We start from the raw sequence: 230,686 nt of genomic DNA on the forward strand, positions 1-230,686 counted from the left end.
TAGCTTTTATCCGTTGAGCGATGGCCCTTCCATGCGGAACCACCGGATCACTAAGCCCAACTTTCGTCCCTGCTCGACTTGTAGGTCTCGCAGTCAAGCTCCCTTCTGCCTTTACACTCTTCGAATGATTTCCAACCATTCTGAGGGAACCTTTGGGCGCCTCCGTTACCTTTTAGGAGGCGACCGCCCCAGTCAAACTGCCCATCTGACACTGTCTCCCACCACGATTAGTGGTGCGGGTTAGAGGGTTCATAACACAAGGGTAGTATCCCACCAGCGCCTCCTCCGAAACTAGCGTTCCGGTCTCATCGGCTCCTACCTATCCTGTACATGTGGTACAAACACTCAATATCAAACTACAGTAAAGCTCCATGGGGTCTTTCCGTCCTGTCGCGGGTAACCTGCATCTTCACAGGTACTAAAATTTCACCGAGTCTCTCGTTGAGACAGTGCCCAAATCGTTACGCCTTTCGTGCGGGTCGGAACTTACCCGACAAGGAATTTCGCTACCTTAGGACCGTTATAGTTACGGCCGCCGTTTACTGGGGCTTCAATTCTGAGCTTCGCCGAAGCTAACCCATCCTCTTAACCTTCCAGCACCGGGCAGGCGTCAGCCCCTATACTTCATCTTACGATTTTGCAGAGACCTGTGTTTTTGATAAACAGTCGCTTGGGCCTATTCACTGCGGCTGACCGAAGTCAGCACCCCTTCTCCCGAAGTTACGGGGTCATTTTGCCGAGTTCCTTAACGAGAGTTCGCTCGCTCACCTTAGGATACTCTCCTCGACTACCTGTGTCGGTTTACGGTACGGGCAGTTGTTTTCTCACTAGAAGCTTTTCTTGGCAGTGTGACATCAGGAACTTCGCTACTATTATTTCGCTCCCCGTCACAACTTGTCCTTAAAGAGTAAAGCATTTAACTCTACTCAAGACTCATTGCTTGGACATGCACTTCCAATCGCATGCATTCCTTAGCCTACTGCGTCCCTCCATTGCTCAAACAAAAACAACTGGTACAGGAATATCAACCTGTTGTCCATCGCCTACGCCTATCGGCCTCGGCTTAGGTCCCGACTAACCCTGGGCGGACGAGCCTTCCCCAGGAAACCTTAGTCATACGGTGGACAGGATTCTCACCTGTCTTTCGCTACTCATACCGGCATTCTCACTTCTAAGCGCTCCAGCCGTCCTCACGATCGACCTTCAACGCCCTTAGAACGCTCTCCTACCACTACACCTAATGGTGTAGTCCACAGCTTCGGTAATATGTTTAGCCCCGGTACATTTTCGGCGCAGGGTCACTCGACTAGTGAGCTATTACGCACTCTTTAAATGGTGGCTGCTTCTAAGCCAACATCCTAGTTGTCTGTGCAACCCCACATCCTTTTCCACTTAACATATATTTTGGGACCTTAGCTGGTGGTCTGGGCTGTTTCCCTTTCGACTACGGATCTTATCACTCGCAGTCTGACTCCCGGATATAAATGAATGGCATTCGGAGTTTATCTGAATTCGGTAACCCGAGATGGGCCCCTAGTCCAAACAGTGCTCTACCTCCATCATTCTCAATTCCGAGGCTAGCCCTAAAGCTATTTCGGAGAGAACCAGCTATCTCCAAGTTCGTTTGGAATTTCTCCGCTACCCACACCTCATCCCCGCACTTTTCAACGTACGTGGGTTCGGTCCTCCAGTGCGTTTTACCGCACCTTCAACCTGGACATGGGTAGATCACATGGTTTCGGGTCTACGACTACATACTCATTCGCCCTATTCAGACTCGCTTTCGCTGCGGCTCCGTCTCTTCGACTTAACCTCGCATGCAATCGTAACTCGCCGGTTCATTCTACAAAAGGCACGCCATCACTCATTAACGAGCTTTGACTTGTTGTAGGCACACGGTTTCAGGATCTATTTCACTCCCCTTCCGGGGTGCTTTTCACCTTTCCCTCACGGTACTGGTTCACTATCGGTCACTAGGGAGTATTTAGCCTTGCGGGATGGTCCCCGCGGATTCCGACGGAATTTCTCGTGTTCCGCCGTACTCAGGATCCTCCTAGGTGTTGTCAGCATTTCGTCTACGGGGCTTTCACCCTCTTTAGCGGAATTTTCCAAATCCTTCAACTATACTAACAGACTACCATATTGGAGTCCTACAACCCCAACAAGCAAGCTTGTTGGTTTGGGCTCTTCCCGTTTCGCTCGCCGCTACTCAGGGAATCGAATTTTCTTTCTCTTCCTGCAGGTACTAAGATGTTTCAGTTCTCTGCGTCTACCTCTAATCAGCTATGTATTCACTGAAAAGTAATATCCTATAAAAGATATTGGGTTCCCCCATTCGGAAATCTCTGGATCATAGCTTACTTACAGCTCCCCAAAGCATATCGGTGTTAGTCCCGTCCTTCATCGGCTCCTAGTGCCAAGGCATCCACCGTGCGCCCTTATTCACTTAACCTTATCAACCTTGCGGTTGGGTCTTGATCACTTCTTCTAGCGATAGAAGGTTAATCAATAAATAAGCAATTGAACTTATTAAAAAACTCATTCAACGCGGTGTTCTCGGTTTGTTTTGATTCTTTTTACTTCAATATCCAGTTTTCAATGAACGAATCTGATAGCAAAAGCTATCAATGGAGCCTAGCGGGATCGAACCGCTGACCTCCTGCGTGCAAAGCAGGCGCTCTCCCAGCTGAGCTAAGGCCCCGAACTTATTTGATTAAGAGTAGACCTCTCAAAACTGAACAAAGTAAAGACGAAATGTGTATTTCCGTAATATTCCTTAGAAAGGAGGTGATCCAGCCGCACCTTCCGATACGGCTACCTTGTTACGACTTCACCCCAATCATCTATCCCACCTTAGGCGGCTGGCTCCAAAAAGGTTACCTCACCGACTTCGGGTGTTACAAACTCTCGTGGTGTGACGGGCGGTGTGTACAAGGCCCGGGAACGTATTCACCGCGGCGTGCTGATCCGCGATTACTAGCGATTCCGGCTTCATGCAGGCGAGTTGCAGCCTGCAATCCGAACTGAGAGAAGCTTTAAGAGATTTGCATGACCTCGCGGTCTAGCGACTCGTTGTACTTCCCATTGTAGCACGTGTGTAGCCCAGGTCATAAGGGGCATGATGATTTGACGTCATCCCCACCTTCCTCCGGTTTGTCACCGGCAGTCTCGCTAGAGTGCCCAACTAAATGATGGCAACTAACAATAAGGGTTGCGCTCGTTGCGGGACTTAACCCAACATCTCACGACACGAGCTGACGACAACCATGCACCACCTGTCACTTTGTCCCCGAAGGGAAAGCTCTATCTCTAGAGTGGTCAAAGGATGTCAAGACCTGGTAAGGTTCTTCGCGTTGCTTCGAATTAAACCACATGCTCCACCGCTTGTGCGGGCCCCCGTCAATTCCTTTGAGTTTCAACCTTGCGGTCGTACTCCCCAGGCGGAGTGCTTAATGCGTTTGCTGCAGCACTGAAGGGCGGAAACCCTCCAACACTTAGCACTCATCGTTTACGGCGTGGACTACCAGGGTATCTAATCCTGTTTGCTCCCCACGCTTTCGAGCCTCAGCGTCAGTTACAGACCAGAGAGCCGCCTTCGCCACTGGTGTTCCTCCATATATCTACGCATTTCACCGCTACACATGGAATTCCACTCTCCTCTTCTGCACTCAAGTCTCCCAGTTTCCAATGACCCTCCCCGGTTGAGCCGGGGGCTTTCACATCAGACTTAAGAAACCGCCTGCGCTCGCTTTACGCCCAATAAATCCGGACAACGCTTGCCACCTACGTATTACCGCGGCTGCTGGCACGTAGTTAGCCGTGGCTTTCTGGTTAGATACCGTCAGGGGACGTTCAGTTACTAACGTCCTTGTTCTTCTCTAACAACAGAGTTTTACGATCCGAAAACCTTCTTCACTCACGCGGCGTTGCTCGGTCAGACTTTCGTCCATTGCCGAAGATTCCCTACTGCTGCCTCCCGTAGGAGTCTGGGCCGTGTCTCAGTCCCAGTGTGGCCGATCACCCTCTCAGGTCGGCTATGCATCGTGGCCTTGGTGAGCCGTTACCTCACCAACTAGCTAATGCACCGCGGGTCCATCCATCAGCGACACCCGAAAGCGCCTTTCACTCTTATGCCATGCGGCATAAACTGTTATGCGGTATTAGCACCTGTTTCCAAGTGTTATCCCCCTCTGATGGGTAGGTTACCCACGTGTTACTCACCCGTCCGCCACTCCTCTTTCCAATTGAGTGCAAGCACTCGGGAGGAAAGAAGCGTTCGACTTGCATGTATTAGGCACGCCGCCAGCGTTCGTCCTGAGCCAGGATCAAACTCTCATAATAAAAGTTAGAACAATCTTGCGATTGTTAAGCTCAATTTGTTTGCTAGCATATTGCTTGCTTGTTAAAAATGTTTGTTGTCTTGAATTGAATCAAGACGCCCTACACATTTGGTTCGTCTATTCTTTGTTCAGTTTTCAAAGGTCTACGTTACCTCGCAGCAACTTTCACATCATAACAAACTTTCGTTTGAATGTCAAGAACTTTTTTAAAAGTTTTTTTAAGTTGTTTTGCTCGGTTATTGTTGTCTGTTGTGACAACTTCTATATCTTATCATCTCGCTTGTTATTTGTCAACAACTTTTTTTGTTGTTTTTTCAAACTTTTTTCGAGAGATTTGAAATCAAGAATTGTTATTTAATTATTGATTTCTGAATCGCTCAGCTGTGTGACTCGCCTTGCGACATGTAATAATATACCAAGATTTTTATGTTTGGTCAACACTTTTTTTCAAAAAAATCAAAAGAAGTTTTCAATCTGTTTTCATTCTTTTCAATTATTTCGTTTTTAAATTTTTTAAATCCTAATTGTCTATCAAAACAGTTTGATTCCTTACTAAAAATCGAACAATTTGAATCATATATTCGAAATAGTTCGATTAACTTTTTTACGTACAACAAAAAAAAAGAAAGAATCTGTTCGATTATCGACAGATTCTTTCTTTTTTGTTTAAAACATTGGGACACCTTCAATATGATATTTCGACCAAATCGTTTTTAATTCTGCAGGTGCTACCCATGTATAGTCTTTATCCATTTCATTTTTAAGTGCTTGTTCATCCATCTCGAAGACAAACAGCGGAACATTTTCTTTATTGATATGCGCGTTAGTTAATTCTACTAAGCTAATTGAAGTAACGTCCAATTGAACCTCTTCTTTGAACCATTGTAGCATACTAGCTAAACCCGTCATCTCATCAGAAACTTTTGCCATCGCAAACTCAATCGCTTCACCTATTGGATGCATCAAAAATTTTTTACTACCATCGTTTAAGTTCAGTATGATTGTTCCAGCGACTTTTTTGTTAGACACGACATCCACCTCAATTAATTTTTAGATTCACTAACAAAAGAAATTGTAACACACTTTCTGAAAAAATACAGAATTATTTTTCAAGCAACTTATCCATTGCTTCATCAATCCATTCTGGAAGTTCTTTGTCTAAGGTTGCAAAGCCAATTTTTTTATTCTTATCCGTAAAATATTTTTTGCGTCGATGGTTCACTGAATGAACTTTGTCTTCAAGGGTCCGTAAAGATAAGCTAATCTTTTGAGAATATTCATCAACATCAATAACTTGAACGGTTACTTTTTGTCCAACGGTTAAGAGTCCATGGATATTTTTGGTAAAGCCAGCTTGTACTTCCGAAACATGAATCAGTCCCTGTGTTTCTTCGTCTAAAGAAACAAATGCGCCATATGGTTGAAGTCCGGTAATTGTGCCAGAAAGTACCATACCAATTTTGTACTTCATCAAATTTCCTCTTTTCATACGATAAATTTCTTTTTCCGTTTCTACTCATTTAAAATAATAGCATTTTTTCAACGTTTGTGCATTATTTCTTCCCTAGTTGTTAAAACTATTGTTTCATCTTTTAAGCAAAATCTACTATACTATAGGAAGTAAGACTTTATATAGAAGAAAAGGAGTTATCTTATGTTTAATTTTAATGAAACCATTGATCGTCGCCACACGAATTGTGTTAAATGGGACACCGTTGAAACGAGTTACCACGAAAAAGATTTACTACCTTTATGGGTTGCTGATATGGATTTCAAAGTGCATCAGCCTATTCTTGATGCTTTGTCACAAGTTATTGAACAGGGTATTCTAGGATATGCAGTGGCACCTAATGAACTGTATCAAGCAATTCAAGATTGGCAACGGCAACACCATCAATTGATTGTTGAAAAAGAAGAAATTTTGTTTAATAGTGGCGTGGTACCCAGTTTGGCCACAGCCGTTCAAGCGTATACAGCACCTGCGGATTCTGTCATGATTTGTGATCCAGTCTACCCCCCTTTTGCAGATGTGGTAAAACAAAATGAGCGTAGACTTGTGCGCCATTCTTTGCTAGAAGTTAACGGACATTATGAGGTTGATTTGGTTAAAATGGAACAACAGATAATCGAAGAAAAGGTGAAACTGTTACTTTTTTGTAATCCCCATAATCCTGGTGGACGTGTTTGGACAAAAGAAGAATTGCTAGCAATTGGCCGTTTATGCCAAAAACACCAAGTAACTGTGGTTAGCGATGAAATTCATCAGGATTTGATTTTCAAACCGCATACCTTCACTTCCTTCACTGTCGCTGATGAAGCGTTTAAGGAATTCACTGTTACCTTAACCGCGGCAACGAAAACCTTTAACTTAGCGGGGATTAAAAATTCAATGCTGTTCATTCCTAATGAAAAACTACGGCAATCTTTCGTATCTTTACAAGACAAAAATCATCAAGGCGGTATCAATACTTTTGGCTACGTTGGAACGGCAGCTGCCTATCAAACAGGGGAAGAATGGCTAACGGCGTTACTTGATTATTTAAAAGAAAATATTGCTTTTGCCCTTTCTTTTTTCCGTGAAGAGCTGCCTAGCGTTCGTGTAATGGAGCCTGAAGGAACCTATCTTTTATGGTTAGACTTTAGTTCTTATTCGCTAACGGATCGGGAACTTCGCGATACCTTAATTCATAAGGGGAAAGTGGTTCTAAATCCAGGAATTAGTTTTGGTCCCCAAGGTTCTCAACACATGCGTTTAAACTTAGCTTGTTCAAAAGAAACTCTCGAAGAAGGCCTTTTACGTATCAAAAAAGCCTTTAATTAAAAACAGCTGTCCTAGTTTTTAGGACAGCTGTTTTTAATTCTTTCTTTTGCGTTTAGCTAAATAAACTCTGACGAACCAGATACCTGAAAATAGAAGTAAAATTTCTCCAATTATGATTGTATAAAATCCTGGTTCATGAACGATTCCTTGCTGATCTACATACGTAAAAAATGTTCCTATAAATGGGAGTATTACTGCAAACAAAGCCAAGGCCATTGGATATCTGTATTTTTCTAACAAATTTGCTTCCTCTCCTTCTATTCTTTAACTCAGTATCCTATAAAGACTTCATTAAAAGAAGCGATTTGGATGCTTTTAAAAAAAAGTTAGTCGTTTTAAGAAAAAAATAAAGAGTACCAACGAATTTGTCCCTCGTTGGTACTCTCTTTTTCAATTGGTTAAACTTATTCACCAATGATTTCAACTGTGTCCATCACGACGTCAAATGTTGGACGGTCTTGGGCATCCCGTTGGACTCCACCAATTTCATCCACTACATCCATACCATCCACAACATGACCAAAAACAGTATGACGGAAGTCTAACCAAGGTGTTCCGCCTTGTTTGTAAGCTTCAATAATTTCTTCTGGAAAACCAGCGTCTTCTAACTGACTCATCATTTGAGCTGGAACATTTTGATTAGTAACAACAAAGAATTGGCTACCATTTGTGTTAGGACCAGCATTTGCCATTGACAATGCGCCACGCAAATTGAAAACATCCCGAGAAAATTCATCCTCAAATGCTTCTCCATAAATACTTTCGCCGCCCATTCCTGTTCCGGTTGGGTCACCGCCTTGAATCATAAAATCAGGAATCACACGATGGAAAATAACGCCATCATAGTAGCCCTTTTTCGCTAATTCAACAAAATTTTTAACCGTTTTAGGCGCTTGTTCTGGGAATAATTGAACAGTGATGTCGCCTCGGTTTGTTTTAATGACCGCTTTTGGGCCTTTAGCATTTTCTAAATCTAATTGTGGAAATTGTGACATGAGAATGTCCTCCTAGATAATTATTTTATAGTTCCATCATATCGAAAAATGCTGAAAATTGCTATGATCTTTTTCCAATGATTAAAGAATGCTTTGATTCGTTAGCCAAACTTGCTTTTTTCGAAAAGCCGTGCTATTTTGTGAAGTGTTCGCAAAACGATCAATAGTTGTCTCAACCCTAAATGAATTAGGAGGAATTTTCAAATGTCTGATGAAAAAGATATTTATGATTTAACGATTATCGGCGGCGGTCCTGTTGGATTATTTGCCGCTTTTTATGCGGGAATTCGTAAAGCGAAAACGAAAATCATTGATAGCCTGCCGCAATTAGGTGGTCAGCTAACAATGCTGTATCCCGAAAAATATATTTATGATATTCCTGGATTCCCTGCTATTAAAGCCGGTGAGTTAATTGCCAATTTGGAAAAACAGATGCAGCCATTTCAGCACGATGTTTGTTTGGAAGAAGAGGTCACACACCTTGCACAGGAAGCAGATGGACTTCTGCGCTTAGACACAACTAAAGGCACACATTATTCTAAAACGGTTATCTTTGCGATTGGTAACGGTGCTTTCCAACCTCGACGTTTAGCTATCGAAAATGTTGAAGCCTTTGAAGGTGAGTCAATCCATTATTATGTGACTGACATGAAAAAATTCGCTGGCAAAAAAGTTGCGATTGCTGGTGGCGGCGATTCCGCAATTGACTGGGCTTTAATGCTAGAAAACGTCGCAGAAGAAGTATCTATTATCCATCGTCGCCCACAATTTCGCGGCCACGAACATAGCGTGGAACAACTGGAAAAATCTAGTGTTTCTATCAGAACTCCTTATATCATTAGTGATATTTTAAAGGAAAATGAAACGTTCACAGGCATCCAATTAACGGAGACAAAAGGTGACCAAACATTGGATCTCCCTCTGGATGATTTAATTATCAATTATGGCTTCACTTCTTCTTTAACACACCTCAAAGAATGGGGATTAGACGTTTCTAGAAATGCTATTAATGTTCATTCCGATATGTCAACTAACATTCCTGGTGTATACGCTGTAGGGGATATCTGTTCCTATGAGGGAAAAGTGAAATTAATCGCTACAGGCTTTGGTGAGGCACCTACTGCCGTAAATAATGCTTTACATTACTTACGGCCCGATGCTCGACGTCAACCAGTTCATAGTACAAGTTTATTTGAAAACGGCGTACCTAAATAAGGTTAGCACTGGACTTTAGCAGTTTTTAAACCAAGGACAAAAATCTAAATCGGATTTTTGTCCTTGGTTTTCTGCTTTACTGAAAAGCCTTTCTTTTTCTCTTTTAAATTTATTTTTGATACAATAAAAAGTGCTAGGAGGAAGAAAGATGAACCAACCAATTATTTATTTAAATGAAGTATTCAACGAAGAACAACTGGAACAAGTGAAAGCTGTGGCACCCAATTATCTAGTTAAAACATCTACCGATCATTTATCCTCTGCTGAAGAAGAGGCAATCGAAATTATGTTAGGCTGGCATAAAGAAATTGGTCCGCGTTTATTAGCCTCTGAGACTAGTCACCTAAAATGGATTCAGCTCATTTCTGCTGGTGCTGATTATATGGATTTTGATAAATTAAGAGAAAAAGGCATTCTGTTGTCTAATGGTAGCGGAATCCATAGTGTTTCTATCTCAGAACATGTTTTAGGCGTTTTATTAGCACATACCCGCGGACTGCAAGAAAGTATCCAACAACAAATGCAACACACATGGAATCAAACAGCCCCTTCCTATCAACAACTTTCTGGGCAAAAAATGTTAATCGTAGGCACCGGGCAAATCGGACAACAATTAGCTAAATTTGCTAAAGGTTTAAATCTTCAAGTTTATGGCGTGAATACCTCTGGACATGTGACGGAAGGCTTCATTGAATGCTATTCACAGAAGAATATGAGTAAAATTATCCATGAAATGTCCATTGTTGTGAACATTCTTCCTTTGACTGAAACAACAAAACATTTATACAATCAGGCACTTTTTGAAAAAATGGCTCCTGAAACAATTTTCGTAAATGTTGGTCGCGGCGCCTCAGTAGCAACGAACGATTTGATAACTGCCTTAAACAATAAAACCATTGCTTTTGCTGCCTTAGATGTCTTTGAAGAAGAACCTCTTCCCGAAGATAGCCCTTTATGGGAGATGCAGAATGTTTTATTAACACCTCATATTTCTGGCATGACACCGAAGTTCAAATCAAAATTACTGGCGATTTTTATTCCAAACTTAAATCAATTTGTGACAGATCAAACCCTCGTCAAAAACCAAGTTTCCTTAAAAAAAGGCTATTAACTCAAAAAAGGCCTTCAACCATCTTTCAAGTAATTGCATGGTTGAAGGCTTTTTTTGCTATTTTTTACCAGATAACCTTGAAGTTATCATTTGTCGACGCTTGAATGATTGGATGTTTTTTCAAATATTCTGCAATCAGTTCCGTCATATCAATTTGAATTTCTCGAATAATTTTTTCAGGTTGGAACATTTGATAGTTTCCGCCACCGACTGCTCGGTATTGATTTGTCACGATTTCCAAAACATCTTCTGCTTGCACTGCTTTGCCATGATAATTAAGTTTCGTCACTCTTTCACCAAACGGTTGTCTTAAATCAAGCGTATACTCAATGCCTTCATACATATCATAATTATAGTATTGTGGTTTTGGATCGACATATTTCGGGTTGAAAATTGGTTGGCCTTTTTCTAACACAAAATAAGTAGCGCTTTGTTCTAACGCTTCACGGAGGTCTTGTCCAGTGACACGCAATACAGCCAAGGTATTTGGATAAATATAGTTGGTAATGATATCGCGCATCGTAATTTGGTTATTAAACCCTTTGCCTTCATTGTTAAAAAGTGCAGTCCCTGAAATATCCGTTCCGCTTGAAGCCATTTGGACGTTATTAATAAATTCTATATATGGATGTTCTTTGAGGCGTACGGCATTCGGATTTTGAATCGTCATATCCCCTTCCACATTTCCCACTGGTTGGTCAAGCCACTCTTCTACCTCGTCATGTAACGCTGTTGTCAAAGATAAAACTTCTGCATCTGGTTGTTCGTTTCCAACAGGATGAATAGCTGCGTCACTTCCAATAACGTGATAGCCTTTAGCCATAGGTTCAATTTCTAAAGTAATTTCTCCAACGAAAGCTCCTCGAAAACCTGGTTGAATCACAGGTATTCCATTCAGTTTTGTAGCAATTTCTCGATGTTGGTGACCAGTGACTAAGGCATCAATCCCAGGAACTTTTTCCAATAAATCGTAGCCTTCATTTTCTCCTGTTAGTAATTCCGTGGGTTCCCCTGTTTCTAAATCTTTTTCAAAACCGCCATGGTAAGCGACAACAACTAGATCCGCTTCTTCCCGCAGTTTTGGCACGTATTCCGCCGCTGTTTCAACGACACTTTTAAACGTTAAATCTTTGACTGTTGCCGGCTGTTCCCAATGAGGAATATATTGGGTCGTCACGCCAAGAATGGCTACTTTAACCCCTTGTTTTTCTATGATGACATACGGCTGACCGAAATAAGGTTGTCCATCTTTACCAAGAATATTGGCAGCTAAAACTGGCTGTTGATAACTGGCAATTGTTTCCTTTAAATAATCTAAACCGTAATTAAATTCGTGGTTACCTAAAATGCTAACATCATAATTCATTTGATTAATGATTTTAGTGATGGCTTCCACTGAATGTGTTTCTGCTTTTCTTACGTAGTAACTAAGCGGCGAACCTTGAATAAAATCCCCATTTTCAATTTGAAAAACTGGTCCTTTGGCAGACGCACGTAACTTTTTCAGCATGGTTGCTGCTTTTGCGGTTCCAAAAGGCAAATCCATCTTTTTTTCACTATAACTTGTTGGCATAATGTACCCATGCATATCACTTGTTGCTAAAATTTTTATTTGCATTTTGTTTCTCTCCTTCTTCCGCCCAAAAGAACAGGAAGGTTAGAACACGAGCCATAACGACTCAGATCCCAACCTCCCACGTCTGTTTATTTATTGATTATTGGTTCCATGCTTGTTCAAATTGTGATGTTGCATCTTTCAATAATTTTTTCGTGTCTTTATTTGATGAAGCAAAAATACTTTCCATAATTGTCCGCATTTCATTATAGGCTGAATCAGCATTCTCTTCTACTGGGATAGCGAATAAATCTTTTACTGCGTTTTCAAGTTGTGCAGGTACTTTGGTTGTCTTAGAATTTTTGTACTCATCACTGTGTAAAACAGATTCTAAAATTGGCATATAACCTGTTTGTTGTGCCCAGTACAATTGTGAATCAGGCGTTGCTAAGAATTTCATGAATTCAAATGCCGCTGTCCGTTGTTCTGGCGTAGCACTATCGAACATATAAATATCTGTTCCTTGTTGTAAGTTGATTTTTTCAGGACGTGGTGCAACACCGTATTCATAGCCACCAGCTTCAGCATCTTTTTGAACAAAACCAGCACCAGCAATACTACCGACAAACATTGCTACCTTTTTGTTTGCAAATGGGCCAGATAAATATTTATCTGAACCAGCTGTGCGGAAGTACCCTGCTTCGATACCATCACGGTAATAGTCCACGACTTCTTGTGAATCTTTGCTTGTTAAATCTAAGTCTTTATTAAAATCAACGCCTTTGTTTTTCATCCCAATTGCGTAATAGTTATTTAACGAGTCAAAACCAGCACCAACGACTTCTTTGTTGGATTTTTCGTAAATTGTTTTAGAAGCTTCTTTTAATTCCTCTAATGTTTTCGGTACTTCAACACCATATTCTTTCAACAAATCAGCATTATAGAATAACATTTCTGTCGATTTATTAAATGGAATGCCGTATTGTTTGCCGTCGATTTTGGCGCCGTCTAACAATACTTCACGAATTGGCTCTGCATCTTTCCAGCCGATTGTGTCATCATCCATATATGGTTTTAAGTCCACTAACATTTCATCTTGTGCAGCATTCCATAACCAGCCTGGGTACGCTTGCGTAATTGTTGGTAAATCTTTTGGTGAAGTTAAAGTCGAATTGATTTTGGCTTGTAAATCAGGGTAAGCAGATTGATTTTGTAATTCCACTTTAATTTTTGGATTTTCTTTCATGAAGTCTTTCGTTAATTTTGTTAACGCTTCTTCTTGAACCCCATTCATTGCATGCCAGAAAGTGATTGTCGTATCTTCCTTCACTTCTTTCACAATATCGTTTGATTCTTTGGCCCCATTACCGTTACCACAAGCCCCCAATGCGAAAATAGCTGCGGTTGCTAACACTGTTGTTGCTAGAGTTTTGAACTTCATTTTTTTCTCTCCCTTAAAAAAATTTATAAAACAATTTGCTCGCCACGTTCTGGCAATATTCTTTCACCATACGGGTTTTCCAGTTTTTCTGGTTTTAACGTATGGATTGGAACCAATACTTGAGGTTCAATCAATGCAATAATTTTATCCAGATCTTCTGGAATTGCATGTCCTGAACAAGCTAAACGGACAAAAGTAATGTCTTTTTTAGCCAACAAATCTAAAAACACGCGATACTGTGGATCAAAGTCCCCTAACGGTTGTGCATCACTGTGAATGTATAAACTACCTTCTTGGAGGTTGTCAAACTGGTTCACAACTTGCCACAAATAGTCTGTTTTGTCCTTTAGTAACGTGTCATACGGGATTTCTAACGCTGGATTCAATTCTGATATTTTACCAGATTCAGCATAATAATAACGAACTTCTATTCCAAATACTTCAAGTAACAACGCAGCCATATTTGCTTCTAAAACGACTGTACGTGGTGACTTTTCAATAATCTTAGCAAAACGTTCTACGTTTGCTGGATAACCATTAAAGGTAATTTGTCGATTCGGGTTTTCTAGTTCTAAACGAACCAAGTGCTGAACAAGATCTTCTTCACTGACAACCGCTATTTGGGCTGGATCTGGTTCACGTTCTGGGAAGCTAATGCTTACGCCTTCCATCATTAATAATTCAGTATGTTTGGCTTTTTCACAAAAAGCCAAAGTTTCTTCACGATTATGGCCATGTAAGCGCAAATCACCTGTGTATGTGATGAAATGGTCAGGCGTGCGAATCAGTAATGCCGAAGCACCGTACGCATCATGATCGACAGGTACGATTTCCACTGAAATTTCGCCAACTTTAATCACATCGTTTTTATTAAGACCAATCATTTCTCGGGTAAAATTCTTTTCTTCAAACGGTGATGGAATCAAAAAATCACCTTTTCGATTTAAACTATTTAGAATCATTTTCGTTTCTTTTAGGGTGTACAACGGAACAGCTGGGTCTAAATAATTAATCATGCGTGAATGATCTAAGTGGGCATGAGATAAGAAAACAGCTGTGTGTTGATACTCTTTGTCTTCTGCACCATGATATTCATAACCTAAACGTGGATCATATAAGTCTTTTAATTCTGGCACTAAACGATTATTAATTAAGGTTTCAATGTGATCATCGGGCAAATCTAATTCTGGTCGAAATTCTGTACCAAAATCAAAGAAGATGTGGGCATCTTTATACGCCACTTCAATCACGGTTCCTCCAATTGTTAAAATGCCACTGTGAAAAGTCACAGTTGTTTTAGCCTTTGATTCCATTTTTTGCAACTCCTCTGATAATTTCTTTTCTGAAAATCAAGTAAATAATTAAAATTGGAATAACGGTTAATGTTGCAGCAGCCATTTGTAAATGTACGTCACTACCGCTCTCTGTCGCAAAGGCCGATAGTCCATTATTCAATAGACGGTATTTTTTCTCGTTCGTCACCAACAATGGCCACAAGAAAGAATTCCAACTAGAAATGAATGTTAAAATCCCTACTGTTACCAACGCTGGTTTTGACATTGGTACTAAAATACGCCAAATATATTCTAAATCACTAGCGCCATCAATCTTGGCAGCCTTGTAAAAAGTATCAGGAATACCTTTTAAATACCCGTTTAAATAGTAAATATAAAAAATACTAGTTAAAAATGGAATAATTAAGGCGCTGTAAGTATTTAACAAACCTAATTGCGCAATCGTTTGATAATTGGTAAAGATAATAGATTCATATGGAACCATTAACAACGAAATCATCAAAGCAATGACCACATTTTTAAAACGGAACTTCAAACTCGTTAACGCGAATGAAGCTAACACGGCGGTGACTACCGTAGCAATCGTTGTAACACCTGAAACAAAGACTGTGTTCAAGAAATACCGAAGAAAGGGTGCTTTTTGAAAGACCTCTGTGTAGTTTTGCCATTGTGGTTGTTTCGGAAACATGGTTGGCGGCATGCTGGTCGCTTCAGAGTAACTCATTAAACCAGCTAAAATCATATAGACAAATGGAAATAACGTAATAACGGCTAAAATGCCTAAGAAAACAAATGCGATAATCGTTAAAACTTTTTTCATTGGCTTATTGCCCCACTTTCTTTAAGAGTTTATTTTGTAAGAAAGTGACCACTAAAATAATCACAAATAAAATCACTGTGGCGGCCATCGCAATTCCGGGACGCCCTGCAATGTGGAATTTGTCATAAATATAGTACACTGCGGTTGTGGCACTGTTGGCAATCCCCGCACGACCACCGAATAAAGCATAAACTTGTGTATAAACTTTAAAGGCGCCAATTAAATTGACCGTTAATAAAAAGGCAATGGTCGGGACTAGCTGCGGAAACGTAATACGTCGGAAAATTTCGCCGTCTGAGGCGCCAAACATTTTTGCAATTTTAAAATGTTCTTCATCAATATTTCTCAACCCAGCCAACAAAATAATAATATTAAATGCTAAACTCGTCCAAACCCCAAAAATAATCAATGTCGGCATACTCATTTGAACATTATCTAGCCAGTTGACAGAAGGAATGCCGAAAAAGCCTAAGACGTAATTGACAATTCCATAATCGCCATTAAAGAAGTAACGGAAGACAATCCCAATGGCAATCGTACTCGTTACATAAGGCATAAAGAAAATCGTTTCAAAGAAACTCTTATGTTTAACTTTTTCAAAGATAATCCAAGCAATTGCTAGGGAAATTATCAAGGCAATCGGTACCACAGCAAATGCATAGAGCGCTGTATTTTTTAACGCTTTATAGAAGATTGGATCATTCAATACACGTTGATAATTTTCTAAACCAGCGTAGCGTTGGTTAATTAAGGAACCTTTTTGGAAGCTCATCCACAAAGAACGAAACAGTGGATAAACGCTAAACAGTAAAATGATTCCTAATGATGGCAGAAGGAAGAGCCATGCTTTTGGTTGATTTTCTGGATTGTATTTTTTCATTAGTAAACCCGGTCTCCCGCTTCGTTAAAGATAAATACTTTTTTATATGAAAAATCAAAAGATAAAGTGTCTCCTTCTTCAATCGCTTCTTCTACACTTACAATTGATTTCACTTGTTCATTTCCTAATGTAAATCGTAAAATACGTTCTCGACCAATCAATTCCACTAAATCTGTCGTTGTGGTAAAGAGACCTGTTTCAGCTGGTACCACATCTTCTGGACGAGAAGCAAACGTATATTTCCCATCAGTCATTGGCATTTTAAAGCGTGCTTGCTCAAAACGCTCAAGCGGAATTTCAAAACTTTCATGGTACATTTTGCCGTCTTTCACTTCAACAGACAATAAATTAATAATTGGGTTACCTATGAACTGAGCAACAAATAAGTTATTTGGTTCTAAGTAAAGGTTTTGAGGTTCATCATTTTGTTGAATAACCCCTTCGTTTAATAAAATAATTTTATCACTGATTGATAGCGCTTCCTCTTGGTCGTGCGTTACAAAGATTGTTGTAATGCCTACTTCTTTCACCAAGCGGCGGATTTCTTCACGAATTTTCAAACGCAAACGTGCATCCAAGTTACTTAAAGGCTCATCTAATAATAAAACATCTGGTTTTTGAACTAACGCCCGGGTAATCGCAACACGCTGTTGTTGACCACCAGAAAGTGTGCCTGGCTTTTTATGGCTTAACTCTTCAATATTCGTTAGTTTCATATATTCTTCGGCAATAGCTTGTGCCTCTGCCTTGGGAACTTTCTTACTTCCTACCGTCAAAGGAAACATTACGTTTTCTAGAACAGTCATATGTGGATATAAGGCATAGTTTTGAAAAACGAATCCGATGTTCCGATCTTTTGGTGCTGTTTTGACAACCGATTGCTGTCGAAACTGAATATCTCCATCACTTGGATGTAATAAACCTGCAATTAAGTTTAAAATTGTGGATTTCCCACACCCACTTGGTCCTAACAAACAAACCAAGTCCCCTTGCTCAATCGTAAAATTGACCGATTTTAACGCTTCAAACCCATTATCGAATACTTTTTTCAAGTCGATAACTTCTATCATGACCCAACCTCCAAAAAAACATTTAATAGCATACCTTTTGATTTTAACATTTATTTCTTGCAACCGCGAGAGCAAAGCTGTTTCATTAAGATAAAAATAGGTAAAGTTAATGTATTTTTTATGTAAAAAATGTTGTTTTTCTGAAAAGTCTATTCACACTTTTTTTAATGCACAACAAAAAAACAGAGAATTTTTCTCTGCTTTTTTGGTTATTTTTTAGAATCTTTTTCTGATTCCTTTACAATATAAATTGGTCGTTTTTTCGTTTCTAAGAAAATTTTGCCGATATATTTACCAATAATTCCTAAACATAATAGTTGCAAACCACCTACAAAAAGTACAATACAAACCATTGAAGGCCAGCCGCTTGTTGGATCACCATTAACTAATGTTCGAAAGATAATCACTAACATTGCTAGTGCAGAACCAATACACGAAAAGGCGCCAACGTATGAAGCAATATTCAATGGTGTTTCTGAAAAATTGACAATCCCGTCAATTGAATAACTTAATAGACTCCAGAAAGACCAAGAGGTTTCTCCAGCAATTCGTTCTCGATTTTTAAATTCAATATATTCTGTTTTAAAGCCGACCCAACTAAAAATCCCTTTTGAGAAACGATTATACTCAGATAACTCTAAAATCGCATCGACCATTTGTCGGGTCATGACACGGAAGTCACGGGCACCATCCACCATTTCCGTCTCAGCAATTCGATTAATGAGTTTATAGAACATCCGTGCAAAAAAGCTACGAATGGGCGGTTCGCCGTCTCTTGTTATGCGTCGTGTGCCAACACAATCTAAATCTGTACTGGTTTCAATCATCTCAATCATTTGAGGTAATAACTCAGGCGGGTCTTGTAAATCAACGTCCATGACTGTCACTAAGTCACCTGTTGCTTCTTTTAAACCAGCGTATAAGCCTGCTTCTTTCCCAAAATTTCGTGAAAAAGAAAGATAACGGACCTTCTCTGGATGTTCGCGATAAAGCTGTCTTAAAACAGCTAACGTCTTATCTTTTGAGCCATCATTCACAAATATATATTCTACTGAATGAGACAGTTGCTGGCTAATTTTTTCTACTTCTTCAAAAAACAGCGGAATCGCTGCTTCCTCATTATAACAAGGGACAACAATTGATAACATTTTATTTCCTCCACACTTCAGTTAATTATCATTATACCATATAATAGCCTTATTAAATAACGATATCCAACTAAAAAGAACTTAAATAGAAAGAACCTGGGGAAAAAATCCAAAACGATTTTTTCTCAGGCTGACTAGCGGTTAAACGAAAGCAACAGAAATAGTCCTACGCACTACTTCAGCCTCTTTTGTTTAGCACTAAAATTATTTTGTTAAATCTTCTTGGTTTGCTTCAAATTGATAACGCGGTTCATCATTCTTTTCATCATAATCAACAATCAAATCATACCCTTTAAAGAACCAATCATCTGTTTCTTCAATAAAATAGGTAATCCCATCTAGGTTCTCTTTAATCATTGGCTCATCTGGCGCTTCTACAGACATCGCAATGGAAAAACCATCATGAACAGGTGTTTTTCCGTAAATTTTTCCGAAAAAACGAATGCCTGTCTCAGGCTGAACCCCGGTTTCGTCTTTAAACCATTGTTGGGCTTTCGGTGTCACTTCTAATTTCATTCTTTGTTCCTCCTTCACATCTCTGTCGCCATTTATTGTAGCACAGCGCAGTGCTTTTAGAGAATAAAGTGCTTAGCCATTCATTTTTTCATCTAATAAATCGACATCTGCGGTATCACCGATAACTAATAAATTGTCGTTTTCTCGAACAATTTCAGAAGCATCTGGCGAAGCAATTACTTCTGTTTTCGAGCGGCGGATCGCTACCACAGTTAAACCAAATCGCTGACGGAAATTTAATTCTGCTAAGGTTTTATTGTAAAATTTAGGATTGGTGACCCGAACCTCAGCTAATGAAAATTCGCTAGATAATTCAATATAATCTAAAATATTGCGTGAAACAAGTTTATGGGCAATTCGAATACCCATATCTCGCTCTGGGTGAACGACCATATCTGCCCCAATTTTATCTAAGACACGGGCATGATATTCATTGACTGCTTTGGCCAAGACATTGGGAACCCCCATCTCTTTAACCATTAGTGTCACTAAAATACTCGCTTGAATATCTTCACCAATTGCCACCACTACGTGATCAAAATTCCGAATTCCTAAAGAACGCAACGTCATTTCATCTTGGGCGTTAGCCACCACTGCATGCGTTGCAATATTCATATATTCATTGACACGGTCTTCACTGCTGTCAATGGCCAAAACTTCTTGACCAGCTTCCACCAAAGTTTGGCATATGCTGCCGCCAAAACGTCCTAAACCAATAATTGCAAAATTTTGTTTCATTTCTTCTGACCGCTCCTGTCTGTTCGTTAAAATTAGTATAACAAATCCATAAATAAATTCCTAGAAGGATTTCCTAGAATTTATTTATGGATTTATCTGATATTTATTTGGCTAAACCATGTTGAAAAGCATAAATCGCCGCTTGGGTCCGATCATCCACATCTAGTTTTGCTAAAATGTTTGAAACATGTGTTTTAACTGTTTTCAAAGTGATAAAGAGTTCATCAGCTATTTCCTGATTACTTTTACCTTGTGCAATCAACATTAAAATTTCGTGTTCCCGGTTTGTCAAATCTTCGTGCAACACCGGCTCTTGTTTTTTTGTTAACCGTTCCATCATCTTATGCGTCACTTCAGGTTCCAACACACGCTCTCCGCGATAAGTCGCCCGAATTGCATCAGCAATCTCATGTGCTGTTGATGTTTTTAATAGGTAGCCCGCTGCACCAGCTTCAATCGCCGGATACACTTTTTCATCATCAATAAAACTCGTCACAATAATAATCTTGGCTTCTGGCCAATCTTTCAAGATCGCTTTTGTTGAATCAATGCCGTCCATTTCTTCCATTACCAAATCCATCAAAATAACATCTGGACGTAGTTCCAATGCTTTTTCATAGCCAATCTTACCGTTTTCTGCTTCGCCTACGACTTCTATATCCTCTTGAATAGATAAATATGATGAAACGCCTAAACGGACCATTTCATGGTCATCCACTAACATTACTTTGATCACTTGCAGTTTCCTCCTTTATGACAGGAACTTTAATTTCAACGCTGGTTCCCTGCCCTTTAAAACTAATAATTTTAACTGTACCGCCCATGCCGACAACACGTTCTCGGATATTATTTAAGCCATAACTACCGGCTTTATTACTTTGTTCCTTCATATCAAAGCCGACACCATCATCAACAATACGCAATAACACGTTTTTATCGACTTGGTGTAAGTATACCTCTAATTCCTTTGCTTTGGCATGTCTTAAGGTATTTGAAAGTAACTCCTGCACAATTCGGAAAAGATGATCCTCAATGCTGCTATTTAAATGAACATCTTCAACATCCCAAATCAATTCAATTTTAATTTTTGTTTGTAGTTCTTTCAGTAATTGTTCAATACCTTTACGCAAACTTTTTCCTTCTAGACTGATAGGACGCAAGTGCAATAGTAACGCGCGCATTTCCGATTGGGAGGCATTAATGATTTCTGCCACCATGGCTAGTTGTTTACGATATGGTTCCGGGGTTTCTGTTCGTTGTGCTTGTTCATTTAAGGCAGACAACATCATCATGGCTGCAAAAAGTTGTTGACTGACTGAATCATGCAACTCCCGCGCCAAACGATGCCGCTCGTTCTCTAAAATTTCTTCTTTTGTTTGCCCATCCATTAATTGCGGTCGACTGTTTAATAATTGCAATTCTTTAGACATCTCTAATAATTTATTTTTAATCGACCAAATATCTTGTTCGACTTCGGTTAGATAATGGTCTTGATTTTCACTGGTCGTTGGTTTGTTTAAGACTGGACTTTCATAATTGCCATTGGCCAATAACCGAAGTTTTTCTTCAATCCGTCCATATTGCCCTTTTTGAACCAATGAAATCAGTAAAAAGGTCAATAAGCCTATTAGTAAGGATATGAGAACAATGTGCACAATTAGTGGTAAATAAAAGACTTTTCTCTGAAGAAGCTCTAATAGCCACCGGTTTTGTTTAATCGAATGAAAATATGAAAACAATGTAATTAAGATAACAATAAAGGTGCTAAGGGACGCATATAATGAAATCATGCGTCTTGAAATCCGATCGGTCATACACGGATCACCTCAACATCTCCTACTAAAGTGTTCGTCATAATTTTCAAACGACGAAGATTGGTATCGTAATCATTGCTGTAAATTTTTAATGATTCGTTTTTCAATTGATATTTTTCTTCTTCAAAACGTACCGTTCCGTAAAAAGTTGAATGTTCTAACAAAATAGCTACACCTAACGGTACTAGAATTCGTGTACGGCCAAAACCTTTACGAATAATAATAATATTGTCTTCTTTCGGTAGTAGCGTATTACCTAAATCAATAATGGTGTCCCCAGAGATTAAATCAATATTGATATCGTCCCATTCATAGATATTGTTACCAATGCGTTCGTTGGCAAACCAACGGCGTTTAAATCGTTTGCCATTTTTAGGTTCTTTTGCCGCCGTCTCCACCATAATCATTTGTTTTTTACGCCAAGGTGCTCGCTCAGCTATATCCACGCCTGAAATCTCAAAGCCTTTTAAGCCGATAAAGAGTACGCCAAAAATCAACATAAACCAAACAGCCGTGCTGTTCATTGCACCAATGACAATAAAAACAACGCCGAGGACGAATTGAAAGTTGTTAAAATGTGTTTTAGATGCTTTCCTGGAAACGTAGGCCACAAGTAAAACGCCAATTGTTAATAAAACAGCTAATCCAGGATTATGTACAATTTGCCATAACGCCAGAATAAAAAGTAATGCTTCTGCGACGATAAAAAAGCGCCAAGGGTTATTCATAGATTTGCCTCCTCCCTCTGTCATTTATTTTACTCGTTTATTTTATTTAATCATAGTGGTTTGCGCCTCAGGTTACCATAGGACTTTAGCCCTAAATGTCATAAATTGCGAAAGGACAGGCCTTGGAAGCTGCCTGCCCTACTCAATTATTTAGTTTGCTTCAACTTTTGTAATTTTAACTGTCATGTCGCCACCAGGTGTTGCAATAATCACTTGGTCGCCTAATTGTTTACCAATTAAGGCTTGCGCAATCGGTGAATCGTTAGAAATTTTACCAGAAAATGGATCGGCTTCGGCACTTCCTACGATTGTGTATTCCTCTTCTTCTCCATCAGGCAATTCTTGGAAAGTAACTGTTTTACCGATGGAAACTTCGTCTTGGTCCACGCCATCATTATCGATGATTTCTGCAAAACGAATCATATTTTCTAACGTTGTAATACGTCCTTCAACGAAAGCTTGTTCATCTTTAGCTGATTCATACTCTGAGTTCTCTGAAAGATCCCCAAAGCTACGAGCGATTTTAATACGCTCTACGATTTCTTTACGTTTAATTGTTTTTAATTCTTCTAGCTCTTGTTCTAATTTTTCTTTTCCTTCAAGAGTCATTGGATATACTTTTTCTACCATGTTAATTCTCCTTTTTCGCTTAACGATACGTAGTTCTTGGTTGGTTATTGAAAAAAATTCCGCTTTCAATCCACAAAAGAGTACCACGCTTTTTCTAAATTGTAAATATAATTATTGAATTTTTGTGATTTTGCTAAATTTTATTTATATAAATTTCTAGTTGCTATTCTTTCCCTCTGTTAAACAGATTACTTTTTGAGTATCTAAAAGCTTGGTGAATCATACAAAATTGATTCACCAAGCTCTTTTATGTTTTCATTTTATTCACTACTTGAATTATTGACATACTGATCTACTAATACTTGATGTTCTTCATATGTTTTTGAGAAGTATACTTTTCCTGTAGAAATATCTGCTACAAAGTATAAATAGTCACTTGGTGTCGGATTCAAGACTGCTTTAATTGACTCCTCACTTGGGCTATCTAATGGTCCTGGTCCATAACCAGTATTTTTATACAAGTTATAAGACGAGTCCACTTCCAAGTCAGCATACGTTACAGTTTCTTTGTGTTCTCCTAGAGCATACAAAATAGAAATATCTGATTGGATTGGCATATCGGCAGCCAAGCGGTTAAAGAATACTTGCGCAATTTGTTTGCGGTCTGCTTCTTTGACTCCTTCTTTTTCAACCAATGAAGCTAACGTTAAGACTTGCTGATTGGTTAAATTCTTTGCATGAATTGTCGGCGTATATTGTTCCATTACTGTGTTCATTTTAGCAACCATCTGTTCGACAAATTCAGGAAGTGTTGCTTTTTTGTAGTAATCATAAGTCGCTGGGAATAAATACCCTTCTAAGCGATAACGAACACCTTCTGCGGTTGCAGCACTTTCAAGTAAATCAGGATACTTAGCCTTCATTTGATTGAAGAAGTCCTCGTTTTTCATTAATGCAATGAAATCTGCTTTCTTGAAATCCGTATTTTTTTCAATGGCTTCGCCAATTTTATCTATATCGTAGCCTTCAGGAATCGTTACTTTGCCATCTGCGATTTTAGTTGGTTCTGGCGTGCCTCCTTCTTTTAGCATTTCACCAATTTCATCGAGTGTCATGCTTGGAGACATTTGATAATAGCCCGCTTGAAAATCTGTTAAGTTTTTAAATTTTACGTAGTAGTTAAAAACCATTCCGCTTTTAATGACGTTGCTTTCTTCTAAAACCGCAGCAATTTGCTTATTAGAAGATCCTTCTGGGATATGCACTTGAACAAGCTTCTTATTGTTCTTGTCTAGTGGTTGTAGCCCAGCGTCTACATATTTATAAAAAGTAAACCCAAAGATTGCCATCATTAAAACCAATACAGAAACTACAATTAACACGATACGACCGACTAAACGATCTTCTTTTTTACGTGTTTGTTTTTTTTTATTTGTTGGCTTTTCGTCTGTTTCAATCGGGGTTGGCTCTTCGACTGTCTGTGTTGTCTTGTCTTTCCCACGTCTTCGAGCAGCTCTAGAACCTGCACGTGTTTGTGTCGTGCGGCTCGCTGTTTCTTGTGATTCATCAGATGAAGGTTGGGGAGACCTATCATTTTTTTCAGAGGAATCAGGTTGATCGCCATCATTTCTACCTTTTAAAGACCCAGTTACTTGATCTCTAAGCGAAGATTTGGGATCTTGGTTATTTTGGTTATCATTAGCCAAAACTAACCCTCCTTACTATTCTATCGTTTATGACTGAAACTATTATACATGAAACCTCTTTAAAATTAAATGTTTTTAATAAAAAGACCGTCATTCCCCGATAAAAAATTCATCATTGACAACGTTTAAAGCCTATGATGGCGCTTTTCTATTGAAACGATAATAAATCTTAAAATCCTCCTAAATTTATCGAAAATCCATTTTCTATTAAGAATTTTGTAGCAAAATAGCACCTAAGTCTTTAGGCGATTGTACTAGGAATGTCGCTCCCGCCTCTTGTAATTCTGTTTCTTCACCAAATCCATACAAGACACCTATACTATCTAAGCCATTTTGTTGAGCACCAAGAATGTCATGATTACGATCACCAACCATGATAATTGCTTCTTTGGTTGGGTCTAATTGAGCTTCCGTTAATGCATACTGAATCACATCTGCTTTTTTAGAACGATGACCGTCCATACTCGCTCCATAGATGCCTGTAAAATAACGATCTAAATCAAAATGAGTAATAATCTTGTTAGCAAATTCTTCTGGTTTGGAAGTCGCAATGTATAACTTTGCTCCCGCTTCCTTTAACCTTGTTAACACTTCTGGAATCCCTGGATACACATGATTTTCAAACATACCTTTTCTCTGATAATACGCTCGATAATGACCCACGGCTTGTTGCGCTGCTTCAGCTGAAGGCGCCATGTGCAAAAACGACTCATATAAAGGCGGCCCTATGAAAGAACGTAATGTCTCCTCGCTAGGAGCTGGCCAGCCTAATTGTTCTGTTGCGTATAAAATAGAACGCATAATGCCGCTACCAGAATCCGTAATTGTGCCATCTAAATCAAATAAAATCGTTTGATACATCTTCACTTCACTACTTTCTAGCATTTTTTGTCTAATTGATTCTTCAAAATAAGATACGCAAAAGAAGCACATTTTTCAGCGCTTCTCTGCCTTTTTATTTATTTTGCTGTAAACGAATCTGGTTTTTTATCTGATTGCTGCATTTCATAGGCAATGGCTTCAACGATTCGACGGCTAGCTTGACCATCCCCATACGGATTTTGTGCATGCGCCATCGCGTGGTAAGCATCAGAATCAGTCAATAATGTTTTCGCCTCTTGATAGACTACTTGTTCGTCTGTACCAACCAATTTCAATGTTCCTGCCGCTACGCCTTCTGGACGTTCTGTTGTATCTCGTAAAACTAAAACTGGCACACCTAAGGAAGGAGCTTCTTCTTGCACACCGCCAGAATCAGTTAAAATTAAAGCACTTTTCGCTGCAAAATTTTGAAAATCTTTGACGTCCAATGGTTCAATTAAATGCACACGAGCTAATTCACCTAAGTGTTCCGCTACTATTTCACGGACTTTGGGATTTTTGTGCATAGGGAAAATGACTTCAATTTCTGGATGTTCCATTACAAGTCGACGAACAGCTTTAAACACATTTGCCATTGGCAGGCCTAAATTTTCACGACGATGCATTGTAATTAGCACGATGCGCTGGTCTGTAGGGATTTTTTCCAATAAATCATTTTGATAGTGGGCATCAACAGTGTACGCCATCGCGTCAATCGCTGTATTGCCAGTTACATAAATATGTTCTTCTGGATGATTTTCTTTGATTAAATTGTCCTTACTTTGAGTGGTTGGGGCAAAATAAATATCAGTTAACACGTCTACCAGTTGACGATTCATTTCTTCTGGAAACGGAGAATATTTTTGCCAGGTCCGCAATCCTGCTTCCACATGTCCCACTGGAATCTGTTGATAAAAAGCAGCCAATGCAGCCGCAAATGACGTGGTTGTATCGCCATGAACCAAGACAATATCCGGCTGTTCTGTCACAAGAACCTCAGTTAATAAATTCAAAACACGACTTGTAATATCTGTTAAGGTTTGCCCATCTTTCATGATATTTAAATCATGATTCGGTGTAATTTGAAAATCTTCTAACACTTGATCCAACATTTGGCGATGTTGCGCTGTTACGACTACTACAGAGTCAAATCCTTGACTTTGCTCTTCTAAAACTTTGATTAAGGGAGCCATTTTGATTGCTTCTGGCCGTGTTCCAAAAACCGTCATTACTTTAATTTTCTTCATCATTTTCCTCCTAATTCTATGTTAGTTTCGGGTATTTTTGTTGGCGAAATTCTTCTGCTCGTTGAACATAATGTAAGGCGTTCATATGATTACTGGCTATTTCTGCTGCCGTTAACGGACGGATAACCTTCGCGGGTCGACCAAATGCTAAAACATTTGGCGGGATAATTTTGCCTTCTGTCACTAAAGAGCCCGCACCAATCAGGCTGTTTTCTCCAATAATAGCGTTATTTAGAATCGTTGAACCCATGCCAATCAAAGCACCATCACCGATTTTACAACCGTGTAACATGCATTGATGGCCCACCGTTACATACTTGCCTACAATTGTCGGGGCATCTTCATCAACATGAATAATCGTGCCATCTTGAATATTACTACCTTCACCAATGGTAATTGTGTTACTGTCACCTCTTAAGACCGACTGAAACCAAATATTACTATCCTTTGCTAGTTGTACGTTTCCATAGACATCTGCACTAGCAGCAATAAAATATTCTTTTTTCAAACTCTGTCACCTCTTTTCATTAAGTATAGACAAGAATTCCTCACTTTCATAGTAAAAAAGACAAGAAAAACGACTGTCTTTTCAGACAGCCGTTTTTTTATTCCTCATAGTCGCCTTCTTCAGCAAATTGACTATTGTATAGTTTTTCATAGAAGCCACCTTGTTCCAGCAACTCATGATGCGTACCTTTTTCAATGATTTCTCCTTGTTTCATAACAAGAATTAAATCAGCTTCACGAATAGTTGATAGGCGGTGGGCAATAACGAAACTCGTTCGTCCTTCCATAACACGATCCATTGCTTTTTGAATTAAGGCTTCCAAGCGTGTATCGACTGAACTAGTCGCCTCATCTAAAATCAAAATTTTTGGATCAGAAATTACCGCTCGGGCAATGGTCAACAATTGTTTTTGACCAAGGGAAACGTTATCTCCCTCAGAATTGATTTCCATTTCATACCCATCTGGCATTGTCCGAATGAAGTGATCCACATTGGCCGTTTTCGCTGCATCGACAACTTCATAATCCGTGGCATCCAACTTCCCAAAACGAATGTTATCTGCAATGGTACCTTTATACAACCAAGCATCTTGCAATACCATTCCAAATACAGATCGGACATCACTACGGTTCATTTTTTTCGTGTCAATACCATCAATTTTAATGGCGCCTTCTGTTACATCATAAAAACGCATCAGTAAGTTGATTAAGGTTGTTTTCCCAGCGCCAGTTGGTCCCACAATCGCAACCATTTGGCCCGCATCAACTTTAAAGTTCAAATTACGAATTAACGGTTTTTCTGGGTCATAACTAAAGCTGACATTTTCAAATTCAACAGAGCCTAAAATAGGTTCTGGTAAAGGAACATCTTGTTCGTTAAGTTCTTCTTCTGGTTCATCTAGGATTTCAAAAATCCGCATGGTCGAAGCTGAAGCGCTTTGTAAAGCTGCAGACAACTGCGTAATATTCCCCATTGGTTGGCTAATTTGCCAAATATATTGAATAAACGCTTGTAATTGCCCCACTACAATCACACCAGCAACCACATAGTAACTACCAAGGACAGCTACCCCGATATAGGTCCCATAAGCGGTCATCTGAACCAATGGCAACATTAATCCTGAGATAAAGGATGCTTTGAAACCAAAACCATTTAAACGATGATTGACTTGTTTAAAGCCTTCAAGGGTTTCTTTTTCCCGACCATATAGTTTTAAAACACTGAACCCAGTCATATTTTCTTGGACATAACCATTTAAGTCTCCTAAAGAATTTTGCATTCCTTGGAAATATTTCTGGGAGATTTTAACAATTGTTCTGGAAATAATCAGAGACAACGGAATCATAATCACTGAAAAAATCGCCATCAGCGGATTGATTAAGAACATCATCACTACCGCCATCACAATACCTAAGACTGCTGAAACAATATTGATAAAACTTTGTTGCATCGCATTGCTGACAGCATCCACATCGTTCGTCACCCGTGACAAAATATTTCCTTGTTGGTTCTTATCAAAATAAGAAACTGGCAAACGATTGATTTTTTCTTCAATATCGCGACGTAAATCGCGCATGGATTGTTGAACGACATTCGTCATTAAAAAGCCTGACAAAAATTGTGCCACACAATAACCTGTTCCCACAACTAAAATCCAAATTAAACATTGGATTACATAATCAAAATTAATGGATTCGCCAGCCGCAATATTACGGCTAATTTCTGTCGTTGGTAATCCAGTCAAATAAGGCAACGCTGCATTAAAGGCAACGGTTAATATTGTAAATAAAATAACTAAATAAAACGTCACTCGGTACGGTTTAATATAGCGACCGATTCGTTTCATAGAAGAAAAGGCGTGTTTCATGCTAATTCCTCCTCTGACAATTGAGAAGCTGCAATATCATAGTAAATTGGACAAGTCTCAAGTAATTCACGATGTGTGCCAATTCCGACCACGTCGCCTTCGTTTAAAACAACAATGCGGTCCGCATGCATAATTGTTCCAACACGTTGTGCCACAATTAAAACAGTGGATTCTGTTGTTTCTTTTTTCAGACGCGCTCGTAAATTTGCATCTGTTTGATAATCTAACGCAGAAAAACTATCATCAAATATATAAATTTCCGGATTGCGAATAATCGCCCGTGCGATAGCTAAACGTTGTTTTTGACCACCAGAAAAGTTCGTGCCACCTTCTGAAAGAGGTTCATCATAGCCTTGCGGTTTTTGTGAAACAAATTCTGTAGCTTGAGCAATGTCAATTGCTCGTTCCATTTCTTCTAACGTCGCATCTTCCTTACCGTAGCGAAGATTATCAGCAATTGTACCAGTAAAAAGTAACGCTTTTTGTGGAATATAGCCAATCTTATTGCGTAATGCACTAAGTTGGTAATCTTTTACGTTCACTCCATCGATTAAAATTTCACCTTCTGATACATCATAAAACCGTGGAATCAATTGAATTAATGTTGATTTCCCACTACCTGTGCTCCCAATAAAGGCCACTGTTTCACCAGGTGACGCCTTAAAACTTACATTGCGGATGACTGGGCTTTCCGCATGTCCAGGATAGGCAAAGGTTACATTTTTAAACTCTAGATAGCCTTTAGTAGCTGTTTCTGTTACGCCTTCTTCTTCACGAATAGCTGGTTCCATGTCTAAGGCTTCTTGAATCCGTGAAGCCGAAACCGCAGCCCGCGGATACATCATAAAGACACTGGCAAATAACATAAACGAGAACAGCGCATGGAAAATATATTCAATAAAAGCAATTAAATTCCCAACTTCTAAATCCCCATGGCTGATTTGAACAGTCCCGCTCCAAATGATTAAGACCATCACAATATTAAATAAGAAAAAGAACCCTGGTTGGGCTGCTGCCATTAAACGAAACAGACTTTTTGAACTTTTAGTGTAAGTTTCATTGACTTTATTAAAACGAGATTCTTCAAATTTTTCATTAACAAATGCGCGTATTACCCGCAATCCAGAAAGATTTTCTCTTAAAATCCCATTGATTCCATCTAAGTTCTTTTGTTGCTTTTTAGATAACGGTTCTGACAAACGAGCAATTCCGACAACTGCTAGCAGCAGAAAAGGCAAGGCACCTAAAACGTACATTCCTAACGACGGACTCGTTCGCATCACCATGTAAAGACTGGCAATAAACATCACTGGCGTCATAAAGCCAAGACGTAAAATATTTCCCATGAAGAGCATAATTTGGTATGCATCATTGGTAGTTCGCGTAATTAAGGAAGAAACCCCAATACTTTCATATTCACTATGTGAGAAAGTTTGAATCTTTTCAAATAAATCATCACGAATATCACGAACAATGTTTGTTGTAATTCTGGCACCAAAGTACCCCAGCAAAATATTCATTGCGACACCAATAATCGTAATTACAACCATCCAAATCCCTTGCTGATAAATATAGTCCATATCTCTAGGAATAATTCCTTTGTCAATCATTCGTGCTAAAATGGTCGGCAAGCCTAATTCAATTAAAATAAAACCAAACACACAAATAAAATCAGCGAAAAGTAATTTCTTATAACGCATTGTGTAACGCCACATTAACTTCAATTAATCATCTCCTTCTTATCTTACTTTAAATTTTCTAGTACTCCCACTGTATCAAAAAGAAATCGGTAATACAAGCTGTCTGGCTAGAAAAAACAGCCTTTCTCTTTCTATCCTTTCTCTTTTAGATTTTCTAAAAAATAGATAATTTTAATGATTTACTTATACGATTAAAATTGCTACTTCCTTTTGATTGTGCCATAATTGGGAAAAACTGAAAGGACCCTTTGAATGAAAAAATTATTCTTCATTTTTCTCGGTTCCTGTACGTTTGCTTTAGGCACGTTAGGAATCTTTTTGCCGCTTTTACCCACCACTGGTTTTTATTTATTAACGGCCTTTTTTTGGATGCGTAGTTCAGATAAACTTTATAACAAATTTTTAGCTTCTTCTTATTATCAAAAATATATCCAAGAAGCCTTCTTTGAGAAAAAAATTACTCGTAAAGGCAAATGGAAACTATTTATTTCCATGTTTCTTTTATTTGCCATTCCGTGTTTAATTGTCCGAAATACGTTGATGACTACGACTTTAGCGATTGTTTATTTAGCCCACGTGATTGGCTTAAGTTGGTATTGGCGTCCTAAAAAAAAGGCACTCGAACTTGATCAAGAATAAGGCGAAACAAGAAGTTTGTTTTTTTTAAAAGTCCAGTGAGTGTTTCTATACTTCCTTATCATTCTATGATAAAATAAGCTTAATTGTTGTTATTCACAACACACGGGACGGTTGAAAAAAGAACACATAAAATCAAATACCCAGAATGAAGCAAAGTCGAGGCTTCATTTCATCATTAACAGATGTTTTTGATGAGCATTCTTTTTTAGGTGATCAGCACCTCGTTTTGTTGTGTTTAATTTTCTGTCTTAAAATGAAAAAAACTATAAATTGCTACTATTAGTAGCTGAAGGAGAAATGAATCGATGATTTACAAAGTATACTATCAAGAAACAAAAATCAGAAACCCAAAAAGAGAAGACACAAAATCTCTTTACATGGAAGCCGATAGCGATGTAATCGTGCGCCAATTAGTTGAAGAAAATACCCCATACAATATTGAATACGTTCAATTATTAGACGAAAAACATCTTGCTTACGAGCAAGAACATGCGGACTTCACTCTAACGGAGTTTTAACATGAAAGTAAACATAAAAAATAACGAAACTGGCGTTTTTGCAATCGGTGGTTTAGGCGAAATTGGAAAAAACACATATGGGGTACAATTCCAAGATGAAATTATCATTATTGATGCTGGGATCAAATTCCCAGAAGATGATTTACTTGGGATTGACTACGTGATTCCAGATTATAGCTACATCGTTCAAAATTTGCATAAAGTCAAAGCACTCGTTATTACCCACGGTCATGAAGACCATATTGGTGGCGTTCCTTATCTTTTACGTCAAGCGAATATCCCAATCTATGCAGGACCACTAGCCTTGGCTTTAATTACCAACAAACTAGATGAACATGGTTTATTGCGAGAAGCGGAATTACACGAAATTAATGAAGATACGGTGATTCGTTTTAGAAAAACAGCGATTAGCTTTTTCCGGACGACTCACAGTATTCCTGATGCCTTGGGCGTTGTGGTTAAAACGCCTTCTGGTAACATTGTCGCAACAGGTGACTTTAAGTTTGACTTTACACCCGTTGGTGAGCCAGCCAACTTACACAGAATGGCGAAATTAGGTGAAGAAGGCGTCCTTTGTCTTCTTTCAGACAGTACCAATGCTGAAATACCCACCTTTACAAAATCCGAAAAAACAATTGGGACCTCTATTTTAAAAATCTTTGAAAAAATTGATGGTCGGATTATCTTTGCCAGTTTTGCTTCAAACATTTTCCGTTTACAACAAGCTGCTGATGCAGCCGTGAAAACAGGTCGCAAAATTGCTGTTTTTGGTCGTAGCATGGAAAATGCCATTGTCAATGGCGAACGCTTAGGCTACATCAAAGTGCCAAAAGGAACGTTTGTCGATGCGGCGGAACTGAATCAATTGCCAGCAAATGAAACAATGATTTTATGTACTGGCTCTCAAGGAGAACCTATGGCCGCGCTTAGTCGGATTGCTAACGGTACACATCGCCAAATTAGTATTCAACCAGGCGATACGGTTGTTTTCTCAAGTTCACCAATTCCTGGGAATACGACAAGCGTTAACCGTTTAATCAACTTATTATCTGAAGCCGGTGCAGAAGTTATCCACGGAAAAATCAATAATATCCATACTTCTGGTCACGGTGGACAAGAAGAGCAAAAATTAATGCTTCGTTTGATGAAGCCTAAATATTTCATGCCTGTTCATGGTGAATTTAGAATGTTAAAAATCCATGCTTCGCTCGCTCAAGATACAGGGGTTCCTGAAGAAAATTGCTTTATCATGGGCAACGGCGATGTCTTAGCTTTAACGGCTGATAGCGCACGTCCTGCTGGTCACTTCAACGCTAATGACGTGTACGTTGATGGAAATGGTGTCGGTGATATCGGGAATGTTGTTTTACGGGATCGTCGTATCTTATCTGAAGAAGGTTTAGTTTTAGCGGTAGCAACGGTTGATATTAAAAATAAAGAAATTATGGCTGGTCCAGACATTCTTTCCCGTGGTTTTGTCTACATGCGTGAGTCTGGTGATATGATTCATGAAGGCCAACGTCTTTTATTCAATGCTCTACGTGAAGCAATGAAAGATAAAAACTGTACCGAAGCAAAATTAGGCGAAGCCATGACGACCGCTTTACAGCCTTTCTTGTTTGAACAAACAGAACGTCATCCAATGATTCTGCCAATGATTATGACTGCCACAGTTAGTGATCAATAAAGCTCTCATTTAATAGAGAAGAAAAATGCTTGTCCATTTTTCTTCTCTATTTTTTCTAACAAAAAAACACCTAACGCATGTTAGGTGTTTTTGGATTATTTTTTATTAGTTTTTTTCTACGTTAACTGCTTGAGGGCCACGGTCTGAATCTTCAACATCAAAAGTCACTGCTTGACCTTCTTCTAAAGTTTTGAAACCATCACCTTGGATAGCTGAGAAGTGTACGAATACGTCGCTTCCGTCTTCGCGTGAGATAAACCCAAAACCTTTTTCTGCGTTAAACCATTTTACTGTTCCTTGTTCCATTCTTTTGTTCCTCCTCGTGCATTTGCACATAAATAGTCGTAACTTTGCTCGCTTCCAATAGAATATTTAAAAAAATTTAAAAAGTCTACATAATTCCAAACAAGATTACCCTTTCATTTTACACGTGATAAAATATTTTTGCAAGAATTGTCCTCATTCTGAAGCAAAAAAATTCTCTTCTCTCAAACTAATGTATCCGCTATCACCAACAATAATATGATCCAACAATTGAATCCCCATCATTTCGCCACATTCTTCCATTCGTTTGGTAAATTGAATATCTTGTGGAGACGGTGTCGGATTGCCAGATGGATGATTATGAGCTAATAGTATGCGAGCAGAAGAATATTTAACCGCTTCCCGAAAAATTTCGCGTGGATGAGCAATACTTTGATTCAGTGAACCTTTGAAAATCGTTTTCTGTTGGATAATGTCATTCTTGGTATTCAAGTAAATACAAATTAAATGTTCTTGTTGCAGCCCCTTCATCTCTTGGAGTAATCGTTGAGCGACTTGTTGACTGGATGTAACTTTGCCAAATTTGATTTGACTACTTTGATAAATTCGACACCCTAATTCAATGGCCGCACGTAATTCAATGGCTTTCACTTGGCCAATGCCTTTAATAGCCATTAACTCGTTCAACGTGGCTTGCTGCAAATAAGAAAGTTGCTTAAACTGTTTTAACAGCGTTGCGGCAACAGTCATCACGTCTGCTTCTTTTGAGCCAGTACGTAACAGAATCGCCAACAACTCTTGATTCGATAATGCTTTTTCTCCTATCGCCAAGAGCCGTTCTCGTGGTAAACAATCACTCGGCATCTCGCGAATAAACAGATCCGATACTTGCATAAAAAAACCTCCTTTGCTAGTCATTAATAAACTACGCAAAGGAGTGTTGTTTTTATTATTTTAAATAATGTGGCGCTTGATGTAAACTCTCCAAGACATGTAATGTTTTCTCTTGGATAACTTCAGTTGGTTGCAATAAATCAGGTACCATGATCACTGGAATGCCCGCACTATGAGCCGCACTTACCCCATGAAATGAGTCTTCGAAAATCAAGGTTTTCGGGGCTTCTGTTCCTAAAAGTTGACGAGCTTTTTGAAAAATTTCTGGGTCCGGTTTTGCTCGTTTAACATCCTCTGCTGAAACAATACCTACAAAACGATCCTGAATTCCAGCATGGCTTAATAACATTTCAATTGCTGGACGGACGTTACTTGAAGCAACTAATCGAGGAATTTTTTGATCATCTAAAAAGTCGAGGAATTCCACCACCCCTGGTTTTAAAGGGACGTTACCAGATCGAAACTCTTGCAAGGTATCATCATAAGAACGGCGGATAAATTCTTCCACTGTGTCATGACCATAGGATGCATAAATACGTCGGTAATTCTCTTGTACTTCTTCATCGGAAATCCCAACATAGTCTAAATAGACTTCTTTACTATATGGTAACCCCATTGCATCTGCTACTTTTTGAGTAGATGTATAGTAAATCAACTCCGTATCAAAAAGCAACCCATCCATATCAAAAATTACGCCATCAAATTTCTTCATCATTTCCTCCTATAGTTAAAAGTAATTCTCTTACTTGAGAAACAAAATATAATGAACCTGTTACTAATAATAAATCATCTGTCGACATTTTTTCTAAAATTTCGCCTAAGCCAAATTGCCATAAAGACACAATTTCTGTTAAATCGTCTTCATATTTTTCCATTTCTGTAAGTGCAATAGCTTTAGGGTAATCAAAGCTAGTTAAGTAAAGATGCGCATTCGGTACTTGCTTTAAGTCCTGAATCATCTCATCCACATCTTTAGTTGCTAAAGCTGAAAATAAAATATGAATCGTGTGTTGTGGAAACTCTTTGCGCAAGTTTTCAACTAAGCGTTTTACTGCATGATCATTGTGGGCACCATCTAAAACAATCAATGGTTCATCACTAAGTCGTTCCATTCGAGCTGGCCATTGCGCTTTAGCTAACCCTTGAGTAATGTCTCGTTCTTTAAACGGCAAATGTTGTAGTTGGCAATACTTGTCAAATAATTGAATAGCTACCGCCGCATTTTCTACTTGGTGACGTCCCAACAAGGGAACTTTAATTTTTGTCAGTTTGCCCATTTCTCCATAGAAATTAAATACTTCCCCCCATTGTGTATCAGGATGTAGATATTCCACTTGATACTCTTTTCCAAAACGAAAAATTGGACTCTGTTTTTCTTGTGCGACTTTTTCAATGACTGCTAGCGCATCAGCACAAATATTGCCTGTTACTACTGGGACTTTTTCTTTAATAATACCCGCTTTTTGATAGGCAATTTCAGCAATTGTTTCACCTAAAATTTCTGTGTGATCCTTCCCAATTGTCGTAATTCCCGTCAATAATGGCTTCACGACATTGGTGCTATCAAGTAATCCACCTAAGCCAACTTCAACAACGGCGATATCCACTTGTTCATTCACGAAATAGTCCAAGGCCATTCCTGTCAATGTTTCGAATTCTGTAATTCCAGCCACTTCAGTGATCTGGTCTAATTCTTTAATGATTGGTTGATACTTTTCCACATAGGTAATCAATTGTTCGTCTGAAATTGGTTGACCATTTATCGCAATTCTTTCATTAAATGATTCAATATAAGGAGAGGTAAAGGTTCCGACTTTCAAGCCCATTTCTTCTAATAGACAGCGTAAATATGTCACGGTTGAGCCTTTACCATTGGTTCCTGCGATATGAATCGTTGGCACTTTGTTTTCTGGATGATCAATTTTTTCTAATAACGCATTAATCCGATCCAAACCAGGTCTTGAACCAAAGGGTAACCGGCTATGAATCCATTCAATGGCTTCTTCTATTGTTAATTGCATCTTGTCCAACTCCTTGTCTTCTTCTACATTATAACTAAGTTAGGTGACTTTTTCACTAATAACCAATTGAAACTTTTTCTTGAAAACTTTTTGCATTTTTCATAATTTTGCGTTATTAGCGGATACATTAATGAACTTATGGTAAACTAACATTCTGGATGGTTCATTCCAGCCAGCCAATTAAAAACTATTTTTAGAGCGTTCAACACGCTTATTCATGATTTTTTTATAAAGGTGGACTTATTTTGATGAAAAACAAATCGAAGCTTTTATGGTTAGGAAGTTTTTTCTTGCCGTTTTTACTTCTGTTGCTTGTATGGATGACATTACAACTTGCGCCTTTTGGTGACAACAACTTATTAGTTAGTGATTTAGGCACACAATACATGCCTTTCTTGAGTTTTTTAAAACGCTCTTTTCACGAGGGAATAACTACATTCTACTCTTTTTCCAATGAGATTGGTGAGTCGATTGTTCCTTTGGCAGCCTATTACTTACTGAGCCCTTTTAATGTGTTGGCTTTCTTTTTTCCTTATGAACAATTACCTATAGCAATTTTATGGATTATTACCTTAAAACTTGCCTTGATGGGCACTACGATGTTTAGCTATTTAAAATACACTTATCAAAAAGTTGATGGCACCACGTTACTTTTTTCAACGTCCTATAGTTTCTGTGGCTTTGTCACCGTCTATAGCCAAAACTTTATGTGGTTGGATGCACTGATTCTATTCCCGCTTATCTTATTGGGACTCCAACGTTTATGGGATCAACGTAAATGGGGCTTATACAGTATAACCCTGTTTTTAGCGATTGTGACGAATTACTACATGGGTTATATGATTTGTCTCTTTGCTGTTTTGTACAGTATCTATTGGTTCTTTAAAAAGAATACCCAAGCCCATGCTATTCGGCAATTTTTTAAACAAAGTCCGTTATTCATCCTCGTTTCTTTTTTAACAGGAACCGCAACTAGCTTTTTATTATTACCTGCAGCAGAAGGAATGCTCTATACAAAAAAAGCAGATTTTGATGTCTCGACGTTCTTTTTAACGCCTAAGTTCAACACTTCATTCTTCTCGCAATTAGGCTTAGGTTCTATTAATTATGAGTTGCGTTTAGACCATTTACCAACCGTTTTTGCTGGATTATTTGTGACACTCCTCTGTGTCGCCTATTTTCAAACGAAACAAATTGCGTTAAAAGAAAGAATAGCTTCAGCGATTCTTTTATTCATTCTCTTTTTAAGCTTTTGGTTAGAAGCCTTTAACACTGTCTGGCACATGTTTCAAAGCCCAGCTGGTTTCCCTTACCGAAATGTCTTTATTTTTAGCTTTTTATTGATTGTCTTTGCCTATGAAGTTTGGCTTAAAAAAGTGACCATTCCTTGGACCGCACCTATTATTTTTAGTCTGCTGTTAGTCATTGGCTACGGATCTTTGTATTATGGTCCACAAAAGAATCTCTTAATTTCGATCAATTATTTATGGCTAAGTTTACTTTTTATTTGGTTGATTTTCTTTTGCTTGCGTTTAGCACACAAAAAGGCCTTAAGAAACTATGTAGTCGTGGCTTTATTCTTACTGGTCAGCACAGAATTAACAACGAATTTCTGGATTTCTTTTAAACACATGCCCTTTGGTAGCCAAACAACATTTGCCCAAGATTACCGAAAACACAGCCAATTAATCGATGAAAAAATGGCCTCAGCACCAGAACTTTATCGCATGAAACAAGTCATTCCTTCCAAAGAAACAGGGTTCCGTGAAATCAATAACGGCTACAACAATCCTTTACTTTATGGCTATGCTGGCGTTTCTAGCTATACTTCGACTTTAACTGCCACTACCCAAGACACATTAAGTGCGCTAGGTTTATATCGAAAAAATGATCGCCGGATTGCTTATGTGGATAATTCACAACTAACCAATTTACTTTTAAATGTGAAATATGACTTTTTACCAATTGAAAAACCTACGAGTGAAAAATTGCTAAAAACAGTTGGTTCCACGAAAATCATGGAAAATGATGAAGCGATCGGTATGGGCTTTTTGGCGCCAACCGCATTAACCAAGTTAAAATTAGCAAAAAATAATCCTTTAGATGCCCAAGAAGAACTCCTGCAAACGCTCGTGCCGACGGATAAACCTTACTTTAAAACAGCTTCGTTGATAAATGAACCTCATCATACCAATGAAACAATTGAAGCAACCTTTAAAGTGAATAGCACTGGCGACTTGCATCTTTATATTCCGAATTTAAAATGGAAAAAAGTTACACAATTGAAGGTAAACCAACAAGTTATCTCGACGCCGATTTATATTGCAACCAATCAACTGTTCAATTTAGGGCATTTTGAAAAAGGAACTACCGTGACCCTGTCACTAACTGCTGAACAAGTGGTTGATTTAACTAATTGGCAACTTCAAACTTTAGACCAAACAGCCTTTAATCGTGCGGTTGACAAATTACGCCAACAAGCTCTTCACGTGAATGCAACTAAAAAAGGCCATTTAAATGGCGCACTGAATGTACCTGGAAATGACACTCAGTTACTGTATACGTCCATTCCTTATGACCAAGATTGGCAAGTCAAATCGTCGCTACAAAAAGAACCCTTAAAAACACAACGCATTCTAGGTGGCTTTTTAGCTGTTGAAGTCCCAGCTGGCAAACAGCAGTTAACCTTTGCCTATCATCCAAGAATGATTTATCTCGGCACTGCCGTCAGCGGAACGATTTTACTGGGAACGGCTGGTTATCTTGGCTTTAAAAAATACCGTCGAAAACGTCAGGAGGCCACTCATGACTAATCAGAAAAAATTTTTAAATGGACTCATTCGGTGGTTACCCCTAGTTGGACTGGTGCTTTTCTTCGGCTTAATTTTATGGGGATATTCCAGAGGAATTTTTCATTCTGTTGCTTCCTTGCAAGCTTTTATTAAACAGTTTGGTAACTATGCGGTTCTGTGTTTCATTCTTTTACAAATCGTCCAAGTGATTATCCCTATTCTACCTGGAGGAATCTCTTCTGTTGCAGGAATGTTGATGTTTGGCAATTTGCAAGGACTTTTGTATAGCTATCTTGGATTGATTATTGGTGAGTTTATTGGCTTTTTACTGGTTCGTTACTATGGACGTAACTTTGTAAAAATAATCCTTTCACCCAATAAATACAAAAAATTTGAAGAGATTTTGGACAAAAATGAACACAATGTCAAAAAGCTCTTAATCTTTACTATGTTAGTCCCCTTCGCTCCAGATGATATTGTTTGTTTAGTGGCGGGAATTACAGATATTTCTTTAAAAGAATTCATGAAAATTGTTCTTTTATTGAAATTCTGGTCTGTGGCTACTTACAGCTACTTAATGTTGTATTTGTTTCAATTATTTGGCAAATTATAACAAAAAGACAACAAAACCAACGTTTGGTTTTGTTGTCTTTTCTTTTTTAGATTGAACGTAATTGGGCAATCCGTTCTTTGACAGCCTCTTGTTTTTCAAGGTAGTCTTTTTCTTTTGCACGTTCTGCTTCCACGACCTCATCTGGTGCGTTTGACACAAAACGTTCATTTGAAAGTTTGCCTTGCACACGTTTGACTTCTTTTGTCCATTTGTCTAATTCTTTTTCTAAGCGAGCAATTTCTTCCTCGATATTAATCAACCCAGCTAATGGTAGGAATAGTTCTGCGCCTGTTAATACAGCGGACATGGCTAATTCTGGCGCTTCTATTTCACGGCTGATGACTAATTCCTCTGGATTACAGAAGCGTTCTAAGTAGCTAGTATTAGCTGTTAAAAATTCTTCTACTTCTGTATCGTTTGTTTTAATTAACAAGGTAATTGGTTTAGAAAGTGGTGTATTCACTTCTGCTCGAATATTCCGAACCGAACGAATGACTTCTTTCAGAACTTCCATTCCTCGAGCTGCTGCTTCATCGTTAAATTCTTCATGAACAACTGGGTACTCTGCCACAACCAATGACTCACCTTGATGCGGAATTTTTTCCCAAATTTCTTCTGTGACAAACGGCATAATTGGATGCAATAAGCGTAAGATTTGATCCAATGTGTACACCAAGATGCTCCGTGTTGTTTGTTTAGCTGCTTCATTTTCTCCGTAAAGAATTTCTTTACTCATTTCAATATACCAATCACAGAAATCATCCCAGATGAAGTTGTATAATTGGCGACCTGCTTCACCGAATTCAAAGCGATCAAATAATTCTGTCACACGGGCGACTGTTTCGTTTAAGCGCGTTAAAATCCAACGATCAGCGACAGTCTTTTCACCACTAAAGTCAATATCTGCAGCAGTCATACCTTCTACATTCATGATAACGAAACGACTTGCATTCCAAATCTTATTGATAAAGTTCCAAGAAGCATCCATTTTTTCATAACTAAAACGAACATCTTGACCTGGAGCTGAACCATTTGATAAGAACCAACGTAACGCATCTGCGCCATATTTTTCGATGACATCCATTGGATCAATCCCATTCCCCAATGATTTACTCATTTTGCGTCCTTGCTCATCACGAATTAAGCCGTGAATTAAGACATTTTGGAAGGGACGTTCGCCTGTAAACTCTAAGCTTTGGAAAATCATACGACTTACCCAAAAGGCAATAATATCATAGCCAGTAACTAATGTGCTTGTTGGGAAGTAACGTTGATAATCTTCGCTTGCTTCATCTGGCCAACCCATCGTTGAAAATGGCCATAAAGCAGAACTAAACCATGTATCTAAGACGTCACTATCTTGAACCCAGTTTTCACTGTCGGCTGGTGCTTCCATCCCAACATACATCTCGCCCGTTTCTTTGTGATACCAAGCAGGAATTTGATGGCCCCACCATAATTGTCGCGAAATAACCCAGTCATGAATATTTTCCATCCAACGTAAAAATGTTTGATTGAAGCGTGGTGGATAAAATTCAACAGCGTCTTCTGTTTTTTGATTTTCTATTGCTTTTTCAGCTAATGGTCCCATTTTTACAAACCATTGGGTCGATAAACGTGGTTCCACGACAACGCCTGTTCGTTCTGAATGGCCCACGCTGTGATTCATTGTTTCGATCTTAATTAAGCGACCTAGTTCTTTCAAGTCAGAGACAATCGCTTTACGTGCAGCAAAACGATCCATTCCTTCGTATTTTCCAGCCAGTTCATTCATCGTGCCGTCTTCGTTCATAACATTTACTCGAGGTAAGTCATGACGATTACCGACTTCAAAGTCATTTGGATCATGGGCAGGTGTGATTTTTACAACCCCTGTTCCAAATTCCATATCTACATAGTCATCTGCAATAATTGGAATTTCTTTATCTACTAATGGCAAGACAACTGTCTTACCAATAAGTTCTTGATACCGTTCATCTTCTGGATGGACCGCAATCGCCGTATCTCCCAACATTGTTTCAGGACGCGTTGTCGCAATTTCAACAACGCCAGAACCATCTGATAATGGGTAGCTCATGTGGTAAAAAGCTCCTTCAATATCTTTATGGATTACTTCAATATCAGACAATGCTGTTTTCGCTTTTGGATCCCAGTTAATGATATATTCACCACGGTAAATCAAATCTTTCTCGTAAAGAGAGACAAACACTTTACGAACGGCCTCAGATAGCCCTTCATCTAAAGTAAAACGTTCACGGCTGTAATCTAAAGAAAGGCCCATTTTTGCCCACTGTTCACGAATGTGAGAAGCATATTCTTCTTTCCATTCCCACACTTGATCAACAAATTTTTCACGACCTAAGTCGTAACGTGAAATTCCTTGTTGCGCTAGTTTCTCTTCTACTTTTGCTTGCGTGGCAATTCCGGCATGGTCCATTCCTGGCAGCCATAACGTATCAAAGCCTTGCATTCTTTTTTGGCGGATAATCATATCTTGTAATGTTGTATCCCAAGCATGTCCTAAGTGTAGCTTCCCTGTTACATTAGGTGGTGGAATAACAATTGAATAGGGCTTCGCTTTTTTGTCGCCACTTGGTTTAAATAAATCTTGATCTAGCCATTTTTGATAACGGCCAGCTTCGATTTCTGTCGGTTGATATTTCGTTGGTAAGTTTTTTTCTTCTGACATTTTTTCCCCTTCTTTCTTAAAATACGCGATTTGGAGCGGTAATTATTTTACAAATGAGTTTTTTTGGGCTAAACACTAAAATACGCCCTAAAATACTTTCGTATTTTAGGGCGTAGATTCATCTTATTTACGCGGTACCACCTAAATTGCATTTGAATTGAATTCATTCAAATGCCACTCATTCGTGAGATAACGTTCACGAAACGAATCGTTCTACTAACGTACTGTGTTCAAACCATTGACTCACAAGCTACCTTCTCACTGGTTGTGTAAAAGTCTTGCACCTGAACGACTTTTTCTCTAAAACGACGCCAATGATACTCCTCTTGTTCGCTGTCTTTGCTTCATTCTACAATGAAGCGCAAGCAAAGTCAATTTGTAATCTAGAGGGATTACACTTTTTTTGCAGCTTCTAACGCTTGTTGATAATCGGGTTCCGACGAAACTTCTGAGACGATTTCTTCATAAACTAACGTTCCTTCTGGGTCAATCACAAAAATAGCACGTGCTAAACGGCCCATTTCTGGAATATACAAACCATAAGCTGCACCAAATGAGTCTTCAGTATCATGAAGCATTTCCATTTCGACACCCTCAGCGGCACACCAATTTGCTTGTTCTTCAACTGTGTTATTGGAAATCGTGATAATCTGAACACCCTCTAATTTCGCCGCTTCTTGATTGAAACGTTTCGTTTGCAGTGAACAAACACGTGTGTCGATATCAGGAACCACACTAATTAAAACCGTTTTACCTTTATAATCTGCCAAGTTGATTTCTTGGTTGTTTAAATTTTTCAAAGAAAAGACGGGGGCTTTTGTGCCAACTTTAGGCTGTTCACCTGTCAATTCTAATACGTGCCCTTTTCTTGTAACATTCATTCTGAAATCCTCCTTTTCCACTTTCAATAATAAGTATAGTAGAGGATTTTTATGAAGACAATTTTATTGCTTTGAGCTATTTGCTAGTGAAAAAGTTTCATTAAAATAAATCAGTGTTTGCAGTTCCGTTGTTAAATCAATATACTGCACACTAACGTTGGCTGGCACACTGACACGGTCTGGCGCAAAATTTAAAATCGCAGTCACACCCGCTTGTACAATTTTGTCGATGGCTTTTTGGGCATGGTGACTTGGTACTGTAGAAATGGCTACCGTGACCCCTTCTTGTCGAACGAATGCTTCTAACTCAGACATATCATGAACTAATAACCCATTAATCGTGGTGCCAACTAAAGCTGAATCATTATCAAAAGCACAGACAATATTCAAATTCTCGTTGCGTCTAAAATTATTTTTTAATAATGCCTTGCCTAAATTGCCACAACCAATCAGAGCAATTCTTTTTTCTTCTTGCGTATTTAAAATATTACTAAATACCTCAATTAAATACGGCACATCGTAACCATAACCGCTTCGGCCCAGTTCACCAACGTGGGAAAAATCACGCCGAATCGTTGCAGAAGGAATCTGGATCATTTCACTAAACTCTCGTGATTTAATGCGTTTAACACCAGAATCCCCTAACATTTTTAAATAACGTAAATAAACCGGCAAACGTTTTGCCGTTGCTTTAGGCATTTTTTTCTCCATCCTCTGTCCTCCTTGTTACCTACTTCACATATTCAGTTTATCACGGTTCCCCTCTCCGAGCAACTTGTTTGTGAAATAAGTACAAAATAAATACAGTGACGTCTAAGCGACCGTCACTGTATTTATTTCTTATAGGAAATCTGCAAATTCGTCTTCTTGTTTATCTTTCGCTGTTTCTGCTGAAATCTCTGTAATTTTGAGTCCTTCTAAGGCCCGAGCCATTAAACCTTCCAAGTCTAAGCGCGCTTCATAATCTTGCGCTTTATCCAAACGAGGTCGTGTTTTAGGTTGCGGTGGCGCAAAAATTGTACAACAATCTTCGAAGGGTTGGATGGCTAATTCAAACGTGTCAATTTTTTCGGCAATTTCGATAATTTCTGTCTTATCCATTGAAACAACGGGTCGAATTATCGGTGTTGAGGTAACCTCATTAATTGCTACCATACTTTGAAGTGTTTGCGAAGCCACTTGTCCTAACGATTCACCATTAATAATGACTAAACCTTTCCGCATTTCACGAATTGCATCTGTTAAGCGTAACATTAAACGTCGTGTAATGGTCATTAAGTAGCCTTGGGGAACAACTCGTTTTATTTCTTCTTGAATTTCTGTAAAGGGCACTTCAATAAATTGAATAGTTCCTACATAAGGGACTAATTTTTCAGCTAAATCTTTAGCCTTTTGTAACGCTTGTTCACTTGTATAAGGCGGACTAGCAAAATGGACAGCTTCCACTTCCACGCCACGTTTCATAGCTAAATAACCAGCAACTGGTGAATCAATGCCTCCTGACAACATCAACATACCACGACCACTGGTGCCCACTGGCAATCCACCCGCACCGCGAATCGTTTCATAAGATAAATACGCCGCATCTTTACGAATTTCAATTCTTAAGTTAATATCAGGCTTTTTCATTTGTACTTGAATTTCCGGAATGGCTTCAATAACAGCCCCACCTAATTCTTGATTCAAGCCATTTGAATCAAGTTCAAATGAATGGTCTGAGCGTTTAGCAGTAATTTTAAACGTCTTACCTGGCGTATAAACTTCCCGAACAACCTCTTGAACCATTGCACGAATCGCTGGCATTTCTTTTTCAATACGAATACTTGGCGAAAAATTTTGAATTCCAAACACTTTACTTAGTTTCGGAATCACTTCTTCACTATCTTCCCCATTTAATAAAATATGCATTCTGTCTCGATCTGCATGGATTTTCAATGCTGGAAAATCAGCTAACGCACGTTTCACATTTTGTGCTAACTGCATGATAAACGTTTTACGATTTTTTCCTTTAGTTGATAATTCGCCATAGCGAACCATAATTTCTGTATACTTCACTCAATTAATTCCTCTCTGTTCCTGTATCTTCACAGGTCAATGTCTTTGCAAATTATACATCAAATAAGGGGCGTTTTTCTAGTGCTTAGTCGAAAAAAATAGTTGATTCATAAGTTCATTGTCTTATGAATCAACTATTTGATAACTTTCTCTCTTGCTTATTGCGCATTCAGGATCCACATGAATCCGACAAAAACAAAGAACAAGCCATACATAATTGGCGAAACTTCTTTCCCGCGTTTTGCCGCAATCATTGTAATTGGATAGAAGATAAAGCCTAAGGCAATCCCATCTGAAATGCTGTATGTCAACGGCATTCCTAACAAGATTAAGAAGGAAGGAATCGCAATTTCCATCTCGTTCCATTTAATTTTGCTTAAGGATTGTGCCATCAAAACACCAACAATAATCAACGCTGGTGCCGTAACTTGCGAAGTGACAACTGCTAACAAAGGAGAAAATAGCAAACTGAAAATAAATAAAATCCCGGTTGTAATAGCTGTGATTCCTGAACGACCACCCACAGCAATCCCCGCAGATGATTCGACATACGCGCCAACTGGCGATGTCCCTAGTAGAGAACCAGCTAACATCGCTGTTGAATCAGCGGCTAAAGCTTTCCCCACACGCGGCATTTTATTGTCCTTCATAAAACCTGCTTGATTGGCTAAGCCCACCAACGTACCAGCCGTATCAAAGAATGTTACTAATAGGAACGTTAAAACCACGACCCACATTTGAATCGTATTGATATCTTTCACATGTCCTAACGCCACTAAAAATGTTGGCTCTAAACTTGGCGCACTTGAAATAATCTTATCAGGCATTGGAATAACGCCTGTCGCTAAACCAACAATCGTTGAAATCGCCATCCCAATAAAAATACCACCAGGCACTCGACGAACTAACAGAATTGCAGTTACGACCAAACCGACAATGGTGACCCACGTTGAGCCAACGTTCAAAGGTCCTAAGCCAACGAGTGTCGCATCATTAGCCACAATTAAGCCACCTTGGCTTAAACCAAGAAAAGCAATAAACAACCCGATCCCACCTGAAATGGCAAATTTCAAGTCTGCCGGAATTGCATCAATAATTAGCTCGCGTAATTTAAAAATTGTAATTAAAATAAATATCAATGAAGCCACAAAAACGCCTGCTAATGTCGTTTGCCAAGGAATCCCCATACCAACAGAGACTGAATAAGCAAAGAATGCATTAATTCCTAAAGCTGGTGCTGTCGCAATCGGATATTTCGCCAACACACCCATTAAAATACAACCTAAGGCACTCGCTAAAGCGGTGGCAGTAAAAACAGCGCCTTCGTCCATGCCAGAAGCACCAAGTACGGTTGGATTAACGAACAAAATATACGCCATTGAGATAAATGTGGTGAAACCAGCTAACATTTCTCGTTTCATATTCGTATTCAATTGTTCAAGTTCAAAATATGAACTTATTTTTTCTTTCATGTTCCGTCCTCCTAAAATCTAAATATTTTACAATGTTCGTAAAATATTCAATTTATTAATGAAACAACGTGTTTAATCATATAATAAACCAACAAATAAGTAAATATCAAATTCTAAATTCTGTAAAAAACGAACAATCACGATTTAAAAAAGTATTCCTTTCTAGGAATACTTTTTAAATTAAATCGTTTGTGTGGTCGGGCGAACAACCATTTCACTGATTGACATACGATCTGGCGTGTCTATGGCAAAGACCACTGCTTGCGCAATGTCTTCCGCCTTTAAGCCCCAACTTAACTGTTCTAGATGTAACGTTTCAGCTACTACTCGATTAGAAATTGTTTGATAAAGTTCTGTTTGTACAGCACCTGGTGAAATAATCGTTGATTTAATGTTATTCTCTCTTTGTTCTTGTCGCAATCCTTCCATAATTGCTCGAACAGCAAACTTTGTTCCACAGTAGACAGCCGAATCTGGATAAACGACATGTCCTGCCACAGAATCAGTAGCAATAATCTGCCCTGATTTTTGTTCAACCATAATTGGAAGAACTGCCGCAATGCCATTTAAAACACCCATAATATTAATATCTAGCATTTGACGCCATTCTCCTTTTGGTGCTTCAATAAGAGGCGCCGTTGGCATAACTCCTGCATTGTTAAAAAGAACATCAATTCGTCCATATTTTTCCATTGTAAGCTTGATTACACGCTGAACTTCCTCTTCTTTCGCTACATCTGCTTGTTGCACGAGAATCGTTGCTTCAGGAAGTTCTTTTTTTATAGCAATTAAACGTTCTTGTCGACGTGCTGCAATGACTAACTTCGCTCCTTTTCTGGCAAGTAAACGGGCTGTTGCCTCACCGATGCCACTGGAAGCGCCCATGATAACAATAACTTTTTCTGATAATGATTTCATTATATTTCCTCCTTATCTTCCTGAATCCAACGAATAATTTTAGCTGGTGTTCCTGCAACAATAGCGTTAGCTGGCACATCTTTAGTTACAGTCGCATTAGCTGCTACGATAGCATTTTCACCAATCGTAATACCTGGTAAAACAGTGACACCCGCGCCTAACCACGCAAATTTTTTAATGGTAATTGGTGCTAGCAATACGCCTCGCCGTTTCATTGGCAGTTCCGGATGATTGACACTTAAGAGATTAACGCGCGGACCAATTAAAACATTGTCTTCAATTATAATGCCCCCTAAATCAACAAACATAGCTGCCCGATTAATAAAAATATTTTTACCAAAATGTATATTGCGTCCAAAATCTGTATAAAAAGGCAATAAAATCGTAACGGTTTCGTCAATTTTGTCTTGGATAATCGTGGCAAGAAGATTCCTTACTTCATTATGTGTATAGGCTTGTTGATTTAATTCTATTAAATAGCGACTATTTTCCTCTTGAATCTGATGAATAAGTTGAAATAGTGGTTCATCTTTATCAATGCTACCTGTTGCAATTAGTTCTTGGAGATTTTTTATAAGCATTCCTAATCGCCTCCTTTTGCTAAATTTATCGTAATACGTGACAACTCCTCTGTCTAATACTTATAATAAATAGATAAGTATGCGTTTTAGTTATAGGAGGGAAAGTAATGGAATTACGAGTGATTCACTATTTCTTAGCAGTGGTCCAAGAAAAAACGATTAGTGGCGCAGCCAAACAATTGCATGTATCACAACCAACGTTATCTAAGCAATTAAAAGAATTAGAGGAAGAATTAGGCGTGACATTATTTATACGAGGAAATCGACAAATACAACTAACACCTGAAGGAGAATATTTAGCTAAACAAGGGCAAGATATTTTAAGCTTAGCGAATAAAACAGTCACCAACTTGTCGCAAAATGAATTCATTAATGGCGAAATCACGATTGGTGGTGGCGAAACAAAAGCTATGTCTTTTTTAGCGAATGCACTACAACAAATAACAAGCCAGCACTCAGCTGATATTCACCTTCATTTATACAGTGGGAATGCAGATGATGTAATAGAACGGCTAGACAAAGGATTATTAGATTTTGGTTTAATTATTGAGCCTGCACCTAAACAAAAATATAGCTATTTAACATTACCAGTTGTAGATACATGGGGCTTAATTACTGTAAAGAACCATCCCTTAGCCACTAAAAATGTTATTACTGCAGCCGATTTAAAAGAAGAACCTTTATTTATTTCTCGACAAGCACAAGTTCCGAGCCAACTCTCTGATTGGCTCGAAGCAAGTCTAGATCAGTTCCGAATCGTTGGGACCTACAACTTACTTTACAACGCTTCACTGATGGTAGAAGCTGGTCTAGGTAGCGCCCTAAGCATTGATGGTATTCTAGAAACAAAGCAAACAAATTTACGTTTTATCCCGCTATATCCTGCTTTAACAGCCAAAATTAGTTTAATTTGGCGCAAAAATACGGTTCTTTCCACAGCTGCTGCATTATTTTTAGAACAAATAAAAAAAAGTATTCAACGCCCTGAATAATAGGTCGTTGAATACTTTTTTAAATCATCACTGTGATCGTAGCTGCTGCCAAAATCAAAACTAAGCCGATAATCGTTACGGTCATTTCCTTGGCTGTTTTCTTTTGACCTAAGAACCAAATACCTGTCAACGTTGCAAGCACAACTGATGTTTGGGATAGAATAAAGCCAGTTGCCAAGCCGTTCATATCTGGCTGCGCTGAAATTAAATAAGTTAACGCTGCAAAGGCGAAGAAAAAGCCTGAAAAAATTTGTTTGTAAGAAACAGCTTCTATAAATGGGGATGTTTCCCCACCCTTAATAGTGACAACTGCTGAGTAAATAACTGCGACAATTACCATGCCTATTGCTTGTGGTAAAAAGGCATGCATGCCATCAATTGCCGTCGCTTGGGGTGCTGCAGAGTACGCCCAATAGCCGATTTCACCAACGGCTAATAGAAGAACTGCTTTTTTCATAATCCCAGCACTCTCAGCGGACTCCGTTTCCGACCAGACCGTCATTTTGGCACCAATCATGATTAACACTAAGGCAAATGCGCCTAACAATTTGGCTGTCGCACCTGGCCAGTTTCCTAAGAAAAAGACACCCCAGAGAGAAGCACCTAAAAGTTGGAACGCGGTCGTTACTGGCATGGCACGTGATGAACCAATCATCGTGAAGCATTTAAACGTAATGATTTGCGCACAGGCCCAACCGACACCAGATAAAATTGAAAAGAATAAATCCATGCCCGCTGGAAAAGCCAAACCATTAATCATTGAAAAAATAGCGGCAAAAATCAATGTTCCTAAACTGGTACCGAGAATTTGATTCACCGGACGTCCACCAATTTTTGAAGCAATTGTTGGAAAAAGCCCCCAACCTAGAAGCGGTCCTAAACCGATTAATAATGCAGTCGCATTCATCTCTATTTCCCCTCTCTCGTTTAAAAGACAACGTTACTTTCTAATAAAATATTTGCGTAAGGAGTCATTTCCCCCGTCCGAATAAATGCATGGCAGTTGTTTAATTCTTGTTTCATTTCTGTATGAGGAATAAAACTGATGGGAGTTTCTGGTAAACGAGTTTCAATTGCTGTCAACATGTCAGGATTTTCTGTTTTAATTTCTTCTGCTAAATAAATTCGTTGAACTGCCAATTCCTCAAGGACATTGTTTAAAACTTCCATAAAACTAGGGACGCCATTGGTAACTGCTAAATCAATTTTTTCTGTAGTCCGAGGCACTGGCATGCCTGCATCACCAATACTTAATTTATCAAAATGACCCATTTGTGCGATGACGCGGGAAATATCTGAATTAATAACTTTTGTTTTTTTCATGTCGCTCGCTCCTTTTTATTTGTCTACCAATTCGTGTTGATAAGGAATCGAAGGTTGGGCTCCAAAACGTTGAACAGTCAACGAGGACGCCTTGTTTCCATAACGAATAGCTTCTTCCAAATTGCTAAAATCTTTTTCTAATATACTACTTAATGCGCCAATAAAAGTATCGCCAGCAGCCGTTGTATCAACCGCTTTCACTTTAAAAGCAGGCACAATACCACTTCGTCCATTGACGTCATAAAAGGCGCCTTTACTACCTACTGTAATAATTACTGCTTCAATCCCTAATTGATGAAGTGCTTCTGCGGCTTTACGCATACTCGCTTCATCTGTGATTTTAATGCCTGTTAAAATTTCAGTTTCTGTTTCATTTGGTACAATCATATCTGTCACGTTTAGTAATTCTTCAGGAACTTGTTCTAACGCAGGTGCGGGATTTAAAATCGTTTTGACGCCTGCTTTTTTAGCAATTTTAAACGCTGCAATCGTACTATCAATCGCACTTTCAAATTGGGCAATCACAAAATCACTTTTTTCAATAATTTCTTGATGTTCCTGGACTTGTTTTGGCGTAAAGGCGTTATTGGCTCCCGCGTAAATCATAATGCTATTTTCACCAGCGTTATCTACCATAATAAAGGCTTGGCCAGTAGCTGTTTTCTCTAACGTGGTGACCCCAGTTAAATTAATTTCATCTTGACTCATTAAATCAGTCATCATAGCTCCAGCGCCATCATTTCCCACAGCACCAATAAAATATGTTTCTGCGCCTGAACGTTTCGCTGCAACTGCTTGGTTTGCTCCTTTACCACCACCTGCTGTAAAATGTTCAATGGCGTGAATTGTTTCGCCTGGTTTTGGCATTTCTTTGACTCTTAATGTTGTGTCTAAATTGATACTTCCGATAATTGTAACCGCGTTCATTTTCATCCACCTCAATAAAATTTATTTTTTCATTCTAATTAAAACGTTTTAGTAAAACGTTTTAATTCCACAACAAAAATATAGCACACCTTGAAAGCTATTTCAAGGGTGCTGTCGAAAATCGTTCAATCAGTTGGACAGGCAAGGTTTGCTCCTCCCAATCTTTTGCAGGCTGATGGATTCTTTCCAATAATAAAGTCGCCGTAGTTTGCCCCAATTGAAAAACAGGTTGAGCAATTGTTGTTAGCGGCGGCGAAACATACTCGCACATGTCAACATTGTCATAACCAATAATACTATAATCCTCAGGAATTTTTTTGCCCGCTTCTGCTAATCCTCGATATAAACCAAAAGCAATTTCATCATTGATAGCAAAAATTCCGGTGCTCTCTGTTTTTAAAATTTCGGGGACAGCTTGGTAGCCACCGATTTTTGATAATTCTGTTTCGATCAACTGGACCTTTTCCGTATAAACAGAACAAAAACCTTTTAACCGTTGCTGAATATTGACTGGCGCATGTGGTGGCATTACCACGACGACCTGTTTATGTCGTTGCTCTTGTAAATGCTTTGCTGCTAGTTGCCCACCTCTATAATCGTCTGTCAAAACAGCATCGCTAAAGCCTTCTGCTTTTTTTTGGTCAAGTACAATAAATGGAATCTTTTTCGCACGTAGCGTTTCATTAATCGTTTGATTGGAAATTTCAGAACTTGCAATCACAAAACCATCGACACTGCGACGAATCAACTCTGTTAAATATTCATGTTCTCTTGTAACATCTTGGTCCGCATTGCATAACATCAGTATAAAATTTTCTTTGTATAAAACACTTTCAATTCCTCGAATCAATTGCGCGAAAAATGGATTAGTAATATCAGGTACGATTACGCCAATCGTCTTACTTTTTTTCATCACCATACGTTGCGCAAAATAGTCGGGCTGATAGTTTAATCGCTCTTTTGCAGCCAATACTTTTTCGACCGTTTTCCCACTAAACCGTGCCCCATTCCCGTTTAAAATTTGTGAAACGGTAGTAATGGAGACACCTGAGTCATTGGCAACATCTTTAATTGTAACCTTTTTATTTGTCATCCTACTTCTCTCCTTGCCGTGAACGCGCCCATTCACCGGACCTCTTAATCTCATTTAATTTACTACAATCATTTACTTTACGCAACCACAAATAAATACGTACATTCGTTTAAACCGTCCTTTCATCCCTTCAACAAATTTCGTTGTTCTACTTTTAAAATGTTATACTGTAGAAAAAATGATTTACTTTTTGCTGAACGGAGGGCCTTAATTGAAAAAGAAATCGATTGGTTTGTTGTTAGCTAGCACATATTTGTTTCACGCACGTTCTCGTCAAAAATCCTTAAAAGCCTGTCTTTTTGAAGATTCTTTACGTCTTTCCCAAATTGCTCGACTTGAACGAAATTCGAAAGTCACCAAGGCTTTTTATCATTGGCAACGATCATTAAATGAACAAGTAACTTTGCCAAAACATCTACGTCATCTTTTTCCTCTTCAAGAAACGACTCAATTTCCTACGATGTATCGCATGTCAAACTCCGTTATTGCGCCTACCAAGAAAGCTGTACTGTACCTGCATGGTGGGGGCTTTACATTGAATCTCGCCTATAGCCAATTAGACTTTAGTTATAAACTAATTGAAGATCTCTCTTTTGCAACAGATTATTTTATCCCTGTATATCCATTAGCACCAAATAAGTCTTTTGCTGATATTTATAATCATTGCTATGCTGCTTACCAAGAAATTTTACAGCATTATGATCCCGAAGATGTTATTTTATTAGGTGATTCTGCTGGTGGTACATTGGTTTTAAACGTATTGCAGAATTTAGCCATCGATTTCCCTGAACGCTTACCCAAAGCTGCTGTTTTAATTTCTCCTTGGTTAGATGGACATTTAGACATTCCCGTTGCCAAACGTTATCAAAAAAAGGACAAAATGATTGGCATGAACTATTTACAATTAATTGCCCAAGAGATTGACGACACAGCCAATCACTCCACGCTTTCTTTAAATTGCTTGTCCTTTGATTATCAAAAATTTCCGCCACTTTTTTTCGTGGGCGGCACACATGAAGTTTTTTGCCCTTCCTATCACCAATTTTTAAAACAATTAGGGCCACGACCACAAGATACTTGCCGATTGGTGCCTGGCATGCAACACGTTTTCGCAATGAAACAATACTTGCCAGAAGGACGACAAGCGCGGAAACAAATTGCACAATTTATCCAAGAACAATGGTAAAAGGCAAATGGGACAGAAGTCAAAACGACTTCTGTCCCACTTGCCTTTTTAGAACAAAACACTTAGTTTTCTTCGGCGACTTTTTTCTCCCGCATAGTCAAAACAGCGCTAGCCAAAAGGACAACCACTACAAAAGCAATGATTCCTCCTACTAAAAGACTCGGACCTGCCTCACCTAATTTGCCTAAAAATAGGCCTGGGATTAAATAATCCGTATCCGCGAACGTTGAGGATGCTAACTGTAGATCACCCAAGACTGGTAAAATGAATAACGGTAACCAACTAATTAATAAGCCATTAAACGCAGCCCCTAAAATCGCTCCCCGACGTCCCCCTGTGGAATTTCCAAAAACGCCTGCCGCGGCACCACAGAAAAAGTGCCCGACAACGCCTGGTATAATCACGGTGGTATTCAGACCAACCATCGCTAACATTGAAATAGTTCCCACAATAAAGCTCACAAAGAACCCAATCAAGACAGCATTTGGCGCATAAGGAAAGATAATGGGAACATCAAGTGCTGGTTTAGAATTAGGCACTAATTTTTTAGCAATTCCTTGGAAAGCTGGCACAATTTCTCCTAAAACCATCCGCACACCCTGTAAAACCACTACGAAACCAGCCGTAAAGGTTCCTGCTTGAATTAATGAAAAGATGATCGCATTTTCGCCATTGCTTAACTCATGCTCGACATAGCCTGTCCCAGCCAGCAAAGCCAAAATCACATAGACAATCGACATCAAAATCATAATTGAGATGGTTGAGTCTCTTAAAAAACCAAAACTTTTAGGAATTTTAATATCTTCCGTTGACTTTTCTTTATTCCCAAAGACTTTTCCAATAAAGCCACTTGCCGCATAACCAATATTCCCTGTATGCCCCATTGCTACTTTATCATTTCCAGTAATTTGTTTCATAAAGGGCTGACAAAGAGCAGGTGTCACTGTTAATAAAGTTCCTTCAAATAAACCACCTAAAAGAATCATTGGCAAACTAACGCTAAAACCGGCCCCCACTAAAATAACGGCTGTCAAACACGAAACGTACATCATCGCTTGACCTGTCAAAAAGATATATTTAAAACGTGTAAAACGCGCCAACAGAATATTAACAACCATGCCCACCAACATAATCAGAGCAGTTGGTGTCCCATATTGTTGCAAGGCAATCGCTACAACTGCTTCATTACTAGGCACCACGCCTTGTGTATTTAACGCGGTTTGGAACATCTCCGCAAAGGGCGTTAACGAATTCGCTAATAGCCCTGCGCCACCAATTAAAACTAAAAAGCCGACGAATGTTTTCAACGTTCCTTGAACAACATCAGAAAATTTCTTTTTCTGTAAAACTAATCCCAACAAAGCAATTAATGAAACCAGAATCGCTGGCTGGCTAACAATTGAAACAAATAAATTCAATAAAGTTTCCATGTTTTTCCTCCTTCTTATTGATGTGCAATGCCATTGTCATCTAAAACTTTCAAGACTTTCTCCTTCGTTTCATCGTAATCAATAATCGCATTTAAAGGAATGATTTTTTCAGCAGGAATTGACCCTAAAGCATCTTGCAATGTTTTTTCGACAAAGAAGTAATCAGCCATATCGCCACTGGCACTCCCGACATCTGTGTGATCAATTTGAAAATTATCTGTATCAACACCGACTTCCTCTAAAATTTGTTGGATATTCATTTGCACCATAAAACTTGTTCCTAAACCACTTTGACAAACTGTAAAAATCTTCATCTTATTTCTCTCCTTCTTGGATAATTGATAGTATTTCTGGGACGGTTTCAGCCGCCACTAAGCGATGTAATGATTCTTTTTTTGATAGAATTTTTGTCAGACTAGATAAGGCCCGTAAATGTGTTTCGTTATCTGAAGCAGCTAAACAAATAAAAAGGTGAATTTCATGCTTAGGATCTTCTAATAAATCGACACTTTTTTGGATTTTTAGTAATGACATGCCTAACTGATTAACGCCATCTTCTGGTCGCGCATGAGGCAATGCTACGTCTGGACAGATATGGATAAATGGCCCAAACGATTCGACTTTTTGAATCATTGCATCAATGTACTTTTCCGTAATACTGCCATTTTTTAATAACGGCTTGGCAGCTTCTGTAATTCCCGCTCGCCAGTCTGCAACTTCAGGCAGGACTTGGACTGTTTCTGTTGTTAATAATTCCGATAACATTGGACGCAGATCCTCCTCTTTTTCTAAAATTTTGTTCATTTTACGATGCAAGACACGATATAACTGCGCTTCTGTGACTCCTTTTTTTAAGGAAATGTAAGGTTTTAACGCATCTAAAATATCTTTAACATCTGGCATGGAAATACCTGGCAATAGCCAATCTGATTGAACTTGGTGCATCAATTGATTTTTCTCCAAAGAGCTCATAATGGGCTTGGTAAGATAAACCTTTTTGGCTGTTTCAATAGGGACCGTTGAGAAAATGATGTCATAGCTTTTTTCAGATACATTCTCTATTTCCCTCACCGCATTTGTTTCTTTAAATTCAATCATTGGAAATAGCCGACGCAATTCCGATTGCAAAATCAACGAAGAACTGATACCACTGGGACAAACAATTAGCGCTTTTAGCTTTTCTTGCCGCTGTTCATTTTTTTGCCCGAAAATTTCTCCACCAAATAATATGGTAAAAAAACCGATTTCCTCTGACGGGATTGACCGTTTCGTTAATTTTTCTAAAGGAGCTAACGCTTGTTCACAAAGATGATAAAGCGACCGATATGATTGTCGAATATCCTTGATTAAAACATTCGGCAAGTAAAAGCCATAGTTAATCCGAAAATAGGCAGGAACCAGATGATAATACACATTCATGAGCAATTCACGAGGCTGCTCAAATTGAACGACGGCCAATAATTCCATTTTCCGAATAATTTCACCAGAAATATCTAATAAAAACTCTAACTTCGTATCTCGCAATTCTCCTTGCAAGGCTGTCATTAAACAAATCGTGAAAAAAAGACTCTCAGTTTCTACATTCGCCACTGGCCCAACTAAATCACTTAAAATACGACGACTGACGGGATAAGCGCGTAAGGACTGAATTAACTGGTTCTCAGGCCAGACGACTGTTTTATATTTGCCTAATCTTTTTTGAGAAAAAGCAAGAAAGTAACTAATTTCATCTAATCTGCTGGGTACCAGTTGAAGCTGTGCTTCCTGGACGGCTAATTGAATGCCGTCACGTATTTTTGCGTATTGGCTCATTTGATGCTGACTGAGCCAGCAAAATAAAGCGAAGGTGCCCGACTTTTGTTGTAAGAGGCGGGCAAGCCAATTTTTCCCGAAACGACGAATCCGAAATTCATCTCCTTCTAGGTAAAACCCTCGTTTTCGTTCGTAGGATAAAGCAATGTTTTCAGTTGCTAGTTGGTGTCGTACTTTTTTGATATCCGCTAAAATAGTGCCTTTCGAAACGTCTAAAAAATTTTGGTAATGATACACCGATAGTTCTTCGATTTCTGAATAAGTGAGCAAAAAAATAAGTGCTTGTCTTTCTGTTTCGCTATAAATCACTTGACGTTGTTGAAAAAGTTGTTTTCCCCATTCATTTGCGGAAAGGTTTGGAATACTGACGGTATTCTGTTGAACTTCTCCGCCTATTGTCGAAAGTTGTGTCACTAATTCTCGTTGCGAAAGATCGGTTATTTGTTGAGCCAAAGAGAGCGCAATTTTTTGCCCTGCATACTCGTCAAGGAGATAACTTATTTTATAATTCACAGCTGTGTCCTCCTCCTGTAATCATCATATAATGATAGCGCTTTATTTTCTATCTAAGTTGGGTACAAATGTCTACTGTACTTTTTTGATAAATTGTACCGTTCTTTATTTTAAAGTTAACAAAAACCCGTTGCAAGTTTCTTAAAAACTTACAACGGGTTTTCTTTATGTTAATTGTGTTTGTAATGCGATATTCAGCAAAATAGCCACCGCTACCCAGCCGCCACACATCACCAGAAGCAGCCAACTAAACATTGATTGTTTTACTAAAGACTGCTTAGGATTTGCCAGATGTACAAAATTCATGCTATTTACTAAGAACAGTAAAAATAAAGCAAAACAAAGGACGGCCAAGCCAGCACAAATCCAAATCCACATCGTAATCTCCATCTATATTCCTCCTTCTACATTAACTCTATTTATAAAAACAGCACATTATTTTTCCTTTTTCCTTTTTTTATTCAAATAATAGAAACTTGTTAGTACTACGAGTAAACATGCAATACCAAGGCTGTAAAGCCACGTGCTATTTCGTTCACCTGTCCTTGGTAATGACGTCTGTGCATTAGTCGGATTCGTTTTAGCAGTGGTTTTTCTGCTCACTTTGTCTTGTTGTTGTGACGTTTTTTTATCTTTATCAGTGACTGGTTGCTCTATTGGCTTAATGACACCTTCCGTTTTTAGTGGCTCTTTCCCTCCATAGAACGTTACACCGATATTCGTTTGCCCTACTTCTTCTGCAAAACTCTCAGAAGAAACAATTAGACTCGCAATGCCAACGGTTAAAAGTATTCCCAACGTCACCAGAAGTGACCCTTTACTTTTCATTGTCATCATAGCGTGCTCCTTGTCTATTTTTCAAGGCTGCCTGTTTTTCTTGTTGTAAATAGGCTTGTTGTTTCAGTGTTGCTTTCTGTTGCGTAAAACGCCAAATAGCTAGAATTAGACTCACAATTGTTGCAGCTAACAAACCATAAAAAGCTTGATTCCACCAAGTCGGTAGGACCAATTTCACTACTGCTTCTTTATTTAATTTTTTGGCTTCTTGACTACTGATGGTAAATTCTTGCTTAAACGGCCACACTTGTTGTTCATCTTCTTTCAAGATCGCTTTTCCTTCAAAAATATAGGTTCCTGGACGAACATCTTCTTTCCCGAAATCTAAATGGAAGTTCATCGTCGAATTTGGCGCAAAACGAACACTTGGTAAAATCCGTTTGGCATATTCTTTCGTTTCGCCTTTTTTCGTTACTTTTCCTTCTAAACGTACTTCAGGAAAAATAGCGGATGTCGGATTCTGAATAACCGCTTGGACCGATTTATTTCCTAAAGCAATGGTCGGAACTAATTTAACTAATTGAAGAGTCTCTGCTAGATACATCGGTGTATCTTCTGACATTCGTAAAGCAATTGCTACATTAAATCCATATCGACTGGTTAAACCCGTTGATTTTCCTTTTTCTTCCTTTTCATCTTCTGCAAGCGAAGCATAAACACCACCCAAAACTAATCCTTGGAAACCATTCGCTGGAATTTCGACAGTCATTTTGGCTGTTACGGTTTTCTTAGCGGGAACTTTTACATGTTCCTCAGGTAATTTAATTAATGTTGTCAAGGGTACTTTTAAACTTGAATCTGGTTTTTTCTCGAAATCATTGTACACAATTAAACCATTGTCATTCGTCACAGCATTCGCCAAATTTAAATCAATCGTCAATTCTTCATCTGTTTTATTAATTAATGATAATTCGAATTCTTGTTTCTGTCCTGGTTTTACAATGAGATCGTAGTAGGATTGCGTATTTTTCGCTTGATTCTCAGGAATATTGGGTTTAACTGTAAATTTTGTATTCATGTTGTCATCCGCTTCTTCTGCTTGTACAGCAGAAGGGATGCTTAATGCCATCACACAAATAAAAACTGTGACGATTAGCCAGCGCATTGTCTTCATTATTTGTTCCTCCTATGTATCGAAAAGGAGCCGTGCACCACTGCGCAGCTCCTTTTCTAGTAATGCAGTATTCTCGTTAGTAACTTTTTATGGCGCAGCCACTAATGTCCAAGTTACGTTACCTGTATACGCACCATTTGTAATTTGTGAACTAGGTGTTGTAATGTTTAATTTTACATTTGATAATTCAGAATCCCATGTACCTTGACCTTTACCAACTGCTGCTGTAGCAATTGATACAGCTGCTCCACCTACTGGAATAGTTGTTCCAGCAAATTCAGGACTTCCTGGATCTGCTGCAAAGGCAGCTACATCACGTGAGTATGTTTTTGCTGTTTCATCGTATTTCGCTACTGCTCCTGTTTGTGCAAAGGTAATTGAGCCTTCTAAAGTAGCAGTGCCATTTTTCATTTCAGCAACGCCGGCAGTAACTGACCAACCCGCTTGTGTTCCACGAACATCCCCAACGGCATAACGTTTTGTTTGGGTACCTGTCGCATCTAACGAAATCGCTGATAAATCAGAACTAACTTCTGTCGAAGCAAATTTGAATTCTGTTGGAACATATAACAAATCAAAATTTGTATTCGAGCCTGGTTCTGGTTCTTGTGTGCTTCCGTCATCTCCATCACCCGTACCGCCTGGTAATGAACCACTTGTCATCTCTACGTTTGCTGGTGTTGTACCAGTCGTTGTTGCATGTGCTGCTGCAGGAGCGATGCTTGCCCCTAAAATTGCCGTTCCTGCAAATAAAGTTACCAATGTTTTTTTCTTCATTTTACTCTCTCCTTTATATCTTGGTTAATTAATGAATAAAAAAGTGAAAAACTTTTCTATCTCAGTAGAACGTAAACTAAGTATAGCGAAAAAAAGACTGCTTGTGATTTCAAATTTTAAACACCTCATGCAAAAAAAATGAATTTACTATAACAGCAAGGTTCCAACGACTTTTTGTGTCTTTGAAAACGTAATTTTCAAAAAATATATTGTTTTTTTTCACATATAAAGTAGTAATTTTATAAAAAAACAGCGAGAAAACGTCAAAACATTAGTAACAAACACTAACATTTTGACGTTTTCTCGCATTTATTAAATCGAAATTTCCTCAATATTTTTAAAAAAAATAGTGAAAACTAAAATTATATCGTTTTCATAGACAAAACGTACATTTTTTCTTACGAAAATTGATAATCACTCGCTGACTATTCTCTAATCAAAGCTTGCGTTGTACAGCGGAAGGAACCACCTAACATTCTAGAAACATGGTAATCAATTGCCTCAACTTTGATACCTTTTGCTTCTATTTGAGGAATTAAAGTTGTAAACGATTGGTCCGTTATATACGTTTCTTCGTTAAGCGGTAGACCATTTGTCACTAAATACGCTGCTTCTTGCAAAGTAACGTGAATTTTTTCCCAGTTTGCTAATTGCGCAGGAAGTCCATCCAAAAAGGCCTCTTCACAAACAATCATCAAGCCTTCTCTCAACAAGCTCAACGCACAATCTAAGTGGAGAATATGCAGATGTAACCGAACCGGCACCACTTCATAACCAAAATGACCAATCATATTGGCTAACCACTGAATTCCTGCTAGGTTACTTGCCAAGCCAGAGTAGCCCACAAAAATTGTTGTTCCTAGAACTAAAACATCGCCGCCTTCAATAAAGGGACCTGCTTCACTTAAAGCCCCTTCAGAAATGTCAGGTTGTGGCGCAGCAAAATAATAGCCTTCTGCTTCTTGTGTCCACTGCTGAATAATCGGACGAATTGGTAAAATTTCTTGTCGACGGTGTTGAAATCTTAAGTTTCCTTCTATTAAGAGATTGCCAATTGTAAAAAAAGGGTCTCGTGAAAAGAAGTTACTATATCCTACGCCCAATTCCTTGCCATGTTCTTTTTCATAGGTTGTCAATAAACGTGGACGAAATACTTCTACGCCATAAGATTCTAATACTCCTTGCATGACTTCTTTTTCTTTTTCCCAACGCACTTGTTGTTCTGGTGCAAAGTCTGCTAAATCACGCCCTTCATTATTCTGTGTTAAACGGGCATTTTCCTCTGTTAAAAAAGTCGTATCCGCTTCATCAAATTTATCTGGTAAACAAAATTGCGATTGTGCTAAAACAACTGAACGCAACGGTGCAAATTCACTTTCAACATGCATTTTTTTCATTATTTGACCTCACTTTTATCTGGTTACCTTCATTATAACAGAGATAAAATTTTTATGCCTTCAATGAAGAAAAAGCAGAACTTCTATACGTTCTGCTTTTTCTTCATTTTGTTATTTACCAATACCTTTATCTTTAATCTCAGCTTTTTGCCCGGTGCCATCTACTAAGCCAAAAATAATCTTCGCTTGGTCTGTATTATCAATTTGTCCTGAAAAAGCTTCTGCTTGTGGGCCATAAGCATAGACATTTACATCTTCTCCTGTGTGTCCGCCAGTAGTCCAACCAGTATTCGAGCGTTCATCAAAAATCTTTCTTAATGCCTGAGCGATTTTTTCAACATCTTTTGACTCCGCCGCTGTTTTCACTGCTTTCAATTCAGCCTCACTTAATTGAAAATCAATATACTCAGTCACTGTTTTTTCCACATTACCATTTTTAATAATTTCTTCTGCCATGAAATCAGGCGTGCGTTTTGCCGCATGTAAAGGCTCCGTCAACCAGTTGTATTGATCTCCTTTGCCTAAAGACAAGCCACCTGTTGAATGATCTGCAGTTGTAACCACCAATGTTTCACCATCTTTTTTGGCAAAATCGATGGCCTTTTCAAACGCCGCTTCGAAGTCTTGCATTTCGCTCATCGCGCCAACAATATCATTGCTATGCCCGGCCCAATCAATTTGACTACCTTCAACCATTAAAAAGAAACCTTTTTCATTTTTATCTAACCGTTGAAGAGCCGCTTCTGTCATATCAGCTAATGAAGGGACTTCTTCCGTTCGGTCAATCATTTTAGGTAGCCCGCCTGGTGCAAACAAGCCTAAAATTTTGTCGTCTTGGTTCTCATTTAACGACTTTTTGTCTGTGACATGACCATAACCCGCTTGGGAAAATTCTTTGACTAAATCACGATCTTTCCGGGCAAATAATTCGGAGCCGCCGCCAAGTAACACATCGACTTTGTGTTGTCCGTCGATTTGATCATCAAAATAGTCATCGGCGATTTCTGCCATATTTTTGCGTGAAACATTATGTGCGCCATATGCAGCAGGGGTTGCATGTGTTATTTCAGATGTTGCTACAAGCCCCGTTGATTTCCCCACTTTTTTCGCACGTTCCAGCACTGTTTCTGTTTTGGACTTGTCATTATCGAGTGCAATAGCATTATTATAGGTTTTTACTCCGGCAGCCATCGCTGTCGCTGCGGAAGCTGAATCGGTGACATTCTCTTCTTCATCTTCTGGATAAGTGGCTTGCTGTCCGACCAAATAGGTATCAAAAGCTGTTTGGGGAACACGCTTGTCTGAGTGATTGGCTTTGAAATAGCGATAGCCCGTTGTATACGGATTCCCCATGCCATCTCCAATCATAAAAATAACATTTTTTACTGGTGCTTTTTCAGATTCAGTTGCCTTCGCTTCAGCAACCTCTGTTTGTTTTTCGCCGCTTTTTTGTTCAGATAAATTTGTACAACCCGCTAATGTTGTGAATGTTAATAAGGTAACCCCTAGCAAAGCTCTTTTCTTCATTTCCTTGTTTCCTCCTTCATATCTACCCATACATTGACTATAACAAGTCTTAGTTGATTTCTGATAAATAACAAGTAAACAAAGTGTTAAGTTGTTGTGTTGCTTCTGTTAAGTACCTTATTTGTCGCGTCTTGCTGCTCTTTTTTCGGCCTCTTTGCGTAATTGTTTCTGCGCTTTTTTTGAGCCGCGTTCAATATCTTTGAGTTTCTTTCGTTCATGGAAATCTGTAAATAAACTTTCTAAATCATAGTCTTGCGGATATAGATCTTGTGCTTTCGCTTGTAATTTCAACCGTCTTCGTGGTACATTTTCAATTTTATCATTCACAAATACTTGGATTTCTTGTTCACCCTCATCTGTAAAAACCAACCCAATTTGTTGTGTTTCTGTCAATAGGACACGATCACCTTTTTGATAACGGTCTGTTTCTTCTACAAACGTGGCAAAGGTCGTTTCTTTTGCTTTCAGGGGTTTAAATAGACTTCGATTAGTAGGGTATTCTTTCCGCTGAATATAATGAGCCGCCTTTTCAATGAGCTGTGGCTCCATCTTCATTTTACGTGCAATCCAAAGCGCCTGACTATCGCCAACTTCACCAATTTTCAATTGATATTTGGGCGTTAATGTTTCACGATCGAAGGCCATTGCGGCGGGCACAAAATCGTCATGCTCTTGGGCAAAACGTTTAATTTCACCATAATGGGTCGTTGCAACTACCAAGGCCCCCTTTTGATACATCGTTTCCATGATAGCAATCGCTAAGCCAGCTCCTTCGTTCGGCTCGGTACCACTGCCAATTTCATCTAATAAAACAAGCGTGTGTCGCTTAACATTACGCAACATTTCCGCAATATTTTTCATGTGCCCAGAAAAAGTGCTTAACGCATTTTCTAGATTTTGCTGATCACCAATATCGACAAAAATTTCATCTAATACTGGAATCTCTGTGCCCGCTTGTGCTGGAATTTGCAACCCAAATTGTGTCATGACAGTCAATAAGCCAACTGTTTTCAAGACAACCGTTTTACCACCAGCATTGGCACCTGTAATGACAAGTCCTCGATACTCTGCTCCTAAAGAAAACGTCAATGGTACTGCGTGTTCTAATAAAAGAGGGTGTTTTCCTTGAACAATGCGCAAGCGTTCTTCTTTGTTTACTTTTGGCGTAATCCCACCAATTTCGCGACTATACTTTCCTCGTGCAAAAATAATATCTAAGGTGGTCATTGTATCGACGGCTTGATCGACTAGTCGTTCTTGCTCATTGATTAACCCTGTTAGTTCTGCCAAAATTTGATATTCTTCCGCTGTTTCTTCCGCTTTTAAGAGTGTCAATTGTTCATTTAATTTACTAATTGCTACAGGTTCAATAAAGACCGTTTGTCCTTTATTGGATTGCTCAATGATTGTGCCTGAAACCTTATTTTTATAGCTAGCTTTGATTGGTACCGTGTAATGTTCCCCTTTTTTCACCATCATATTTTCTTGAATATACAGTTGATTATTTTTATTGCGTAAAAATTTGGTGACTTTTGTTTCAATTTCTTGTTGGCATTCATTGATTTGACGCCGGATTTTCCGAAGTTGTCGAGAAGCATCGGTGGCAACTTTTTGGTTATGGATTTTCGTATAAATTTGTTCTTCGATTGCTCTGAAATCAGCTAAGTGCTGACTGTAACTAAATAGGCGTGGTGTTTGGTATTGATTTTTTTCAAAAAACTTCTGGATTCGCTGACTACTTCTTAAAAAGTCAGCCACCTCAATCAATTCGTTTGGTGTAAGGATTAAGCCTTTTTTCACTTGTTGAAGCAAGCGGGTAATTTGGCTCAAGCCCATGAAAGGGACGTGTTGTCCGCTATCAATAATTAAGCGGGCCTCGGTTGTTTCCGTTAAGCGGGACTGCACTGTTTCTAAACGTGTTGCAGGGACCATTTTCGCCAACCGTTCTTTACTATACTCGCCAATCGCACGTGTTTGAACTTCTTTAAGAATTGTTGTAAATTGTAATTTTTGAATGGTTTCATGATTCATTTGTTTTTTCTTCCTTTCTATCATGAAAAGAATACCTGGCGCCTTTAAATAAAAACCAGTTTCTATAGAAAAAAGAGGACAGCGTTCTACCGCTGTCCTCTTTATCATTGGATAAAGGTTACTAAAGAAACCTCTTTTAAAGGAGGTATTTAGTAATTGAGATGACTGACAGGTATCACTTTCTAAGCACACCAAATAAACCTTGCTTGGTTCACTGGTTATTCAACTTATCAATTAGATACCTACGACACTCACCAAAATACCCCACATTCATTTGTTGGTTTTTATTTATTCTCCACTTGAGAGTAGCAAATCTGGCGAAGAAAGTCAAATAAAGATTGGCCCTTTACTTATTCAATGTGTTTTTCATCATGGTTAGTAACGTTTTCACGTCTTCTGTTCTAGTGTCCCCTGTTTCTTGATCGATAATTGAGCTGTAGACATGAGGAATGATTTTTTTAACGCCGGCATCCACCGCAATTTGAACAATTTCTTCAAAGTTTTCTAAATCAATGCCCCCTGTTGGCTCTAAGTAAAAGTCATACTTGGCACAAGCTGCTGCTACTGCTTGATATTCTTCTTTGTGAGCCAAGCCTTTCATCGGGAAATATTTAATGGAACTGCCCCCCATGTCTTTCAACAATTTGATGGCGGTTTCGATAGGTACTTCCGCCGCTGGCGCACCAGAGCTTAACGGACCTGTCGCAATGTTGACATAGCCAACTTTGCCTGTGGGTGAAACCAAGCCATTAATCACTGTTTCGTCTTGACGAAGTAAGGCCCGCGAAGCGCCGACACCTGTGAAGACTTGGTTCACGTGTTGCGGTTGTAGAACTTCTGATAAGCGAGCCACCATTTGACTTTGATTAGGATCGCCAGCCCCTAAGCCGACAGATAAAGCGTTGTTGGTTGCTGCTTGGTATTTTTTCATATCGTCAATGGCTGCTTCATCGGTTTCATAGTTTTTTGAAAGGACGCCTAACACAACATGCCCTTCTGCTGCTTCATAACAGGCTTGGGCATTTTCTACTGAATTGGCTAAGACGTTTAAACAAATGCGTTCTTCTAAATAATTAGGTTTTAATGACATGGCTTATTTCTCCTTTGTGTCCATAATTTCTTGTAATCGTTGCACGATTTTGTTCATTTCTTCTTGATTGACAGAACGAATGTCAAATTCAATGATGCCATTGTTTGCTTGATATTCTCGCGTATAAATGGCTGGACTTTCTGCTTTTAATGCTTGGCTGACTTCCTTAGCGGTTTTTCTGCCGTCCACTTTGACACTGGCGCGATAAATGTCTCGTCCGGCGCCATCCTGGACGATTTTAGCGGTTAAATCTGACCGTTTGTTGATGGCTTCAACAAACGGTTTTAAGCGCTCTTGCATCGAAGCCCCTGATTCACTGCCATGTGCCAAGTATTCTTCCACTGCTTGCGTAAAGCCCAAGATATTGTCTTTGCCAATTTTCATTGCTCGACCAATGCCTTTGCCTTGTAGGCGCACCCAGTCAATGTATTCTTTTTTCCCGACCACTAAACCAGCACTTGGCCCTTCAATGGCTTTGGCGCCGCTGTAAATCACCAAATCAGCACCTGCTTCGGTGTATTTGAAAAGATCTTTTTCTGCTGCCGCGTCAACAATTAGCGGCACCTTGTGGCGTTGCGCCACTTTGGCCGCTTCGGCCACCGTTAGCATACTTTTTTGCACGGTATGATGGCTTTTGATGTATAGAATGGCCGCTGTTTTTTCGGAAATCATCATTTCCACGTGTTCTGGACTGCACATGTTGGCGTAGCCAGCTTCCACCACTTGGCCGCCGCCTTGCGCTACCATGACTTCTACAGGCGTGCCGTAGTCCACGTTGTGCCCTTTAGGTAAAACAATCTCCCGCTGTTCGATTTTTTCTGAATAGGGATGATACGCGTGGTACAAGCTGCCTTTTCCAATCAGGGCAGCCACCGATTGGGCAATCCCCGCCGAAGCCGAGGAAACGATTTGGGCATCTTCTACCTTCAACAAGTTAGCTAAAAAGGCCCCTGTTTGCACACTAAGTTCACTCATTTCAAAGAAATGTTCGCCGCCGAATCGTTGAGCCGCGAGGACTGCCTCCGAAACTTTGGAGACACCTAGAATGGTCATTTTGCCAGAAGCATTGATGACTTCTTTTAAGTGGAATTTTTCGTAACTATTCATTATTTTCTCCTTTATAACAAACCAAAGAATGAAGTGACCAAACTAACTAAGACAATCGTGCCGATAATGATACCGTAACGTGGGCCTTTTTTTACCATGAAGAAATAAATAGCCATGACTGCTGCTAAAGGAAGCAACCCTTTCATAATTTGATCTAGGATATCTTGTAAAACAATCGTGGCACCGCCAGTAACTTTAAACGTCATCGGGCTAGCAATTTTAACATAACTCGCACTTAAAGCGCCCATCATCATCATTCCTAAAACATTTGCTGAATAAATGACTTGCTTAATTTTGCCGTCTTTTAACAAACTTAAGATTGAATTACGCCCTAATGTATAGGACTTATTCACTAACGTCCAACTGATGTATAACGTAATGGCTGTGTACAGAACCAACGGACCGATACTTCCAATCACGTTACCTCCTTTAGCCATTGGAATAAAAATGGAAATGATTAACGGCATTAATGCTGCCCAAATAATCGAATCGCCAATCCCAGCCAGCGGACCCATCAGCCCAGTTTTAATCGATGTGATCGCCGTATCAGAGATCGCTGCACCATTGGATTTTTCTTCCTCCATAGCAATTGCAATCCCTTGAATGGAAGCCCCTACTGTTCCTTCAGTATTAAAAAAATTCAAATGACGTTTCAGAGCTTCTTTTTGTTGTTCTTCATCGTCTGCGTAAAGTTTTTTAATTGTAGGAATCATCGATGCACAAAAAACTAAACTTTGAAGACGTTCATAAGAATTTGATAATTCACAGCCTAGTTGATAAATCCAAAAGGCTTTGGATAATTCTTTTTTAGTAATTTTTTTCTGTTCCAATTGTTGTTCATTTGCTTGTGTCATTTGTTCCATTATGCTGCCTCCTCACTCAATGCCTTGTTTCTAACTAAAAAGGCAATACAGATTCCTAAAATAGCGACGGCCATAACTTCTGCGCCAAAATATACTACTGCAACAAAACCAATTAAAAAATAAGGAATCAAATTTTTCTTGCCAATTACCATAATTGTTAAGGCGAAGCCTAACGCTGGTAAAATACCACCCATTACTTCAAAGCCGTGCATCAACCATGCTGGGATAACTTCTAAGACTTTATTCACCACGGATTGACCAAAAAAGTTCGCCGCAAAAACCAACGGAAAGCGAATTAAAAATCCCGCTAAAGCTGGATAAACAAACGCAGCTCGGTAAATCCCCCCATAATTTAACTCTTCCGCATATTTATCAGCCATATGCACCCACGTCGCATTGATGGTGCGCCGTAATTGATCCATAAAGACGCCTAACACACCAAAAGGAACAGCTAGTGCAACAGCCGCCTCGGCATTCATTCCCACACCTAAAGCAATCGGAATCGCGATTGCTGAAGCTAAAGCCGGATCACTAGGCACATTGCCACCCGGTGTGGAGGTGACTCCGAGATAAACAAGTTGAATCCCCGCCCCCACAACCATTGCTTCACTAAGTTTTCCTGTTGCTAAACCAGCCACCAACGCTGCGCCTAATGGCTGAGACAGCATGCCTGAAAATGTGTACCCAAAACGCAAACGTGCAAACCAATAATAAAGTCCCATAATAATTGAAACACCTAAAACGCCCATATGATTCTCTCCTTTTTCTCTGATTATAGTGATTGATATTTTTCAATTAATTTTTGAATTGGTAGGGGATTTTCTTCGGGAATCGCTTGGAAGAAAACATGGATGCCCTTCGTTAAAAGTTCAGTCAAAATTGCAACATCTTCTTCAGATAAATTGATATTTTTTAAAACATTTTTCCGATTTGGTCCGCCACCTAAGCCACCAACTTGAATCTCCTCTTTAATAATTTCTTGGTCCACCATCGCTTTTAAGGTCGTTAAATCTGGCACTAAAAATAACACCTTTTTCTCTTCCTTTTCTTGCGATTCCCAATATTCTTTGGCACTTTCAATCCCTTTAATTACTACAGAAACCCCTGGAGGCGCCGCCATTAAATAAATACTTTGTAAAAATTCATCTTGCTCTAGTTCATCACTCACTACCAAAATTTCATTTGCACCTGATTGTTGTAACCATTTAGTCACTACTTGTCCATGGATTAAACGGCTATCGACTCTTGTTAATACGATTTTTGACATTCTGTTCACCTGTACTTTCTTATTTTGGAATTTCTAAAATTTGACAACTGTCTACTGCTGCTTGTTGAATCATCTCTGCATCTTGTAAACGAAACCCAGGACCACTTTGTTTCATGACGGATTCTAATAATAACGATGTGCATAATCCTGACACGATCAGGAGGTCATAATCTTTTGATAAACGTAATGCAACGTTACTAGGTGTGCCACCTTTAACATCTGTTAAAATTAGCAGTTGGTTGTGCCACGTTAACTGGTCAATTTTTTCTGTGACTCGTTCTAAATAATCCCCCAGTGAATCCTCTGCTTGTAATGCAACTTCATGTACATTTGTGACTTCTCCAACAATCATCTGGACGCTTTTGACTAATTCCAAGCCCCAACCATTGTGTGTTAAAAGTAAAATTGGTTCATTTTCCATAAACAAACTCCTTTGCTAATTAATCATTTTATTAAAAGCAATAAGTGTGCCAACTTTCATTTCCGTTTGAATTAAGCCTTTTCAAAGAGCAATTCATAAATATAGCGCACTTCCAAAGGTGGAATCAACAGATTATAGGACACTTCAAGCGGTCGAAACGCCATTTTTATGACAGATACAGCTTCTGGCAACTCTCGATATGACACTTCATAAGCTGTCGGGTCATATTCTGGATTCAACAATTGCCGTTCTAACATACAAGCACAATGAATGATAAAACGAAGTAAAATCTTTTCGTCACTTTTTATTTTAGTTTGCAAGCAAATGTCTGAATAAATCTTAGCTAATTCGATTGAAATGGTTGTAGGATTCAAAACCGTTAGTAAGTCTGTAATAGCTTCGATTGATAATCCTTGAATATATTTAGCTGAAACTTTTTTTAGTAACTCTTGGTTTTGTTTTTCTTCTAAATGATGGCCTAATAATTCGAAAACTAGCTGAATGCCCCGCTTCGATAGTAAATCTTGTAAAGAAATAAACGGAATATCTGGCACTTCTGTCTTTACGGTGCCAATGATACCAACGATTTTCTCTTCTTTCCGAACAAAAGAATGCAAGCGATCAATGTCTTCCACTTCTCTTTTCTCTAAAGTAATGATGCGTACATTCGTTAGTAATTCATTGGGAAAAGTTTTTAGTAACAACTGTTCAATTTTAATAGCAGTCCCCATGCCAGTTAGACAGGAAATAATGAGAACTTTTGCCTCGTTGAAGCGACCTTTACTGCAAATCAAGGCACGATGATTTTTTTCTTTTAAGACTGGTAATAGATACTCAAACGCCGTCGATTCATAAATGACTTCTCGGGCCACTTCTAGCAATGTTAATAGATTGATATTGCTAATTAGCAGCACTTCCATTTGAAACGTTTGACTGATAGCATTACCAAAGTAAACCAGGGAACCGATGTCCACCATTAAAATAATTTTTTTATACTGATTTTGCTTTACAATTGTACGGACTTTTTCTAATGTTTCTTCCACTGATTGATTAATCGGCATATCAACTGCACGCATGACCGTTGTTGAAAACAGAAGGTTGGTGTACTCAACCATGCTACTGGCCGTCGCGGCACCATGTGCAACGACGATAACGCCACAGTTTTCTTCATCTGAGTGCGCTCTTTTTTTAGCTGTGACTTTACGAATAAATAGATCGAAAAAGAGGATTTCCGTATCAGCAAAAGAAATCCCAAACAATGTTTGTAGAAAGTCCACCATGGTCTTAGCAGCTTGATACTGGGTTACTTTGCCAGAATAGATATTTTTGGTATCTGAATAAAATGTTTCATTCATTTGTGCAGAATAAAAAACAGCAGAATAAAGGTGGACAATTAAAATATTCTGGAAATCCTCTGTCAATTTTTCTTGGATTAATTGTTCAAAAAAGACAATGGCTTCTTGAATTTTTGGCTGCAATGTTTCGTCAATGGCCTCTATGGCTAGCGGTTCTTGAGCAAAAATATCCATATCATAAAGTTGCTCGACTTTGTTTTGCATGATTGCTAGCGCATCCTCTGTCGAAAGAGTTAATTTTTTCAAATCCGCATATTCTTTCAATAGAAAATTATAAAAACGATCATTTTTCAGACTTTCTGATTTAAGTAACTCTTGACTGCTTAAATAAAAATGGTTGTATTGAATCGTGAGGCCATCGTTAGGTATCCACTCATTAAAAGCCAGCAGACTTTCTACATCAGGTTGCTCTTTGACTGTCCCCTCGTTTGCTTCAATGCAAATAGTTTCCGTTAATTGATCGAACACTTCTAAATAGGCTTGTGCACTCATAAATTGAATCGCCGCTTTCAATTCACCAACGTTGGCTTCAAAATGAGTAAACGTTAATTGTTTCAACGCCTCATAACGAATATGGATATTCTTTTGAATCCGTTGACTTTCTTCTAAGAAAAAGGACAAAATCAATTGAATTTTTTCTTTCAAAGAGCGCTCGGCTAAAGCTGGAATGGCTAATGTCACAGGGATCCTTCTTAAAAACGTTTTCAAAAAATGTTGATTGACTGCTTCGGTTGTTGCAAAAATAAATTTTATCGATACATTTCTTTGTTTTTCGGCTTCGCCCATCCGTGTAAAATACCCTTTATCCAAAACTGTAAACAATTTTTCTTGGCCTTCGCTCGTTAATCGATGGACTTCATCTAAAAATAAAAAACCGCCATCTGCCAACTCCACTAAACCTTTTTGGTCATTGACGGCACCAGTGAAACTGCCTTTTTTATAGCCAAACAGATGCGAAGTTAATAATTCTGGATTGTTGAAATATTCTGCACAATTAAAATAAATAAACGGAACTTCTTGGTTCATTTTAACTTGATAAAATTGGTGTAATTGTTCTGCAATTAAGGTTTTCCCCACCCCAGATTCTCCAGTAAGTAAAATATTCAAGCCATTAGGCGGATATAAAATAGCGGCTTTCAACTTCTTGATGGCGTCTGCTAAGCTCCCATCAAAACCAATTACGTTCGCAAATGGATTCATTTTCAGTAGCTGCTTTTTCTTATGTATCTGTTCTGTCTGTTGATAAATGTCCTCTTGCAGCGAAGCGAGGGAATCGTAGCACGTGCTACTTTTAAAAAAAGGAAACTGTTCCTCTAAGTAGTCTTTATCAAAAAATAACACTGGTCTAGATTTAACTTTAACGACTTGGTCTTTTCTCACTAATTCTGAAAGCTCTTCACTAACAGCGGTTCGGGTATAGCCAGAGGTCTGACTTAATTGCGAAGCCGTTGCGGGCAACAAGGTTGCTTTGCTACTTGGATTTTGTACGTGAAACTGTTTTAACGCTTGATGAATATTATCAATTCTCATAGTCTTTTCCCCATTTCTTTTTTGATCCAAAAGTTAATTTATTATACATTAAAACGGAAGCGGTTTCTTATTTACCATAAAAAAAATCAAGTCTTTAACCAAAAGATTAAAGACTTGATTTTTATTCTCCGTATTGTACAAGTTGTGTATTTTCACAATGAAAGTCCAAGAAATCTTGGATTTTTTTACCATTGAAGTAGTTATCAATGACTCGCATGACCGCATTGTGGCAAACAAATAGGTAAGTTTCCTCTGAAGCCAAGGCTTCCTCAATCAGGGGATAAATTCGACCCGCGACATCTAGGACTGACTCCCCTTCTGGAAACGGCAAGGAAATCTCAGAACGATTTTCTTGGAAAGCCGTTGTTTCAATCGGTTCACCATCATAAATGCCAAAATTCATCTCAATTAAACGAGGTTCTGTTTCAATCGTCAATTGATTTCGTTCCGCAATTTTACGGGCTGTTTCTTGCGCCCGTTTTAAAGGCGACGCCAGTAAACGGTCGATTTGAATTCCTTGTTTGGCAATTTTTTCAGCTACCAATTCCGCTTGTTGATAGCCTTTTTCGGTCAATTGCGCTTCCGCATGACCACAAATTCTACGGGCCACATTATAATCTGTTTCACCATGTCTCACTACGTACAGCATTTTTCCACCTCAGTTTTTTTGTCTTGTATCTATTTTATCTGAAATTTGGTCACAATAACACCCTATTTAGCGGTAACTTTCTGGTAATTTAAATTTGCCTTCTTGCTCAAACTGTTCGCCTACTTGGAATAAGAGATCTTCACGTCCACGAGCAGCCAGCAATTGAATGCCTAAGGGTAACCCCGTTGCCGTAACATGTGTGGGCAAGCTGATGGCTGGTTGTCCTGTCAAGTTAGCTAGTTGAGTATACGGTGTTAGCTGTAAACTTTTATCAAAATAATCATAGATTAATTCAGCTAGCTCTGCTTCTGTTAATTCTGCTGCTTGCTCCATTCGTTGACGAATGTGCTCACTTTGCAAATCTTCGTTAATTTTTGGTGCTGAAAAAGCCGTTGTTGGTGATAAAAACAGATCAAATTTTTGAAAAAGTTCTTCCATCGTTACTGCTGCTTGATCCCACAACTGTAATGAATGAACATAGGTGGCTGCTGGAATCTTTTGGCCAAATTGATGCATGGTCCATGAAAAAGATTCGATTTCTTCTTTACGAATTGGGCGCCCGAGCCCCTGTTGAATGCTGTTCATCATCGCTGTAGTTTCTGCGCCGTTCATTTGATAATAGGAGCGAATCAGCGCTGCACCATCGACTGGATAAGGAATCTCAATGATTTCATGGCCAGCGGCTGCCAGAAAATCAGCCGCTTGTTTCGCCGCTTGTGTTGCTTCTGGCGAAATCAGTGAGCCGATAGGCGAAGCGGTACACAGAGCAATTTTTAGCCGTTGTTTTTTAGGGTGTGTTTGCCATTCTGCCAAGGGCGCTTGGTAGGGGGCGCCACTGTGGCTACCACGTAGGCCATAAAATAACGCTTTGGTGTCTCTCATAGAAATAGTCAACGCAAAGTCAATCGAGGCACCTTGCCAGCCTCGCCAGCCTTCTGGGCCGACAGGCATGGAGCCACGGCTAGGTTTTAAGCCAATTAAGCCACTAAAAGAGGCGGGAATTCGGATGGAGCCACCGCCATCGCTAGCGCCGGCTATAGGAACAATCCCGCTAGCGACAACTGCGGCAGCGCCGCCACTGGAACCGCCTGGCGAATGTTCCAGGTTCCAAGGATTGCGGGCTGGCCCGTAAAGCGCAGGATCCGTAATATTTTTAAAGCCAAACTCTGGGGCGTTGGTTTGTCCTAAGGGCATCAAACCAATCGTTTCTGCTTGTTTGACAAAGTTAGAGGTCGTTGTTGCAGTACTATTTTTAAAAAGTTGCGAGCCGGCCGTTGCCGACCACCCCGCTTTTTCTTGGCCTAACATTTTCAAAGGAAATGACAAACCAGCAAATAGTGTGTCCTGCTGTTTATTTTTTTGATAAGTTGCTTCTGCTTCTTGGCTGTCAAAGGTTACAAAGCCATTGATCTTTGGATTTAACTTTTGGACTTTTTTCTCAATATCCTTTAAGAGTTCTGTGTGACTTACTTTCTGTTCTTTTAATTGTTGTACCCAATATAGTCCGTCTTTCATACAGACCCACCTCCTATACTATTCCTTATTAGTATAGCATGGTTTTTAGGGGTCATCCTGTGATGGTGATTTTCATTCGTCAAGAGTTTCTTTATTTTAAGTAAATAATTCGCCAATGTAAGGAAGCAACTGCGGATGCAGTTTGTAGCCTTTATACCGTGTATTTTGGATACCTTGTTTTTTAAAGCCCCCTACTTGAATTTTTTTATTTAATTTTGTCAGCTGTTTGGTCATTTTTTTCGATTATTGGCTGTTTCTTCTGTGTCATATATTAATTTACAAAGGCGCTCCATTGGTAAGTGTTCTTTTGGCGTACTATACAAGACAGCCAGTAGTGCACGTTCTGCGGCTGTTAGCTTTATCCCCTCTACATCTAACTTTTCATCTTCTCGTTGGATGGGTTTATTTAATTCTGCCAAAAGGAGATTTTCTCTTAATGTATCCAAAGTCGCATCCAATCGTAACCAATTGAGAATGCCATATTGATAGCTAATGCTCAATTCTTCCGAGGTAGGAATGTCTTCCGAGCGAAGAAACAACGGCGTTTTAACTCTGGCTAATTCCTTTAGATATAAATATTGTTCTTTGCGAGGAATCGTTTCGCTGAGAATGATGGCATCAAATTTTCGATAAAACAAATGACTTTCCTTAATTTCACCAATCAGACACGTCGTACAAAAAACTTGATGATCTAAATGCTGTAAGCGGTTTTGAAAAGCAGTTTCTGATAAAATATTTTTTGTGATGACCATTATTTTCATTCTTGATTCCTCCTTAATTCTTTTTTAGTTCAAAATTTTCTCAATTTTCGTGTTTTGTTTTGATATATTTAGTATACTGGAATTTTTTCGAATTAAAATTTACAAGCAAATCAGTCATTAACAGTCATTCCTGTAATCCCCGATTTATAAAGGATTTCCAATAGTCTTATTTAAAAAATGTTTGTTATTTAATCCTCAACGTGCTATTTTTTTAATTTTTTTCTTTTTTATTTAGCTGACAAACGTCAAAAGGTTGGTAGCTAATATCAACCTTTTGACGTTTGTTAGCTACTTTCTCTTGAAATCTTTGGATTTTTTTCTACTTTCACTAAAAAAAACAGCCAAAAATGGCTGTTTCTTTGCTATTTATATTTATTTCATAATATCGATTAAGTCTTTTTTTGAAGCTGCCGAGGCAGGGAAATAGCTAAATACAACCCCGATAAAGACAGAAATCCCGATGGCTAATGAAACCGTCATTAAGTCTGGACGAACAGAAAACGGTAGTGCCATTGAGGCTAAGTAGGCAATAATCATTCCTAAAAGATAACCAGTAATTCCGCCGATTAAGGTCAAGGCAATTCCTTCTGTTAAGAATTGCTTTTTAATATCACTGGCTGTCCCGCCCAATGCACGTCGGATACCAATTTCCTTAATCCGTTCTGAGACCGAAATGTACATCATATTCATAACGCCGACCCCAGCAATTACCAGTGAAATAGCCGCAATTGCGGAAATAAACAAGGTTAAATTATTTAATAAAGAGCCCATTTCTTTGATGGTATCTTTAACATTATATTCTTGATACGTCCCACTGTTTTTCATGGTTCCTTGTTGAGAGAGAGTTTTTATTGTTTCTTTCAATACTTGATCTGGTTGATAGCCAGGTGCTACTGTTAGTTTCAACGTAGATGTATCTTTTAGCTTGCCGAAATAATGTTCATAGGTCTTTTTGGGAAAATAAAGCAATGAGTCATCATTACCTGGACCAATGGCACCGCTGGTATTGGTTGTCACGCCAACAATGGTAAAAAGTTGCTCTTTATATGGAAAAGTTCGATTAACTGCTGCAGTTGGGTCTTGGTAGAGTTCTTTGGCAACCAGTTCATCCACCACCACTGTTTTATCCAGTTTTGCATTGTCTCCATCATTCAGTTGGCGTCCCGCCAACAATTCTTTGGTGGTTTTGTCGGCAAGTTCATAGGTTACAGAAAGATTTTTCGGTCCTGCTTGAAAATTCAGTGTACCTTTTTGGGCGCCATCAACTTCTCTTTGATCAAAATCAATTTTTTCTACGCCAGGAACCATGCGCACGACCCCTAAATCATTGTCGGTAAACATCGCTTGGTCACTAAACATATCCGAAGTGTTGTAGGCCGAAAAAGAAATCTTTTTCACATTTTCTTTTTGTTTTTCAGCAGATAATTTATCGACCATGTCTTCTTTAAAGCCGTTACCGATAGCCACGATGGTAATCACCGAAGCGATCCCGATGACAATCCCTAGCATCGTTAACAAGCTGCGTCGCTTATTTTTCAAAATGGAACGGAAGGCGGTTTTCCAAATAATTGAACGTTTCATGTCAGCACCTCCTCTAAAATCTTTCCATCACGAACTTTAATCAAACGATTGCAGTATTCAATTGTTTCTTCATCATGTGTCACTAAAATAATGGTGACACCTTCATTGTTTAATTGCTGAAAGAGCGTTAAAATTTCTTCCGATGTTTTACTATCTAAAGCCCCAGTTGGTTCATCTGCAATAATAAAACTTGGCCGATTGACAATCGCACGCGCAATGGCCACACGTTGTTGTTGTCCGCCCGAAAGTTGTTTTGGATGCTTCTTGCCTTTATCTGGCAAGCCGACTTTTGTCAGAACTTCGTGGACACGATCTTTGGCTTCTTTTGGGGTTAACCCACTATATAAAAGAGGCAATTCAATGTTTTCTTCAACTGTTAGTGTTTCAATTAAACTAAAATTCTGAAAGACAAAGCCGACTGCTTCATTTCTAATTCGGGATAGTTCCTTATCAGAAAAGTCGCCAATTTCACGGTCTTCAAATAAATACGTTCCTTCAAACTTTTTATCAATAAAGCCTAGCAAATTAATCAAAGTCGATTTCCCAGAACCAGAAGGACCCATAATCGCTAAAAATTCTCCAGCGTCTACTTGGAGGTTAATATCATCTAACACATGCAGTGTTTCTTCTTCGGAATAATAATATTTATGAATATGGGCTAGCTTAATCATTGGCAGCTACCTGAACATCTTGATTATCTTTTAATTCTTTATTGGGATTGTCAATCACTTGGTCTTTCCAATTCAAGCCACTTTTGACAACTTTACGACCTAAATTTGTTTCTGTTTCAATCGGTGTTTTTTTCGTTTTGCCCGCTTTGTAAACATAGACAAATTCTTTTTCGCCTTCTTTTTGGATTGCTGCTGTCGGTATAATCATTTGCTTTTGTGGCACAGCGATACTAGTAGACAAGCCTTCTGCCCAAGGAAAATCACCTTCTACTGTAAATTGATAACTCACTACTGGATTGCCTTCATTTTTAGCTATTGGGGTTTGCGCAATGGAAACAATTTTGCCTGGCGCTGATTTGCCTGAACCAACGGTCGTCACTGTTACTTCTTCCCCTGTCTGTAATTTATCGTAATCATACTCGGTTACTTTTCCTTGAATATTTTTCTTTTGTGTTGCAATTTTAATGACTGGTTTGTCGGTACTACTCATGGCACTAGCATCAACAGTGACTTGGCCATCAATTGGTGCTGTAACGACTGTGTTGACTTTGCCACGTGTTTGTTCAAGCGTGTTTGCTGCTCCGACGGCATCACCGTTGGCTAATTGAAGGGCTTGGTTAGCTTGGGCGACTTCACTATTCGCAGCACTAACGGCTTCATTCAATTGCTGAATTTCCGCATTTAGTGTTTCTTTCTCTTCAGCCTCTTTTGCGGTGTTTAATTTTTGCTTGGCTGCAGCAACTTTGTTTAACGCTTCATTGTATTTTTGAGTGGCTAAGTTAACGTTCTCTTGTGCTTGTTGAACTTGAAGATTGTTCCGATTAACGGCATTCGCTTGTTCTGTTTCTGTGGCTTGGATGTCTGAGTTATTGTACGTTAACAATGGACTATCTTTCTTGACTTCTTTACCATTTTCAACATTTATTTCGGCAATTTTTCCTAAAGAAGGATCAAAGAAAATATCCCGAGTATCTAGAAAACTCACTTGACCATCTAATTTTAATGAGGCCATTTCTGTAATGGTATACGTTGTGTATTCAGGTTCAACTTCTTTTGAAGAAAAAACTGTTTTTGCTCCGATAAATCCGACGACGACCACTGCGGCACCAATACCGAACCACACTTTTTTATTTCGCTTCTTCTGGCCTGACTTTTTCATTTATTTGTTCCTCCTTGATTTCTGTTGACGAGTTTGTCATTTTATTTAGTATATAATGACCTGAATAATTCATAGCTCTAAATTTAACCTGTTTTTTTGAACAAATTGCCAATTTTTAAATTAGGCAGATACTTTCTTCCAAAATAATGTGTTTTCGAACAGGATGCCTACGGAAGAAGATCATAATAAAAATTATTTGTCTATTTAAGGGCAGACGAATCCCTTGAAAAAGAATCGGTTAAAAAATTTGTGTGATAACTAGTCTAAATCCATTGTTTGGATCGCCGCAGGCGTTCAAAAACCTTATAAAATTCAGTTTGATACACATGATAACTTGACAGTTTGAGATAGACCTGTCTCCCAGTCTGAACAAGTTTACCGGCTACTTTAAGCAATATCAGCCGGATGGAATGAATCGTCATGCCCTGGTTCACTTTATCAAAACCAATGCTTTTTAAAAAATTAACGAGGTTGTATGCAAGGACACTGATCATCATTCTGACATGATTTTCTAAGAAACGCGGGCTATCTGTTTTATCGAAGTAAAAGCCACCTTTCGCTTCTTTGATGAAATTTTCCATTGTTCCTCGCTTGCCGTAAAGAGAAAATATGACTTCAGGCGAGACATTGTCGGATAGATTAGTCACAATAAACGCATGATGAAATAGCAATTCTCCTCCTTCACGGACGGAGCGTATACAGACACGACGAGGTTTCGACCAGGATTGTGCTTGATAAGGTAGTGAAAAATACTGCACTTCTCGCTCTTCCCATTCTTGATTGTCCCCGTAAAGAACAGAATGTTCAGCTAACTGACTTAACCTCCGATTGCTCTTTAATCGGATAACGTACTGGCTTTCAGTTGCTTCACAAGACTCATACACCTCTGGTGTGGCGAAGCCGCTGTCACCCCGAACCAATATCTCGGTATGAGGTAACGTGCTCTTGTAGTGGTGTAAAAGCGGGTTGATAAAGGCTTTTACCCCTTTAGATGTGTACTGATTGCCTGAACGCAGTTCAGCTTTTAAGAAATCTCCGGTCAGTCCATCAAAGGCAACTAATGGGTGATAGCCGTAGGTTTGATAATGGGCATTATAATCTGTTTGTTCTTGGCGTCCAAAGGTATCCGAATGTGTGGAATCGACATCAATGATTAACTCGGTGTCATTGCGAATTAAACGTGCTTTATCAATCAATGACTGATTTAATGCTTGGAGTTGATCGATGTTCTCCTCGGTGAAACGATCCAGAAACCGTGAGATTGAGGATTGTGATGCCAACTGTTTTTTACCGAGTACAGCTTGAAAGACAGGATCCCGTCTTAATAGATTAGCTGATGAGTCTGCCGAGTAACCAGCAATTAATTGCATAATAAGCTGTTCCAATATCGCTAAGTTATCATGGGTAAAATAAGCCCGATGATCTGTAATATGGAGCCATTGTTTAGCTAAGTGCGAAAAGCCGAAGGTATTCATTAATTCTTTAACCAGGACTAACCCCGAATCACTTGATAGACGACCACCGGTATGTGAAATAGTGATATTTGAATTGAATTTAACTTGATTTTTGTGTAAGCTAGTCATGAGAAGAACTCCTTTCTTATGGTTGGTTTCGTCACCTTTACCATAGCAGAATGGGGTTCTTTTTTCATCACTTAAGGGGTGAAACTAAAAAAGTAATTATCAGACTGCCGTTAGGCAGTTTCAGACGGTTTCAATTAAAAAGTATGAATTATTCAGGTAATGAATAAAAAAACCGGTCCCTTCATCTTCCTATCATTCCTCTTACAGTTTTGACACATCTTTATCTAACAAAAAACGTTTATCCTGTGTAAAAGGATAAACGTTTTTTGTTATTTTATTGTTCTAATTGACCCAACCAGCCAGATGTACCACCTAGAACATTGGTTACTTGATACCCTTGTTGACTGAGAAACGCACACGCTTGTGCGGAGCGCGATCCCATTTGACAAATCAGATAATAGGGTTGGTTTTTATCTAATTGCTGATAATTTTCGGTTAAAGTACTTAAAGGTAAGTTGATGGCCTGAGGGACATGCCCCAGTTGATATTCCATTTCTTCTCGTACATCAATAATCGGTATTTTTTTTCGTTTTGCTTCCTGATAAAATTCAGGCATGCCAATCGTGTTATACATTTTCTAGTTCCTCCGGTTTTACCATTCGATATAGCGCAAAAGCACCATCTAAATTTTTGGCTGAGATGCCTGCTTGTTTTAGCATCCGTTCTGCAATATAACTACGCAAACCGCTGTGACAACTAACAATGTACTCCGTTGACTTGTCTAATTCCTCCAAACGTTCTCTTAACTCATTTAAAGGAATAGACACAGCATTTTTAAATTGACCATTGGCTCGTTCGGCGGGATTACGGACATCTAATAAAACAGCCCCCTTAGCTAATTCGTTGGATAACTCATACCATTGAACGTTTTCACTCAATCCTTCTACAAGGTTCATCGCTGCATAGCCTAACATGTTCACAGGATCTTTCGCTGAACCAAACGGCGGCGCATAGGTAAACTCTAATTCAGGCAAATCAAAAATAGTTAACTGTCCTTTGATAGCGGTCGCAAGAATATCAATCCGCTTATCTACGCCCTTTGCCCCAATTCCTTGTGCGCCATAAATTTCCCCTGTCGTAGGGTGGAAAACTAATTTTAACTGAAGATCTGTTGCGCCAGGATAATACCCCGCATGGTCTTTTCCACTGATATGCACAACAGCTGTTGTTAGTCCAGCAGCTTTAGCAGCCCGTTCGCTTAAACCAGTTGAAGCAGCGGTTAAATCAAAGACTCGCACAATGGCGGTCCCAATGCTCCCTTGATTTTTTCTCTCTAACCCAGCAATCACATCCGCTACTTGACGTCCTTGGCGATTGGCAGGAGAAGCTAAAGAAATCAGCGCATCTTCTTGAGTGATTTGTTGTTTCACTACAATAGCATCCCCAACCGCATAAATATCGGGTTGATTCGTTTGATAGCGTTCATCAACAACAATACCGCCACGTAAACCAGTTGCTACACCTGCTTCAACTGCTAAGGTATTTTCTGGTTGGACCCCCACCGACAAAATGGTTAAATCAGAAGCTAATGTTTGACCGTCTTCTAAGCGAATCACTTGCCCTTCTTCTTCAAAAGCAACCGCAGATTGTCCCGTAATTACTTGAACATTGTTTTTGCTTAATTCAGCTTTGACAAAAGCGGCCATTTCTTCGTCTAATGGCGGTAAAACATGGGGTGCCTTTTCCACGAGAGTGACTTCTAATCCGCGTTTTTGTAAGTTTTCTGCCATTTCCAAGCCAATGAAGCCTGCGCCAATCACGACGGCTCGTTTTGTTTCTGGTGTCAGGGCTGTCATAATTTGATCTAAATCAGGAACATTTCTTAATGAAAAAACATTTTTGGCTTCTGCCAATCCTGTAATTGGTGGCACAAAAGGTTTCGCCCCTGGTGATAGAATCAATTTGTCATAGTGTTCTGTTAAAATTTCTGTTTCATGTTTCACTGTGATCACTTTTTCTATTGGATCAATCGCCACGACTTCATGGTGAGGACGAACATCTAAATTAAACCGTGCCTTTAACGCTTCGGGTGTTTGAACAAGCAGTTGTTCTCTTTCTGCGATTTCGCCAGAAACGTAGTAAGGCAAACCACAGTTTGCAAATGAAACAAAAGGGCCTTTTTCCATGACAACAATTTCAGCATCTTCCATTAAACGACGTAAACGTGTCGCTGCTGACATACCACCAGCCACGCCTCCGATAATTACAATTTTCATTTATTTTCCTCCTTTAATTTGACCAGACCATTGGGACATCCCGCCACGAACGTTAATCACGTGATAGTTTTTTCTCGCTAAAATTTTGGCCGCATTTTTGCTGCGCATGCCGGACTGGCAAATCACATAGACTTCGTTAGCGGATTTGTTGTAGGCGGGAATTTTGTTAAGTGGGACATTAATCGCTTGTGGAATATGCCCTGCGCGGTATTCGCTAGGTGTCCGGACATCTAATAACGTTATCTCTTTAGATAAACGTGACTGCAATTCCTTTGTTGAAATACTTGGCGTTTTTTTAAACAATTGAAATAACATTTTGTTCTCCTTCTCTTATATACCTTACGGGGTATATTTAACATGAAAAAGTTAGACTTGTCAACTGAAGAGATTTCTGCCATTTTTAGATTCAAAGAAAAGATAGTTGACAAAAATACCTCGTATAGGTATATTTTAAACCAATCACTACTCTTAAGGAGGGGCAAAATGACTGAAGAAAAAAAGAAAGTGCTGAATCGTTTACGCCGCACAGAAGGTCAAATTCGCGGGATTCAAAAAATGATTGATGAAGAAAAAGAATGTATCGATGTTATCACTCAGTTGAGTGCGGTCCGTTCTAGTATTGATCGCGTGATGGGGATGATTGTTGCGGAGAATTTAAAGCATTGCTTTGAAAATCCTGAAAAAGATCCTAAAGAACAAGAAGAGCGATTAGCACAAGCAATCAATATGATTGTCAAAAAGTAAAACAACGCAAACTTATTCAGCGAAAGATAAGTTTGCGTTGTTTTTTTTATTTATTAGACGAATCTGCCCCGCGTTTTTTTAAATTGACAAGCATAAAAAGAATCGTGCCAATTAGTAAAATCACGACGGCGATATAAAAGCCCATGACTTTCGAACCTGTTGTGTCAGAAATTTTCCCAGTCAAAGCTGGGGCAATCACAGATGACATCATGCCGAAAAAGTTAAACACGCCCAAAGTAGTGCCAATTCCAATTTTTGGTGCATTTTCACCTAGCCAAGAAATAATAATCGGTTCTACAGCTAATTTTCCTAAGAACCCATACATAATTAAAGCAATTAATAACAACGTCGCATTACTTACTTGTACAGTTAACAAGAGCATGGCTGTTGCTAAAAATTCTAAAACAACGATGAATTGAACTTTTTTATGCATGTACTTATCCGCCAACCGACTAAAAAATAACGCTCCTGGAATAGAGGCAAATGCGACCAGCGAAGAGGACAATCCAATTGCTGCTCCTTGGAAACCACGTTCGGTACTTAAAAAATTAGGTAACCAAGTCACAATCATATAATATGCATAACAAGTGCCAAAATATAAAATATACGCAAATAGCATATGTGGCGCAAACAGTTTTTTAAAGGGCACTTTTTCTTTTACCGCTCCGTTATCTTTTTCATCAACAACGGTTGGCTGAATCAAGGCCATGTCTTCTTTATGATTGCGAATAATCACTTGAAAAGCCACTAACATACAAATAATCATAAAGGCGGAAATGTACATCATCACTTGCCAAGGCAATCCTTTTTGGGCAACTAAATAACTAGATAAAATCATCCCTAAACCTGAACCAACTGCTGAACCACTGTTGACAATAGCTGTTGCAAAACTTTTTTTGGCTTGAGGAATGTTTTGCGACGTCAACGAGTAAGCCGAGCCATAGAAAGAACCACATCCTAAGCCTGCCAATAAGCTACCTAAGTAAATTGTTCCAATCGTTTGGGCTTGGGCAATCAGTAATGCTGCCAGCGCAAACAAGATAAAGCCTGGAATTAATACACGTTTTTTCCCAATTTTGTCTACCAAGAAGCCTGCAGGAATCTGCATGACTACGTAACCGAGAAAATAAAAGCTAGAAATGGACCCTAGGGCCGTATCGGAAGCGTTACCATTTAGAGACGCGCGAATTTGTGGATAAACGGGAGAAAGCGCGGAACGATAAATCCAGATTGTTACCCAGCCCATACATAGTAAAATAACGATTTTTTTCCAATAAGCCAACGAACTTTTTGTCTTGTCTGTCATTTTCTTTTCCTCCACCAATCATTTTTTTGGTTAACGTTTCACAAGGAACAAAAGCACTACGCTTTTTTACGTAGTGACCTTTGTCCTACCTTCTTTTTTAGTTTAAATACTCAGCCAATGCATGAGTACTACCGCTACCGCCTTCAAATTGATAGCCTTGGTGTTTCAATACAGTCTCAAAGGCACTTAAAAAATGCAACACATTGTCTTCGCGACTGCTGTAACCCATATTACCGACCCGCCAAATTTTTCCTTTTAAATCACCGAAGGAAGAGGCAATTTCAACTTTAAAATGATCCAGTAATAAGCTCCGCACTTTTTCACCATCAATTCCTTCTGGAATGACCACAGGAATGACTGTTGGTGTTTTTGTGTCTAACTTCCCGAAAATTTCTAAGCCCATTTTTTGCAGACTTTCAACTAAAATACGATCGTTTTTCCGATGGCGTGCGTAGACATTTTCCATGCCTTCTTGAAGTAACAAGCGCAACCCTTCATGTAGCCCATAAATCATTGTAGTCGCTTCTGTATGGTGATTTAAGCGCTCTGGTCCCCAATATTTTTCTAATTGCGATAAATCCAAGTAGTTACTTTGAATGAACCGTTCATTCCGCGCATCCGCGCCAAGCCCTAACTCTTTTTGGTAACGGCCAGCCAGATAGTCGGCCACACGTTGGTTGTAAGTAATCAAAGAAAGGCCTGAAGGTACACTGACACATTTTTGAGTGCCTGCTACCGCAATATCAATCTTCCAATCATCGACCTTTGTTTCGACACCGCCGTAAGTCGCCACCATATCTACTACGAAGAAAATTTCATTTTCCCGACAAAAGGCGCCAATTTGATCCAGCGGTTGCATTTGTGCATTCGCCGTTTCGCCGTGGACCATCGCAACAATTTTTGGTTGATGTTCTTTAATCGCTTCAATCACCGTTGTTTGTTCAAACGGTGCGAGCCAGTCCTTTTCTAAATAAATGACTTCGGCCCGGGCGCGTTCGCAAATTTCACCTAATAAATAAGCAAACCGGCCGTACGCAGGCACAAGCACTTTGTCACCTGGCTCAATCAATGCAAATAACCCCGCTTCTAAGCCTGAACGTGACGTGCCATCAATGGCAAAAGCTTGTTGATTCTTTGTGTCAAAAGGTACTTTAATCATTTCCCGAACTTCGTCCATAATCTGTAGAAATTCTGGATCAAATTGCCCTAAAATTGGTTGACCCATTTGACGAAGTACCGATGGATGGGCTTCGACTGGTCCCGGCGTCATGATTGTTCGCCGTACAAAATTTGGTTGTTGATACATAGTAATCCCTCACTTCATTTTTAATTCTTCTCTTTTATTATCTTTGGAAAAACCCAGAAATTCATTGTGCAATTTGCACTATTTTGACTTTGTTTTTTAGACATATTCAATAACTATCTTTTGTACTCCTTTTTATTCTTCGCTATACTATAAAAAAAGGAGGTTGTTGTGATGAAAATATTAGCTGAGGTCTTGGCTTTACCAAGATTTTCTGACTTACAATTATTATCGTCTCACTCAAACTTAACACAGCCCTTGGAAAGTGTAGAAATCACGGAAACACCTGATGTGGCTGATTTTATCCCTAAAAATGTCATGATTTTAACAACGGCAATGATTTATAAAGATGATCAAGAAAAATTGAAACCTTTTATTGACTCGCTAAAACAAGCAGAGTGTACGGCTTTAGGAATCAAAGTTGGGCGGTTCCTTGACGAAATTTCACCAGAAATTGTTGCCTATGCCAGTGCCGTTGATTTGCCCCTGATTAAAATTCCTAGCACACAGCCACTAGGCGGGTTGTTGCATGAAATTGTAGGCTATCTTCGTGATAGCAAAACCGAACAGATGTCTGTGGCATTTGACATCCAAAAGCGTTTTTCAACATTATTAATGCAAGATGTTGATGCTACGCGTTTCATCGCTGAATTTGCGAAAATTTTAAATGCGCCAATTATTTTATTAAGTCCTTGGCAACAGGTGATTGCCCACTCGAATTATTTTTATGGCAATCAAAAATCGGCGGAGTTTTTTATCAAACAATTATCAAAAGACCACTTTCAACAATTGGCACAAGAAAAGAAAATCTTTCGTTTACAGGATGAGCGACAAGAAAACATTCAAGTAGCTGGCTTTCCAATTCGTGTGAACGATTATTTTCCCTATTATTTATTGGTCTTATCTCCTGAACAGATTCCTTATCCTATTTCTGAATTTGCCATTGATCAGGCCATTTTAGTTTTGACTTTTATGTTATTTAAAAACCAGAAAATTGCTGAATCTTTTGAGCATCTCAAAACAGACTTTTTGGACCGCTTGCTTGATACACATCAAGAAGCGCTGAGTAAACATCAAAATTGGTTGGAACTTTGGAAAAATTATCGTTTAATCAACAGTGATTATTATCAATTAGCGATTGTCTACGGCGTGACTAAACCAGAAAATGAAACCCATATTCGTTATCAGCAAGCGGAAGGGCAACTAATTTTCCAATGGCTCACAGAACAATTGCCGGAAATCCTGCCAGATGTCGCCTTGTTTAAATTAAAAAATCAAAATAAAAGTATCTTGATTTTTCAATCTAAGAAAAATGACCATTTGATGATTTTGCAAAACCTCGCTGAACGTTTGCAACAGGCTTTGCCTATTACCATTCGCTTTGCTTTAGGCAATGCTTATGAAAACCTAGAAGATTTGCCTAATTCTTATATTGAAGCTTCCTCGACATTAGAGGCTTCTTTACACGCTCAAAAACCAGCGACTGTGCAATTGTTCCATCCCAAAGGCCTAGCTGGACTTTTTGAAAAGATTGGCACTCAAGATGTTGAATACTTTTGCCAGCAACAATTGAAAGAGTTGGCCTATCCGACGGAACCGACGTTACAAGAATTACGAAAAACCTTGAAAGTTTTTTTAGATTTCAATTGCGAAATTACTAAAACGGCCAACGCTCTTTACCTTCACAGAAACACCATTAAATATCGCATGAATCAATGTGAAAAATTATTAGGTACCTCTATTCAAGAGCCTGAGACGAGTTTACTCTTACGGGTAGCGCTGGAACTTTCAGAAAAATAATTAACAGGAAAATAGCCGAATAAAAGTAACGTCTACCAAGAAGAAGGACTCTACCGTTCACCACTGTGTGTTCAAATCCTATTGTTCCGAGGTCATTACTTTACATTCGGCTTTTCGTTATAATTCTGGTTCACGATTGGCATCTTTGGAATAAACGTACATTAGCGGTTCTTCACGGCCAACCGCATAGGCCGCTTGTGGCACATAGGCACTCATGAAAATATAGTCCCCTTTTTCCACTGGATACCATTCATTGTCCAAATTGTACATCCCTTGGCCACTAATTAAATACGCACCATGCTCTTGGACATGCGTTTCAATATAGGCATGACTAGCACCTGGTTCAAAAGATAAGATATGCATATTCATATCAAAGTCAAACTCTTTCGGTAATAAACTCCAAAGTAAAACATCTGTCATTCCTTCATATTCTTCGGGTTGTTGGTCATGAATTGACCCAACCACTTTATAAGGTTGATGGCCCGCCAACGGCTGATAGCGTTTTTTATATAAGAAAACTTCTGTGTCCGCTTCCTGTGCATTCGCTAAATACATTTTCATTTCAGGCGTAAAGTAGGCGTAGCCCCCTGCTTCAAGTTCATGAGTTTCTTGACCATCTGAAACGCGCAAACGACCGTCAATGACATAAACCAACGTTTGAATCCCGTCGCCACCAAAACCAGTTGTTTGTTGACCATTTTTATGAAACGTAGCAATGTAATCCACAAATGTCGCACCTAATTTAGGTGATCCCAAAATGGAAATATCGACATTTTCAAAACCAGGTACTGCATTTTGTACCAAACCATCATGGGGAATAATGGCGTAATTGTCTTTTTTTATCACAGCTCTTGATGTTAACAATTCTTTTTGGTAACCAACTCGATTATTTTTATAACCCATCACAATTCTTCCTTTTCTATCTTATTTATACGCTAATTCATATAAGGTATCTGCTAAAAGCTTGACGCCTTCAACCAAATCTGGAAATGCCGTTGCTTCTGCAGGATTATGACTAATCCCACCAATACTTGGCACAAATATCATCGCTGTCGGGTAATGAGGCGCAATAATTTGCGAATCATGCCCAGCACCACTATGCATCATACGATACTGATACTTGCCTTCTTTGGCTTTTTGTTCAATAACTTCTACAATTGCTTGATTCATCGGTACAGGGGCTTCATCCATCCAACGGTCAATCGCAATCGTTAAGCCTAATTCTTGAGCAATTGTCTTCATCCGTTCTTCTAATTCACCTGTAAAATGTCGTAAAAAAGCAGCGTCGGTATGACGGCAGTCAATTGTAAATTCCACTTCTCCAGGCACCACGTTGACTGTGTTGGGTTTCGGAATGACTTTACCGAATGTTAAAACTAACGGATCCCCAATTTCGTTCGCACGATCAATGGCTTCTGCACAAATTTTAGCAAAGCCGTACACCGCATCATGACGGTAACTCATTGGCGTAGTGCCTGCATGATTGGCTTGCCCTTTTAAGTTAACCGTGTAGCGACGTTGCCCCACAATACTATGAACAACACCGACTTGGAGCTTTTCGTTCTCTAAAATATTGCCTTGTTCAATATGAATTTCGACAAATGCTTCAATGTCCTCACGTCTAGTTTGCTCCTGCCGAAAATCAAAGCCTTGGCGATGCATCTCATCAACAAACTTTTTGCCTTCGTTGTCAGAGATATCGACTACTTCTTCACGTTTGGCTTCACCAACGACATTTTTGCTTCCCCAGAAAACCGTTGGAAAACGACTCCCTTCTTCTTCAGCCATGGAAAGCACTTCTAAAGAACGCCGTGGTTTCCCATATTTGTCTAATAAATATTGAACAGCCGTCATGGAAGCAATGACACCATATTGACCATCTAAGGTCCCACCATTAACTACTGTGTCGATATGTGACCCAGTTAAAATCGTTTCCTGAGGAAATTCCGTTCCTGCCACTCGACAAAACAGATTCCCGACTTCGTCAAATTGCGTTTCCAGTCCAAACGCCTCAGTTTGGCTTTGCACATACTTTTGTGCTGCCAACCACGAATCTGTATAAAGTAAGCGTGTCATCCCTCCTGCAGGATCACTCCCAATTGCTGACAACTCTTCGATTCTTTGTTTTAAAACTTTTTCCAAGTCCATCACAAAACCTCCTGACTGATTACACTCTGATTGTAAACGTTTCCCTAGTTATCTTCATTGTACTTATCAAACAAAATTAAGCCTTTTTTTGTGCAAAACAACCAATGAACATCCTCTAACTCATGGACAGAGGCGCTAATTCAATCACACTTCTGTCCCTTTTCATTTCTAAAATAGGTGTTTAATTTTTGATAAATACGCCGTTAAACGCCTCGGTTACTCCAGTTTCTTGTGCGTAAATTGTTTCGCCTCTTAAAATTGTTTGAATCACTTGGGCCCCAATTTCACGACCAATGTAAGGACTAATTTTATTTCGGTATTCTAAATCTTCTGCTTTTAAGATATACGGCGCATTAGGTTTAATTAGTACAAAATCGGCATCCTTACCAAGGCTGATGCGGCCCTTTTGTGCTAAGTGATAACGGTCAGCTGGGTTTGCTGCAATCATATCCGCGAATTGTTTCAAGGATAAACCACGTTTTTGGACGGCTTCATCGAATAACACATCGACGTTATTTTGAACACCAGAAATGCCGCCCCAAGCTTCAAAAGCATTGGTTGTATCTTTTAAGTCTGGCGTACAAGGAGAATGGTCAGAGGTTACAAACGCGATGCCGCCTGTTTGCACGTGGTTCCATAATGCGGCTTGTTGGTCCGCGTCACGAATCGGCGGCGAACATTTGACAACTGGACCAATGGCATCAAGTTCATCCGTGGTAAAATATAAATAATGCGTACATGTTTCACAAGTCACATCTACCCCTTCTGCTTGGGCTTTCAAAACTTCTTCCACGCCTTCTTGACAAGCCACATGGCAAATATGAATCCGACAACCTGTTTCTTTGGCAAATAAAATGGCTTTTTGAATCGCTTCAACTTCGGTAAACACAGGACGTGTAGCTACATATGCCGCTAAAGTCGTTTCGCCATTTTGATAAGCTAACGCGCCTAATTTATCCGTAATTGGCGCACTTTCTGCATGGATTGCTAGCACTTTGCCAGTTTTGGCGACTTGTTTCATTCCTTCATATAGCGAATAATCGTCGACATTTTGAAAATCTCCTTCAATTGAACGATCGCCGCACGTTCCTAAAAAGCATTTATAGCCGGAAACGCCTCCTTCATCAAGTTCCTGAATCCCACCAGCCAAGTTGGTCGGGACCACGCCGCCAAATGACCCTACATCTACTTTTAGTTTATTTTCTCCTGCCTTGTATTTGATCTCAAGAGAGGTCTTATCCACAGTTGCTGGAATCTGATTTAAAGGCATTTCCATAAAGGTCGTCACGCCCCCTTTGGCACAAGCGGCCGTTCCTGTGACATACCCTTCCCATTCATCGCGGTAACCACCACCAGGATCGGTAATATGAACATGAGCATCCACCATCCCAGGACTAACGACTAAACCCGTCGCATCAATCACACGTTCTCCTGACAAGTCTTGCCCGATCGCTACGATTTTTCCTCCTTGAACGGCGACATCCGTAATGACTTCTCCAGTTTCTAAAATAACTAACCCGTTTTTAATCACTAACTCTGCTTGCATCTATTTTCCCTCCTGATAAGCTGTTTCTTTCACTTTTTTTGAATCCCAAGTCCATTTTTTTAACACTAAGTACAGCACAAAACCTGTGGCAAAGCCCACAAACCACGAAATATCAGCAATGATTTTAACCTGTGGAATAAATTGACCACTTAAGGAAAGAACCAACGCCAGAATAGTAGCAACATACGCCGGTTTGTTTAATCCGTAAAAAGGATTGGCTTCCTCTTTTTTGTGTTTATCTACGTATAAAGCATTTAAATCAATTTGTTGCTTTTGAACAAAATAATAATTCGCAATCATCACACCAGCGACTGGTCCTAAAACAGCCCCAATTGCGTTCAGAAAAATAAAAATACTATCGGCGTTTTCCATCAGTTTCCAAGGCATAATGAGAAAGCTGATAACACTGGCAATCATGACGCCTTTTTTATACGTCATTTTTTTAGGAAATAGCGCCGCCAATTGATAACCTGCCGGAATGATGTTCCCCGTTGCATTCGTTGAAATAGTCGTTAATAAGAAAACCGACATGGCTAAGACCACCACTGCCACATTATCTAAACGATCAATAATGTTTAAAATATTCCATTCTTGAATCCCAAAATACAGCGAACCACCTAACAGAATAACCACACTGGAAAAAGCGAAAATCCCATAACCAACAACTAAACCTGCTGTTTGCCCCACAACCTGAGCACGTGTCGAGCGCGCATTCTTAGTAAAATCCGCTACACTCGCACCAGGCGCTGACCAAACGGCCACAACCGAGTTAAAAATAATCAGATACGCCACAAGTGGATTGACTGAACGAATCGCACCAGAAACTTGATAGGACAAAATTGGTGTTAAACCGCCCCCAGCTCGAATGGCCCAAATCGTTAATCCAATAATAACGACATAAATCAACGGACTTAAAATGGCGGTAAACCGGTTCAAAATTTTGCTACCACCGAAACCTATTGCCACATTTAAGAGCCAGAAAAGAGTAAACGCCATTAATTCAGGTAGCCTGAGACCAAAAAACTGGAATGATCCACCAATTTGTAAAAAGTTCGGCCAAAATTTCCCGAGAATAATTAATAAAGCCAGCGATCCTGTAAATGTTTGCAGACCAAACCAAGCAATCGCGGCCACACAACCTCTTAAGAACCCTGGCAGTTTTGCTCCGAGACTGCCGTAAGTAGACTGTAAGTGCATCGCAAAAGGAATGCCATATTTAGAGCCAGCCACGCCATTCAAATTCATGAAAGTTGCTACAATGAATGAGCTTAACACAACTGCCAGCATAACTTGCAGCGGCGATAAACCTAAGAAAATAAAGCCGCCCACTGCTGCATAATTCGGGATATTATGAATCGAACCCATCCATAATGTAAAAAAATTGCGCGCGCCCATCGTCCGTTGTTTCGGGCTACTTGGCAACAAATCCTCATTGTAGCCACGTGCTTTCAGCGCTGTTTCTTCTTGAGCTGTTACTTGAGACACATTTTTCTCCACGACAAACTCTCCTTTTTATTAAAAATTTTTTTCTATTAAAACACTCTGCCTTCTCTTTTTTGTCACTTTTGCACAAACATGCGTACTACTCTCATCACACAAATTGTAAGCGCTTTTTATAACAACAATCATTAGTTACCCCAACTAAATAACAAACGATTCTTTGTTCACTTTGAACGAAAAAATAGCAACCTTTTTTATATCGTCCTCTCACTCTAGAAAGTAAGAAACAAATCTTTTTATTCACATATTATGTACAAATTCTCTTTTCAAATGCTAAAATACGCTTATTATTAAAAATGACATAAATAAATTATACATTTAAATGAAATCCAACACAACATTTTTTAATCAAATACACACAAAACAGATAAACTGAAGTGGATTTTCAGGAAGAGACCCATCCTGAAAAAAGACACTGACAAAAGAGTTTTCTCACAAGATCGACAACTTTTCACAGATTCAAAATCTTCTTTTTCAATTTTTACGTTTTTAAAAATAACATTTTGAAAATAAAAAAATGCTTAATTTTAATCAAAAAAATAAACAAAGATTTCTGATTTTATCAGAAATCTTTGTTTATAAATTTTTTTGCTATAATTCCTTTAACAAAATAAAATCCGTCTGTTCATCGTCTCCCATAAAAAATGAATGTTGACTGTAATAGCGGTAGCCAATCGTTTTATAAAATGCCCGCGCCGCATCATTGTGTTCCCAGACACCTAGCCACAGTGCGTTTTTACCAAATTCACGAGCTTTCTCTTCCGCCAGTTCTAACAATTGTGTCCCCAGCTTCTTTCCTTTAAACGCAGGCAAAATATACAATCGCTCAACCTCGAGCTTTTCTGGCCCCATCGGTTCCGTTTGTGCCTTCTCACAATTTAATTTCATGTAGCCAGCTAATTGATTATCGACAAAGATAAAATAAAAGTCAGAGTGGGGATTAGCCAATTCCTTTTGTAATTTTTCTAAATTGTAGGCTTCTACTAAATAGGCTTGCATATTTTCTGGGGTATTATATGGTCCGAAAGTATCTGTATAAGTTTCAATGCTGATTTCTTGTAACGCTGGTGCATCTTCTATTGTTAATTGTTTTATTTCTCCCATCAATCAGTCGTCCTTTCCTTAATAATTTCGAGTGTTCCCTTTTTTGACAAATTCCCAATCTTCGCTGACATTTTTACGCATCCGGACTAAGTACTCTGCCAATTGTGAAATTTCCACTTCTGACAAGCCTTGCAAAGCAACTTGATTCGAGTGTTGATTTTCGCGCACAATGATTGGATAAACGTTTTTCCCTTTTTCTGTGGCATAAATCCGCTTAATTTTTTTGTTGCTTGCATCTTCTTGACGATAAATAAAGCCTTGTTCTTCCAAACGCTTAATCGCCCGCGCCGCTGTGGTTCGATCAACTTTAATCAGTTCGGCGATCTTTTCTTGGATAATCCCAGGATTTTCACAGACCCTGACCAAATAAAGATATTGTCCTCGTGTTAAAGATAATTCCTTAAATTCAATATTACTGATTGAATCTAAGGCCCGCGCAATCATGCCAATTTCTCTTAAAATATCTGTCACTAGGACACTTCCTTTCGCTAATATTTTATGATTGTCATTACTTTAACTTATTTTTGTTGCATTTGCAACAAAAATAAGTATAAAAACTACAGATTTAAACAATTTGAGCATTCGTGAAATTAAAATAATTATTTCTTTTGTTATATTAACAAGTAAGATAAAATTAGTTATAGCGTCTATAGGAGGAATAGTATGAAAAAATTATTTTGTGTTATTTTAGTTATTTTTTTAACAGGTTGTAGTTCTCAAAAAGCGAATGAACCTAAAAAACAAGAAAATCCTACCAATCATACAACATCAATGAAAAGCAGTACTAATCATTACAGTTCTAGCACAGAAACAAGCTCTAATAATAAACTAAAAGAAACTTCAGAAAGTGCCAGTACCACTCAGGCTTCGTCAAAGTCTAAAAATGAAGTATCCACAAATGTCGAAGAAACAAATTCTTTAGAAGCAACACCTTATGCTGTCGATCTTAGTAGCTTAAACAATCCACTCGTATTTAATTTTAAAGGAATGAATGTGCCAACTTCAATTACGTTAGAAAACTTAAATTCAACACCAACTGCTACCTTCCGAACTAAATTGTTTGGGGCTGAAAATGATCAAGTGAAAGAAGCCATTAATAAATATGAGCTATCTATAAATACAATTCCTACAAAAGAGATTAGAATATTTTCAGCGGCCGATAACAGTATTCGCACCGTTAAAGTAAATACAGAATTAATTTTAGGAACTAATATTTCTTCAAACGATGAACAAAATAGATCGGGCACTTTATACTTATTCAACAATAAAAATGGTTCGATATCTTTAATCACTCCTAACTACGCAGGCAATGTTACGGATGACCAAAAAGACGTTATGCTAGAAGTAATTCAATAAATAACCAAAAAAAATAATAAAGAGAAAACTTCATACTTAGAAGTTTTCTCTTTATTATTTTTTAGGAACTCCTCTAGAAACTCGTTTTAGTCCCCACTTATTTTTCTTATTTCTTCACCCATTAAGCACGCAATAGAAAATAGAACATTTCATTTGAAAATGAATTATTGTTCTGCAACATGCACCGTTTGTAAAAATTCTGCGACTGAGAAATGGTATTCTTTCTCTTGATTTCCTTGAATGGTTCGAATCATTTTTTCAACTTCTGGTTGCAGAGCGGCAAATTGAACTTGTTGTCCGCGACCTTCTGCTGCGAGACAAAATTCTTCTAAGATATCTAACGCCGTGCTATCAATGCTAGGAACTCCTCGCATTGAAAATACTACACCACTTTTTGTTTCCAATTGCAGTAACGTTTGTTTCAATCGTTCAGAAGACATGAAAAATAACGGGCCACTCAAATAAACTACCACCCAATTTTCCGTACAATCGGTCGGTACTAGCCCCATTCTTGACCAATCAACTTCCTCGACATTAATCGTAATCACGGCACTTTTCGCAATGAAAAACAGGCAACCCGCTAAGACCCCTAAAACAATCGCTAAACTCAAGTCAAAAATAACGGTCGCTACCATCGTTAAAAAGAATAAACATAAGGCTGTGTGGAAACGTTTCTGGAAGAATTCTTTAATCACCGACCATTCATTCATTCGCCACGCTGTCACCACTAAAACACCAGCTAACGCAGGCATGGGAATTTTAGACATGACTGGCGATAAAAGCAACATCGATAACAATAAAAAGACCGCATGAAAAATACCCGCTAAACGTGTTTGCGCACCAGATTTAATCACTACGCTCGTCCGGGCAATCGCTGCCGTCGCAGGCACGCCACCGAAAAATGGCAAAATTAAGTTGCCAATTCCTTGTGCCACTAGTTCCTGATTACTGTCTAATGATTTCCCTGTCATGCGACCAGCCGAAGCGCCACAAAGCAAACTTTCAATCATACCTAACATAGCAATGCTAATCGAAGGCACCAAAATATCCTGAAACGCACTTAATTGAAGCGAACCAAGTTCCAAACGTGTATCACTAAAAATACTTGTCGGAATTTTCCCTACAGTGGCCACTGGCAGTTGAAAAACCACTGTTGCTAAAGTAGCTAAAATAATCATCACCAATGAAGCTGGTATCATCGCATTCCACTTTTTCGGAAAGAACACTAATCCAAGCACCACTAAAATCGACATAACCGTCGTTGGTATACTTAAATCAAAGCCCAATGAACGATAACTGCTGATTTTCTCAATTAAATTGTGGCCTTCTGAACGAACCCCAAAGAAATTATCAAGCTGCCCCAACGCAATAATAATAGCAATTCCTGAAGTAAACCCGGTAATGACCGGTGACGGAATAAAAGAAGTCAAGCTCCCTAAACGCAAAATCCCTGCCAAAAGCAAGAAAATTCCCGCCAAAAAGGTGGCCAACAAAATCCCTTGCATGCCATACACTGCCGCAATTGACATTAAAATAGCTGCCATCGCACCTGTTGGTCCTGAAATTTGATAAAACCCACCCGAAAGGCTCCCAATCACAATTCCAGCGATAATCGCCGTGATCATGCCAGCTGCTGCAGTGGCGCCGCTAGAGACCCCAAACGCTAACGCTAACGGCAACGCGACGGCTGCGACAGTCAAACCTGCCAAGAAATCTTTTTTCAATTTTTTTTGATTATACCCTTTAAATTCATCCCTTATCATTTGTGTGTACTTTTTAAACATTCGCATCCTCTTTTCATGAAATTTCCATTCTAAAGATATCATATTTTCGGAAAGATAATAAGGTGTTTTGTGAAGGAAATCGCTAAAAAATTTTTTTCACCTCATTTAGACAAAATTGTCTAATATTTTAAGAATTTAGCCACCGCTGTTTCCTAGAGTATGATATGCTTAACTAGTAAATAGGCTTCACAAACTTACATTAATTGGGGGAAACTATTATGTGTACAGGCATCAAGATTATTTCCAAAACAAATGATATTTTTTATGGACGTACGATGGATTTTACGTTTGACTTTTTTGGCAACGAAGATCCAATTGCACCAAAAATCCCTACTCTAATTGCTCAATTTCCAAAAGGTACAGTTCTAAATAGCCAACTAAATCCTTGGACGGCAAAATATTCCTTTATGGGACTAGCAATGTCAGGCACAGATCAACCAGCGAACGATGGTAAAACCGTCAGCCTTGCTATCACAGATGGTATCAATGAAGCCGGCTTATCTGGTGATATTCAATATTTAATGGAATCTTCAACAGCACCTGCTGAAAGTTTAGCAGATCGTGGTTTAACACCTCATATTGCAGAAGAAGTTCTCGCTTATATTTTGAGTAATTTTGAAAGCGTTGACGAAGTAAAAGTAGCTTTTGAAAAAATCGGCCTGTTAGATCAAAAATTCCAACTTGATTCATTGGGGGAAGTTCATTTTACCTTGCACTGGACCATTAATGATAAAAATAATAATAGTATTGTTTTGCAACCAACAGATAACGGAGCGTTCGTCATTTATGATTCGATTGGCGTAGTCACAAACAGCCCAGAATACAATTATCATTTAACCAATGCACGAAACTATATCGGGATGCGCAACTATGCTATTAAGGAACCTTACACTTTAAAATCAGGCGCAACACTTGACCCAATTGAAGGTGGGACTTCTTACGGACTATTAGGAATCCCAGGAGACTTCACTTCGCCGTCACGCTTCATTCGTGCGTTATACTATTCTGACAATCTCCAAGAATTTGATAGCTCTGAAGGGATTATGCAACTCTATCGCGCCTTCCAAACAGTGATGATTCCTCGGGGAATTGGCCATTTAGGTCAAAGTAATTCTCTGTCTGATTTCACACATTATTGGTCAGGATATGATGTAACTAATTTAACCATGTATGTCCAACCAGAAAGTACTACCTCATTTACAAAATACACTTTGGATCCAGCTTTAACAGAAGTTACTACTTTTGCTGTTTCTAACGAGCTACTACTAACAGATTTAAATCAATAAAAACACAAACAACGTCTCTGACCAGGTAATTGGTCAGAGACGTTGTTTCGTTCATTTTTCAGATAATGCGTTATACAATGGCGCTAATTCTTGAAGCGCCTGACAACTTTTTTCTTCAATCGTTTCAAGCTTTTCCGTCGCAAACCACAACTTACCGATCTGAAATGAGCGATTGCCTATCCGCTCTTCTAGAATTTTCCGTTGTTTTTCATCTGCTAAATAATCTTTTAAAGGCAAATGGTCCACTAGTTCATGCTCCTCCTGCGGCCAAATATAATAGCCTTCGCAGTCGATTGTTTGACTCCAAGCTTCTAAACGATTAAGCAATTGATTGTAAGCGACGACTGAGCCTGCCCGCTCCTCACTTTTGTAATGTTGAAACATCAAATATACTTGAAATTGCTTTTTATTTAATAACAATGCCAGACAAGCATTTTCCGCTTGACGTTGCTCACTGCGATACGCAGCCCAGAAATGACTGCGTAAATTCCAGCCGTTGGTCCAGCTTTCGATTTTCGGCTTAGTGATGCCGAGTTCAGCTGGTAAACCTTGAGCGATTGCGAGGTTTAAGGCTTTCCACTTTTCCCAATGTTGCTTGTAGGTTTGCTTTAAGTCATCGATTTCTGCTGATGTTTGTTGCTCTTTGAGTTGTTTAAATGTGAAGATTTCTCGGTTGAATAGATTGAAGTCTTGATGGGTTAGGTTCATTTTATTCCCTCTTTTTAGTATCTTCTAGTTACTCTTAATAATTTTATTTTTCAATAGCCATTGTAAAAATAACACAAGGACTACAACTGGCCAAAGCGTGATTGGGAAAAAGAGCCCCACAAAAATGCCTGGTACAAGAATCGTTCCTAAGATTTGGGTTGTTAAACTCGTAGCAAAAATTGCGACAACAAAAAGCGAGTCAATTGTTGGGAAAAATTGTGCGACCGCAAACCCGATTAAAATAGCTGAAAAAACGACGGGAAAAATATCGCCACCTATCCAACCTGTCTGTAAACAAACTTGTAAAAATACTAGTTTCATTATCGCAGCGACCACCAAGATATACCAGGCTTGTTGACTACCAAAACTAGGAACTAAATGCATAAAAGATTGTCCTGAAAATAGTAATCTTGGCATTAAAATAACAAAAAGAAAAATACAGGCTGCACCAAAGCTTACCAGTATGCTTTGCTTTTCTTCAAAAGGTTGGCATAGTTTAGCCAGAGCAGCTTGCAACCATTGATAGGCGTTACCAATCACAAAAGCAGTTAATAAAGCGGGTAAAATCAGCCATAACGAAGCCATTTCAATTTTTCCAGTTCCTAACTTCGTAATAAACGATGGGTGTCCCACCAATTTCATTAAAAAGGTAAACACCACCAACCCGTTCACAATAAATAACCCGTTCATCACTTGTTTCAGTTTCTTTTTATCTACAGGAGCGAGCATCGTATCGTAGCGCTGAACAAACTGTTGCGGATGTAGCAAGCGCTGGATTTTTGTCCAAAATGCTTGCTGTTCTTGCTCGTCATAATGAAAATAAAGGTACCATAACTTATCAGATTGCCAGACTGACAACGAAATAATTGCTCCCAACAATGCAGCTTCAGGACCGACACCAGCCCCGAAAATTAAAATTACCAAGGCGGCCAATAAATTTCTAAACACACCTGAATAATCGACCGATTGTTTCGCCTTCAATTCTGTCAGCGCCTCATGCGCCGTTTGTGGTACTTGCCCGAAGCGTTTCTTCAGATAACTCAATACCAACGCTCCTAGCACACACAAGACAAAATAATAGAGGATTGGCCACTTCATTTGCGCTGTCAACACCTCCCAGAGCAGAGTCGTTAGCTCTCCTTCAATGATTAAAAACGCTCCTGAAATTCCCGCGATGATACTACTTAAAAATAACCCGCTGACGATAATTGTCCACATTTTTCTGTTACGCATACTTCCTCCAAATGATAGTTGTTTCTTTTATAGTAGCAGATAGTTAGTGGTTTGTGTTTGAAGATTTTGGGAAGGATTTTTTTTTTGAAAAAATTGAGGTTATGAAAAGATTCCATTTTTTATTGATTAAATTATCCTTCTTGTATAATCGTTTCTTTTAGCTATATATATTCCATTAAATTAAAAACCGCCACTTATATTGCTTCTTAAGTTCCCACAAACAACGCCACTTCCAGCGCCAACAAGTCCACTTCCTTATCAAAATCCAACAGCACTAGCTGTTCAATTTTCTCCAATCGCTGTAATAAAGTATTACGATGAATAAAGAGTTTTTTGGCTGTTTGAGACAAGTTTCGTTTTGATTGAAAATAGACATTCAGTGTATGGACAAAGTCGGTATGTTGCTGTTGATCACTTTTCTGCAATGGTTGAAGATATTTTTTTCTGAGGGTTGCTTGTCCTTCTTCTAAAAAATAACGTTGTAGTGTCTGTCTAAAATGAAAATTCGCGTAGGAAGCAATCCTCATTTCAGGTTTTTCTGCAATGAATTGGCGTTGAAAGGCTAAAACGTCAATCGCTTGTTGATAAGATTCATGAATCTGGGTCAGACCTTGAATCTTAGGTCCTATTGTTAGGAAAAGTTCCACATCTTCTTGTACTTTCATTAACTGATTTATACTACTTTGTGCTAGGCGTTGCATCATTTTCAGATAATCGCCTTCTTTTTCAGGTGGATCTTCAACTAATAAGACAAAGGAACTGTCAATTTCAATACAAACAATTTTTTGTTTGTCCCCTAAGATAACTTGGTTTAGCTGGTTACCTAAAATAGACATTCTTTCTTGCCTTTGGCGTTCATTTAAGGTTAATGAAATTAGCAAAATCGCATAGGGCTTATCTATTGCCAAGCGATAATATTGTTGAAATTGTTGGAAGACAGCTTGATCCCTCTTTTCATGCGCAATCAGCTTAAAAAATAATTCGTTTCGTTGTTGGTATTCTTCAAATTTACGTGAGTATTCCAATTGCAATTGTAAAAGTAAGTAATGAGCTGTGATTTTAAAATGAGCCACGTCGACTGGTCGTAATGGGGCCAAGGTGTTCCAGACGAGCAAATAATATAAAATAACATTTTTCTTTTTAATTGGATAAATTTCAATTGGCACCACTTGGTTCTGGAGTTTCAACTGTAAATGAATCGGTTCTTGATAAAAGCGTAATAATGGGTGACTTTGTTCCAATAATTGTTTTTGGAACTCTGAGGTTTCTTGTCTATCTTCTAAAATGCTAGAAATACGAATTGGATTTTTAGGCAAGTCAAAAAAATTAACTCCTTCAAAGTGGTCATTCAATAACAAGACAGGATTTTGAATGGTTTCTGCTAGATCCTGCAGCAAATGAAAACTGCTACTTCCCGTTTCTAAGATTTGATAAATTTTATTATGCAATGCGGTTTCTTGCGCATTCATGTCAAATTGTTCTAACGTGACACGACTTTTCAACACGTCAGCAATTTGCGAAAAGGTGTAATTGTAAGGAATTGCTAAAATAGGAACGTTCATTTCATCTGCTAATTTGATTAGGTCTGGTGGAACTTCTTCAAAATAACGTTGGGTTTTAAATCCCAAGGCAGCACAATGGTGTTTGGCTAGTTCTTTCAAAAAATTTTTCTGTAATTTCCGATCATCTTTAAATATGTACCCTGTCGTTAACAGCAGCTCACCTGCTGTTAGCCAATCTAAAATATCAGGATTTTCTAAAATATTGACTTTTAAAATCGGTTGGTCCTGATTTTTATGTCCTGCCACTAAGGTAATGCCAGGCAATTCTTCTAACGTTAATAAATCACTCACTTTTAACATCATTTATCCTCCCAATGTACAAATTGTCCATTCAAACTTGTAAATCAATGTCATTTTTAGCAATTGTTTAGTGTGCTGGATTCTTTTATTATGAAGTCGTGAAAGCGCTATTAAAAAGGAGGTCGTTGGAATGACAAAAATTTTAGCTTATGACCAAACGATTTTATCGAAACTCCCTCATCAAACATTGACTAGTTTGCAATGTTTTACGCACGCTATTAATTATGGTCATGTAGACACCCAAGAAATTCTCTTGACCATTTCAACGCATCCCGAACATATAGCACCTAACACGATTATACTCGATGAAAAAAAACTTAGCCATTTCGCTGATTTACCTGTCCAAATTGAGCCCCTGTTTATCCGGTTAGGCCGACGACAATTAACCCTAGCCGATGCCCAAATTTGGCAACCAACGCCACTTTATTTAACACCCAGTAAAACAAAAATAGCTATTTTTTTAACGTATATTCAGCAAACTCGTTTCAATCCTTGGCAAGCGCTTTTTCCTGCTTCGTCGTCAACCTTTCTTTTTGATTCTTATAGTCGGACCCAGATTCAAAAAGAAATGATTCATTTTCAACAGGCTTGGGAGCAAAAATCTTTTAAAATAGCTCTTGATTGTTTAACGAAGATTTTGGGATTGGGGATTGGTTTAACCCCCACTGGCGATGATTTTATCACAGGATTACTTGCTAGTTTTTCTGCTTTACAGCAGCTTCCCTCGAATTTCCAACAGCTGGCTGTGCTAGCCAAGGAACGAACGAATGCGGTCAGTTATGCGGAAATCCATGAAGCAGTGAACGAGCGGTTTTCTCAGCTAGTTCAGCGTGTTTTTTTATCAATTGAAAGTGGAAATACAAACGAAATGGCTCAAGCGGTTTCAGCTTTAGAGGAGGTGGGCTCAACTTCAGGAAGCGACATACTTTGCGGCATTATTTTTGGTTTAAAACTATTTTGTGAGGAGAATAATCATGACAATTCAAACAGTAATTAAAGAGAACGCCTATTTTGATTCAGTTACTTTAATGACCATTTCAACACGAGCCAATGAACTGGCTGGAGTTAAAACCGCAATGATTGGGATGGGAACCGACATGAATCTTGAAGTGATTCGGAATGTTGGTTTATATACACCCGCCTTGGATCATGTTACAACGGGCGATTTATTAATTGTTTTAGATCTTGATGACCAAGCGAACTCAGAAGAAATTTTACAGCAAGTCGACGAGTTATTTACGAAGAAAAAGAAAACCGCTTCTTCTGAAGTAACCTATAAGACGTTAGATTCAGCCCTTCATGAAGAGCCTGATGCCAACTTAGTTGTAATTTCTGTCAATGGAAAATTTGCTGCACGAGAAGCGCATAAAGCTTTAGATCAGCAAAAACACGTCATGCTCTTTAGTGATAACGTGACGGTTGACGAGGAATTAGCGTTAAAACAAAAAGCACACGAAAAAGAACTGTTTATGATGGGTCCTGATTGTGGAACAGCGATTATTAATGGCATTGGGTTATGTTTTGCTAACGAGGTACGTTCAGGAGATATTGGAATTGTCGGCGCTTCTGGTACAGGTAGCCAAGAAGTTAGTGTTCAAATCCATAAATATGGTTATGGGATTTCACAATTAATCGGTACTGGTGGCCGTGATTTGTCTGCTGAAATTGGTGGGCTGATGATGCTTGACGGGCTGGATGCTTTAATGGTTGACGAACAAACTAAGGCAATTTTGCTTATTTCTAAACCGCCTGCTCCAGAAGTAACAGAGAAAATTTTAAAAAAATTAGCTGTTTCAACTAAACCAGTTGTTATTTATTTTATCGGCAGTGAACAAACGGAACGAAAAATAGACAACGTCACTTTTGCTACTTCTTCTCTGGATGCAGTTCAAAAAGTGATTCAATTTAGTCAAACACAGGAAGCGGAAACCAGCCTCTATCAAAATCCGACAGGCGCAACGTTAACAGCTATCCAACAGCAACAAGCCCCCTCTCAAAAATTTGTTCGTGGGTTGTTCTGTGGTGGCACTCTTTGTGATGAACTTTTATATGCTTTAACAGAAGTCTCTGATGATGTTTATAGTAATATTCATAAAATTCCTGAACGACAATTAGCAAATCCTGACCACAGCCAAGCACATACATTGATTGATTTCGGTGATGATCGTTTCACAGAAGGCCGCCCACATCCAATGATCGATCCGACTTCTCGGATTACTCGCATTCTTCAAGAAGCCAAAGATCCTGAAGTGGCAGTTTTAGCGTTAGATTTTGAATTAGGTTATGGTTCTCACGAAAATCCTGTTGGCGTGTTAGCGGAGGCGTTAAAGGAAGCCAAAGCAATAGCAAAAGCAGATAGTCGTGAGTTAGCCATTATTGGCTATGTTTTAGGGACCGAAGAAGATCCACAAGATATTCATGAACAGCAGAAAATTTTAGAAGATTTAGAGGTTCTCGTTGTCGACAGCAGTCATCAACTTTGCGAAGCCACCAAAACTTTTGTAAAAGGAGCGAACGAACATGAGCAGAAATGATCTTTTTAAACAGCCTTTAGATACGATCAATGTAGGCATTGACTTTATTCATGAAGATATGAAAAAACAAGGGATTCCTTCACATCAAGTAAATTGGGCACCGCCAGCCAATGGTGACCCAGAGCTATTAAAATTATTGGATCAATTAAAAAATCCAACACTTTATGAAAAAATCCAACAAGCCAACGAAGAAGCGGTTACCCGCATTATTCAATCAAAACCTATTTTAGTAGGATTTGATAAAGCAATTAATGTCATGCCCGATATGACTGAAACGACCATTTTACATGCTGGGCCACCCATTACTTATGAAAATATGTGCGGACCGATGAAAGGTGCCGTTCAAGGAGCGCTTGTTTTTGAAGGATTAGCAAAAGATCTAGCTGATGCCGATCGGGTTGCTCGTTCTGGCGCAATTACGTTTTCTCCTTGTCATGAACATGATGCCGTTGGTTCTATGGCTGGCGTGACTTCTCCGAATATGTACGTTCATATTATCAAAAATTAAACGTACGGCAACACGGCTTTTACTAATTTAAGTGAACAATTGGCGAAAGTTTTACGATTTGGTGCAAATGATCAATCCGTCGTGGATCGCCTGATTTGGATGCGCGATGTTTTAGGTCCATTACTTCATGATGCCATGACTTTTTGTCCAGAAGGCATTGATTTACGCTTAATGCTTTCACAAGCCTTGCATATGGGCGATGAGTGTCATAATCGCAATGTAGCTGGAAGTACGTTGTTAGTCCAAGCATTAACACCTTACATGGTTCAAACTGATTTTTCTCGTGAACAATTAAAAGAAGTATTTGAATTTCTTGGCAGTTCTGACTATTTTTCTGGTCCGACTTGGATGGGCGCCGCTAAATGTGCGTTAGATGCTGGGCATAATGTGGAGAATAGTACAATTGTCACCACCATGTGTCGCAACGGGGTCGAATTTGGGATTCGTGTCAGTGGAATTGGCGGAAATCACTGGTTTACGGGGCCTGCCCAACTGGTGATTGGTCCGATGTTTGCTGGTTACACACAAGAAGATGCTGGTTTGGATATGGGCGATAGTGCTATTACAGAAACGTATGGTGTTGGCGGATTTGCTATGGCAGCTGCACCAGCAATTGTCCCATTAGTTGGCGGAACAGTGGCAGAAGCATTGAATTATTCAAAAGAAATGCTGGAAATTACTACGAAAGAAAATCCCAATGTCACGATTCCTGTTTTAGATTTTATGGGGATTCCTTCAGGCATCGATGTCTTAAAAGTCTTAGAAACAGGGATGCTGCCTGTCATTAATACTGCTATTGCTCATAAAGAACCGGGGATTGGTATGATTGGCGCTGGATTGACTAATCCGCCAGCAAATGTCTTTAACGAGGCACTAAAAGCTTTAGTAGCTAAAATAAACTAATTTCAAAAACTTAGTAAAATGTCATTTTTTTGGAGCGATCATATGAAAAATAAATCGATCAATTACGAAGCCGTTTTAGCTCTTGTTGTAAAAATTTTTTTGGGAATGTTCCTGTATTGGATCATGAATGGCTTTCGACATGTGTCTAACTTTTTTCCTTACAATGACGTAGTTACCAAAGTGAATCAGCAGGGATTTTACAAATTTATCTATTTTGTTATGAACTTCACGGAAGGGGAATTTTACGGTGGACTTTTTACAACGCTTTTCTTACTAATCGGCGGTCTGATTGCTTGGCAACTTTATCGGAAAAATTCAAAATGGCAGGGATTTGCAATTGCTGGTGGTTCTGGTGCTTGGCCTTGGGTACTTGCTTCTCAGCTACTTTCCCTCTTTTTAACTATTTATGTTTTTGATTTTACACGCTTTTTTACAAAAGAAGTGTTGTGGTTACCAACGTTTATTGTGGTGGTCGGCACGCCGCCAGCTTTAACGCTCGTTTATGGTCCTGGCTGGAAAAAATTAGGAACGATTTCTCTGTTGAGTGCGCTTTTCACCTTTCCGTTTGCCAATTGGCTGAATGCGCAATTGATGCCCCTTTTAAATGTACCTGGGACAGTTTCCAACGTTACCACAATGGCTTTTGTTGGCTGGATTGTTTCAGCCATCTGTCATCAACTTCCTTGGATGGTTCCTTCTGTTGCACCAATCGCTCAGAAGCGGCAAAAACAACCTAAAATTGAAAATACGCAAACCTTTCAATGGTCAATACGACGCACTTTTGCTGACTTCTCCGAAGCTTGGTTTTATGGAAATGAGTTAGTTGGAGGTTTGGTAATTCTAGGCGTTTTAACAGATTGGTTTGTCAATATTAATCATATTACAAATGGTTCTGGCTTGGTTCCTGACATTTTAATGGGACAAATGATTGCTTCGGCTGTTGGTGTTTTTCTTTATCGAAAACATTTCGCTGAAGAAGGTTGGTATCCAACGTTTATGCCACTGGTCAGCATTGTTCCTGGTGTGATTTTAATGATGGGTGGTGGCTTTTGGCTTTCCCTGACCATCGCCGTTTTAGCAGGAATTAGTGCGGCCCCTGTCGGTAGCTATATTGCTAAACGATTACCTCCGTTTGTTCCTGGTGCTGTCGGCTTTGTATCAGGAATGGCTGTTGTAACCATTTTATTGTCAGCCGTTTTGCATACATTTGATATTTTTGTATAGTGGATAAAAAGAAGCGAATGACGATTCGCTTCTTTTTTTAATTGACCAATCCCCTTTTTATCCGTATTCTTAAGCAAAAGGAGGTTTTGCCATGTACTCCATGTTAAAACGTGTGATAACGGAAAAAGATTTGCTTCGGCAAATTCGTTTGTTGGAACAGTTGTTAAATGTTCCTCAGCTGACAGCCAAGCGTTTAGCCACGCAAATCCAAACGACAGAGCGAACCGTTTTTTCGGATTTACAGTATATTCGCAGTCAATTACCCGCCGACTGGTCCATTGAAACCGATAGCAGTGGTATTCGGTTACGCAATCAGGGGAATGCGCAAACCAATGAGCTTTGGTCATTATTTTTACCTCAATCCATTAGTATTCAACTATTAAAAGAGCTACTATTTACGAAAGAGTTAGTGACAACTTCTTTTTTGAGCACTAGTGGTGTTTCTTATGAAACTTTGAAGCGACATATCAAAAAAATGAATCAGGCCTTACGTGATTTTCATTTAACGATTCAACTAACCACGACGACCATTCAGCTAATCGGGGCAGAAAGCAATATTCGGATTTTTTATCACCGTTTGTTGGTGCCTTTTACTCATAATAATTATTTTTTTGACGATTATTCGATTCATGAGGAGCATTATTTTCAATTTTTGAAACAAGTTTACAGTAGTGAGTTGACGGTGGAAACGGAAGAAATTTTTGGCGCTTGTTGGTTTTTTATTAACACGATTCGCAACAAAGCCAATTGCCGAGTGAGTCAATTTTCTTTTGACTCAAAAGATGTCTTGTTTCAACTTTATCAACCGTCTTTGGCAAAACTTTATGCTTCTGAAGGCATCTATTTGCAAGGAGAAGAAAGTTTTTTCGCCTTCTTTTGTTTCTTAGAAAGTTGGAATTACGATAATGTCTATGGCGAAACGTTGGCTTCTGCGCTCCACACTCATTACAGTCAGCTGCGAAAGTCGTTACAACAGTTTGTCACTAATTTGTCCAATGAAGAAGCCCGGCCTGATTTAATCCAAACAAATTTATTGGATAATCTGTTATTGTTATTCATTAAATATACCGAGTCCCCAACACTTTCTGAGCAATTTCAATTGGAATATCAAGAATTAATGACCGAACAAGCCGCGGAGGACCTTGCGTTATCAAAGAGCAACCAAGAACTTTTGGAGATTTTATCTCGCTACACCACGATTGAAGAACCAACTTATTTTCTTAGTTTGGCTTCTTTGTTAGAAAAACAAGCCAGTTATTCTATTCAGGCGCAAACGATGACTGCCTATTTCCTCTTTCAAGGGGAACCTGCTTGGAAAGCTTTTTTACAACAAGAATTAGCTGCTTATTTAGGTACTCGTGTGAAATTACAAGCTATTGAATATGTGGAACTAAGCCAGTTGACGTTAAATGAAGCCGACATAATTATTTCCAATTTCCCCTTGGATCATCTTGATCTTCCTGTCTTTTATCTCTCTTTAATTCCAACAAAAAATGAACTCCGCCGACTAGCAGAGCTCACTCTTCATTCTTATTTTTAAAGGAACTAGCGAGGACATTCGCTAGTTTTTTGGCTTTCTTTCGTCATGAATCGTTTGGTTATATATTTTTCCCCTTCAACAAGGAAAAACAGACTCACAACATGGACGAAAATCATTGCTAATTGAAGGCCATTTAAAGAAGTTGTGCCAATTAATTGCTGCGCTACTGGCCAGTAAACTACTAGCGCTTGTAGTAAAAAGAGGATTCCTAATGAAGCAAACAACACTTTATTTTGGAAAAAGCCTGTGCTTAACGATGGATCAACCAACTTACGACAGTTGATCATATACGCTGCTTGCGCTAAGACGATACTTTGTAAGAGGAACGTTTGCTGTAAGGCTTGGCCCTCAAATTGTAATGCCATAAGGTAACCTGGTACCATAATGAGTACCGACACATGGACGATTCTAAAAATACTGTACTTTGTTAAAATGCCTTCGTTGACATCTCTTGGTGGTCGTTTCATTGTATCAGCACTCGCTTTTTCAAAACCTAATGCATAAGACAAAGTAATCGTAGTTACCATGTTTACCCATAATATTTGGACAGGTGTCAACGGTAGAGGATGATTCATTAAAAGCGCCCAGACAACAATTAAACCTTGTGCTAAAGAGGTTGGCAAGAAGAAGGTAATCGTCTTTTTCAAGTTATCAAAAATGCGGCGTCCTTCTTTCACGGCTTTAGCAATCGTATGGAAATTATCATCTGCCAAAACCATATCTGCGGCTTGTTTGGTTACTTCACTTCCTTTAATTCCCATGGCAATTCCGACATCGGCTTTCTTTAGTGCTGGCGCATCGTTCACGCCATCGCCGGTCATCCCGACAATTTCACCATTGTTTTGTAAAGCCGTGACAATTCGTAATTTATGTTCTGGCGTCGTTCGTGCAAATACATCGACTTTTTGAACGTGCTGAGCTAATTCTTCATCTGACATAGCATCAATTTCTAATCCTTCAAGGACTTTTTTCGTATGCTTTAAACCAACTTGCTCGCCAATGGCTTGCGCTGTATCTTTATGGTCTCCGGTAATCATTTTGACGGAAACACCTGCTTCTTGAGATTCTTTGACGGCTTGAATGGCACTTTCTTTTGGCGGATCGATGATGCCTGCCAGTCCAGCAAACGTCAATCCTGACAATGTTTCATGTGTCAGTTCCTGTTGTGACGTAACTGTCTTATAAGCGAAACCTAATACCCGTTGTCCTTTTTGCGCTAATTGCGCAGCTTGTGCTTGCCAATCACCTTTTTGATTATCAGATAACGTAGAAAGTTGTAACAATACTTCTGGCGCACCTTTGACATAAATAATTGAACCTTCTGCTTGCGGATGGCGAGTGGCCATGTATTTATAACTTGAACTAAACGGAATTTTCTTTTCTACAGGGCGTAAAGACAGTTGATCCTGATCGACATATTGTAGTAAAGCTAACTCGGTAGGATTCCCCTGCAAGTCGGCGATTTTTTGTTGGTCTTGTAATTTCAATTCTTGACAGTTGGCCATAATCTCTTTGACAATGGTCATTTCTTCAGTCACTACATCCATTACCGTCATTTCATTTTTAGTTAGCGTTCCTGTTTTATCTGAACAGATAACTGTCATTGAGCCTAATGTTTCAACGGAAGGCATGCCTTTAATAATCGCATTTTCTCTAGCCATCTCATGAACACCCATCGATAAAATCATCGTTAACACAGCAGGTAAGCCTTCTGGAATCATTGCTACAATTAATGCAATCATCGCAGAAAATAAGAGGCTCCATTCCATGCCATGACGAAAAGTGGTAAAGAAAATCAGAAACACGATCAAGACCATAATCCCTTGGAAAATTTGCTTGTTTAATTGGTGCATTTTCCGCACGAGCGGTGTTGTTTTTTGATCTACTGACTGCAACGCGTGATTAATTTTTCCAACTTCAGTGGAATCTCCTGTTTCTACTACAACGCCTAAGGCTGAGCCCGCTTGGACAAGTGTTCCTGAAAAAGCCAAATTCTTTTGATCGCCTGTTGGCAATTCTTCATTCAAGGAACCGGTAATTTTCTCCACGGCTTCTGATTCGCCTGTCAAAATTGATTCTTCAATCATCAGATTATGAACATCAAATAAGCGCAAATCTGCTGGAACTACATCGCCTGCTTGTAACGTGACTACATCTCCCAGAACCAATGTTTCAGAAGAAACGGTTGTTTTTTGTCCATCAATTAGAACGACTGCCTCTTGGCCCATCATCTGTTTCAGGCCGTCTAATGATTCTTCTGCTTTACGCTCTTGCCAATAACCGACAAAGCCATTGACAAGTACCACTAGAAAAATGATACTTCCTTCGACCACTTCGCCTGTGGCAAATTTTAGAATTGCGGCAGCGAGTAATACCACCATTAGTAAATCTGTAAAATGTTTGGCTAGCTTTTGCCACGTTTTCAGTTGTTGTTTTTCTTCAATTTTATTTGAACCATTCGTTTGTAAACGTTGCTGACGTTCTTCGCTAGAAAGACCCGTTTGCTTCGTCTTAGTCTGCTCGATTACTTTTGTTGAGGAAAGTTGATACCATTTCATTTCGTGTACCTCCTATTTACTTGATACCTTTATTATAGAGAGGACTTTCTTCACAAAATGGTCGATAATTTCAGTGGCCCCTGAAAAAAATGGGGCCGAGATTATAAAAGAAAGGAACAACCCGCATTTTAGCTGGTTGTTCCTTTCTTTTAAATATTTTCTTGTTCGACAACCAATTGACTTTTGCCAATTAACGCTTTGACATCAATACTTTCACCATTTTTACGTCGGTCTGCTAACTCAACTGAGGTGGTAAACAACAAGTCACTAGAAGAGTTCAACGCAGTTTCAATGGAATCTTGGACTACGCCGACGATAAAGCCAACGCCGACGACTTGCATGGCAATGTCATTGGAAATGCCAAACAAACTACATGCAAGCGGAATTAACAACAAGGAACCACCAGCAATTCCTGAAGCCCCACAAGCAGAAACAGCGGCGATGATACTCAACAATAATGCTAAATAGATTGGCACGGACATGCCTAATGTGTGGACTGCCGCCAATGTCATAATGGTAATCGTAATGGCTGCGCCGCCCATATTAATCGTTGCGCCCAGCGGAATAGAGACCGCATAAGATTCTTCATTTAAATCCATTGCTTTCGCCAATTCCATATTAATGGGAATATTGGCCGCAGAACTGCGTGTAAAGAATGCGGGAATCGCACTTTCCTTTAATACAAAAAAGACTAACGGATACGGATTTTGCCGAATATTCCAAAAAACAATCGCTGGATAAACGACTAAAGCAACCACGGCCATCGTACCAATTAACAATAATAGTAACTGACCATACTTGGCTAACCCTACAATGCCTGTTGTTGCCACCGAATGAAACACCAAACCTAGAATTCCAATTGGCGCAATGCCGATAATTATTTGAACGACCGTGGTAATCCCTGTTGAAAGATTGGCAATCACATCCTTGGTAGCGACCGAACTTTGACGTAACCCAATACCGATTAATGAGGACCAAAATAAAACAGATAAATAATTGCCTTCAATCATCGCTTGAATCGGATTTTGGACAACGCTTGTTAACACATTGCTTAAAACATCACTAAGTTGCGTTGGGGCTGCTTGCGCTTCCTGCGCCGCCTCCAAGACAATCTTAACGGGAAACAGATAGCTTGCCGTCACGGCAACAACAGCTGCCAAAAATGTCGCTAACAGATACACAACTAAAATTGATCCAACATATGTTTTCGCCCCAGCCTTTTGTTGGGCTAGCGACGCAATAATTAAGACAAAAACTAAAATCGGCGCAATTGCTTTTAAGGCGCCCACAAACAATTCACCAAGAACGCTGATGAAGGTCCATTCTGGCACCAAGAAACCCAAGGTGGTTCCAATCACAATCCCTATCATGATTTTTTGAATTAACGATAATTTCCGAATCGCTTTGACCATTCACTTCACGCTCCTTTAAAATAAAATACAGTTTGGGACATACTACCATAATTATTAAGATAAAAAAAGAGTGTTTCTCAAAAAACTTTCATTTTTCGAGAAACACTTGGTCAACTCATCAATTTCGTCTATTTTTCTGAAGACTTTTCTGCTGAATGTTCTTTGTTTTTATGGTGATGGTGGTGATGACTTTGTTTAGAATACAAGTAGGATTTTGCTACGACCGAAATAAACATAGCCATAATCCCCAAGCCTACTGTAGCATAAATCATGGTGAAAATTTTTCCCAAGTCAGTAACTGGATGCACATCTCCATAACCAATCGTGGTTAACGTCATGAAACTTAAATATAACGAATCTAATGGCGACAATTTTTCCACTGTTGAATAAAAAATAGTCCCACTCAACAACGTGGTTGCCAGTAAAAAGAACAAGGCACGAGTGTCTTCTTTTTTTAAGATACCTAAAAAAGATGAAAATAGTTTTTTGACAGAAATAAGTAAAGATAGCAAAAAAATGACCTCTTTCTATTGTTAATCTCTTCTTAACGTTAGCACTTTTTAGATGAAGTTCAACTTTTTAATTGGTGTGGTTAAAGAAAATTTATTTTTTTGTTATTTATAATAAGCTAAAGCTCATCTTCAAAGTAATCATTATCAATTCTAAATAGCTTGTACGTCTTGGCTATTTCTACACCAACACCAAACTCTAACATGAGCTCTGTTAATTTAATACCATCTATTAAAACTATCCCTTGATTTTTGGCAAATTCGTGCGCATTAGCACTAAAACTAGAAGTTGTTATAAAAACTCCTCTATCTGCATTTACAGCAGCTAAAGCGCCATAAAATCCTTGTATAACAGGGCGACCAATGGTATTAGTTTCGTGATATCGCTTTGCTTGAACATAAACAGTACTAGTTCCTAATGGATCCTGATTGATGATGCCATCTATTCCACCATCATTTGATTTGGATGTAACAACTGCCGTTCCGTGTTTTCCACTATATCCCATTGTCTCCAATAAATGTATAACTAACTTTTCAAAAAATACTGGCTCCACTTGTCGAACTTTGTTTAATAGTTCAATCGCAATTTGATTATTTTGATTGTTGATCATATCCTCAATGTCTATTTTAGCACTTTCAATTGGTGCGCTTGCTTCGATAGTAGTCGTTCCAACACGATTATTCCGTTCGACTAATTCTTGCATATATTTTTGATATGCAGGTTGTTGTTCCAAAAGTTTTCTATTGATTTTTTCACCATAATTATTTAATAAATCCAAACCTAGTTCTGTTATTTGATACATACCTCGTTTAATCCGTTCAACAGCTCTAGCTTTATACAAATCGCTGATAGCAAAGCTGAAACGATTTGCTAAAATCCCATCTCCTTGAGGGTAGTTTGGATACATCATTGAGGCAATTTCATCCGGAATATCTAAGAACTGAATAATACGCTTTAAAATGATCTTTCTGTTCAGTACATCTCCATCTTTCAAAACTTCTAAAGTATATGGCATTAATGATTCAAATGTTGGAATACCTTCATTAGACGCTTTTAGTTTTTTCCAATCTTTATTCACTTTTCCCCCACCTCTAAAGTTGTTTATTTATAATACACTTCATCTAAAAACAACCCTTGTGCAGGAGCCGTTTCACCTGCGCCTTCTCGGACTTTTGTTGCGAACAATTCATCAATTATCGCTAATTCTTTGGTGCCTGCACCAATTTCTAAAAGTGTCCCTACGAGGATGCGGACCATTTTATGCAAGAAACCATTGCCCACAAAAGTGAACTGTAACATTTCGCCGTTTCTTTCAATCGTAATCTTTTCAATCGTTCGAGTAGTCGATTTTTTGGTTTTTTTCAATGCTGAAAAACCAATAAAATCATGGGTCCCTATTAATTTTTGGCAAGCTTGTTCCATTTTTTCTTGATCCAACGCTTTGGGAAAGTGAAAACTATGATACCGTTCAAAGGCATTAGGAATTGGGCTATTCCAAACATAGTAGCTGTATTGTTTGCCTGTGGCGTTATACCGTGCATGAAAACGTTCAGGCATTTCTGTAACTTCTTTAACAACAATATCGCCAGGTAAATATCGATTTAAAAAGGATAACATTTCGGTTGTTGTTAGTGAACTAGTCGTTTTAAAATTCGCTACTTGACCACGTGCATGTGTGCCGGCATCCGTTCTGCCTGAGCCAATAATTTCAATCGGTTCACCTGTCATTTGTGTTAAAATACTTTCAATTTTCCCTTGAATCGTTTTCTCTGAATTACCTAGTCGTTGCCAACCTGAGTATCTTTTACCATCATATTCAATGGTTAATTTTATGTTGCGCATGGGCGAAGCTCCTTCGTATTCTTTTTCTCTCTTATCATAGCAGAAATAAGTGGATTTTTCTTCTTTTCCAAGAATAAAACACCTCTTTTCTATAGAAAAGAGGTGTTTTATTTAGTTTAATCCTGCAATTTTCAATTCTTCAACATTCGCTGCTTTAGCATTTTCAGTCACTACGGCTTTAAATGTCACTTGGTCGCCCTCTTTTAAGAATAGCGCCAGCGGACTGTTATTAGTCGTTACGCTAAAAATGGTTTTTTCATCTTCTAGTAAAAATGAAACTACCGTTTGCGCTTCTCCAGCTACTACTGAGACACGAGCTACTTTACCTTGCATCGTTTTCAAGTTGGCTTTGTCTGTATTTTCATTGTTGCTTCCTTTGGTTACTAACTCAATTCGATAAGCGTCTAATGCGCCTTGTGCCGTGTCTGCATCAATCACAATATCATTATCTACGGCGTTTATATAGACATATTTTTTGAAAATCCCTTTACTGTCCATTAACGAAACAATCCACGTTGGCACGCCATCAATGTTATAAAGGACTGGCATACTAGATTTCCATTTCTTTTCTGGATAAATTTTTGAGGCGATAGAAATGGCGCCATCACTATCCATAATGCCGACTTTAGTATCACGATAATACGTAACTTGACCTGTTCGGGCATTGATTAAGGAGTAACCTAAAGCGGAATCTTGGTCTTTTTCACTACTTGTAAAGTCCGTAAAATAAAGCAACTGGTTCCCTTCCTTGTTCATCATCGGCGTAATTTGTCCTGATGCATAAATACCATTTTCAGTTGGAATTTTAACATCTTTTTTGGCACCAAACATTGTCTGGTTCCACCAGCCTTGACTGTAACGACCAAAGAATTCATTTAAGCTATTCGCCGCTGAACTAGTAATCGGCGCATCAACGAAACTTGGAGCTTTTTGACTGTCATAAACGTTAACTTCTCCTGTTGTAGCATTTAATACCGCCGTTTTAAATTCATTATAGTGCATGCGACCAGAAACCCCATACTCTTTGTAAAGCGTTTGAATATAGTAAGGATTCCCTTGGTCGTCCAGCTCTAAATTGATTGTGCCAGTTGCTGCATAACCTGGATAAGCGGAATAAATTTTTCGTGCGGCATCTTTGCCAAAGTAAGCTGAAGGAGTATAAACAATTGGTTTTTCTACAAATTCTGGCTGTGCGTTGATATCTGTTGCACTAATGATGAAATAGCCAGGTACTTCCCCCAGTTTTAGCCATTTAAAGAAGCCATTAAATTCGACTGTTGCTACATAAACATACTCGCCATTGACAACTTGTGCCGTTATACCATCCAAAGTAAACATATTGGAATTGGGAATGACAGAAAATTTCTGTAACATTTTTCGTTTCGCCGTTTGTGGTGCAATCGCAATGGGTGTTTCTTTCGCCGAAGTTAAAACTTCAGCTTTTTCTTCCGTTTTTAAAGGAATCGTTTGATAAATTTCATCAATAGAAGAGATTCTGGTAATACTACTGACAATAGTCAACAAAATCATTGCCAAAACGGCAACACCCAAAATTTTGCCAGACCAGTCTTTGTTAGCCGTTTTGTTGGTATTCTTCCCTACTTCTTTGCGGCCCTTTGGGATACCAGGAACTTCGACTTTACTAGCTAAGCGTGTACTTAATAACACCCCACTAGCAATCACTGCGCCAATCAGATTAATCCATAACACGGTTGAAAGATTTTTACTTGGCAAAGTCACAAATAAAAAGATACCTAACAAGAGCAATTCAATCGCCATTAATAGAATAGTCCCCTTACTCTTTTTCCCTTTATTCGCTACAATTTTGGCGCCATTCGCAACTAAGATCCCGATACCAAAAAATAACGTTAACCCAATAAAATTAAAAAACATTCACTTGCCCTCCTCATAGATAAGTAAAAAAAGTGCTCCCACGCATTGTAGAAGCACTTCCTGTGATCCATTCTATTATAACGTTTTCTATTTTTACTGACAATATCGTTGAAGCAAAATCAGTCGGAAGGCTTAGAGTTTTGAAGAACGTTTATTTCTCTGGCTGAATATAAGGAACGATAGGTGCGGTCACGCCAATTGAAGCCCCACGAACAAAAGGTTCATTTTGTAAGGCTTTGAAATTTTTGGTTTGTCCGGTGAGCATGACTCCCCAAATAGGTAATTTTTCGACTTTTTTATTTTTATTTTGTTGGATAAACTTTTGGCCTTCTTGGTTGTCAGCAAACATGGGGGATTTTTCTAAGGTTTCAAAAAAGTGTTGCTTGTCGTTTTCAGGATCAAATATTTCGTTTTGATCGTCCATGCTTAATTGAAAACCATAAGGCAGCGTACCAGAAGGACCCTCTTTTTCATTAACCGTTTCGGAGTAAACATAGAGCCAAACTAAGTTGACATTGCTCGGTAACATTTTGCGGACTTCTTCATATGGATAAGGTTTATCAAAAGAAATCGCCACTTCCGCTACTTGGTTTTCCATTTTATCTAATTCACTTAATTCGTTTTTGATACCACCATAGTAATTGGTAATCGCTGGGTTATAAAAAGATGCTACTTTCTGCTTGGTTTGTCGGTTGTATTCATAAAAATTCTTAGAAGAATAATAGCTACCAGGATAGACTTCATTCCAGTCAATCGAATTTCTGAAAAAGCTATATCTGCTACGTAAATTACTCCACTCCACCGTGTAACCATCAATATTTTTTGAACGATTAGTTACAACTTCGCCCCCAAAAGGCGAACTATTAGCAATTACTTGGGAATCTAATTGAGTGTTTGGTGAAGCAATCATTTCTTGATCATTAATTACTTCTAGTAGGGTATGATAGTTTTTCGTCGAAAGTTTATCCATTCCCACAAAAAAACCGACAAACAATACGGCAAAACTAACAACGGTTATGGCACCAATCACGATAAATTGTTTTCTTTTCGCTTTACGAATACTTTTTTTTAAATCCACTTCTATTCCTCCAGTTCTTTTTTTAATTTTTGACGTGTGCGATACAATTTTTTGCGAACATTTTCAACAGATAATTCTAAAATCAACGCAATCTCGGCATACGATAATTGATAATAATATTTCAAAAGTACTAGTTCTTGTTCCTCATCTTTTAAGGAATCAATCAATAATAATAACTCTTGCCCTTCCATTTTTTCTATTGATTGCACAGGATGGCTGTTTGCCACAAAAGTGCGTTCTCGTTTCTTTTTTCGATACATCGTAATGTAGTAATTAAATGTTACTCGGAAAAACCACGGGCGTAGATTTTCTGATGTAATTTCAGGTAATATTGAAAAAATCGTTGTATACGTTTGCGACACTGCATCTTGTGCATCTTCAAGACTTGCTCCTCGGCGAATCAAGACTTGGATGACTTCTTGCCCCAAAGAAAATAGTACTTCGTCAAAATTTGCCTCCTTTTTCATCTGATTTCTCCTTTCACTTATACAACGTTTCAACTAGGGAAAAAGTGGACAGTCCTTCGTTCATTATTTTTATGTATTTTTTCTCTCAATAAAAAATACTCCTGCTTAGGCAGAAGCATTTTTTGTTTTTGCTTATTTATCATTTTCCAATGACTAATCTTCGTGTATAAACGACTTGCCCAGAATGCATCACTGCATCATCAATCGCTGAAACTAAACGGACTTGTCTAGTCACCGGCGGGGTCCAATTTTTATCAATCACGTCTGACAATTGTTCTTCTTTGACTTGGTCTAAATAGCTTTTGGTAAGTGCCACACTGGCAGCCAAATAGTCACTAAGCAATTGCTTTTCTGCCACCACGACTTTCGCCGCTTCTTCTGGTGTGTGATGCCAGTCTTCTGTTTCATCTGGCAAATCCAAGGCAAATTTTTCTGTCCAGTGTTGGCTAAGCCATAACGGTTCACTATGATTAAGTGCGGAAATTTGTAGGTCTAATTCTCTGGCTGTGTGCCACATCAGCCAAGTAACAGACTTGATTAATGGTGCGGGCATCGTGTTTGCTTCGGCAACGGTCATTTGCGCAAGGGTTTCTTCAAAACGTTCATGCGCTCGGTCAAGAGTTTCACTAGAAAGTTGAGTGACTTTCATAAAAATACCTCCTTTGTGTTGGTGCCTGTTCTTTCGTTTCTATTTTCTATTATACTGCAAAAGAATCCGTTGTAGTTCTTTTTTGGCTGCGGTATCTGCGGAAAGGGTAAATGTTTGAATAGGCCTTCCATTTTCTTGCCGATTGCCTTTATCATCCATCTCATAAAAACCATCTGTAAAAGAACCACTACTGTGATATTCATAAATTTCACCATCATCACCAAGTAAATATTTTATAATTGGTTTTCCTAAATCAGCAACTTCATTATAGCCTGCTGCTAAAGCCGAAGTCATTACTTTATTAGACTGGCCCAAGGTGCCATCTTTCGAAGTATAAAATGTTACCCCACCCAAGGCTTGAATAGAGTAGCTATTTTGTCTAGATGAATCTTGCCGCTGAACTAAAATAGCTTGCCAATCTGGTGTTAATGCATACCAATCACCTTTACCACTAGCTCCATGATCAAAAAATCTAGTGGTAACAGCCATTCCACCAATTTCTGCTCGCTTACTAGCCCAGAGCAGAAATTCATTAGTTATTGCTCGCTTCTCTGACTCCGTATAATTCCTTTCGTTTAATCTTGTTGAACTATTTTGCTGTGAACTCATTGTTTGAGGTATGGTTTTCAAACTCTCTTTACTAATTTTTGTTGTTTGGGTTGTTTTGCTGGAACTTTTTGTTTGTTTTTCAGAATTTTTCCCACCAGTAACAATAATAAAAATAAGTAACCCAATAATGACTAGTAGCAGTATAATCACAACAAAGAAGTATTTATTTTTTTGGTGACGATGATTAAACATACGCTTTAACTCCTTTTCTAAATCAGTGCTCTATTACTTTATGACAATCTGATCCGCCACTCGATTCATACTACTTAAATCACCCACATCAAAAAAATTTTTCCAAATTTTATTCATATTAGCTTGTCCCAAGTTTATCGCTGTTGGTTGAGCGGATGAATTATCCAGTTTCGTTTTAACAACATAATAGTAAATCATTTCACCATCACGTCCGAACGCATAGATTTGCGAGGGAACACCGCCAACACCTTGTATGTTTTTCCCAGTTGCAAAAAACATTTGATCATTTTCACTAGTGTTATCACTTAACTTACTACTTACTTTGGTTAACGTTATAGTATTCATATTGGATAAAGCAATCTCTTGAACTGATTGATTCGAATTTTCTTGAGCTGGATAGCCATTAAACCGCCATCCTGAAGGCGCACCCAAAATAACTAACGCCGCACGTTGGCTAGTGGAGAGTTTTTTTACTGCTTCTGCAGCCACATTTTCTTCATCTGAAATAGTAGTAACTGCTGAACTACTTTCACTTTCTTTCACCACTGAGGTACTTGAATAACTGCTAACGGTCTTTGTAGAGGAAGATGGTGTTGCATCTACTTCTTCTACCGTCTTTCTTTTTAAATTTGTTTGCCCATTCACTAAGATGAATACTAATAATCCAATAATAACAATTAATAATCCAATTACTATTCCTAAATACTTGTTATTATGATGTCGATCACTTCTCATTAAAAATACTCTCCTATCATATAGAAAGGTAATATTTCCTTTCACTTATTCTACTAATGATTATTTTAACACAATCATTAAACAAAAAATGAAAAACGTCTGTTTCTTTCCTTTCATTTCTTCAAAAATAACACCCCCCTAAGTAAAAAAGAATTGACAATTCTCGTAGTTTACCTTAGTATGTGGAAAAGTACCTTTAAGATAGTCCGAGAGGCTAACAAGGCAAAGTTCTGTAAAATTCTGTATTTTTGTATAGTGAATGATACGAGATGTCTTGCCCTTTTTTTGTGTGCAAGGCTTTTTTTGCGCGGTGCTTAATCAATTTATTTGGGAGGCAACAAAGTGGAAAAGAAAAAACGTGAAGTGAAAGGTATCTCATTTACCAAAAAAATGGTGATTTCATTGGTGGGAGGGTTAATCGTTGGGCTCGGCTTTTTATTTCTAAGAGAGCACCTTATTCGCAGCAATCAAGGCGCTGTGTGGCAGACAATCAATCAGATTCTTTTCCAAGATATTTCAGATCCTGAAAAAGGACAATCTGCGATTGGGCTTTTCTATATTATTGGTCAACTATTTATCAACGGCCTACAATTAGTGATTGTGCCGATGGTCTTTACTTCAATTACTTTAGCCATTTGTCATATTACCGATACGCAAAAATTAGGACGAATTTCCTATAAAACGATTTTTGGCTTTTTATCGATGTCACTGATTGCTCTATTAACGGCTGGAATTGTGGGCTATAGCGTATATTTAACTGGCGCTTTTAATGTGTCGTTATCTGAAACGCTAGCTCCTGTCGAAGTAAGTACGAGCGGCAACCCATTAATGGTGATTGTCAATGCTGTCACGAAAAATATCGGTTCTGCATTTAGCGACAATGGTGCGATTTTAGCCGTTGTTGTGTTGGCAGTGATTACTGGTTTATGTATTAATGCATTAGGGGATAAAATTCGTGTTTTCAAAAAATTAATTGAAGAAGTCAATGCGATGGTCACGTTATTTTTAACCTTTGTAATTACTAAATTTGCTCCTATCGCCGTCTTTATGTTGTTAGTTCGGACGTTTGCTTCTTACGGGATTGATTATTTAAAACCAGCATTAGTCTACGTCGTAACAACGACAGCGACGCTCTTAGCCTTTTTGATGATCGGTTACCCATTATTTATCTTATTTGCGACAAAATTAAATCCTGTTCCTTTTATTAAAAAGATTATGAAAGTTGTGGTCTTTGGATTTTCTACTTCTTCTTCGGCAGCCACTTTACCGTTAAATACAAAAACAACGGTTGAAGAGTTAGGTGTCGACAGCGATGTCGCCGCCTTTGTCTTGCCGTTAGGAATGACTATTAATATGAATGGCACAGCGATTATGCAAGTAATTGCGGCTATTTTTGTGGCGGGCGTAGCTGGTTATGAAGTGACACCAGCTAATATTGCCTTGATTGCCATTTTAGCTTTAATGTCATCCATTGGTACACCGGCGGCACCTGGCGCTGGCGGGATTATCCTTTTTACTATTTTAACTGGTTTAAACTATAACAATGAGATTGCGATTGCGACGTATTCATTGATTTTAGCCATTAATCGTCCAATCGAAATGCTCGTTACTAGCCTAAACGTGGTTGGTGATAGCGCCACTGCGATTTATGTCGCACATTCGGAAGATTTGTTGGATGAAACCACTTATCTGACTGATGTCGCTGACTTGCAAAATGCGGAAGCGGAGTAATTAATGAAAAAGCAGACTTCTTGTATGGAAGTCTGCTTTTTTCGTTAATTACTACTTATAATTTATATATGCTATAGCTGTACCATATCCAAACTTTAATTCAGGTAAGCTTTTTTTATAAACTCTTAATTTTTCATTGTTTTTACTGAATTTGACAGTGCAAAAAAAGAATATCTTACCCAGCCATTTTTTGTATTCTTTTTTCCGAGTATTCAACTGTTATTTCTTAAGCTGATACCACAGCATTATCTGCCCCAGTATGAACTCCAATGATGTATTTAATTGGTTGTACTTCACTCTCACTAATTACCCAAATTCCTAATGTACTATTTTTCAAATTATCATCTTGTCTATTAGCATTTGTATTAATTTTGCATAATTGATTAAAGTATTTTTCGCACGAAAAAGCTTCATTCTCTGTTAATCCATAAGAAAAGATATAGGCTTTGACTGTGAAAAAAGTTAAACCAGAAAATCTAAATTTTCTGAGGTATTGTTACAAGTATTTCCTATTTGACTAATGCTGGAACGTACTTATTTTTTCTTAACATTGCTTGGAATTTAGTATCTGTGTATTATGAGCCTTGATCAGCGTGAATAATCAACCTTGGAATATAAATTATACCTCTTAACCAAAAATTTTTTCTGCTGCCTTAAATGTTTGATTAATAGGATTAGGGTGTAAAAAGAGGTCAATTTTCGATTATATCATTTGTATTTACAGGTACCGCTTTTTCATAAAGACCAAGTCCATGAAGAAGTTTTCCTATACGTTTTCAATTAATAAGAATTTCTTTTTTATTTAATACTTTTGTTATTCGAGTCGCTCCAATTCCAATACCTTTCATGATGCTCTTGAAAAATAATAGCAATTTTTTCTTTCAAGTGTTCACTCTATTTTTCTTTTACATAATTCATAAAAAAACAGCTTTGAAATGTTCAAAATCTGGCAAGCTCTCCAGATACTCAACTTTTAAGTACCGAAAATGGAATTCTTATTTGTCTTCAAGAAGACTTGGATTTTTTAATAAGTCTAAATTCTCTCTTGGATAACGATTTTCTTATTCAAGTTTCGTTATTTTATAAATGGAAACCAAAAGTATTCTTCCTTTTCCAGAAAAATCCTTCTTCAATTACGAGTTTTACAGCGGCGATTTTAAATGTTTTGTCAAATGAGAATCTTGACATAATCTAAATCTCGCTTTTTCATAATTTTTTATCTAGTTTATTATTCCCCTCCCTAAAAATCTGCTCTATATAAATGTTACCTTTTTGGAATTACTACATTTCTAGTGGTACGTAAATAAATATAAACGTGTATCATCTCCAAAAACAGTAGATGAACTCCCTTAAGGAAGCCGATTCTAACAAGTCATTTCGTTCCTTTCTTTCAGATATTACGATATTAACGTTTTTCTGATAGTAATATCATTTGACACCTGTCTGAGTCACTGACCTATATTTTTTATACGATATTTTTAAATGAAGTTCGAGTGAAATTAAATTAGATACTCTTTTCTTCCTTTTACTTTATAGTTTTGATTTTGATTTTGAAACATTTCTTCTCCAAACTTTCTAATTAAAAATAGCCCAATTTTTTATAAATATGGGGTTTTATGGATTTAAAGTTGGAATTTATCTTTGTTCCAATACTTATTATTTATTTCAATTATTTTAAACAGGTATCACACACAAATATGAAAAATACTTTTCTGAAAGTATTAATAATTCCATATTAGTATTTCTATACTAAACTACAACTACAAGTTTGAAATTTATAAATAATTATTAGTAACTAAGAAATATAATTTTATTTAATGAACTATCCTATTCATGATATACTACTATTGTTATTACAAATACTACTAGAAAGGAAGTCAAAATTGAAAGCTTTAACTATAAGTTTTATGGAAGATGTTTTTCATTCTCTCGACTTGGAACATCTTAATAAATTAGCGAAAGTACTTCCCCAAAAACTAAGTAGCTCAATTATTATTCCGAAAAACATATCTTATTCTTTTAAAAACAGGTTATTTAACCAATTTCTTAAAGAAAAAAATTTAATCTATATATTTAAATATATTAGTAAAGGGCACTTTCACGATATCGTAGCGAACGATGAAAATGTTTATAAAAATATATCTATTCATAGCATGGATGTATTTTTTGAGGAAATAAAAAATAAAGAGTTGGAATCCCCCTTTTCATTTTATATCTATTTGCTTGAACAAACAGATGAATCCAAAATTGTAGATTTTTTTCAAAATGTTGATGGTTTAAAAACATTTAAGAATGATTCTTTAATATATATAAAAAATAAAGAAAAGAAACAGGTTTCCACTGATATTTCGCTTGAATATAAAAAAATGGAAGATTTATTAAATCTTTATAAAAAAGATATAATTTGTACTAAAAACAAGGAAAAAGCATCACTAAGAGAAATAGCAAATCTAAAGAAAAAAATAGAGAAAAATAATAACGATAAATTAAAAGAACTCAATAAACTAGAAAAAAAACTCCTCAATGAAAAAGAATGCGAAATAAATTTTTATAAAAAAGAAGTAACTAATATTTTGTTAAAATTAAAAAATTCAGAAAGTAAGTATCTTAATTTAGAAAAAAAATTCTCTATTTTAAATAGTACACTTAAAAATAAAGAGCAAGAAATCGTTGAACTGAAAAAAATATATAATAGTCTTACAAATACAAATCAATCAACAAAAAAATTTTCATATCTGCCAAAAGAAAATAAAAAAATGATTTTATTAATTGGTGTTCCAGGAAAAATCATTATTAGAGAGGACTATGATTTTATAATCACTAATCCAGATACATCTCTCAAAGATATAATTAAAATAATTGAAGAAAATGATATTATTGAATTATGGATCACAACCTTTCAATTAATCCCCAGAATAAAAAAAAATATTACACAAAGTTTAAAGAATAAAATAAAAATTCGAGAATTAAATGATTTTACCATGCTTATGAAGGAGGAAAATATAAATGGTTCTAAAACAAGGTAAACAAGATTACCAAATTATTGGTTATTTAGAGGATGATTTAAATAAAATTAAAATAAATTCGGATGATGTAATGTACTTTTTCTTAACTCCCCTTTCAGATTTTCCTAGCAGTGTGATTGATAATGTAGAGGGAGTACAAATATATAGTAATACGCTGACTAAATTTGGATTTATTGATGATATAAATAAATCTCACGGCACTCGTGCTCAAGCACTCAAAGAATTTTTAGATCCTTACATTATCGTTTGTACACCAAAAATTAAAAGAAATCATGAACAAGCAAGAAATTACTATCAAGGTGATGATTTAGAATTAATTTCCAAACCTAAATCTGAAATTTTTAAAAATTTAATAAAAGAGAATGAATCATTAGTACCTATACCTGTCTTTTCCATAAATAATAGCGATTCTGTAATCAAAGACGAAATACACTTTGAAAACCAATTGCTAAATGGTAAACTACTTGGAAAACTTGTGAATTTCTCAAAAGACAATGAAGACTACCCTTTGAATGTTTTTTGGGAGAATACTGATGGATCAAGAGTATTATTTGGGGAAATAATCGGGCAAAACAATTCAATATACGGTGTAGCATACAGGATAGAAAAAGATAATTTTTATAAAAAATTTATTGATGAAGATAGTAAAAACTATTTAGGTTACGATGATTTTATAAATCAAACAAAAGATATAATTTTTGTTCCCTACCCATTACTTCAAAAAATTATAGAAAATAAAAAAGATATTAACGAAGATATAGAAAACACCTCTGATTCCAAAGCATCTACAGTAAGTTCAATTATTACAGGGCAAGCGCAAACAGATATACCTGAATTAGAAGATAAACACACTATTCAACAAAATAATCACTTTTCTGAACAGAATGAATTTATAGAAAGATTTAATCAGCTCACAATTCGTAGTAAATTACACTACTCAAAACGAGACTTATGGAATTTTCATACTGCTATGTTGGGTGATAGTTTGGTGGTATTGGCTGGATTAAGTGGTACTGGTAAATCTCAATTAGTAACATCCTATGCAAAAGCACTCCAATTATCAGATACACAAATAAAGTTCATTTCTGTAAGACCCTTTTGGGAGGACGATTCTGACTTATTAGGCTATGCTGATACTGTAAATTCTGTCTATCGTCCAGGAGATAGCGGCCTAATTGATGCACTATTAGAAGCATCAAGACATAAAGAAAATATTTATATGGTTTGTTTTGATGAGATGAATTTAGCTCGGGTAGAACATTATTTCTCTCAATTTCTTTCAGTTTTAGAAATGGAGCCCAGTACTAGGAAAATCAAACTATACAATGAAGATCTAGAAAATAAATTATATAACGCCTCAACCTATCCTTCTACGATTGAAGTAGGTCAAAACATATTATTTGTAGGAACAATAAATACAGATGAATCTACTCATCAATTCTCAGATAAAGTTTTGGATAGATCAAACATAATTTCACTTGAGTTAGTACCATTCTATGAAATTATGGAAGTAAATGATTATATTCAATCAGATCAAAAGAAACGCAATCAACTTAAATATGATGATTTCAAAAATTTTAAAAACACTAATCCTACTAATAGTTTGACCCAGAAAGAAAAAGAAATGTTTTGGAAACTCCATTTAGCAATTAATTCTAAAGACAAAAATGTCGGTATCGGTTGGAGAATATTAAAGCAAATTGATGAATATTTAAAAAATCTCCCAATGCAGAATGACTTATCAAGAAGAGAAGCTATTGATATTCAACTTGTTCAGAGAGTATTAAGTAAAATCAGAGGTTCTGATGAACAATTATCAGAATTAGTTGGTAAATGGAGTGAGAATGATTTAAAACAAGTGGGGGAATTTGAACAAATTATTAATGAATATCCCGAATCTTCAGATTTTAAATATACTAAAAAAATTCTTTTGCAAAAAGCTAGGGAGTTGAATTTACATGGATTTACCCTTTAGTATGAAATTGAACTTTGGTTATAAAAGTGAAGAACAAGAATATGAACTTTTGTTTTTTCAAGATGATGCATCGCTATTAGAGTATACATCGGTTAAAATAAAAGAATTTTCTAATCTAAGCTTTACATTTAACAGTACAGACAAACAAGCAAGACTATATATACCAGAATTAGATGATTACTTGATTGAAAATCAAATAATCGAGGAAAATGGAGATATTTGCTATATCCCAAGTGACGATAATATAATCATTTACAATAGAAATCAGGGTAGAACTGTACCTCTTATTCCAGGTTACTATACTCTTTATGTTAAAATTGGCGAAACTATCTTTTATTCTCGCTTTGAAATAATACTTAAAGATTTAGGTGTACCAGAATGGGAACAAATGAAAATAGAAATTGAAAAAATGGTTGGTGGTCTTGCTAGAACGTTTATTCCTAAAAAAACTTCTCATCGTGAAATTACTAATTCAAATTATCTAATGAATGATCAACTTTTTCAAAGAATATTAGAGTTTGAGGACAATATACCTCAAGCAATAATTTCTCTTGAAAGTTTAAAAAAAGAAGCAAAATACAGAATTGACAAACGATATAACTGGAAACCAATTGGGAGCAAAAATTTAATTGATCAAAAAACTATTTCACAGTTGCAAATCCATCCAGAAAAACGTGGCCTACTATATACTCCTAATCGCATAATAAAATATGATATTATTGAAAATCAATGGATCAAATTTATCTTATCTTATTTTAAAAATTTTTCACTTCTAGCAGATAGATATTTAGAGAAAATCATCCAAGGTATTATTGAAGAGAAAAAAAGAGAAAATAAGTTTACTAGCATGCATTCTCAAAGTGTACAAAACTATAATATAACTAGCTATAATAGAAAACTCGAAACTTTAAAAAATAATCAACAAAAGATAAAACATTTTTACTCTTATATCCTTGAATTTTTAGATACACCTGTAATGAAAAATATTTCATCACAAAGACCTATAAATGTACCAAAATCACTTGTTATGAACCCTAGATATAACACTATATATAAAATGTATTTAAAAAGTATAAAAAATCGTAATACTTTAAATTTTTCCAATAAATATCAATATTATTGGAAAAGTACAGAAATACTCTATGAAATTTGGTGCTTCATAAAAATTATTAAGTCTCTAACCATGCAAGGATACACTCCAATTTCTGGATGGATTTTTGAGAATGACATTCTTTCTCAAGAGTTGCCATTTTTACATGAAAATACTACTGTAGTATTGAATAAAAACGATATACGAATTAATCTTGTATATAATAATTCCATGGAAAAAGAATATTTCTCTAACACATTAGATATCCCTGTAAAAACCTCTTCAAAACGAAATAAACCTGATATTAGATTAGACATTATCCTTCAAGAAAAATACTATGTCGGAAGCTTAATATTTGAAGTCAAATATAAAAAACTAGTTAATATACTTGATAATGATAATGGTAGGCAACGTCAACAATTACTGGCTTATAAACAAAACACTATGTCAAGTATTCTAGCATTTCCTGAAATCCTTACACGTTCTTTACAAGCTGTCTCTGCCGTCATTGCTTTGTATCCTTCCAATGAAGGAAGAAAAAAAACTGCACCTAGATATTATGAAAAAGAAGGTATTTTTTTCCACCTATTTAATCCTTCCTCTGATGAAAAAGAGCTTTCAGTAAAAATTCAAACAAGTATCGAAGAAAGAATTTCATTATTTAATCATAATCAACAAGGTATAAATTAAAAAGATGAAGAACGTCTCTTTATACAAGAGAGCGGTCTTCATCTTAAACTTTTTTCAACAATTTTGAATATATAATAAAATTATTATTTACTTTAAAATTCCAGCGATTTTTAACTTAACTTTTAAATATATAAATTCCAATAAAAAACTAATTTAATATAAGAAGTATTCAATTTCAAATATCATCATTTATGATACGGTTCCCCTTTCATAATCCGAAAACCGCGATAAATTTGTTCCACTAATACCAAACGCATTAACTGATGTGGATAAGTTAAGCGGCCAAAAGAAATTTGTTGGTTACTTCGCTGAAGGACTGAATCACTGAGACCTAAGGAGCCACCAATGACAAAGGTTAGATTACTTTTGCCACTAATCCCTAATTGTTCAATTTCTTTTGAAAATTCTTCACTAGATAATTGTTTGCCATTAATGGCTAAAACAAAGACGTATTCGTTGTCATTAATTTTTCCCAAAATACGTTGCCCTTCTTTTTCTTTGACTTGAAGCATTTCAGCGTCACTAAGTTTTTCTGGGGCTTTTTCATCTGGGACTTCAATGATTTCCATCTTGGCATAGCTATTTAAACGTTTCAGATATTCATTAATGCCTTGAATCAGGTATTTTTCTTTCAGTTTTCCGACTGTTACTAGTTTAATTTTCACCTATTCCACTACTTTCTCGTTTTCTCTTCTTTCTTATTTTAGCACGAAGTTTGGCTACTTTCCACAACGTTTCCACATACTTATACACATATACACAGAGTTATCCACAGAACAAACTAAAAAATTACTTTATTTAACAGCTTTTTCAATACAAACACATATTCGCCACTGATTTGTCCACATTATCCACATTCTGTGGATAACTTTTCTGAAAACTGTACACAGAGTTATTCCCGATTTGTTCACATTTTTCTGTGTATAACTTTTTCATTCGTATTTTTTCTGTAATTTTTCCCTAAGTTGTTCATAAAAAATTCAAAGCTATTCGATAGACTAAAGGAGTAGGAAACAGATATACTTAATATAGAAAATTCAGATGCACTTATTGGGAGGTTATTTTATGCAACGAAAAGATGTTACACCTAATTCAGATAAAAAAAGTTTATTGCAAAAATTTGGGATTGGTTTAGCTGGCGGCTTACTTGGTGGCGCCCTTATTCTAGGAGGCGCTTATTCTGGGATTATTCCCACACCCAACGGCGGAAATAATTCGGCGACGACGACATCCACTAATCACGGCGACACAAAAGTCAGCAATGTGAGTTACAATGTTTCTAGCGATGTCACAAAAGCCGTGAAAAAAGTTCAAAATTCTGTGGTTTCTGTCATTAATATGCAAAGTGCTAGCAACAATTCTTCGGCAGATGATCCTTTTGGGGGATTGTTCGGTGGGAATGAAGGTACGCAAGACTCTTCCGGCAACAATGGTAACGATTTAGAAGCAGCCAGTGAAGGTAGTGGGGTTATTTATAAGAAAGATGGTAAAACGGCTTATGTCGTGACAAATAACCACGTCGTAGATAAAGCGCAAGGATTGGAAGTTGTTTTGTCTGATGGTACCAAAGTGAAAGGCGAATTAGTCGGAACCGATGCTTACACGGATTTAGCCGTGATTAAAATTTCTTCCGACAAAGTTGATCAAGTCGCTGAGTTTGGGAATTCTAGTAAAATCACAGTCGGTGAGCCTGCTATTGCGATTGGTTCCCCTCTAGGCTCTGATTATGCTAACTCTGTCACACAAGGAATCATCTCTTCTGTGAATAGAAATATTACCAATAAAAACGAGTCTGGTGAAACCATCAATATTAATGCCATTCAAACCGATGCTGCCATTAATCCAGGAAACTCTGGTGGTCCACTAATCAATATTGAAGGACAAGTCATTGGAATTAACTCAGTAAAAATTGTGCAATCAACTAGTCAAGTGAGCGTTGAAGGGATGGGCTTTGCCATTCCAAGTAATGACGTAGTCAACATTATCAACCAATTAGAAAAAGATGGTAAAGTGACGCGGCCAGCTCTCGGGATTACGATGTCTGATTTAACAGGTATCTCTTCACAACAACAAGAACAAATTTTAAAAATTCCAGCTTCTGTAAAAACTGGCGTAGTGGTTCGTGGTGTTGAAGCAGCGACCCCTGCTGAAAAGGCTGGATTGGAAAAATACGATGTTATCACGAAAGTTGACGGCCAAGACGTAAGCTCTACTACAGATTTACAAAGCGCGCTTTACAAGAAAAAAGTTGGCGACAAAATGGAAGTGACTTATTATCGTGGTTCTAAAGAAATGAAAGCAACCATCGATTTAACCATTGATAAATCAGCTTTAACACAACAAAATAATCGCAGCAATCAATAAAAGAAAGAAACGACCTGTTGTCTGAACAACAGGTCGTTTTTTTCTTTTATTCTCCTACCGCAAATGCAGAACCAACTTCTGCATCAAAAGGCAATTCTAAGATTCCTTTTTTAGCAGGTGCATTTGGTAAACGTAATTCTTTTGCTGAACAAATCATTCCAAAACTTTCTTCCCCACGTAAAACCCCTGGCCAAATCATTAAACCATCAGGCATCATTGCGCCTGGTTTGGCCACAACTACTTTTTGTCCTGCTTTGATATTCGGTGCGCCACAAACAATTTGTAAGATTTCGCCGTTGTCTACTTCTGTTTGTGTGATAGATAAATGATCTGAATCTGGGTGTTTTTTACATGATTTGACAAAGCCGACCACAATTTTAGGGGTGTCGTCTTTTTCAAGGGTTTCTGAAAATCCCGCATCTTTAATCGCTGTATTGACTTTTTCGATTTGCTCGTCTGTTAAAGTTACTTGGCCGGTGCCATTAATGTCGCCTAGAAGCGCTGAAGCATTGAAAATATTCCAAGCTACCACTGTTTCTGGCGCCTCAACTAAACTTACACGTGCCACATCGCCGACACGTTTCACTTGGTTTTCCGCCCCTTGATCGTCCGCAACGATGGCAAGTAAGACATCGCCAACGTGTTCTTTGTTATATGCAAAAATCATTTTTGTTCCTCCTCTGTCGTTTTCCTGTCTTATCTTATCAAAAATTGACCCATTGTGCATACTTTTTTGTCGAAAAACTAAAAGACTTGGAAAATATGTCGCTACGACTTATTCTCCAAGTCCTCAATTTTGAGTGACAAGCCGCTGATCCTTTGAAAAAACAAAAGAAACGTAGGGTCAACTCTCTATTCAATCAATAACTTTTTTTACTTATTTTTCTTCAGAGTGAACAATTAAGACATCGCAAGGGGCTTGACGAATAATGTAGCTACTGACGCTTCCCATGACCACACGTTCGACTGCGTTTAATCCTGATTGTCCCACCATAATTAAATCAACATTGTATTTTTCAGGTAATTCATGACTCATGACTTCTTTGGGTGAACCAAACATGGTAACTGTTTCAACATTATGAAAATCAACGCTTTCAGCATACTTTTTACAATCGGCCATTAATTCTTCCGCAGCGGCTGTTTCTTGATCAATTAATTGATCATTTAACGTCGAATACCCCATCATTGTATACACTTGATTTTCTAAAATATTTGCAACAATGACTCGGCTTCCGTTTCGACGAGCAACCTCAATTGCACGTTCATAAGCTAAATTGGCTTGATCACTACCGTCTACGCCGACAAGAATATTTTTATACATTTGTTCTTCCATTTTCGTCACCTTCCCGATGGAGGCTGATCTAAAAGGCTTCTTTGACTAAGAAACTAGAGTCAAAAATGAATTTAGGACCCTTGCGCAGAACGCCCTTTTGTCCAGCTGATTCTCTCTTAATTTAATGGTTCCTCTGGTTCATGAAAATTAGCCTAAGCTAGTTAAAAATGCACTGATTTCTTCTTTTGTTTTTCGATCTTTATTTACTAAGCGTCCTAACTCTTGACCGTTTTCAATTACGACAAAACTCGGAATACCAAAAATATTCCACTCGGCAGCCACGTCAATAAACTGATCACGGTCGACTTCGATAAATTGAAACGCTGGAAATGCTTCTTCAATTTCAGGCATGACTGGTTTAATGAAACGACAGTCTCCGCACCAATCAGCAGTAAAGAAGAAAACATTTTTACCTTTTTCAACATAAGTTGCTAGTTCTTCTAATGAATTGGGATAAATCATTTAAACATCCTCTACTTTCCGTAAACAATTGTATTAACTGTTGATTTATCCAAGCCACGTAATGCTTGTAACAACATTTCCCGCGCTGCTTCATAATCCGCAATACTAAACATTGTTTGATGCGTATGGATGTAACGACCACAAACGCCGATGACTGTACTTGGTACACCATTATTAGTTGTGTGCGCTGCCCCAGCATCCGTTCCGCCTTTAGAAACAAAATATTGATACGGAATATTGTGTGTCGCTGCTGTATCTAATAAATATTCACGTAAGCGAGGCAATGTGATCAAACCTGGGTCGAAAATCCGTAATAACGTTCCTTCACCTAAATGACCATACGTCCCTTTTTTCGTGTGAATATCATCTGCCGCTGAACAATCCACCGCAAAGAAGATATCTGGATTAAATTTATGAACAGATGGTTTAGAACCACGTAAACCAACTTCTTCTTGTACGTTTGCTCCAGCAATTAATGTGTGGCCTAATTCTTCATTTTGTAACGTTTCCAATGCATCTAATACCAACGTACAACCATAGCGGTTATCCCATGATTTACTGATAATATTTTTGCCATTGGCTGTTTTAATCGTTTCTGTTTGTGGAACAATGGAATCCCCTGGACGAACGCCAAAGCTTTCAGCTTCTTCTTTTGAAGAGAATCCTGCATCAAATAACACATCAGAGACTTCTAATTGTTTTTGACCACTCGTACCACGCAACAAGTGTGGCGGAATAGATGAAGAAATACATGGATAGTTCCCTTTACTTGTTTTTAACGTAAAACGTTGTGCTGAAACAACATAGGGATTCCAGCCACCTAAAGGAACCACTTGGAATAAACCATTATCGTTAATTTGAGTTAACATGAAGCCAACTTCGTCCATGTGAGCTGCTACCATTACGCGTGGCGCTGCTTCCACTTTTGAACGTTTAATCCCAAAAATACCACCTAAACCATCATATTGGACATCGTCCACTAATGGGGTGATATGTTCTTTCATGTACGCGCGAATGTCGTCTTCAAATCCGCTGGTTCCTTGTAATTCAGTTAATTCCTTGATTCGTTGAAATGTTTTTTCTTCCATAGATGTATGTCCTATTGCTTTTGATTTGTTGGAAATTACGCCAACCAAGCGTCACTTTTTCTCTAAAAAGTCACTTTATCCTGTCGATAAAAATAGGTACTCCTTTCATATGATTTCACTCTTATTATAACGCAAATACTAGAAAATGCACATCGCTTTTTCTTTTTAAGCGTGACAATGAGAATGCTCTAAAAGAATGATTGAAAAACTTTTTTTATTTCTCAGCGGCCCCTTCTCTATGGTAAAATAAGAGTGATACTGACAAAAGTAATAGTAAGCAGAAACCGACCAAGGGAGGTCATACAAATGAACGAAGAAAATGAGTTGACATACTTTAAAGGCGGCTTAGCGCTAGGCGTTGGTCTTGGTTTAGTAGGCGGCATTGCCTCAACCTTGTTCTACCATAAGAAAAAAACAATCTCCGCTGATCTCGTCTTAGAAAATGTAAAAGCTGCTTTTTTAAAAGAAGGACCGATTGAAGGTTCGTGGATTGAGTTTGAAAAAAAGCCCTTGCGGAAATTCGCCATCCACTCCAAAACATATACTGGAGGAATTTGCCGCATTGAAGACGACGGCATTGTTCAATACGAATTCACTGCAGATGCCTACACAGGAACTGTCATTGACATCCAACGATTAAAAGATTAAAAAGATTGTTACAAAAGCACTTATTTGCTTTTGTAACAATCTTTTTTTCTTCTCATTTGTTTTTTGTAAAAGGGATGTTTATTTTATGTCAAAAAAATCAAATCAATGATGAATAAATACTCAAAAATCGAATGTTTTCTGTATGGAAATCACCTCAAATCTTTACTTATCAACGTTTGTCCACTTTTTTCATAAAAAAGATTAGACATTTTTTAAAAATTGATAAAAGAATAATCATTTCTAACGATTTTTTAATTTCTCCTTTTCATTTTTACATTATACTGAGAGTATTGCTAAAAATGAAAAGGAGCGTGTCAAATGAAGAAATCTGTTTTATTTACTTCATTACTTGTATTATCAAGCTTAGCTTTAGCGGCCTGCGGCGGTGGCAGTGACGATAAAGGAGCAAGCAACGGCGGCAGCGACAACCAAGTATACACAATGGTTGAATCCCAAGAAATGCCTAGTGCCGATCCGTCCCTTGCGACAGATGAAGTGAGTTTTACCACTTTAAATAATGTCTACGAAGGAATCTATCGTTTAGATAAAGACAACAAACCCGCGCCTGCTGGTGCAGCCGAAAAAGCGACTGTTTCAGAAGACGGTTTAGTTTACAAAGTTAAATTACGTGAAGAATCAAAATGGTCTGATGGCAAACCAGTTACTGCTGCAGATTACGTTTACGGTTGGCAACGAACAGTGGATCCTGCCACTGCTTCAGAATATGCCTACATGTTTGAACCAGTAAAAAATGCTGAAAAAATTTCTAAAGGGGAACTACCTAAAGAAGAATTGGGCATTAAAGCAATCAATGATCATGAATTGGAAATCACTTTAGAAACAGCAACACCATATTTTGACGATTTATTGGCTTTCCCTTCTTTCTTGCCGCAACGTCAAGATATCGTTGAACGTTTTGGTAAAGATTATACAAAGAGTAGCGATAAAGCAGTCTACAATGGTCCGTTTACGCTAACTGAGTTTGATGGTCCCGGAACAGATACTAAATGGTCTCTAACTAAAAATGAAGAATATTGGGACAAAGAGACTGTCAAGTTAGATAAAGTCGCTATCAACGTGGTGAAAGAAGCCCCAACTGCCTTAAATCTTTATGAAACTGGTGAAGTGGATGATACGTATTTATCTGGCGAACTGGCCCAACAAATGCAAAACTCGCCTGACTTGGTCCAATTAAAAGCCGCTTCTTCTTTCTATTTAGAAATGAATCAAGCAGATGAAAAATCACCATTGACCAACGCAAACTTACGTCGTGCTATGTCTTATGCCATCGATCGCGATTCATTAGCTAAAAACATTTTAGCCAATGGCTCTCTTCCTTCACAAGGCTTCGTCCCTGTGGATGTCGCGAAATCACCAAAAACGGGTGAAGACTTTGTTAAAGAAGCTGGTAGCGACAAATTAGTCAAATACGACAAGAAAAAAGCTGTGGAATACTGGAACAAAGCGAAACAAGAACTTGGTGTTTCCAACTTAACGGTTGATTTAATGGTAGACGACTCTGAAGGCGCTAAAAAAATGGGCGAATATCTTCAAGGATCACTGTCTGATACTTTGGAAGGCTTAAAAGTAACTGTGACGCCTGTCCCTATGGCTGTTCGCTTAGATCGTACCTTAAAAGGGGATTTCCAAATCGCTGTTCGTGGTTGGAGTGCCGACTATTCAGACCCAATTAACTTCTTAGATTTATTAGAAAGCTCAACTTCTAATAACCGTGGACGTTACAGCAATCCTGAATACGATAAATTCATTGCTGCGTCCAAAACCACAGATGTTAACGACCCTGAAAAACGCTGGGAAGATCTAATCAACGCTGAAAAAACAGTAATTGCTGATATGGGTGTTGTGCCAATTTACCAAAAAGCAGAATCACACTTACGTGCACCAAACGTGAAAGAAATTATTTATCATCCAACAGGTGCTAAATACGACTTCAAGTGGGCGTATAAAGAATAATCACTCGATTAAATTTAGAAAAAGATTTGGAACAATAGCGATTTTGGCTATTGTTCCAAATCTTTTTTATATAATCCCGATTAAAGAACCTAACAACCCAAAAATCACAGTAAAAATAATTAAAGCAATCGGCGTGCGTCCTTTTTTCAACATAATAAAACAAAACAGCGTAAACACTAAAGGTAATAAATTGGGCATGATTGTATCAAACAATTGTGTTTGAAGGTCTAACTTAGTATCTTTCAAGCGAAAAACAAAAGTTGTCGTTAATTGTACACTCTTCGGAATCAACGCGCCCACCACGGAAATTCCTACAATTGTTGCTGAACGAGATAATTTTTTAGTACTTTCGCTTAAAACTGAAATTGCTTTGACACCCATTTTATAACCTAGATTAATTAACCCAATTTTGGCAGCCATATACGGAATATTAAATAACAACAAGAAAACAATTGGTCCTAAGATATTGCCTTCTAATGATAGTTGTGAACCAATCGCTGCTGCAATCGGTAAAACGGTTAAATAAAATAACGCATCCCCAATTCCGCCTAACGGGCCCATCAACGCTGTTTTAATCGCTTGAATGGATTTTGGTGATTCTTTTGACTCTTCCATTGCAATAATCACACCATGCATGAACGTCACCAATTGTGGATTCGTGTTCATAAATTGTAAATGATTTTCCAAAGAAAGAGCTAAGTCTTCTTTATCACGATGAATCTTTTTCAATCCTGGAATTAATGAGTAGGTCCAGCCGCCTGCTTGCATTCTTTCATAATTAAATGAAGATTGTAGCAGATACGAACGGAACATTATTTTTTTTAACTCTTTTTTTGTTATTACTTTTTCGGATATCGTATCATTATATGTTTCTTCAGATGCCATCTTCTTCAAACCCTCCATTATTATTTGATGCAGTGACTGTATTATTTCTTTGTGCGTAAAATTCATATAAAGCAATTGCGACAGCTAAACCTGCAACCGCTAATGTATCTAATCCTAAATAGGCAGCCATAACAAAACCAAAAATAAAGAACGGTACGTAGGATGTTTCCCACATCGTTTTTAATAACATGGCGAAACCTACTGCTGGCATCATCCCACCTGCAACGCTCAAGCCATGAATACTCCATTCGGGTAGAATAGAAATGAAACTAGATGCTTTATCAGCACCAAAGAAAATACATAAAAATACTACAAAAAAATAACAAATGAATAAAACGATTGGGACAAAACTAGACAATCTTTCGATGCCCCTTGTATCTGCTTTTTTTGCATAAGCATCAAATTTATGCATAATTGGTGACATCGCTGTATATAACAAGGTAATTAACGCTTGCGCTGCAACTGCGAAAGGAACAGCCAACCCTACGGTCACTTGTGGGTCAGATTTTGTGATAATTGCTAACGCTGTTCCAATAACTCCCCCAATTACTACGTTGGGTGGTTGCGCACCGCCGATTGCTACTGCACCAATCCAAACTAACTCTAGCGTTGCTCCAGTGATTAACCCTGTGTTGACATCTCCCAATATTAAACCAACAATCAGCCCTGTAACAATCGGACGATGAATATGTGTCTGTAAGACAAGCTTATCAACCCCTGCTATCCCAGCCCAAATTCCTACCAAAATTGCCTGTACTAACATTTTTTTCCTCCTATTAGACTTCGTCTACTTTTATAAACTGTTTCACCATTTACTAAGGTTTCTAGTACTTCGTATTTCTCATCAATAATTGTAAAATTACCTAAAAGCCCTAGTTTGATTTCTCCCATAGATTCGTTCACATTCAACAAACGAGCTGGATTTTTCGTGACTGAATTAATAGCAATCACTTCTGGGAGTAATGCTTTTTCAACAAGGTTGCGAACCATATTATTTAAATGGTTCGTACTTCCAGCTAACTTGCCATTGGCTAAACGGACCACATTTTGTTCATCAATAACCATTTCGATCCCTTTTTCTGGTTTTGGATAAACGCCTGGTTGACACCCTTTGGCCCAGATAGAATCTGTCACAGCAATTAAATAGTCCTTGCCTTTTAGTTTGGCTAACACACGTACTAATGAATAATCAACATGTACCCCATCAGCAATAATTTCAGCAAACGTTTCTTCACTATCCAAAGCAGCAACTACTGCGGTTGGTTTCCGGTGACTGATATCTTCCATTCCATTAAACGTATGGGTAAAACTTTTTGCACCTGCTTCGACAGCTGCCATTGCTTGTTCATAGGTCGCAGCCGTATGGCCAATTGAAATGACTACATCATGTTCATGACAATATGTAGTTAAGGCATTCTCTACATCATTTTCTGGTGCCAACGTCATTAATTTTATGTGCCCTTTTGCTAACTCTTGCCATTTTTTAAATGTCTCAACGGATGGTTTTACTAATAACTCTGGATTATGAGAGCCACGAAATTCTTCAGAAATCATTGGTCCTTCCGCATGAATCCCTATGATTTGTGCCCCGTTGGTTCCTTGGTCTTCCTCAATAAATGAACCAATCACTTCAAATGAATGTTCCAAGTCTTTTGGAAATGTTGTTGACGTTGTTGGTAAAAAAGCTGTAATCCCCTCTTCTGGAAGGTAAGCTTGCCACTCTTTGATAAATTCATGATTGGCATGACTGGCATCCCCACCATGCCAACCATGATCATGAATATCAATAAATCCTGGAAGAATGCGATTTGCTCCGTATTCTTTATCGACAGCTTTTTCATTGTACGGTAGAATTGCAACAATTCGTTGTTCTGACACTTCAACTTGAGCTGGTTGAAATTGTTCGTTAATCCATACGTTTTTACTTTGAATAATCATTCTTCCCACTTCTTCTCTTCAAAATTATTGTCCAACATTACTTTTTTATGAAAATAATGCATCTAAACTTTCTTCTGGCGTTGACGGTACACGTTGAATCGAAAGTTTAACACCTAATTCTTGTAGCTTTTTAAAGGCGTCTACATCTGCTTTATTAACGGCAACAGCGGTAGCTACTTGTTTTTTGCCTTCTTCCATATGCATATTACCAATGTTTAATTTTTCAATTGGCATACCACCTTCTACCAAGCGCAATGCATCAACAGGATTATCAACTAACAGAAAAATCTTTTGTCTTTCTGAGGCTTTATGAATGACCTCAATCGTTTTCTTAATGGAGAAAAAACGGGTTTGTACTTCTGCAGGAGCCGCCATGTTTAACAATTGTTGGCGCATTGTATCCTCAGAAATTGCATCATTTGCGACTAAAATTAAGTTGGCGCCTAAAGAACCGTTCCATTGTGTTGCGACTTGACCATGAATCAAGCGATTATCAATTCTTGTTAATAAAATATTCGGCATAGTGCTTCCTCCTCTTTTCTAATTGGTTAGATTCCGTCTGCTTCTTCTTGAGTATTTGCTTGTGGTTGTTCTAGTTTTTTATGAACAATCCCGTCTCTGGCTGAATCTGTGACCATTGAAACAAAATCTTCTACGTTCGTGCTGATTGTGCGTAATGCAAGTCCTTCAAGAACCATCGGTAAATTTGTTCCTGCTAACACTTCGACATTTGGATAATTACTTGCGACAGTCATTGAAATTCTAAACGGTGTGCCACCTAAAAGGTCAGTTAAAATGACCACTGCTGGGCACGTCTCCAGCATAGAGTCAACGGCTTTACGAATATTTGACTCTAGTTCATCAAGCCCTGTTTCGTTGAAAAAAGGGACTGCCTGAACGTTTGCTTGCTCTCCTGTAATCATACTAACTGATTGATGCATTCCAGTTGAAAATTCCCCATGCCCCGTTAAAATAAGACCTATCATTTATTCTTTCTCCCCTAACTATTTACTGAGCTTACTATATATTGGATAAGCAGAACTTATTCCTCAAAGAGTGTAACAATTCTTGTGACAATTGAGTATGCTTTCCCATGATTTTGGACGATGATTTCTATTTAAGAACATGTCCCTATACAGATACAAGGCGTCCCAACTTAAAGATGCTTTTGAAAAAATGCTCGACTACAACCGTGAGTCCAAACGAGCCAACAAATGTACCCATATACAACACAAGAATAACCAAGCTGACTGGTTGATTGGTTAAAAACGGGTGGACCAGTTTCAAGACCAATTGAAAAATAAAAACATTCGCTAAATAACTGCGATACGCATAAGTGGCTATCCATTTAACCATTGGTAAAAGACGAATCTTTTTGGCTATTCCTTGCGTTCCCAAATAAAAAACCAATCCGATAATCAGTAAACTATAGGCACTTTGAAGAGGATCCAAATAAGGTAGATCGTCCGGTGTCATCTGTGTTCCATCAAATAAATTCCCTTGGGCTGCCTGCCAAAAAATAAAAAGAAACAACAGAAATAGTGCCACTCTCGTCTTTTTCAAGAAAGTAAAAATTCCCCCCTGATACTTCGCTGCGATGACCCCGAAAATACCATAAATGAGATAACTAAGCCCTGAACGATCTATTAAGTACCAAAGAGAAGTTTCTACATATGGAAAAATCATTTTCTGGTACCAGAAGCACCAAAGGATATGCGCACCGATTGTAAAAAAAACAATTGGTAAAATCACTTTTTTGTTTTTTGTAATTCTTGTTGCCAACCAAATAAAATACGGCATAAATAATTGGAATTGCAACATCATTACGGCATACCATAGATGTGCCGCGCCATCACCACTGAGAATTTTCCCTAGAAATCCTAGGGGCGTTTCATAGGGCATTCGTTGTTGTAAACTAGGAAAAGCGTATAGATAGAGACTGGACCAGACCACATAAGGAAGCACCAATTCATAAAATTTTTCCTTTAAAAATTCAAGATACGATTCAGCTTGACTCTTTAACACCGTGTTGTAAATAATTGCAAAAATAAACATGGGTGCCGAATATTTAGACATTCGGTAAAAACTACCGATTGAATTCATTGCTTCCGTTTGCGGAGAATGTGTCAACACATATGATAAAACCGTTTGTAAAATAACTGATGCTACAGCGAAAACTTTTAAAAAATCGCTGATATTCAGATTTATTGGTTGTTCTTTACTCATGTACGTCCTCTTTCTTTCAATAATTTAGCGTGTAAGTAAGCGCTCGGATTAAGAACTTACTCACACGCTATTCACGCTTCTTTGATTTACATTGCTAGCGATTCATAATTGGCTAACAAGATGCCGCGTTCTTCAATCGCTTCTTTGACTTCTTGAGACGTTAATATTTCCACTTCACGAATTCGAGGCATACAATACCCTGATTGATTTTGTAAAATAGTATCGATAAACGCAGGATGACAATTGATTTCAAAGACCTCTCCTTCATTACAAACAACCATATCAAGCAATTGCAAGATGGTTTCAGTTGAAATCGCCTTGTCATAAAATTGGTACAACATTTCATCTGGCGTGCGAACATCCTGATATAACTCTAAATAGTCTTTTGTTTCAATACTTCTCGAGGCGTTACGTAAAGGTAATTGATATTTGCGAGCAAGTGCCAAAGCTACGCCCAATAACTTTTCATTTTTTCCATGAACGTTATGATGAGAATCAATATGATCAGGGCGTCTACCACTTTTCATAAATGAAATAATTTGAGCATCCCATTCGTTATAAACCTCTTCTAAATTGACTTTTTCTTCAAAAATCGATTGATGCCAAAAATAACCAGCTTCATCTACTAAGGAAGGAACCATTTCTCGAGGTAAAATAGGTTTTGCTTGGTTCAATGTCAATGTTAAATGGACACCAATAGCTAAAGTCGGTGCACTGATTCGAGCACTCTCCATGGCCTCTAAAAAATAAGGAGAAGTTGGTAATGCAGTTGTTGAAGTAACCACGCCACGTTTGTGTGCTTCAATGATTCCTTGCGTTACCGCTGGCGTGTAACCAAAATCATCAGCGTTGATAATTAATTTTTTATTGCTCATTTTTCCTCACTCTCTCTTCTGTTTCATGAATTTTTAGTTGTTTCTCTATTGATTGTAGCTAAGTGGCGCCTTTTTTTATAGCTAGTTTTCTGATTGAGTGCTATAATCTACAAATAAGACCATGTCCCTAAAAAAGGACATTACGTTCACGAACGACAGGAGGGATCAGCATGCTGTTTTTAACCTACGATCCACAATTAAATCCAACAGAATTAGAGATTTACAAGTATATTAGCCACAATATTGAAAAAGTTCCTTATATGACAATTCGAGAATTAGCAGATGAAATTCATTTCAGTAAAACGGCAATCTGGCGTTTTTGTCAAAAATTCGAGTGTGAAGGCTATACAGATTTTAAATTTAAATTGAAGAATTATCTAAGCGAACGAAAAAAAACAGCCCAACCAAAATCTTTAGATGAAACAATGCTGATTCATTTTTTGCAACGCTCATCAGAAGAATTATTAGAAGGACGGATTGTTCAAGCTGCGGAATTACTGGCAAAAAAAGAATTTGTTCTTTTTATTGGCGAAGGAACGTCCAAAGTCCTAGCTGAATTTGGTGAAATTTATTTTTCCAGTATCTATAATTTATCTGCTTCTGTATCCCACCTTTTTTCCCATCCCGTTAGCAAATTATCCGAAGAAACGGCTAAAAAAGTGGGCGTTATCGCCTTATCAGTTTCGGGTGAAACACAAAAAGTTCGGCAAAATATTGATTATTTTATCGAAATGGGGATTGATGTAATTGCTATTACAAATAGTGAAAAAAGCACGATTGCTCAACTTTCAACAGTCACGATCCCCTACTATATAACAACCGAGAAAAGTTCCATTGCAGACGTAACGTCCCAACTACCTGCACTATTCTTAATAGAAAAGTTGGCGAAAACTGTTTCAACGATGTTAAATGAGTGTCCATAATCACTGCAAAAAAAGGAAGGAACTAGCCATTCGTTTTGCTAGTTCCTTCCTTTTTAATTCTTCTATACTTATTTATACTGACACGTTTCTAAATGATCATTCACCAAACCCGCCGCCTGTAAAAAGGAATAGACTGTCGTGGCACCTAAAAATTTAAATCCTCGTTTTTTTAACGCTCGACTAATCTGTTGCGATAATTCCGTGGAGGCTGGAACCTCTTCTGGGTGCTGCCAGTGATTAACGATTGGTTGCTGATCGACAAAGTTCCAGAGGTAGCGATCAAAGGAGCCAAATTCTGCCTGAACTTCTTGAAAAACTTGCGCATTCGTGATGGTCGCTTGAATTTTTAAACGATGACGAATCACACCAGGATTTGCTAGTAAAGATAAAATTTTTTCCTCATCATATCGCGCAATTTTCCGATAATCAAACGCATCATAAGCTGCCCTGAGCGTTTCTCGTTTATTCAAAATAATCGCCCAGCTTAAGCCCGCTTGCATACTTTCCAAGGTCAATAACTCAAATAACTGTTGCTCTTCATGAACTGGACGTCCCCATTCATCATCATGATAGGCTTGCATCTCTTCAGTTGTATTCGTTGCCCAAGTACATCGCTCCATTGTCCTACCTCCTTTTATTTGCTAAAAAAGATGCGAACAAAGGGTACTGCCTGTTGTTCCACACCTTTTCTTATTCCTAATAAAATGCCCAGAAGTTTAACGCTTCATTCATTACTTCTTCGGCTGTAAATGTCCGTTTTGAATGGCCCTTTTCTTCTGAATCGTTTGGATCATTAATCCAGAAATCGCCTTTTTCATCCACACCACTCATCACCATAATGTGACCAGTTGTAGTGAAATAGCCCGGTTTTACAGAAATAATGACTGGATGACCTTCCTTCAAGAAAGCTGCCACTGTTTCAATATCCCCAATTTCTTGACAGTTATAGCCTTTCATTTCAGCATATGCACTAAAAATAGACCACGCCGTCCCTTGTCCTTCCATAAAGAAGTCATTTTTTGCCCAAGCTAACACATCTAGAGGAGTAACTTCTTGGTGATCCATGTATGAACCAACCATTGCAAGCGACACAATCGCACAGCCATTAATTTCGATTGTATTCGGCTTATCTACATTGCCAAATCCGTATGCGGTGTCTTTCCATTTAGCATCTGTCTGCAATTCTAACGGCAAATCCAGATGTCCATTATATTGCTTCTTTTCAATTTCTTGATTGACCTGTTGTCCATAGCTTAAAGGTTTGACTTTTTTCTCAATTTTAACTGGTGCTGGTTCTTTTGTTTTACTTGATTCAGCACTAGCTTTAACATATGAATCATCAAACCAACTTGAAAACCCACCTGATTTCATCGGCGAAAACTGCGCTAACAATCCGCCAAAGCCAAACGATACCAACAACACCGTGAGAACTTTTTTTTGGTAACCTGATGGTTTTTTTGACATACTATTCATCCTTTTCTATCTATTGACTACATCCGATAATCTTATGTATTTCTTATATGCTCACACATTATACTACTTTCTTTTTCGAAAAACAGAAACGTTGGTAAATTCTCATAATTATTGAAGGCGAACATATTTTCTTGAATTTTATCACAAAATTAGGTAAAATACAGGTAATTAGTCATTTGAGTTTTATTCTATTTTATTCGTAAAGGAGGCAGAAGAATGGATCAACATAAAGCTACCATCAAGAGCATTTCTAAACTGATTACGCTCTCTTCCCAACATTTCTTTTCGGCATTTTTAGAAGATTCTCAAGATCAAAAGAATAAAGAAAAGGAACGCAGTGCGCTTTTACAAGAGCTCCAAGTCGCTGCCGCCCAAAAATCCTTAGTGGTCTTACAATTGAAAGAAGTCCCTACAGCGCATAAATTCGAAACGGTGATCGGCTGGATTGTCTCAAAAAATATTTCGGACAATATCGTCGTTCGTTTACAAACGGATGAACAACAGTTGCGCATGATTCCTGTTGCTTCTGTCATGAAAGTCAGCACGTTAGCTAATCGTCACCAACGTCAAATTCACTAGAATATTGAAGTCTTTATAAAATAAATGGAAACCACCAACCCTGGCGATTGCAGGTTGGTGGTTTCTTTTATTTATGACTTTAGTCAAAATCCCATGAAACTTCTGACTTAGGACTCAACTTATTTCTTAGGAACAAATAATTGCGGTGCTACTTTTGCCAATAAGCCTAGAACTAGACTTACATACAAACAATTGACGACGGTACTTGTACCGTTTAGAACAAAGGAATAGAGATATGGGCTCATTCCTTCTGGTGCATACATGCCCCAAACCAATACACCCGCCCAAAAATGCCAAAACCAGCGGGCGAAGACTGCGACAACACTTCCTAAAATAATCGTACGAATGGCTGATTTTAAACGATTCGCTTGAAAATACAGTTGAATTTTTCTAGCGAATACGCCACCCATTCCTCCAAACGCAAAAGCAAAGGGATATTCAAAAATAATCTGTGGAACGGACAAGAAATTTTTCATGGCTGTGCCGAGAATAATATTTAACATGCCCCAAACAAAGCCTGCTGCAACTCCGGGAAGCAACCCACGACGAAACGAATAAAGAACTAATGGGACCATTCCCAACGATAGGTCCAAGCCACTATTGGCAAATTCAATCGGTAAAAAAGAGAGGGCCATTGCCATTGCTGCGACGACTGTTCCTTCTACCCAAATACGTAAATCCATTTTTCTAGCCAAACAAATTTCCTCCTATGTTCTGACGCTCTCAACCACTAATACATCGTTATTTTACCATAGGGACTTTAGAAAAACACGTTTGTCGAACAAGCAAAAAAATAGCTGATCAGCATTTAAGATAATCAACTCCTACTCAAACGCATGCCAGCTACTTTTTATCCATTAATCGTCCCGCTCAGTTGTCAAAATTTTACCAGAATGAGCATCGATTTTTACCTCTATTTTTTGTTGGCCCTCTTTCACTTTCACTTCCCAATAGGTGATTCCTAATTCTTTCTCTAACTTCCAATCTGTTGCCTGGCCGACTTTCGCTTCTTTTTCAGCCAAGGTTGTGGCTTGTTCTCTGGAAATGATCTTTGTTAAATCAAGTGCCTCTTCTTGCATTTTAACGCCATTTTGTTCATCGGCATCCAAGGTTTCGACTTTTTCTTTTGTGAATTCGCCTGTTTCTGCGTTCACTTCAACTTGATATTCTTTTTGCTGATCCACGCCTTCTATTTCATAAAAATAACGTCCAAAATCTGTATCTAACTGCAGACTTGTTATTTTAGCTTCTGGATATTTTTTCTCAAATGCTGTCGTTACTTTTTCTAAAGAGACAGCTACCACAGTTGCCTTCTCTGATGTCGTCGTTTCTTCTTGTTGTACGGATGAACTTGTTTCAGTAGTTGATATTACTGTTTCTTTTTGTTCATTTGTTGATGAAACATCTGTGGGTGTTTTGGATGTACAGCCAGCTACCAAAAAGAATGCCAAGCCAGTCATAGAGCCATAGAGTATTTTTTTCATTAAACAACCTTCTTTCCTTTTTATCATTTTATTATACTTGATTTCTCATCCAAATCATAGCTACAAAAAAAAAGCCCTACTTTAGTTGATAAAGTTAGAGCTCTCTCAGCCTTCATGGGCCAACATAAAAATTTCACCGAAATCATTCTCTTGTTCAATGTGCCAAATGCGTTTTTCACTATTATAGACAAGCGTTGCCAAAATTTCTTCTTTTTGGTAAGAGGTATTTTTCATCTTGCTAAGTGAATCTTCCACCAAGTAAATAGGAATCCGATATTCTTCTTTATCCACTTCCGTTTGTTGGAAGCAAAAAATAACACCTTCTTGCAAGATACCTTTCATATTTTTAAGTAATTCAGGACTTAATTTTTCGACAGGCGTATTTCGTTTAAAGAAGGCCTTTTTCTGGTTGACTTTCTCTAAAACAACACGTGTAATTTTATCAGCAAAGATTCGATAAAATTCATCAATATAACGATAATAGACACGCGTCATCTGATCTGCAAATTCAAAAAAGACAAAATCATTTTGTAGCTTATAAAAGAAAGGCGAATGCAAACTATTCTTCATGTGTCCAAAATAAAGAAGTTCCGAAATTTCTAATGGCGTTAGCTCTTTTAGCATCGTCACATCGGAAAAGTCAATCCATTTAATCTCTTCAGTCATCCAACGACGTTGTAGCGATTGAAAATAGCGATTGACGCTTTCTTCTCCGCGAATAATTTTCAAGCCTGAATGCATATCGTATTCGCCAGCTTCGGCAGAAGGATCTAATAATAGTAAGTTCTGTGGATGATGCACAATTGAACGAACAAAATCGGAATGGGTAATTCCTTTAGATAAAACCGCGTTGCTGGTTACATCTATATGTACATAAATTAAATCAAGCAAATTCCCATCTCCCCTCTACTAGCCTCCTTACCATTTTACAATATTTTCAAAAGAAAAGCTTGTTTCTTTTACTTTAAAATTCCATTACAAAATGAGGATTTTTTTGAAAAATCAATCGATTCAGTTGTTTTTTATTAAATCAAGGTCCGGCTAGCTTACCTATTCCCCAAAGAAAATAAATAGGTTTTTCAAATAAATTGTGGTAAACTTGATACATTAAAAGGAGGGAGAATATGCGCCCAAAAGAGAAAAAAAGAGGAAAAAATTGGTTAATCAACAGCTTATTAGTTTTACTATTTATCATTGGCTTGGCCTTAATTTTTAACAATCAGATACGCAGTTGGGTGGTTCAACAAAATAGCCGCTCGTACGCCGTTAGCAAGTTGAAACCAGCTGATGTGAAGAAAAATATGGCTCGTGAAACAACGTTTGACTTTGATTCAGTTGAGTCCTTGAGCACAGAAGCGGTGATGAAAGCCCAATTTGAAAACAAAAACTTACCTGTGATTGGTGCCATTGCGATACCAAGTGTCGAAATTAATTTGCCCATTTTTAAAGGATTGTCAAATGTCGCTTTATTAACTGGTGCCGGGACCATGAAAGAAGATCAAGTCATGGGGAAAAACAATTATGCCTTGGCTAGTCATCGAACGGAAGATGGCGTTTCCTTATTTTCACCTTTAGAAAGAACCAAAAAAGACGAACTCATTTATATCACTGATTTATCTACTGTTTATACATACAAAATAACTTCTGTAGAAAAAATCGAACCAACCCGTGTTGAGTTAATTGATGACGTTCCTGGTCAAAATATGATTACCTTAATTACCTGTGGCGATTTACAAGCAACGACGCGAATTGCTGTTCAAGGAACATTAGCAGCAACGACGCCTATTAAAGACGCCAACGACGATATGTTGAAGGCTTTCCAATTGGAGCAAAAAACCTTAGCCGATTGGGTGGCTTAATAAAAAAATCCTTGAAAAGTGTCAAAACTTTTCAAGGATTTTTTGCTTTATTTCATCGCTTGGCGTTCTTGCTGTTTCAAACGAGCAAAACCATAACGGATACCTGCAAACAATAAAACTAACGGAGATAAGAAGACAGAGATCATTAACCATTCACTTGTATACATACTACTAAAAGATAAATGATACGTGACAGCATACACTAGCGGCAGACTCATTATCAACAATAAATAATACAAACTCAATTCAAAAACATAGGATAAATAACTACTGTTCATCTTACTACCCTCCTGTCTCTTTTTCCCTGAACAATTTGTTAACACTATTGTACCAAGGGGAAACAGAAAGTACTATCGGACTATAGTCCTAATCTTTCAGCTGTGCTTTTATTTTTTTCAACCATTCTGAGGTACCTGCTTCCACTAAGCGGTAAGTTTCCTCAAAATCACCAGTATAATAAGGATCAGGTACGTCCATGGTTTCTTTACCAGCCACAACTTCCATAAATAAATGAATCCTCCGTTGCTCTTCTTGAGGAGCTAATGCTTTTAAATCTGCCACATTATTCGCATCCATCCCAATGATATAGTCATATTTTTTAAAATCACTTGGCTGGATTTGTGTTGCCCGCATTCCTTGATAGGAAATTCCTTGTTGCTCCAAAATTTTTCTGGTTCCCTTATGTGGCTGACTGCCAACTTCCCAGTGGCTAGTAGCTGCTGAAAATACTTGAATAATCGATTCTAAACCAGCTTTTTGGACTTTCTGACGAAAAATCGCTTCTGCCATTGGCGAACGACAAATATTGCCTAAACAAACAAATAACACAGTTACCACAACGTTTCACTCCTTCATAAGACTTTTTATCCTTCACACATTACTCATTGGCTTCTTGTTCATACAAATGATAAGCCATAAATTCTGTATCTTTCGCTAAACGGAATAATTGCGTCGCCATTTCCAAAGGAGTCTGAGGATATTCCTCAAGAATCCATTTCGTTAAGACGCCGCTACATCCATAGGAAAAGAAATTCGCATAAAATTGTTTGTCTTTATCTGTTAAATGGTTCTCAACATCGACTTGTTCAAATAATGATATAAATAAGCGATTGGTCGAAGCGGAAAAAACATTAAGAAGAACTTCTGAATCTGAGGTCACCGTTGTATAGTAAAAATGACTCTTCTCTTTAATCGCTTTTAATAACTTCAGGGCTTGTTCCTCCCAGTTTTCCAAACAAATATCTGTTTCCAAGTAAATCAATGCATCGTGACGATAAATCCAACGTAATAAATCATATTTATCTGTAAAGTGATAATAAAATGTTTGACGATTCAAGCCCACTTTTTTGGTAATATCTTGGACACTTATTTTACGAAAATCCTTTTGTTCACATAATTCTATTAAAGCTGAAGCGATTGCTTGTTTTGTATCGTGCGTTCCGCTCATGCTGATTCCTCCGCTCCTAATATGTATATACCTCTATAATTGCAAAAAAACGGCCAGATTACAATATTTTCAGATACATTTTATGCATATATTTAAAATTAAATGAATAAAAAAAGCGGCAACTAACGATTTTTGTTAGTTACCACTCCTTGTTATCAATTATTAATAGATGACTATTTAGCCTGGAAAACGCCATACAACAGCGCGGAATCCTGCTGGTGGTGCTGGTGACCAGTTAGAGTTAGAAGAAACATAACCAGAACCTCCTGGGTTGTTCGCTTCAACGATTTGGACACTTCCACCACTTACACCTGTAACTAAGACAGTATGCACGCCACCAATCCAGCTATCTGGACTATAGGCACTTTCATATTGAACAACATCGCCTGGTTGCACGTTACTCCAGCTAACTTGTGTTGCGCCAGAAGCAACATAGCCACTGTTTGGACCACCATAACCGAAGTTAATACCGCCTGCCGCTAGCCAGCGACGAACAGATACTAAACATTCGCCTGGTTGATTCCAACCTGTTGCATAAGAATTACCAACATCTGCTAAAGCTGCATTAATTGCGGCTTGTTTTCCTGAAGTCACGCCACCATTCCCTGGTTTTGCTTCATTACCTTTTTCAGGAGTCGTTGGGTTAGTTACAGGAACTTCTTTTTCTTTTTCAGGTGCTGCTGCCACAGGTGTTGTTACAACACTTTCTGTTTCAGTACTTGAAGTTGTTGTTTCTTGCGTTGTGGTACTTTCAGTAGTTGTTGATGATTCTACTGCTGGTGTTGCGGCTTTTTCTTCAGCGGCTGATGCTGCTGCCTCATTGGCTGCTTTTGTTGCTTGCGCTTGCTCTGCTGCCGCTTTTTGTGCTGCGGCTTGTGCTTGCGCTGCCGCTTGTTCTTCTGCTTTTTTAGCAGCTGCACGTTGGCGTGCTTGTTCTTCTGCTAAACGTTTTTCCGCTTCTTTTTTCTGTTTAATGAAGCCGTCTTTTTTCCCTTGTTCTTCAGAACGTTGCGCTTCTAAATCATTTTTAGCCACTTCTTGTTGAATCTTCAATGTTTTTAATGATTCTGTTTTGTCATTTAGTTCTTTTGTTGCTGCTTCTAATTCAGCAATTTGTTTTTCAACATTCTTTGTTTTCTTTTCAACAGTCGCTTTGTCTTCTTTTTGTTGTTCTAGTAATTCATTGTTGGCGCTCATCATTGTTGAGACCGCTTGAACGCGACCAATTGCATCTGCTACTGAATCTGCATCTAAGACAGCATCAATAATTGAATCACTTTGACCATTCACTTGGACATCGCGTGCTTGTTTTGTCATTTGTACTTCACGTTTTTGAATACGGACATTCAAATCAGAAATTTCACTATATAATTTAGATACTTCTGATGATAGCTTGTTCTTTTTAGCTGTTAATGTATCGATTTGTTTGGCCGTTTCAACCATATCATTTTCAATCGCGGCAACTTTTGCTTCTGCATCTGACATTTGGCTAGTTAACGCATTAATTTTTTGATCTTGTTGTTGAATCTTTGTATCGTATTCATCTGCAAATGCTGCGGATGGCAACGCTACGCTTGTTAAGGTAATGGAACATACCATTAGAGCCGATAATACACTTTTCTTCAATCTGTTGTCCTCCGAAAATCCTTTTTTGTTAAGCTTTTTTATTATTTATTAAAATTTGAATAAATTTCTCTTTTTCAACGATAGAGCAATTGTAGCATAGCTGTATGTCACTGAGATAATATGGATGTTACAGTAATATTTCAATTTTCTTCTTGTAAATGACAAAAAAAAGCTTCACTTTTTTCACAACTTTCTTCAAGGCTCCAGGGTAAGCTTCTCATCGTTTTGTTATTTAAAGAAAATAAAAAAAGCGAAAAATGCTAACAAATGAGCATTTTTCGCAAACGAACAAAATTTTCAATTTTTATTTTACGGAAAACAGTTTTTTCAGTGGATAAGATAAAATAACATACCACACCATGTTCAATAGCAATGTAGGGCCTAACACACGTGTAATAAATAAAATTGGGCTGACATCCGCTAAATGAAAGGCCACTTGAATCAGTACCGCAATCAGTTCATACAACGTGGTAAAAATGACGATCCCAAAAAAACCAGTTAGTAAATTTGTTTGAATTACTTCTTTAAATGTATACATCAACATAACCGAAATCGTCAGTGCAACTGTATAAATCCCGATAATGCCAATGTAGTAGCTATCGCAAATAAAGCCTAAAATTAATGAAGTAATTAATAAATAACGTTTAGAAAAATTAGGAACGGCAAACATCAACGCAAGTAATAGCAGATGAGAACTGGCGAAGTAAACATTACTTGTCCACGTTTCAAAAGACTTTGTTAAATGAGCATCAATTAACATTAAGAAAAACAAGAGAATAGGTGTGACGTATTTTAAATACTCTTTCCGAATCATTCGCTTTCCCCTGCCGATCTTTTCACGACCGTCACAACGGAGATACCATAGACATCCGCATAAGGTTTCACATACACTTCACGATCTAAACCAAAACTATCTGGTTTCACTTTAATAACTGTCCCTACCGCTAAATCGGCTGGGGAATTACCACCTAAGCCAGAAGTCTGAACGACATCGCCTTCTTTCAGAGTGGCATCGCCAGTTAATTGTGACACAATTAATGCATTCGTCTTATTGTCGTAATTTTTAAGTAAACCAAATGATTCGCCATTTGCGGAAGTTACTCGCACAGGGAAATGGTTCGAGTTAACATTTTTAGACGTTAGTAGTTCCACTTTTGCAGTCGTTGCATTGACTTCAATAACACGCCCCACTAACCCTTTTTGCGCCATGACCGCCATGCCCGCTTCAATGCCGTCATTGGTTCCTTTATCGATAATTAATAAGTCTTGCCAAGTATCAGGCGAACGCGTAATGACATTCGCAGTTACTTTTTCATAGTTGGCCAACGTTTCGTTCAGATTCAATTCTTGTTTTAAACTATCAATTTCGCGTTTATAGTTATTGTTTTGGACAGCTAATTCATTATAGCTATCAATTTTTTCTTTTAGACGTTCGTTTTCTTTAAACGTGTTAATTAAATTGCCCATTGAAGACAAGCCATTTTCCACCACACGAGCTGGAAAAGAAATTACACGATCCACCATACTAACGCTATTGTTGACGCCACCTTGAACGACATTGGTTTTGCCTTTTTCAGAACGTTGCGCAGCAGTTAAACTAATAATGGTTACTAAAATAATGACTAAAATTAAGGTAATGATTATATTTTTATTTGGATTAAATTTTTTCACAAAGACACCCCAGATATTCTTCAGACTGATAGTATTAATTTTACCACTAATTGACTATAAACAAAAGAGTTGGCGATCGTCTTTAGCTTTTTTTATCATTTCTTTTTTAGGGCTTGTTTTCAACGAAAAAACCAACGAAAAGAAAGGAAGCTTCCTTGGTTTTCGTTGGTTTAAAAAGAAATTATTTTTCTTTGTTTTCTTCGTTTAATAATGCTTTTCTTGACACGTTGACACGGCCTTGTTTGTCAATTTCAGTTACTTTGACAAGGACTTCGTCGCCTAATTTCACGACATCTTCAACGTTGTTCACACGTTCGTTTGCTAATTGAGAAATATGGATCAAGCCATCTTTGCCTTTAATTAGGTTAACAAACGCACCAAATTTTTCAATGCGGACAACTTTTGCTAAGTAAACTTGACCGACTTCAACTTCTTTGGTTAATTCTTCAATAATCTTGATGGCTTTTTTAATCATTTCAGCATCTGATGAAGCAATACTTACGTTACCGTCTTGATCGATATCAATCTTAACGCCGGTTTCATCAATAATGCTGTTGATTGTTTCGCCACCTTTACCAATGACATCTTTAATTTTCGCTGGTTTAATTTGAATCATTTCAATTTTCGGTGCATATTGACTTAATTCTTCACGAGGAGCAGCAATCGTTGTTGTTAATTCTTCTAGAATTTCCATCCGTGCTTTCTTCGCTTGGTCTAATGCTTCCGTTAAAATTTGTTCTGTAATTCCTTGGATTTTGATGTCCATTTGTAAAGCAGTGATTCCGTCTTTCGTTCCTGCTACTTTAAAGTCCATATCGCCAAGGTGGTCTTCTAAACCTTGAATATCTGTTAAGATTGTATAGTTTTCGCCATCACTAACAAGACCCATTGCAATACCTGCAACTGGCGCTTTAATTGGCACACCCGCATCCATTAATGCTAATGTTCCCGCGCAAATACTTGCTTGTGAAGAAGAACCATTTGATTCTAACACTTCTGCTACTAAGCGGATTGTGTAAGGGAAGTCTTCTTCTGATGGAATAATTTGTGCTAAGGCACGTTCACCTAACGCACCGTGACCGATTTCACGACGACCTGGTGAGCCCGCGCGTCCTGTTGAACCAACAGAGAATTGTGGGAAGTTATAATGATGGATGAAACGTTTGCTATCTTGGACACCCAACCCATCGATAATTTGATGTTCCCCTAAAGGCGCTAATGTACAAACGGATAAAGCTTGTGTTTGACCCCGAGTAAATAAGCCAGAACCATGCACACGTGGTAAAATACTTACTTCTGATGATAAATGACGAATTTCGTCTAATTTACGGCCATCCGGGCGAATCTTATCGATCGTGATTAACTCACGTACGACATCTTTTTCAAGATCTTCCGCAATTTGTTTCACTTCTTTTAGTAATTGCGCTTCTTCTTCGTGTTCCGCAAATTTTTCAGCGTAAACTTCTTTGACTGTATCTTTTACTTTGTCAATTTCAACTTCACGTGCTAATTTTTCTTCCGTCATTACGGCTGTTTTCATTGTATTGTAGTACGCATCAAAAATTTCTTTTTTAAGATCAGCGTCCACTTGTAATAAGTCCACGTCCATTTTTGGTTTACCTACAGCGGCAACGATTTCTTCTTGGAACGCCACTAGTTCTTTAATGGCATCAAAACCGAAAAGTAAGGCACCTAACATATCTTCTTCTGATACTTCTTTGGCACCACTTTCAACCATGTTGATGGCTTCTTTTGTTCCAGCAACAGTTAATTCAATATCTGTTTGTTCCGCTTGTTCTACCGTTGGATTTAAAACATATTCGCCATTAATACGGCCAACGTCAACACCAGCAATTGGTCCATCAAACGGAATATCTGAAATTGCTAACGCTAAGGAAGACCCAAACATTGCAGCCATTTCTGGTGTACAGTCTTGCTCCACACTCATAACGATGTTCGTAATTTGGACTTCGTTACGGAAGCCTTCTGAGAACATTGGACGAATAGGACGGTCGATTAAACGAGCGGTTAATGTCGCACGTTCACTTGGACGACCTTCACGTTTAATGAAGCCGCCAGGAATTTTTCCTACCGCATACATTTTTTCTTCATAGTTTACAGTTAATGGGAAAAAGTCTACATCTTTTGCTTCTTTAGAGGCAACAGCAGCACTTAAAACGACCGTATCGCCGTAACGTACTAAGACAGCTCCATTGGCTTGTTTGGCTAATTGGCCGATTTCTACTTCTAGTGGGCGGCCGCCCCAAGTTGTTTTAAAGACTTGTTTTTCTGTCATAATTCTTCTCCTTTACTCTTGCTCTTTGGAAAAGTCAGACGTCTACTAAACAAATGAAAAAGTAACAAGTCGTTGCTGCTCTTTCATTTGGTTAGTAGTTCCTAAAAACTTTCCAAAGAGGACCTTCAATAGTGACAATAAGATAAAAAGCGAGATTCTGATTGAACCTCGCTTTATACGTAATGATTAACGACGTAATCCTAAACGTTGGATCAATTCGCGGTAACGTTGGATGTCAGTTTTACGTAAGTAAGCTAACAAGTTACGACGGTGACCGATTTTTTTCATTAAACCACGGTAAGAATGGTGATCTTTTTTGTGTGTACGCGCATGTTCGTTCAATTGGTTAATGTCTTCAGTTAAGACAGCAATTTGTACTTCTGGAGAACCAGTATCTCCTTCATGACGTGCGTATTCTTTAATGATTTCGTTTTTTCTTTCTTGTGAAATTGCCATTTGTTCCACCTCTTTCTCTATTATTCGTCTGATCACTGAGTGAAGCGTTGGTGACTCGCTAAACCAAGTGATAGATGGTGTGTTTCCACACAAGCTTACTTTACAGGAAACACCGCTAAAATGCAAGCTTAATCTCTATTATTCGATAGTTTTTTTAAACAATCTAGCCCCTTTTTTGGTGATTTTGTGATACACTAAATGGTGGTAAACAACTGATTATTTCAGCGCATGAATAAATAAAAGAAGAATTTTTTTATGTTTCAAAGGAGGAACCATTGAATGATTACAATGAAAGATATTATTCGTGAAGGGAATCCCACACTTCGTGCTGTGGCAGAAGAAGTGCCTGTCCCTATCACTGAGGAAGACCGACAATTAGGTGAGGACATGTTGACTTTCTTAAAAAATAGTCAAGATCCAGTCAAAGCCGAAGAATTACAATTACGTGGTGGCGTTGGTTTAGCTGCACCACAATTAGATATTTCTAAACGAATTATTGCTGTCCATGTTCCTAGTAACGACCCAGAAAACGAAACGCCTTCATTAAGTACGGTGATGTACAACCCTAAAATTTTGAGCCATTCTGTGCAAGATGTATGTTTAGGTGAAGGGGAAGGCTGTTTATCTGTCGATCGGGATGTGCCTGGGTATGTCGTTCGCCATAACAAAATTACCGTCAGTTATTTTGACATGGCTGGCGAAAAACACAAAGTTCGTTTAAAAAACTACGAAGCGATTGTGGTTCAACATGAAATTGATCATATTAATGGCATCATGTTCTACGATCATATTAACAAAGAAAATCCATTTGCTTTAAAAGAGGGCGTTTTAGTCATCGAATAAAAAAAACTAGGCCGTTTGTTTTCAGACAAACGGCCCAGTTTTTTTTAAATGGCCTTCATTTCTTTTAAGGCTTTCCAAATCCCATCATTATCATTTGTATCTGTGACCATTGTGGCCACTTTTTGAATGGAAGGACTCGCGTTGCCCATTGCGACGCCAATCCCTGCATGGCTTAACATTTCTCGGTCATTTTCGCCGTCCCCAAAGGCAATGATATTTTTTGCATCAATGCCCACACGTTTAGCTAAATACGTTAACGTAGCTGATTTTGAGCCATCTTTAGGCACAACATCTACGCTATGTTGATGCCAGCGAATAAAGCGGAATTCTGGGTATTCTTCTTCAAACGTACACTGATCTTCTGCGTCATAAAAAGCTAGCGCTTGGTAAATATCATTTTGACGATAAAAGTGTTCATCATAAGCAGGTGAATGAAAATGAAAAGAGTTCATCGCAATTTCCATTTTTTCAGCACGGTGCTGGTTGCTCTTCTTAATATCATCTAAGCCCACACAAGCAAATCCTAAGCCGCGTTGATCACTGTCTTGTGCCAAACGTTCCAACGCTTCAGCGTGCAATAAATTTTGATAATATTGCTCATGATCCACAAAAGCCGCGGCGCCATTACATAATACGTAATTAGTAAAATCTAAATCCCAAATCACCTCTTGCGCCATATAACGACTTCTGCCAGTTGCCAGCGTAACTAAGTGTCCTTGCTCCCGCAATTTTGCTAGCGCTTCTCTCGTGCTATCCAATGCTTTCTTCTCCGAATTTAACAACGTCCCATCAATATCAAATGCAAAAAGTTTTCTTTCCATCATTTCTCCTTATTCGCTCGCTTTCGCTAAATATTTACTGCCTTCTCGTTGTGCTAAAGGACTCAACACTAATTCTTTCATCAATTCCTCGACCCATTGCGGATTCGTTTTACTATATTGGCGTAATGACCAGCCAATCGCTTTTTGAATGAAGAACTCCTCTGTAGTTCTATCATAAATAATCGCCTTTTTCAACAGGTCCTGATTGGTCTTTTCTTTCAACATCAACTGTAAATTCAGCGCAACACGCCGATTCCAGAAATTTTCAGCGCCATAAAAAAGGGCAAAAATCGTTGGCAATTCAGTCAGATGCAACGCCACCCACGACCCAAAAAATTTTCGCCAAGCATCCACACTATCCCACCATGCTTTTTGTGGAACATAGGCTTTAAACGCTACGACCTCTTCTAATGAAAATCTCCGAACATTTTGAAGAGCTAAATCAATAGCGACATACTGATATTCTCGTTCTGTTTTTTGATAATAAGCCTCAATCTCTTGGCATAATTTTTCCTTTGGCCACGTATGACTTTCTTTTAAAAGTTGTTTACTTAACGCTTGACGTTCTGGGGCGGGGATGCCTGCAAAAACAAACTGGTGTTTCATATAAGCAGACATTTTTGCTGCTGTTTCTGGGTTCTTCTGAAATTGAAGTGTGTCCATTCCTTCGCTCCTTATAATAAAAAAACTATACTAAAACAGTGTACCATGTTTTAGTATAGTTGGTTGGTCAATTAATCAAAATACGTTAAGTTTTTGTTGTCTTTATCTAACCAGGCATAGCCGAGACCCATAATTAAGCCACCACCGATAAAGTTACCGATAAAGGCCCAGAACAGATTATGAACAACATTACCAGCTGTGAAAGCTTCAATTGCGCCGTTTGAAGCAAAGTAAGCTAAACTGAAGGCTGGGAAGTTGGCAATCACGTGTTCAAAACCAAGGAAAGCAAAGATAAAGATAATGAAAATAATGGCCGCGACTTTGCCGGCGTCATCTTTCATTCGCATACTCACTAATACGGCTGTATTAACTACAATATTGGCGAACATAGCTTCAACTAAAATTTGCAGGGTGGTTTTTTCTAATTTTCCAGCAATCGATGTAAAGAAGAAACTATCTTTTGGCAAATCTTGGAACGGTACTGTAAGTGATACCAAGAAGCCAAACAAGACGCCACCAATTAAATTGAATAAGATACAGGCAAATAAAATTTTTGCAGCTAAGGAAAAGTTGACTTTTTTACGATAGACCCCAACAGTCATGTACAACATATTCGAGGTACCAAGTTCGGCATTCATATATAAAATCATCACAAGTGACCAACTGAACATGAAGGCATAAAGCATTTTCCCTAAACCATGAGAAATCCCTTCTCCTTTAATTGCGATTGCAAAAGCAACGGCTGTTCCCAACGTTAAAAATAGACAAGCAAGCATTGCACGAACAGCGTAGCGGGAAAAGCTATTTGAGAATAAATTCACTTTCTTGTCGATGGATTTATCAATTTGTTCAAACAATGGTGAACCAGACTTCATTGTAAACTCCCTTTCATTCCGTTTTCAACTTATATTTTCAAAACATCTCCCCTTATTCTAATGAGGAAAAGTGTTTTTGTCTACCTTTTTTTCATATTTCACTTTAAAACCTTGACGTTTCCTATCCTATTAAGTATACTAGATTTTGTGTAAAATAATTGCAGCAGAAGAATAATAACTCGTCAACAGTTCATTGCCAAACTTGGTTCAACTGCGTAACCGCGGCTGCAAAGGCGAAGGTTGAAGAATGAACTGAACGAATATGAATTTTTCATCTAATTATTTTACTCCAAAAAAACATTTATTTATTGGAGGAATTTTTAATGTCTCGTTATACTGGACCATCATGGAAAGTATCTCGTCGTCTAGGTATCTCTTTATCAGGTACTGGTAAAGAACTAGCTCGTCGCCCTTACAAACCAGGACAACACGGACCTAACAGCCGTGGTAAAGTTTCTGAATACGGAATGCAATTAACTGAAAAACAAAAATTACGTCATATGTATGGCATGAACGAACGTCAATTCCGTACGTTGTTCATTAAAGCAAGCAAAATCAAAGAAGGTAAACACGGTGTTAACTTCATGGTTTTACTAGAACAACGCTTAGATAACGTTGTTTACCGTTTAGGTCTTGCAACTACTCGTCGTCAAGCACGTCAATTAGTTAACCATGGTCACATCACTGTAGACGGCAAACGTGTTGATATTCCATCATATCACGTTGAAGTTGGTCAAGTGATCGGTGTTCGTGAAAAATCTCAAAACATCTCAACAATTAAAGAAGCGGTTGAAGCAACTGTTGGACGTCCAGCATTCGTAAGCTTTGACACTGAAAAATTAGAAGGTAGCTTCACTCGTTTACCAGAACGTGATGAACTTTACCCAGAAATCGACGAAGCACTTGTCGTTGAATACTACAACCAAAAACTTTAAGATTTCAAAAGGTCGAACTACGGTTCTTACCTTCTTTCAAAACCTTGCCTTTCTTGGCAAGGTTTTTTTCTTTGCCCTCTTTACAAAATTGTTTACTTCCGCTAAACTATTGTTAACCAAATAAAAACAATTGGTTAACAATAGAAAGTGAGGCTTCTTATGAATAAAGCATCGTTACGCTCTTTAATTTTAGCAGCAGAATTCGCTGTGATTATTGCTGTACTTTCACAATTTACAATTCCATTGGGGATTGTCCCCTTAACTGGACAAACATTTGCCATCGGCTTAACCGCTACCGTTTTGGGCAAGCGAACGGGGACCTACGCTATTTTAATTTACTTCTTATTAGGATTAATTGGTTTACCCGTTTACGCTGGGATGTCTAGCGGGTTCGGTGTACTCTTTGGACCAACTGGCGGCTATTTAATCGGCTTTATCTTTAACGGCTTATTAACTGGTTATATTTTAGAAAAAACAACCTTTAACTATACTTGGGCCATTATCGCAAATATTGCCGGTGCCTTAGTTACCTTAGTTTTCGGCATGATTTGGTTGAAATATTCCGCAAATCTGCCGTGGCCAAACGCTTTCGCTGGCGGGTTTGCTCCGTTTATTATTCCTGGTATCATCAAGGCTGTCGCAGCTGCTTATGTTGGTATTTTAATTCGCCAACGCTTTATGAAACGTTTTTTAGCACATCTTTCTTAAGGGGAAAACTTTTTTCTTTTCCTTGTCTGTAGTACACTAAAAGGACAAAGGAGTGAAGTCCATGTCCTCATTATTAAAACGATTGGTTCAGTTGGTTTTGTTAGTCGTCGCTGTCTTGCTAATTCGACACTATGTTTTCTCCCCTGCTGCGGTGAACGGCTCTTCAATGGAACCAACACTTCATAACAACGACCGTTTATGGGTGACCTCGATTAAAAAGCCACAGCGCTTTGATATTATCGCTTTTCCCAGTCCTCGCAACGGCCAACGAGTAGCCAAACGTTTAATTGGTTTACCTGGCGAAACAGTCGAGTATCGCGATGATACCCTTTATATTAATGGTGTATCACTCAGTGAAGATTACTTAGCAAGTGCTAAACGAAATGTCTCTAAAAATGAAAATTATACCCAAGATTTTACGCTAGAGACCTTAGAAGCCACCCAATCCCTGACCGTTCCAGAAGGCATGTATTTTGTCTTGGGGGATAATCGCCCGCGCTCAGATGACAGTCGTTACTTTGGCTTTGTTAAACAAGCGAGCGTGGAAGGTGTTTTGACTTTTCGTTATTATCCATTAGATAAAATTGGCTTTCCATAAAAATAATAAACCGCCCTCAAAAAGTTAGACTTTTTGAGGGCGGTTTAGCTTTTATTCACGTATTCTTGTTAAGGTCCAGTCACAAGATTCCACGTAACCGCGGCCTTGTATTGTTGCCCTTTAACACCTTGATTGGCTGGCACTTCAAGTTTGACATTATTGAAGGTGAAGTCCAACTGGTAAACATTACTACCTGTGAATTGCTTGTTGGCAATAATACTCGTCGCCGTGTTGTTGGCTGTTAAGCTAATGGCACTCGTGGTACCGGCCGCATTTTTCAACTCGGTTGGTTGATTGTAATTGGTAAAGCTAGAGACAGGTGCCGCCCCTAATAATAAGCGGGTCGCTGTAGGCAAGCTGTGTTGTTGCTTACTTCCTGTAACGCCCACTTGGCCGAAGTCAAAGGTTGGTACACTAATGAAGCCTTCGGTCGTTGGTGTGACTACTTCTTGATCATTTGGACGAATTCTCACGAAGTTATCCACTGTACGATCTTTAATACCACCAAATACTACAACTTCTGCTTTCAAAACAGTGTTTGGTTTCCCTGTTGCGCGAGTTGTGAAAGCAATTGAAACTTTTTTGCCGATAGGAACGGCATTTGGTAAAGAAACCCCTTCTGTCCAAAGTGTACTATTTACTGGGATTGATTTTGTCGTTTCTCCTTCTGGTGTCACTTCCATAAAGGTCGGGATCGTCAGACCAGCTGACCAATTGGGCCCTTTTTTCAAGGTGAGATTTTGTAAGGGTGCTTTGCTGGTATTCGTGATCGTTGTTGTCCAGATTACATTGGTATTCGTATCGATCACTTCTTTTGGTCGAGTTAATGTGACACTAGCCGTTGGTATTTCTTCCTTATACATGGCGGTCATATCATCATTGCCATCAAAAGTGGCATTGAACGTTGGTGTTGTTGTTTTGTTCAAGGTACTTGGCTTGGTTTTCCCTTTATACCACCCTTGGAACGTATAGGTCTTGCCACCTGCAGTATACGTCGTTGGTAAAGCTTGTGCCGCTGTGTACTTGAAGGTGTTACTGTTCATTGGTACTTGGTTGCCTTGGGTGAAGCCTGTTGGTGCAGTGATTTTGGCACCGTTGGCATCGACAAAGTTTTCGGTAACTTGTTTCCGAGTGACTTTATAGTTCATAGTTTGTTTGAAGTCTTGTGTCCCATCAAAACCATGTAAAACGATCTTATTCTCTGGATTTCCTGTCGCACGAGCTACAAGTAATAATCTTGGAACAGTGTTTACTGAGCTACCGACACCAAATGTTGCTTTTATTGAAAATTTATTATCTACCCCTTTTTTAAAGGATTTATCTATCTCATTTAATTGGCCCGGACCACTATTATTAAACACTGGGTCAGTCCCCACAAAGCCCACTGGGTACTCAGAAACAGGTAATGTGGTATTCATTGTTTCAATTTTATCAATATATTTTAGTTCCGTTGTAATATTCCAGTCGTTGATTGCATAAGTACGCATATCATAAATGTCGCTAGGAACTTCATCAAAGTTTGCTGGAATGTTGACTCTTGATTGGGTTGTAATAGTATAGACATTGGCTTTATTCGTATTTTTAATACTTACTAGTGGATTCATAGCCCCCGTTGTCACATATGTCTGGTCTACCGCTTTTCTTAGTGTCTGTGTGTAGTTTCCAGAAAACGTTAACGGTTCATTGAAAGCTTGTCCTTTTTCATCGACAAATTCTGCATGGAAACCTGGGTAAACCCACGTATCTTTGGGAATTAGTTCCTCATACACCACATTCAAGTCATCATTATCATCATACGTTACTGCATAGCTTGGCGCTTTCGTAGTTGTCAAGGCACTTGGTTTGGTTTTGCCTTTGTACCAGCCTTTGAACTTGTAAGTTTTTGTGCCTACTTTGTAGGTATCTGGTAAGGTGCCTGCTTGTTTGAATGTGAAAGCATTACTGGTCATTGGTGTTTTCTTATTTTGGGTAAACCCTGTTGGCGGTGTAATGGCTACGCCACTAGTATTGACGAACTTTTCGGTGACTTGTTTACGTGTGACTACGTAATTCAGTGTTTCTCGGTACGTTGCCGTACCATCAAATCCCATTAATAGAATGTCTTTCTCTACAGAATCTGTTCTCATTATTGTTAATACACCACCAATAGTCGTAGCAAAAGCTACTGAATTTAGAGAAAAGATACTTGCACTATTTTTAGAGAATGTTTTATCCCTCTGAGACAAACCATATTTAGCGTAATTACCAAATTGAGCTGCTTCAGATGTTTGTTGCACACTGTATCTGGTCATGTTTATACTACTGGACGAGGCAACAATACTGTCGACATACTTTAGTGTGTTATCAATCTTTAATTGTTCAATTGCATAGATATTCATATGGTAACCTACTGGTAAATTTGTGAGAAAATCGTACGGCATAGGAACCGCTGCATTGACAGCTACTCGATATTGACCACCACCTGCATTAGAAGAAACAATTGGATATCTATCAGCGTATGGGCTCCATTGACTAGTTGCTGTGCGATTTGCTAATTTATAATACGTCCCTGATAACGTTAAATTTTCATTAGCGAAAGCTTTCCCTGTTTCATCCGTAAAAGCAAAGGTCATTCTCGGGTAAATCACTTGATTATTCGGTACCCAACGTGGTGAAATACTCTTTTGTAGGTCACTTTCACTACTATTTGCTGGTGCCTGTTCTGTGGTATTTGTTTTTACCTCTGGCGTTTCCGTTGATACTTCTGTTTCTGCTTGTTTCTCCGCTTCTTTCGTTTCTTCTTCCTGACTCGTGTCAGTCGTTACTTGACTATTTTGCGTACTGGTTTTCGTTGTTTCTTCCTTAACGCTACTGGCTGGTGTCTCTTCCTTGGTACTACTTTCGGCGGTCGGACTACTTTCAATCGTCACAGTTTCCGCAACTGCCGTCACGCCAGAAAAGGCATTCACTAGCAAAGAACTACATAAGCCAATAGCTGCAAGACGTTGCCATTTATTTCGCTTCATGTCGTCCCCTCTTTCTATGTACGATTCCCGCCAAACCGATTAAGGCGAAGCCGAGAATGTTCAAATTTGCCTGACTCTTGCTCCCTGTACGAGGGAGCTGCGAGCCAGTTGTGGTGGTCTGTGTCGAACCACCACTTCGTTGATCTCCTTGCGGAGGACCAGCTGGTTCCTTGGGATCGGCAGCTGGCGCATCTGTTTTCGGTGGGGGATCTTTAGGAGCGGGTGTTGTCGGATTTTGGTAAAATTCAATCCCCACCGAACTAGAACCACCATCAGACGCTTCAACATTTATAAAAAAACTAGGGGAAAATAGTAGACACGCAATCATTAAATAACGCTTTTTTTTCATTTAAAAACCTCCTTTTGCATTTAAATATCTCTCACAACCTATTTTCATAGCTCTATAATAGCAAAAAAAAGACTCTTCAAAACAACAGTTTTTTCCAGTTGATAACCCTTATTTTAACAAGTCCCTTATATATCGTGTCTTTTACGCTACGTTATTTAAAGGAAATAAGGGAAATAAGGGAAAACAGTAAAAACTATCCCCTTTTTTAAAAAAAAGCATCTTTAATTTCTTAAATTTTTACTAGCCAAACCCCATAAAAGCTCACAATGTTAGTGTTCAAAACTAACATTGTGAGCTTTTCTCATTTTTGACGATTGGATAATTCGATAAAATAACACTAAAACACAAAATAACTGTCTGTTTCTCTTATTGGGCAACAGCTAATTGATACAATGGCAGGAGTTGTTGATAGGTTGCCAACATATAAGCTCGTGCTTTTTCAGGGTTTTGCCACAAGGCACTATCTTTGGGAATGATACGCCCAATTTCAAACTCACCTTTTTTTACATCTCTAAAACGAGTTAAGGCTTTTTCTAAATCCGTTTCTGGCAGCGGAGTAATTTGAGGAACCGTATGATCCAAGGAAACATACGTATCTTCTGGTAACGCTTGGAATAATTGCTGATTCTCTAAAAAGGCTTGCGCAATCTGCTTTTCATTTTTAGGATTATCAATGAATGACAACCACATAAACACATAGTCGCCCCAAATGCCTAATTGAAAATGCGGCTGCATTTTATAACCGCGCTTATTCGGACTGAGTGCGGACCAAGTATTTTCTGGTGGATACACGGTGCGACGGCGATGTTGCGCAATATGGACAAACAACTCCGTTCCTAGTTCAGGCGCTAGTTGTTCGGCAAAATACGTGTCTAATTCTTGAAAAATCGGTTGAATTTGCGCACGGATAACCGCCATTCGTTCATCTAATCCAGCAACTTCAAAGGCTGCGAATTCTTTTTCTGTAAACATCAACATTTCTCTAATTCCTCTCTCAACTTGTCTTCCGCTTCTATTTTTGTCGATTTTGCCATGTTTCCAGTGTCATCCCACGATAAACATCTGTGACAATTTTCCCTTTACTAATTCGGGCATTGGGCAGTGTTCCTTCGTAGGTAAAACCAATTTTCTCCATGACACGACCAGAAGCTGGATTGTCTTGATCATGTAAAGCAAAGATTCTCATGAGTTTCATTTTTGCAAAACCCAGTTCAACTAACGCCGTCGCGGCTTCAGGCATGTAGCCATTGCCCCAAAAGGCACGGTTCAAGACATAGCCTAATTCTCCAACATTATTGGTTTCATTGACCCGCAAATCAATCGTGCCAATCATTTTGCCCGTTTCTTTCACTTCAATCCCATATTTTCCTAAAGGTTCCCCCATAAAATATTTAGCAATGTTTTGTCGTGTTTCAGCGATTGTTTGGTTTTTCAAGAACACATAGCGGACCGTTTCCTCATCTGAAGCATATTCGTACATATCTTCTGCATCGGCTAATGTGACAGGTCTTAAAATCAAGCGTTCGGTTTCAATTCGTTGGTTTTCTGCAAAAATCAATGGATAATTCATGAGCAAAACTCCCTACTTTTCTACATACTTTACAGAAAAACAGCGAAACACGCAAGGAAAATCGGCATTTTCCTCGCGTGTTTCTTTAATTAGCGTTTAAGCGAATGATGGCAATGATCGTTTGAACAGCTTTGGCCATTGATTCAACGGTAATAAATTCATATTGCCCGTGAAAATTTTCGCCTCCTGTAAATAGATTAGGCGTGGGAATGCCCATGAAAGAAATCTTAGAACCATCTGTCCCGCCACGAAATGGTGTGATGATTGGTTCAATGTCACAACTTTCCATTGCTTGGACGGCCAATTCTACAGGCGTCCAATCTTTTTCGACGATTTCCTTCATATTATAGTATTGGTCTTGGAAAGTAATTGTTAGTCTGGGTTTATCCGCCAGCGCATTTAAACGTTGGACTTGTTTTTCCAAAAATTGCTTTCTCGCTTGAAAGTTTTCTCGATCATGATCCCGAATGATATAGACAAGTTCTGCTTTTTCAATACTTCCTGTAAATTTATTGAGTAAATAAAATCCTTCATTTCCACGTGTTTGTTCTGGTACTTCCTTTTGCGGCAGTGATTGATCAAGTTGTTCGCCTAATTTAATGGCATTTACTAACGAACCATAGGCCGTTCCCGGATGGACACTGGTTCCCTCAATTGTTATCACAGCTTGGGCAGCGTTAAACGTTTCATACTCGAAATGCCCCACGCGGCCACTGTCAATCGTATACGCAAAAGCGACTGGGAAGTTCGGCGCATCAAATTGATCGGCCCCGCGTCCAATCTCTTCATCTGGACCGAAGGCGAGCCAAACATCCCCCCGCGCTACTTCTGGATGTGCCAAAAAATACTCAACAGCAGCTAATATCTCGACAATTCCCGCTTTGTCATCTGCTCCTAAAAGTGTGGTTCCGTCTGTAGTAATCAACGTTTCCCCTTGATACTCTTTTAAATTGGGAAATTCAGCAACTGATAAAACGATGCCTTGTTCTTGATTCAAGAGGACATCTTGATCATCATAATTAGTGATGACTTGGGGACGGATATTTTCTGCTGGAAAATCCGCCGTATCCAGATGTGCAATCAACCCGATGCTCTTCGCTGCAGGTTGGTTACCAGGCAACCGTGCCGTTAAAAAGCCGTTTTGTTCGTTATAATGCACATCGGCCAAGCCTAATTCATGAAGTTCTGTTTCAATCATTTTGGCTAAAACCACTTGACCGACCGTCGTCGGTGTGGTTTGACTGTTGGCATCTGAACGGGTGTTAACTTTCACGTAAGTTAAAAATCGTTCGACTAATTTTTCCATTTTTTACTCCTTCTTCCTGAATCATTTTGTTAAATAGGCATTGCGCAAGTGGAAATAATCCCCATACAAGTGATAACTAATGCCTTTCAATTTAGGATTGATTAGATAATTTGAGGCACTTTGATACAGCGGTACTTGGGCAGCATCTTGGTTCAACAAGATGTCTTCCGCTTCTTTGTATTCTGCAAACTGTTTCTCTGGATTATTGGCATTAATCGTTCGTGCATCTTCTACTAGTTGGTCGTATTTGGCATTATGATAATTGCCATAATTGTAACTTGATTCTCCCGCATATAAGTTAAAGTAAGAGTCTAATTCACTACTGCCGGCAATCCATCCTGAAAGAGACAACTCATAATTTTTTTCACGTCGCGATTGATTCACATTATTACTTGGTTGCGATGAAATGGTAATTTCTAAACCTGGCAGATTTTCTTGTAACTGACTTTGAACATATTCAGCAATTCGTTTTCCTTGATCTGTATCTGCCGCCAGCAATGAAAGTTTCACTTTTTTACCGACATCCGCTTGGGCTTTCGTCCATTCAGCTTGGGCTTTTTTGACGTCATTTTTCAAATATTCGCCACTGTAAGCTCGGAAATCTTCATCTGTTTCTGGATTCGCATAAAGTTTACTTGGAATTAATCCGTTGAGGGGTTTTGACCCATCGTTTAAGACACTTTGTGTTAAGGCTTCTTTATCTATTGCTTGGCCAATCGCTTTTCGTAAATGAACATTTGCTAATGGCGTTCCTTCTTTTTTGTTGAAATCTAAGAAGTAGTTGGCCACATCTGGATGACTGACATAGCCTGGGTCCTCTTGATATTGTTGAACATATTGTCCGTTAATGCGAACTAAGTCTAGTTCATTCGCTTGATATAAGTTAATCCCAGTATTATCTTCTTTGATTGTGCTAACCGCAACTTCTTCCAGTTTCACTTGATCCGCATCATAGTATTCTGGATTTTTTTTCAATGTCCAAGTATCTGAAGTCGCATCCCAATTGGCTAGCGTAAATGGCCCGCTATAAAGTAAATGTTCACTATCCAAGGCGTAATCTTTACCTTGCGCTTCGACAAATTTTTGATTTTGTGGCGCTAACCAAGCAATCGAAACGACTGCTAAGAAGGAAGGTTGGGCCTGTTTTAATTCAACAATAAATTCTTTGTCATTAGGGGCTGAAATCCCTAATTCATCGACTGACTTTTCACCGTTGCGTATTTCAAAACTATTTTTAACACTGTCTAGTAAATAAGCATTCGGTCCAATCGTCGCTGGTGTCACCAGTTTTTTCCAAGAATAAACAAAATCTTGGGCCGTGATTGGCTCGCCGTTGCTCCACTTAATCCCCTCCCGCAAGGTAAAGTGGTACTTGCGCCCATCGTCACTAATCTTGACATCTTTAGCTAGAGCTGGCACCGTGGCACTATCATCATCAAACCGATAAAGGCCTTCAAATAAATGTTGTGCCATTGTAAAGGTATTTTTATCTGTTGTTTGTGTTGTATCCAATGTTGAGATTGGTGCAGGTGAACTAATACTGATTTTTTGTTCAGCTGCTAAATTTCCCGAATCTACTTTCTCTGCCGCTTCTTTGGTTCCGCCACATGCGGCTAAAAGAAACCCTGTTGCAATCAAACCTACTACTTTTTTCCCCAATTTCATGTTGTTGCCCCCTCATATTTTTTAAACAAATAAAAAAAGCATTCGTCCTAAAAAGGACGAATGCTTATGCAATCGCGGTACCACCTTTGTTGATCTCTTCGCTAAAAAAGATCCGCTCGTTTCCAGTACAATCATACTGTAGCGCTATAACAGGCGCACCTGAATTGGTTTAAGCGAACGGCTTCAACCAACCTGTTCAAAGGCCATTTTCCCCTTTAACGTCACTACCTCTTCTCACCAAACGAGGCTCTCTGCAAGCTATTTTAAAAAGTACTTTCCTTCTCATCACATTTTGTTCTTTTATTTGTTTCATCAATCATACTGATTTACGGATAGTTTAGCAAACATTTTCGAGGCCGTCAACCACATTTTTAATTTAAAACTTTTTTGTTTTTCATCAAAAAAAGAAAAGAGGTTTCAATTCCTCTTTTCTAAGACAATTTTACTCTAATCCTTTTTTAACATCTTCTATCATCAAATGCATTGATTCTAATCCACCACCGCTTAGATACCAAACATCTGGTTGAAGCATAATGACTTTATCATTTTTACCAGCATCGGTTTTTTGAATCAATTCGTTTGCAGCGACGTTATCTTTTGAATCGTCGCCACCAATTGCTTTGGTGCGATCTACCACAAAGAGAATCCCAGGATTTTTTTCTAAAACATATTCGTAAGAAACACTTTGCCCATGAGTGGAAGCTTCAATCTTATCGTCTGCTGCTTTGAAGCCAAATGTATCATGAATTAAACCGAAACGAGAGCCTTTTCCGTAAGCGGAAAGTTGTCCTTCGTTAACTAACACAACAAGCGCATTATTCGCGCTAGCTTCTGCTTGTTTTTTCACGTCAGCAATTTCTTTTTCTAAGCCAGTTATTTTTTCTTTAGCTACCTCTTCTTTATCAAAAATAGTGCCTAACGTTTCGATATTTTGTTTCGTTGATGCCCAAGGATTTTTGGCATCTACAGCTAAGTAAATGGTTGGCGCAATGGCTTTTAATTGTTCTTGATAATCTTGTTGACGACCAGAAATAATAATTAAGTCTGGTTTTAGTTGATTGATTTTTTCTAAATCTGGTTCTTTAATGCCGCCTGCTGATTCAACTTTTTGGTATTTTTCCAAATACGCAGGGATATTTTTGGTTGGCGCACCTATCACGCGGTCACCAACACCTAGTGCATCCATTGTATCCAAGGAACCATTATCAAAAACAACGACTTTCTGAGGATTTTTGGGAACGGTTAATTGACCATTGGTGTCTTTGACTGTGACTTCCGTTTTAGCTGTTGTTTCTTTTGTTGCAGAATCTGCTGTTTTTTTATTTGTTTGACAAGCACTTAACATTAACAGTCCCATCATTGAAACTGCCATCATTGCTAAAAATTTCTTTTTCATTCTTTTCCTCCAAAAACGTTATTTTTAAATTGCCCGATTTAGTGATAAAGACAAAAGCGTTTTCCTTCAATTTCACAAATCCGGATATTCATTTCATAAAGATCATTTAAAATACTTGTTTGAATAACTTCTTCTGTTGCGCCATGTGCATAGAGCTTTCCGCCTTTCATGGCGACAATTTCATCTGCATAGCTTGCGGCAAAATTAATATCATGTAGAACAATCAGAATCGTTTTTCCTAGTTCATCCACTAAGCGTTTAAGAATCTGCATCATTTGAACCGCATAATTCATGTCGAGGTTATTTAAGGGCTCATCCAATAAAATATAATCGGTATCTTGGGCTAAAATCATGGCAATATACGCCCGTTGTAATTGGCCCCCAGAAAGGGTATCAATGTATTCTTCTGCCATTTCAGTTAAGCCCAATTGTTCCAGCGCTTCTGTTACTTTTTCATGGTCAGCGCTTTTTAAGCGACCTTTGGAATAAGGAAAACGACCAAAATTGACCAGTTCTCGCACAGTTAATTTAAGTTGTACACCGTTGGCTTGTTTTAAAAGGGCAATTTTTTGTGAAAAAGCCGATTGCTTCCAGGTTTTTACTTCTTGCTTGTCCAGATAAATTTCCCCGGTATCTTTGGGAATTAAGCGACTCATCATGGCTAGCAGCGTGCTTTTCCCAGCGCCATTTGGCCCAATAAAGGCCGTTAATTTGCCTTCAGAAATAGGTAAATCAATGTCTGAAACGACAAATTTATCGCCATATTTTTTTGATACATCACTCATCTGGATCATGTGCGTTGCTTCCTTTCTGCAATAATTTTCCATATAAAATAAACGCCCCCAACAAATTGAATCACCACACTGAGCGGGGTATTCAAATGAAAGACCTGTTCAACCATCAATTGACCAAACACCAGTAAAAAGACTGCTATTAAACTCCCTGCCACAAACAGTTCTCGGTGGCGATAGGTTTTCATGAATTGATAACTCATATTGGCCACGATAAAACCTAAAAATGTAATCGGTCCCACTAATGCTGTTGATAAGCCGACCAGACTACTGATCAAACACAACAACACTAATTGAAACTGATTCACAGCAATCCCCAAATTCTGTGCTTGATGGTTCCCTAAATGTAAAACGTCTAAACGGTAACTTTCCCGCCAAAGTATCCCACAAATCATGAGTACCGCCACACCAACGAAAACGAGATACTGACTATTGACGTTACCAAAACTGGCAAACAACTTTCCTTGGAGTAAGTCGTATTCGTTAGGATCCATAATCACTTGTAAAAACGTACTAATACTACTGAAAAAAGTACCTAAGATCATGCCAATCATCAATAATAAAAATAAATCGGATTGATTTTTGCGTAATAGAAAATACGATAAACTAGTACTTAAAAACACCATTAAAAAGACGTTCATCAAAAACGAGCCAAGACTTACTTGACCTAACGCTTGTGCGCCTCCTAAAAGAAAAAATAACACCGTCTGCACAAAGACGTACAAGGAATCCATCCCTAAAATGTTTGGCGTTAGGAAATGATTTTGCGTGACTGTTTGAAAACTAATAGTTGAAAAAGCCGCAGCGATTCCGACAAAAATAAAAGCCAATAACTTTTTGCCTCGTAACGCCAAAGCAAAGGACCAATTGCCATACGTGTTATAAGTTAAATAACAAAGGCTCACAATTACTACGGCAGCTAAAAGCAAAAGTAATGAAAGCCATTTTTTTAAAGGCCGTTTCATCGTTTGCGCCCCCTTAGTAATAATAAAATGAACAAAATGCTCCCTAATGTTCCGACAACCACGCTGACAGGAATTTCATAGGGGGCAATCAATACTCGTGCTAAAATATCACAGATTAACAAGAACAAACTCCCGCAAATCCCAGTTAACCACAAGGTATTTTTCATATGATCGCCATAACGTAAAGACACGAGATTAGGAATCACAACCCCTAAAAACGGAATATTCCCCACCATCAATAAAACGATGGCACTTGCTAAAGCAACCAGCGTCAAACCTAAAAACTGAATTCGCTGGTAATGGACGCCAAGACTATTTGCAAATGCTTCACCCATACCAACGACAGTGAAATGATAAGCAAATAAATAAATAACAAACCACAAAGGAATCATTAAGAATAACCATTCATAATTCCCTTTCATAACTGTGGAAAAATTTCCTTGTAACCAAGCAGACATATTTTGAACCAATTGGTATTGATAGGCAAAAAATGTGGCAATTGAGCCTAGAATGTTACCAAACATCACGCCCACCAAAGGGACCATCACTTGATTCTTACTTGGTAATAATCGAATGAGCGCTAAGAATAATAAGGTCCCGCTTAGCGCAAAAATAAAAGCAATTGCCGTTCGATAGAGAAACGGAGCTGTTGGGAAAAATAACATTGCAACTAAAATACCCAACCTTGCACTATCGGTTGTTCCAGCGACACTAGGAGCGACAAATTTATTTTGTGTGAGTTGCTGCATAATCAATCCAGAAATACTCATCGTACTACCAGCAATGATTAAACTCAACGTGCGGGGAACACGGGTGGTAAATAAAACAAATTGTTGCTGCGCATCTAATTGAAACAACTGAGAAAGTGCAATGTCCTTCACCCCTATCACTAATGACAATAAACTGAAAAGTAATAGTAGAACAAACAAACCAATCTTTTTCATGAGAAAACTCCATTTTTATTTAATTGAGAATGATTCTCATTCTTAGTTACAGTGTATGAGAAAACCATCACAAATGCAACCACTTTTTTTCCTTTATTAAAAACTTCTTCTCAAGCCGACTGACCAACGACTTATCTAAGATATGCTATAATGGAGGGAAACGTTAGGAAAGGAGTGTTACTGAATGGCGAATGATGACTTACAACAACGTATGGATAAAGGAATGTACGGTACGCCCCTCGTTAATCCTGAAGAACAACACAAATACATGGGCACATTTCGTGAACGCTGCCGTCTCTCCATGACCGTCGCTGAAATGAAAGATGCACAGAACCAAAAACATTTATTAGAAGAATTAGCGAAGCATCCTGAAGTTACAGTACTTTTAAATGGCGAAATCTCTTCTGACCTGCAAAGTACCTATATTAAATTATTAAATCAGCATGGCGCAACCTTTAAGATTGTTAACAATTTTGTGGAGAACAACCCTGACTCTCTCGGCTTACTGTTAGCTGAAAAACACGCAGTCGATGAACCTGTGATTGACGTTACAGAAAAATATCCTCAAGCAACAGAAACGCCAAAAGAAGAGCCAACAGCTAAAAAAGGCTTTTGGCAAAAACTATTTCACTCATAAAAAGATCAAGAAAATTTATGAGTCATTGGATTGTTTAAACATAAGTTATGAGCGCTTCCATTTATAATAGAATTGTGCTATTATAAAGATGAAAAAGAGAGGTATACGGGTACATACCTCTCCTTTATACCAGCGCCAGTTATAAGAACTGGTGGCTTACTGAGTTAAGTTTTTATTACTGTTTAACCGTTCGGCCTGTCAAGCTTATGAACGGTTATTTTTTATCGTTTTTCGTTGCTTCAAGGATACCGAAAATCAGTAACGCAACAAGGGTTGCAAAACTAATCATCAATTCCAATGTCGCTTCGATTGACAAAAAAAATGCTCCTTTCGTTAAAGTGCATCGGATACACATAGGCATCACCTGCCTCTCTAACTCAGAGCCACCGTCATACAACTTTCATTGGTAATAGTTTTAGTATAACCTATTGGGTTCACCAAGAAAACGTTTTTATAAAGAATACCGCCAAAAAATCTATTATGAATTTTTTGGCGGTATTCTTTTTTTATTGAACCACTTCTGGGTATAAAAGTTTTAAAACGTCCATTGTCAAGCGTCTACCCTGTCCAGCGTAAGGATACACATGCATGTGCATGGCTGGATTAAAGTTCGCTTCGATAATCCCGTACGTTAAGCTATCACGCGTGCCTTTTACGTCTTTGTCAGGAATGATTAAATCAATACCGCAAATTTTGGCTCCTAAAGCAGCTACGGCCTCAATGGCGATTTGTTTATAACTATCATCAATGACATCGGTCATATCAATCGAATCCCCGCCCGTGCTAACATTAGAATTTTCTCGCAAGTACACGATTTGCTCTTTTTCTGGCACAGAATAGATAGTTAAACCTTGTTCTTTCAACATTAGTTTTTCTAAATCATTTAACTGGATTAACTCTAGTGGTGCACGGTGATTGGTCCCCCGCAATGGATCACTATTTTTAGCGGCCACCAATTCTTCTACAGTGTGTTTGCCATCTCCGGTAACATTGGCTGGCACGCGCAACATGATGGCTTTTACATCATTATCTAACACAAAGAACCGATATTCTGTTCCAGGTAAAAACTCTTCAATTAAAACCGCTGTGTCCTCTTTAAAAGCAATCCGTAACGCTTCCGTAAAGTCTTCCAACGAAGCGCCTTCTTTAAAAATGGTAATTCCTAAACCGTAATTCGTTGATTTTGGTTTCACGACAAACGCTTTATTGGCGTAGCGTAAATGTGCTTCTTGTGCCTCAATAAAAGATGAAAATTCTTCACCGCCAGGCACATGGAACCCTGCTGCAGACAAAATTTTCTTTGTCACGGTTTTGTTTTCCATAATCAATGGTACCACGTAGTTATCTTTGCTAGTCATGTTGGCATTTTTGACGTATTCAATGTGCTCGCCATGTTGCAGTTTCAAAAATTGCTCTTGTTCATCTAAAATTTCGATTTCCAAACCTTTTTGAATCGCATCAAACAAGAAAATTTGTGTGGATAATTCCATCTCACGGAAACCAGCTAATTGATAAGGGCGTTCAAAGGCCATACTTTGATATTGGTTTCCAAAAATATTTCCCAGTTCACTGTTGGAGTTTTCTTGAATAATCGTCCACATTTTGCCAGAAACGGTGTCTTGTGGATTCCGCAGTTGTTGATAATACTTACCGACAACTTCTTTGCCTTTACGAATGCCTAGAGCATCTAACATATCAATCATTTCTGAAAAAATCCGATCGCCTTCTGCAATTAACTTAATCGTTTCATGAGGATGACCAAGAGCCACCTGTTCATTAAAAATATCGCCAGTTTTTACCCATTCATCCGCTTCTTCTTTTTCATCTGTCCACAATAAATACAACATGAAATAATGTAAGAAATCCACGGTATCTTCCACAATGCCTAAACGTGAAAAAGGATTTAAGTCTAAATTACGCAACTCGATATAGCGAATACCTGTTTTAGGCAAATCAGACATTTGTTTCCCGCCACGTAAGCGCACAGGCGCATAAAATTCTTTTTCTTCAGAAAGTAAACCATTTTCCACCATGCGATGAATATCTTCTAAATAGCGTTCCAATGAGGCATACGATACTTTCACATTGTCATGATTTCTGTAGCCATACGTACTATTCCGAATACTGCGAATAGGTTCTTGCGGTTGGTCGTCATAGACCCTAAAGTAGCCGTCTTCACTAACTGGCGAAGCCCCAAAAAGATACGTAATTAACCAACGATAACGTAAAAAGTTACGGGCAACTTTCATGTACACTTTCGTTTTAAATTGTTTGCAATCTGTCACTTCGGATTGTTCATCATATAATTGCTGAATCAGGGCTTGGTCATATTCAAAATTAAAATGAATTCCGCTGACCATTTGTTTTCGTTTGCCATACTCTTTTGCCAAATAACGACGATATAACACTGCATCATATTGATCTAATTTAGCAATTTTAATCTCTTCATCTTTTGTTGGTAATTGTGGCGGCATACTTAATGGCCACAACATTTCATCTTCTGGAATCGAACGACGAGCAACATCGTGAATGGCATCTAAAAAACGAAGCATTTCTGTGCCGCTATTTGCTACAGGCGTGATTAGTTCTAATTGTGTTTCACTAAAATCTGTTTGAATATATGGATGATAAGAACGGTTACCAAAAACCGTGGGATGATCAGTTGTCGCTAAAAGCCCTTCTCGTGTACTACGTTGGTTTTCTTTTTCTAAACCAAAACGAGCCATCAATACGTAAGGACGAACATTTTTCTTTTGCATTAATTCTCTATAATTCATCTTGTCGCCTTTCTTTCTACAAACTATCTGTTTCTCTTACTATTATATAGGAAAACGAGTAAATATGCTGTTTTTTTGAACGTTCGCTTGGGAATTTTCGAGACACTTTTAGAGAGCACCTTTTTCCGTTATACTGAAAACAACTAGTTTATAGAAAGTGGGGATTGCTCATGAAAAATCGTGCATTACTTTTAATTGACTTTCAAAAAGGCATCGAAAGTCCGACGCAGCAATTGTACCGTCTGCCAGCAGTGTTGGAAAAGGTCAATCAGCGTATTGCTGTCTACCGCCAACACCATGCGCCCATTATTTTTGTTCAACATGAAGAAACTGAACTACCTTTTGGCTCAGACTCTTGGCAACTTTTTGAAAAGCTGGATGCACAACCCACAGATTTTTTCATCCGCAAAACACATGCGAATGCCTTTTACCAAACAAATTTAAATGATTTATTGACGGAACAAGCCGTTCAAACGTTAGAAATTGCTGGCGTGCAAACCGAGTTTTGTGTGGACACTACAATTCGGATGGCTCATGGTTTAGGCTATACGTGTTTGATGACACCGAAAACCACTTCCACCTTGGATAATGGACATTTAACCGCGGCACAAATTATCCAACATCATGAAGCTATTTGGGCTGGCCGCTTTTTGACTTTTTTGCCTTCAATAAATTGAGGGCTTTTCCAAAAAATTGTTTGTTCACTATGTTTTCTTGTCGTATTTCATGTTAGTATAAGGAAAAAGTGTTCAGTTGATTAGTTGAAGATTTAGAGTGTGGGACATGAGTCGATTAGGCTTGTCTCTCATGTTCTGTCTTTTTTTATGTCATCATTCACTAAACTAATAAATAATTGGAGGTATTTTATGAACAAATTTTTTACAGCCCAACGTTTAAAAGACACCGCCTATGTAACAGTCGGTGCATTCATTTTGGCCATTTCAATCAATGCGGTCTTATTGCCAAATAAACTTGTCGCAGGCGGAGCCAATGGCATTAGTATTGTTATTAATTATGTTTTCGGGATTAGTCCCGCCATTGTTCTTTACGCCATCAATATTCCTCTTTTAGTGCTTTGTTTCTTACTTCTTGGGAAAGAGGTCGGTGTCAAAACCATTTATGGCAGTCTTATTTATCCATTTTTTGTAGGAATTACTTCAGGGATGCCTGTTTTAACACATAATATTTTTCTAGCAGCATTATTTGGCGGTATTATTACAGGTGCTGGCCTAGGCTTGGTTTTCCGTGGCAATGCTTCAACTGGTGGGACAGCAATCATTTCACAAATTGTCAATAAATACTTCAAAGTTTCCTTAGGTATTGCTATTTTATTCGTCGATGGTTTAGTCATTTTATCAGCAATGTATGCTTTTAATGCAGATATTGTGTTATTCTCTTTAATTTGTTTATTTACAATTGGTCGTGTCGTTGACATGATTCAAGTTGGTCTGGTTCGCTCGAAGAATGTGATGATTATTTCACCAAAATATGTCGCTATTCAAGAACGCTTATTACGTGAACTAGATAAAGGTGTGACCTTGGTGCCAATCGAAGGCGGTTATCGAAGCGCGAAAGGCATGCTCTTAATGACTGTCATTCGTGAAAAAGATTTTCCCCGCTTAAAAGAAGCCATTCTTGAGATTGATGAAGAAGCCTTTTTGATTTCAATGAGTGCGAGTGAAGTCTACGGAAAAGGATTTAGCTTGAAAAAAGTAGCTGATTCTTATGGCGTTGAAGCTACTAATGCCAATAATTTACAATAGTTTTTTGTAGGAAAAGAGCCGCAAAATCTGTAGAGATTTTGCGGCTCTTAATTTATACTCTATTGTTCAGTCATCTTAAAAAATTCGATTTCTTTATTCAATTCTTCGATTAATTCGTTTTCATCGGTTAATGTTAAGATTTTCATTCCTCGCTCTATTAGTACGCTATTTTTTTCACAAATTCCCATTCTAACAAAATAAACGCCTAAAAAATCATATCGTTTTAAATCTAGTGCTAGTTGTTTCATTCGAAGCAAAACATTTTCACACTCAGCCATCTTACAATTTTTCAAATAAATGGTTGATAAATTAGTCAATATAGATATTTCAAGATCTTTAATTTTAGCATATGTACTGTATTTCTTTAAAGAATACAATAACTTATCGGATATGGCTTCGATTGTTTCAAGTGGGAAATAAAACAAAATACCATTAAGTAAGCGAATCTCATTATAATACCATACATCCATTTTCTCTAATCTAGTCCAAATTTGACTAATTAGCAGTTTCGATTTGCACACATTGCTACTCATTGATTCTAATTGGAAGGCTAACTGAGCTTTTAATAGCATCTGAATATCTTTGATATAATAATCATCCGTTATTTTTAAAAATTTTTCGCATCGTTTTAGCAAGTCCTTGATATTCACTTTGTCTGTATTATTTATTAAAGAATTGAATTCTTCAATGATACACTCTCTTTCCTGGGGCTGATAAACATTACATATATACTCGAACTCAGAAAAACTCATATTTATTTGTTGTAATAAATACTCCATAGTTTGATAACTGGGCATTATTTTACAATTTTCTAATTTGGATAAGGTTGTTCTGGATAATGCTTCATGACAAATTTTTTTCTGCGAAATACCTTTAGACTCTCTTACCTCCTTATAAACTTTCCCAAAATTCCATTTCACCACCATCACTCCTTTTTATAATACTTGTGACTAAAGTGTACAAACTGATTTTTTCTTAATTTTATTTGTTAACATAATTCTAATCAAAAATTCAGAAAAATACAAATATAGACTGGAGGTGATTAAGTTTACCAATTTTTTTGATAGACAATTTCACACTTTTAGATTATTCATAGAAAGGACATCCCACCTCGATGCTTAAATTTTTATTCAGTAAAAATCGAAAGTTATTCCTTGCTACATTTCTGATGACATTACTTTTCGCTACCTACAAACCGATTTTTTCGCTACTGATTTTATTCGACTCAAATTATATTAAACAAGAACAAACTTTACCTTTTTACATCTTAGTTTGTATCAACTTAGGAATTCTATTTAGTCTTGTTTTAATTAATTTAGGATCACAAATTGTTCAACAACATTTTTTTGCCAGTTCTTTAAAAAAAATGAATAATCAAATGTACCAAGCTTTGATTCGGTTACCGCTGGCTACTTTAATAAAAAAATATCCTACAGAAAAAGTTGTTAAAATAATGACGATTGACAATCCTTTTGTGATAAAAAAATATCTAGGTGCGCTAATTAGTTTGATTTATTTTATTTGTTCATTTTCTCTAGGTTCGCTATTAATTCTGACAATTAATTGGCATATTTGGCTCTATTTATTAGCCTTAACGTTGATTTCTTTTTTTACAACGAAACATTTTGTCAAAAAAATCGCTATACATCAAAAAAAATTTAATGATTCACAAGCTAATATTGTACAAACATTGCAAGATATTTTTGAAGACTTAGCAGTATTAAAAATTTTTTCTATTGGCAAACGTCTCTTTCCTCGTTTTTCTCAAAAAAACAAAGAAGCTGAAAAACATTTTTTCAAGAATAATTTTTTCCAATCAACGATAACAGTTATTAATGATACTTGTGGGTGGTTTATTCAAATTGGTTTGTTATTAATAGGTATTTTTTTAATTCGCCAGCAAGAATTGACTTTTCCCGAACTATTAGCGATAACACAATCTGTCGAAACAATTACTACTCCTATTTTTTGGCTCTCAACTGTATTAACAGAACTTTATTCTACAAAAGAGATTCGCAAAGTCAATGATGTCTTGCTTTCCACCGAACCTGAACTTCTTCATTCTTCTATAGTTCCCAAAACAATTTTATTTAATAATGTTTTGATTACTTATGAAGAAAAAAATATTGGTCCGATTAATTTAGAATTATATTCAGGAAAAAAGTATATAATCATTGGTAAAAACGGAAGTGGAAAATCATCTTTCCTAAAATTGTTGACACAAGAGATAAATCAGTATCAAGGAAAAATATTATTGAATCAACAACAAGAATTACGCACAGTCGACTTCTCGACAATGATTGGCTATGTTTCCCAAAAAGCCAAGCTTTATGATGGGACAGTCGCAGAAAATATTACTTCTTTCAATAAACCTAATAAAGAGAAGTTACATGAAATTGGTAAAAAAGTTTTTGGTGCCGATTTTGAAATAATTTCCAATCAATCTACTGCCACAATCAGTGGTGGTGAGGCTATGTTAGTTTCCTTGGCTCGGGCGCTATATGAAAATCGTCCATTTTTATTGGTAGATGAACCAACTTCTTCAACAGATAAAGAAAATACTGAAAAAGTTTTATCCCTATTAGCTGAAAGTTCTAAAACAGTCCTTGCTGTTCTTCATCATGTAAACAATGATATTTCTAGTAAATTTGATGAAGTAATTCAAATGTAAAAGAATATACACCATTTTCAAAGTTAGACTTTTTAATCTAAGTTTGAAGAATGGCGTATATTTTTGTTTGATTATAATATTTTTTCTGTAGAGATTTTGCGGCTCTTTTTACATCTTCATCCAGACAGGTTCTAAGCTATTGCCATCCAAATCTTGCACTTCTAAGCCATACATTTGCTCTTCTGGTATTCCCATATCAACTCGGTAGCAGTTGCCTCCGTTAGCTTTGGCGGTTTCGCCAAACTGTTTTACGGCTTCGACACTCTCTAAACTAAAGGAAATTAATGCCCCACTGGTTGTTTGCGCATCAATAATTTGCTTTTCTTGGATAAATTTTCCATAAAAGTCATGGTTCAACAACATAATCCAAAATTGATCATCCCACATCATCGAACTAGCTTCCTCTGTTGAAAATTCCTCGTTCTTTTTGAATCCAAGTTTTTCATAAAATGCTGTAGAACGTTGGACATCCGCTACTGGGAAGTTAACAAAAACCATTGTGCCCATGTGATTCATCCCTTTCTTTTAATCATCTACGACAGCTAAGTGTGCGTTGCGACAAAATCAACAAGCTTGTTTGATTTATACTAGCATATTCATAAAAGAAATGTTACTAAAACGTTTTCTTAAGGTAATTCTCGATAAGCCAAGTGCTGAATGATTTCACTATGTTGTGGATAATCGTTTAACAATTCCGCTTGAGTAAATAACTCGAAGTCTTCAAACTCAAAGCCTGGTGTAACTACACAACTGACTAACGCAAATCCTGTCGCTACTGTAGAGCCAAAGATTGTGCCGGCAGGAACTGAGAACGAAAGCTGTTGTCCTTGAACTAAGTCTTTCCCTAACTGAACAGCTTGATACGTTCCATCAGGAAAAATACAGTGAACGGTTAACGGCTGACCATCGTGAAAAAACCATAATTCATCCGCTTTTAAACGATGAAAATGTGACGGACTTTCTGTATTTAATAGAAACAAAATCGCTGTATGCAACGCCCGTTCGCCTCGTTTGGTTGGAATCAATTGTTCACTTTTATTGGTTTGTTTAAAATAACCGCCCTCAGGATGCGCTTCTAATCCTAACTTCTCAATCCACATTTGTTCTGTCATCTTCTCCCTCACTCCTTCATTTTTTCAGAAACAATTTAGGAAGAACTTAGAACATCCGTCCCAATCCTAAAATAAACGGCGGGACAGGAGGTCGGGACAGAACCGTTTAGCTCCGAGAAATAAGAAGAAATTTCCGAAAATTGCTCTTTAATTTTTGGAGAATTTCGACTTATTTCCGAAGGAGTTGGTTCTGTTCCCGCCGTTTATCAGGTTTTGAGCCTGGGACAAAAATCCAAAGTGATTTTTGTCCCAGGCTCCTGTCCCACGTTCTTCCCAAACCTGTTATTTTCTACAACTAAACATCTTTTAATAAGCCTTTAAATAAGCCCATTGCGAAATCGTTGGCATTAAATGGTTCTAAATCGTTAATGCCTTCACCTAGACCAACTAATTTCACTGGCAAGTGTAATTCATTCCGAATAGCAATGACAATACCACCTTTGGCTGTTCCGTCTAGTTTGGTTAAAACTAAACCAGTGACATCGGTTGTTTCTTTGAACTGTTTGGCTTGTGTCATCGCATTTTGCCCAGTAGTTGCGTCCACGACTAAGAGTACTTCGTGAGGCGCATCTGGAATTTCTCGTTGGATGACTCGTTTGATTTTTTCTAATTCCTTCATTAAGTTGACTTTGTTTTGTAAACGACCTGCTGTATCCACTAGCAAAACATCGGCCTGTTCTGCTTTGGCACGTTCCACTGCATCGAAAACGACCGCTGCTGGATCGCCGCCAGCATTCCCACGTACAACTTCAACGCCAGCCCGTTCGCCCCAAACAACTAATTGATCGATGGCGCCCGCTCGGAACGTATCGGCAGCGGCCATTAAAACTTTCTTTCCTTCCAACTTGTATTGATGGGCTAATTTACCAATGCTGGTTGTTTTACCAACTCCATTAACACCGACAAATAAAATCACGGTTAAGCCATTTGGCTGTAAGTTAATCGCATTATTTTCATTAATTCCTGCTTCTTCATACAAATCAACCATTTTTTCAATGATGGTATTTTGAACTTGAGCTGGTTTTTTCACGTTTCGCAGTTTCACTTCTTGTCGCAAGGCTTCTGTAATTTTTAAGGATGTATCAAAGCCTACGTCTGCACCAATTAACGTTTCTTCTAATTCTTCAAAGAAATCTTCATCGACGCTTCGGAAATTAGCAAACAATTCGTTCAACCGTTGACCAAATGTTTTACGCGTTTTTTCCAAGCCTTTTTCATATTTTTCTTGGACCTGCTCTTCTTTTGACTCTTCAATTTCTTCTGAAACCTGCGTGTCTGTTGGTTCTGCCAACGGAGTCACGACACTACTTTCTTCCTCAGGCGCTTCCACAACAACTTCTTGTGTTTCCTCTGTCAGGATTTCTTCTGGCTCTTCTTCTAACGCTTCTTCTACGCCAGCTAATTTTTCCATTTCAGCGTTATCTGTTAAATCGGCTGTTTCTGTGACTTCTTCCGCTGTCGTTTCTGGCGTTGTTTGCGCCTCTTCTGCTGCGGTTTCTTTTGATTCAGCAGGCGCTGATTCATCACTAGGTGTTTCGTCTACTGTTTCTTCAACAATGTCTTGTTTTTCTTCTTCCTTTTTTTCAGCGGAAAAAGCTTTTTTAATTTTATCAAAAAATCCCATTCTTATTGTCCTCCTTCCAACGGCGTTAAAATATATTTTTCGACCGCTTTAGCAACGCCATCTTGGTCATTCGTGTCTGTGACGACATCTGCGGCTTCTTTAACTAATGGAATCGCATTTGCCATGGCGACACCTAAGCCAGCGTATTCAATCATCGGTAAATCATTTTCTTCGTCCCCTAAGGTCATGATTTCTTCTGCACGGATTCCTAAATCTTTGGCTAACAAGGAAATACCATAGGCTTTCGTAATCCCTTTTGGCATAAATTCTAATAAGTTATTTCGCGTTTTAATAATTTCAAAGCGCTCATAAAAAGAGGCCGGAATTTCCTTGATGCGTTCATTTAAATACGCTTCATCAATCGCAACAACAACTTTGTTATAAATTCGATTTGGGGTTAACTCTTCTAATTTGTAGGACTCAAAGGTTAATAATTTGTTTAGAGAACTATAAATTGAAGGATAATTTGGGGCAGAAGGCAGTTGCATCACAACCTCATCGGATAAGACATCAAACGGCATGTTGAGTGTGGTTGCTAATTGGTACAGCTCATGAATCGCTTCCAAGGGCATCAATGTTTTCTCAATAATGGCCCCTGTATCATTTTTTTGAACCAACCCGCCGTTAAAAGTAATGCTATAATCGCCTTCATCTTGTAAACCTAATTCTTCTAAGTAAGGACCAATAGCTGCCAAAGGTCGACCTGTGCAGATAACAACTTTCACGCCTGCTTGTTTCGCAGCCATCAGTGCTTGTTTATTCCGTAAAGAAATCTCTTTTTGGCTATTTAATAATGTTCCATCTAAATCAATAGCAACTAATTTTATCAAACGTTCGCTCCTCCTTGCTTCTGGCTAATTGCTTTTTTCAATTGCACCACCTTCTTTGACCTCTTCCAAGCGAACTGAAACGATTTTTGAAACCCCAGATTCTTGCATAGTCACGCCATATAAAACATCTGCGGCTTCCATTGTCCCTTTACGATGCGTCACCACAATAAACTGTGTGCCATCTTCAAATTCGCTTAAATAATGGCCAAAACGAGCAACGTTGGCTTCATCTAAAGCTGCTTCTACTTCATCTAAAATACAGAACGGAACTGGTCGAACACGAATAATTGAAAAGAGTAACGCAATCGCCGTTAATGCCCGTTCGCCTCCAGACAACAAGCTTAAATGTTGTAATTTTTTCCCTGGTGGTTGCGCCTCAATCTCAATCCCTGTATTCAAGAGATCCTCTGGGTTAGTTAGCACCAGTTCTGCCCGTCCGCCACCAAACATATTGGGAAATACCACTTTGAACTGGCCACGAATTGCTTCAAAGACTTCTTTAAACCGTTCTTTCACTTCTTGGTCCATTTCATCCATGGTTTCAAATAATTGTTCTTTCGCATTTAATAAATCATCACGTTGACTGACTAAAAATTGATGGCGTTCATCGACTTGTTCAAATTGCTCGATGGCACTTAAGTTAACAGGTCCTAACCGCTCAATTTCTTGTTTTAGGCGTTTCACTGTTTGCTGTGCTTGCGCTAAATCATCGATTGGGAAATACGCTTCATAGGCAGCTTCAAAGGTTAAGCTGTATTCTTCCTGTAAGTAACTTAATGAGCTATCTAATTGCATTTCTGCACGATTTTTTAGGACTTCGATTTGTGTTTTATCTGCTAAATACTGTTGTTGGCGTTTGTTTTCTTCCGCTAATTTTGTATCTAACTCGTCTACTTCTTCTTGCAACGCTTGTCGTTGACTGCGTGCCGTTTGTAAAGACGTTTGCAACGCTGTTTGTTTCTCCGCTAATTGCGCGACTTGTGCCGCTAAGCCTTCTTCGGTTAACTGGTGATCGCTAGAATGGCTACTTAATTGTTGTAGCTGTTGACGGATGGCCGTTTCTCGAATCAACAATTCGTCCAATTGTTCTTGTTTGTCTTGCTTTTGACGAGCAAAATGGGCACATTGTTCCGCCGCTACTGCTTGTTCTGCTTGAACTGTCGTCAAGCGTTCTTGCGCTTGGGCTTTAAAGGTTTCCATTTGGCTAGCTTCTTGTTCCACTTGTTTCATTTCAGCATCTAAACGTTCTTTCGTTGCCGTTAAGCTTGCTTGTTGCTCTGTCAATGTGGCTTTTTTCGTTTGATATTCGGTTAAGAATTGATGCAATTCCCGTGATTCATATTCAAACAGACGTTTTTCTTTTGTTAAACGAGTAATCGTTTCTGTTTGATTGGCTAATTTATTGTCAATTTCTTGTTGTTTTAAGCGATTTTGTTCACCAGCAGAGCGCAACATTTCTGCACGTTCCATGGCTGTTTTCACTTCTTGAGAGAGCGCTTGGACTTCTTGTTCTACACTTCTTAGTTGTGTTTCTAATTGAGTCATTTGTTCAGTAATTGTTTGAAGTTCTTGCGCTTGTGAAAATAGGCTTCCTTGGTTGCCACGTTTATTGGCTCCCCCAGTCATCGAACCGCCAGGATTCATCACATCGCCTTCCAATGAGACAACGCGATATTGGTAATTGACTAATTTTGCTAACTGGTTGGCACTCGTTAAATCTGCCGCTAAAATCGTGACGCCTAAGAGATTTTGAATAACGGTTTGTACTTGTTCTGGATAACGAACTAATTCACTGGCAATCCCCACGAAGCCCGGTGCACCAGCCAAACGATTCTGAACCATCGCCGATACAGAGCGCGGCTTAATGGTGGTCAATGGTAAAAAGGTTGCTCGACCACTGTGTTGTTGTTTTAAGAAGGTAATGCCTGCACGACCATCTTTCTCATTTTCCACAACAATATGTTGCGCCGCACCACCTAAGGCCGTTTCAATCGCCAACGTATATTCTTTAGGCACTTCAATTAACTCAGCCACTGCGCCAACAATCCCAGTTAATTGGTTTTTGTGACGCAATACAGCTTTCACGCCTTGATAGAAGCCAGCGTAATTTTCTTGAATTTCTTGCAAACTTTTTTGGCGTGCCTTCGCTTGTTGCACTTGATTCATCGCTTGGTACATATCATTTTGACGCTGTGCTAATCGTTCACGTTTGGCTTCAAGCATTGCTTTCAACGCAGTGTATTCTTCCAGCTGTTCTTGTAAGCCTTGTTTTGCGACTTTTTGCTCTTTTTCTAGCGTTTCTTTCATTGCAAGAGCTTCAACCATCTGTTCTTCTAGCGCTTCGTGTTTTGCTAGCGATTGTTGATTTTTAGCTGTTTCTTGTTGATATTGTCGTTCTAAATATTTTAAGTCATTGGCTGTATTGGCTTGTTCTTGCATGACTTCCACATACTGACTGCGCAATTCTTCCATTAATTCTTTAGAAGACTTACTATATTTTTCCACATCTTTCGTTGCCAAAGCCAATGCTTCTTTTAACGTCTGACGTTGTGCCGTTTTTTCTGCGATTGCTGTTTCCAGCGTCTGCAATTCTTCTCGATAACGAACAATTTTTTCGGCCGTTTCTGCCAATGTCTCTTCGTATTCGCTTGCCGTTTGGGAGGTGTGTTTGGAACGTTCAATTAAAACATTTTTTTGTCCTTCTGCTTGTTTCAACGCTTCTGTCACTTGTAATAATTGTTGTTGTTCCGTTTCAATTTGTTCATCTAAACGATTGCGCTTGCTTCGTAAACGTACCAATTTGCCTTCTAAGTCATGGACTTGCTTACTTGCGCCAGCTAACTTTTCTTCAATGGCTGTTAATTCTTGCGTTTTCGTTTCCCAAATAGCTTTTGCTTCTTGAATTTCGGTCACAGTTAAATTGACATCAATTTCGGTAAGTTCTTCTTTCAAAGCTAAATACTTTTTAGCCGCATCTGCTTGGGCGGCTAGAGGAACTAATTGGTCTTCCAACTCGTAAATGATATCTTGGACACGGCTTAAGTTGTCCTCGGTTTCAAAAAGCTTTTGTTCAGCCTTTTTCTTTCGTTGTTTGTATTTTAAAACGCCCGCTGCTTCTTCAAAAATCCCTCGACGGTCTTCAGGTTTACTATTAAAAATCGCTTCAACTTTCCCTTGCGAAATAATTGAAAAAGATTCTTTGCCTAACCCTGAATCCATAAATAAATCTTGAATGTCTTTTAAACGGCACGCTTGTTTATTAATAAAAAAGTCACTTTCGCCCGTTCGTTTTAAACGACGGGTGACACTAATCTCACTATAATCCAATGCTAAATAATGGTCGCTGTTGTCTAACGTCACGGTAACTTCCGCAATATTTAGCGGTTTACGACCTTCCGAACCGGCAAAGATAATGTCGTTCATTTTGCCACCGCGAAGGTTTTTCGCAGATTGTTCACCTAATACCCAACGAACGGCTTCCGTGATATTACTTTTCCCACTTCCATTCGGACCAACCACTGCTGTCACATCATCTTCAAATTCAATAATGGTTTTATCTGCAAATGATTTAAATCCTGTAATTTCAATTCGTTTTAAATACACGAATATTGCTCCTTCCAGCCTTACTGAGGAATACTTTTCAGTGCCCGCTCAGCGGCATCCTGTTCAGCTAACTTCTTCGATTTTCCTTGGCCTAACCCAATGAGTTCACCATTCATGTAAACTTCAGTGAAAAAGGTGCGGTCATGAGCAGGGCCTTCTTCTTTAATTAAGCGATATTCAATTGAAACATCGCCTTTGCGTTGTAAAACTTCTTGTAATTGTGTTTTGTGATCCATCTCATGTGAAAAAGCACCGGCATCAATTTTCGGAAAAATAACGTCTTCAATAAATTTCTTGGCTGCGCCAACTTTTTGGTCTAAGTAGAGGGCACCTAAAAAGGCTTCAAATAAGTCACATAATAATGATGCACGTGTTCGTCCGCCCGATGCTTCTTCTCCTTTACCTAATAAAATGTAGTTGTCGAAGTGACATTCTTTCGCAAATTTGGCTAAACTATCTTCCCGAACGATGGCTGCGCGCATCTTCGTTAATTTTCCTTCTGGAAGTTCTGGGAATTTTAAATACAAATATTGTGAAACAATTAATTCTAAAACTGCATCTCCTAAAAATTCAAGACGTTCATTATCGGATAATTTTAAATAGCGATGCTCATTCACATAGGATGAATGAGTAAAAGCTTGCTCTAATAGATTGACATCATGGAAAACAATGCCGTAACGTTCTTTTAACTCTGTTGTTAACTGATTGTCCATTCTCCACATTCCTTTACATTTATTTACACCTTGTTTCATTATACTTTTTTTTTCACTTTTTTTAAATGGTTCTATTCAGAAAAAGCCTGTTATTCACTGTGTTCTCATTATTTTTTAGAAAAAAATAAATAAATAGAGCTGCGACTGAGATAAAAGCGTTTGTTTACGTAAGAGATAGAAAGAGCGTGGGACAAAAATCACTTTGGATTTTTGCGCCACGCTCAAAAACTGATAAACGGCGGGAACAGAAGCAACTCCTTCTTATTTCTCGGAGTTAAACACTTCTGTCCCGACCTCGTTCTATCTCTATTAAATCAGCGGAACGTTGTTTAACGTTTTTCCGCAGTGACACCCACCGTTGCCCATGGATTATCTTTCGTATCAACTGCCCAAGTAAAGTCAACTACACGGTCGTTGACAGGCAAGACTTCATTTCTGTAAAGCGTTGGGATTACAAACGCTTCATCAATGGCATACTCTTGCCAATCGTAGAAGGCTTTTTTACGTTTTTCTTCATCAAATGATGCTTTTGAATCAATCGCATCAAGTAATTTAGTATTTTCTTCTGACTCAAAACGTGTATAGTTAAAGGCTGAGTTTGGACCATATAAGCCGGTTGGTGAAGGATCTGAACCTGTGCCCCACGCGCCTTGATAGATATCTACTTCTGGGTCATCATTTTTCAATTTATCATAGAATGCTTGGAAATCAATTAAGCGTCCTGTTGTATACGTTACGTTTAAGCCAATTTCTTTCCATTGTTGGACATAGTAATCAGCAAGTGGTTGTGCAGTTTCGCCGCCTGACATTGAAGCAAACTTGATTTCTAGTGGTTTGCCTTCTTTGTCTTCGCGAATGCCATCGCCGTCTACGTCTTTATAACCAGCATCGTCTAATAATTTTTTCGCTTTGTCTAAATCAAGCGTATAGCCTTTCGCTTCGCTATCATGCAAGCTCTTGAAGACTGGTGGGATTAACGTTGTTGCCCCTGTTCTTAAGCCGTTGTAGAATTTTTGGCCGACTGCATCATTGTCAATTGCATAGCCCATGGCTTGACGTAAGCTTTTATCTGCCATTTTAGCTTTTGGATTGTATTTCACTGTATTGGTTTCTTTGTCAAACGTACCCATTTTAAAGCCAATATACGTGTAGGCTTGTTCGGGACGTCCTAAGATTTGATACCCTTCAGTATCTTTGTATGTTGGATACGTATCTGTTGGCATTGATAATGCAATATCGTATTGTTTCGCTTTCATCGCTTCTACAATGCTCGCAGAAGGAACAGATTTGAACACTAATTTATCTAATTTAGGTTTGCCACCGTAGTAATGCTCATTTGGTAGGTATTCAACAGATTCACCTGTCACAATATTACTCATGTAGTATGGTCCAATAGTCACAGGGTTTTTACGAACTGCATCGCTTGATTCCATGTCTTTAACAGCAATTCCTTCAAAGGCATGTTTTGGTAAAACTGAACCCCAAACACCGCCACCTAATTGTTGCATTCCTGGGTGAACTTCTTTATAAGTGATTTTAACTTCTTTATCATTGACTTTTTCTATGCCAGAAATGGTTGGCGATTTACCAGCATGGTAGTCTTCCATGCCAACAATATTCGTAAAGTTATCATCATAACGAATCCCTGTATAGTCTTTATGACCAATGACTTCATAAGAGAAAATCACGTCATCGGCTGTCACATCTTTACCGTCAGACCATTTCAAATTGTCACGTAATTTAATGGTCGCTGTATTGGCATCTTCATCTAATTTCAGATCCGCAGGACCCCCATCGACAATCTTAAAGTCTGCATCATTGTTAAATAATGGCTGTACTGTTGGAAGCATGTATTGTGCATCATAGTTGTCTTGATAAAATTCTTGCTGGAAAAGTCCTTGGAATTGTGTATCCATAACTACAGCGACATCTAATGTCCCGCCATCAATTGCTTTTTTATCATTTTTAACAGCGATTGGCATTTTTGAAATGTCTTCTGTTTCCGTTGCTTTATTGCCCCCGCCTTTATTGCCGCCACCACATGCAGCTAACCCGAATACTAACACAGAAGCTAACGTGATTGCACCTAAAATCCGTTTCTTGTTCATCTCTTTTCCTCCCTCATTTTTTGGCTAATTAGCCTAATCGTTGTCGTGCATCTGCTGAGCGCTTAAATGCTTGTCCAACATAGTTTATACTTAACATCAAGACTAAAATTAGAATTGATGCAGGTAACCAAACCCATTGTTTATTGACTAACACATCCCCACTGCTGGCGTAGCCAATTAAGGTTCCTAAACTTGGGACACTTTGTGGTAACCCGAAGCCTAAGAAAGTTAACGTTGTTTCGATCCCGATATTGGCCGCGAAATTAATCGTTAAGTTCGTAATAATTAATGAACTTAAATTCGGCATAATTTCTCGAAACATAATTTTAAAATCGCTTGTTCCCATTGTCTTAGAGGCACTAACGTAATCTCGGCGCCCTTCAGATAACGTTTTACTGCGGAACAACCGCGCTTTTCCAACCCAATAAAACGCACACATAATCCAAATAAAGGACCAGATACTATATTTAGGAATCACGGAAACGAACACAATAATAATTAACATAATTGGCAAAATCATAATAAAATCCACGATACGCATCAAAATATTATCAATCATGCCTCCATAATAACCGGAAATAATCCCTAAACCGACCCCGATAATAGACGTAATAATCGTAATGGCAAAACCGATTAAAATCGAGTTCCTAGCCCCGATAATCAATTGTCCTAAAACATCACGACCACCTTCATCGGCACCTAAAATGAACTTGGTGCCATTCATTGTAACGGTACCTGGTTCCGCATATTTATCTAAAATACTTACATGCATAACGGCACTTTGGTCTAACACTAACGAACCGATAAAAACGGCTAATAAGATAATGACCAAAAGGATTAAAGAAAACATCGCCATTTTTTCTTTGACGAATTCTCGCGCAATCATCCGAAAGCCCATTGGTGGAATACTTTCTTGTAAGACTTCTTCTCTTTTTTCTTCTGTCAATTCCATTTTTATCACCCTTTCTTCGTGTTTTTTCTACTGAATTCGAATTCTTGGATCAACAATACTCATTACAATATCAGAAATTAAGGTTCCGATAAGGGTTGCCAATCCCAAAATCAACACGAGAGCGGTAATAACGGAATAGTCACGTTGAATGATACTATCAATAAATAATTTTCCAATTCCTGGGAAAGCAAAAATCTTTTCAATAACGACTGATCCGGCAATCAAAGCAGTAATTTCATAACCTAATTGAGAGGCAATTGGTAATGCTGCATTTCTAAAAATGTGTCGATTAAAAATTTTATTCGTTGGCACTCCTTTTGAACGAGCAGTACGAACAAAGTCCATGTTTTTAACATCAATCACTTCACTGCGCAAATATTGAATAGTGACCGCTGTCCCTAGCAACGCTTGAGTGACCCCTGGTAAAATTAAATGCTTCAGTTTATCTAAATAATACGGCCACGTTCCCTCAGCCAAACCAACAGTCACGGTTCCACTCGTTGGGAACCAGTCTAAGCGATACCCAAAAATAAAGAGCATAATCAAGGCAAAGATGAATAATGGCACGGCAAAACTGAAGAAGTTGTAGATAACCACCATTTTGTCAAACCATGAATTTTGGTAACGGCCAGCAATTAAACCGAAAGGAATGGCGATTAAATACGTGATTATAACTGACACAGCGGCCAATGCAATCGTATTCCCCACCCGACCAGCAATGAGCGTGGACACAGGTAACTTAAAGATAAAACTATGCCCAAAATCTCCATGTAAGGCATTGCCAATCCAACGGAAATATTGTTCGTACCAAGGATCATTTAACCCGGCAGCTTCGCGCATGGCTTCAATCACTTTCGGGTCTTGGTTCGGATTAATCAATCCTGTAAACGGATCACCTGGCATCATTTTAGCCAACAGGAAAATCAAGACACTTAAAATAATCACTTGCGGAATCATCAATAACAAACGGCGTAAAATTGTTTTCCACATTATTCAGCACCTCCATTTTTTAACGCTACTTGGTGGGTTGGACTAATCGCATGTAAGTTATAAACCCGCCCATTTTCATCATAATAGTCTTTATGATTTTCCCGATACTCTTGCTCAACTCTTCTTCGTTCTTCTTTGTGAGCTTCTCGGTTCGCTACGTCAATTTTAGGAATTGCTGAAAGTAAGCGTTTGGTATAAATGTGTTGTGGATTAGTGTAAATATCTTGGCGTGTACCGATTTCTACAAAACGGCCTTTGTACATAATGGCAATGTTGTCACACATATGTTTAACTACGCCCAAATCATGGGAAATAAATAAGTAACTTAACCCATATTCCTGTTGAATGTTTTTCATAAAATTCAATACCTGTGCTTGCACAGATAAGTCCAGTGCTGAAACAGGTTCATCTGCAATAATTAATTTGGGGCTGGTAGCCACCGCTCGGGCGACGCCTAAACGTTGGCGTTGTCCACCAGAAAATTCATGAGGATATTTGTATAACGCATCTTCTGGCATCCCCACAATGTCCAACAAACTTTTGACTTTTTTCTTTTCTTCTTGGTCACTTAACCGTTCAAAATTTCGAATTGGTTCAGCGATAATATCTAGTACTCGTTTTTTAGGGTTTAAACTTGACATCGAATCTTGGAAAATCATTTGGACATCTTTGTTGTATCCGATCGCTTTTCGACTTCGCGGCTTGGTTACATCTTGTCCTTGATAAATAATTTCACCATTTGTAATTTTTTCTAAACCAATAATTGCTTTTCCTGTCGTTGATTTTCCAGAACCCGATTCACCAACTAACCCATACGTTTTACCTTGTTCAATCATGAAATCCACACCATCAACCGCCAAAACATGATCAGTGATTCGATTGAAGAAGCCGCTGCGAATTGGATAATGAACTTTTAAATCTTTAATTTGAATAATTTCTGTCATTACGCTTCCCCTTCCCCGTCTCTAAAATGAAAATGTTTATAACATGTACAACGAACAAAATGATTCGGTGCAACTTCATGTAATGTTGGATTTTCTTCATGTTCCGATGCATCAATCCAAGGAATTCGTGGGGCAAACCGACAACCTTTTCTAGGTAATTTGGTTAACGAAGGAACAATCCCTTCAATCACATGAAGTTCTTCTTCATCTGAATTCTCTTGGGGAATGGACTGAAGTAAGGAACGTGTATATGGATGTTTCGGATGACTAAACAATTCTTCAGCAGTGGCTACTTCTACAAACTGACCCGCATACATAACCGCTACACGATCAGCCATTTCCGCAACTACACCTAAGTCATGGGTAATTAAAATAATGCCGCTCCCTGTTTCTTCTTGCAAATCTTTTAACAAATCGAGAATTTGTGCCTGAATGGTAACGTCTAAGGCCGTTGTGGGTTCATCTGCAATTAAAATCGGTGGTTTACACGCGATTGCAATGGCAATAATCACCCGTTGGCGCATGCCGCCAGACAATTCATGAGGATACTGTTTCCCGACACGCTCTGGGTTGGGAATCCCCACTTGATCTAACAGTTCAATGGCCCGTGCTTGTTTTTGTTGTGCGGTCATTTTGGTATGATACGTTAGACTTTCTTTAATTTGGTCTTCAATTCGCATGAGCGGATTCAGTGCAGACAACGGATCTTGGAAAATCATCCCAATATCGTTTCCTCTGACTTTGTTGTACAATGTTTCATTAAACGTAGTTAAGTTTAAATTGTTGTATAAAATTTCCCCAGTAATTTTGGTATGATTGGGATCATGTAAGCCCATAATCGTTGTTGCTAAGGTACTTTTTCCACAACCAGATTCTCCGACGATTGCCAGAATCTCATTTTTCTTCAATTCAAATGAAACATCATCGACGGCATTATAATAATCATCTTTGATTCTAAATGCTGTTTCTAATCCTGAAACCTCTAGTAATTGTTCATTTCCTTGCATCCATACGCACCCCTTACGTCCTTTCAAAAACATTATATAAATTAACTAATATTTAATGATAGCACTTTCTAATTTTTATCAATGTTAATTTACAACTCATTGTTTTTTCATAATTTTATAGAATTATTCCATAAAAAGCAAGATAAAATAACTTTTTTCGCAGTTATTTTTTTACATGTATGATTTTTTTTACAAAAATATGTGTAAAAATAGCCTTATTGCTTAATAAAATAACCATTATGTACGCAAAAAAAGTCGATTAACAGGAATGTTAATCGACTTTGTCTTATTATTTTTTATGAATTACTCACAATATAATCTACAGCGGCACCAACTGTTTCAATTTTTTCTGCATCTTCATCTGAAATCTCTGTTCCAAATTCATCTTCAAGTTCTAAAACAAACTCCATTACGCTAATTGAGTCAGCGTTCAAATCATCTTTAATGTTTAATTGATCTGTTACTTGATCCGCTTCAATATCAAAGTGGTTTGAGATAATCTTCGCTACTTTTTGAAGTACTTCTTCACGAGTCAACTGTATTCACCTCCACTGCTTTTGAAAAAAGGTTCTTTCTTTTACTAAAACGCTAAGATACATTGTACTCACAATTTGGGTATTTGTCCATCTTTTTTTCATTTGAGTAACAAACTGATGTCAAGACAATTGCAAATTACTCTGCTTTGCCTTCATAATATTCTACTAGTTGTGGGACAACTTGGGTTTCTAACATTGTATGAATTTGACGAATGGTGTAGCGGACGGCATCAGGACCCGTGGCCCCATGCGTTTTAATGACTGGCGCTTTTAAGCCAAATAAAACCGCCCCCCCATGTTTTGAGTAGTCCATTTCGTCTTTCATGCCACGCAACGCATTCTTTAATAATAAGGCGCCCATTTTTCCTTTGACACCTTCAGAAAGAATCGCTGTTTTCAGCAAGCTCATCATGTTCATAGCTGTGCCTTCGATGGATTTTAAAACGGCATTTCCTGTGAAGCCATCTGTCACCACCACGTCAGCTACGCCATTTAATAATTCTCGTGCTTCAACGTTTCCGACAAAATTAATCGTTTCATCTGCTGCTAACAATTCGAAGGCTTTTTTCGTTAATTCACTGCCCTTTGTTTCCTCAGTTCCGTTATTTAATAGACCAACACGAGGATTCTGAACGTTCCGAACTTTTTCAGCATAGAATGAACCTAAAACGGCATACTGAACCAAATGTTCTGGTTTATTGTCTGCATTGGCTCCTAAATCTAACATGTCAAACCCTTTGTCTGGTTCTCCCATGACAGGTAAAGTTGACATCAAACCGGGACGTTCCACATTTTTGATGCGGCCGACAATGAACAGACCCGCTGCTAATAGCGCTCCGGTGTTGCCTGCAGAAAAAATCGCATCGGCTTCCCCATTTTTAACTGCTTGCGCTGCTAAAACCATGGAAGCAGTTTTCTTACGACGGATTGCTTTAACTGGCTCATCGTCACTAGCAATTTTTTCATCGGTATGAATAATCGTAATGTTTTTTTCATCGGTGATGTATTTTTTTATTTCGGCTTCTTTTCCATATAATTGAAATTCAATGTCTGGGAAGTCTTGTTTGGCTAGCATAACCCCTTCAACAATTGCTTGTGGGGCGTTATCTCCACCCATTGCATCTACAGCAATTTTCATGAGTGATTCCCTCCTACTTTTTTGTTTCCTAACAAGTATAACATATTTTTTTCAAAGAAATACGCATTGGCTTTTACTTTCTGGCTTCAAAAATTACCTCTTCTAATCGAAAAATTGGGCTGCCTCATCTTGGGGTTTCACTCGATTGGCTAAGCCTTGATAAGCAGGATATTGCCACCATTCTTTCACTTGCCATAGGGCACTTGCTTCTTGGCGTGCAACTTCTAAAATGTTAAAGTCCGTCACGATATCTCCTACCGCAAATTGAGGCACCCCTGATTGCCGTGCACCGAACACTTCCCCAGGTCCGCGAAGTTCCAAATCACGCTCACTCAAGACAAAACCATTGGTGGTTTCTGTCATGATTTTCATACGCTCAACGCCCATTTCATTTTTCGGATTGGCCACTAAAATACAATAAGATGCACTGGAGCCACGCCCCACACGGCCCCGTAACTGATGTAACTGTGCTAACCCAAACCGGTCCGCATCCATAATTAACATCACCGTGGCATTTGGTACATTCACGCCAACTTCAATAACGGTGGTAGAAACCAATAATTGCAGCTGATTGTCTTTGAACTCCTGCATAATGTCATCTTTTTCTTGATTTTTCATTTTACCATGTAGTAATCCCACTTGATATCTTGGGGAATAAAAGCTTTGCATATGTTCAAAAATTTCTGTTGCGTTTTTCACATCTAAGGCTTCTGATTCTTCAATCAAGGGACAAATAATATAGGCCTGATGTCCTCGAGCTAGCTCTTTTTCCATCCATTCTAAAACAGTATCTAACTGCGGCGGCCGAATCCAACGTGTTTCGATTGGAATCCGTCCAGCTGGCATTTCATCGATGATTGATACATCCATTTCGCCATAGGCTGTAATGGCCAGCGTTCGAGGAATCGGAGTGGCCGTCATGAATAAAACATCTGGTTTTAAGCCTTTTTCTCTTAATATTTTTCTCTGGTTCACACCAAAACGATGTTGCTCATCGGTGATTACCAAACCTAATTGATGGAAACTGACATCTTGTTGTATCAAAGCATGGGTCCCTACCACAATGTCAATCTCGCCATTGGCCAGTTCTTCGAGGATTAGACGACGTTCTTTCGTTTTGGTGGAACCTGTTAATAAGGCCGTTCGCACTTCTAATGGATCAAACAACTGCTGTAAGCTTTCCATGTGCTGTTGCGCTAAAATTTCAGTCGGAACCATTAACGCCCCTTGAAAGCCAGCGGTCATGGTGGCGTATAGCGCAATCGCAGCCACTACCGTTTTCCCACTCCCCACGTCACCTTGAAGCAATCGTTGCATATGCTTCGGACTTCGCAAGTCTCGACAAATTTCATTGGTCACTTTTTTTTGGGCGCCTGTCAATTCAAAAGGCAGTCCTTGGGTGAACGTTTTTAAGCGATCCACGTCATATTGAATAGCTAAACCATTTTTTTCCGCTTTTTCTTGTTTCTTCAATCCTTGCATTTTAAGTTGGAAAAGAAAAAACTCTTCAAAGACTACTCGCCGTTTAGCTTGATGGCTTTCTTCTGGATTACTGGGAAAATGCATCGCCCACATTGCTTCTTTTCTAGGCATCAAGCGGTACTTTTCTAATAAATCATTCGGTAAAATCTCTTCAACCAGTGAACCATACTCTTCAAAAGCAGTGCGGATTAACTGAACCAACGTGCTTTGGCGGACTTTTTTATTTACATGATAAATGGGGGCGAAATCTTCATTGTCTCCTTTAGAAGCTAAGATTTTCATGCCATTTAATGATTTTCTCTTGGCATCCCATTTGCCATAAACAGCAATTTCTTCGGAAAGAACTACTTTGTCTTTTAAAAAAGGTTGATTGAAGAAGGAAACATTAATGACCGCATGTTCTTGCATCATTCGAAACGTTAACCGGCTCTTCTTATAACCGTACCGACTAACGACTGCTTCCGAAACCACTAGCCCTTTTAGCGTAACTTTTTCCTGATCCTGAATCTCGCTTAAATCCTTTTCTTGGATATCATCGTAGCGGAAGGGATAATACGTCAATAAGTCTTCAATTGTAGCAATCCCCAGTTCTTGTAAATTTTCAGCACGTTTTGGGCCAACACCGGGCAATACGCTGACTAAATCTGTGATGTCCATAAAATCCCCTCCTCATTAATATACGCAAAAAAATGGATCATTCATTAAATAGGCTGGTTCATTAGCCCTAACTAATGAACCAGCCTATTCGTTTTTATTTTTTCATCACGAAAACCTATTCTGCTGAGAATAAGTATGGATACACAGGTTGTCCACCTTCATGAAGTTCTGTTTCTAGTTCATCGTTTTCAGAAACTAAAATAGCGATTAGCTTTTCAGCTTCTTCAACCGAACCATCTTCGCCGACAATAATTGTCACGATTTCAGTGTCTTCATCAATCATGCGGTTCAACGTGTCTAATGATGCATTAAAACGATCTGCTTCAGAAACGACGATTTTACCATCAATCATTCCTAAGAAGTCATCTTTTTTAATTTCAACGTCATCAATGGTTGTGTCACGAACAGCTGTGGTTACTTGACCACTCACAACGCTGTCTAACATTTCCGTCATACTTGCTTTGTTTTCTTCTAATGATTGTTGATCATTGAAAGCTAACATTGCTGTCATTCCTTGAGAAATGGTTTTAGATGGAACAACCGCTACTGGTACATCGGCAACTTCTGCTGCTTGATCAGCTGCCATAAAGATGTTTTTGTTATTTGGTAAAATAATGACTTGCTCTGCATTCACTTCTTTGACTGCTTTTAAAATATCTTCCGTACTTGGGTTCATTGTTTGGCCACCACTAATAATGTAGCTTGCACCTAAACTTCGGAATAATTCTTGAACGCCTTCACCGGCTGCAATAGCAATCACAGCAAACGGTACGCGAACTTTTTCAGTCAACGCTTCTTGCTGAGCATCGCGTTCAACTAACGTTTCATGTTGTAAACGCATATTGTCTACTTTTATTTTTACTAACGAACCAAATTTTTGGCCGTAGTTCATCACTTCACCTGGATGCTCAGTGTGCACGTGAACTTTGATAATTTCGTCATCGTTAACGACTAATAGAGAATCGCCTAGTTCATTTAAGTAGTTTCTGAATGTTTCATAATCAAAAGCGCTGTCCACGGTTGGGCCTTCGCCGATACGAACCATAATTTCTGTACAATAGCCAAATTTAATGTCTTCTGTCGCAACGTGACCACTAACACCACGATGATGTTCAGCATTAACCATTTCGTCCATTTCGGCAGGACTTGGTTCATACGTTTCAGTTGGTAAAAATTCACCACTAAGCGCTTCTAAAAATCCTTCATAGATAAATAGTAGTCCTTGACCCCCACTATCTACAACGCCGACTTCTTTTAGGACAGGTAATAAATCAGGTGTTTTCGCTAAGGCACGTTTAGCGCCTGCTACAACAGCTGTCATAACTTCGATACAGTCATCTGTTTCTTTCGCTTTACGTTCACCAGAACGCGCCGCTTCACGAGAAACAGTTAAGATTGTTCCTTCAACGGGTTTCATCACTGCTTTATACGCTGTTTCTACACCATGTGTAAAGGCAGCGGCCAAGTCTTTGGCATTTAATGTTGTAACCTCAGGAATTTGTTTTGAGAAGCCGCGGAATAATTGAGATAAAATAACCCCAGAGTTTCCACGAGCACCCATTAATAACCCTTTGGATAACGCACCTGCTAATTCTCCTACTTTTTCAGAGCGAGAATCGGCCACAGCCTTTGCACCACTGGTCATTGATAAGTTCATATTTGTTCCTGTATCACCATCGGGTACAGGGAAAACGTTTAATGAGTTGACATATTCTGCATTTGTGTGCAGACGAGTCGCACCTGCCTGGACCATTTCCTGGAACTGACCTGCGCTGATTTCTGTTACATTCACCTAAAAAATCCTCCTTCAGATTTACCGCTAACGGCAACACACGACTTCCTTGTGCAATTGCATCGTTGACAGTACACTACCTCTAATCCGGTAATACACGAACTCCTTGAACAAAAACGTTAACTGAATTCGCAGTGACACCTAATAATGTTTCAAGATTATATTTTACTTTTTCTTGGACGTTACGAGAAACTTCAGAAATTTTTGTACCATAACTAACAATCGTGTAGACATCCACTGCGATTCCGTTGTCTTCTTGACGAACAACGACACCACGTGAGTAATTCTCACGACGTAAAATATCGTTTAAGTTATCTTTAATTTGATTTTTGCTTGCCATTCCGACAATTCCGTAAATATCTGTCGCAGCTCCGCCAACTACTGTAGCGATCACATCATTGGTAATCTCAATGGTACCTGCGGGTGTTTGAATTTTTACAGCCATTGATGAAAGCCTCCTTATAAGAGCACATTCGCCCTATTTTCTTCCATAACATTTTATCATATCCAGCCTTTAATTAAAAGGAAGTTCGTCAGATATTTTCATTCTTCCACTTCTAAGTGAACATTCTAGCAAGATTTCAATTTACTCTTTTTGATTGCTAAAGTCAAATCATAGAAAAAAATCTTCTTGCAAATCAGTGCCTAATATGATAAATTAAGTTAGTATGAGCTGAATATTATCGCTCCAAGATCAAGGCAAAGGAGGAAACTTAAAATGGCAAAAGTATGTTACTTCACTGGTCGTAAGACTTCAAGTGGTAATAACCGTTCACATGCGATGAACTCAACAAAACGCACTGTGAAACCTAACTTACAAAAAGTTCGCGTATTAATCGATGGTAAACCTAAAAAAGTTTGGGTGTCAACTCGTGCTTTGAAATCTGGTAAAATCGAACGTGTTTAATAAACTTAAATAAGCAAAGCTGGACGTTCGTTGTTCGGCTTTTTTTATTGCAAAAAAAAAAGAAGTTGGACCTTCATCACTTTGATGAAGGTCCAACTTCTTTTTACTTATCTTTACTTTGAATAACCGCAATCATCCCTGCATCGAAGGAAAAAGCAGCGGCTTCTTCGATAAATTCATTACTTGCATACGATGTTGGGTAAGGAACATCTTGATTGGTTAATAAATATTTACTACGTCGTAGCGTCAAGTTTTCTACAGGCGTCAAACAGCAGTAGGCCAGATATTCTTTATCTGGCTCTTTCGGTACGATATACGAACCAGGGGCGTAATACTGGATGCTATTTTGACGATCGCATAGACGGATTTGACGAAGTACGCCTTGAAATCGTGGTTCAAAGGGTAACCAAAGATTGGCTAACAGGTGGTCAATTCTGCCCCCTGTCGCACCGATAATCGTCATCTCTGCTTGTGGAAATCGTTGTAAAGCTTCTTGAAGCGCTAATTGTGTGTCTGTATCATCTTTTTCAGCAGGTGCTTGGATGAGTGTTTCGGCAGTTTCTTGGACAAAATGGTATTCTTCTCGTGATAATGAATCAAAATCGCCAACCGCTAATTGTAACGGTAAATCGGCCTCTAATAAATGGAGACAGCCGCGATCAATACCTACGAAATAATCATACGTAGCTGGTTCAATGGTTGGCCAATCACTTGGATTGCCGCCAGCTACCAGTAAGACACGACTCATTTGTCTAGCACTGCTCTCAGTGCATCGATTCGTTCTTGAGGATTTTCAGCATTATAAATGTAGGAGCCTGCAACGAACACTTCCGCACCGGCTTCTTTACAACGTGCGGCAGTTTCAGGAACAATCCCGCCATCGACTTCAATTTCATAGGTGTATCCTTTTGTTTCTTTCCATTCTTTTAATTGAGCAATTTTTTCTAGTGAGTTTTCAATAAATGATTGTCCGCCAAAGCCTGGATTGACAGTCATTACCAAGACTTGATCTGCCAAATCTAATACATTTTCGATCATCGAAAGTGGTGTCCCAGGATTGATGGTTACGCCAGCTTTCACACCCGCATTTTTAATCATTTGTAAGGCACGATGAATATGGGGTGTTGCTTCTTGATGGACGGTAATAATATCCGCACCGGCTTCCGCAAAGGCATTGATATAGTTTTCAGGTTGTACAATCATCAAATGAACATCCAATGGTAGTTTTGTAACTGGACGAATCGCTGAAACGATATTCGGTCCTAAGGTAATGTTGGGCACAAATTGACCGTCCATGACATCAACATGAATATAATCTGCTCCTAATTCTTCTACTAAACGGATATCTCTTTCTAAATTGGCAAAATCGGCACTTAAAATGGATGGTGCTAGTTTCATTTGGCTCGCTCCCTTTATATTTGCTATGATTTTTTCTTATAAACAGGTCGTCGATTCTCGATTTCCATTAAAAACTGTAAATAATTTTCGTAACGACTCGCCGCAATGGTTCCCGCTTCCACTTGACGTTTCACTTCACAACCAGGTTCTTTGTGGTGCATACATTCACGAAACTTACAGTGAGAGGCCGCGGCAACAAATTCAGGAAATTGCTTTGGTAATTCCACTGCTTCCATCTCCAAGAAATCGATGGCACTAAATCCTGGTGTATCAGCAACCAAACCGTCGTATAATGGAATCAATTCCACGTGACGGGTCGTATGTTTGCCCCGTCCTAAAGATTGGGAAATTTCCGCAGTTGCTAGTTGTAATTCTGGTGAAATTTGATTCAACAATGTTGATTTTCCAGCGCCTGATTGTCCCATAAAAACAGTCAACCGTTCTGGGAAAAAGCGTTCTAATTCTTTGGTGGCTTCTACGTCTTCCGAAGCGATTACCGCATAACCTAACGCTTCATAAATCTGTTTAATTTCAGTGACTTCTTGACGTTGCGGCTCATCTAATAGATCAACTTTCGTTAAATAAATAACTGGTTCTATATCCTTATACTCTAAGCTGACTAAGAAACGATCCAACAAATTAAACGAAAAATTTGGCGAAACCATACTCATGACAACCACACCTAGATCCACATTTGCAACAGGCGGGCGCACTAATTCATTTCGTCTTGGTAAAATTTCCAACACATAACCATCTGTTAAATTATCGCTTTCAAAAAGTACTTCATCTCCCACGAGTGGCGTAATTTTTCGATTACGAAAATTCCCTCGCGCTCTTGTTTGATATGTTTCTCCATCTGCGTATACATAATAAAAACCGCTTAACGCTTTTCTGATTTGACCTTTCAGATAAACCACTCCTAACTACTTTCGAATATACAGGATAGTGGCAGAGAAATCAAGGGAGCCTCTCGATTCTATTAATTAAAAAGAGCCTAGGACATAAGTCGAAATGACTTACCTTCCTAGACTTAAATCTTAAGATAAATGGCGAGACAGGAGCAGCTTCTTCTTATTGCTGAGAAACACTATTTGAAAAGCAAATAGATGTTAAACAGTACCTACTTGGTTCTTGAAGCTAAACCCTCCTGTCCCAACCTCTTGTCTTAATTACTCGTACTACTTTCACTAGTGGTGCTTTTTGAATCATTTGCTTTTGAATAATAAACTGTAACAGAGTCGCCTTTTTTGACTTTGCTGCCAGCGGATGGGCTAGTTCGTTCAACGACTTGGCCATCGCCAGAGCCAGATAATCCTTGTTCATTGATTTTAAGGCCAGCGTTATTGATGCTGTCTTCTGCAGCTTTTGGCGAATAACCTGAAATATCAGGAACAGTTACTGAGTCACTGCCTTTGCTGACATGTAAAGTAATCGTGTCATTTTTCGGATCAACAGCGGTACCAGAAGCTGGTTCTTGACTAATCACGGTATCTTTTTCAACTTTGTCGCTTTCTTCGTCCACTCGTTTAATTTGAGATTCTGGGATACCTAAAGCAATTAAGCGACTTACCGCATTATCGTAAGAAATTCCGCTATAATCAGAAAGTGTCACTTTGTCGCTACCTTTACTTACATATAACGTCACTTGGCCATTTTTAGGTGTCACGGTGCCCCCTGGTGCGGGGTCTTGCGTAATGACTAAACCTGGTTCTACCGTATCGCTTGCTTGGTCGACACGCGTAATTTGAGATTCAGAAATGCCTAATTGTGCCAATGCATTTACTGCATTTGTGTAAGAATAACCGGCGTAACTAGGCAAAGTAACCGCTTCTGGTCCTTCACTGACCGTTAAAGTGACGTTGTCTTTTTTCGGATCAACTTTTTTACCTGCAGCTGGTTTTTGTTTAATAATGCTATCCGTAGACACAGAATCACTGTATTCTTTTTTCGTTGTAATTTGGTCTTCTGAAAACCCTAGTTTTTTCAAGGCTTCGACAGCAGATTCATACGATTCGTTTGTATAATCGGCCATCTCAATTTTTTCTGTTCCAGAGCTGATGTATAAAGTAACAGATCGGCCTTTTTTCACAGATGATTTTGCTTCGGGGTCTGTTTTGACCACCTTGCCTTCTTCAATCGTATCGTCGGGAATTTTTTTGGTTTCACTATCGACTTTCAGCCCGGCACTTTTTAGCGCTTGTGAAGCGTCCGCTTTCGTTTCATTTGTAACATCAGGAACTTCAACGTCTTTACCGCCCGACATTGCAAAGGCTAAGCCACCTATTGCTAAAGCCATTAATGCCGCAATTGCTAAGCCAATCCACAATTTTTTGCGGTTTTTCTTCGGTGGTTGTTCAGCTAAAATGTCATCTGCGATATCTTCTGGGACTTCGACAGGCGTTGTCTCTTCCGGTTCAGCGATGTCTTCGGGAATCGGAGTTAATACTTTCGTTTCTCCTAATAAAGCCGTTGGTTCCCACGCAGGTTCGTTTAAACGACTGGCTGACAAGGACGTGTATAAGTCTTCTGCCATCTCATTCGCTGTTTTGTAGCGATCGCTTGGGTCTTTTGCGGTTGCATGACGAACCACATTTTCCAATGATTGAGGAATTCCTGGATCAAACATTTTGACAGAGGGAATTTCTTCTTGAAAATGTTTTAAGGCAATCGTTACGGCTGATTCACCATCAAAAGGTACATTCCCTGTTAGCATTTCATAGAGAATAATTCCCACAGCGTAAATATCTGATTGGTTGGTCGCCATGCTTCCGCGCGCTTGTTCTGGCGATAAGTAATGCACCGAACCTAACATTGTGTTCGTTTGCGTAATTGACGTTTCTGACAAGGCAATCGCAATCCCAAAGTCAGTAATTTTGACTGTGCCGTGTTCGTCAATCAGAATGTTTTGCGGTTTTAAATCCCGGTGAATAATTCTATGTTCATGTGCCATTGCGACAGCAGATAAAATTTGTTGCGTAATGTCCACAACTGTGGAATAAGGAATTGGGAAATGCGTTTGGATGTAACGTTTTAAGTCCATTCCTTTCACATATTCCATGACTAAATATTGTAGTCCATCTTCTTCGCCTACATCGTACACACTGACGATATTCGGGTGAACCAGCTCAGTTGCGGCTAGTGCTTCACGCTGAAAACGTCGGATGGCGGCTTGATCGTTTTGGAAGTCAAAGCGCAAGACTTTTACTGCAACGTCTCGGTCTAAAATTAAATCGTGTGCTAAATAGACGTTGGCCATGCCGCCGCTTCCGATGCTGCCAATAATGTGATATCGACCATTCAGCTTCTTGCCGATTTCTATCATTGGTTTTCCTCCTTCTGTTCGTCAAAGTGTATCACTAACACGGTAATGTTATCTAAACCACCCGCTTCATTTGCTTGGGCAACGAGTTGGCTTAATTTGGATTCTAAGGGATCTGACGTCTCTAAAATTTCTAAAATTTTTGTCTCAGGAACCATATTGGTTAAACCGTCCGAACATAACAGTAAATAGTCATTAGGCAGCCATTCATGATTGGTTACATCGACTTCGACAGTGCCAGGCATTCCCAAAGAACGTGTTAGGACATTTTTTCGTGGATGATTTGCAGCCATCTCACGAGTAATCTCCCCTGATTTTACTAGTTCATTCACTAAAGAATGATCTTCTGTTAATTGTAACATGTGTTGGTCACGAACTAAATAAGCACGACTGTCCCCCACATTTGCTAAGACAAATGAATCCGGTAAAAGGATGGCACCAACCACGGTTGTCCCCATTCCTAAATACTCTGGTTTCGATTGTCCGCGTTCATAAATTTTTTCATTTTCCTTTTGAATTGCTTGAATTAACCACTGCGCAGATTTTTCAGCTGAGTCGACAGACGCATTGGACCAACTCTCACCTAAATTATTGACTGCCATTTGGCTAGCGACATCACCTGCTTGGTGACCACCCATGCCATCTGCTAAAACAGCAAAGGTTATGTGTTGTTGGTTCTCAAAAACGTTGGCATAATCTTGGTTCGTATTTCTTTTGCGACCGACATCTGATTGAACGTTGATTTCCAAATTATTTCACCTCATTTGAACTAACTTTCCGCATACAGCAAATAAAGAAGCCATCTGTCATGTATTGATGGGGATACAGAACCAGTTCTTGCTCTTTTACTACTGCTTGGACATTTTCATTTGCAACAATTTCAATTTTTTCAAATTCAGGGTGTTTGGCTAAAAAGGCTGCCACCACTTCCTGATTTTCTTCTGGCATAATAGTACAAGTGCTATAGACCATTATACCCCATTGTTTTAGTGTTGGGGCAACACTTTCTAAGATTTCTAACTGAATTTTAGGTAAATTTTGAAAATCATTGGCCGTTTTATGGTATTTAATGTCTGGTTTACGGCGCATCAGCCCTAAGCCTGAACATGGCGCATCAACTAAAATCCGATCAAAGGTTTCTGCGGGAAATTCTTCGGCCACTTGTCGCGCATCAAGCTTTTCTGCTTGGACGACATCCGCCACATGGAGGCGTTGCGCATTTTCATTAATTAGCTTAATTTTGTGCGCATGAATATCTAAAGAGGTCACACGACCACCTGCTTCAGCCTCTAAAAAAGTTGCGATATGAGTCGTTTTACCACCAGGAGCCGCGCAGGCATCCAAGACACGATGATGCGGTTCAATTTGCATCGCTGGAGCCACGAGCATAGAGCTTTCATCTTGAATGGTTAAACAACCGTTAATAAACAGTTCACTACCAGCTAAGTAGCCTTTTTCAGCGACAACACCATAAGGGGAAAGTTGACTTTCCTTCGCGGCAATCCCTGTTTCTTGTAATTCTTCCAGCGCTTCTTCTCGTGAAATAAACCGTGTGTTTACTCGGCCACTCGCATGGCTTTTTTCAAATAATGACAAGCCTAACTGCCGTGTTTCTTCTTCGCCTAATTGGGCAAGTAATTTTTCTGTTAACCAACGTGGCATGCTAATTTCCGTTGCTAAACGATCAACTGGATCGCTAATTGCGGCCAAACTAGGTGCTCCATTTCGTTGGAACGCCCGCAGCACGCCATTCACGAATTTACCAATCCCAGGATTGCCACGACGTTTGCCAATTTCAACCGCTTCATTAATGACTGCATGATCGGGCACTTTATCTAAATAAAGTAATTGATATAACGATAAAATCAATAAATTTTTCACCCAATTATCGACTTTTTGCGGTTTCTTAACAAATGGTGTTAAGTAGTATTCCAACAATAATTTGCGACTAATTGTGCCGTAGACAAGTTCTGTAAACAAGCGGCCATCTTTCTCGCTTAGTTCTGATTTTGTCATCATTTCATTAAGTAAAAGATTGGAGTACGCCCCACCTTTATCCACACGTTCGATGGTTTCTAAAGCAACGTATCGAACAGAACGTTTTAATTTCTTGGGGATTTTTTCAGCCATTTTTGTTAGTCCACCTTATCTTTTTCTGCGACATTTTGACCAACGCCATTTAAAAATTCTTGAATCGTTAATTGACCTTTACCTGCTGGTTGCAGGCGATCAATTTGAAGGACTGTCCCTTCACCACAAGCAATCCATAGCGCTTTTTTACTACGTTGGATAATCGTTCCTGGGGCGCTGGTTGTTGTTTCAGTCAGTGGTGTCACTGCCCAAATTTTCCAGTTGGTCCCTTGATAGGTTGTGAACGCTGTTGGCCAAGGACGCATACCACGCACTTGGTTATCAATTGCCTCAGCAGTTTTTTGCCAGTCAATTCGTTCTTGTTCCCGGGTAATATTTGGTGAAAAAGTAGCCTCTTCTTCCACTTGTGGAATAGGCGTGATTTCGCCAGCAATTAGCTTAGGTAACGTCTCTAATAAAAGTTCTTTTCCTAGAATGCTTAATTTTTCAAACATGGTGCCTACATCGTCTTGTTTCGTAATCGGAATTGCACGTTGCGCTAAAATCGCGCCAGCATCCATTTTTTTCACCATTTCCATAATCGTGACGCCTGTTTCTTTTTCTCCTTCAATAATCGAGTAATGTACAGGTGCGCCGCCACGATATTTCGGTAAAAGTGAGGCATGGACATTAATCGCACCTAGTTTGGGCGCTTTTAAGATTTGCTCTGGTAAAAATTGCCCAAAGGCTGCTGTCACAATTAAATCTGGTGCTAAGTCAATCACTTTTTCCATTTCAGGAGAACCTGAAATTTTCTCTGGTTGTAAGACTAATAAGTTATGTTTTAAAGCTGCTTCTTTGACAGGCGTTGGGGTAATCACTTTTTTTCGGCCAACTGGTCGATCTGGTTGCGTGACAACCGCTTGAACGTCATAGCCTGCCTCGATTAAACTTTCTAAAATCGGAACAGAAAAGGCTGGTGTGCCCATAAATACAATTTTAGTCATCAAAATGTTCCTCCATATACGCTTCTAAATCTTCTGGTGCAATTTTCTCAATCATTTTGTCGATAAATAACTCGCCATTCAAATGATCAATTTCGTGTTGAAAAGCTCGAGCTAAATAGCCGTAAGCCGTAACTTCCATTTCTTCACCTTCACGGTCAAAATAACGGACAGTCACTTCATCTGCTCGTTCAACGGTTCCATATGTTTCTGGAATACTTAAACAGCCTTCCACATCAATACTGGTTCCCTTTTTTTCAATAATCACTGGATTAATTAGTTCAAAACGACCAGATTCTTCATCGATTTCAATCACTGCCATTTGCAAATTTTTACCAATTTGCGGGGCTGCTAATCCAATCCCATCATGGGCCAGCATTGTTTCATACATATCCTCTAGTAACTGCACAATTTCATCGGTAATAATCGTCACAGGTTGAGCCTTCATTTTTAAGTGTTCGTTCGGGTGAATCACAACTGGATAGCGCATAAGTGCTCCTTTCAAAGCTGTATTTTTTAAATAAAATTCATGGGTTCTGCATCAACGGAAAGCTTTAAACCACGAGCCGTTGCTCGTTGTGTATCGGTTAAAATTTCTTTCAATAATGGTTGAAGCATTGGTTCTTGTTTATACTTGATAATCACTTGATAAAAGTATCGATTATTGACACGCATAATTGCGTTAGGCGTTGGTCCCAACAAAATAGCTTGCGGCGATAAGCCTTGTTTTAATTTCGTCGCAATTTGAAACATTTGTTTCGCTGCTTCATTTTCTTCAGGATGGCTAGCCGTAATTTGGACCGTAAAATAGTACGGCGGATAATCCCCACGATGACGGATATACATTTCTTTTGTATAAAAATCTTCATAATCTTGGGCTTTTGCCAATTGTATCGCATAATGCTCGGGGTTAAAAGATTGAATGATGACTTCTCCCGGTTTTTCAGCACGACCAGCTCGGCCACTGACCTGTGTCAATAACTGGAAGGTCCGTTCACTGGAACGAAAATCGGGTAAATTCAAGGCGGTATCAGCATTTAAGACACCGACTAACGTCACATTTGGAAAGTCCAGTCCTTTGGCAATCATTTGTGTGCCTAATAAGATATCCGCTTGTCCTTCACCAAATGTTCGCAAAATTTTTTCATGCGCACCTTTGCGACGGGTCGTATCAACATCCATTCGGAGAATACGACTGTCTGGTAATAACGTTTGTAATTCTTCTTCTACTTTTTGTGTGCCTGTTCCGTAGTAGCGAATTTTATCTTGGCCACAGTTAGGACAGCGATAAGGAATCCGTTCTTCATGCCCACAATAATGACATTTCATTGTTTTACTATCCATATGCAAAGTCAAGGAAATATCACAATTCGGACACGGCAACACATAGCCACAATCGCGACACATCACAAATGACGAATAGCCACGGCGATTAAGTAGGAGAACACTTTGTTCGTTTTTCTCTAAGCGTTCTTGGAGTTTTTCTTGCAACGACATGGAAAAAGAAGAGACATTGCCATTTTCTACTTCTTGCCGCATATCCACTACATCAATCGTAGGCAAGGTTGCCGCTTGATTGGCACGCTGTGTTAATCGTAACCGCTGATAAACATTTTTTTGTGCGCGAGCGCGTGATTCCAAGGACGGCGTGGCACTACCTAAAACAACAGGGCAATGATGGTACTCCGAACGCCAAATCGCTAAATCTCTCGCGTGGTAGCGGGGGGTTTCTTCTTGTTTATAACTTGCCTCGTGTTCTTCATCAACAATGATCACGCCGATGTTTTCGATTGGTGCAAAAATGGCTGAACGCGCGCCAACCACCACTTCCGCTTCTCCTCGTTCAATCTTCCGCCACTCATCGTATTTTTCACCTTGCGATAAGCCACTGTGCATTACAGCAACATGTTCGCCAAAGCGACTTTTAAAGCGTTGCACCATTTGCGGAGTTAAAGAAATTTCAGGGACAAGCATAATGGCTGTTTTGCCTTGGTTAAGAACTTCTGCAATGACCTGTAGATAAACTTCTGTTTTCCCACTTCCTGTAATACCTTCCAATAAGTAGGTTTGGCTTTGCTGTTCTTGGACCGATTGTAAGATTGTTTCCACAGCCACCTGTTGTTCTGCATTCAAAGATAACGCAGTCGTTTTTTCAAACGTCTGATTAGCAAACGGATCACGATACGCTTCTTTTTCAATGAACGTTAACCAGCCGTTTTTGGCCGCTTCATTTAAAAGCGCGGTACTGAAACCTAATTCTTTCATTTCCTTCACAGCGGTGACTTTTTCAGTGCCTAAGCGTTGTAAATAGTAAAGAAGTTGCTCTTTCTTCTTAGCTCCCTTGCGTAAACCCAAACGAATTTCCTCTAATTGTTCAAATTCCTTAGCGGCTTGAATGAAGCGGACCATTTTGACTTTATTTCTCGTCGTAACTTCGTAGCGAATATCGACTTTTTGCTGTTTACGCAACGCCATTAGTTGAGGCAAAAGCCCACGTTCTTGCGCTTGGTCCCACGAAATTTCCTCTAAACCATAAAATAACTGATCTTGTAATTCTTCAGAAAGCTCATCCGTTAAATAAATATATTTTTGGTAATCGGCACGCATTACGCTAGGCAACATGGTTTGCAAACAAGTGATTTTAAAGGCAAACGTTTTTTCCTTCATATAATCAGCTAAAGCCAACATTTCTGTATTTAAGACAGGTTTTAAATCCAACACCGCCACTAGTTCTTTCAACTGAACATTGGTTTCGTCAAGAACCGTTGCAGCCACTGGTTCAATGGCTAGAACAAACCCTTGAACATGCCGATTACCGTTACCAAAAGGCACTTCTACACGCATGCCGACAGCCAATTGCTCATTTAAATTTTCAGGAACTAAATAAGTGAATGGTTGATCGGTTTGCATCGTTGGTACATCCACAATAACTTTGGCTACTTTTTGCATGGTGCGTCCTCCTTTTTATGTAAATTCTCTTTGCCTATTGTACTAAAGATTGACTGATTTGTCTTGTGTGTCTCGTTGTTGTTAAGCTTAGTTAATTTCTCCTTAAAATATAAAAAGCTAGCTTTCCTAAACAAATGATCTAAGAAAGTAGCTTTTAGTAATCCTCTTAAAATACTTTGAAACTTACACTGCTAACTAGTGTTAGCACTCTACATTTTTTTATGGTATAAACATTTTGAAAGAGAGATGTTGGTCCATCTCTCTAACTGTAGAATCATGACAGTAACTTAGTTTTTACTTAATTAAAAAGAAATAACCAGTTAACCGTTCAAAGTTTATGACTGGTTATTTCTTTTTGTCTTTTTTAGCAAAGTGACAACCAAACTAATCAACGCAATGGTATATAAACCAAAGTCGAAAATTAGTCCGATTACATCTAATGCGGACAAATACGGCTTTCCCCTTTCATAGATTTTAGTACTTATGCTCATAAGCACCACCAAAAGGGTCTCCAGTATGCTCCTACGATTCTCATTTCATTGCGATTCTCGTCGCAAAGCACATTTTCTTTTGCACTTGCCACCGTCATAACTTATCTACAAAAACAGTATACCACAAAAGTCATCCCACAACATTTGCAATCACAAAAAAACAAGCCTTTACTTGAAGAAAGCTTCAATCATAGACTTGTTTTTCATTCAATTAATTTTTTTCGTCACGTAAACGGTTTTCTAATTCTTTTTGTTCTTGTTCACGTTGGCGTTTGCGTTCTTCACGTTCAATGCGTAGACGTTCACGTTTTTCTTCAGGATTTGGATCACTGATCACTGTTCCTGCTTCGATTTCTTCTAACGCACGACCCACACTTTTTACAGAATCAAAGGATTCAACGGTTGGTTGAACGCCTTCATCTAATTCATGCGCACGTTTGCTTGCTAAAATAACCAAAGAATATTTTGAAGGGACTTCTTTTAATAATGAGTCAATTGACGGTTTTAACATCATAAGGCTACATCTCCTCTAACATTTTAATATATTTTCCAATTACACGGTCAACACGGAAGTGCACACTCGCGATAATGTCTTTAATTCGTTGCACGGCTAAAGGAACTTCATCATTCACTACCGCATAATCATACAGCGCCATCATTTCGATTTCTTCTCTGGCCACAGCCATTCGTTCTTCAATCACAGACATTTCGTCTGTTCCGCGGCCAATAATTCTTGATTTTAATTCCGCTAAATCGGGGGGTGTCAAAAAGATAAATACGCCATCAGGCACTTTGTCTTTGACTTGTTTAGCCCCTTGGACTTCGATTTCTAAAAAGACGTCTTTGCCTTCATCTAGCGTCTGGTTAACATACGTTAATGGTGTCCCATAATAGTTACCAACATATTCCGCATATTCCAACATTTCTCCAGCTTCAATCATCGCTTCAAATTCTTCTCTTGAACGGAAATAGTAATCTACTCCATCCACTTCGCCTTCTCGCTGTTTCCGAGTGGTCATTGAGATTGAATATTGAAAATCATTTTCTTCACTGTCGAAAATAGCCTTTCTTACAGTCCCTTTCCCCACTCCTGAAGGACCTGACAATACGATTAATAACCCGCGCTCTGACATAACGACTTCCTTTCAAAACATAATTTCACAGTATTAGTTCTATTTTGCACTTTTTTTCTGCAATTTTCAAGACTTTCTTGGAGATTCACTGAAAAAATAACATTTCTTCTTTAATTTGGCTTTCATAACTTGTTCTTTTTTTAAACAAATTACCTAGAATTCCTATACAGGCAGCCATTTTTTAAGTAAAATGAAGTGATGACTCCTTTAGGATGAAAAAACGTGAATAAGAAAGGACTGAGAAACATCGCACGAATTAAACCATTTACATTGTTTCTGCTAGGCTTAGTTGTCAGTTGTGGGGCCTTTTTTGCCCAACCTACTGTGACTCACGCAGAAGAAGATATTACCGCAATTGCTAAAAAAATGGGGACAACCCTGAAAGCGGATGGCATTCCCAAAGCAGCCATCGTTGTTGATGCTGATTCTGGAGAAATTCTCTGGTCGCAGCAACCAGATTTAGCGTGGAATCCTGCCAGTATTGCCAAAGTGATGACCATGTACTTGGCCTTTGAAGCAATGGAGCAAGGAAAATTTACAATGGATACGACTGTGACTGCTACGCAAAAAGATGTCGATATTTCTAAAATATATGCCATTAGTAATAACAAAATTACGTTAGGTGTTGCTTATCCAGTCCGTGAACTGTTAAAAATGATTGCTGTCCCCTCTTCTAATGTGGCGACTCTCATGTTGGCAAACTTAATTTCAGGGAACCAGCCTACTGACTTTGTTCATTTAATGAATCAAAAAGCGGCTGAATTAGGGATGACAAATACTACCTATTACAACTGCAGTGGGGCGCAAGCAAGTGCCTTTAACGGCCTGTATCAAATGCAAGGAATTGACCCAAATGGCGATAACGTCTCTACAGCTAGAGATTTAGCTTCACTAACCTATCATTTTCTGAAAAATTATCCAGAAATTTTAGAAATCACCAATAAACCAGTGGTGAAAACAATGGTCGGCACGCCTTACGAGGAAACGTTTGAAGCGTACAATTATTCTTTGCCAGGCGCTAAGTATGGTTATCAAGGCGTGGATGGTTTAAAAACAGGCTCTAGTCCAACAGGCGGTTTTAACTATATTGCGACTGTCAAACAAGGAGATTTCCGTTTAATTGAAGTCATTTTAGGCGTTGGTAATTGGCAAAACCAAGATGGTGAATACGAACGGCATGTGGCTGGGAATGCTTTGCTGGACTATGCCTATACGACATACGAACGCAAAAAACTTTTAGACAAAGGACCACAAACCATTGATCACAAAAAAGTCACTTTGGCTAACGATTTATACGGTGTCGTTCCCAAAGGCAGTCAGCCTACTTTTAAATTAGTAGCAGGGCAGGTGCAAGTCGACACGCCTTTGACATTGTTAAATAGTACTGTTCAAGCGCCGAAAGTGGCTTACCAAGAAGTTAAGCCAAAACAAACAACAGCTGAAGCTGCGGAAGAATCAAACGAACATTCTGGGGATACCACCGTTGCAGAACCGAATCATTTTATTCCCAAATCGATTGCCACAAGTGTTTTAGTCCTTTTCGGGCTGATTTTCTCAGTAATTACCCGTCAGCTTCAAAAACGTTTAGAACGTCAGAAAAAACACGGCAAAGAAAGCAGTAAAACTGCATCCATGCGGACAATCTTTTTAAGTGCCGCAGTTCTTTCTTTCCTATGCGCCGTTGGCTTGTTTCTTTTATTCTAATTAAAAAAAATACCACCAAGCGTGAAATGCTTGGTGGTATTTTTTATAAGCCCATATTAGAAAGCGTATTGACCACGTTCATCAATTCATCGCGACGACGAACTTGTTTGTCGACAGGACCGTCAACTTCTTTCACGTCAATGCGAACAACAAAGTGACGATTCAAAGTAACAAACGTGTCTTCGTTAATTTGGATATTTAATTCTGTTTCAGAATAGCTTGCACAAGCATCTTGCCAGACGTCAAATGGTTCTCTGTCTGAAGCGACTTCTGTTTTTACCACAGAACGACCACTTAATTCTTGAAAGGTTACATCATAAAATTTAGTCATTGCTTTCACCTCTGTCATTTATTCGTTACTTCTATATTATAGCGTTTTCTGGAAAAACACGAAACCATTTTCTCTATTCGACATTTTGAATTTGTTCACGAATCTTTTCTAAGGTTGTTTTCATTTGAACGACACTATTTTTTATTTCAATTGGACTTGATTTCGAACCAATCGTATTGACTTCACGGTTCATTTCTTGAATTAAGAAATCTAGTTCTCGGCCCACTGGTTCTGTTTCGTCAAGCAACTGATGCAACTTATCAATATGGATATCCAAACGATCCAATTCTTCATGAATATCGCCTTTTTCCAATAAAATGGCCATTTCTGTTAATAAGCGTGTTTCATCCACTTGGCTACCTAACCATTCGTTTAATTTCGCTTCAAAACGTTGACGGTATTCTTGTTCAAAAACGCCCACAAACGCTTGCAGTTCTTGAATTGATTGGGTCAACACTGCTACATAGTCAAGCAGGACTTGTTTAATTTGCGTTCCTTCTTGCACACGGCTTTGGTCAAGACTAGCGATGGCTGCTTCAAATGCTTGAACAAGAAATGGTTCAAATGTCTGATCAACAATTTCTGCTTCCACTATTTCGACAAAATCATTTTGCTTTAATAAATGGTTGACCGTGTCCCCTGCATCAAACGTTGCTTCCGGATAGTTTTCCTTTAAATGTTGATCTACCGAAGTTAATAATTGATCAATTAAGTCCCACTGCACGCGCACTTCTTTTTGATTGTTGCCGATTTTTTGGAGATTTACATAGACTTCCACACGCCCACGTTTTAACGTGCGTTTGATTACTTGCCGAATCACCAGTTCATAGGCATTCAGTTCCTTGGGCATACGCAATTGAATATCTAAAAACCGCTGGTTGACACTTTTGACTTCGATATCCAATTGATAATTTTCATTTTGAATGGTCTTTTTTCCAAATCCAGTCATACTTTTCATTGACAGGGTGCTCCTTTTACATGGATTTAATTGTTTTGCTTAATTCAGCAAATTCTTCGTTAGTTAAGGTGATGCCTTTACCCATTTTTTCGTGATCAGGAGCCCACTCACGCAAATCAAATTTTGGTGGACGACCATTCCAACTAATTAAATTCAATTCTTTACGCCAGCCACGAGCATTCTCAGATAACACAGCGACTTCTTCTAAAATTTCATATGAAAATTCTTCTTTCATAACATTCACTCCTTGTTAGTATTCCTTAGGTTATTGTACCATCTTTTCCTCGACACTTAAAATACACATCTCTTTTCTATCACCCTGTCTATATAAACATACGCAACTTTTTCAAAAAATCAGTAAAAAAAGCGACAACTGCTCGTTTCAATCGTGTCAGTCACCGCTTCTCTGTCTATTCTTTTTCTGTATAAAGATCCACTACTTCAAAACTTTGGCAAACTAACAGCATATCGGGATAAAATTGTAACTGATAGGGGGCCAGTTCTTCTTTAAAGAACCGCGCATGCTCTTCATACCAATAATCCAACGTCAAATCTCCTTCACCTTCCGCTTGTGCAAAAGATTCTGAGACCTTATTCATGGGCATAATTTCAACTTTGGTTGTTCGAATAATAGCCAGCGGTTGAGACTGACCATCTAAAATTATGTCGTATTGACCAGCTTTAGGGAGTTGTTCTTCTTCCATCTTATAAATATCTAAAGAAGAACATGTCGCTGTCTTACGACCAGAAACAACCAATTGACCCAAACGATTACCCATCTCAGAAGAGCCATCACCAAACATCCACACATCGGGCATCAACATATCTAATTCATGTTTATCTAAAAAGTTTTGCCAGAACACTTCTACATTTTTTAACATCCTTTGCTCTCCTTTTTATTTTTACTTCACGCAACCTTCTTTCACTAATTATACATAACTGATTGCTTTTCTCCTATACTATTTTTACAAAATGAAAACTAAAATAATGTCAGTAACATTTGGACAGAAAAAAAAGAGAGCGTGGGACAAAAATCACTTTGGATTTTTGCTCCACGCTCAAAAACTTATAAACGGCGGGAACAGAAGCAAATCCTTCGGAAATAAGCCGAAATTCTCCAAAAATTACAGAACAATTTTCGGAAATTCCTTCTTATTTCTCGGAGTTAAACGCTTCTGTCCCGACCCCATCTTTTTATTTTGCTTGTCGTTCTTTGATTTTCGTGAGTAAAGATTGAACATGCTGGCGTGCCGAAGCTTCATCTTCTTGAAGCATCTTTTCTGATAAAATAAAGGAACCGCCCACTGCTAATACTTCTTTGGCTTCCACATACTCTATAAAGTTTGTTTCATCAATCCCACCAGTTGGTAAAAATTGAACATCATAAAACGGGCCACTTAAACTTTTGATGGCTTTTAACCCGCCGTAAATATCGGCTGGGAAAAATTTAACCACTCGTAAGCCATACGCCAGCGCTCGCTGAATCTCCCCAGGCGTAGCTGTTCCTGGAAAAATAGGCACCTCATTTGCCAGACAAAAATCAATGACTTCTGGAACAATCGCTGGGGAAACAATGAACTGTGCACCGTTCGCTACTGCCTCTTGGGCTTCTTTCAAGGTTCTAACAGTTCCTGCGCCTACTATTAAATTCCCTGAAGCAGCAAGTTGTTTGATGGCAGGCAAGGCCAGCTGACTCCGAAAAGTGACTTCAATAAACGGTAATTCGTTTTCTACTAAGACTGATTCTACTTGTGGCAAATAGCGTAAATCTGTTGCAGTGTATAGTGGTAAAAGTTTACATGTCGCTAATTGTTGATACAGTTGATTTTTTTCAACTTTTGTTTCCATTCTGTCACTTCCTATTTTGTTTGGCTTTGGTTGCTTCGTACAGTCCTTGAATATAGGTCAACCCCATTGCTCGATCATATAAACCATAACCAGGCATCGCTTTTTCATCCCAAATTGCCCGCCCATGGTCAGGGCGAATAACGCCTTCATACCCTACGTCTACCAGTGCTTGCATTAATTCCGCCATATCTAACGAACCAGCGACACTCGGATGCGCCGTTTCTTCAAAACGATGCTCACCTAAATACTTCACATTGCGGAAATGAACAAAATTAATTCTGTGACCTATTTCACGAATCATAGTAGGCAAATCATTCGTCGGGTCCGCACCGAGGGAACCTGTACAAAATGTAATCCCATTTGCTGGTGAGTCCACCAAGGAAAGGATCCGTTTTAAATCCGCTAAATTTTTAGTGATTCTTGGCAAACCAAAAATTTCCCAAGGTGGATCATCGGGGTGAATCCCCATTTTGATATTTTCTTCTTCACAGACAGGAATCACACGTTCTAAAAAGTAGCGCAAATTTTCGACCAAATCTTCTTCTGTTACGCCGGCATACATGGCTTTCAATTCTTGAAATTGTTGCAAACGCTCCTCTTCCCAACCTGGTAACCGGAATCCTTTTGACTGACTGTGAATTAATTGATACATGTCTTCTGGCTGCATGTTCTCTACCACAGCTTGATCAAATAACAACGATAAGCTGCCATCTTCATTCTCATACGCCAAGTCCGTTTTAGCCCAACCAAAAATAGGTTTGAAACTGTAGCACACTAAGGAAATTCCGCATTTCCCCAAGTTACGTAACGTTTGGCGATAATTATCAATATAGTGGTCTCGTTGATCCGTTCCCGCTTTAATGGCATCATGAATAGCGACACTTTCAATTCCTAAAAGTGCTAATCCTTCTTGTTCCACCGATTGTTTAAGTGCCTGAATTTCGGCTACTGTCCAAACATCACCTGGTAGTTTATTTAACAAGGTACCGACAACGCCAGTAATTCCTGGAATCTGTCGAATGTGTTTTAACGGAATGGCATCGCCTGCCGCTCCGTACCATCTAAATCCCCATTTCATTGCTTTCACCCTTTACTACATTCTTAAAAATCATCGTCCTCATCCTCTTCATCCTCAAAGGAAGTCATAGAAATATCCCATGCTTGCACACTTTCTTTGCCTTGCGCAACAATCGCTTGCGCCGCTTCAGCAATCGGTGTGCCCAATAATTGATGGTTTATCGCTTCTAAGACCATTGGTAGGTTGGTACCACTCACCACAAAGATTTTCTTTTGTAGTGCTGGTTCGAGTTCGTTAATCACCAAAACTGCCTGATTGTAAGGACTCGCACTTAATAAGTCAACCATGACCAACACGCCATCCCCTTGTTGGACGTTCTCAATCGCTGTTTTAATTTGCCCGCCTAGTGCTTGGACATCGTCTCCACTATTTAGATTAACGGTTTCGATATTTTCGGTTGCGCCCATAATCACGGTAGCTGCGTCTTTCGCACCGTCACTTAGTGCACCGTGTGTAGCAATCACAATCCCTAACATAAAAGTTCCTCCTTCAATTCAGTGGCTTGAGTCATTATTTCAAACAGTCATGCAATGACTCAAGCGACTGACCTTTTTTATAAATTAAATTTGCCTAAAACCTCTTTTAAACTAGTTTTTGGTGCAGAAGGCGTTGCTTGGAAATAAATATCTTCTACGCCATACACCTCATGTAGTTCTTTTAATTTTTCGGCATCTTCTTTGTTTAAATAAACTGATTTGGTTACTAATAAATCTTTTTCTGGATTTTTCTGTGCGATACCGCCGATGTTTAACTCCTTCATAGGGACTCCGTGTTTTACTAAGTCATAAATTACAGAGACGGTTTTAGCGATTAAAATACAGTTGTACTCTTTGAATTGGTATTCATCCCAATAAAATTTGGCTTTTTCCGGCGTAATGACAATGGTTTTTTGTCCTGTCCGACTGCCTGCACTTTTGTATAAATCACGCATAAATTTATCCTTTGCCACCACTTCATCGACAACGAAAATGGAATTAACGCCACTTTTTTGGGACAAGGTCACCATCACTTGTCCATGAATTAATCGTTCATCTACTCTTGCTAAATTTACTACGCCCATCTGATTCACGTCCTTTTCTTTTTATAAAATACCGACTGTTGCTAAGACAATTAAAATACCTGTTAACCACAATAATGCTTGCGTAACTTTCAAGCCTTTTTTCGTATAGAACCAATACACGCCCATTACGACAGCTAGCGGCAAGAGTCCTGGGACAATCTGATCAAGGATATCTTGGACCACAAACTCACGGCCAGAAAGTTTAAATTGAAGGGTTGAAGAAACCTTGACATAATTACCAGCTAAAATCCCCATCATGAACAACCCTAAAACAGATAACATTTCAATGGCTTTTTGAATCCCAGCACTTTGCATTAAACCTGTGGCATTCCGCCCCATTTTGAAGGATTGTCTCGCAAAGAACACGCCTAACAGTACTTGATAAAGGGCAAACGCCACAAATGGGAAAATCGCACCTAATGCGCTACCTTGTTGCGCCCACGGCACCGCAATCGCAATAAAAATATATTGAACCGTGCCTGAGTCAATCGCATCACCAATCCCAGCTAACGCGCCCATCAATCCAGCTTTGGTGTTATACATTAAATCATCTTGCATCATGATTTCGCGGCCTTCATGTTCTTCTTTGGCCCGCTCTTGTTCCATGGAAGCCATCAACCCAGTAATGACCCCGCCGCCCCAACTTAATTGCGTATTGAAAAACAGCAGTTGACGCATATAAGCGGCTTTTAATTGTTCATCGTCTTTATATAATTTCTTTAAAAGTGGCATCATTGCGTACAATAACGAAGGCGCCAAGTAACGTTCAAAGGAATGGGGAATTTCATTGGCAAAATGCCAACGGAGATAGGCTTTTGTAACATCTTTATTGGTAATTTCTTCTGGTGCTAAATTCGTTGTTTTCGGCACGACTTTTTCTGTTGTTTCCGTCATTTCAGTTCCTCCTTTTTCTTTTAAAACCCGTCATCGTAATCGTCATCATCATCAAAATCAGTGGTGGCACTGGCGGAACCAGCACTTTCTGCTACAGGTTTGCCTTTTTGGACTTGCACAAAAATTAACGCAATAATTACGCCAAAGATGGCATACGTTACCATGGTAATTTCCAATGACTTAAAGACGATACTCATGAAGTATGCAAGGAAAAAGAAAACCAAGAAATCTTTTCGACCAATGACATAGACCGTTGTCGCAATCCCAATTGCGGCTAAACCACCACCGACTACTTCTAACACGTGAATCACAACGGTTCCTTCTAATGCTTTAATAATATCGGCAATGACTGGTGCCCCTAGATAAAGAGCAAAAAAGACTAATGGAACGAATAAAATAAATGAGGCAATCGTTGGATACCAGATAATTGAGCGGGCAATTTTTTTAGAATTTAGTTCAGCCACCGCACGATCGGTATACTTCCCTAAAAACGTGTTAATAAAGAAACGGAATTGATATAAATAACTTCCTAAAAGACCGACAGGAACCGCTACGGCAATAGCCGCTTCCGGCTTCAAATTCCCTAGCAACGCAACTGGCACAGCAATCGCTGCCGCAATTGATGGTTCTGCTGGCATAGAGCCACCTGGTGAAAAAACACCCATGTAAATCATTTGTAATGCTGCGGTGACGATCATCGCTTTCGGGACATCGCCCATCACTAAACCTGCTACTAACCCTGTCATTAAGGGCGAGAAACGCAACGTTAACGTTGCTCCTCCTCCAAGCCATCTGGACATAATTGCTGCCACCCAAAGCGCCATTATCAAACTTTGTAAAACACTTAACGTTTCCATAGTTCCTCCTTCTTATCCTTGGTTTTGGATATACTTTTCTAGCTCTTCAATCCCTTGACGTAAACGTTCTTCCGAAATCTCAATAGGAATTAAATGAACCTTTTCTTTTGAATCAATAAATTGAACCATTGCATCGAGTACTGCTTCTTCTGGGTAAAGGCCCATTTGTCGTAACGACATGGGCAAGTTTAGCTCTTGATAAAAAGGGATTAATGCGTCTATGATGGCCCACCTTTTTTCCAATGCTAATTGATAGAAGATGCCGTAAGCTACTTTTTCGCCATGTAAATAGTCATGACTTTTTGGTAAAAATTTACTCATAGCATCATGCATGGCGTGTGCTGCTGCATTGCGGGCGTATTTGTCGCCGAAGCCGCCGACTAATCCAGAAACAGCGAAAACAATTTCTGAAAGATGGACAAATTCAGGCGTGAGTTTGCCCTCATCCATCGCTGCTAAGGCTGCTTTTGAGTCCCGCATAATCGCTTCTTGCGAAAGCTTGGCGGTCGCTCCCGCTAATTGTAAAAAGGGTTCCCCTTGCAAATGGGCTTGGCGTAAAATGGTCTCTGATTCATACCATTTCGCTAACGTATCAGCTAAACCAGCGACAAAATAATCACGGGGCGCATCAAGAAGCAACTTAGGATCAGTGATTAAAAACGCAGCTTGGCGAAAGAAATGTTCCGTTTTGCCTTCGGCCGCGCCATTTTCTTGATACATCACAGCTAACGGTGTCCACGGCGCACAGTTACTAGCCAAAGTGGGGACCAAGCCAAAATTCAGATTGTTTAAATGGGCGCTGTAGCCCACTAAATCGGCTAACTTACCGCCGCCGACTCCCAGAAGAAAGTCAATCTGGTGTTCCTTTATTTGCTGTGAAATTTGTTCGGCGCCAAAATAACTACATTCTCCTGTGTAAGTGTGATAGAAGAATTGATACTCTGAATCTGCCAAGAATGGTAAAAATGGCTGAGCTTTTTCAAAGGATACGGTGCCATGCACCACCAAAATTCGTTGGGCGTGATATTCCTTGAAAAGTGACGGCACCGAAGCTAAGGCGCCTTCGTGGTAACGATAAAATTGCGGTCCAACTTTCACTTTTAAATCAGTTAACATGCTCCTCCTCCTTCTTAACTAACGTAACGACTGACTTCTTGCACTGCCCGTTGAGGTAAAATACCTTGCACCACGTCTTCCACATCTTGCACGCATTTTTCTCCCATCGCTTGCAGGCATTCCATGGTATAAGCGGAGGTGTGCGGCGTCATTACTACATTTTCAAACGCAAGATAAGGATGATTTTTCCGACCTGGTTCCTCTTCTAAAACATCTGTCCCAAGCCCAGCAATTTTGCCCGATTCTAAGCCGGCAATCATGGCTTCTTCATCAATCAAGGCGCCTCGTGCGCTATTGGAAAGATAGACGCCGTCTTTCATCTTGGCAATTTCCGCCGAGCCAATCATGTGATAACTTTCTTCAGTTAAATTGGCACATAAACAAATGATGTCAGCTGAAGCTAGCAACGTATCTAAGTCTACTTTTTTGGCTCCATAACTTTGCAGATAAGTGGCGGATTTATAGGGATCATACGCTAACACGTCACAGCGAAATCCGTTTCGTAACGTCTCCACGACACAACTTCCTGTGTTCCCAACACCAATGACACCCACAGTTTTGTTAAATAACGTCCGACCGACAAAATTCGCTCGTTTTTCCCATTGATCTGCTTTAACGCTGGCATCTGCAGCCACGGTTTGCCGTAAAACAGCTAGTAAATTTGTGACATTGTTTTCCGCCACGGCATCTCGTTCTACTAAAGCTGGGATGATGGAAACAATTGTCTCGTGCTGTTTTGCAGCGTCTAAATCGATGTTGTTATACCCAATGCCGTGGCGAGAAATCAGCAACAATTCATCTTTATGTTCAAAAAATTCTTTCGTGAAAAATGGCGTCACGCTAGCAATAATAATCGTATATCCTTGTAAACGTTCCGCTAACTCTTTGCCACCAATTTCACTGTCGACTGTAAAATGCTTCACGGTGCCTATTTTTTCTAAGCGCGTCAAGTGTTCAGGAAAAATTTGACCAAAACTACTGGAATTCACTATGGCAATTTTTTGTTTTTTTAACATGACTAAACTCCTTTACTGACTTTTTACGACTTCATGCCCGCCAAATCCTTGTCGCAAAGAAGCGACCACTTTGTTTGAAAAATGATTTGCTAGCATACTTTCATTTCGAGTAAATAAGGACAACGCCGTAGTTGGGACGGGCATCTCCAAACGCAATGCTTCTTCAATCATCCATTTGGCTTCGCCATTTGCTGCCACTTTCCCTTCTAGATTGGCTAACGTAGGATTTTCCGCAAAAACCTCTTTCGCTAAGCCCATCAAGCGAGCTTCAATAATCGAGCCGTGATTCCACACATCGGCTACTTTCTCCAACGCAAAATCATATTCAGCAGCTTCTAATAAATTGAATCCTTCGCCCATGGCTTGCATCATGACGTACTCAATCCCGTTATGCACCATTTTCAAATAGTGACCAGCTCCTGATTTCCCAGCATAAAGATACCCTTGTTCACAAGCTAAATCTTCAAAAAATGGGGTTAACACCTTGACAGCTTCAGGCGCACCGCCAACCATTAAACACGCTCCTTCCCGCGCTCCTTTGATGCCACCAGAAGTACCACAATCAATAAAATAAATTCCTTTTTCCTTAGCAAATTGAGCATTCGCGACACTATCATGAAAATTTGAATTGCCACTATCCACAATGATATCCTCTGGTGCTAATTGCTCTACCAATTCTGCCACTAATTGATTGGTAATCTGACCAGCGGGGGTACTTAAAAAAATCACCTTCCTTTTGTTAAGCGCTTTCAATAATTCTGACAACGAATCTACAACGGAAAGACCTTGTTCTCTAGCAGTCGCTCTTGCTTCCTTTGTTACATCAAAGCCAATAATGGGCCAGCCTTGTTCGTGAACATTTAATGCCATGTTCAAACCCATTTTCCCAAGTCCAATAAAGCCAATGTCCATTTTTCTTTCACCTGCCTCTTTTGATACTTCAATCATAAAGGATAAAAAAAATAATGTAAACGATTACAATAATTAAAAAATATTTTTTATTTTTTAGCAAAAATCTTGCCTGCTCAAAAGGTAAAACGTTTTTATTTTTAAGGAGCTTTCATACAAAAAACACAAGTAAATCTCTTGGTATCACGTTCTTTTTACTGGCTACTTTCTTTAGTTGAGAGAAGTCTTTTCAAGACCCCTTCATTTTTCAGAAAAAAGATTATTTATTTTTTTTGGGCTTTTTTTAAAGAATTTCTTTTTTGTGGAGAAAAAGAGAAATTGTATTTGTCCTCTTTTTCCACTATAATCAGTCTATACCAACAATGAAAAGGCATTCATTTTATTTTTAAAAAAATAAGATTGGAGGAACGTGTTAATGAAAAACCACTATTTGGATCAACGGATTCGGATCAAAAAACCGAATTTGAGCCTCACAGAAAAGAAAATTTCCGATTACTTTGTTCATTCTGAATCATTATTGACACAAATGACGTTAGAAAGTCTTGCCAACGAAATTGGCGTCTCCCAATCTTCCGTGTATCAATTTGTAAAAAAGATTGGCTATTCTGGGTTCCAAGAATTTAAAATTGATATCGCCAGAAATTCTAATTATCAGCCGACTTTTCAAAACGTCAATAGCGTGAATGGCGCCGATGATATTTCACCAGATGATGATAGTATTACCATTGCTAAAAAAGTCTTACAAGCCAATATTTATTCCCTCAGTAACGCCACACAGTTCTTAACAAAGGAGCTATTAGATAACGTGTTGGCTTTGATGTACTCTGCCAAAACGCTTCATTTTTTTGGGCAAGGTGGCTCCTCGATTGTGGCTTTTGATAGTTTCCATAAATTCATTCGGACCAACTATCGGTGCAACTACATTTTTGATTACCACATGCAGTTAAGTTTTGTCACAAAATTAACCAGTGAAGATTGCGTGTTTATTTTTTCCCATTCAGGCAAAACCAAAGAATCAATCAACCTAGCACGACAAGTTAAAAAAACCAACGCAAAAATGATTACGTTAACTGGTAACAGCGGTTCAGAGTTGGCAGGCTTGTCCGACGAAGCAATTATTGTCGTCACCGAAGAAGGCTTGTTTCGTGCGGAATCCTTGGCTTCACGGATTAGTTACTTAACGGTAATGGATATTTTATATACAAATACGATGTATCACAATTTTGATCAAAATGCCGATTCCTTGAAAAAAATCCGTGATAACATTAGCACGACTAAGACCGATCCGCATTATTTGTCGTAAAGATCTGAATGGTGCTTATTTTTGTAATATCGGTCCTCGCAAATTGGCTTTATACCGTGACTCTACATTTTATGAAGCAAGTGAACTATCATGGAGGTATTTCAAAAGCGACCAATTTTGAGCCGACCCCCAAAAGTTAGACCTAGAAATCTAACTTTTGGAGGTTTTTTGTATGGCAAAATACAGTTTTGAATTTAAACTTAAACTTGTTCATGACTACTTATCTGGTCAAGGAGGTCTAAGGTTTCTCGCAAAGAAGTATGGGCTTAAAGATAGTTCTCAAATAAGCAAATGGATAAATGCCTATAAAGAACTTGGTGAAGAAGGCCTACTTCGCAGTCGAAAAAATAAGAATTACTCTGTTCAATTTAAGCTAGATGCGATAGAGTTATATTTAACAACAGAGTTGTCCTATCAAGAAGCAGTTAATCTTCTAAAAATGAACAATCCATCATTGATTGCGAATTGGCTTAGAACGTATCAGAAGTTTGGTATAGAGGGACTCTCTAAACAGAAAGGACGTCCACCTACCATGTCTAAAAAGAAACGAAATGAACCCCAACCACTACCAAGTGAACGATCTCAAGTAGAGAAACTAGAAAAAGAAAATAGAATGTTAAAAATTGAGAATGCCTATTTAAAAGAATTGAGGAGACTGCGTTTAGAGGACGAACAAAAAATGAACGAATCGCACGAATCATTCACAGTCTCCGAAGACACTTTCGATTAAAAGATATTTTGGAAACCCTAAGGTTTCCAAAATCTACTTACATGTACTGGCAAAAACGCCTCGACAGAACAGCTTCAACACAAATCATCGAAGAAGAAATTCAAGCGATTCGTAAAAAACATCAACATTATGGCTATAGAAGGATGACCCAAGAATTGAAACGACGTGGATTTCAAGTGAATAAAAAGAAAGTCCAGCGATTAATACAAAAGTTAAAGTTACAAGTCAAAGCTTTTACTAAGAAATCAAGAAAATATAATTCCTATAAAGGAACCGTTGGTAAAATCGCTAAAAATTTGATTCGTCGCCGATTTAAAACTTCTGTTCCTCATCAAAAAATTACAACTGATACAACTGAATTTAAGTACTTTGAAGCAGATAACGCAGGCATCTTTCGTCAGAAAAAACTATACTTAGATCCATTTATGGATATGTATAATAGTGAAATTCTAAGCTATAGCCTTTCTACTCAACCAAATGGTAAAACAGTTATGGAAGGTCTGAAAGAAGCAATTTCTCAAACAAATGATTGTCCCTATCGGCGCACCTTTCACTCTGATCAAGGCTGGGCTTATCAAATGAATGTCTATATACAAGCATTAAAGGACAACAATATCTTTCAAAGTATGTCTCGAAAAGGAACCTGTTTAGATAATTCTCCTATGGAGAATTTCTTCAGTATCCTAAAACA

209 protein-coding genes, 1 tRNA gene, 2 rRNA genes, 3 pseudogenes and 2 other annotated features (2 of these 217 only partly in view) are annotated in these 230,686 nt (G+C 38.5%); of the genes and pseudogenes, 41 read left to right on the forward strand and 174 right to left on the reverse strand.

What is annotated here, in order from left to right:
• The 6 genes from IGJ20_RS11315 to IGJ20_RS11340 form a co-directional block, all read right to left on the reverse strand.
• A 23S ribosomal RNA gene (locus IGJ20_RS11315) occupies nt 1-2,452 on the reverse strand (it extends 461 nt beyond the left edge of the window).
• A gap of 176 nt (nt 2,453-2,628) precedes the next feature.
• Nucleotides 2,629-2,701: transfer RNA gene (locus IGJ20_RS11320), tRNA-Ala, on the reverse strand.
• 79 nt (nt 2,702-2,780) lie between these two features.
• Nucleotides 2,781-4,341: ribosomal RNA gene (locus tag IGJ20_RS11325) — 16S ribosomal RNA — on the reverse strand.
• Together the 16S and 23S rRNA genes with 1 tRNA gene alongside form the textbook arrangement of a ribosomal RNA operon.
• 433 nt (nt 4,342-4,774) lie before the next feature.
• Nucleotides 4,775-5,023 (reverse strand): hypothetical protein, encoded by a 249-nt coding sequence (locus tag IGJ20_RS11330; RefSeq protein ID WP_161970868.1) that lies wholly within the window; start codon nt 5,021-5,023, stop codon nt 4,775-4,777.
• Entirely contained in the window at nt 5,007-5,378 is a 372-nt protein-coding gene (locus IGJ20_RS11335; RefSeq protein WP_002385270.1) for a hypothetical protein, read from the reverse strand. Before IGJ20_RS11335 ends, IGJ20_RS11330 begins: the two co-directional genes overlap by 17 nt.
• 64 nt (nt 5,379-5,442) lie before the next feature.
• Complete coding sequence (locus IGJ20_RS11340; protein ID WP_002365178.1) at nt 5,443-5,811, reverse strand: CvfD/Ygs/GSP13 family RNA-binding post-transcriptional regulator; 369 nt, start codon at nt 5,809-5,811, stop codon at nt 5,443-5,445.
• A gap of 183 nt (nt 5,812-5,994) precedes the next feature.
• Here IGJ20_RS11340 and IGJ20_RS11345 point away from each other — a divergent pair, with 183 nt between their 5' ends.
• Complete coding sequence (locus IGJ20_RS11345; RefSeq protein ID WP_126254861.1) at nt 5,995-7,161, forward strand: MalY/PatB family protein; 1,167 nt, start codon at nt 5,995-5,997, stop codon at nt 7,159-7,161.
• Nucleotides 7,162-7,194: 33 nt separating this feature from the next.
• Here IGJ20_RS11345 and IGJ20_RS11350 read toward each other — a convergent pair whose 3' ends face one another.
• The gene (locus tag IGJ20_RS11350; RefSeq protein WP_002355151.1) at nt 7,195-7,401 is read right to left on the reverse strand and encodes a DUF3955 domain-containing protein; all 207 of its coding nucleotides are present in this window, start codon (nt 7,399-7,401) and stop codon (nt 7,195-7,197) included.
• Nucleotides 7,402-7,565: 164 nt separating this feature from the next.
• Nucleotides 7,566-8,156 carry a peptidylprolyl isomerase gene (locus IGJ20_RS11355; RefSeq protein ID WP_002355150.1) on the reverse strand — a complete coding sequence of 197 codons (591 nt, stop codon included), beginning with the start codon at nt 8,154-8,156 and terminating at the stop codon, nt 7,566-7,568.
• Nucleotides 8,157-8,360: 204 nt separating this feature from the next.
• On the opposite strand from IGJ20_RS11355, the gene IGJ20_RS11360 reads away from it, so the two are divergent.
• Nucleotides 8,361-9,371: an NAD(P)/FAD-dependent oxidoreductase gene (locus IGJ20_RS11360; RefSeq protein WP_002368301.1), complete on the forward strand. Its 1,011-nt coding sequence runs from the start codon at nt 8,361-8,363 to the stop codon at nt 9,369-9,371.
• Between the two features lie 148 nt (nt 9,372-9,519).
• Complete coding sequence (locus IGJ20_RS11365; RefSeq protein ID WP_002380857.1) at nt 9,520-10,482, forward strand: phosphoglycerate dehydrogenase; 963 nt, start codon at nt 9,520-9,522, stop codon at nt 10,480-10,482.
• Nucleotides 10,483-10,546: 64 nt separating this feature from the next.
• Here the strand turns inward: IGJ20_RS11365 and IGJ20_RS11370 are convergent, their stop codons facing one another.
• The 19 genes from IGJ20_RS11370 to efrA all read right to left on the reverse strand — a co-directional run bounded on the left by IGJ20_RS11370 (nt 10,547) and on the right by efrA (nt 30,970).
• Nucleotides 10,547-12,100: a bifunctional metallophosphatase/5'-nucleotidase gene (locus tag IGJ20_RS11370; protein ID WP_002385274.1), complete on the reverse strand. Its 1,554-nt coding sequence runs from the start codon at nt 12,098-12,100 to the stop codon at nt 10,547-10,549.
• 97 nt (nt 12,101-12,197) lie between these two features.
• A complete protein-coding gene (locus IGJ20_RS11375) occupies nt 12,198-13,478 on the reverse strand; it encodes an extracellular solute-binding protein (protein ID WP_002359172.1) in 1,281 nt (426 codons plus the stop codon).
• Nucleotides 13,479-13,501: 23 nt separating this feature from the next.
• The gene (locus IGJ20_RS11380; RefSeq protein ID WP_048738057.1) at nt 13,502-14,791 is read right to left on the reverse strand and encodes an MBL fold metallo-hydrolase; all 1,290 of its coding nucleotides are present in this window, start codon (nt 14,789-14,791) and stop codon (nt 13,502-13,504) included.
• Complete coding sequence (locus IGJ20_RS11385) at nt 14,775-15,593, reverse strand: carbohydrate ABC transporter permease (protein ID WP_002355144.1); 819 nt, start codon at nt 15,591-15,593, stop codon at nt 14,775-14,777. Before IGJ20_RS11385 ends, IGJ20_RS11380 begins: the two co-directional genes overlap by 17 nt.
• 4 nt (nt 15,594-15,597) lie before the next feature.
• Entirely contained in the window at nt 15,598-16,473 is an 876-nt protein-coding gene (locus tag IGJ20_RS11390; protein ID WP_002355143.1) for a carbohydrate ABC transporter permease, read from the reverse strand.
• A complete protein-coding gene (locus IGJ20_RS11395) occupies nt 16,473-17,606 on the reverse strand; it encodes an ABC transporter ATP-binding protein (protein WP_002396511.1) in 1,134 nt (377 codons plus the stop codon). Before IGJ20_RS11395 ends, IGJ20_RS11390 begins: the two co-directional genes overlap by 1 nt.
• Before the next feature lie 146 nt (nt 17,607-17,752).
• A complete protein-coding gene (locus IGJ20_RS11400) occupies nt 17,753-18,691 on the reverse strand; it encodes a glycosyltransferase family 2 protein (RefSeq protein WP_002355141.1) in 939 nt (312 codons plus the stop codon).
• A 204-nt stretch (nt 18,692-18,895) separates the two neighbouring features.
• Complete coding sequence (locus tag IGJ20_RS11405) at nt 18,896-19,225, reverse strand: HesB/YadR/YfhF family protein (protein WP_002368320.1); 330 nt, start codon at nt 19,223-19,225, stop codon at nt 18,896-18,898.
• 54 nt (nt 19,226-19,279) lie between these two features.
• Nucleotides 19,280-19,945, reverse strand: coding sequence for a potassium channel family protein (locus IGJ20_RS11410; protein ID WP_002355139.1), 666 nt, complete (start codon nt 19,943-19,945; stop codon nt 19,280-19,282).
• Between the two features lie 103 nt (nt 19,946-20,048).
• Nucleotides 20,049-20,681 (reverse strand): response regulator, encoded by a 633-nt coding sequence (locus IGJ20_RS11415; RefSeq protein WP_002355137.1) that lies wholly within the window; start codon nt 20,679-20,681, stop codon nt 20,049-20,051.
• A complete protein-coding gene (locus tag IGJ20_RS11420) occupies nt 20,656-21,759 on the reverse strand; it encodes a sensor histidine kinase (RefSeq protein WP_002365182.1) in 1,104 nt (367 codons plus the stop codon). Before IGJ20_RS11420 ends, IGJ20_RS11415 begins: the two co-directional genes overlap by 26 nt.
• Complete coding sequence (liaF, locus tag IGJ20_RS11425) at nt 21,756-22,487, reverse strand: cell wall-active antibiotics response protein LiaF (protein ID WP_002381168.1); 732 nt, start codon at nt 22,485-22,487, stop codon at nt 21,756-21,758. The genes IGJ20_RS11420 and liaF overlap by 4 nt, the downstream gene beginning before the upstream one ends.
• Nucleotides 22,488-22,637: 150 nt before the next feature.
• On the reverse strand, nt 22,638-23,117 hold the full coding sequence (gene greA, locus IGJ20_RS11430; RefSeq protein ID WP_002355133.1) for a transcription elongation factor GreA: 480 nt from the start codon (nt 23,115-23,117) through the stop codon (nt 22,638-22,640).
• Nucleotides 23,118-23,377: 260 nt separating this feature from the next.
• Entirely contained in the window at nt 23,378-24,763 is a 1,386-nt protein-coding gene (mltG, locus tag IGJ20_RS11435) for an endolytic transglycosylase MltG (RefSeq protein ID WP_430605226.1), read from the reverse strand.
• Between the two features lie 207 nt (nt 24,764-24,970).
• Complete coding sequence (locus IGJ20_RS11440) at nt 24,971-25,648, reverse strand: HAD family hydrolase (protein WP_161970869.1); 678 nt, start codon at nt 25,646-25,648, stop codon at nt 24,971-24,973.
• Between the two features lie 74 nt (nt 25,649-25,722).
• Nucleotides 25,723-26,874: a non-hydrolyzing UDP-N-acetylglucosamine 2-epimerase gene (gene wecB / locus IGJ20_RS11445; protein WP_002390715.1), complete on the reverse strand. Its 1,152-nt coding sequence runs from the start codon at nt 26,872-26,874 to the stop codon at nt 25,723-25,725.
• A 13-nt stretch (nt 26,875-26,887) separates the two neighbouring features.
• Nucleotides 26,888-27,379 carry a gamma carbonic anhydrase family protein gene (locus tag IGJ20_RS11450; protein ID WP_002368322.1) on the reverse strand — a complete coding sequence of 164 codons (492 nt, stop codon included), beginning with the start codon at nt 27,377-27,379 and terminating at the stop codon, nt 26,888-26,890.
• A 97-nt stretch (nt 27,380-27,476) separates the two neighbouring features.
• A complete protein-coding gene (efrB, locus tag IGJ20_RS11455; RefSeq protein ID WP_002365186.1) occupies nt 27,477-29,246 on the reverse strand; it encodes a multidrug efflux ABC transporter subunit EfrB in 1,770 nt (589 codons plus the stop codon).
• Nucleotides 29,243-30,970 (reverse strand): multidrug efflux ABC transporter subunit EfrA, encoded by a 1,728-nt coding sequence (gene efrA / locus IGJ20_RS11460; protein WP_010710228.1) that lies wholly within the window; start codon nt 30,968-30,970, stop codon nt 29,243-29,245. The genes efrB and efrA overlap by 4 nt, the downstream gene beginning before the upstream one ends.
• 228 nt (nt 30,971-31,198) lie before the next feature.
• Here efrA and IGJ20_RS11465 point away from each other — a divergent pair, with 228 nt between their 5' ends.
• The 3 genes from IGJ20_RS11465 (at nt 31,199) to rnjA (ending at nt 33,790) form a co-directional block, all read left to right on the forward strand.
• Nucleotides 31,199-31,585, forward strand: coding sequence for a YbaN family protein (locus IGJ20_RS11465; RefSeq protein ID WP_002355126.1), 387 nt, complete (start codon nt 31,199-31,201; stop codon nt 31,583-31,585).
• Nucleotides 31,586-31,890: 305 nt separating this feature from the next.
• Nucleotides 31,891-32,103 carry a DNA-directed RNA polymerase subunit epsilon gene (locus IGJ20_RS11470; RefSeq protein ID WP_002355123.1) on the forward strand — a complete coding sequence of 71 codons (213 nt, stop codon included), beginning with the start codon at nt 31,891-31,893 and terminating at the stop codon, nt 32,101-32,103.
• A 1-nt stretch (nt 32,104) separates the two neighbouring features.
• Complete coding sequence (gene rnjA / locus IGJ20_RS11475; protein ID WP_002355122.1) at nt 32,105-33,790, forward strand: ribonuclease J1; 1,686 nt, start codon at nt 32,105-32,107, stop codon at nt 33,788-33,790.
• Nucleotides 33,791-33,895: 105 nt separating this feature from the next.
• On the opposite strand, the gene IGJ20_RS11480 is transcribed toward rnjA, so the two are convergent.
• The 4 genes from IGJ20_RS11480 to IGJ20_RS11495 all read right to left on the reverse strand — a co-directional run bounded on the left by IGJ20_RS11480 (nt 33,896) and on the right by IGJ20_RS11495 (nt 36,969).
• Entirely contained in the window at nt 33,896-34,096 is a 201-nt protein-coding gene (locus IGJ20_RS11480) for a cold-shock protein (protein WP_002355121.1), read from the reverse strand.
• A 153-nt stretch (nt 34,097-34,249) separates the two neighbouring features.
• Entirely contained in the window at nt 34,250-34,948 is a 699-nt protein-coding gene (gene radC / locus IGJ20_RS11485; protein ID WP_002365188.1) for a RadC family protein, read from the reverse strand.
• 55 nt (nt 34,949-35,003) lie between these two features.
• Nucleotides 35,004-35,663, reverse strand: a complete 660-nt coding sequence (locus IGJ20_RS11490; protein WP_002385286.1) for an HAD family hydrolase — start codon at nt 35,661-35,663, stop codon at nt 35,004-35,006.
• The gene (locus IGJ20_RS11495) at nt 35,647-36,969 is read right to left on the reverse strand and encodes a bifunctional folylpolyglutamate synthase/dihydrofolate synthase (protein ID WP_002355117.1); all 1,323 of its coding nucleotides are present in this window, start codon (nt 36,967-36,969) and stop codon (nt 35,647-35,649) included. The genes IGJ20_RS11490 and IGJ20_RS11495 overlap by 17 nt, the downstream gene beginning before the upstream one ends.
• Nucleotides 36,970-37,217: 248 nt before the next feature.
• Here IGJ20_RS11495 and IGJ20_RS11500 point away from each other — a divergent pair, with 248 nt between their 5' ends.
• Both IGJ20_RS11500 and IGJ20_RS11505 read left to right on the forward strand, forming a co-directional pair.
• Entirely contained in the window at nt 37,218-39,782 is a 2,565-nt protein-coding gene (locus tag IGJ20_RS11500) for a YfhO family protein (protein ID WP_126254859.1), read from the forward strand.
• Nucleotides 39,775-40,374: a TVP38/TMEM64 family protein gene (locus tag IGJ20_RS11505; protein WP_010822128.1), complete on the forward strand. Its 600-nt coding sequence runs from the start codon at nt 39,775-39,777 to the stop codon at nt 40,372-40,374. The genes IGJ20_RS11500 and IGJ20_RS11505 overlap by 8 nt, the downstream gene beginning before the upstream one ends.
• Before the next feature lie 46 nt (nt 40,375-40,420).
• Here IGJ20_RS11505 and IGJ20_RS11510 read toward each other — a convergent pair whose 3' ends face one another.
• From IGJ20_RS11510 to IGJ20_RS11540, 7 genes are all read right to left on the reverse strand, one after another.
• Nucleotides 40,421-43,063, reverse strand: coding sequence for a valine--tRNA ligase (locus IGJ20_RS11510; protein WP_002375712.1), 2,643 nt, complete (start codon nt 43,061-43,063; stop codon nt 40,421-40,423).
• Nucleotides 43,064-43,166: 103 nt separating this feature from the next.
• Nucleotides 43,167-43,406: a binding site (T-box leader), on the reverse strand.
• A 49-nt stretch (nt 43,407-43,455) separates the two neighbouring features.
• Complete coding sequence (gene tpx / locus IGJ20_RS11515) at nt 43,456-43,944, reverse strand: thiol peroxidase (RefSeq protein ID WP_126254857.1); 489 nt, start codon at nt 43,942-43,944, stop codon at nt 43,456-43,458.
• A 63-nt stretch (nt 43,945-44,007) separates the two neighbouring features.
• Nucleotides 44,008-44,655, reverse strand: a complete 648-nt coding sequence (locus tag IGJ20_RS11520) for a redox-sensing transcriptional repressor Rex (protein ID WP_033596681.1) — start codon at nt 44,653-44,655, stop codon at nt 44,008-44,010.
• 129 nt (nt 44,656-44,784) lie between these two features.
• The gene (thiI, locus tag IGJ20_RS11525; RefSeq protein ID WP_002359156.1) at nt 44,785-45,999 is read right to left on the reverse strand and encodes a tRNA uracil 4-sulfurtransferase ThiI; all 1,215 of its coding nucleotides are present in this window, start codon (nt 45,997-45,999) and stop codon (nt 44,785-44,787) included.
• 158 nt (nt 46,000-46,157) lie between these two features.
• Nucleotides 46,158-47,471: an NCS2 family permease gene (locus IGJ20_RS11530; RefSeq protein ID WP_002355107.1), complete on the reverse strand. Its 1,314-nt coding sequence runs from the start codon at nt 47,469-47,471 to the stop codon at nt 46,158-46,160.
• A 180-nt stretch (nt 47,472-47,651) separates the two neighbouring features.
• Entirely contained in the window at nt 47,652-48,389 is a 738-nt protein-coding gene (locus IGJ20_RS11535) for an SDR family oxidoreductase (protein ID WP_126254856.1), read from the reverse strand.
• Complete coding sequence (locus IGJ20_RS11540) at nt 48,389-48,970, reverse strand: DapH/DapD/GlmU-related protein (protein ID WP_126254855.1); 582 nt, start codon at nt 48,968-48,970, stop codon at nt 48,389-48,391. Before IGJ20_RS11540 ends, IGJ20_RS11535 begins: the two co-directional genes overlap by 1 nt.
• 107 nt (nt 48,971-49,077) lie before the next feature.
• On the opposite strand from IGJ20_RS11540, the gene IGJ20_RS11545 reads away from it, so the two are divergent.
• Nucleotides 49,078-49,962 carry a LysR family transcriptional regulator gene (locus tag IGJ20_RS11545; RefSeq protein ID WP_126254854.1) on the forward strand — a complete coding sequence of 295 codons (885 nt, stop codon included), beginning with the start codon at nt 49,078-49,080 and terminating at the stop codon, nt 49,960-49,962.
• A 19-nt stretch (nt 49,963-49,981) separates the two neighbouring features.
• Here IGJ20_RS11545 and rbsU read toward each other — a convergent pair whose 3' ends face one another.
• The 4 genes from rbsU to rbsR all read right to left on the reverse strand — a co-directional run bounded on the left by rbsU (nt 49,982) and on the right by rbsR (nt 53,305).
• Nucleotides 49,982-50,869, reverse strand: a complete 888-nt coding sequence (rbsU, locus tag IGJ20_RS11550) for a ribose/proton symporter RbsU (RefSeq protein WP_002355103.1) — start codon at nt 50,867-50,869, stop codon at nt 49,982-49,984.
• Nucleotides 50,870-50,889: 20 nt separating this feature from the next.
• Nucleotides 50,890-51,285, reverse strand: a complete 396-nt coding sequence (rbsD, locus tag IGJ20_RS11555; protein ID WP_002375705.1) for a D-ribose pyranase — start codon at nt 51,283-51,285, stop codon at nt 50,890-50,892.
• A 15-nt stretch (nt 51,286-51,300) separates the two neighbouring features.
• Nucleotides 51,301-52,218 (reverse strand): ribokinase, encoded by a 918-nt coding sequence (gene rbsK, locus IGJ20_RS11560; protein ID WP_002397614.1) that lies wholly within the window; start codon nt 52,216-52,218, stop codon nt 51,301-51,303.
• A 91-nt stretch (nt 52,219-52,309) separates the two neighbouring features.
• A complete protein-coding gene (gene rbsR / locus IGJ20_RS11565; protein WP_002365271.1) occupies nt 52,310-53,305 on the reverse strand; it encodes a ribose utilization transcriptional repressor RbsR in 996 nt (331 codons plus the stop codon).
• Nucleotides 53,306-53,516: 211 nt separating this feature from the next.
• On the opposite strand from rbsR, the gene IGJ20_RS11570 reads away from it, so the two are divergent.
• Nucleotides 53,517-54,491 carry an alpha/beta hydrolase gene (locus IGJ20_RS11570; RefSeq protein WP_430605230.1) on the forward strand — a complete coding sequence of 325 codons (975 nt, stop codon included), beginning with the start codon at nt 53,517-53,519 and terminating at the stop codon, nt 54,489-54,491.
• A 62-nt stretch (nt 54,492-54,553) separates the two neighbouring features.
• On the opposite strand, the gene IGJ20_RS11575 is transcribed toward IGJ20_RS11570, so the two are convergent.
• From IGJ20_RS11575 to IGJ20_RS11705, 27 genes and pseudogenes are all read right to left on the reverse strand, one after another.
• The gene (locus IGJ20_RS11575; protein ID WP_002355097.1) at nt 54,554-55,921 is read right to left on the reverse strand and encodes a PTS ascorbate transporter subunit IIC; all 1,368 of its coding nucleotides are present in this window, start codon (nt 55,919-55,921) and stop codon (nt 54,554-54,556) included.
• A 14-nt stretch (nt 55,922-55,935) separates the two neighbouring features.
• Nucleotides 55,936-56,235: a PTS sugar transporter subunit IIB gene (locus tag IGJ20_RS11580; protein WP_002367331.1), complete on the reverse strand. Its 300-nt coding sequence runs from the start codon at nt 56,233-56,235 to the stop codon at nt 55,936-55,938.
• Between the two features lies 1 nt (nt 56,236).
• On the reverse strand, nt 56,237-58,246 hold the full coding sequence (locus IGJ20_RS11585; protein ID WP_048941992.1) for a BglG family transcription antiterminator: 2,010 nt from the start codon (nt 58,244-58,246) through the stop codon (nt 56,237-56,239).
• Nucleotides 58,247-58,411: 165 nt separating this feature from the next.
• On the reverse strand, nt 58,412-58,636 hold the full coding sequence (locus IGJ20_RS11590) for a hypothetical protein (RefSeq protein ID WP_126254852.1): 225 nt from the start codon (nt 58,634-58,636) through the stop codon (nt 58,412-58,414).
• Between the two features lie 45 nt (nt 58,637-58,681).
• Nucleotides 58,682-59,083 carry an LPXTG cell wall anchor domain-containing protein gene (locus IGJ20_RS11595; RefSeq protein ID WP_002355092.1) on the reverse strand — a complete coding sequence of 134 codons (402 nt, stop codon included), beginning with the start codon at nt 59,081-59,083 and terminating at the stop codon, nt 58,682-58,684.
• Complete coding sequence (locus IGJ20_RS11600; RefSeq protein ID WP_126254851.1) at nt 59,064-60,197, reverse strand: DUF916 and DUF3324 domain-containing protein; 1,134 nt, start codon at nt 60,195-60,197, stop codon at nt 59,064-59,066. The genes IGJ20_RS11595 and IGJ20_RS11600 overlap by 20 nt, the downstream gene beginning before the upstream one ends.
• An 87-nt stretch (nt 60,198-60,284) precedes the next feature.
• Complete coding sequence (locus tag IGJ20_RS11605) at nt 60,285-60,974, reverse strand: WxL domain-containing protein (protein ID WP_002365278.1); 690 nt, start codon at nt 60,972-60,974, stop codon at nt 60,285-60,287.
• Between the two features lie 425 nt (nt 60,975-61,399).
• Entirely contained in the window at nt 61,400-62,371 is a 972-nt protein-coding gene (locus IGJ20_RS11610) for a dimethylarginine dimethylaminohydrolase family protein (RefSeq protein WP_126254850.1), read from the reverse strand.
• 111 nt (nt 62,372-62,482) lie between these two features.
• Nucleotides 62,483-63,928, reverse strand: coding sequence for an alkaline phosphatase (locus tag IGJ20_RS11615; protein ID WP_002381148.1), 1,446 nt, complete (start codon nt 63,926-63,928; stop codon nt 62,483-62,485).
• 87 nt (nt 63,929-64,015) lie between these two features.
• Entirely contained in the window at nt 64,016-65,929 is a 1,914-nt protein-coding gene (locus IGJ20_RS11620) for an endonuclease MutS2 (protein ID WP_002361095.1), read from the reverse strand.
• Between the two features lie 346 nt (nt 65,930-66,275).
• Nucleotides 66,276-67,019 carry a 2-dehydro-3-deoxy-phosphogluconate aldolase gene (gene dagF, locus IGJ20_RS11625; RefSeq protein WP_002361094.1) on the reverse strand — a complete coding sequence of 248 codons (744 nt, stop codon included), beginning with the start codon at nt 67,017-67,019 and terminating at the stop codon, nt 66,276-66,278.
• Nucleotides 67,020-67,022: 3 nt separating this feature from the next.
• A complete protein-coding gene (locus IGJ20_RS11630; protein ID WP_126254791.1) occupies nt 67,023-68,126 on the reverse strand; it encodes a DgaE family pyridoxal phosphate-dependent ammonia lyase in 1,104 nt (367 codons plus the stop codon).
• A gap of 11 nt (nt 68,127-68,137) precedes the next feature.
• Nucleotides 68,138-68,989 carry a PTS system mannose/fructose/sorbose family transporter subunit IID gene (locus IGJ20_RS11635; RefSeq protein WP_161970862.1) on the reverse strand — a complete coding sequence of 284 codons (852 nt, stop codon included), beginning with the start codon at nt 68,987-68,989 and terminating at the stop codon, nt 68,138-68,140.
• Entirely contained in the window at nt 68,989-69,738 is a 750-nt protein-coding gene (locus IGJ20_RS11640; protein WP_002355079.1) for a PTS mannose/fructose/sorbose/N-acetylgalactosamine transporter subunit IIC, read from the reverse strand. The genes IGJ20_RS11635 and IGJ20_RS11640 overlap by 1 nt, the downstream gene beginning before the upstream one ends.
• Before the next feature lie 23 nt (nt 69,739-69,761).
• Nucleotides 69,762-70,256 (reverse strand): PTS system mannose/fructose/N-acetylgalactosamine-transporter subunit IIB, encoded by a 495-nt coding sequence (locus IGJ20_RS11645; RefSeq protein WP_002355078.1) that lies wholly within the window; start codon nt 70,254-70,256, stop codon nt 69,762-69,764.
• A 19-nt stretch (nt 70,257-70,275) separates the two neighbouring features.
• A complete protein-coding gene (locus IGJ20_RS11650; protein ID WP_002365282.1) occupies nt 70,276-70,677 on the reverse strand; it encodes a PTS sugar transporter subunit IIA in 402 nt (133 codons plus the stop codon).
• A 71-nt stretch (nt 70,678-70,748) separates the two neighbouring features.
• Nucleotides 70,749-73,562: a sigma 54-interacting transcriptional regulator gene (locus tag IGJ20_RS11655; RefSeq protein WP_126254790.1), complete on the reverse strand. Its 2,814-nt coding sequence runs from the start codon at nt 73,560-73,562 to the stop codon at nt 70,749-70,751.
• 121 nt (nt 73,563-73,683) lie between these two features.
• Nucleotides 73,684-74,211 carry a histidine phosphatase family protein gene (locus tag IGJ20_RS11660; RefSeq protein WP_002359138.1) on the reverse strand — a complete coding sequence of 176 codons (528 nt, stop codon included), beginning with the start codon at nt 74,209-74,211 and terminating at the stop codon, nt 73,684-73,686.
• A 66-nt stretch (nt 74,212-74,277) separates the two neighbouring features.
• A complete protein-coding gene (locus IGJ20_RS11665) occupies nt 74,278-75,726 on the reverse strand; it encodes an amidase (protein ID WP_126254789.1) in 1,449 nt (482 codons plus the stop codon).
• Between the two features lie 96 nt (nt 75,727-75,822).
• Nucleotides 75,823-76,487: pseudogene (locus IGJ20_RS11670) on the reverse strand (helix-turn-helix domain-containing protein).
• Between the two features lie 372 nt (nt 76,488-76,859).
• Nucleotides 76,860-78,068: an ABC transporter permease gene (locus tag IGJ20_RS11675; protein ID WP_002359134.1), complete on the reverse strand. Its 1,209-nt coding sequence runs from the start codon at nt 78,066-78,068 to the stop codon at nt 76,860-76,862.
• Nucleotides 78,065-78,739, reverse strand: coding sequence for an ABC transporter ATP-binding protein (locus IGJ20_RS11680; protein WP_002365285.1), 675 nt, complete (start codon nt 78,737-78,739; stop codon nt 78,065-78,067). The genes IGJ20_RS11675 and IGJ20_RS11680 overlap by 4 nt, the downstream gene beginning before the upstream one ends.
• Nucleotides 78,732-79,898 (reverse strand): efflux RND transporter periplasmic adaptor subunit, encoded by a 1,167-nt coding sequence (locus tag IGJ20_RS11685; protein WP_126254787.1) that lies wholly within the window; start codon nt 79,896-79,898, stop codon nt 78,732-78,734. Before IGJ20_RS11685 ends, IGJ20_RS11680 begins: the two co-directional genes overlap by 8 nt.
• Nucleotides 79,899-80,161: 263 nt before the next feature.
• Nucleotides 80,162-81,481: an IS1380-like element ISSsu5 family transposase gene (locus IGJ20_RS11690; RefSeq protein WP_002338419.1), complete on the reverse strand. Its 1,320-nt coding sequence runs from the start codon at nt 81,479-81,481 to the stop codon at nt 80,162-80,164.
• A gap of 274 nt (nt 81,482-81,755) precedes the next feature.
• Nucleotides 81,756-82,055: a rhodanese-like domain-containing protein gene (locus IGJ20_RS11695; RefSeq protein WP_002361086.1), complete on the reverse strand. Its 300-nt coding sequence runs from the start codon at nt 82,053-82,055 to the stop codon at nt 81,756-81,758.
• Complete coding sequence (locus tag IGJ20_RS11700) at nt 82,048-83,697, reverse strand: FAD-dependent oxidoreductase (RefSeq protein ID WP_126254786.1); 1,650 nt, start codon at nt 83,695-83,697, stop codon at nt 82,048-82,050. The genes IGJ20_RS11695 and IGJ20_RS11700 overlap by 8 nt, the downstream gene beginning before the upstream one ends.
• Nucleotides 83,698-84,012, reverse strand: a complete 315-nt coding sequence (locus IGJ20_RS11705) for a rhodanese-like domain-containing protein (protein WP_002365287.1) — start codon at nt 84,010-84,012, stop codon at nt 83,698-83,700. It abuts the gene before it with no gap.
• Between the two features lie 168 nt (nt 84,013-84,180).
• Between IGJ20_RS11705 and IGJ20_RS11710 the strand changes: the two genes are divergently transcribed.
• The gene (locus IGJ20_RS11710; protein WP_002355063.1) at nt 84,181-84,441 is read left to right on the forward strand and encodes a metal-sensitive transcriptional regulator; all 261 of its coding nucleotides are present in this window, start codon (nt 84,181-84,183) and stop codon (nt 84,439-84,441) included.
• Between the two features lie 46 nt (nt 84,442-84,487).
• On the opposite strand, the gene IGJ20_RS11715 is transcribed toward IGJ20_RS11710, so the two are convergent.
• Both IGJ20_RS11715 and IGJ20_RS11720 read right to left on the reverse strand, forming a co-directional pair.
• The gene (locus IGJ20_RS11715; RefSeq protein ID WP_002368361.1) at nt 84,488-85,747 is read right to left on the reverse strand and encodes an MFS transporter; all 1,260 of its coding nucleotides are present in this window, start codon (nt 85,745-85,747) and stop codon (nt 84,488-84,490) included.
• Nucleotides 85,748-85,844: 97 nt separating this feature from the next.
• The gene (locus tag IGJ20_RS11720; protein WP_126254785.1) at nt 85,845-87,053 is read right to left on the reverse strand and encodes a pyridoxal-phosphate-dependent aminotransferase family protein; all 1,209 of its coding nucleotides are present in this window, start codon (nt 87,051-87,053) and stop codon (nt 85,845-85,847) included.
• A 171-nt stretch (nt 87,054-87,224) separates the two neighbouring features.
• On the opposite strand from IGJ20_RS11720, the gene IGJ20_RS11725 reads away from it, so the two are divergent.
• On the forward strand, nt 87,225-88,850 hold the full coding sequence (locus IGJ20_RS11725; RefSeq protein WP_126262273.1) for a PucR family transcriptional regulator: 1,626 nt from the start codon (nt 87,225-87,227) through the stop codon (nt 88,848-88,850).
• A 117-nt stretch (nt 88,851-88,967) separates the two neighbouring features.
• Here the strand turns inward: IGJ20_RS11725 and allE are convergent, their stop codons facing one another.
• From allE to sylA, 6 genes are all read right to left on the reverse strand, one after another.
• On the reverse strand, nt 88,968-89,753 hold the full coding sequence (allE, locus tag IGJ20_RS11730) for a (S)-ureidoglycine aminohydrolase (RefSeq protein WP_002384779.1): 786 nt from the start codon (nt 89,751-89,753) through the stop codon (nt 88,968-88,970).
• A 21-nt stretch (nt 89,754-89,774) separates the two neighbouring features.
• Nucleotides 89,775-90,998, reverse strand: a complete 1,224-nt coding sequence (allC, locus tag IGJ20_RS11735) for an allantoate deiminase (protein WP_002383320.1) — start codon at nt 90,996-90,998, stop codon at nt 89,775-89,777.
• Between the two features lie 181 nt (nt 90,999-91,179).
• Nucleotides 91,180-92,544, reverse strand: a complete 1,365-nt coding sequence (allB, locus tag IGJ20_RS11740; protein ID WP_126254783.1) for an allantoinase AllB — start codon at nt 92,542-92,544, stop codon at nt 91,180-91,182.
• On the reverse strand, nt 92,545-94,041 hold the full coding sequence (gene allW, locus IGJ20_RS11745; RefSeq protein WP_033594876.1) for an allantoin permease: 1,497 nt from the start codon (nt 94,039-94,041) through the stop codon (nt 92,545-92,547).
• A 594-nt stretch (nt 94,042-94,635) separates the two neighbouring features.
• Complete coding sequence (locus tag IGJ20_RS11750) at nt 94,636-95,148, reverse strand: GNAT family N-acetyltransferase (RefSeq protein ID WP_161970863.1); 513 nt, start codon at nt 95,146-95,148, stop codon at nt 94,636-94,638.
• 18 nt (nt 95,149-95,166) lie between these two features.
• The gene (sylA, locus tag IGJ20_RS11755) at nt 95,167-95,619 is read right to left on the reverse strand and encodes a transcriptional regulator SylA (protein WP_002383314.1); all 453 of its coding nucleotides are present in this window, start codon (nt 95,617-95,619) and stop codon (nt 95,167-95,169) included.
• 192 nt (nt 95,620-95,811) lie between these two features.
• Here sylA and IGJ20_RS11760 point away from each other — a divergent pair, with 192 nt between their 5' ends.
• Nucleotides 95,812-96,504: a hypothetical protein gene (locus IGJ20_RS11760; RefSeq protein ID WP_126254781.1), complete on the forward strand. Its 693-nt coding sequence runs from the start codon at nt 95,812-95,814 to the stop codon at nt 96,502-96,504.
• Between the two features lie 164 nt (nt 96,505-96,668).
• On the opposite strand, the gene IGJ20_RS11765 is transcribed toward IGJ20_RS11760, so the two are convergent.
• Nucleotides 96,669-98,330, reverse strand: a complete 1,662-nt coding sequence (locus tag IGJ20_RS11765) for a SulP family inorganic anion transporter (RefSeq protein WP_161970864.1) — start codon at nt 98,328-98,330, stop codon at nt 96,669-96,671.
• A gap of 176 nt (nt 98,331-98,506) precedes the next feature.
• Between IGJ20_RS11765 and IGJ20_RS11770 the strand changes: the two genes are divergently transcribed.
• A complete protein-coding gene (locus IGJ20_RS11770) occupies nt 98,507-99,574 on the forward strand; it encodes a choloylglycine hydrolase family protein (protein WP_002384771.1) in 1,068 nt (355 codons plus the stop codon).
• A gap of 51 nt (nt 99,575-99,625) precedes the next feature.
• Here IGJ20_RS11770 and IGJ20_RS11775 read toward each other — a convergent pair whose 3' ends face one another.
• From IGJ20_RS11775 to IGJ20_RS11785, 3 genes are all read right to left on the reverse strand, one after another.
• Nucleotides 99,626-100,282 (reverse strand): glucose-6-phosphate 1-dehydrogenase family protein, encoded by a 657-nt coding sequence (locus tag IGJ20_RS11775; protein ID WP_002355050.1) that lies wholly within the window; start codon nt 100,280-100,282, stop codon nt 99,626-99,628.
• 24 nt (nt 100,283-100,306) lie between these two features.
• Nucleotides 100,307-101,515: a chloride channel protein gene (locus IGJ20_RS11780; protein ID WP_161970865.1), complete on the reverse strand. Its 1,209-nt coding sequence runs from the start codon at nt 101,513-101,515 to the stop codon at nt 100,307-100,309.
• A gap of 206 nt (nt 101,516-101,721) precedes the next feature.
• A complete protein-coding gene (locus IGJ20_RS11785) occupies nt 101,722-103,380 on the reverse strand; it encodes a PucR family transcriptional regulator (protein ID WP_161970866.1) in 1,659 nt (552 codons plus the stop codon).
• A gap of 127 nt (nt 103,381-103,507) precedes the next feature.
• Here IGJ20_RS11785 and IGJ20_RS11790 point away from each other — a divergent pair, with 127 nt between their 5' ends.
• From IGJ20_RS11790 to IGJ20_RS11810, 5 genes and pseudogenes are all read left to right on the forward strand, one after another.
• Nucleotides 103,508-104,374: a DUF2877 domain-containing protein gene (locus IGJ20_RS11790; protein ID WP_002365307.1), complete on the forward strand. Its 867-nt coding sequence runs from the start codon at nt 103,508-103,510 to the stop codon at nt 104,372-104,374.
• Nucleotides 104,352-105,911, forward strand: a complete 1,560-nt coding sequence (gene fdrA, locus IGJ20_RS11795) for an acyl-CoA synthetase FdrA (protein ID WP_126254779.1) — start codon at nt 104,352-104,354, stop codon at nt 105,909-105,911. The genes IGJ20_RS11790 and fdrA overlap by 23 nt, the downstream gene beginning before the upstream one ends.
• A pseudogene (locus IGJ20_RS11800) lies at nt 105,898-107,322 on the forward strand (DUF1116 domain-containing protein). The gene fdrA and the pseudogene IGJ20_RS11800 overlap by 14 nt, the downstream one beginning before the upstream one ends.
• 42 nt (nt 107,323-107,364) lie before the next feature.
• A complete protein-coding gene (locus IGJ20_RS11805; protein WP_002359110.1) occupies nt 107,365-108,546 on the forward strand; it encodes a hypothetical protein in 1,182 nt (393 codons plus the stop codon).
• 100 nt (nt 108,547-108,646) lie between these two features.
• Nucleotides 108,647-110,086 (forward strand): helix-turn-helix domain-containing protein, encoded by a 1,440-nt coding sequence (locus IGJ20_RS11810; protein ID WP_161970871.1) that lies wholly within the window; start codon nt 108,647-108,649, stop codon nt 110,084-110,086.
• 5 nt (nt 110,087-110,091) lie between these two features.
• Here IGJ20_RS11810 and IGJ20_RS11815 read toward each other — a convergent pair whose 3' ends face one another.
• The 11 genes from IGJ20_RS11815 to IGJ20_RS11865 all read right to left on the reverse strand — a co-directional run bounded on the left by IGJ20_RS11815 (nt 110,092) and on the right by IGJ20_RS11865 (nt 122,031).
• A complete protein-coding gene (locus IGJ20_RS11815; RefSeq protein WP_430605238.1) occupies nt 110,092-112,644 on the reverse strand; it encodes a cation-transporting P-type ATPase in 2,553 nt (850 codons plus the stop codon).
• 149 nt (nt 112,645-112,793) lie between these two features.
• A complete protein-coding gene (gene sstT, locus IGJ20_RS11820; RefSeq protein ID WP_126254775.1) occupies nt 112,794-114,056 on the reverse strand; it encodes a serine/threonine transporter SstT in 1,263 nt (420 codons plus the stop codon).
• Nucleotides 114,057-114,184: 128 nt separating this feature from the next.
• Nucleotides 114,185-114,568, reverse strand: a complete 384-nt coding sequence (locus IGJ20_RS11825; protein WP_002367385.1) for a potassium channel family protein — start codon at nt 114,566-114,568, stop codon at nt 114,185-114,187.
• A 116-nt stretch (nt 114,569-114,684) separates the two neighbouring features.
• Entirely contained in the window at nt 114,685-115,644 is a 960-nt protein-coding gene (locus IGJ20_RS11830; protein WP_126254774.1) for a restriction endonuclease, read from the reverse strand.
• A 23-nt stretch (nt 115,645-115,667) separates the two neighbouring features.
• Complete coding sequence (gene truA, locus IGJ20_RS11835; RefSeq protein ID WP_002355033.1) at nt 115,668-116,408, reverse strand: tRNA pseudouridine(38-40) synthase TruA; 741 nt, start codon at nt 116,406-116,408, stop codon at nt 115,668-115,670.
• Between the two features lie 111 nt (nt 116,409-116,519).
• Entirely contained in the window at nt 116,520-118,301 is a 1,782-nt protein-coding gene (locus tag IGJ20_RS11840) for a DNA-binding protein (RefSeq protein ID WP_126254773.1), read from the reverse strand.
• A gap of 151 nt (nt 118,302-118,452) precedes the next feature.
• A complete protein-coding gene (locus IGJ20_RS11845) occupies nt 118,453-119,379 on the reverse strand; it encodes an anti-sigma factor (RefSeq protein ID WP_002365315.1) in 927 nt (308 codons plus the stop codon).
• Between the two features lie 2 nt (nt 119,380-119,381).
• Complete coding sequence (locus tag IGJ20_RS11850) at nt 119,382-119,846, reverse strand: RNA polymerase sigma factor (RefSeq protein ID WP_002355030.1); 465 nt, start codon at nt 119,844-119,846, stop codon at nt 119,382-119,384.
• 139 nt (nt 119,847-119,985) lie between these two features.
• Entirely contained in the window at nt 119,986-120,495 is a 510-nt protein-coding gene (gene gst / locus IGJ20_RS11855) for a DinB family glutathione transferase (protein ID WP_010820294.1), read from the reverse strand.
• Nucleotides 120,496-120,534: 39 nt separating this feature from the next.
• Nucleotides 120,535-121,296 carry a hypothetical protein gene (locus IGJ20_RS11860; protein ID WP_126254772.1) on the reverse strand — a complete coding sequence of 254 codons (762 nt, stop codon included), beginning with the start codon at nt 121,294-121,296 and terminating at the stop codon, nt 120,535-120,537.
• 33 nt (nt 121,297-121,329) lie between these two features.
• Nucleotides 121,330-122,031: a hypothetical protein gene (locus tag IGJ20_RS11865; RefSeq protein WP_002407861.1), complete on the reverse strand. Its 702-nt coding sequence runs from the start codon at nt 122,029-122,031 to the stop codon at nt 121,330-121,332.
• A 327-nt stretch (nt 122,032-122,358) separates the two neighbouring features.
• Here IGJ20_RS11865 and IGJ20_RS11870 point away from each other — a divergent pair, with 327 nt between their 5' ends.
• The 4 genes from IGJ20_RS11870 (at nt 122,359) to IGJ20_RS11885 (ending at nt 130,543) form a co-directional block, all read left to right on the forward strand.
• Nucleotides 122,359-123,762, forward strand: coding sequence for a dicarboxylate/amino acid:cation symporter (locus tag IGJ20_RS11870; RefSeq protein WP_002407860.1), 1,404 nt, complete (start codon nt 122,359-122,361; stop codon nt 123,760-123,762).
• Between the two features lie 1,883 nt (nt 123,763-125,645).
• A complete protein-coding gene (locus IGJ20_RS11875) occupies nt 125,646-126,788 on the forward strand; it encodes a hypothetical protein (protein ID WP_086325840.1) in 1,143 nt (380 codons plus the stop codon).
• The gene (locus IGJ20_RS11880) at nt 126,769-128,763 is read left to right on the forward strand and encodes an McrB family protein (protein ID WP_227264201.1); all 1,995 of its coding nucleotides are present in this window, start codon (nt 126,769-126,771) and stop codon (nt 128,761-128,763) included. Before IGJ20_RS11875 ends, IGJ20_RS11880 begins: the two co-directional genes overlap by 20 nt.
• Nucleotides 128,747-130,543 (forward strand): nuclease domain-containing protein, encoded by a 1,797-nt coding sequence (locus IGJ20_RS11885; RefSeq protein WP_085454828.1) that lies wholly within the window; start codon nt 128,747-128,749, stop codon nt 130,541-130,543. Before IGJ20_RS11880 ends, IGJ20_RS11885 begins: the two co-directional genes overlap by 17 nt.
• A 185-nt stretch (nt 130,544-130,728) precedes the next feature.
• Here the strand turns inward: IGJ20_RS11885 and rlmH are convergent, their stop codons facing one another.
• Nucleotides 130,729-131,208 carry a 23S rRNA (pseudouridine(1915)-N(3))-methyltransferase RlmH gene (gene rlmH / locus IGJ20_RS11890; RefSeq protein WP_002355021.1) on the reverse strand — a complete coding sequence of 160 codons (480 nt, stop codon included), beginning with the start codon at nt 131,206-131,208 and terminating at the stop codon, nt 130,729-130,731.
• Between the two features lie 400 nt (nt 131,209-131,608).
• On the opposite strand from rlmH, the gene IGJ20_RS11895 reads away from it, so the two are divergent.
• Nucleotides 131,609-132,907: a S1C family serine protease gene (locus tag IGJ20_RS11895; protein ID WP_126254770.1), complete on the forward strand. Its 1,299-nt coding sequence runs from the start codon at nt 131,609-131,611 to the stop codon at nt 132,905-132,907.
• 46 nt (nt 132,908-132,953) lie between these two features.
• On the opposite strand, the gene ytpR is transcribed toward IGJ20_RS11895, so the two are convergent.
• From ytpR to pepA, 4 genes are all read right to left on the reverse strand, one after another.
• Nucleotides 132,954-133,574 carry a YtpR family tRNA-binding protein gene (ytpR, locus tag IGJ20_RS11900; RefSeq protein ID WP_025193822.1) on the reverse strand — a complete coding sequence of 207 codons (621 nt, stop codon included), beginning with the start codon at nt 133,572-133,574 and terminating at the stop codon, nt 132,954-132,956.
• 210 nt (nt 133,575-133,784) lie between these two features.
• Nucleotides 133,785-134,240, reverse strand: a complete 456-nt coding sequence (locus IGJ20_RS11905; RefSeq protein WP_002385249.1) for a universal stress protein — start codon at nt 134,238-134,240, stop codon at nt 133,785-133,787.
• A gap of 147 nt (nt 134,241-134,387) precedes the next feature.
• Nucleotides 134,388-134,702, reverse strand: a complete 315-nt coding sequence (locus IGJ20_RS11910; protein ID WP_002355015.1) for a thioredoxin family protein — start codon at nt 134,700-134,702, stop codon at nt 134,388-134,390.
• An 11-nt stretch (nt 134,703-134,713) separates the two neighbouring features.
• Complete coding sequence (gene pepA, locus IGJ20_RS11915; RefSeq protein ID WP_002355013.1) at nt 134,714-135,790, reverse strand: glutamyl aminopeptidase; 1,077 nt, start codon at nt 135,788-135,790, stop codon at nt 134,714-134,716.
• A gap of 306 nt (nt 135,791-136,096) precedes the next feature.
• Here pepA and IGJ20_RS11920 point away from each other — a divergent pair, with 306 nt between their 5' ends.
• Nucleotides 136,097-136,438: a PepSY domain-containing protein gene (locus tag IGJ20_RS11920; protein ID WP_002355012.1), complete on the forward strand. Its 342-nt coding sequence runs from the start codon at nt 136,097-136,099 to the stop codon at nt 136,436-136,438.
• A gap of 318 nt (nt 136,439-136,756) precedes the next feature.
• Complete coding sequence (locus tag IGJ20_RS11925) at nt 136,757-138,412, forward strand: peptide ABC transporter substrate-binding protein (RefSeq protein WP_002355011.1); 1,656 nt, start codon at nt 136,757-136,759, stop codon at nt 138,410-138,412.
• Between the two features lie 66 nt (nt 138,413-138,478).
• Here the strand turns inward: IGJ20_RS11925 and IGJ20_RS11930 are convergent, their stop codons facing one another.
• From IGJ20_RS11930 to IGJ20_RS11960, 7 genes are all read right to left on the reverse strand, one after another.
• Nucleotides 138,479-139,315: a PTS system mannose/fructose/sorbose family transporter subunit IID gene (locus tag IGJ20_RS11930; RefSeq protein WP_002396861.1), complete on the reverse strand. Its 837-nt coding sequence runs from the start codon at nt 139,313-139,315 to the stop codon at nt 138,479-138,481.
• Nucleotides 139,287-140,060, reverse strand: coding sequence for a PTS N-acetylgalactosamine transporter subunit IIC (agaW, locus tag IGJ20_RS11935; protein WP_002355009.1), 774 nt, complete (start codon nt 140,058-140,060; stop codon nt 139,287-139,289). The genes IGJ20_RS11930 and agaW overlap by 29 nt, the downstream gene beginning before the upstream one ends.
• On the reverse strand, nt 140,054-141,235 hold the full coding sequence (gene nagA, locus IGJ20_RS11940; RefSeq protein ID WP_430605239.1) for an N-acetylglucosamine-6-phosphate deacetylase: 1,182 nt from the start codon (nt 141,233-141,235) through the stop codon (nt 140,054-140,056). Before nagA ends, agaW begins: the two co-directional genes overlap by 7 nt.
• 45 nt (nt 141,236-141,280) lie before the next feature.
• Nucleotides 141,281-141,757, reverse strand: a complete 477-nt coding sequence (gene agaV, locus IGJ20_RS11945; protein WP_126254769.1) for a PTS N-acetylgalactosamine transporter subunit IIB — start codon at nt 141,755-141,757, stop codon at nt 141,281-141,283.
• A 26-nt stretch (nt 141,758-141,783) separates the two neighbouring features.
• Nucleotides 141,784-142,221 carry a PTS galactosamine/N-acetylgalactosamine transporter subunit IIA gene (agaF, locus tag IGJ20_RS11950; protein WP_010823257.1) on the reverse strand — a complete coding sequence of 146 codons (438 nt, stop codon included), beginning with the start codon at nt 142,219-142,221 and terminating at the stop codon, nt 141,784-141,786.
• A gap of 145 nt (nt 142,222-142,366) precedes the next feature.
• A complete protein-coding gene (locus IGJ20_RS11955; protein ID WP_126254768.1) occupies nt 142,367-143,461 on the reverse strand; it encodes an acyltransferase family protein in 1,095 nt (364 codons plus the stop codon).
• Nucleotides 143,462-143,547: 86 nt separating this feature from the next.
• Nucleotides 143,548-144,336 carry a carbohydrate deacetylase gene (locus IGJ20_RS11960; protein WP_010821893.1) on the reverse strand — a complete coding sequence of 263 codons (789 nt, stop codon included), beginning with the start codon at nt 144,334-144,336 and terminating at the stop codon, nt 143,548-143,550.
• A gap of 170 nt (nt 144,337-144,506) precedes the next feature.
• Between IGJ20_RS11960 and IGJ20_RS11965 the strand changes: the two genes are divergently transcribed.
• A complete protein-coding gene (locus tag IGJ20_RS11965; protein WP_002365331.1) occupies nt 144,507-145,259 on the forward strand; it encodes a MurR/RpiR family transcriptional regulator in 753 nt (250 codons plus the stop codon).
• A gap of 68 nt (nt 145,260-145,327) precedes the next feature.
• Here IGJ20_RS11965 and IGJ20_RS11970 read toward each other — a convergent pair whose 3' ends face one another.
• Nucleotides 145,328-145,879: a DNA-3-methyladenine glycosylase I gene (locus IGJ20_RS11970; RefSeq protein WP_002395652.1), complete on the reverse strand. Its 552-nt coding sequence runs from the start codon at nt 145,877-145,879 to the stop codon at nt 145,328-145,330.
• Between the two features lie 76 nt (nt 145,880-145,955).
• A complete protein-coding gene (locus tag IGJ20_RS11975; protein WP_002355000.1) occupies nt 145,956-146,732 on the reverse strand; it encodes a peptidase C39 family protein in 777 nt (258 codons plus the stop codon).
• A 216-nt stretch (nt 146,733-146,948) separates the two neighbouring features.
• On the opposite strand from IGJ20_RS11975, the gene IGJ20_RS11980 reads away from it, so the two are divergent.
• The gene (locus IGJ20_RS11980) at nt 146,949-147,311 is read left to right on the forward strand and encodes a hypothetical protein (protein WP_002354999.1); all 363 of its coding nucleotides are present in this window, start codon (nt 146,949-146,951) and stop codon (nt 147,309-147,311) included.
• A gap of 119 nt (nt 147,312-147,430) precedes the next feature.
• On the opposite strand, the gene thiT is transcribed toward IGJ20_RS11980, so the two are convergent.
• From thiT to IGJ20_RS11995, 3 genes are all read right to left on the reverse strand, one after another.
• A complete protein-coding gene (gene thiT, locus IGJ20_RS11985; RefSeq protein ID WP_002354998.1) occupies nt 147,431-148,006 on the reverse strand; it encodes an energy-coupled thiamine transporter ThiT in 576 nt (191 codons plus the stop codon).
• Between the two features lie 162 nt (nt 148,007-148,168).
• A complete protein-coding gene (locus IGJ20_RS11990; protein ID WP_025190230.1) occupies nt 148,169-148,822 on the reverse strand; it encodes a PepSY domain-containing protein in 654 nt (217 codons plus the stop codon).
• 78 nt (nt 148,823-148,900) lie between these two features.
• Nucleotides 148,901-149,686, reverse strand: a complete 786-nt coding sequence (locus IGJ20_RS11995) for a hypothetical protein (RefSeq protein ID WP_002354996.1) — start codon at nt 149,684-149,686, stop codon at nt 148,901-148,903.
• A 233-nt stretch (nt 149,687-149,919) separates the two neighbouring features.
• Between IGJ20_RS11995 and IGJ20_RS12000 the strand changes: the two genes are divergently transcribed.
• Nucleotides 149,920-150,654 (forward strand): class A sortase, encoded by a 735-nt coding sequence (locus tag IGJ20_RS12000; protein ID WP_002354994.1) that lies wholly within the window; start codon nt 149,920-149,922, stop codon nt 150,652-150,654.
• A 47-nt stretch (nt 150,655-150,701) separates the two neighbouring features.
• On the opposite strand, the gene IGJ20_RS12005 is transcribed toward IGJ20_RS12000, so the two are convergent.
• The 8 genes from IGJ20_RS12005 to rpsO all read right to left on the reverse strand — a co-directional run bounded on the left by IGJ20_RS12005 (nt 150,702) and on the right by rpsO (nt 158,150).
• The gene (locus tag IGJ20_RS12005) at nt 150,702-150,932 is read right to left on the reverse strand and encodes a hypothetical protein (RefSeq protein ID WP_002383277.1); all 231 of its coding nucleotides are present in this window, start codon (nt 150,930-150,932) and stop codon (nt 150,702-150,704) included.
• An 88-nt stretch (nt 150,933-151,020) separates the two neighbouring features.
• Nucleotides 151,021-151,491 (reverse strand): low molecular weight protein-tyrosine-phosphatase, encoded by a 471-nt coding sequence (locus IGJ20_RS12010; protein WP_126254766.1) that lies wholly within the window; start codon nt 151,489-151,491, stop codon nt 151,021-151,023.
• A gap of 40 nt (nt 151,492-151,531) precedes the next feature.
• Nucleotides 151,532-152,101 (reverse strand): TetR/AcrR family transcriptional regulator, encoded by a 570-nt coding sequence (locus IGJ20_RS12015; RefSeq protein ID WP_002354991.1) that lies wholly within the window; start codon nt 152,099-152,101, stop codon nt 151,532-151,534.
• A gap of 177 nt (nt 152,102-152,278) precedes the next feature.
• Nucleotides 152,279-153,700, reverse strand: coding sequence for a CHAP domain-containing protein (locus IGJ20_RS12020; protein ID WP_002394023.1), 1,422 nt, complete (start codon nt 153,698-153,700; stop codon nt 152,279-152,281).
• Nucleotides 153,701-154,031: 331 nt separating this feature from the next.
• Nucleotides 154,032-154,541 (reverse strand): rod shape-determining protein MreD, encoded by a 510-nt coding sequence (mreD, locus tag IGJ20_RS12025; RefSeq protein ID WP_126254764.1) that lies wholly within the window; start codon nt 154,539-154,541, stop codon nt 154,032-154,034.
• A complete protein-coding gene (gene mreC / locus IGJ20_RS12030) occupies nt 154,538-155,398 on the reverse strand; it encodes a rod shape-determining protein MreC (RefSeq protein ID WP_002383273.1) in 861 nt (286 codons plus the stop codon). The genes mreD and mreC overlap by 4 nt, the downstream gene beginning before the upstream one ends.
• Nucleotides 155,399-155,579: 181 nt before the next feature.
• A complete protein-coding gene (gene pnp, locus IGJ20_RS12035; RefSeq protein ID WP_002354984.1) occupies nt 155,580-157,694 on the reverse strand; it encodes a polyribonucleotide nucleotidyltransferase in 2,115 nt (704 codons plus the stop codon).
• A 186-nt stretch (nt 157,695-157,880) separates the two neighbouring features.
• Nucleotides 157,881-158,150 carry a 30S ribosomal protein S15 gene (gene rpsO / locus IGJ20_RS12040; RefSeq protein ID WP_002354983.1) on the reverse strand — a complete coding sequence of 90 codons (270 nt, stop codon included), beginning with the start codon at nt 158,148-158,150 and terminating at the stop codon, nt 157,881-157,883.
• A 279-nt stretch (nt 158,151-158,429) separates the two neighbouring features.
• On the opposite strand from rpsO, the gene def (IGJ20_RS12045) reads away from it, so the two are divergent.
• Nucleotides 158,430-158,993 (forward strand): peptide deformylase, encoded by a 564-nt coding sequence (gene def, locus IGJ20_RS12045; RefSeq protein ID WP_002354981.1) that lies wholly within the window; start codon nt 158,430-158,432, stop codon nt 158,991-158,993.
• A gap of 44 nt (nt 158,994-159,037) precedes the next feature.
• Here def (IGJ20_RS12045) and IGJ20_RS12050 read toward each other — a convergent pair whose 3' ends face one another.
• The 3 genes from IGJ20_RS12050 to IGJ20_RS12060 all read right to left on the reverse strand — a co-directional run bounded on the left by IGJ20_RS12050 (nt 159,038) and on the right by IGJ20_RS12060 (nt 161,352).
• Nucleotides 159,038-159,814 (reverse strand): HAD family hydrolase, encoded by a 777-nt coding sequence (locus tag IGJ20_RS12050; protein WP_002361040.1) that lies wholly within the window; start codon nt 159,812-159,814, stop codon nt 159,038-159,040.
• 9 nt (nt 159,815-159,823) lie between these two features.
• Nucleotides 159,824-160,477, reverse strand: a complete 654-nt coding sequence (locus IGJ20_RS12055; protein WP_002354978.1) for a DNA alkylation repair protein — start codon at nt 160,475-160,477, stop codon at nt 159,824-159,826.
• Nucleotides 160,478-160,548: 71 nt separating this feature from the next.
• Nucleotides 160,549-161,352 carry a formate/nitrite transporter family protein gene (locus IGJ20_RS12060; RefSeq protein WP_126254763.1) on the reverse strand — a complete coding sequence of 268 codons (804 nt, stop codon included), beginning with the start codon at nt 161,350-161,352 and terminating at the stop codon, nt 160,549-160,551.
• Nucleotides 161,353-161,675: 323 nt separating this feature from the next.
• Here IGJ20_RS12060 and rpsD point away from each other — a divergent pair, with 323 nt between their 5' ends.
• From rpsD to lepB, 3 genes are all read left to right on the forward strand, one after another.
• A complete protein-coding gene (gene rpsD, locus IGJ20_RS12065; RefSeq protein ID WP_002365342.1) occupies nt 161,676-162,287 on the forward strand; it encodes a 30S ribosomal protein S4 in 612 nt (203 codons plus the stop codon).
• A 159-nt stretch (nt 162,288-162,446) separates the two neighbouring features.
• On the forward strand, nt 162,447-162,995 hold the full coding sequence (locus IGJ20_RS12070; protein WP_002354975.1) for a biotin transporter BioY: 549 nt from the start codon (nt 162,447-162,449) through the stop codon (nt 162,993-162,995).
• 61 nt (nt 162,996-163,056) lie between these two features.
• Nucleotides 163,057-163,593: a signal peptidase I gene (gene lepB / locus IGJ20_RS12075; protein ID WP_002385230.1), complete on the forward strand. Its 537-nt coding sequence runs from the start codon at nt 163,057-163,059 to the stop codon at nt 163,591-163,593.
• A gap of 68 nt (nt 163,594-163,661) precedes the next feature.
• Here the strand turns inward: lepB and IGJ20_RS12080 are convergent, their stop codons facing one another.
• The 10 genes from IGJ20_RS12080 to IGJ20_RS12125 form a co-directional block, all read right to left on the reverse strand.
• The gene (locus IGJ20_RS12080) at nt 163,662-166,598 is read right to left on the reverse strand and encodes a WxL domain-containing protein (RefSeq protein WP_126254762.1); all 2,937 of its coding nucleotides are present in this window, start codon (nt 166,596-166,598) and stop codon (nt 163,662-163,664) included.
• On the reverse strand, nt 166,585-166,947 hold the full coding sequence (locus IGJ20_RS12085; RefSeq protein WP_010825543.1) for an LPXTG cell wall anchor domain-containing protein: 363 nt from the start codon (nt 166,945-166,947) through the stop codon (nt 166,585-166,587). Before IGJ20_RS12085 ends, IGJ20_RS12080 begins: the two co-directional genes overlap by 14 nt.
• Before the next feature lie 366 nt (nt 166,948-167,313).
• Entirely contained in the window at nt 167,314-167,925 is a 612-nt protein-coding gene (locus IGJ20_RS12090) for a YktB family protein (RefSeq protein ID WP_010818564.1), read from the reverse strand.
• Between the two features lie 34 nt (nt 167,926-167,959).
• Nucleotides 167,960-168,517 carry a GNAT family N-acetyltransferase gene (locus tag IGJ20_RS12095; RefSeq protein ID WP_002415462.1) on the reverse strand — a complete coding sequence of 186 codons (558 nt, stop codon included), beginning with the start codon at nt 168,515-168,517 and terminating at the stop codon, nt 167,960-167,962.
• An 85-nt stretch (nt 168,518-168,602) separates the two neighbouring features.
• The gene (gene pepT, locus IGJ20_RS12100; protein WP_430605240.1) at nt 168,603-169,823 is read right to left on the reverse strand and encodes a peptidase T; all 1,221 of its coding nucleotides are present in this window, start codon (nt 169,821-169,823) and stop codon (nt 168,603-168,605) included.
• Between the two features lie 21 nt (nt 169,824-169,844).
• The gene (locus tag IGJ20_RS12105; protein ID WP_126254761.1) at nt 169,845-171,488 is read right to left on the reverse strand and encodes a peptide ABC transporter substrate-binding protein; all 1,644 of its coding nucleotides are present in this window, start codon (nt 171,486-171,488) and stop codon (nt 169,845-169,847) included.
• A gap of 49 nt (nt 171,489-171,537) precedes the next feature.
• Nucleotides 171,538-171,783, reverse strand: a binding site (T-box leader).
• Nucleotides 171,784-171,930: 147 nt separating this feature from the next.
• Nucleotides 171,931-172,884 carry a siderophore ABC transporter substrate-binding protein gene (locus tag IGJ20_RS12110; protein ID WP_126254760.1) on the reverse strand — a complete coding sequence of 318 codons (954 nt, stop codon included), beginning with the start codon at nt 172,882-172,884 and terminating at the stop codon, nt 171,931-171,933.
• A 38-nt stretch (nt 172,885-172,922) separates the two neighbouring features.
• The gene (locus IGJ20_RS12115) at nt 172,923-173,678 is read right to left on the reverse strand and encodes an ABC transporter ATP-binding protein (protein ID WP_002354962.1); all 756 of its coding nucleotides are present in this window, start codon (nt 173,676-173,678) and stop codon (nt 172,923-172,925) included.
• Nucleotides 173,675-174,640 (reverse strand): iron chelate uptake ABC transporter family permease subunit, encoded by a 966-nt coding sequence (locus IGJ20_RS12120; protein WP_002371665.1) that lies wholly within the window; start codon nt 174,638-174,640, stop codon nt 173,675-173,677. The genes IGJ20_RS12115 and IGJ20_RS12120 overlap by 4 nt, the downstream gene beginning before the upstream one ends.
• Nucleotides 174,637-175,584 carry an ABC transporter permease gene (locus tag IGJ20_RS12125; protein WP_002394759.1) on the reverse strand — a complete coding sequence of 316 codons (948 nt, stop codon included), beginning with the start codon at nt 175,582-175,584 and terminating at the stop codon, nt 174,637-174,639. Before IGJ20_RS12125 ends, IGJ20_RS12120 begins: the two co-directional genes overlap by 4 nt.
• 184 nt (nt 175,585-175,768) lie before the next feature.
• Here IGJ20_RS12125 and IGJ20_RS12130 point away from each other — a divergent pair, with 184 nt between their 5' ends.
• Complete coding sequence (locus IGJ20_RS12130; RefSeq protein ID WP_126254759.1) at nt 175,769-176,221, forward strand: YueI family protein; 453 nt, start codon at nt 175,769-175,771, stop codon at nt 176,219-176,221.
• A 214-nt stretch (nt 176,222-176,435) separates the two neighbouring features.
• Here IGJ20_RS12130 and IGJ20_RS12135 read toward each other — a convergent pair whose 3' ends face one another.
• Together IGJ20_RS12135 and gshAB are read right to left on the reverse strand one after the other, a co-directional pair.
• Nucleotides 176,436-176,537 (reverse strand): putative holin-like toxin, encoded by a 102-nt coding sequence (locus IGJ20_RS12135; protein WP_021164442.1) that lies wholly within the window; start codon nt 176,535-176,537, stop codon nt 176,436-176,438.
• 190 nt (nt 176,538-176,727) lie between these two features.
• The gene (gene gshAB / locus IGJ20_RS12140; protein ID WP_002354955.1) at nt 176,728-178,998 is read right to left on the reverse strand and encodes a bifunctional glutamate--cysteine ligase/glutathione synthetase; all 2,271 of its coding nucleotides are present in this window, start codon (nt 178,996-178,998) and stop codon (nt 176,728-176,730) included.
• A gap of 170 nt (nt 178,999-179,168) precedes the next feature.
• Between gshAB and IGJ20_RS12145 the strand changes: the two genes are divergently transcribed.
• Nucleotides 179,169-179,675 (forward strand): cysteine hydrolase family protein, encoded by a 507-nt coding sequence (locus IGJ20_RS12145; RefSeq protein WP_126254758.1) that lies wholly within the window; start codon nt 179,169-179,171, stop codon nt 179,673-179,675.
• A gap of 189 nt (nt 179,676-179,864) precedes the next feature.
• On the forward strand, nt 179,865-180,761 hold the full coding sequence (locus tag IGJ20_RS12150; RefSeq protein ID WP_002365354.1) for a YitT family protein: 897 nt from the start codon (nt 179,865-179,867) through the stop codon (nt 180,759-180,761).
• Nucleotides 180,762-180,820: 59 nt separating this feature from the next.
• Here IGJ20_RS12150 and IGJ20_RS12155 read toward each other — a convergent pair whose 3' ends face one another.
• Complete coding sequence (locus IGJ20_RS12155) at nt 180,821-181,687, reverse strand: helix-turn-helix domain-containing protein (RefSeq protein WP_002415662.1); 867 nt, start codon at nt 181,685-181,687, stop codon at nt 180,821-180,823.
• A 188-nt stretch (nt 181,688-181,875) separates the two neighbouring features.
• Here IGJ20_RS12155 and IGJ20_RS12160 point away from each other — a divergent pair, with 188 nt between their 5' ends.
• Nucleotides 181,876-183,432, forward strand: a complete 1,557-nt coding sequence (locus IGJ20_RS12160) for an ATP-binding cassette domain-containing protein (RefSeq protein ID WP_126254756.1) — start codon at nt 181,876-181,878, stop codon at nt 183,430-183,432.
• Between the two features lie 108 nt (nt 183,433-183,540).
• Here the strand turns inward: IGJ20_RS12160 and IGJ20_RS12165 are convergent, their stop codons facing one another.
• The 16 genes from IGJ20_RS12165 to IGJ20_RS12240 form a co-directional block, all read right to left on the reverse strand.
• Nucleotides 183,541-183,939: a VOC family protein gene (locus IGJ20_RS12165; protein WP_002361020.1), complete on the reverse strand. Its 399-nt coding sequence runs from the start codon at nt 183,937-183,939 to the stop codon at nt 183,541-183,543.
• Nucleotides 183,940-184,058: 119 nt separating this feature from the next.
• On the reverse strand, nt 184,059-184,544 hold the full coding sequence (locus IGJ20_RS12170) for a cupin domain-containing protein (protein ID WP_002381091.1): 486 nt from the start codon (nt 184,542-184,544) through the stop codon (nt 184,059-184,061).
• 295 nt (nt 184,545-184,839) lie between these two features.
• On the reverse strand, nt 184,840-186,168 hold the full coding sequence (gene ftsY / locus IGJ20_RS12175) for a signal recognition particle-docking protein FtsY (protein ID WP_126254755.1): 1,329 nt from the start codon (nt 186,166-186,168) through the stop codon (nt 184,840-184,842).
• A 2-nt stretch (nt 186,169-186,170) separates the two neighbouring features.
• The gene (locus IGJ20_RS12180) at nt 186,171-186,998 is read right to left on the reverse strand and encodes a Cof-type HAD-IIB family hydrolase (protein ID WP_002359053.1); all 828 of its coding nucleotides are present in this window, start codon (nt 186,996-186,998) and stop codon (nt 186,171-186,173) included.
• A 24-nt stretch (nt 186,999-187,022) separates the two neighbouring features.
• Nucleotides 187,023-190,601 carry a chromosome segregation protein SMC gene (gene smc, locus IGJ20_RS12185; protein ID WP_430605241.1) on the reverse strand — a complete coding sequence of 1,193 codons (3,579 nt, stop codon included), beginning with the start codon at nt 190,599-190,601 and terminating at the stop codon, nt 187,023-187,025.
• Between the two features lie 20 nt (nt 190,602-190,621).
• Nucleotides 190,622-191,314, reverse strand: coding sequence for a ribonuclease III (gene rnc, locus IGJ20_RS12190; RefSeq protein ID WP_002354946.1), 693 nt, complete (start codon nt 191,312-191,314; stop codon nt 190,622-190,624).
• Nucleotides 191,315-191,643: 329 nt separating this feature from the next.
• Nucleotides 191,644-193,422: an oligopeptide ABC transporter substrate-binding protein Opp2A gene (opp2A, locus tag IGJ20_RS12195; RefSeq protein ID WP_002365357.1), complete on the reverse strand. Its 1,779-nt coding sequence runs from the start codon at nt 193,420-193,422 to the stop codon at nt 191,644-191,646.
• A 28-nt stretch (nt 193,423-193,450) separates the two neighbouring features.
• Nucleotides 193,451-194,374 (reverse strand): oligopeptide ABC transporter permease Opp2C, encoded by a 924-nt coding sequence (gene opp2C / locus IGJ20_RS12200; RefSeq protein ID WP_002365358.1) that lies wholly within the window; start codon nt 194,372-194,374, stop codon nt 193,451-193,453.
• 27 nt (nt 194,375-194,401) lie between these two features.
• On the reverse strand, nt 194,402-195,364 hold the full coding sequence (gene opp2B, locus IGJ20_RS12205) for an oligopeptide ABC transporter permease Opp2B (protein ID WP_002354943.1): 963 nt from the start codon (nt 195,362-195,364) through the stop codon (nt 194,402-194,404).
• Entirely contained in the window at nt 195,364-196,308 is a 945-nt protein-coding gene (gene opp2F / locus IGJ20_RS12210; RefSeq protein WP_002354942.1) for an oligopeptide ABC transporter ATP-binding protein Opp2F, read from the reverse strand. Before opp2F ends, opp2B begins: the two co-directional genes overlap by 1 nt.
• The gene (opp2D, locus tag IGJ20_RS12215; protein ID WP_002365359.1) at nt 196,308-197,348 is read right to left on the reverse strand and encodes an oligopeptide ABC transporter ATP-binding protein Opp2D; all 1,041 of its coding nucleotides are present in this window, start codon (nt 197,346-197,348) and stop codon (nt 196,308-196,310) included. Before opp2D ends, opp2F begins: the two co-directional genes overlap by 1 nt.
• A gap of 263 nt (nt 197,349-197,611) precedes the next feature.
• Nucleotides 197,612-197,851, reverse strand: a complete 240-nt coding sequence (acpP, locus tag IGJ20_RS12220) for an acyl carrier protein (RefSeq protein WP_002354939.1) — start codon at nt 197,849-197,851, stop codon at nt 197,612-197,614.
• Between the two features lie 136 nt (nt 197,852-197,987).
• Nucleotides 197,988-198,989, reverse strand: coding sequence for a phosphate acyltransferase PlsX (gene plsX / locus IGJ20_RS12225; protein ID WP_002354938.1), 1,002 nt, complete (start codon nt 198,987-198,989; stop codon nt 197,988-197,990).
• A gap of 102 nt (nt 198,990-199,091) precedes the next feature.
• On the reverse strand, nt 199,092-201,128 hold the full coding sequence (recG, locus tag IGJ20_RS12230; RefSeq protein WP_002359051.1) for an ATP-dependent DNA helicase RecG: 2,037 nt from the start codon (nt 201,126-201,128) through the stop codon (nt 199,092-199,094).
• Nucleotides 201,129-201,243: 115 nt separating this feature from the next.
• Nucleotides 201,244-202,920: a DAK2 domain-containing protein gene (locus IGJ20_RS12235; RefSeq protein ID WP_002354936.1), complete on the reverse strand. Its 1,677-nt coding sequence runs from the start codon at nt 202,918-202,920 to the stop codon at nt 201,244-201,246.
• A gap of 82 nt (nt 202,921-203,002) precedes the next feature.
• Nucleotides 203,003-203,365: an Asp23/Gls24 family envelope stress response protein gene (locus IGJ20_RS12240; RefSeq protein ID WP_002354933.1), complete on the reverse strand. Its 363-nt coding sequence runs from the start codon at nt 203,363-203,365 to the stop codon at nt 203,003-203,005.
• A gap of 273 nt (nt 203,366-203,638) precedes the next feature.
• On the opposite strand from IGJ20_RS12240, the gene rpmB reads away from it, so the two are divergent.
• Nucleotides 203,639-203,827 carry a 50S ribosomal protein L28 gene (gene rpmB / locus IGJ20_RS12245; protein ID WP_002354928.1) on the forward strand — a complete coding sequence of 63 codons (189 nt, stop codon included), beginning with the start codon at nt 203,639-203,641 and terminating at the stop codon, nt 203,825-203,827.
• Nucleotides 203,828-203,930: 103 nt separating this feature from the next.
• Here rpmB and IGJ20_RS12250 read toward each other — a convergent pair whose 3' ends face one another.
• The 12 genes from IGJ20_RS12250 to gmk all read right to left on the reverse strand — a co-directional run bounded on the left by IGJ20_RS12250 (nt 203,931) and on the right by gmk (nt 216,191).
• Nucleotides 203,931-204,575 carry a thiamine diphosphokinase gene (locus IGJ20_RS12250; protein ID WP_002361010.1) on the reverse strand — a complete coding sequence of 215 codons (645 nt, stop codon included), beginning with the start codon at nt 204,573-204,575 and terminating at the stop codon, nt 203,931-203,933.
• Nucleotides 204,572-205,225, reverse strand: coding sequence for a ribulose-phosphate 3-epimerase (gene rpe, locus IGJ20_RS12255; RefSeq protein ID WP_002354925.1), 654 nt, complete (start codon nt 205,223-205,225; stop codon nt 204,572-204,574). Before rpe ends, IGJ20_RS12250 begins: the two co-directional genes overlap by 4 nt.
• Nucleotides 205,226-205,248: 23 nt before the next feature.
• Nucleotides 205,249-206,142, reverse strand: a complete 894-nt coding sequence (gene rsgA, locus IGJ20_RS12260) for a ribosome small subunit-dependent GTPase A (protein WP_126254753.1) — start codon at nt 206,140-206,142, stop codon at nt 205,249-205,251.
• Nucleotides 206,143-206,390: 248 nt separating this feature from the next.
• A complete protein-coding gene (gene ireK / locus IGJ20_RS12265; RefSeq protein WP_126254752.1) occupies nt 206,391-208,547 on the reverse strand; it encodes a serine/threonine protein kinase IreK in 2,157 nt (718 codons plus the stop codon).
• Entirely contained in the window at nt 208,544-209,293 is a 750-nt protein-coding gene (locus IGJ20_RS12270; RefSeq protein WP_002354922.1) for a Stp1/IreP family PP2C-type Ser/Thr phosphatase, read from the reverse strand. Before IGJ20_RS12270 ends, ireK begins: the two co-directional genes overlap by 4 nt.
• A gap of 1 nt (nt 209,294) precedes the next feature.
• Nucleotides 209,295-210,674, reverse strand: coding sequence for a 16S rRNA (cytosine(967)-C(5))-methyltransferase RsmB (gene rsmB, locus IGJ20_RS12275; protein WP_126254751.1), 1,380 nt, complete (start codon nt 210,672-210,674; stop codon nt 209,295-209,297).
• A 5-nt stretch (nt 210,675-210,679) separates the two neighbouring features.
• Complete coding sequence (gene fmt / locus IGJ20_RS12280; protein ID WP_002378815.1) at nt 210,680-211,621, reverse strand: methionyl-tRNA formyltransferase; 942 nt, start codon at nt 211,619-211,621, stop codon at nt 210,680-210,682.
• Complete coding sequence (gene def, locus IGJ20_RS12285; protein ID WP_002371656.1) at nt 211,614-212,108, reverse strand: peptide deformylase; 495 nt, start codon at nt 212,106-212,108, stop codon at nt 211,614-211,616. Before def (IGJ20_RS12285) ends, fmt begins: the two co-directional genes overlap by 8 nt.
• A 26-nt stretch (nt 212,109-212,134) precedes the next feature.
• A complete protein-coding gene (gene priA, locus IGJ20_RS12290; RefSeq protein WP_126254750.1) occupies nt 212,135-214,567 on the reverse strand; it encodes a primosomal protein N' in 2,433 nt (810 codons plus the stop codon).
• 335 nt (nt 214,568-214,902) lie between these two features.
• Complete coding sequence (locus IGJ20_RS12295; protein ID WP_074653361.1) at nt 214,903-215,058, reverse strand: putative holin-like toxin; 156 nt, start codon at nt 215,056-215,058, stop codon at nt 214,903-214,905.
• Nucleotides 215,059-215,269: 211 nt separating this feature from the next.
• Complete coding sequence (gene rpoZ / locus IGJ20_RS12300) at nt 215,270-215,572, reverse strand: DNA-directed RNA polymerase subunit omega (protein WP_002354916.1); 303 nt, start codon at nt 215,570-215,572, stop codon at nt 215,270-215,272.
• A 4-nt stretch (nt 215,573-215,576) separates the two neighbouring features.
• Nucleotides 215,577-216,191 (reverse strand): guanylate kinase, encoded by a 615-nt coding sequence (gmk, locus tag IGJ20_RS12305; RefSeq protein ID WP_430605242.1) that lies wholly within the window; start codon nt 216,189-216,191, stop codon nt 215,577-215,579.
• A gap of 222 nt (nt 216,192-216,413) precedes the next feature.
• Here gmk and IGJ20_RS12310 point away from each other — a divergent pair, with 222 nt between their 5' ends.
• Nucleotides 216,414-217,895: a DUF1958 domain-containing protein gene (locus IGJ20_RS12310; protein WP_002386255.1), complete on the forward strand. Its 1,482-nt coding sequence runs from the start codon at nt 216,414-216,416 to the stop codon at nt 217,893-217,895.
• A 43-nt stretch (nt 217,896-217,938) separates the two neighbouring features.
• Here IGJ20_RS12310 and IGJ20_RS12315 read toward each other — a convergent pair whose 3' ends face one another.
• The 13 genes from IGJ20_RS12315 to gnd all read right to left on the reverse strand — a co-directional run bounded on the left by IGJ20_RS12315 (nt 217,939) and on the right by gnd (nt 228,001).
• A complete protein-coding gene (locus IGJ20_RS12315; RefSeq protein ID WP_002383233.1) occupies nt 217,939-218,244 on the reverse strand; it encodes a hypothetical protein in 306 nt (101 codons plus the stop codon).
• A gap of 55 nt (nt 218,245-218,299) precedes the next feature.
• Complete coding sequence (locus tag IGJ20_RS12320; protein WP_002365374.1) at nt 218,300-219,184, reverse strand: YicC/YloC family endoribonuclease; 885 nt, start codon at nt 219,182-219,184, stop codon at nt 218,300-218,302.
• A 16-nt stretch (nt 219,185-219,200) separates the two neighbouring features.
• Nucleotides 219,201-219,419 (reverse strand): YdbC family protein, encoded by a 219-nt coding sequence (locus tag IGJ20_RS12325; RefSeq protein WP_002381076.1) that lies wholly within the window; start codon nt 219,417-219,419, stop codon nt 219,201-219,203.
• A 175-nt stretch (nt 219,420-219,594) separates the two neighbouring features.
• Nucleotides 219,595-220,065, reverse strand: coding sequence for an ASCH domain-containing protein (locus IGJ20_RS12330; protein ID WP_002354908.1), 471 nt, complete (start codon nt 220,063-220,065; stop codon nt 219,595-219,597).
• Between the two features lie 313 nt (nt 220,066-220,378).
• Complete coding sequence (locus tag IGJ20_RS12335) at nt 220,379-221,032, reverse strand: bifunctional 4-hydroxy-2-oxoglutarate aldolase/2-dehydro-3-deoxy-phosphogluconate aldolase (protein WP_002354907.1); 654 nt, start codon at nt 221,030-221,032, stop codon at nt 220,379-220,381.
• Nucleotides 221,033-221,036: 4 nt separating this feature from the next.
• Nucleotides 221,037-222,110: a mannonate dehydratase gene (uxuA, locus tag IGJ20_RS12340; protein WP_002388613.1), complete on the reverse strand. Its 1,074-nt coding sequence runs from the start codon at nt 222,108-222,110 to the stop codon at nt 221,037-221,039.
• 23 nt (nt 222,111-222,133) lie between these two features.
• Nucleotides 222,134-222,586 carry a PTS sugar transporter subunit IIA gene (locus tag IGJ20_RS12345; RefSeq protein ID WP_002354905.1) on the reverse strand — a complete coding sequence of 151 codons (453 nt, stop codon included), beginning with the start codon at nt 222,584-222,586 and terminating at the stop codon, nt 222,134-222,136.
• Nucleotides 222,587-222,663: 77 nt separating this feature from the next.
• Nucleotides 222,664-223,170: a PTS system mannose/fructose/N-acetylgalactosamine-transporter subunit IIB gene (locus tag IGJ20_RS12350; protein WP_002354904.1), complete on the reverse strand. Its 507-nt coding sequence runs from the start codon at nt 223,168-223,170 to the stop codon at nt 222,664-222,666.
• A gap of 21 nt (nt 223,171-223,191) precedes the next feature.
• Nucleotides 223,192-224,064 (reverse strand): PTS system mannose/fructose/sorbose family transporter subunit IID, encoded by an 873-nt coding sequence (locus tag IGJ20_RS12355; protein WP_002354903.1) that lies wholly within the window; start codon nt 224,062-224,064, stop codon nt 223,192-223,194.
• A gap of 20 nt (nt 224,065-224,084) precedes the next feature.
• The gene (locus IGJ20_RS12360) at nt 224,085-224,921 is read right to left on the reverse strand and encodes a PTS mannose/fructose/sorbose/N-acetylgalactosamine transporter subunit IIC (RefSeq protein ID WP_002354902.1); all 837 of its coding nucleotides are present in this window, start codon (nt 224,919-224,921) and stop codon (nt 224,085-224,087) included.
• Between the two features lie 12 nt (nt 224,922-224,933).
• Complete coding sequence (locus tag IGJ20_RS12365) at nt 224,934-226,037, reverse strand: iron-containing alcohol dehydrogenase family protein (RefSeq protein ID WP_002401114.1); 1,104 nt, start codon at nt 226,035-226,037, stop codon at nt 224,934-224,936.
• Between the two features lie 14 nt (nt 226,038-226,051).
• Nucleotides 226,052-227,053 (reverse strand): D-isomer specific 2-hydroxyacid dehydrogenase family protein, encoded by a 1,002-nt coding sequence (locus IGJ20_RS12370; protein WP_002360996.1) that lies wholly within the window; start codon nt 227,051-227,053, stop codon nt 226,052-226,054.
• A gap of 12 nt (nt 227,054-227,065) precedes the next feature.
• On the reverse strand, nt 227,066-228,001 hold the full coding sequence (gnd, locus tag IGJ20_RS12375) for a phosphogluconate dehydrogenase (NAD(+)-dependent, decarboxylating) (protein ID WP_002370112.1): 936 nt from the start codon (nt 227,999-228,001) through the stop codon (nt 227,066-227,068).
• Nucleotides 228,002-228,377: 376 nt separating this feature from the next.
• Here gnd and IGJ20_RS12380 point away from each other — a divergent pair, with 376 nt between their 5' ends.
• A complete protein-coding gene (locus IGJ20_RS12380; RefSeq protein WP_002383224.1) occupies nt 228,378-229,265 on the forward strand; it encodes a MurR/RpiR family transcriptional regulator in 888 nt (295 codons plus the stop codon).
• Between the two features lie 172 nt (nt 229,266-229,437).
• Nucleotides 229,438-230,686 (forward strand): annotated as a pseudogene (locus IGJ20_RS12385) (IS3 family transposase); it runs 154 nt beyond the window's last position.

Source organism: Enterococcus sp. DIV0294, assembly GCF_050558155.1.
Taxonomy (GTDB): domain Bacteria; phylum Bacillota; class Bacilli; order Lactobacillales; family Enterococcaceae; genus Enterococcus; species Enterococcus faecalis.

Excerpts from the sequence above, each read along its gene's own strand:
- IGJ20_RS11340 (WP_002365178.1), bottom strand. The coding sequence starts at position 5,811 with ATGAAGTACAAAATTGGTATGGTACTTTCTGGCACAATTACCGGACTT.
- IGJ20_RS11345 (WP_126254861.1), top strand. The coding sequence starts at position 5,995 with ATGTTTAATTTTAATGAAACCATTGATCGTCGCCACACGAATTGTGTT.
- IGJ20_RS11355 (WP_002355150.1), bottom strand. The coding sequence starts at position 8,156 with ATGTCACAATTTCCACAATTAGATTTAGAAAATGCTAAAGGCCCAAAA.
- IGJ20_RS11360 (WP_002368301.1), top strand. The coding sequence starts at position 8,361 with ATGTCTGATGAAAAAGATATTTATGATTTAACGATTATCGGCGGCGGT.
- IGJ20_RS11365 (WP_002380857.1), top strand. The coding sequence starts at position 9,520 with ATGAACCAACCAATTATTTATTTAAATGAAGTATTCAACGAAGAACAA.
- IGJ20_RS11370 (WP_002385274.1), bottom strand. The coding sequence starts at position 12,100 with ATGCAAATAAAAATTTTAGCAACAAGTGATATGCATGGGTACATTATG.
- IGJ20_RS11375 (WP_002359172.1), bottom strand. The coding sequence starts at position 13,478 with ATGAAGTTCAAAACTCTAGCAACAACAGTGTTAGCAACCGCAGCTATT.
- IGJ20_RS11380 (WP_048738057.1), bottom strand. The coding sequence starts at position 14,791 with ATGGAATCAAAGGCTAAAACAACTGTGACTTTTCACAGTGGCATTTTA.
- IGJ20_RS11385 (WP_002355144.1), bottom strand. The coding sequence starts at position 15,593 with ATGAAAAAAGTTTTAACGATTATCGCATTTGTTTTCTTAGGCATTTTA.
- IGJ20_RS11390 (WP_002355143.1), bottom strand. The coding sequence starts at position 16,473 with ATGAAAAAATACAATCCAGAAAATCAACCAAAAGCATGGCTCTTCCTT.
- IGJ20_RS11400 (WP_002355141.1), bottom strand. The coding sequence starts at position 18,691 with ATGTTATCAATTGTTGTCCCTTGTTATAATGAGGAAGCAGCGATTCCG.
- IGJ20_RS11410 (WP_002355139.1), bottom strand. The coding sequence starts at position 19,945 with ATGAAACAAAATTTTGCAATTATTGGTTTAGGACGTTTTGGCGGCAGC.
- IGJ20_RS11420 (WP_002365182.1), bottom strand. The coding sequence starts at position 21,759 with ATGACCGATCGGATTTCAAGACGCATGATTTCATTATATGCGTCCCTT.
- liaF (WP_002381168.1), bottom strand. The coding sequence starts at position 22,487 with ATGAATAACCCTTGGCGCTTTTTTATCGTCGCAGAAGCATTACTTTTT.
- greA (WP_002355133.1), bottom strand. The coding sequence starts at position 23,117 with ATGGTAGAAAAAGTATATCCAATGACTCTTGAAGGAAAAGAAAAATTA.
- IGJ20_RS11440 (WP_161970869.1), bottom strand. The coding sequence starts at position 25,648 with ATGCTAGAAAGTAGTGAAGTGAAGATGTATCAAACGATTTTATTTGAT.
- wecB (WP_002390715.1), bottom strand. The coding sequence starts at position 26,874 with ATGATGAAGAAAATTAAAGTAATGACGGTTTTTGGAACACGGCCAGAA.
- efrB (WP_002365186.1), bottom strand. The coding sequence starts at position 29,246 with ATGAAACACGCCTTTTCTTCTATGAAACGAATCGGTCGCTATATTAAA.
- IGJ20_RS11465 (WP_002355126.1), top strand. The coding sequence starts at position 31,199 with ATGAAAAAATTATTCTTCATTTTTCTCGGTTCCTGTACGTTTGCTTTA.
- IGJ20_RS11470 (WP_002355123.1), top strand. The coding sequence starts at position 31,891 with ATGATTTACAAAGTATACTATCAAGAAACAAAAATCAGAAACCCAAAA.
- rnjA (WP_002355122.1), top strand. The coding sequence starts at position 32,105 with ATGAAAGTAAACATAAAAAATAACGAAACTGGCGTTTTTGCAATCGGT.
- IGJ20_RS11480 (WP_002355121.1), bottom strand. The coding sequence starts at position 34,096 with ATGGAACAAGGAACAGTAAAATGGTTTAACGCAGAAAAAGGTTTTGGG.
- radC (WP_002365188.1), bottom strand. The coding sequence starts at position 34,948 with ATGCAAGTATCGGATCTGTTTATTCGCGAGATGCCGAGTGATTGTTTA.
- IGJ20_RS11490 (WP_002385286.1), bottom strand. The coding sequence starts at position 35,663 with ATGATGAAGAAATTTGATGGCGTAATTTTTGATATGGATGGGTTGCTT.
- IGJ20_RS11495 (WP_002355117.1), bottom strand. The coding sequence starts at position 36,969 with ATGCAATTAACAATAGAAGAAGCCATTGAATGGATTCATAGCCGGTTA.
- IGJ20_RS11500 (WP_126254859.1), top strand. The coding sequence starts at position 37,218 with ATGAAAAACAAATCGAAGCTTTTATGGTTAGGAAGTTTTTTCTTGCCG.
- IGJ20_RS11505 (WP_010822128.1), top strand. The coding sequence starts at position 39,775 with ATGACTAATCAGAAAAAATTTTTAAATGGACTCATTCGGTGGTTACCC.
- IGJ20_RS11510 (WP_002375712.1), bottom strand. The coding sequence starts at position 43,063 with ATGTCAGAAGAAAAAAACTTACCAACGAAATATCAACCGACAGAAATC.
- tpx (WP_126254857.1), bottom strand. The coding sequence starts at position 43,944 with ATGAATGTTACAAGAAAAGGGCACGTATTAGAATTGACAGGTGAACAG.
- IGJ20_RS11520 (WP_033596681.1), bottom strand. The coding sequence starts at position 44,655 with ATGGAGAAAAAAATGCCTAAAGCAACGGCAAAACGTTTGCCGGTTTAT.
- IGJ20_RS11530 (WP_002355107.1), bottom strand. The coding sequence starts at position 47,471 with ATGAAAGAAAAAATAAGTTCATATTTTGAACTTGAACAATTGAATACG.
- IGJ20_RS11535 (WP_126254856.1), bottom strand. The coding sequence starts at position 48,389 with ATGAAATCATTATCAGAAAAAGTTATTGTTATCATGGGCGCTTCCAGT.
- IGJ20_RS11540 (WP_126254855.1), bottom strand. The coding sequence starts at position 48,970 with ATGCTTATAAAAAATCTCCAAGAACTAATTGCAACAGGTAGCATTGAT.
- IGJ20_RS11545 (WP_126254854.1), top strand. The coding sequence starts at position 49,078 with ATGGAATTACGAGTGATTCACTATTTCTTAGCAGTGGTCCAAGAAAAA.
- rbsU (WP_002355103.1), bottom strand. The coding sequence starts at position 50,869 with ATGAATGCGACTGCATTATTAATCGGTTTAGGACCGCTTCTAGGTTGG.
- rbsD (WP_002375705.1), bottom strand. The coding sequence starts at position 51,285 with ATGAAAAAAACAAAAGTTATTAATTCAGATATTTCCCGCGTCATCGCA.
- rbsK (WP_002397614.1), bottom strand. The coding sequence starts at position 52,218 with ATGAAAATGAACGCGGTTACAATTATCGGAAGTATCAATTTAGACACA.
- rbsR (WP_002365271.1), bottom strand. The coding sequence starts at position 53,305 with ATGACAAATAAAAAGGTTACAATTAAAGATGTTGCCAATGACTCAGGT.
- IGJ20_RS11575 (WP_002355097.1), bottom strand. The coding sequence starts at position 55,921 with ATGGAAACTTTATTGAATTTATTTGTTTCAATTGTTAGCCAGCCAGCG.
- IGJ20_RS11580 (WP_002367331.1), bottom strand. The coding sequence starts at position 56,235 with ATGAAGATTTTTACAGTTTGTCAAAGTGGTTTAGGAACAAGTTTTATG.
- IGJ20_RS11590 (WP_126254852.1), bottom strand. The coding sequence starts at position 58,636 with ATGGAGATTACGATGTGGATTTGGATTTGTGCTGGCTTGGCCGTCCTT.
- IGJ20_RS11595 (WP_002355092.1), bottom strand. The coding sequence starts at position 59,083 with ATGATGACAATGAAAAGTAAAGGGTCACTTCTGGTGACGTTGGGAATA.
- IGJ20_RS11600 (WP_126254851.1), bottom strand. The coding sequence starts at position 60,197 with ATGAAGACAATGCGCTGGCTAATCGTCACAGTTTTTATTTGTGTGATG.
- IGJ20_RS11605 (WP_002365278.1), bottom strand. The coding sequence starts at position 60,974 with ATGAAGAAAAAAACATTGGTAACTTTATTTGCAGGAACGGCAATTTTA.
- IGJ20_RS11610 (WP_126254850.1), bottom strand. The coding sequence starts at position 62,371 with ATGAAAAAAATGCATGTTGAAAGTGAATTTGCACCGTTGCGTTCAGTT.
- IGJ20_RS11615 (WP_002381148.1), bottom strand. The coding sequence starts at position 63,928 with ATGGGTAGATATGAAGGAGGAAACAAGGAAATGAAGAAAAGAGCTTTG.
- IGJ20_RS11620 (WP_002361095.1), bottom strand. The coding sequence starts at position 65,929 with ATGAATCATGAAACCATTCAAAAATTACAATTTACAACAATTCTTAAA.
- dagF (WP_002361094.1), bottom strand. The coding sequence starts at position 67,019 with ATGTCATTAAAACCTAATTATTTAGAAGAACGCATTTGTTTAAACGTC.
- IGJ20_RS11630 (WP_126254791.1), bottom strand. The coding sequence starts at position 68,126 with ATGAATAGTTACGAAAAATTCCACTTAAAAGAAGTCATCAATGCTTCT.
- IGJ20_RS11635 (WP_161970862.1), bottom strand. The coding sequence starts at position 68,989 with ATGGAACAAATGACACAAGCAAATGAACAACAATTGGAACAGAAAAAA.
- IGJ20_RS11640 (WP_002355079.1), bottom strand. The coding sequence starts at position 69,738 with ATGGGCGTTTTAGGTGTTTCAATTATTATGGGACTTTATTATTGGTTT.
- IGJ20_RS11645 (WP_002355078.1), bottom strand. The coding sequence starts at position 70,256 with ATGTCAAAAATCGTATTAACAAGAGTCGATAGCCGTTTAATCCATGGA.
- IGJ20_RS11650 (WP_002365282.1), bottom strand. The coding sequence starts at position 70,677 with ATGGAAAATGAACCAATTTTACTTTTAACACACAATGGTTGGGGCTTG.
- IGJ20_RS11655 (WP_126254790.1), bottom strand. The coding sequence starts at position 73,562 with ATGAGAATTGATAATATTCATCAAGCGTTAAAACAGTTTCACGTACAA.
- IGJ20_RS11660 (WP_002359138.1), bottom strand. The coding sequence starts at position 74,211 with ATGCTGTACGTAGTGAGACATGGTGAAACAGATTATAATGTGGCCCGT.
- IGJ20_RS11665 (WP_126254789.1), bottom strand. The coding sequence starts at position 75,726 with ATGAAAGACGGACTATATTGGGTACAACAATTAAAAGAACAGAAAGTA.
- IGJ20_RS11675 (WP_002359134.1), bottom strand. The coding sequence starts at position 78,068 with ATGAAACGTTCAATTATTTGGAAAACCGCCTTCCGTTCCATTTTGAAA.
- IGJ20_RS11680 (WP_002365285.1), bottom strand. The coding sequence starts at position 78,739 with ATGATTAAGCTAGCCCATATTCATAAATATTATTATTCCGAAGAAGAA.
- IGJ20_RS11685 (WP_126254787.1), bottom strand. The coding sequence starts at position 79,898 with ATGAAAAAGTCAGGCCAGAAGAAGCGAAATAAAAAAGTGTGGTTCGGT.
- IGJ20_RS11690 (WP_002338419.1), bottom strand. The coding sequence starts at position 81,481 with ATGACTAGCTTACACAAAAATCAAGTTAAATTCAATTCAAATATCACT.
- IGJ20_RS11695 (WP_002361086.1), bottom strand. The coding sequence starts at position 82,055 with ATGTATAACACGATTGGCATGCCTGAATTTTATCAGGAAGCAAAACGA.
- IGJ20_RS11700 (WP_126254786.1), bottom strand. The coding sequence starts at position 83,697 with ATGAAAATTGTAATTATCGGAGGCGTGGCTGGTGGTATGTCAGCAGCG.
- IGJ20_RS11705 (WP_002365287.1), bottom strand. The coding sequence starts at position 84,012 with ATGTTATTTCAATTGTTTAAAAAAACGCCAAGTATTTCAACAAAGGAA.
- IGJ20_RS11710 (WP_002355063.1), top strand. The coding sequence starts at position 84,181 with ATGACTGAAGAAAAAAAGAAAGTGCTGAATCGTTTACGCCGCACAGAA.
- IGJ20_RS11715 (WP_002368361.1), bottom strand. The coding sequence starts at position 85,747 with ATGACAGACAAGACAAAAAGTTCGTTGGCTTATTGGAAAAAAATCGTT.
- IGJ20_RS11720 (WP_126254785.1), bottom strand. The coding sequence starts at position 87,053 with ATGTATCAACAACCAAATTTTGTACGGCGAACAATCATGACGCCGGGA.
- IGJ20_RS11725 (WP_126262273.1), top strand. The coding sequence starts at position 87,225 with ATGAAAATATTAGCTGAGGTCTTGGCTTTACCAAGATTTTCTGACTTA.
- allE (WP_002384779.1), bottom strand. The coding sequence starts at position 89,753 with ATGGGTTATAAAAATAATCGAGTTGGTTACCAAAAAGAATTGTTAACA.
- allC (WP_002383320.1), bottom strand. The coding sequence starts at position 90,998 with ATGGACTTGGAAAAAGTTTTAAAACAAAGAATCGAAGAGTTGTCAGCA.
- allB (WP_126254783.1), bottom strand. The coding sequence starts at position 92,544 with ATGCAAGCAGAGTTAGTGATTAAAAACGGGTTAGTTATTTTAGAAACT.
- IGJ20_RS11750 (WP_161970863.1), bottom strand. The coding sequence starts at position 95,148 with ATGGGAGAAATAAAACAATTAACAATAGAAGATGCACCAGCGTTACAA.
- IGJ20_RS11760 (WP_126254781.1), top strand. The coding sequence starts at position 95,812 with ATGAAAAAATTATTTTGTGTTATTTTAGTTATTTTTTTAACAGGTTGT.
- IGJ20_RS11765 (WP_161970864.1), bottom strand. The coding sequence starts at position 98,330 with ATGATATCTTTAGAATGGAAATTTCATGAAAAGAGGATGCGAATGTTT.
- IGJ20_RS11770 (WP_002384771.1), top strand. The coding sequence starts at position 98,507 with ATGTGTACAGGCATCAAGATTATTTCCAAAACAAATGATATTTTTTAT.
- IGJ20_RS11775 (WP_002355050.1), bottom strand. The coding sequence starts at position 100,282 with ATGAACCTAACCCATCAAGACTTCAATCTATTCAACCGAGAAATCTTC.
- IGJ20_RS11780 (WP_161970865.1), bottom strand. The coding sequence starts at position 101,515 with ATGCGTAACAGAAAAATGTGGACAATTATCGTCAGCGGGTTATTTTTA.
- IGJ20_RS11785 (WP_161970866.1), bottom strand. The coding sequence starts at position 103,380 with ATGATGTTAAAAGTGAGTGATTTATTAACGTTAGAAGAATTGCCTGGC.
- IGJ20_RS11790 (WP_002365307.1), top strand. The coding sequence starts at position 103,508 with ATGACAAAAATTTTAGCTTATGACCAAACGATTTTATCGAAACTCCCT.
- fdrA (WP_126254779.1), top strand. The coding sequence starts at position 104,352 with ATGACAATTCAAACAGTAATTAAAGAGAACGCCTATTTTGATTCAGTT.
- IGJ20_RS11805 (WP_002359110.1), top strand. The coding sequence starts at position 107,365 with ATGAAAAATAAATCGATCAATTACGAAGCCGTTTTAGCTCTTGTTGTA.
- IGJ20_RS11810 (WP_161970871.1), top strand. The coding sequence starts at position 108,647 with ATGTTAAAACGTGTGATAACGGAAAAAGATTTGCTTCGGCAAATTCGT.
- IGJ20_RS11815 (WP_430605238.1), bottom strand. The coding sequence starts at position 112,644 with ATGAAATGGTATCAACTTTCCTCAACAAAAGTAATCGAGCAGACTAAG.
- sstT (WP_126254775.1), bottom strand. The coding sequence starts at position 114,056 with ATGGTCAAAGCGATTCGGAAATTATCGTTAATTCAAAAAATCATGATA.
- truA (WP_002355033.1), bottom strand. The coding sequence starts at position 116,408 with ATGCGCAACATAAAATTAACCATTGAATATGATGGTAAAAGATACTCA.
- IGJ20_RS11840 (WP_126254773.1), bottom strand. The coding sequence starts at position 118,301 with ATGTTTTTTAATTTTATTGGGTTAACGTTATTTTTTGGTATCGGGATC.
- IGJ20_RS11850 (WP_002355030.1), bottom strand. The coding sequence starts at position 119,846 with ATGAAAAAGGAGGCAAATTTTGACGAAGTACTATTTTCTTTGGGGCAA.
- gst (WP_010820294.1), bottom strand. The coding sequence starts at position 120,495 with ATGAAAGTCACTCAACTTTCTAGTGAAACTCTTGACCGAGCGCATGAA.
- IGJ20_RS11860 (WP_126254772.1), bottom strand. The coding sequence starts at position 121,296 with ATGTTTAATCATCGTCACCAAAAAAATAAATACTTCTTTGTTGTGATT.
- IGJ20_RS11865 (WP_002407861.1), bottom strand. The coding sequence starts at position 122,031 with ATGAGAAGTGATCGACATCATAATAACAAGTATTTAGGAATAGTAATT.
- IGJ20_RS11880 (WP_227264201.1), top strand. The coding sequence starts at position 126,769 with ATGGTTCTAAAACAAGGTAAACAAGATTACCAAATTATTGGTTATTTA.
- IGJ20_RS11885 (WP_085454828.1), top strand. The coding sequence starts at position 128,747 with ATGGATTTACCCTTTAGTATGAAATTGAACTTTGGTTATAAAAGTGAA.
- IGJ20_RS11895 (WP_126254770.1), top strand. The coding sequence starts at position 131,609 with ATGCAACGAAAAGATGTTACACCTAATTCAGATAAAAAAAGTTTATTG.
- ytpR (WP_025193822.1), bottom strand. The coding sequence starts at position 133,574 with ATGATTTTTGCATATAACAAAGAACACGTTGGCGATGTCTTACTTGCC.
- IGJ20_RS11905 (WP_002385249.1), bottom strand. The coding sequence starts at position 134,240 with ATGGAAGAACAAATGTATAAAAATATTCTTGTCGGCGTAGACGGTAGT.
- IGJ20_RS11910 (WP_002355015.1), bottom strand. The coding sequence starts at position 134,702 with ATGATTTATCCCAATTCATTAGAAGAACTAGCAACTTATGTTGAAAAA.
- pepA (WP_002355013.1), bottom strand. The coding sequence starts at position 135,790 with ATGGAAGAAAAAACATTTCAACGAATCAAGGAATTAACTGAATTACAA.
- IGJ20_RS11920 (WP_002355012.1), top strand. The coding sequence starts at position 136,097 with ATGAACGAAGAAAATGAGTTGACATACTTTAAAGGCGGCTTAGCGCTA.
- IGJ20_RS11925 (WP_002355011.1), top strand. The coding sequence starts at position 136,757 with ATGAAGAAATCTGTTTTATTTACTTCATTACTTGTATTATCAAGCTTA.
- IGJ20_RS11930 (WP_002396861.1), bottom strand. The coding sequence starts at position 139,315 with ATGGAGGGTTTGAAGAAGATGGCATCTGAAGAAACATATAATGATACG.
- agaW (WP_002355009.1), bottom strand. The coding sequence starts at position 140,060 with ATGTTAGTACAGGCAATTTTGGTAGGAATTTGGGCTGGGATAGCAGGG.
- nagA (WP_430605239.1), bottom strand. The coding sequence starts at position 141,235 with ATGATTATTCAAAGTAAAAACGTATGGATTAACGAACAATTTCAACCA.
- agaV (WP_126254769.1), bottom strand. The coding sequence starts at position 141,757 with ATGCCGAATATTTTATTAACAAGAATTGATAATCGCTTGATTCATGGT.
- agaF (WP_010823257.1), bottom strand. The coding sequence starts at position 142,221 with ATGATAGGTCTTATTTTAACGGGGCATGGGGAATTTTCAACTGGAATG.
- IGJ20_RS11955 (WP_126254768.1), bottom strand. The coding sequence starts at position 143,461 with ATGAGTAAAGAACAACCAATAAATCTGAATATCAGCGATTTTTTAAAA.
- IGJ20_RS11960 (WP_010821893.1), bottom strand. The coding sequence starts at position 144,336 with ATGAGCAATAAAAAATTAATTATCAACGCTGATGATTTTGGTTACACG.
- IGJ20_RS11965 (WP_002365331.1), top strand. The coding sequence starts at position 144,507 with ATGCTGTTTTTAACCTACGATCCACAATTAAATCCAACAGAATTAGAG.
- IGJ20_RS11970 (WP_002395652.1), bottom strand. The coding sequence starts at position 145,879 with ATGGAGCGATGTACTTGGGCAACGAATACAACTGAAGAGATGCAAGCC.
- IGJ20_RS11975 (WP_002355000.1), bottom strand. The coding sequence starts at position 146,732 with ATGAATAGTATGTCAAAAAAACCATCAGGTTACCAAAAAAAAGTTCTC.
- IGJ20_RS11980 (WP_002354999.1), top strand. The coding sequence starts at position 146,949 with ATGGATCAACATAAAGCTACCATCAAGAGCATTTCTAAACTGATTACG.
- IGJ20_RS11990 (WP_025190230.1), bottom strand. The coding sequence starts at position 148,822 with ATGATAAAAAGGAAAGAAGGTTGTTTAATGAAAAAAATACTCTATGGC.
- IGJ20_RS12000 (WP_002354994.1), top strand. The coding sequence starts at position 149,920 with ATGCGCCCAAAAGAGAAAAAAAGAGGAAAAAATTGGTTAATCAACAGC.
- IGJ20_RS12005 (WP_002383277.1), bottom strand. The coding sequence starts at position 150,932 with ATGAACAGTAGTTATTTATCCTATGTTTTTGAATTGAGTTTGTATTAT.
- IGJ20_RS12015 (WP_002354991.1), bottom strand. The coding sequence starts at position 152,101 with ATGAGCGGAACGCACGATACAAAACAAGCAATCGCTTCAGCTTTAATA.
- IGJ20_RS12020 (WP_002394023.1), bottom strand. The coding sequence starts at position 153,700 with ATGGTATGTTCCATTACCTTAACAAGCGTAGCGTTGCCATCCGCAGCA.
- mreD (WP_126254764.1), bottom strand. The coding sequence starts at position 154,541 with ATGATTCGGAAAGAGTATTTAAAATACGTCACACCTATTCTCTTGTTT.
- pnp (WP_002354984.1), bottom strand. The coding sequence starts at position 157,694 with ATGACAGAAAAACAAGTCTTTAAAACAACTTGGGGCGGCCGCCCACTA.
- rpsO (WP_002354983.1), bottom strand. The coding sequence starts at position 158,150 with ATGGCAATTTCACAAGAAAGAAAAAACGAAATCATTAAAGAATACGCA.
- def (WP_002354981.1), top strand. The coding sequence starts at position 158,430 with ATGATTACAATGAAAGATATTATTCGTGAAGGGAATCCCACACTTCGT.
- IGJ20_RS12050 (WP_002361040.1), bottom strand. The coding sequence starts at position 159,814 with ATGGAAAGAAAACTTTTTGCATTTGATATTGATGGGACGTTGTTAAAT.
- IGJ20_RS12055 (WP_002354978.1), bottom strand. The coding sequence starts at position 160,477 with ATGGACACACTTCAATTTCAGAAGAACCCAGAAACAGCAGCAAAAATG.
- IGJ20_RS12060 (WP_126254763.1), bottom strand. The coding sequence starts at position 161,352 with ATGAAGTCTGGTTCACCATTGTTTGAACAAATTGATAAATCCATCGAC.
- rpsD (WP_002365342.1), top strand. The coding sequence starts at position 161,676 with ATGTCTCGTTATACTGGACCATCATGGAAAGTATCTCGTCGTCTAGGT.
- IGJ20_RS12070 (WP_002354975.1), top strand. The coding sequence starts at position 162,447 with ATGAATAAAGCATCGTTACGCTCTTTAATTTTAGCAGCAGAATTCGCT.
- lepB (WP_002385230.1), top strand. The coding sequence starts at position 163,057 with ATGTCCTCATTATTAAAACGATTGGTTCAGTTGGTTTTGTTAGTCGTC.
- IGJ20_RS12080 (WP_126254762.1), bottom strand. The coding sequence starts at position 166,598 with ATGAAGCGAAATAAATGGCAACGTCTTGCAGCTATTGGCTTATGTAGT.
- IGJ20_RS12085 (WP_010825543.1), bottom strand. The coding sequence starts at position 166,947 with ATGAAAAAAAAGCGTTATTTAATGATTGCGTGTCTACTATTTTCCCCT.
- IGJ20_RS12090 (WP_010818564.1), bottom strand. The coding sequence starts at position 167,925 with ATGTTGATGTTTACAGAAAAAGAATTCGCAGCCTTTGAAGTTGCTGGA.
- IGJ20_RS12095 (WP_002415462.1), bottom strand. The coding sequence starts at position 168,517 with ATGAATTATCCATTGATTTTTGCAGAAAACCAACGAATTGAAACCGAA.
- pepT (WP_430605240.1), bottom strand. The coding sequence starts at position 169,823 with ATGGAAAAATTAGTCGAACGATTTTTAACTTACGTGAAAGTTAACACC.
- IGJ20_RS12105 (WP_126254761.1), bottom strand. The coding sequence starts at position 171,488 with ATGAAATTGGGGAAAAAAGTAGTAGGTTTGATTGCAACAGGGTTTCTT.
- IGJ20_RS12110 (WP_126254760.1), bottom strand. The coding sequence starts at position 172,884 with ATGAAAAAGAAATTTTTAGCAATGATGGCAGTTTCAATGATGGGACTG.
- IGJ20_RS12115 (WP_002354962.1), bottom strand. The coding sequence starts at position 173,678 with ATGATCCAGATGAGTGATGTATCAAAAAAATATGGCGATAAATTTGTC.
- IGJ20_RS12120 (WP_002371665.1), bottom strand. The coding sequence starts at position 174,640 with ATGAAACGGCCTTTAAAAAAATGGCTTTCATTACTTTTGCTTTTAGCT.
- IGJ20_RS12125 (WP_002394759.1), bottom strand. The coding sequence starts at position 175,584 with ATGAAAAAGATTGGTTTGTTTGTTCTACTATTACTTTTCAGTTTATTG.
- IGJ20_RS12130 (WP_126254759.1), top strand. The coding sequence starts at position 175,769 with ATGGCGAATGATGACTTACAACAACGTATGGATAAAGGAATGTACGGT.
- gshAB (WP_002354955.1), bottom strand. The coding sequence starts at position 178,998 with ATGAATTATAGAGAATTAATGCAAAAGAAAAATGTTCGTCCTTACGTA.
- IGJ20_RS12145 (WP_126254758.1), top strand. The coding sequence starts at position 179,169 with ATGAAAAATCGTGCATTACTTTTAATTGACTTTCAAAAAGGCATCGAA.
- IGJ20_RS12150 (WP_002365354.1), top strand. The coding sequence starts at position 179,865 with ATGAACAAATTTTTTACAGCCCAACGTTTAAAAGACACCGCCTATGTA.
- IGJ20_RS12155 (WP_002415662.1), bottom strand. The coding sequence starts at position 181,687 with ATGGTGGTGAAATGGAATTTTGGGAAAGTTTATAAGGAGGTAAGAGAG.
- IGJ20_RS12160 (WP_126254756.1), top strand. The coding sequence starts at position 181,876 with ATGCTTAAATTTTTATTCAGTAAAAATCGAAAGTTATTCCTTGCTACA.
- IGJ20_RS12165 (WP_002361020.1), bottom strand. The coding sequence starts at position 183,939 with ATGGGCACAATGGTTTTTGTTAACTTCCCAGTAGCGGATGTCCAACGT.
- IGJ20_RS12170 (WP_002381091.1), bottom strand. The coding sequence starts at position 184,544 with ATGACAGAACAAATGTGGATTGAGAAGTTAGGATTAGAAGCGCATCCT.
- ftsY (WP_126254755.1), bottom strand. The coding sequence starts at position 186,168 with ATGGGATTTTTTGATAAAATTAAAAAAGCTTTTTCCGCTGAAAAAAAG.
- rnc (WP_002354946.1), bottom strand. The coding sequence starts at position 191,314 with ATGGACAATCAGTTAACAACAGAGTTAAAAGAACGTTACGGCATTGTT.
- opp2A (WP_002365357.1), bottom strand. The coding sequence starts at position 193,422 with ATGAACAAGAAACGGATTTTAGGTGCAATCACGTTAGCTTCTGTGTTA.
- opp2C (WP_002365358.1), bottom strand. The coding sequence starts at position 194,374 with ATGGAATTGACAGAAGAAAAAAGAGAAGAAGTCTTACAAGAAAGTATT.
- opp2B (WP_002354943.1), bottom strand. The coding sequence starts at position 195,364 with ATGTGGAAAACAATTTTACGCCGTTTGTTATTGATGATTCCGCAAGTG.
- opp2F (WP_002354942.1), bottom strand. The coding sequence starts at position 196,308 with ATGACAGAAATTATTCAAATTAAAGATTTAAAAGTTCATTATCCAATT.
- opp2D (WP_002365359.1), bottom strand. The coding sequence starts at position 197,348 with ATGTTTTTGAAAGGACGTAAGGGGTGCGTATGGATGCAAGGAAATGAA.
- plsX (WP_002354938.1), bottom strand. The coding sequence starts at position 198,989 with ATGAAAATTGCTGTAGATGCAATGGGTGGAGATAACGCCCCACAAGCA.
- recG (WP_002359051.1), bottom strand. The coding sequence starts at position 201,128 with ATGGACATCACAGATTTAGTCAGCGTATTGCCCGGTGTTGGCCCAAAA.
- IGJ20_RS12240 (WP_002354933.1), bottom strand. The coding sequence starts at position 203,365 with ATGGCTGTAAAAATTCAAACACCCGCAGGTACCATTGAGATTACCAAT.
- rpmB (WP_002354928.1), top strand. The coding sequence starts at position 203,639 with ATGGCAAAAGTATGTTACTTCACTGGTCGTAAGACTTCAAGTGGTAAT.
- IGJ20_RS12250 (WP_002361010.1), bottom strand. The coding sequence starts at position 204,575 with ATGAGTCGTGTCTTACTGGTAGCTGGCGGCAATCCAAGTGATTGGCCA.
- rpe (WP_002354925.1), bottom strand. The coding sequence starts at position 205,225 with ATGAAACTAGCACCATCCATTTTAAGTGCCGATTTTGCCAATTTAGAA.
- ireK (WP_126254752.1), bottom strand. The coding sequence starts at position 208,547 with ATGATAGAAATCGGCAAGAAGCTGAATGGTCGATATCACATTATTGGC.
- rsmB (WP_126254751.1), bottom strand. The coding sequence starts at position 210,674 with ATGGCTGAAAAAATCCCCAAGAAATTAAAACGTTCTGTTCGATACGTT.
- fmt (WP_002378815.1), bottom strand. The coding sequence starts at position 211,621 with ATGACTAAAATTGTATTTATGGGCACACCAGCCTTTTCTGTTCCGATT.
- def (WP_002371656.1), bottom strand. The coding sequence starts at position 212,108 with ATGCGCTATCCAGTTGTGATTCACCCGAACGAACACTTAAAAATGAAG.
- priA (WP_126254750.1), bottom strand. The coding sequence starts at position 214,567 with ATGCAAAAAGTAGCCAAAGTTATTGTGGATGTACCAACGATGCAAACC.
- IGJ20_RS12295 (WP_074653361.1), bottom strand. The coding sequence starts at position 215,058 with ATGAGCATAAGTACTAAAATCTATGAAAGGGGAAAGCCGTATTTGTCC.
- rpoZ (WP_002354916.1), bottom strand. The coding sequence starts at position 215,572 with ATGATGTTAAAACCGTCAATTGACTCATTATTAAAAGAAGTCCCTTCA.
- gmk (WP_430605242.1), bottom strand. The coding sequence starts at position 216,191 with ATGTCAGAGCGCGGGTTATTAATCGTATTGTCAGGTCCTTCAGGAGTG.
- IGJ20_RS12315 (WP_002383233.1), bottom strand. The coding sequence starts at position 218,244 with ATGACAGAGGTGAAAGCAATGACTAAATTTTATGATGTAACCTTTCAA.
- IGJ20_RS12320 (WP_002365374.1), bottom strand. The coding sequence starts at position 219,184 with ATGAAAAGTATGACTGGATTTGGAAAAAAGACCATTCAAAATGAAAAT.
- IGJ20_RS12325 (WP_002381076.1), bottom strand. The coding sequence starts at position 219,419 with ATGAAAGAAGAATTTTCATATGAAATTTTAGAAGAAGTCGCTGTGTTA.
- IGJ20_RS12330 (WP_002354908.1), bottom strand. The coding sequence starts at position 220,065 with ATGTTAAAAAATGTAGAAGTGTTCTGGCAAAACTTTTTAGATAAACAT.
- IGJ20_RS12335 (WP_002354907.1), bottom strand. The coding sequence starts at position 221,032 with ATGGAAACAAAAGTTGAAAAAAATCAACTGTATCAACAATTAGCGACA.
- uxuA (WP_002388613.1), bottom strand. The coding sequence starts at position 222,110 with ATGAAATGGGGATTTAGATGGTACGGAGCGGCAGGCGATGCCATTCCG.
- IGJ20_RS12345 (WP_002354905.1), bottom strand. The coding sequence starts at position 222,586 with ATGTTAGGGATTGTGATTGCTACACACGGTGCACTAAGTGACGGTGCG.
- IGJ20_RS12350 (WP_002354904.1), bottom strand. The coding sequence starts at position 223,170 with ATGGGCGTAGTAAATTTAGCAAGAGTAGATGAACGATTAATTCATGGA.
- IGJ20_RS12355 (WP_002354903.1), bottom strand. The coding sequence starts at position 224,064 with ATGACGGAAACAACAGAAAAAGTCGTGCCGAAAACAACGAATTTAGCA.
- IGJ20_RS12360 (WP_002354902.1), bottom strand. The coding sequence starts at position 224,921 with ATGGAAACGTTAAGTGTTTTACAAAGTTTGATAATGGCGCTTTGGGTG.
- IGJ20_RS12365 (WP_002401114.1), bottom strand. The coding sequence starts at position 226,037 with ATGTTAACTGATTTAAAAGTGAAAGTTGGACCGCAATTTTATCGTTAC.
- IGJ20_RS12370 (WP_002360996.1), bottom strand. The coding sequence starts at position 227,053 with ATGTTAAAAAAACAAAAAATTGCCATAGTGAATTCCAGTAGTTTTGGT.
- gnd (WP_002370112.1), bottom strand. The coding sequence starts at position 228,001 with ATGATTGAAGTATCAAAAGAGGCAGGTGAAAGAAAAATGGACATTGGC.
- IGJ20_RS12380 (WP_002383224.1), top strand. The coding sequence starts at position 228,378 with ATGAAAAACCACTATTTGGATCAACGGATTCGGATCAAAAAACCGAAT.